Raw genomic sequence first — 230,686 nt, 5'->3', positions numbered from 1 at the left:
GTATTGGTTAGTTTATCTGTCGCTCATGCGCAAGGGGAATATAGTGTGTGGGGGAGAGCGACAGTTGGCTATTCTTTTGACAAGTTTAATAAACTGGATACGGAAATACAATACCGCAGGCAAAGTTTAAGAGAAAGTAACGTAGGTGTTCAAAAGCCATTGTTGGAATCTTTCAGATGGTGGTATCATCGTAATTTGGGAATTGATTTTAATGTTTCTTTATCGCCATTTGCCTATTTTTCGCATAGCCAAATTGATTTGAGTAAAGAAGATTATGTGCAAGATAGTCGCGAAATTCGATTTTCAGCTGCAGGGCAATGGCAAAAATCGATTGCCAAAAATTGGCAAATCTCTAATCGTGCAGCAGTAGAAAGTCGTCATTTTACATCCGACAATCGTTATGTATTACGTGCTCGAAATCGTATAGGGCTGAAAGCACAAATTACGGATAATTATAGTTTATCCCTTTCGGAAGAACTATTAGTAAATCCAATAGGAAAAGTTGGCAAGAATCCTATAGACCATAATCGTGTTCAACTGATGAATGAAATTAGAATTTCACCTCATCTAAAATCTGAAATCGGCTATATCTGGATTGAAAGGTACAAAGCGAAGAAAAACATATTTAATACCGAACATGTTGCGTTTGTAAATCTGTATTATCAGATTCATTAGTGTAACTTTTGTTACTGACTAGGTTTGCAGAGTTTCTTAATTTAGTACATATTTAAAAAAATAAAGATGGAATTATTTATAAAACAATATGGCATGACCATAGTAGGTGTTCTATTAGGAGCATTAGGCGGTTTTCTATATTATAAATATGTAGGTTGCGTCAATGGTACGTGCGCTATTACAGCTAATCCCTATATCAGCACGTTATATGGTGCGATGATGGGCGGATTATTGTTTTCAAATTTTAAATAAGAAGATTATGAGTAAATCGTTTCAAGATATTATCAATCAAGATAAACGCGTATTGGTAGATTTTTTTGCGACTTGGTGCGAACCTTGTCAAATGCAAGCTCCTATATTGTCTGAAGTTAAGGATGTGCTAGGCGAGCAAGCAGATATTATTAAAATTGATGTAGATAGAAACAATGCTTTAGCAGGACAATATGCCATTCGTTCGGTACCAACCTTGGTGCTTTTCAAAAAAGGTGAAGTTGTTTGGCGTAAATCGGGTGTAGGTCAAAGAGATGAATTGACAGCGTTGATTAATCAACATGTATAAAAGTAAAAGCTTATATTAGTGGTGATGCAAGGCAAATGGAATACTATCTTACGTTTTAGCGGTCTAGTACTGCTAATGGTAATGTTGTGTTTGCCTTGTTTTGCTAAGCAAACTTTAAAACAATCTTGGGGCATTCCTGTTGCAGATGGTAAATCGGTAGCTAAGATTAGCCATACCATTTGTAATTTTTCAGAATTTACTTCCCAACAAGTAAAGCGGGAAGTTTCCTTACAAGGAATCATTCCTTCACACAGCAATCAATTTGTAGCTTCAGAAAAATTATTAGCAAGTTTTCAAGTAAAAGATTACTTAGCATTACTTCACAAACCTTACCTCAACTCACTCCATATTCTTTTTCAGCAATTTAGGATTTAGTATTGAATGCGGTGCATTTTCTTGCAAGTAGTATTCAATAATAATAAATCTTAAAACACCTTATAATGAAAGAAAAAGAAGGAGTTTCTCCATTATCCATCTTAATACTTCGTGTGGCTGTTACTGGTATTTTTATTAATGCAGGTATTTCACATCTAGTAAACACGTCTAAAACTGTAGCTCGGCTACAACAATCTCCATTTGTCGAATTATTAGAAAAGTTCCTTTCGCTGGAATCACAAGTGCGTATGTCGGGCTATGCGATGATTGTATTTGGGATTACTTTTTTATTAGGTATATATACGCGTTGGTCAGCCTTAATTTTATTTTTAATTCTAGTTCCTATCACATTAATTATACAGAGCGATGCAGGATTATTGCACGGTCCATTATGGAAAAATGTCGCTATTGGCGGTGGATTATTGTTTTTTATATTGAACAATACAGAAGCTTACTCACTATTTAATTTTAAAAAATAAATAACTATGTTCAGAATTTTAACTATTATATTCATTTCTTTTCTTAGTATCTCCATCGCTATGGCAAAAAGCAAAGACACAACAATCACAATCTTACAAACAGCAGATCTGCATGCGTATCTAAATAAGCACAATGAGCTTTTTGTGGAAAAAGGTAAGGTAAAGTTTCGTGAAGCGGGAGGGCTGGCACATATCAAGACCTTGGTCGAAGGAGTTCGTAATGATAATCCGAATGGTACTCTCTTGATTGACGGAGGTGATTTCATACAAGGGAGTGGAGAAAGTGTACTTAGCCAAGGTGCAATATTTCCAACTATTGTGAATGAAATGAACTACGATTTAATGATTCCAGGAAATTGGGAAGTAATTTACGGTAAGCAAGTCATGATGGATATTATGACCAAATACAAAACTTCTGTAATTGTATCCAATATGTATCACGAAACCGACAATTCCGCCTTGTTTCCCCCTTACTGGATTACGGAAAAGCAAGGTTTGAAAATTGGTTTTATTGCGTACAATGACCCTGAAATTCCGATTCGTCAGAACCCAATGTTTAGTGAAGGTATCTTGTTTACGGAAGTAGAAGCAAATTTGAAATCACTAATTACACATTTACGTGAAGAGAAACAAGTCGATCTACTTTTTATAGTCGCACATATAGGTATATCCAAGCAACTGATGCTTGCCAATAATCCTGCGGTAGATGGGGTAGATTTTATTTTTGGAAGCGACACACACGAGCGTGTCCGTCAACCTATCAAGGGAAAATATGCAATGGTATTGGAGCCGGGTTCTTTTGGTTCTTTCGTTGGGAAATTAGATTTGAAAATTAAAAACCGGAAAATAGCAGATTTCAATTACGAATTGCTGGAGGTTAATCCTAAAAAATATAAAGCGGATAAACACATACAACAGATTGTTGATTCGTTGACCAATCCTTATCATTCGCAAATGCAGGAAATAATTGGTTACACTTCCACCCCAATTTATCGTTATTTGGTTGTTGAGAATCCGATGGATAATTTTATCACGGATGCATTATTGTGGAAATCAGGTGCCGATATTGCTATCTCGAATGGATTCCGTTTTGGTGTTCCGATTGTTCCTGAGAAGAATGGTAAGCAAGCCATCACGCGTGAAGATTTATGGCGTATGATTCCTGTGGATGAAAAAATGAAAATTGGTAGAGTCAGTGGTCAACAGATTTGGAATTGGCTCGAAAAAGAATTGAATAATGTTTTTGCTAAGAATGCCAACGAGCGTTTTGGTGGTTGGTTCCTACGTTTTGCAGGTATGAAAATAACATTTGATAGCTCAAAAGAAATGGGATCTCGTTTGTTGACCGTAGAGATAAAAGGGAGACCAATTGATTTGAATAAAGAATATACTATGGCATCTTGTAATCGTACAGGTGAGCCCTTGCATGTATTGTGTCGGATGCCGAATGCAAAAAATGTAGAGATTAAAGATTTTACGCTGCATCAAGCTATTGTGGACGATCTGAAAGAATTTTGGAAAAAAGACAACAGGTAAAAATCGATTCTCTGAATAAAAGAAGACAATTGTATAATCAACAAAAATTAATAAATTTATAACTCGAAAGTCTCCTTAAGGTTCCATCCTAATGTGTCTAATTTAGTTTGAAGACGTACAAGGATAAGGAAAACGAAGTTGTAGAGTTTGCATTGAGCCGTTCGCTTTCCCCTGCAATGGTCGCCGAGTACCAAACCCAACTGCCCCATAAAAAGCTATTGCAACAAAAATTACACGAGATTTTCGAGAACAGTAATACCTAAGATACGCAATAGACAGTGAAAAATATTGAGAGGTACAAATGAAGACCATACAGTATGCCAATACAAATTTCAGAAAGACGAGATATTAAAAATGCAACATCATTATAGAACAACAATTAAATGGACAGGGAACAAAGGCACAGGGACTGATAACTATAGGAATTACGAAAGAAACTACGAGGTTACTGTCACAGATAAGCCTAAAATTTTTGGTTCTTCAGACCCAGCATTTCGAGGGGATAAAACCAAATACAACCCAGAAGATTTATTAGTCACATCATTATCTTCCTGCCATATGCTATGGTACTTGCATTTGTGTTCAGAAGCGGGAGTAATCGTGATAGATTATATTGACAACGCTACGGGAATAATGGTAGAAACTTCAAATGGAGGAGGGCAGTTTGTGGAAGTAACACTTAATCCAAACGTATCTGTAAAGGAACTATGGATGATTGATAAGGCGAATGAATTGCATAAAAAAGCGAATGAACTTTGTTTTATTGCCAATTCTGTAAATTTTCCAGTTCATCATAATTCGACAATAACTGTAGCAAGTATATAATGATTGAAGAGTTAAGATTTATAGAAAATCGGCTATTAAACACAAATGGTTTGCGTATCGGGCATATACAAGAAGAAGCCGAATGTAAGGAATACGATGGGTATAATTTTGATGTTGGAGCGTTTAAAATAAAATACAGGAAGGCGAAAATTACGCCAAAGAAAATTGGACAATTTGTAACCCTATGGAAAAGAAACTCTCAAAATCAGACTGAACCACCCTCAAACATACTCAGATAATGCGGGATGTTTCCGGCACCGACATGACTTACATCGATTAAGAATAGGGTGTCGAATTTGGCGGCTTCAGCCAGTTTCGCCTGTTGTATATAAAAGTCAATATTTTCGCTGGCATCTACCGGCATATCCGGATGTTGCCAACCCACATAGTTCCAACCTAAACCATTAAGGTTGGCCGCTAATTTTAACTTTTTTCTATTGCTATTTAAATCCATGCCTTATCTTTCATTTATGGGGCAATACAGTTTTATTTTCTGAATTAATCTCGTCCATGAGTTCGGCAAAAAGCCGGACGGATTTAATGCGATCTTCACGGTTATGGGCAATCGTGACCGTAATCAGTTCATCCACGCCGGTAAGTTCAAGGAACGCTTCAATTTCCTTTTTTACTTTTTCCTTACTCCCACAGAATAGTATCGGATGTATTACACCAAAGGTTTTGGCAAAAGAGCTCAAAGATCTTGAGGAGCATCAATTAATTAAGCGCATAGTTGTGGACGATTATCCTGTAAAGATTTTATATAAAGCTGAACCTTACGCAAAAACCATAACACCGATTATTGAAGTCCTTAAAACTTGGGGACAAAATCATCGTAAAAAACTTTTTGCAGGCGGCAAGATGGATGAAGTTGAGTCTGTATTATAAGCTCCATTATTACCCCATCTTTAGCTTGACACTAATACCGAACAGTTCATCCATATTTTTCGTGCGTATTTTCCACTAATACCGACAACTGGGGTCAGGTGCTTCACACGCGATTCCCCTCCATCCACCCATTTATACATCCCTAAAAGCTTAGCCTTTGTCTAGTCAGGAATTAATATTTTAGTAACATTGCCGTTATTTTGTGATAATCTCAAAGGGCGACTTTTGCCCCCAAGAATAACAATCATGAGATACCCAATAATTATTTTGTTACTGCTTTCAAGCCTATACACGATGGCTCAAAGTATATCTGGTAAAATTACTAATGAAATCGGACAGCCTATTGCTAATGTAACCATAAGCCATCTTGAAACGGGAACCGCCAGCGTCTCAGACTCTTCAGGAAGGTACACCGTAGCATTAAAAAATACGGTAGGTCGATTAAACTTTTCGGCCATAGGTTATGCCCAAAAAGAGGTGCAGCTTACCGGTTCTTCTAATATCGATGTCGTTTTGCAGGAAGACTTTGTTAATCTCAATGAGGTCGTCGTTATCGGTTACGGTTCGATGGATAAAAAGGACCTGACGGGTGCTGTAAGCACACTCAGCGGCGAAAAACTCGAGAACATAAACGGAACACAACTATCCCAAGAGCTTCAAGGCCAGATCCCTGGTGTTACCGTCACCCGCAGTAGCAGCAGGCCAGGCGCAAGTGCCGATATCAGAATACGCGGTGTCACCACCATCGGGGATAGCAGCCCCTTGATTATCGTGGACGGCGTACCCTACAATAATATCGATGATATATCCTCCGAAGACATCAAAGATATTACCGTCTTAAAAGATGCAGCATCGGCATCAATCTATGGCTCGCGGGCAGCGGCCGGTGTTATTTTGATTACTACAAAGAATGCACCCGCTGGTACAACAAGCCTAGAAGCAGGGTTAAATATGGGGTTGGAACGCATACCAACCTTTCCTAGAAGCGTGGGTGCTACACGCTACTTACAGATGTCTAATGAGGCGATGTGGAACGATGCCGGAAACCCAGAAGGTGCCGAATACCCACTTTATTCCCAGCAAGACGTAGAGAACTGGGAAACATACCACCTGACAGATCCGAACAATTATCCCGTAACCGACTGGATCGATCTGCTGATAAAAGACAGGGCACCGCGTCAGCGCCATTTCCTGAATTTTTCCCACGGCGGCGAAAAAGTGAATTCGCGTGTCTCGTTGAACTACGAGGATACCGACGCCCTGTTTGAAAATAGCAACTATGAGCGCGTGATGGTGCGTGCGAATAACCAAATAAGATTTAACAACCGGTTAAAGGCGAACGTCGATATTAACTTAAACCGTTCGGTGAACAATAACCCTACATCCAATCCCATTAACTCTGCGCACAAATATGCACCCATATACGCCGCTACCTGGACGGATGGTCGCATTGCGGGAGGAAAGGACGGATCCAATATGTATGCCGATATTTTGTACGGTGGTTTTGATAAGAATACGAATAGCAAAGTTAACGGACGAATCTCTATGGAGTACGAACCAATAGACGGCCTGACCCTGACCGGAACGCTTTCTCCATCATATCATTTTCAAAAAGGAAAAAACTTTATAGCTAAGTTACCCTGGTACGATGCCGAAGACCCAACCATCTTAGGAGGCTATATCTCTGGACACAATAAAACAAACCTCTACGAAAGCCGTGCGGAGGTATCCACCTTAACCAAGCAGTTTATTGTGAATTACGCAAAGCGTTTCCATGGGCACAACATGAGCGTAATGGGCGGGTATGAAGACTTTACCTATGACAAGGAATCCTTGGATGCGCAGAGTGAAGATTTTGAGCTATCAAACTTCCATTATTTGAACTTAGGTAATCGCAACTCGATGTTTAACACCGGAAATGCCGTCGCCTCGGCCTATCGTTCCGTGTTCGGACGTTTATTATACGATTACGAAAGCCGCTATTATCTGCAAGCAAACTTCCGTTACGACGGCTCCTCACGTTTTCACCCGGATCACCGCTGGGCACTGTTTCCGTCGGTATCAGTAGGTTGGTCCATTTCAGAAGAATCCTTTATGGAAGATGTGGAAGGTGTCTCCATACTTAAGCTACGCGGATCTTATGGTACCTTAGGCAACGAACGTATCGGCTATTATCCGTATCAATCTTCCATCGGGTTTTCCTCCACACCTTTTTATCAAGGCGATAATATTATTTCAAAAACCACAGCCGCACAAGTTGGATATGCCATTCAAGATATCAGCTGGGAGACGACAGCTTCGTGGAATATCGGCCTAGATGGTGGGTTTTTAGGAAATCGATTAAGTGTTTCGGCCGATTATTACGTGAAACGTACACGAGACATGCTGCTCGAACTCGAAGTACCTGATTATTTAGGATATGAAAATCCTGACCAGAATACCGGGACAATGAAGACCAATGGCTGGGAATTCGTAGCAAACTGGAGCGACCGTATCGGCGACGATTTCCGATACTCCGCATCGTTTAACCTTTCTGATTTCATTTCCAATATGGGATTCTTAGGAGGTACCGTGTTTACCGGAGATCAAATCATACGCGAAGGCAGCCAATACAACGAATGGTTTGGGTATATTTCTGACGGTCTTTTTCAGAATACGCAAGAAGTAGAAAATAGCGCATTGTTGCATTCCGCCGTAAAACCAGGCGACGTACGATACCGCGATATATCGGGGCCTGATGGTGTTCCAGATGGTGTAATAACGCCAGAATACGATAAGGTATTGCTTGGCGGATCGCTTCCGCGTTTCACCTATGGAGGGAACCTAACCGTAGGCTATAAAGCATTCGATCTTTCGGTAGTTGTCCAAGGCGTAGGTAAGCAAACAAGCCGCCTAGCCCCGAATATGATTCAGCCATTTGAATCTACCTGGACAAGCCCGTCCACCTTATATGACGGTAATTATTGGAGTGTAAATAACTCCGAAGAGGAAAACAGGAACGCCCGCTTTCCGCGCTTGTCGCATCAAAGTGCCAAAAACAATAACTACGAAATGTCTGATTTCTGGCTGTTTGATGGAAGCTATTTCCGTTTGAAAAACGTAACCATCGGCTATAACCTGCCGGAGAGCCTGCTAAGCAGAATCAATATGAAGGGCGCACGTATTTATATGTCCGGTACCGATTTATTTGCTTTAAGCGACTATCCAAAAGGATACGATCCAGAAGCGTTAAACAACTCCTACATTTCAAGTACCTATAGCCTTGGGCTAAACATTAAATTTTAAATGACGATGAAAAATATATTTAAGCCATACGTTATTGGTCTGTTTTTTACAGCCATGTTATTCTCTTGCGCAGAGTTAGATTTAGTACCACCCTCCGAGGGCTCTAACGAAAACTGGTATTCAGACCAAACAGAGATAGAAATGTCTTTAAATGATCTATACCGAACCTACGTTTGGAATTTAGAGGTCAACTTCCAAACCGATCGTTGGACCGATGACTGGGCTCAGCGTCTTGTCGTGTATGAATATCCAGGCGGAGCAGTCACCAGTGAATGGTCGGATAGCGAAACAACCTGGATGAACACCTACAAAGGGATAAGCCGCGCGAACAGGGTTATCGAGAGCCTCGATCGCGTAACGGGCGTACTTCCCGAAGAAACAATCAACCGATTACGAGGCGAGGCGCGTTTTTTTAGAGCTAACTTTTACGGACGCTTGATTGCTTTATATGGCGATGTTCCCTTTTATAAAGAAACGATTACTATTGAAGAAGCCTTTGCTATGGGGCGGCACGATGCTAATGACATATTAAAAGAAGTGTACGCAGATTTCGACTATGCCATCGCTACCCTTCCCGAAGAGAATAGCGGTTCATCCGTATCACGCGTCAATAAAGGAGCCGCAATCGCTATGAAAGCCCGAGTAGCCCTTTGGATGTCCGACTGGGAAGTGGTCCGCGATGAAACGAAAAAGCTAATAGATTTAAATCTTTATAGCCTGTATCCCGATTATCAAGCATTTTTCGAATCAAAAAAAATAGAATCAGAAACCATATTTTCGCTTCCACGCTCCCGTGACCTCACCGTGGTGTGGAGCACAAAAAACTTTATGCCACGTACCGTAGGCGGTAATGCTGTGGCACAGCCGTCATGGGAGCTACTGGCCATTTATCCTTGTACCGATGGTTTACTAATTGATGAATCCCCCTTGTTTGATCCAAAGAAGCCATTTCAAAATCGCGACCCTCGTTTGAGCGCCACTATTGTAGAGTTTGGATCAGAGTTTTTGGGCGTAATTTATGATCCAGATCCACGTGCAAAAAAAGTGTTGAATGTCAACACCGGACAGATGGTAGAAAATAAGGATACCAAGGGATATACCCAGCATGCCTCTTATAATGGCTTGCAGTTGCGTAAATATGCCGATCAAAACTGGAATGCCGATCAAGCGGACAATCCCATCGTGATTATGCGTTATGCCGATGTACTATTGATGTACGCAGAAGCGAAAATTGAACTAGGGGAGATCGATGAAAGCGTTTTAGATGCGATCAACCAAGTACGCGCCCGGGCATACCAGGTAGAGGTAGGCCAAACCGCCGATTACCCAGCCGTACAAAGTACCGATGCGGAGCAGTTGCGGAAGATCTTACGCATTGAGCGCCGTATCGAGTTTGCCTGGGAACATAGACGGTTCTGGGACTTACACCGCTGGAAAGAATTTGAAAATGCCCTAGCACGCCCTTATTACGGGTTACTTCCGATTACCGAGATGAATAGTAAACTCATCGAAACCGATTTGTGGTTCTGGCCTATCACGCCAACGATCGATGCCAAAGGCTACCCCAATCTGGATGAGCTTTATAAAAAAGGCTATAGCGCGAAACTCGGTGATAGAAACTTTACAGCAAAGCAGTACCGCTGGCCGATACCCAACAAGGAAATTTTGATCAATGATCATTTAAAACAAAATAAAGGCTATTAACGAGCCACCTCTCCAGATCGGGTCATCATAAATACAAAAAAATGAATATGAAAAAGACGATTCAACATATAACGCTGTCGCTCTGTTTTGCAGCGACATTACTCTCCAACGCATTCGGGCAAGTAGTTAGCAATAAGCCTCAACTAGAAAATAAAGATTCATGGTCTATGATTATGATTCCGGATATCCAGAACTATGTCAAGTGGGGGCGTAACCAGCCCATACTGGAGCTCATGACGGCTTGGATCGAAGCGAACATCGATACCCTTAATATTCGGATGGTTGTCTGTGTAGGCGATCTCGTTCAGAATAATGAAAAAATAACGAACGACTATGACGGCGACCAATCTACACAGCGTCAATGGGAAGCCGCATCGGGTGCTTTTAAACGATTAAGCGGAAAGGTGCCGTTTATCGCAGCAACCGGAAACCATGATTACAGCATCGATCGAGAAGGGAATAGAACCTCGCGTTATAACGAATTTTTTAAGGTCGATGATAATTTCCTAAATGCGAAATATTTAGTACAGAACGCGCGCGATGAACAGCAGCAACAAACCCTAGCAAACGCAGCCTATGAGATAAAAGGTTTGGGTGGGCGCGATTACCTATTTATGACGATGGAATTTGCTCCGAGAGACACCATTGTGAGCTGGGCGAAAAAAGTGGCGGATATGCCTGCCTATAAAGATCATCGCATTGTCTTGGTAACCCATAGTTACTTAACCCCAAAAGACGAGCTTGGTAATACACCGAGTAAATGGTTACTGTGGGAACCCTATCAAGTGGACGGAAAAATACTGAAATCAGGAGGTATTATGCTACCTAACGCCAATAACGGCCAGCAACTCTGGGATAAGTTCGTTCAACCTTCCTCCAACATAGATATCGTCCTGAGCGGTCATTTTACCGGTGAAGGCTATAAAAAAGGGATCAACGATCATGGTAAATCTGTCCACCAGATCTTGTTCGATGCCCAAGCCATGGGCGGCGGCGGACGTAGCGGAAACGGTGGTGACGGCTGGCTTCGTATACTTGAATTCTTTCCGGATGATGCAACCGTAAAAGTGCGTACCTTCTCTCCTTTATTTGGCATATCGCCCACCACGCAGGAGCATGCCTGGAAGAAAGATGCCCGGAATGAGTACACGATTGAGCTGGATTAAATCAGCGCACACATCAGCCCCCTCTTCGCTATATATACCGCATCTCCGTCGCCTTATGGATAAGTGCCGCAACATTGTTGGCCCTAAACTTTTGCAGGAGATTACGTCTATGGCTTTCTACGGTGAGGGGGCTGATAAATATTTTTTCACCTATTTCTACGGAGTTCAGCCCCGCTGCCAAGAGGGAAAGCACCTCTTTTTCCCGTCGGGTAATGACCGGGAGATCACCGGTCTGGTGTCTCCATAATACATTTTCGATCCCCTCACTAAAAACCGCTTTCCCTTCTACCGCCGTATGGATCCCCGAAATCACTTCATCGGCCGATGCATTTTTCAAAAAGTAACCACTGGCACCCGCATGCAACATGCGTTGAATAATACTGTATTCATTTATATTGCTGATAGCGATCACCACCGCGGCCTCATGAAGCCCTTTGATCGCAGCACATTCGTCAATACCATTACTGTCGGGCAGGTTGATATCGAGCAATACCACGTCCACGGTCTGCTCCCGCAGGTAACTCCGCATCGAAGCCGCATCAGCAAACTTACCAACAAGCCGTATCCCTTCAGCGTCTTGCAAGATGTATTCAAACCCCTGTAAAACCACGGGGTGATCATCCACGATAATAACTTTAATAGGTTCCCTCTCCATCTTATAAAGGTATCTGCATATTAACGGTAGTGCCCTCTCCCGGATTCGAAATCGTTTCGATATGCCCATTTAACAACGATATCCGGTTTTGGATATTCACAAGCCCTAACCGGTTTGTATGCTGATTATCTTTTTTATCCATGCCTTTACCATTATCTTCCACCGTAACAAATAACCAATTGTCTAATTCACTACATTGCACGATCACCTTCGTAGCGTTTGCATGCTTAATCGCATTAGCGAGTAGTTCCTGGATGATACGATACACCGTAATCCGTAAAGGGTCCGGATAGTTATCGTTGATTCCCAGGTTTTGGAACACCACCTGCATGCTGGCCGTGCCCATATAGCGGCACAGATCAGACAGGGCAGGAGCTAACCCGCCAAACCGCAGCGACTCGGGCATCATATCATGGGCAATCCGCCGGAGCTCATCAACCGAATAATCCAATTGATGAACGACGTCGTCTATCGCATCTCTATCGTCGGAATTTCCTCCCCCTGTTCGGGCCACAATAGAAGATAACTTTAATTTTACCCCCGCTAAAAGCCCTCCCAATCCATCGTGTAAGTCTTTGGCCATTCGGTTTCTTTCCGCTTCCTGCCCCTGAAGGATGGCAGCATATTGATTCAAACGCTCTCGTTGACGCACATTCCGGAGTTCCTCTTCGTGCAATAAATCCTTTTGGAGGAGCAGCAGTTTATTATCTCGCCCAATCTTGCGCCAAAAATAAGCGACACAGATTGCCAAGAGCAGTCCGGCGCCTAAGGCGAGCCCCCACCAACGGCTTTTAGCGATGGCTAATTCCTGCTCCTTGTTTTTCGTCTCGAGCCGAAGGATGCGGTTCTCCTTTTCAGTCGCTTTATACTGTTGTTCAAAACGCAATAGTTTAGCAGCCACATCCCTTTGGTGTATAGAATCCTTGGTCATCCTCAGCGAATCCATATAAGCATAAGCGGTCTTATAATTCCCTAAATGATATTCCAAGGCGGCCATTTCTCTTTGGTATACAGCACGATTTTGCAGACGGGAATAAGGCTGATAGCTGTTGGAAAGAAGCAGGTAATCCCGTGCCTTTTGATAGGCTCCCGAGTCTCGGTAAAACATACTCAATTCAAAATTGAGGTCTTTCAACATGTACGCATTGCCGAGCTTTTCTGCCGCGGCGATCCCTTTCGCATAATTTTCCAGCACCTTTGCTTTATCTCCCATCCGATTAAAGTAGGTGAGCTCTGTTCGGTAATAGCTCGGTACAGAAGTAACCGCGTGTGGAAGCTGCTGAACGTAAATCTTTGCACTATCCAGATAACTTCTCGCTTTGGCCTGATCACGCATAAACAAAGCATTGCGGGCAGCATTGATGAAAATATCCATCCGATCCTCTTTCCTTTTGGGCACTGCCCGCAAGGCGAGGAGTGCTTGATCATAATAACCTGCCGCGTCCTTATAATTGGATAAGTTGCTCATCAGCATCGCCATATTTTGTAATTGATAGCCAACTTGTACACTATCACCAGCCAAACGAGCATAAGGAATGGTTTTGTGAACAATCACTTCCATGAACTCCGCACTCTTATCTTCCTTTTGCAGCACCACCCCATAATTATTCCACAGTTTGGAGCGATATTGATAACTTTTAGGGGCTGTATTTCTAGCCAGTAAACTATCTGCTATTGAAAATTCCGCTTTTGCCTTTTGGGGTTCGAAGTCCATCAAGATATTGGCATGATACAAGTGGTACAGGCCTTTCTGATAATCCGTGGGTGGCTCATCCATTAGCCTGTGTGCCTCTTCTAAATATTGATAGGCTTTCACAGTATCATAGTCGATCCAAAATATGCTGATTTGTAATAGACCTTCTATTTTTTCCTCTATTGCAGAGGTTTTTTCCACATTTTTCAACAAACTATCGGAATATTGTTTAACAGCATCTTGCGCTTTTACGAAGGATAAATCGAATAACCATAAGAATACTATAAGTACGATCTGTAATTGGGAAAATAGACTTTTATGTGTGTTCTTATTCATCATTGTGGACTTACGCCCTAATTTAATATAAATCCTTCGTTTTCGATGATCTACTCATCAAATTTACCCTCATTTTTAAGATTGGAAAGTTCACTGTTTTATCTGTCAAAGATATAGGGTTTACCTAGCTATTGCAATCCCAGAAAACAAGGGTTTTGGCCAGGCTCTCCTGAGGCTCCCCTTTTATTATTGCAAATACTGGTTTTTAGGGATTGTATAAATGAACGGTGTAACATAAATTAGCTTTCTGATAAATGTTTAAATCGTTTTCCCTATGCAACCTTGTCAAACACCTCGCGCCAAAGCAATTATACTGTCATTTCTTTTCTTTGGCTTTCTGATCTCTTGCGATTGTATTCAGCAATTACAGGGCTTCGTTATTGATGCTGAAACGGGGGAACCCTTGTCGAATATTTTTTATACCCGTGATAACCTTTTGAAAGAAAAGCCAGTTAACATCAACGATCCATTATACAACTATTATCGGAAAACGGACAGCGTAGGCTGGTTCTTAGATTTCCGATTAGCCCATGGATTGCGTTGCAAACCTCCTTTGGTGTTGTGGTTTGAGAAAGAAGGTTATAAACCGGTTCGCTTGGAATGGCAACGTAATAAATCAAACAGGGATACACTGGTGGTAGAGTTACATCGGAAAGAAACCCGTTAAAAACATAGTTTTATTTGGTTTAATAAATTAAAAGCGCTCAAACAATCGTCCGAAGATTTCAAAGAAACCCTTTATCTTCTCCTTAAATGTCATTTTGGATGGATTTAGCCGATCTATCAAAGAGCTGATAACTTCATGCAACGATTTTACTATATACTGATTACCTCTATAAGATGTTAAAAATATAGCACTGTCAGAAAGCTTAGTGATTCCCGATGCATCGTTCATGATCTTACTGTTAGCTGTCGGAAGTAAATAGGAGTATAAATCTTCCTTATCGTAATAGGGTTTGTGATCGATGACAAATATAGGTAACCATATTGCATGGTATTGCTGAGAGTTTTCATCTGTTGGACTAAGAAACTTTTCCAACTCTTCAAGCGTCGACGGTGCAACGTCTTTTATATCGCTGTGCGGCTTGTGAGCGTGTTTATGAGCTTTAAAAAGATGGTAAGCTTCGTAAAGTGATGGAAGGTATAATTTACTGTCGATGTATACACCATTATGCCAGTTGTAAAAAGTGACCAATTCCTGCGGTATCTTTACCCCGTTTGTGTTTTCAAATGCCTGTAGATCATTTGAATCAATTCCTGCTTTAAATTGAGCAGCGGGGTGTTTGTCGACAATGAGCTGCTCTAACTCTGCTAATTGTTGCTCTAAATTTGTTTTAATACTCCTCGGCATCACATTTATTTTAAACTAGTTACAAAAAGAAACACCATCAGCAAAATAATCGGTATGGATAAAAACACCAGTTGCGTTGCTCGTATGGTTCGATAAAGGGAGCCTAACAGTTCCTTGGCGTATGATGATATGACCAAAAGGATAGCAGCAATCCCCATCCAGGTAACCGTAGCGGTAACCAGACCATTCATATTCATAAAACCATCCGTATCGATATCAAAACCCTCCATGACTGCCTCATATAATAAAAAGGTCCCAAGCCAGTTGATATGAAAACACACGAGAATAGTTATAATTGTATGTATTAAAGAGGCGTTTTTACCCTTTAGCTGCTGTTTGTCTATCATGTTAAAACCAATAAATGAAATAATAAAAGATTAATTAGTTCCTTCATAATTGAGCACCCACTTCTTCTATGGCATTGTAGTAACGAGCCTTAAAAGGGGATATCTGCCTTGAATTTGTGATCACCAAGGAACCATCTCCACCTCGATCCACTTCATTGTCGAATGGCTCTTTTTTAAGCCAGTCATATAGATTTCCTTCAGTGAGTACTTTAATATCTTCATCCCACACAAATTCTTTTTTGATCTGGGTAGATTGATTACAAGAAGCCAGTGCAATCAACACAAGTAGTACAATAAAGGTTTTATAAATGTATATTAAAGTGTTTTTTCTCATAATCAGTTGCGTATAGTAATGGAGTATTTAAAAAAGTAAAGATGCTCCAAACCGATATTTCATGTACCAGTCAATCCCAATAAATATTAGTATAACAAGTATGATTGCTAAAATGATTCCTGTTCGATAGTTCTTTTTATCAAACTCATAAGTTTCGGGATGTATAGAAAATTCAGAATAAATAAAAGGGTCTATACGAAGATCAGGGCGAAATAATGCAATCCCACGCAAAAAATGACTTCGCAGTATGCGACTATTTCGGGTGAAGTAACTGTAGCCCCAATCTGGATGAAAAGGTCGTACCTCATGGTCCTTTCCATTCAGAAAGACTTTTAAAAACGCCTGACGATAGGTTGCATCCCCTGTAAACTGTAACTTTGAAACTATAAAAACATCATAAACAATATGATCGTTTGATGAGATTTCGAATTGGTCAAAGCGCAAGCTTTCTTCAGTTCCATCAATCAATTCATAGAAAATACCTTCACAATTTACCTTGATGTGGCGAACTGATTTCCTTTTCCGACGTTTTAGAAAGCGTACAACAAAATAGCTTAGTACAATAAGTAGCGGGTAATAAATCATCCCGAACGCAAGGAGTTGCTCTCCGTCAATGCTACCGTCCGTATAAAATAGTACAGGGACAAAATAAAAGGATAAAACCAGGAAACCCAATAGGGAAAAGAACACGAAACGGATACACCAGGTGACCAACCAATTCGGCTCGGATTTTATTTCATGGAAATTATCTTTTGTGAAATTGTTCATGTTTTGTTTGTTTTTGATTCTTCCAAAGACGCTTGAGCCTTTATTTCTCTCTTAACTACTAAAATCAATCCATCCGCTTTTTCTGCGTTCTATTTCCGCATCGCGTTTTTCCAATTCTTCCTCTGTTGGCGTTACTTCTTGTCCCTGCGTATTGATGTAATATTCCCGACCGTATTTTGTAACCTTAGCAAGGCCGATCGCAAAATTGTCGAACTGCTCAAACTCCACTGGCAAGACCAATTCCAAGCGTTCATTGATGTAACCGCCTTTGCCATTTAGAACTACAAAAGCCAGTTCATTATAGAATGAACCAACCCGATCGTAGGTAGGTTTTAGTAGTATATTAAAATCGTAATCCATAAAACCCGTTTTACCGTTCTGTCTAAAGACCACATAAGGTTTGCGCCCATAAAAGCCGAGGTATTCAAAATCTGTAGTGTGTAATAATCGACCTGCTTTGTTGTAGATATCTATTCCATCGCCTTTTTTTGCATAAATTCGATCACAGGTTGGGTCGAAAGATATAGACGTGTACTGCATCGGAATGATTTCCCGTCCATACCGATCAATAACACCTTTTTTCTTATGTTGAGTGACTTCGGTCAGCATGGGAAGGCGAAAGAAATAGGCACCCTCGTATAGTATCGGAATGCGAATTCTAAATTTTTCATCTGCAAAACCCCATTTGCCATTCTTTTTGACTTGCATTCTACCATTGTAACTATTTTTTATGTCCTCGAACTCGATGGGCAAAAGTTCCGTCAAAGCGGTATCGATCAATCCTACCTTTCGTTCTTGCCGTTCTTGCCGCACCACAGCCAGATCGGGACGATCGCTTAAAGGCTGAATAGACAAGTAAGGGAAATCTTGGATCTCAAATCCCGTTTTTTGAGAGAGAAAGTCGCCATAATTGGTGAAAAAGAAAGGGCCAAACCGTTTGAGATTAGTGTATTCTTCCTCATTAACCAGTAGGCCGGTCTTTATATCAAAAAGATGATCACGTATAATTCCGTAACTCTTCTTGCCCACAACCGAGATTCCGTAGGCATTGACATACCCTACGCCTCCGTCGAACTGTGGAGCGACCACCTCGTTTCCTTCCCGATCGATATACCCATAAAGATTTCCCTCATACACACTCGTATCTTTCATGCTTACCGCAGCATATCCATTTGAAAAAGGATATACCCTATTGTATTTGCTGAACCGTGAGATTTCCCGAAATTGATCATCCATCAAAATAGAAAGGCTATCACGAGCTATCCAAATACGTTCTTCGGATCTGCTAATGAGTAACTGGTTGTCAAAAGGAAGCAGCGGCTGACCCTGCATATCCAAAAACGTCCATAGTCCATTCTTTTGCGCAGACAAAAATCTGGATTCAGGGATAGCGTCTAAATGTGTGTATTCCATGGGAATAACTTCCTTGCCCTTGCGGTCGTAAAGACCATACCGGCCTTGTTTTCCTACTCGGATATAATGCTGCGCATGCAGATCAATAGCCGAATACTGCGTATCTAACAGTAATTTTCCATTAGCGTCCGTCAGTCCAAACTTGTTCACTCTACCGATAGTGGGGTCAAATACACCCAATCGGTAAAAACCCGCTTCCCAAGGCTTGATGTCATCGAAGTGGTTGGGGAGTACAAAATTGCCCAGCGTATCAATTATGCCGAACCGAAAATCCTTTCGCACCACCGCTACGCCATTTTTAAAAGCCTGTGTTTCCTCGAAGATGGCGGGAATGACAAGCTTTCCCGCTAGGTTAATATATCCTTTCCGCTGCCCGATGGACACCGCTGCTCGGTTTTCCTGAAAGGGCATAGCCCAGTCAAATTGCGGTTTGATGACGATCTTGCCTTTTCGATCGATATAGCCCCATTTATCTTTTATTTGCACCGGAGCCAGCCCTTCGGCAAAGGAATAAGCACGGCTCGCTTTTACCCGGCGTAATAACTTGCCTTGACTGTTGATGTAGCGGTATCCCCGTTTGTCCTTGGCCAGCGCCATCCCATCAGTAAAGTCCGTCGCCCATATAAACCTCGGGAGAATAGCACGTTTTCCCTCTTCGGAAACGTAGCCCCACAGGCTGTCCTGCCGGACTAACGCCCAGCCACTTAGGGTATCGCCCATAAAATCGTACGAGGGCATATCCCTTTGTTTAGTCACGAGGTTCTTTGGCCCAAAACAAGCGGTCAGCAGCCCGCTGCCGAGGAGGAGCGCGAGTAGGAGAAACCGGTAAAAGATAGGCTGATTTTTAAGCGATGTATTCATAGGTAAATGAATTTTACATTTTCAAATGCCCCTGGGGTAAATACTTTTGAGGGATAGCACCGGGTGAATATTTTTTCCGAAAATTTATGTTTAGGTTAAACAAAAATAAGAGGAGAAAGGAGGTTCCGAAGACAAAGAAATACCTGTAGTGTCCAAAGGACCATGTGATAGGGATAACAATGGCTAATGCCAATAAAACCAACAAGATCAAGGCTTTTTTCCAAGGGTTTCCGTGTGTAAACTTAATTTGGTTTGTTGCCTCTGGCAAACCTACACGTTTGTGCAGTTCAATCACAAAGTTTCGGTAAGCTGCTTGATTTCTTTGTACGACCGTCGTATTAGCATCGTTTGTTTTCGGCCGTTTTAGCGCCCCGTCTCGCTCCATAAAGAAAGTCACGCTCTTTAAGTGTATGTGGGTTTTGTCTCGAAAATAGATGTCTATAGTATGCCAGGAAACATCAGATAGGCACAAATGAATACGATCAATTTCTGTAAACCTAAATTTATATGCTTTGGCCAATTGGTTTTTTGCTTGAACCGTAAAGGAAATACTGTCTTCATCCAAATAACAGATAATCTGTTTTTTGTTCCGAGCGATATAATGATATGATGTGTTTACGGTCATTTCTACTTTAGTTTTTATCAGTAAAACACTAATCTCACCCGTGGTGATATTCCTGGGAGAACTAACGATTTATCAGCTGTCAAGTTGCTATTTTTCTCTAAACTCTCTCAGCGTTGTCGGATGCAGGTAAAAACTGATGTCTTCCCCATTGTCTGTTAGCCGCACCCACCCATCTGATGCGATGGATGTATAAGTCGGTTCGATCAATTGCGTACCCTCTTTATCCATTATACCCCATAATGCGCCGTTTGTCTCTTGGAATCGCCATTGTTGCGTATTAGCCATTGTATAGACCTGATAATAATGCGGAGCGATCAACCATTGTGTTTCCTCCGCATCCCAAATACCCTGCCGTACCTCTTTGGCTTTACTTAGCGTAATGTGATATAGTGAATCATGCTTGGTGGCACTTACGCGGCTTATTTTCCAACCCTCTAGATCCTGCGTTGGCGGCACATAGTGCTTCCTTGCAGACCAAATGACATCTCCGGAAGGTCGGACGACCGTAAACGGAATATGCGCAGGCAAGCTTTGGTGCCAGTTTCCTTGTGTATCGAGGAATCGAAAAAAACGTTTCCCGTCGCGGAAACTCATAAACATAAAGTAATCCGAATCCGGAACAGATGAAAGTTGCCAGAGTCCGCGGATAAGCTCTGCGGCCGTCGGATCATCCGGATGTCTATGCTCACTAATTATTTGGGGTAGCGGTTTCGAAAAGTCCGGGTAGATAAAGGTCCGGCCATCGTCACTTTGATAAGCAGCAGCAATGGATCCATAGCTGCGTTTGCCTAGTGGAACGGTCATCGCCTGTGTTTCAACCACCTTAAAAAGAATGGAATCTAAAACCTCATAACTTTTATTATCGATCCGTTTTCCCTTCCGGTCAATAATATGCAACCGGCGTTTTTTCTGCTGCGCGAACGTATGTGGATTTAAAGATGCTTTGATCCCCGATGCAATCCGACGAGCGCCCTTTGGGCCAATACTGTACAGCCTATCATCGATAAACACTTGGTTGCTATCCAATGTGCGTATGTCAAAGTACTTATCAACATAGCTTTTATCTGTGAGTCGCTCGCTGCATACTTTATGAAGTTTATCCCCCAGAACAAATACCGTTTTCTTAAACCGCTTCACCGCTGTGTCAAATAGACGATTGTCACGACCGCCACCCATAATGCTAAATCCGGGCAGGAATTCCCACTCCCAAAAACGCCATCTCGTATAATACGATTTGTAGACTTCCGCCAAGGTATAATTGTCGAGCAGAAACAAACGTATATATTCATAGTCTGTCGGTACCACGATATGGTTATTCCTATCAATCACCCCTTTTCGATTCAGACTATCCGTTATCACGGCAAAACCTTGCTTGGTAAAAACAGTGGCTGTTTCATATTGTGGTTCGATCACGATATTTAGGTTGTCATCCGCATAACCGAACTTTCCAGATTTATCTCGATAAGGGTACCCGGCTTCGCGCAACACATCCTTACCTAAAAGATCGTGTTGACCGTAGGCATCGCAGACAAAAAGCATACATATCAAAACCATAAATTTCCGCATAGGATGACGTGTTTTGGTCGACTTAACCCATAGCTATATTAAAGCGACGAATTTATTCATAGACACAAATATCTCATAGAGAGGACCAGACCTCTTATACAAAAGTGTAGAAAATAAAGGAATGTCCCTATCCCCAAAAACCACTATTTTGTTGATGCGAGACGCTCCGAAAGATGCTTTTTCAAACCCCAATAAGGTATGTTTGTATAGATTTTAAGAGCGTCTCCTTAAAGCCTTTAAATATATACAAATTGCAAAACCCGAATTTAAGATCATCTGATGTCACTACACGACCATTTGCACAAGCCTCGTTTCCGTGGGTTATAACGATGTCTATGACAAGTTCTTTCACATTCCACAACGGGCTATCCGCCTCCTGGATATTTTGTGCACTAAACTCTTTTTAACTCTTATCACAACACAAAAAACTCCCCGTTTCTCCCTAATGATTGACATTATTATGGGAAGAAGAACAAACGGTGGTTTTCGGTGTTGGACATCGTGGCGGTGCTGACTGACCAGGACGATTATACCAAAACACGGAACTATTGGAAATACCTCAAAGCGAAATTAAAGAAAGAGGACAATCAGTTGGTTAGTGCCACTACCCAACTGAAACTACTTGCAGCAGACGGTAAACGATATAAGACCGATGTACTAGACTACGATGGTATCATCGCACTGGGAAAAACTTTTCCCGCAACCAAAGCAAACCGCTTTATCGAATGGTTTACTTACAGCGACGAAACTATCGACGGTAAAAGTAAACATAAAGCCTATGCCTTATTCGAAAGCTCATTTATCGATAACATTGAAATAGGTACCGTAAAAAGTTTACAACAGATACATGCCTATTTGTTTGGCGGGTTATATGATTTTGCTGGTCAGATACGCACTAAGAATATCGCTAAAGGCGGATTTCAGTTCGCGATGGCGCAATTCCTACCCAATACGCTGCAAGAAATAGAAGCCATGCCAGATAATACATTTGATCAAATCGTAGACAAATATGTGGAAATGAATATTGCTCACCCCTTTATGGAAGGTAACGGCAGAAGTACACGTATCTGGTTAAACCTTATGCTCAAAAAGGAATTAAAAAAATGTGTTGATTGGAGTAAAATTTCAAAAAGCAACTACCATCAAGCCATGATAAAAAGCGTAATCGATAGCGAAATTTTTAAGGCAACCTTGTCAGACGCATTAACAGACGATATTCACAGCCGAGAAATGTTTATGAAGGGAATTGACTATTCCTATTATTACGAGGAAAACTAACGATTAAATAACCCTTCCTATTTCCGGACTAGCAAAGGGCGGTCGTTCCAATATAACGCCAATGACGCCATGATAACGGCATAATGAAGCCAAGTGTTTGTCCCACGCTCATTTGTGGCTTGTGAAAAACATGTAGTTCGTCGGGTGGATACTGTTGTTTAATGTTCATAACATTTTGCTTTTAGCACCAGGGCCCATTCCCTCGCTGTGAAACAAAGGTGTCCCGAGTCCGAAAATTTTGACGGAAAATGAGGACATTTGAGGACTAATGAGCCCTAATGAGGACAATGAAGTCCTCATTCTCCCGGATGGATGTGTCACTTTGCCGGACGGAAGTATGACTTCGCCGGACGGAAAAATGAGCTGGATGAACAGAAGTTCAAGACGGATAGCCATCCTTGTCACTTTGTAGGACGGAAATTTGCAGCGGACGGACAACCAAAGGGTACGGAAGGACATCTGTTTAAGACGGTTGTACACCCGTATCATTTTCCATGGCCGGAGCATGGGCGAAAACAACGAATAAACGATCCAGATGGGCAGCTATTTGACCGGCATGCCCATTCGTGAGGCTTGGAAGGACGGAAGTGTGACCCGGAAGGACGGAAGTTCGTCCTGGTTGGCCATCCCGATGACTTTGTAGGGCGGAAGAATGCCTGGGAAGGGCAACGAAATTGTTAGGATGTCCGGCGAAATCGTACGGAAGGACGGCAAAACGAAGGGGAAACACCCCAATATGGATATTTCCCCTTACCCTAAAACAACGAACAAGGTCGCCGTTTTATCATCGTTTACCTTTACGAATACTCTCTTTCATCGCACGGCCAAGATCTGCTTCTGAAAAGAAATGTCGTTTGCCAAATATTCTGGGAACTAAGATCCCCTGTTCAATCCATCGCGTATAAGTGCATTTCGCGATGTTCAACAAACTCATCACTTCCTTTCGCGTTAATAGCCCATCGAGTTCGCTTATATTCGGTTGTTTATCACACTCAGCCGGCGTACCGACATCAATTAGTCGGCCGGATACGTTTTCGTTACCATCCGGATAGTGGTTTGCATACCTTGTCCGGGCGGTTATTGGGTTGGGAAGTTCGGGTGAACCATCGGCAGGAACAACGTAGCTCGGATAGCGTGGGAAGGGTACGGTCTAGCGAGACGGAAACACAGCGAAATAATACGGCGAGCGGGCTGTGGCGCTTTGCTTTTGTCGCAGCTGTGGCGCTGATCATCGGAATCTTTTTGGTTATTCGTAAAATGCGTTAGCAATTTCTTATCTTTATCAGGCTATCAGGTGTTTACGTAGAGCTGATGGCTTATGTTAAGGTTATAAATGATTTAAAATGGATGATTCAGCGATTACGATATTAGTGGTTTTGGGAATAATCGGTTTGGTGTGGTTGTTGCCGATATTAGTCATTATGAGTTCCCGTAAAACCACTGGAAGTGAGAAATTAGCGTGGCTGCTGGCGGTAGTGTTTATATCTTGGTTCGCCTGGATCTTTTATTTATTGCTGGCGCCGATTAAAAAGAAGCGATGAATATACCTCAAATAAAAAAGAGCGCAAATTTTATGCGCTCTTTTTTTGTTGTCCCACCTGGATTCGAACCAAGACTAAATGAACCAAAATCACTTGTACTACCCTTATACTATGGGACAAACTTTGTCAGACAGGTTGTTTCTGTTTTGACGATGCAAATATACAGCAGTTTTTAAAACTTGCAAAATAAAATAGCTAAAATCCTTTATGCTGGCTGATTCTCAATGGAATATTTTTTCAAGGAAGCTTGCCCAGCGCCGAATTGCGCCTGGATTTGTAACAAACTACGTTAAAATGTGCAAATATTATTTAATAGTCGGTTAGTATTCGCTATTTTCGGAGCGTATTTTTAGAATAACCTTATCTCGTTATAGAATGGATTACAAGAAGATTAATAACCTTTTGGGATGGATATGTGCGGTCATTGCGACGGCCGTATATGTCATGACAGTCGAACGTACGGTGAGTTGGTGGGATTGTGGTGAATTTATCGCTTCCGCTTTTAAAATGCAGATCGTGCATCAACCAGGTGCACCGTTATTTCTGATGATACAAAACCTGTTCTCCAATTTGGCAATGGGTGACACGACGCAGATTGCTTTTTGGATGAATATCGGATCGGCGGTATGTAGTGGATTGACGATCCTCTTTTTGTTTTGGACCATCACGGCATTGGGCCGAAAACTATTTGTCGGGACCTCGCGTGATGCGGACCTCAGTGCAACGCAATTATTTGCGGTGATGGCCTCGGGCGTAGTCGGCGCGCTGGCCTATGCCTTTACCGATACGTTTTGGTTCTCTGCGGTAGAATCTGAGGTTTACGCCATGTCGTCGCTGTGTACGGCGGTGGTCTTTTGGGCGATCTTAAAGTGGGAGGCCCGTGCCGATGAGCCACAGGCGGATAAATGGCTGATCCTTATCGCGTATGTGATGGGGCTGTCTATCGGGGTGCATTTATTGAACTTATTGGTTATCCCGGCAATCGCCTTGGTGATCTATTTCCGGAAAGCGAAGGAAAGCACCAGTATGGGGGCTTTGAAGGCTTTGGCATTAGGCGTAGTGGTATTGGGATTTATCCTATGGGGAGTGATCCAATATTCCGTTAAAATCGCGGCTTATTTTGACTTGTTTTTCGTAAATACACTGGGCTTGGGTTTTGGTACGGGTTTAGCGTTCTTTATTGTGTTGCTGGTTGCGGCACTGATGTATGGTATTTATTACTCGGTTAAACAGAAGAAGTATGTGCTGAACATCGCGATGATCAGTACGGCTTTTATTATTTTAGGCTATAGTTCTTTTGCGATGATCATGATTCGTGCAAAAGCAAATCCTACCTTAAATAATAGTGATCCGGACAACGCCTTTTCTTTTCTCAGCTACCTGAACCGGGAGCAATACGGCGATGAGCCACTTTTTAAAGGGAGATTTTTCGATGCGCGCCCAACGGGTGTGGAAGATGGTAAAAAAGTATACCGCAAGGATGGGGATAAGTATGTGGTCGCGAAGCGTAACCCGGTTTATACCTACGAGCGGGAAACCATATTCCCCCGGATCTATAGTGATAAAGGCGGTCACCCGGAGTACTACCGGGAGTATTTGGGCTTAGGGCCGAATGATGCGCCGACGTTTGCCGATAACCTGAAATTCTTCTTCGGCTATCAGATCGGACATATGTACGGCCGGTATTTCTTGTGGAACTTTGCCGGTAGGCAGAACGATCAGCAGGGGCATGGTTCGTTTACAGAAGGCAATTGGATCAGTGGGGTTAAACCGATTGATAACATGTTGGTGGGTGGACAGGATGTGCTGCCAACCTCTGCGAAGACGGATCCTTCTCGCAATACTTACTTTTTCCTTCCGCTTATTTTAGGTTTGTTGGGGGCGTTCTGGCATTTTGGCAAGCGGCAGCGGGATGCGGGCGTCGTGGGGCTGTTGTTTTTCTTTACCGGGATCGCGATTGTGCTATACCTCAATCAAAACCCTTTGCAACCGCGCGAGCGAGACTATGCGTATGCGGGTTCCTTCTATGCATTCAGTATCTGGATAGGCTTGGGTGTGTTGGCGATTGCCGATTTTCTACGCAAGAAAACCAATGCAAAAGTGGCGGGATATGTGGCGGCAGCGGCTGGTATTTTGGCTGGGCCGGTGATCTTGATCGCGCAGAACTACGATGATCATAACCGCTCGGAGAAATCATTGGCGCGGGATATGGCTCGTAATTATCTGGAGTCTTGTGCGCCAAATGCGATTTTGTTTAGTTATGGCGATAACGATACGTATCCGCTCTGGTATGTGCAAGAGGTGGAAGGGTTCCGGACAGACGTACGGGTGGTCAATCTAAGTTTGCTGAGCGCGGATTGGTACATGAAGCAGATGATGAAAAAGGTGAACGACGCGGATGCGTTGCCGATCAATATCGACCCCGAACTAATTAAGGATGGGGTGCGCGATGTGATCTATTATCAGGATTACAACATTCCGGGTTATGTGCCGGTGCAAGACCTTTTGAAGGTTATGCTATCGGACAATCCGCAAAATAAAGCGCAGTTGCAGAGTGGGGAAATGGTGAATGTATTGCCTACCAAAAAAATGGAACTGGCGGTGGATAAGCAGGCGGTTTTGGCGAATAATGTGGTTCCTAAAGAATGGGAATCGGCTATTACCGATACAATGCGCTGGACGTATAGCCAAAACTATGTAAGCCGCGCGGAGCTTTCTATGTTAGCTATTTTGGCGAATAATAACTGGGAACGCCCGGTATATTATACCATCACGACACCGGAGAGTAACTATATAGGTTTGGATAGATACTTGGTCAATGAGGGCTTTGCGTATCGGTTGATGCCGATTGATTTAGGATTGCAAGAGGGCGACCCCACAACGATTGAGCATATCGATCAAATTTACGATAATGTCATGAATAAATTCTCTTGGGGTAATATCAGCGATGCTTCGTATATCGATCCGGATTCTTACCGCTATATCAGTATGTATGTAGGTTCTATATATGGTCAGCCTGCACAGCAGCTTCTGGCGGCTGGTGAAACGGATAAGGCTAAGCAAATGGTCGTGAATGCCTATGAAAATATGCCGAAGAGAGCGTATTTGATGTCGGAAGTGATGGGCTATGTTCCACTATTAAGCGTTATGTATGAGGTGGGGGAAGCTGAAAAAGCGAACGAGATTACCCAGCGCAACTTGACATTTATCCAGGAGAATATGCGGTATTACGAAGCGGTTTCGGAGGCGAAATCTAACTTGGAGTATAGAAATATGCGTTTTGGTTTGGCATCGATTCAACGCTATAAACAGTTGTTGGACGAAGTTAACCAGCCGGAATTGCAGAAACAGGCCGATGCGTTGTACAATTCGTACCGGCATTATTTTGAGCAAGCGGGTGAATAAAAACAGGAAAAGCACAAAAAATACCTTATTTTTGCGTAAATATTCTCAAAATGAAGCAATCTATTTTATTAGAAGGGGCTAAATTTCAGATCACCATCCGGCGTCTGTGCCAGCAACTGATTGAGAATCACTGCGATTTTTCCAATGCGGTACTCATCGGGATCCAACCCCGGGGCACTTACTTGGCAAAACGTATCCAAAAGGAATTGCAGGAAATGACGGGGGTCGACGTGCAGCTGGGTATTTTGGATATTACGTTTTACCGGGATGATTTTCGAATGAAAGGCACCAACCCACTGATCGCCAATAGCACAGATATTACTTTCATGGTCGATGATAAGGAAGTTATTTTGATTGATGATGTCCTGTGGACGGGTCGGACAATCCGCTCGGCGATGGATGCGATGCAGGCCTTCGGCAGACCGAGCAAGATGGAGTTGTTGGTGCTCGTGGATCGTCGCTTTTCTCGACAGATACCTATCCAGCCGGATTATATCGGCATACAGGTGGATTCTATTGATTCACAAAAAGTGATCGTGAGTTGGGAAGAGATTGATGGAGCCGATAGTGTGGAGCTGATTACAGAGAAGAAATAAAGCGAGAGAAAATTTTCATAACATGTCAACTACAATCGAGCAGCTAAGTACAAGACATCTTCTAGGCATAAAGGATTTGAATGAAAATGATATTCAACTTATCCTGGATACGGCGGCAAATTTTAAAGAGGTGTTGAATCGTCCTATAAAGAAAGTACCTTCTCTGCGGGATATTACGATAGCTAACGTCTTTTTCGAAAATTCTACCCGTACACGTTTATCTTTCGAATTGGCCGAAAAGCGTCTTTCTGCGGATACGATCAATTTTGCTGCATCGTCTTCGTCGGTTAGTAAAGGAGAGACCCTCATTGATACGGTGAATAACATCTTGGCGATGAAAGTCGATATGATCGTTATGCGTCATCCGTATGCAGGTGCAGGTGTTTTCTTGAGTAAACATATAGATGCACAGATCGTCAATGCGGGCGATGGCGCGCATGAACATCCTACGCAAGCCTTGTTGGATTCTTTTTCTATCCGGGAGCGATTTGGGGATGTGGCCGGACGTAAAGTGGCGATTATCGGTGATATATTGCATTCGCGCGTGGCGCTATCCAATATTCTTTGTTTGCAAAAGCAAGGGGCGGAGGTGATGGTGTGCGGACCGACAACGCTTATCCCGAAATATATCCGTTCGCTCGGGGTTAAGGTAGAGCATGACTTACGCAAGGCGTTGCAGTGGTGTGATGTGGCGAATATGCTGCGTATTCAGCTCGAACGCCAAGATATTGGTTATTTCCCCTCCTTGCGGGAATATTCGATGCTGTATGGTTTAAACAAAGCGTTACTGGATTCATTGGATAAAGAGATCACGATTATGCACCCGGGGCCTATTAATAGGGGGGTAGAGATCACGTCGGATGTGGCGGATAGCGACCATTCTATTATTTTGGATCAGGTAGAAAATGGGGTGGCTGTAAGGATGGCTGTACTTTATCTACTGGCCGGAAAACGGGGCTAAAAATGGCTGCTACTCAAAGCGATAGGCGGAGTGTGGACGTAGTCGTGAAGCGATGATGCGGATCAAAAAATGTTAAAAAATAGGGATGTGCCCAGCTTTTAAAAGTTGGGCATATTTTTTGGGTAAAAAGTTCGTTATAAATGCGTGGTTACCAACAGATGTTAAGAACTTTTGAGGAAAACGTGAAAGTTTAGTTATAATTTAGTATCCTGAAGAGCTGAGCCTTTCGGTGAGGTATTTCATGTTGTAATGCGAAGATTTTTTGTTGAATAATTCATCAGTATGAATAAGAAAATTTATGGTGTAGGAGTAGCATTGAGTTTAATGGGGGCCACTGCCTTTGGGCAGCAGACCGCCTGGCAACAAATAAACAATGCATACAAATCCGGAATGGAGTTGTTTGAACGAGGGAAATTTAGTTCCGCTGCGAAGCAGTTTGACCGGGTGGAGGACGTCCGGACTAAATCGACTTTGCAACTGGATGAAACGGAGGAGTTGACCCTGATCAAAGAGAATGTTCGCTTCTATCAAGCCATTTGTGCACTGGAGTTGGGGGATACTAACGCGGAGTCACTTTTTTTGAAATATATTAAAGATTATCCGGCGAGTGCGAATTCGAAAGCGGCCTATTTCCAGATTGGTCGGTCGTACTATGCGAAGAAAGATTATGGGAAGGCGATCGAGTGGTTTGAAAAGATTGATAGCCGGAACTTGGCGGGAGCAGAAAATGTAGAGTACCGTTTTAAATTGGGCTACGCGAAGTTTATGACGGGCGATTATGCGGCCTCTAAGCCGCTGTTTGAGCGTTTGAAGGACGAGCGTGGGCAATACCAGGAAGCGTCTATTTATTATTACGCTTACCTGGCCTACTTAGATGCGGAATACAAGACGGCATTAAATGAGTTTGAGCGGCTCGACGGCTCGAAAGCCTATGAAAATAGCTATCCGTATTATATTACGGCGCTTTATTTCTTGGATAAACGGTATGATGATGTCTTGAATTATGCCCTGCCGATCTTGGATCGTACGCAGCAGGAAAATGAAACGGAGCTGTTTCGTATTGTAGCGGCAACGTATTTTATTAAGGGGGATTTAGAGAAGTCGAAAAGTTATTATGATAAGTTTCAGGCGCAGGATCAGGGTAAAACACAAAACAATCAAGATAGCTACCAGATCGGTTATATTGCTTACCGCCTGAAAGATTACGAAAAGGCCATTACGGAACTGGAGAAATTAAATGAACCAGATGCGTATTACCAGAGTGCGATGATTACGTTAGGGGATGCTTTTTTGAAAACAGGTAATAAACAGAGTGCGCGTAACGCATTTTTCCGGGCTTCGAAACTGGATTTTGATCCGGAATTGAAAGAAGAGGGGCTTTTTAATTATGCGAAGCTTTCTTATGAGTTGGAATTCCATCAGGTAGCGCTGGATGCCACGCAGGAATACTTGGAAACGTATCCGCGCGCGGAGCGTTTGGAAGAGGCTAAAACCTTGTTGGCGGAGGTCTTGTTGAGTACAAAAAATTACCGGGCGGCGGTAGATATCTTGGAGAGTATTGGAAAGCGTGGGCGGGATGCGAATGCGGCCTACCAAAAGGTGACCTATTACCGCGGGCTGGAGTTTTATAACGAACGTGCTTTTGAGAACGCGATATCGATGTTCATGCGGTCGGAAGCTAACCGCTACGATGAGGAAATTTACGCATTAGCTTTATACTGGAAAGCGGAAGCGATGTATGAGGTGCGGAAATATGGCGAAGCGGTCGCGAATTTTAACAAGTTTATGCAACTCCCTGCAGCGCGTAAAACGGATGTGTATAGTTATGCTAACTATGCGCTGGCGTATGCGGCCTTCCGTAACGACCGTTATAATACGGCGGCGAATTATTTCTCGCGCTTCTTGGCGACCGGGGGTAAAGATGGTTTAGAGGTTAACACACGCAACGATGCTATTGCGCGTTTAGGTGATTCCTATTTCGGGACGAAAAACTATGGCCGGGCTATGGAGCAATATAACCGTTTGATTAGTTCGAATGCGGCGAGCCAGGATTATGCTTTATTCCAAAGAGGGATTATACAAGGGTTACAAGGGGATAATAAAGCCAAAATTGCAACGTTAAATTCGGTTATTCAAAAGTATCCGAAGTCCAATTATGCGGATGACGTAGCTTTCGAAATCCCGTATACCTATTTCTTAATGGGGGATCACGACGGGGCTATTGAAGGCTTAAAGCAAATGGTTGAGGATTACCCGCGCAGTAGTTATGTGCCACGGGCATTGGTGACGATCGGCTTGGTGCAGTACAATAAAAATGATAACGACGAGGCCTTGAAGACTTTCCAGCGTGTGGTGAGCCAATATGCGATTACCGACGAGGCGCAACAGGCGATGCGTTCTATCGAAAATATTTATTTGGATAGGGACGATGCGACAGGATATATCCGGTATGCAACGAGCACGAATATTGGTGACTTGAGTACGGCGGAGCAGGATGCGCATACCTTTAGTATAGCGAAAACGGTATTCGACCGGGGGAACTATCAGGGTGCTGTGGAAGCGATCAACGCGTATTTTGATAAATTCCCGAAACCTATTCAGGAAAAACATGCGCGTTTTATCCGCGGAGAGAGTTATGCGCGACTAGGCATGGATGCGGAAGCCTTGCATGATTTTAATATCATCATGAACGACTGGACGAGCGCTTACACCGAACAGACTTTGGTGAGTGTGGCGCGTTTACACCTAAAAAATAATGCGTACAACGAGGCGGTACAGGTGTTGCGTAAGTTGGAATTGACCTCGGAGTATAAGTCGAACTATGGTTTTGCGATCAATAACCAGTTGGTCAGTTATTATCATATCGGCGATTTTGTGGAGACGCTGCGCTATGCAGAATTGGTGAAGGAGCATGATAAGTCTTCGCAGGAAGATATCGCGCTTGCTCATCTGTATGCGGGTAAGGCTTATTTGGCTACGAAGAAGCCAGCCGATGCGCTTAACGCGTTTACGATGGCGGCATCCATGAGTAAAACGATTACTGGTGCGGAGGCGAAGTACTTGGTTGCCGAGCAGCAGTTGAAGGCCAAGCAATATGATAAAGCGATTGCGTCGGCATTTGATATTTCAAATACGTTTGCTTCATACGACTATTGGGTGGCGAAAGGATTTATCCTGATGGCGGATGCTTATGCCGGCAAAGGGGATGATTTCCAAGCGAAATCTACTTTGGAGAGCGTGATCGATAATTATGATAATGACGGAGACGACGTGCTCCAAGAGGCGAAGTCTCGTTTAGAAAAATTGAATAAGTAAGAATAGGAAGAATGATGAAGCATAAAACAGTATTTAAGAATTACGCTATCATGGCGTTATTACTTGGTATAGGTGTGGAGGGATATGCGCAGCAGCAACGGGATACCGTTCCGGACAGACCGGTGACGATCGATTCTATTGATATCGTCCGAGACTATAGGCCTATTCTTGCGGATGCGGTGAAGATCCGTCGCAGTCCGGATATGACCAATAAGCGGAGTTATATGCCGAAATTGTCGTACGGAAATATTCCGGATAAAAAGTTGGATATCAATACGGGGCTAAAGGAGTTGAATGTGCAGGAAACGCCTTTTTCGGAAACGCTAGATCTGAGAAGTAACTACGTGAAGTTTGGTTTGGGAAATTTCAATACCATCTTGGGCGAAGGGTATTTCTCTTACGATGAATATGAGGATATGCAGGTGGGTGGTTTTGTGAAACACCTCAGCCAAAAGGGAAGCCTAGAAGGGCAGAAGTTTTCGCGTCAGGAGGTAGGGGTGTTCGGTAAACGGATTCTTCCGCTGTTTACGGTAAATGGCTTAGTGGGCTATAACCGTTATGCAACCAACTTCTATGGGGTGCCGTTGGCAAACGACCGGATGACGAGCTTGAACCCGTCGCCGGAAGGGCAGACCTTTAGCGATATTTATTTTACGGGTGAATTAACCAGTAACTATGATCCGAATGATGCGGAAGCATTGAGCTATTCGGCAAAATTGGATGCGTATTCGTTTAGTGATAAGTTCGACGCGAAAGAAACGTCGGTTGCTTTATCGGCCTATCTGAACAAGCGCGTAAATGCGTTTAATGTGGGAGCGAATGTGAGTGTGGATATCAATAGTGTGGATGGTACGGATAATTTGGCAAACGCCGGAAAAACCAAGAACTCTTTAGCGATTTTGAATCCGTACATCCGGTTTAAAGGCGATAACTATGCGATTACGTTAGGGGCTAATTTTATTCCGGAATTCGGCGACAGCACGAGTTTTAATATTTTCCCCGCGGCGGAAGTTGACTTTGCGTTAGCACCGGAGTATTTTCATATTTTCGGGGGTGTGAACGGCGGGGTGAAAAAGGCTTCTTATAGAGACTTTGCACGTCAGAATCCGTTCTTAGGTCCGAATCTCGCAATTCGAAACATGGTGGAACGCTTGCATGTATTCGGAGGGATTAAAGGAAATGCGGGGGCGACTTTTGGGTATAAAGTGAAAGCGATCTATAGGCAATTGGAAGGTATGCCGTTATTTGTGAACAATATGGGAACACCGTTCCAGTTTGATATGGTTTATGATGGAAATGGCGATGAGGCGGTGAAACATGTGGGTGTGGAGGGTGAGTTAAATATCCGGTTGTCGGAACTCATCAATTTGGGTGGTCGTTTGAATATTGACCAATACACGACAGCTCAGCAAGAGGAGGCTTGGCATACGCCGAAGTTGCGCTTGGCGGCGAATGCCCGTTTCAATATTTCGGAAAAGTTATATATCGATGCGGAAGCGTTGTTCCACGGTGTGTCTTATGGAAAAGCGTTTGAGTATGATCCGGCTACTGGATTGATCATCTCGGATACGTATAGCAGACGGGAAGTACCTTCGTTTTTTGATTTGAGCGCAGGTGCGGAATATAAGGCAACCAAGCAGTTGGGGTTATTTGTGAAAGCAAACAATATCTTCAATACGGAGTATCAAACGTATTTGTACTATCCGAAACTTGGATTTAACGTGCTAGGCGGTTTAAATTTTTCATTTTAAGTGTAGAAGATTTAACTTTGTCAGTTCATGGAACATAGGATGAATTTAGGTAAAAACGTATATAATCTGTTAAAGAGACAGCCGAATGTATTTGTAAAGGGCTTGGGGTCTTTTAAGCGGAATCATACGCCGGCGGCGTATGATGATAAACGGAATGTCTATCTTCCTCCTCTCACCTACATCGATTTTGACCGTACGAGCGAGCAAGGGTACGACTTTGTTCAGTATATACAGCAATTGGAGCTCATTAGCCGGGAAGAGGCGGAAGCGATGGTGGATGCCCAAGTGGCTGATTTGCTGAAACGGGTGCATGCGGATGGGCAGGCAAAACTCGATGACTTGGGACATTTGGTAAGCTATGGGGATAGTTATGTGTTTAAAGCCTTGGATTTAACGGGTTTCCATTATGCGCCTGTTGAAGCCATCGCCGGACAACCCCAACCGGTAAAAGTAGAAACGCCCGAACCGGAGCCACCCGCTCCGCAGCCTGTTGATGAGGAACCGGCAGTGGTGGCGGAAGTACCATCGGCGGAATCTCCGACGGAGGAAGAAGCGGGGACGGTTGCCGAAGTTGCGGTGCCTGCAGCGGAGGCTGATGGGACGCCGGCGGAGTTTGTAGAAGAAGAAGTTCCGGCAACACGTAGTAATACCATATGGTATGTGGTGATTGTATTGGTAGCATTGGGTATTATCGTTGCTTTATACTTAACGAATCAACAGCAGGGTGCTTCGTCTACCACGCAGACACCGGTTGTGCTCGTGGATTCGAACGCGAACGAACAGGATTCGTCGGCGTTGGTGCTGGCGGGAGATTCTACGGGCTTAGTGGATTCGCTGGGGCTGCATGCAGCCGATACTGGCGCGATAGAACGGCCAACGAAGGTGCTTTTGGTGCCGGAACACCATACTTGGCAGATTGTGATCGGTTCGCATAAAACCTTGGCGCAGGCGTACGAACAGGCGGAATCCTATAATAAAGCGGGCTATCCGAAGGTGCGGGTGATTCCGAGTAACCTGGCGAAGAACCGCAAGAAAGTGATCTGGGATTCTTACGAAACGAAGCAGGAGGTGGATTCTGCTCTGAAATATGTACAGCGTCATCATATCAAAGATGCCTGGCCGGATAAGATTAAATAAATAGTAAAATAAACCCATAACAATTATTATAAAAAGACAATGTCATTTATGCAAGAGATGGATTCTTTGAACACAGTTCAACAACAGGCTATACAATTAGCTACAACGGAAGAGAACCTGAACATGATTCAGATGTTGATGAAAGGGGGATGGATCATGATTCCGATTACCTTTCTTTTGTTTCTCGCGCTGGTTATCTTTTTTGAACGGTATATCACGATTCGAAAAGCGACAAAATCGGACACGGGTTTGATGTCTCAGGTAAAAAGTAACGTCATGTCCGGTCGTCTCGATGCGGCGTTGGCGGTATGCCGGTCGAATAATTCGGCTTTGGGCCGGATGCTCCAAAAAGGTTTGTCTCGGGTAGGTAGACCGATTAAGGATATAGAAGGGGCTATCGAAAATGCAGGCAAGCTGGAGGTTTCTAAGCTGGAAAAGAATATTAATATCTTAGGTATTGTGGCGGGTATTGCACCGATGATGGGATTCGTGGGTACGATTTTCGGGGTCATCCAGATTTTTCGCGAAGTGGAATTGGCCGGTGGTATTGATATCGGTACAGTTTCTGGAGGTCTGTATGTGAAGATGATCGCGTCGGCGAGTGGTTTGACGGTCGGTATTTTGGCGTATATCGGTTACCATGTATTGAATATGATGGTAGAGAGACTGATCCTCCGTATGGAAACAGATGCGGTAGAATTTATCGATTTATTGGACGAACCGGGTGCATAATTTTTGAGGAATGAATTTAAGGAATAGACGACATAAACCTACAGCAGAGGTACACACAGCAGCGCTGAACGATATCATGTTCTTTTTGATGTTGTTCTTCTTGTTGGCTTCTGCGGTAGCGAATCCGCAGGTGGTGAAGCTGTTGTTGCCGAAATCTAGCGCTGGGGAACAGTCTGTCGCGAAAAAAACGATGACGGTTTCGATTACGGCAGACCTGTTGTATCACGTAGATAAACAGCCGGTGAGTTTGGAGCAACTGGAGCCTATCATTCAATCGAGTATTGCGAATGGCGAGGAACTGACGATTATGCTATACGCAGACAGTACAGTGCCTATCCAGAATGTCATCGCGGTGATGGATGTAGCCAATAGAAACGGCGTACGGATGGTTCTGGCAACGGAACCGAAGAGAGATTAAGATTAAACGATCGCTGCTATAAGGGGTCAAAAGGTAAATTAGATACATATGTACTACCATTCACAAGAGGAAAACAATATGCCCAAAGCAATCGGGTTATCGACTGCGGTGATGGGTTTATTGGTGTTGATCGGTTTTTTCATTGTTTTCGGAGGAGATATACCGCGGTATGGTATGGGGGGGATCATTGTTAATTATGGTACGGCCGAAGAGGGTATGGGGGAGGATTATATGAGTGTAGATGAGCCCTCAATGAGCGAAGAAGCTAACAATGTGCAGCCGGATCGAGTCGATCCCAATACGACTCCTGTTCCGACGCCATCGCAACAGGTGACGGATAAGGTGGTGGCGACACAGGATTTGGACGATGCGCCTGCGGTGCCCAAGCAAGAGAAAAAGGTGGTGGCGAACGCGGATGTAGCGACGCCGGAGAAAAAAGAATCGAAACCAGCAGTTAACCCCAATGCTTTATATAAGGGTAAGCAAAATAATGCGACCGGCAAAGGTGATGGTACGGGCACAACGGCCGGAAATCAAGGGAGTAATTTGGGAGATCCGTTGGCCAGTAATTATGGTGAAGGTGGTTCGGGGGATGGCAACATGATGCTGTCTATCGAAAATAGAAATTGGGCGGTACCGCCTAAGTTTGATGATAGGGGGCAGCGCCCGGGGCGTGTGGTGGTGTTATTTACCGTCAATAAAGAGGGCCGGATTACGTCTGCGCGCGCGGGTCGGTCGGGAACGACTTTATCGGAACCGGGTTTATGGGAAAAGATCGAACGGGCGGTAATGGCTGCGCGCTTGAACCAATTACCGAATGCGCCGGAATCTCAGCAGGGAACGCTGGTGTTTAACTTCAGAGCAAGGTAAGTTACCCATGATAAAAACGTATGATGCGGTAATCGAGTATTTGTTTGCTCGATTGCCCATGTTTACCCGTGATGGTGCAAGTGCTATCAAGAAAGATACGGATAATACGCTGCGCTTATGCCAGGAACTGGATAATCCGCAAACCAAATTTAAATCTATTCATATTGCCGGTACTAACGGGAAAGGCTCGACCTCCCATATGCTGGCTTCTATACTGGCTGCTGCCGGTTATAAAACGGGGTTATATACCTCGCCTCACCTCGTTGATTTTCGAGAACGGATCCGTATTAACGGTGAAATGATTCCGCAAGAAAATGTGATTGATTTTGTTAATGGGCATCGGGAACTAATAGAAAGCATACAGCCTTCGTTTTTTGAGGTGACGGTGGCTTTGGCGTTTGATTACTTTGCGCGGGAGCAGGTCGATGTGGCGATTATTGAAGTGGGCTTGGGCGGCCGGCTCGACAGTACAAATGTTATCCAACCGGAGTTATGTGTGATTACCAATATTGGGATGGATCATACCGATTTGTTGGGAAATACGCTGGCAGAGATTGCGGGCGAAAAGGCGGGTATTATTAAGAAAAATGTGCCTGTTGTGCTATCGGAACGGGATGAAACGATCGCGCATATTTTTGAGCGTAAGGCTTTGGAAATGGGTGCGCCGTTGCGTTTTGCTTCGACAGAATTGGCGGTGAGCACGTGTGAGCGACAGGGCGAAGGTTTGGTGTTGGGTGTATGCCGGCAAGTGGACGGGCAGGAAATAGAGCTTTACGTGGGGCTTGCTGGGGGATACCAGCAAAAGAATGTTCTGGGCGTGTTGACGGCGACGGATGAATTGCGGAAACGTGGTTGGGATATTACCGATCAACAGTTGCGGGATGGTTTGGCGCTGGTGGCGCACAATACGGGTTTGCAGGGTAGATGGCAAACGCTGTCCCGTGAGCCGTGGATCATCTGTGATACGGGGCATAACGAAGATGGTATTCGGGAGGTTATGGATAATATCCGGTCGACTGCCTACCAAGATTTGCATATCATCATCGGTGCGATGCGCGACAAAGACGTGAGCCATATGTTGCCGCAGCTTCCTAAAGATGCGGTGTATTATTTTTGCCGTCCGGATATGCCGCGAGCGATGCCGGCCGAAGAACTACTGCTGCAAGCAACGTCTTACGGTTTGCAGGGAACGGCCTTCTCTACGGTGCGGGATGCTCTGGCGGCTGCCAAGGCCAACTACCGGACGGGGGATTTAATTTTTGTAGGCGGAAGCAATTTCGTCGTTGCCGAGGTGTTGAAAAGCTACGCGTAAGGGCTTCTAGCTCTTTTCGTTTTCAGGTGGAGAGAGATCTTGCTGTGGTACGATGCGCTTACGTTTGTAATGCCTGACGATACCTTTTCCGTACTCATTACTGTAGACTTTTACCAATACGCCGATAGAGGATAGGATCAATGGGCCGAAGATAAGGCCAAGCATCCCGAACAGATTTAAACCTAATAAAACTCCAAAAACCGTAATCATCGGGGGTACATTTCCGATGGTCTTTAGGATGGTGAAGCGCAGGATATTGTCTATACCGCCGACTAGAAAGAAACAATAGAGGGTTAAGCCGATGGCGTTCCCGAGGGAGCCTGTCGCGAAGGCGATTAGGCAGATGGGAACGTAGATGGTCATGGTGCCCAAGATGGGGATGATAGAGGCTATGCCGGTGAGCAACCCGAGCAAAATATAGCTTTCGACGCCAAAAATCCAATAGCCGATCATCGCTACGATACCTTGGAAGAATCCCAAAATGGGAATGCCTAGTGCATTCGAGCGGACCATCATGTGTACTTCATCCCATATTTCTTGTTTGCTCATGCGGCTGAATGGTAGTGCACGATAAATGGTGATTTCCATCTTTTTGGCATGCACCTGCATGAAGTATAGCACGAACAGCGTGACAACGATATTGATAACGACTTCGACGACGGAATTGAGTATGCTGGGCACGTAGCGGGTCAGGTTTTGTAGGAAGGCGAGGAGGGCGGCATCGGACATATCGATATCGCGTAATAAAGGCTTGTCGGCCATGTAGGCTTTCAGCATGTTGAATTTTTCGATGATTTCGTCGCGATTGCCTAGAAAACTATTGAGCTGGGCGATCAGGTAATCGATTAAGGCCCAGAGGGGCAATACGATAAAGACGATCGATAATACGATAAAAAAGATGCTGGCCAGGGATTTTCTCCAGTGCCGAATTTCCGTGAGGTAAAAATAGAACCGACGGAATAGGATATACAGGGTGATAGCTCCCAGAAAACCGGGTAGATAATAGGAGAGATTGCTGAAAACAAGGATCGATATCAATACGATGATAATGATCAGCATAATCTGATTAATGGAATTGTTGTTGATTTGTTTGTATTTCATGATCCAACGCTATACGGTGACAAAATACGTAATTCGCCTTATTTTTTTGGCTTTTTATTTTATTCTTGTGTGAGGAGGCTTGATCTACAGGTTTTGTATTAAATGTCTTGTATTTTTAATTTCGTTGTTGTACCTTTGCAGACCTTATTGTAGCGATTACAGAAGGATAGAACATTTATTAATTATTTTATTTAAGCAAAAGCAAGTGAATACGTTAAGTTACAAAACTGTCTCTGCCAACAAAAACACCGTTAACAAGGAGTGGATTGTTGTTGACGCTGAAGGAGAGATTTTGGGGCGCTTAGCAAGCCAGATTGCGAAAGTAATCCGTGGTAAGCATAAGCCGGAGTTCACCCCACACGTAGACTGTGGAGATAACGTGATCGTTATCAATGCAGACAAAGTTAAGTTGACTGGGAACAAATTAAGCCAGAAAGTGTATACGCACTACACCGGCTACCCAGGTGGTCAACGTTTTACCTCTCCAAAAGAGTTGTTGGCGAAGCACCCTGAGCGTCTTGTTGAGAAAGCAGTTCGCGGGATGTTACCTAAAAACCGTTTAGGTCGTCAATTATTTAAAAATCTGTATGTTTATGCTGGGACAGAGCACAAACATGAGGCGCAAAAGCCAACACCAGTTAAATTTTAAGGAGAGCACATATGTCAACAACGAATACTTCAGGAAGAAGAAAAACAGCTGTTGCCCGCATTTACTTATCTGCTGGTAGCGGAAATATTACCGTAAATGGTAAAGATTTTAAAGATTATTTTCCAACATTGCCATTGCAGTACATCGTTACGCAATCTTTAGAGGTTGCAGGTGCTGCTGGAAATTTTGATGTGAAAGTTAACGTAAACGGTGGTGGTGTTAAGGGCCAAGCTGAAGCAGTACGTTTAGGTATTGCTAAAGCGTTGGTAGAACTTGACCCAGAAGTAAAACCAGCTTTACGTGCTAAAGGCTTGATGACACGTGATGACCGTATGGTTGAGCGTAAGAAACCAGGACGTCGTAAAGCACGTAGAAGATTCCAATTCAGTAAACGTTAATATAAGGAGGATCAAAAAATGGCAAGAACAACATATCAAGAACTATTGGATGCAGGTGTTCACTTTGGTCACCTTACTCGTAAGTGGGATCCGAAAATGGCAAAGTACATTTTCATGGAACGCAACGGTATCCATATTATCGACTTGAACAAAACCCTGACGAAATTAGAAGAAGCTGCTTCAGCTATCAAACAAATCGTAAAATCAGGTCGTAAAGTATTATTCGTAGCTACGAAAAAACAAGCAAAAGAAATCATCTCTGAGCAAGCGAAAGCGGTAAATATGCCTTTTGTTACAGAAAGATGGTTAGGCGGTATGCTTACAAACTTCGCAACAGTGCGTAAGTCTATCAAGAAAATGTCTAACATCGACAAAATGCAGAAAGATGGTACATTAGCGGTATTGTCTAAAAAAGAGAAGTTGATGATTCAGCGCGAGCGTATAAAATTAGAAAGCCTTTTAGGAGGTATCGCTGACTTAAACCGTTTGCCTGCTGCTTTGTTTATCATCGACGTGAAAAAAGAACATATCGCGGTTTCAGAAGCAATTAAGTTGAACATCCCTACTTTTGCAATGGTAGATACCAACTCTGATCCTTCGAATATTGATTTCCCTATCCCGGCAAATGATGACGCTACGAAATCGATTAGCTTAATCGCAAGCCTTATAGGAAAAGCTATTCAAGAAGGTTTGGACGAACGCAAACGTGATAAAGAGGAAGAGGCTGAAAAAGAAGCTGTTGCTGCTAAAGCGGCGATAGATAACGGTGAGGCTGAAGAAGCTAACGCTGGAAAACGTCCTCGTAAAGCAAAAGACGGAGAATAATATTTTTCTCCGTGTGAAAGCCGGATAAACAAGTGTTAGCCTTTATGAAGCTTTGCTTCGCGGAGTCTACATAAGTTTGTCCGGTTTTTTTATTATTTAACAAAAGTTTAATGCCTCTATTGCATATACATCGTATACTTGGGGCTGTCAAATTGTAAAATCATTAAAGAAATAAAAACATGTCAGTAAAAATTTCTGCATCAGATGTAAACAAATTGCGTCAACAAACTGGCGCTGGTATGATGGATTGTAAAAAAGCGTTAGTGGAATCAAACGGTGATTTCGAAGCAGCTATTGACTATTTGCGTAAAAAAGGCGCTAAAGTTGCTGCTAGCCGTCAGGATCGTGATTCTAACGAAGGTGTCGTTATTGCTAAAGCTACTGCGGACGGTAAATCCGGAATCGTTGTGGAAGTAAACTGTGAGACAGACTTCGTTGCAAAGAACGCAGATTTCGTAGCTTTCGCAGAAAAGATTGCTGATGTCGCTTTGCAAAATAACCCGGCTACGGTGGAAGACTTGAAAGCTTTAGAGCTTGACGGTAAGAAAATTGCTGATGCTTTAATTGAGCAGACAGGTGTTATCGGTGAGAAAATCGATGTTTCTAAATACGAAACTATTTCTGCGGAGAAAGTGGTTGCTTATATCCACGGAAATTACCGTTTAGGTGTATTGGTTGGGCTTTCTGCTGATGCGGCTACTGCGGATGAGGCAGGTAAAGACGTAGCGATGCAAATTGCGGCGATGAACCCAATTGCTATTGATAAAGACGGTGTAGACCAAGAGGTAATCGACCGTGAAATTGCGATTGCGAAAGAGCAAATCATTGCGGAGGGTAAGCCGGCTGAAATGGCAGAGAAAATTGCGCAAGGTAAATTGAATAAATTCTTCAAAGATACGACCTTGTTAAATCAAGAGTTCGTGAAAGACTCTTCGAAGAATATCGCACAATTCTTGGACTCTGTTTCCAAAGGATTAACGGTTGCAGCGTTCAAACGTGTGCAGTTAGGCGCATAGTTTTACCCCGATAAGAGGAAATAAAAGCCTGCCCGAGATGATCGGGCAGGCTTTATTTTATGCTATCCGTCAAAATTTAACCTATTTTAAGATACAAAGACTAAACTTTTACTTTTTTTTGTCATCTTTATAAGGCGGGGTTTGGTTCCGTGGATATTTAAGATAGTATAATGAAGGTAATTAAAAAAATAGCGTTTATAGGTTTGTTTATGGTTTTGGGTCTTTTCTGCATAGAGCGTGCTCGTGCGCAGGAGCAGGAAGGGGATAAACCGTATAAGCAGATGTTGGTGGAGGTAGAGGGGAAATTGCGTACGGGGGATTTTACCGGGGCGATAGCGAAGCTAGACGATATTATTGCGCAGTATCCGGATGCTGCTGAGGTTTTGTATGCGAAGGCACTTTTGTACGGACAGGCTCGGAATTACGACGAAGCGATTTCGTTGACGGAGAAAGCTTTGGGTATTGATACGGCGAATATGTTGTATCTCAATTATCTGGTGGAACTGCAAAAGAGTAAAGGGGATGTGGCTGGTGCGATTTCGGTTATTGATCGGACCATGGCTCTTTATCCCGAAAATGCGGCGCTATATCGTGAAAAGATGTTGTTGCTGCATGCTTCGAAGCAGTCGGACGAGGCTTTAAAAATATATGAGGCCGCGGTGGCTCGCTTTGGCGCTTCGGATACCTTGGATGTGATGAAGGCGGAGATGCTCGTGGATTTGGATAGGAGGAAAGAGGCGGAGGATTTATTGTTACCGCATGTGCGGAATAATGCTGGGCTTCGACAGGTGTATAGTACGTTAGGTTTCATCTACATGGAGCGAAATGCGGCGAAGCAGGCGATACAAATACTGGAGAAGGGATTAAAGAATACGAAGGACCCGTTGTTGTACTTGGATCTTGCGGATGCATATACCGCGGGGAAAAAGGGTAAACAGGCGTTTGGGGCTTTACGACATGCTTTTGAGTCAACGGATGTGAACTACATGGATAAACACCGGGTGATGTTCACCTTGTTGCGGGGGAATTCGGGTTTTGATCTGGAACAGGTTCAAGAGTTAGCGAATATACTGGTGTTGAAACATCCGCGAATTGCGGATAGTCATGTGGCAAAAGGGGATGTATTGTGGCGTAGAGGAAATTTGCAAGAAGCGAGATCGTTGTTTCTTACCGCTGTAGGTATCAACCGGGGGCATGTGGATGCGTGGCGTATGCTCATGAATGTGGAAATGGCGCTTAATGAGGTGGATCATGCGGTGAATCATGGTTTGGAAGCGTTAGAAGCAAATCCGAATAATCCCTTGTTGTTGTATTTTACGGGTTTGGCTTATATGGTGAAAGACGATACGGAGAATGCGCGAAAGTTGATGGAAACTGCATTGGATAATAGCGGGGAAGAAAATACGTATTTACAATCGCTTATCTATGCGGGTCTGGGGGATTTGTACCATAAATTGGAGCTTGCGGCAGTTTCTGATGTGGCTTATGAGGAGGCAATCAAATTGGATAGTACGAATGTAACGGCGATGAATAACTACGCGTATTATCTGGCCGAGCGAAATGAGAATTTGGAATTGGCGGAGAAGCTTTCGCGGCAGTCTAATGAATTGGAACCTGGTTCCGCCACTTTTCAAGATACGTATGCTTGGGTGCTTTTTAAGCAGGAGAATTATAAAGATGCGTTAACTTGGATAGAAAAGGCTGTGCGAGGGTCTACGCCATCGGCGGTGCTGTACGAACATTATGGGGATATTTTGTTTAAGTCCGGCAATAATAAAGAGGCGGTGAAGCAATGGGAAAAGGCACTGGCCATGAGTGACGGGAGCGATGTGAATGTGGAAACGTTAAAGTCAAAAATAGCAACGAAAAGTTATGTGGAGTAGAGCAATTTGGTGGGTTATGGTAGGTGTGTTGCTTTTTTCTTCGTGTAAAACGAAGAAAAAGATGACGATGCCTTCTTCGGATATACCGACGGAGATTAGTGCGGCCAACGCCGAGAGTATCAAGACTTTTGAGATGAATAATTTGGATTTTTATACGTTTTCGGGACGGGCAAAAACAAGAGTCGAGATGGGTAAGAGTGTGCACGATGTGACGTTGCATGTGCGTATCGAAAGGGACCGCGCTATTTGGCTATCGGTTACGGCGATATTGGGTGTAGAGGCAGCCCGTATTTTGATCACGCCGGATAGTGTTAAGATACTAAATAAATTGCAGGGGGAATACATCTCCAAACCCTTTGCTTATATTTACAATTATACGAATCGTGGAATTACATTTAATACGCTGCAAGATCTGCTGTTAGCGAATGTTTCGTCGAATTTGTTGCGGACGGATAATGTTCAGGTAGCGAGTTCAACCGATGAGTTTATTGTTGTTGGGATTAAGGAGGAACTGGCGTATCAATATCGTATTAATAAAGATAATAGGCCTTTTCAATTTAGTTTACAGGAAGTAGGGGGCAGCGATAATATGGAGGCGTTTTATGGAGACTATGTGAAAACAAATGGGTATAATTTTCCGCAAGATATTGCGTTAACTATCCTAGGAGAAGATGTTTCGCTGAAAGCGCGTTTGGGATACAATCGGGTTTCTTTTAACGAGCCGGTCGAAATGCCATTTTCTGTTCCGAGTAGATACAAAGTAATAAATTAGGGGTGTTCATCCTAAAAGCATAAAATAATCTTTATTTTTGTAGGCTATTTTTGCCGATAAAAAGAGAAAACGGTTCATGGATTTAAAAAAAATACTATTTAGTTTCTTGTTGGTTTGCAGTATTGGGGTAGGCGGTGTTTTTGCGCAAAGTAGTGCGGAATTAAAGAAGCAGCGGGAAAGGATAGATGCGGAGATCGCGGAATTGATGAAAATTGTGCGTGCCAAGACGCAGGAAAAACTGCTTTCTCAAAAGGAGGTAAACGCACTAAGCCGACAATTAAGTTTACGGGAAGATAAAATAAAAACGATCAGTTCGGAGCTGCGTCTTATTAATAATAATATTCAAAAGAATACGAAAGCGGTTAATAGTTTAAAGGCCGAACTGGAGAAGATGCGGAAGGATTATGAGAAGATGATTCTTTTTGCTTTTCGCAATAAGAACGGGTACAATAAACTGATGTTTATTTTTGCGTCGAAGGATTTCAATCAAGCTTTTAAACGGGTGAAGTATTTGCAGCAGTTTAATGATGCGCGTAAAATAAAGGCTGCGGAAATTGAGGAGACCAAGAAGGAGATTGAACTGAAAATTGCACAGCTGGAGAGGGATCGCGAGATGCAGCATAAGCTGTTGAAAGAACAGGAGGCTGAAAAAGCGATCATTGCTAAAGATCGTTCGGCGCATGCGAAGGAGCTGAGTCAGCTGAAAAAGGAAGAAACGAATTATAGAGGACAGCTGAGTAAGAAACAACAGGAGAAGAAACGGATTGATGCCATGATCCAGGCTGCGATTCGACGGGAAATTGAGGCGCAGCGTAGACTTGCAGAAGAGGCGCGCAGAAAGGCGGCGGAAGCTGAGGCTAAACGGACGGGTAAGACGGTGGAGGAAGTGGAGAAATCTACGCCTCGGAAATCAGACAGTGAGGTGCTTCGGTCTACACCGGAGGCCGCGAAGCTATCGGCTGATTTTAAATCGAATAGAGGCCGTTTGCCGTGGCCGGTATCGCAAGGAAATGTGGTGCGGAACTTTGGTTTTGAAACGGTGGAACGAAATGTCCGTATCGATAACTCGGATGTGGCGATTCGTACATCGGACAATGCGCCGGTGAAGGCGGTCTTCGAGGGGGATGTGGTGCAGGTCATCGGAAGTTTTGTGGTGATTAAGCACGGGGAATATTTTACCTCTTATTCTAACCTGAAGGCAGTTTCGGTGAGAAGGGGGCAGAAAGTAGGAAGAGGGCAACAAATCGGGACAGCTGGGGAAGATCCGGATGCTGGATATTCGATTGTGAACTTTGGGGTATTCCAGGGACAAACGGCGATGAATCCGGTCTCGTGGCTAGCAAAATAGCCAACGGAAAATAGGACTATGCGGCAGGATTTTTTAAAAATGTATTCGTGAATACAAACATTTTATCTATGTTTGTAATGCGTTGATAATGAAAGCAACGCTAAGAATTTAAAACTATGTATACATCGGGATTATTATTTATTGGGACGCAAGAGATTATTATCATAGTAGTTTTGGTCTTGTTACTTTTTGGGGGTAAAAAAATCCCTGAGTTAATGCGTGGCTTGGGCCGTGGTGTTAAGGAGTTTAAGGATGGCCAACGGGAAGATACCAACGAGAACCCTGGTAACAACAATAACACAAATAATACGAATAACCCACAGAACTAAATTAGAGGGTGAAGGAATAAGTAAGAGTTTCGCGGAGCAATCCTCTACGAAACTCTTTTAGTTTTTTAACGTGAATATACTACTTGGGGAAAGTTTACGTTAAAATAAAAACACCGAAATACCGTATGATTAAAAACCGTTTGTGGTTAATACCTTTTTTTGTATTAGAGCTACAACCCTTTGTGTCTGCACAGGACATGGATCCTGTGGAAATGGACCCCGTTCCCTTGCATTTAATTGAGGCGGCATCTAGCCAACGTCAGGTTATTATTTCTGGTTTGGATTCGCTTAAAACGTTGTCTTATTGCGACCCGTTATATACGGCGGAAGATTCCTTAGTCTTCAGTCGTATGCGCAGAATACAGCAGACTGTTCCGTTGGCGCTAAACGAAAAAATTAAAGCTTATATTGATAAATATAGCTCGCGTAATTACAATCCTTATATGAGTAAGCTACAGGGATTGGCGCAGTATTATTTTCCGATATACGAAAAGATATTGTCGGATAACCAATTACCGGTAGAGTTAAAATATTTGTCGGTTATTGAATCTTCGTTGAATCCGCATGTGGTATCCCGCGCGGGTGCCGTGGGGCTGTGGCAATTTATGTATCCTACCGCAAAAATGTATGATTTAACGATGGATGGTTACGTGGATGAACGCAAAGATCCTTATGCGGCATGCCATGCCGCGAGTCGTTATCTTCAAGAGGCGTATGATGAGTTTAATGATTGGTTGTTGGCTTTAGCCTCTTATAATTGTGGTAGAGGTGGGGTTCGACGCGCTATTCAACGCTCTGGTTTGCAAAATCCGGATTTCTGGCAACTGGCTGCTTTTTTACCGCGCGAGACGCAAGATTATGTGCCGAAATTCATCGCCATGGCCTATACTTTGCAGCATGCTGAAGCGTACGGGATATCGGCTGCACCAACGGATTTTTCGTGGGAACCCAAGCCTATAATGATAGAGAAACCGGTTGATTTAAGACAAATTGCGCTGGCGGTTGATCTACCACTAGAAACAATCGAAAAGTTTAATCCTGCCTATAAGCGCTCGGTAATAAATGCGAGTGTGGAAAGTCCAAAGCGCCTCGTCGTACCGGAGACTGCATCCTTAAATGATAGTTTGCTTTATCTGGCGTTGAATGGTCAATTGGTTCGTTCGAAGGAAATGTTGGCTGTGCTGGACGAAGGGTCTTCTGTAACTAAAGCGTCCTCGGGTAAAGGGGATCGGTTGGCTTCGGCGCCCGTGAAAGCGGGTAAACGGGCGGTGAAATATACAACGTATACCGTCCGAAAGGGAGATACTTTATCCCATATTGCCGCTCGATTTAAAGGGGCTACGGTCTCACAGATAAAAGCGGACAATAATTTACGCACTACCCGACTTAAAATAGGGCAACGGCTACGGATAAAAACGTCGTAAATTTTTACGACAGCCAGGCTGCGTCTTCTTTTTGGTCAAATTCTTCTAGTTCGACCTCTACGTGTTCTTTTAGGATTGTCGAGAGTTTAAGTCCGTAATAATCGCTGAACAAAGGGAATTGGTGATGAGACCGGTCGATGAGTACAGCTGTCCGCATTTTCTTAAGGGGCACATTCAAAAATAGTCCTAATCCGTATGCTAGGGTACGGCCACTGTTGAGTACGTCATCAATTAATATGATCACTTTGTCTTTGGCGGTTTCAACGGGAACGTCGGTTGTTGCCTCTAAGTTTCTTTTTGCTTTTGAGATGGTTACTTTAATCAGTTCGAACTGCTTCTCTGGGGCGAGCTCTTGTAAAAACTGTTGAAGTCGTTTTGCGAAAACGTAACCGCGATCTGCAACGCCTACTAATACCAATGATTTTTCTTCAAAATTATCTTCGAGAATCTGATAGGCGATGCGTATAGACTTTTGATGGATATCTTTTTTATCTAGAATAAGGGTTCGTTTATTAGACATATTGTGCTCCTTGATTATGCCCATAAAAATACAAAAAAGGTTCGGATATTGATATACCCGAACCTTTTCTAATGTTATCTTACGAGAAATTTAATGTAAGTTGTTTTCTTCGTCATCGGCGCCGGCATCCGCTAAGATGGTTTCATTTATCTCTGATGGTCTGCCGCCGTTATAGTAATAGCGTTTCCAATAGGCTTCGTTAAGATTGCTGATCATAACGCCTCTACTGGAGGCTGCATGTGCAAATTTGTCATCGCCTAGATAGATGCCAACATGGGTAATCTGTCTGCTACGAATTTTAAAGAATACAAGGTCGCCCGGTTGCAGGTCATTCTTGCGGATAGGCTTGACGTTAGCATATTGATTGCGGCTGTTGTAGCCTATGGTCGTATTGAATACATTTTCATATACAGCAAGTGAGAATTTGGAGCAATCGATACCTTTCTTGGAATCACCTCCTAAACGATAAGGGGTACCTAACCACTCGTATACGAATTGATAAAGTTTCGTGTTAGCCATCGCATTGGATGCAACGCCCATGATTTGGGAGAAATATTCTTTGGCTAGGTTATCCGGATCGGAAGAAGTGGACTTGGAAGTTTGCGCTTGTGATACCGCACATAAGGCTACGAAAAGCATGCCTGCTATCAGTTTTTTTGTATTCATTATGCTGCCTATTTCACTTGATTTTTGATACGTTTTTCGTTCTGTCTTATTTTTTCTACAGAACTGAAGCAAATCTAATACATAATGTCTGGGCTTCCAAGGAAATTAGCATTTAATTAACGGCTTTTTAACGAAATTTAACATATGTTTTATTGTATTTCAATAGCTCGTTGCGAATCGTTTGAAGGTCTTATTGGAGGGGGTAAAGAGCGTATCGTTGTGAAAAATTCAAGAAAAAGAAAAAAATATTTGATTGTTTCAAAATAAAAGCCCTATATTTAGATCGTTTTTCAAATATATGGAAAGTTTACATTTAATTACTACAACGATTATTATTACCACCGGCCCAATTCATCGGAGGAAGTAATTCTATTGTATAAAAAAGTGTACATAATATAGAGAGCCTTCCTCCACATGGGAAGGCTTTTTTAGTTCGTATATACATTGTTTTAAATTATAGATAAATAAACGGAAATGAAAGTATTAAAGTTTGGAGGAACTTCAGTTGGCAATGTCGATAGTGTAAAGGCAGTATTAAATATTGTCAAGCATGCCTACGATAAGGGAGAAAAACCTTTGGTCGTGTTATCGGCGATGGCTGGTGTAACAAACTTGCTAACAAAAATGGCAGAAAATGCGGCGGAGCGTATTTCTTTCGACGAGGATTTGAAAATCGTGGAAGAACGCCATTTCGAAGTGGTGAAAAAGTTGATCGCGGTAAAATATCAAAATCCGGTTTTCACTAAGCTCAAATTGATGCTCAATGAATTGGAAGATATTCTGCAAGGCATCAATGCCCTCCGTGAACTTAGTTTACAAAGTAAAGATCTAGTGGTTTCTTTCGGGGAGCGACTGTCGAACTATATGGTGTCCAAAATTATGGAGCAAGATGTAGAGCAAGCGCTGTATATTGATGCTTCGCATTATATAAAGACGGATTCCAATTTTGGGCATGCACATATTAATGAGGAGCTAACGAATCAACTTATCCTGTCGCTAGGACAAACGCATGCTGATAAACTGTTGTTTGTTACTGGTTTTATTGGCGCTAATGAGCAAGGCCGCATCACGACATTGGGAAGAGGTGGGTCGGATTATACTGCGGCTATTTTAGGATCCGTTTTGCAGGCTTCTGCCATCGAAATTTGGACAGACGTGAACGGTATGCTTACTGCGGATCCGCGGATTGTAAAGAAAGCGTTTTCGCAGCCTACGTTGTCGTATAATGAGGCTATGGAGCTTTCTTATTTTGGGGCGAAAGTTATTTACCCACCAACGATGATTCCGGCATTTTTGAAAAAAATTCCGATTGTAATCCGGAATACGTTTGAGCCGGAGTTCCCGGGTACGGTTATTCAGTTTGAAAGTGGAAAGTCTGCTTATCCAATTAAGGGGATTTCATCGATTGCAGATATTTCTGTGATCAATGTTTCGGGCAGTGGCATGATCGGTAAATCTGGATTTAGCGGGCGGCTTTTTACTTTGCTAGCGAGAGAGCAGATCAATGTGGTGTTAATCACGCAATCGTCATCGGAGCACAGTATCACTTTTGCGGTTCATCCAAGTGATGCGACAAAAGCGGTACAGCTTATTAAGGCGGAGTTCGAGCTGGAGCTCGAGGCGAACAAGTTGGTGTTGCCTACGGTAGAGAATGGTTTGTCTGTGTTGGCTATCGTGGGAGAGAACATGAAGCGTACGCCGGGTATGTCGGGTCGTTTATTCCATGCATTAGGAAGGAATGGTATCAATGTGCGGGCTATCGCACAGGGTTCTTCGGAGCTAAATATATCGGTTATCATCGAGCGGGAGAATATGGCCAAGGCCTTGAATACCGTGCATGATGCATTTTTTGCGGAGTTAAAGAAAACGGTATATGTGTTTAGTTTAGGTACGGGTAATATCGGTGCTACTTTGCTGAAGCAGATTCAGGAGCAATATGATTTCTTGGTGGAAAATAATGATCTGGAAATTAAAATTGCGGGGATATCCAATTCTAGAAAAATGCTTTTCGACGCGGAAGGAGTCGATTTGGCAAACTGGCGCACAACGTTGGAAGAGCAAGGAGAGGTCGCCGATTTGTCGGGCTTTGTGGAACGTATGAAGGAGATGAATTTGCCAAATTGTGTATTCGTGGATAATACGGCTAGTCCGCTTCCGTCGACGTATTACTTGGAGGCCTTTAAATCGAATATTTCGGTGGTTACGTGTAACAAGATTGCGAACTCGGGATCGTATGAGCAATATACGGCGCTCCACGAAACGGCACGGAAATATGGGGTTGATTTCTTTTATGAAACGAATGTAGGGGCAGGGCTGCCGATTGTCCGGGTGTTGAAAGATCTGATGTTGAGCGGGGATCGTATTGTTCGTATTGAAGCGATTCTGTCTGGAACGATATCGTATATATTTAATAATTTTACGGGTGAGGCGTCCTTCTACGATGTGGTTAAAAAGGCACAGGAACTGGGGTATACGGAGCCAGATCCGCGGGACGATTTAGGTGGTGTTGATTTCATGCGGAAAATGCTAATTTTAGCAAGGGATGCAGGTCATGTGATAGAACCGTCTGACGTTGATTTAGGGGCTATCCTTCCGCAAGCTTGTTTGGAAGCGGCATCGGTGGATGATTTCTATGCGGAGCTGTTGAAAGCGGATCATTATTTTAATGCTTTGAAAGAAGAGGCAGAGAGCCAAAAGAAAGTAATCCGCTATATTGGTAAGCTTGAAGATGGTAAGGTCGCTATTGCCTTGGAGATGGTGGACGAAAACCATCCGTTTTACGCTTTATCGGGCAGTGACAACATCATTTCGTTTACGACGGAGCGTTATAAAGAGCGGCCGTTGGTTGTTAAAGGGCCGGGGGCAGGTGCGGAAGTGACTGCGGCTGGTGTTTTTGCAGACTTGGTGAATGTGGGAGCATAAATGAGATAAGAGTGATAAGTTATCGTAATGAATCAAAATAAAACAGTTAAAAAGCTAGATTTTAGCAACATCAAGGACACGGTACGGGTGTTTGCTCCGGCTACTGTAGCGAATATGATATGTGGATTTGACATATTGGGTTTCGCAGTAGACTATCCAGGAGATGAGGTTGTGATGCATCGGGTAGCGGCGCCGGGAGTGCGTATCCGTTCGATTGTAGGGGACGATGGGAAATTGCCTTTGGATGCGGATAAAAATACGGTGAGTGCTTGTGTTCAAATGCTCTTAGCGCATCTTGGTGTTTCTAAAGAAATAGGTGTCGAAATTGAGCTGATTAAACATATGCCTATCGGGAGTGGTTTGGGTTCTAGTTCGGCGAGTACGGTTGCGGGTTTATTTGCTATTAATAGCTTGCTTGGAAACCCTTTGACGAAGGAAGAGCTCCTGCCTTACTGTGTGGAAGGTGAGCGTTTAGCCTGTGGACATGGGCATGCGGATAATGTGGCGCCGGCATTGATGGGGGGCATTACGTTAATTCGTGGGCAACATCCGTTGGATGTTATCAGTTTGCCGGTTCCGGAAGAGCTATATGCTGGAATTGTCTTTCCTAAAGTAGATGTGCCTACGCGTGATGCGAGACAGCTTATTAAGGAGAAGGTATTCTTGAAAGATGCGGTGACGCAATGGGGGAATATTGCGGGATTGATCGCGGGCTTATATGAAAGTGATTACGATTTAATTAGCAGAAGTATGCATGATGTGCTGATTGAACCGACGCGCGCTATTTTGATTCCAGAATTTTATACCATGAAGCAAATTGCTCTGGATGCGGGCGCCTTAAGCTTCGGGATTTCAGGTTCGGGCCCGTCGGTCGTTGCGATTTCTCGGGGTCAAGAGACGGCTGAGAATGCCGCTAGCCGCATTCAACAACATTTAACGGATTGTGAAATTGATAGCTTTAAATATGTATCTCCGGTCAATGTAGACGGACCGAGGGTTATATAGTCTTTCGTTCTGTTTATATTTTAACATTATCCATGTCTTAACGAGCTTAATAGAAAAATGAAGTTATATAGTACAAATAATAAAGATTTACGGGTTTCTTTTCAAGAAGCTGTTTTCAATTCCTTACCGGCGGACAAAGGCTTATATATGCCGGAAGTTATCCCGGTGTTAGACCCTGCTTTTATTCGCCAGATTCAACAATATTCTTTGCAAGAGATTGCGCTGGAGGTTGCGCATGCTTTAATTGGCGACGATATTCCGAAAGATGATTTGCAGGCTATTATTGCGGATGCGATTAATTTTGATGCGCCTGTTCGATTTTTGGATGCCGAAACAGGAGTTTTGGAATTGTTCCATGGACCGTCCTATGCTTTTAAGGATTTTGGTGCACGGTTTATGAGCCGGGTAATGGGCTATTTCTCGAAGCAAGGAGACCAACTATTGGATGTATTGGTAGCGACCTCTGGAGATACGGGGGGAGCGGTGGCATCTGGATTTTTAGGTGTAGACGGTACGCGGGTAACTATACTTTATCCAAAGGGTAAGGTATCTAAGGTGCAGGAAGAACAGTTGACAACCAATGGTGAAAATATACGTGCCCTGGAAGTAGATGGCACGTTTGACGATTGTCAGGCGCTTGTGAAAACGGCGTTTAATGACGCGGACGTTAATAAAGTGCTGCGGCTGACCTCGGCCAACTCCATTAATATTGCGCGCCTTATTCCGCAGACGTTCTATTATTTCTGGGCTTATGCGCAGTTGAAATCACAAGGCATTTCTGAAGTGGTTTTCACGGTGCCTAGCGGTAACTTCGGAAACATCGGTGCGGGTTTGCTGGCCTATAAAATGGGCTTGCCGGTGACGCACTTCGTAGCAGGAACGAATGTAAACGATACGGTTCCACGTTTTTTACAATCGGGTAGTTATGATCCGAAGCCATCGGTACAGACGTTGGCTAATGCAATGGATGTTGGGGATCCAAGCAATTGGGTGCGTATTCAAGACCTGTTTCAAAATAATCTGGATGAGCTACGCGGTGTGATATCCTCGTACACCTACGATGACGACCAGACTGTGAAAGCGATGGAAGAGCTTTATACGAACTATCAGTATATTGCTTGTCCGCATACGGCGATAGCTTATCTGGCATCGAAGCAGTATAAACAAGATCATCCGGGAACGTATGCTTCTGTGTTCTTGTCGACCGCCCATCCGTGCAAATTTCCAGATGCGATTTCGCAAGAAGTATTTGCGAAGATTGAATTACCGGAAGGAGCGGAAGACTTGGCAGGGAAGCCGAAGTTGGCAACCGAGATGCCGGCCGATTATGCGTCTTTCAAAACGTATTTGTTGGCGCATAAATAGTGTTATGGTATTGCTCGTTATTGCATGGTTTTTTACCGATGCAGTAACGAGTTACTCAGTATTTGCACGGATATTTGACAAAAAACTGAAAAAGTTCAAAAAGTAAGCCTTTGATAAGCCGGCAATACGTGGTAACTTTGTTTCGCTAGATTTATCAAAAACACGTGTCATGGCAAAGAAATTATATGTTTCTAACGGAACTGATTCCGTTCGGATGTTTAAAAATAATTTTTTAGAATCACTAACGAAAATACATTATAGCGTTCCTTTAATATTTTGGATTCCGGTCATAGGTTATTTTATTTATAAAGCTTATACTTACGGAGAAATGTCGGCAGGGGATATTGCGTTATGGTTTTTAGCGGGATTGGCTTTTTGGACGTTGGCTGAATATGTATTGCACCGTTGGGTATTCCATTACGAACCGACCTCAGGTTGGGGGAAACGTATACACTTTATTTTTCATGGGGTTCATCACGATTACCCAAAAGATCGGCTGCGGTTAGTGATGCCTTTATCAGCGAGTATTCCGCTGGCGGCTATCATTTACTTTATTTTTAGCTTATTCCTTTCTGAATTTATATTAGCTTCTTTTTTCGCTGGTTTTTTGTTGGGCTACCTGATTTATGACGAATGCCATTATGCGATGCACCATGCTAATTTTAAATCAGGGCTTTTTAAGCGCATAAAGGATCATCATATGTTGCACCACTACGCTGACCCCGATCGGGGATTTGGTGTGAGCTCGGCTATCTGGGATGTTATTTTCGACTCTGGGTTCAAGAAAAAAAAGAAAAATGGCGAGTAAATCTGACGTGTTTTATCGTCCGTTCTTCCAATTCCTTTGTAAAGCTGCCTGTTTTTTAAAATATTGATTATTTTTGCCGCATGGGTGTACAAACAGAGCAAGAAGCATTTACGCTTGAAGAGATATTATCAGCTGTAAAAACCACGAACCGTCTGATTCTTTGGAATGATGAGGTGAATACGTTTGATCATGTTATTAATTGCTTGATGCGGCATTTGCAATATTCGGAAACCCAAGCCGAGCAAATTGCCTGGAAGGTACATACCGAAGGAAAGTGTGCGGTTTTAGAGGGCTCTTATACAGAAATGGAAGTATACCGTAAAATCTTGAAATCGGAAGGACTGACCGTTTCTGTTGAATAGTTGTTTTTTTTCTTAACAGAAAAGGAAACAAAACCGAACGAAGGGAGCTCATAGATATTAAATAAGCACTAATCCATAAAAGACGAGGTCGATTTAATCCACTTCATTATAGATTATAATCCTCCGGTTTCGACTAGGTAATGTACTAGCCATTCCTTAACACAAACGGTCGTATGAAAAGTTCAAGACCGGTTTAATCACACTTTATTATACGTTATCATCCTTCGGTTTCGGCTACATAATGTACTATCCCTTCCTTACCACAAAAGGTCTCATGAAAAGCTTTGGCGACTGTAGCCATACAGTTGTTGAACTAACCCCCATGCCAAAGGTTTTAAGCGACGAGTTTTTCTCCACTTTTGCGGTCAAAAGTGGAAGAAGATAATCGTAATAATGCAGTTACGATTGAACTATGGCCGTATTATTTTGTTTTTTTGTGAAATGGACATTTTTCACATGATACCCAGTAAAAACTTTAAGCTGATTTTCCTTATTATTTTTTGCCCACTATTTCTTTTTGCGCAACAGGGGACGATAGAAGTTGTTGTTGTAGACGAGGAAACAAGTGATCCGATCATTGGCGCGAGCGCATCTCTTCTTCAACAATCTGATCAAAGTTATGTGAATGGCGCACAGAGCGACCTGACCGGAAGGTTAGTGTTTTCTGATGTTGATTTCGGCACCTATATCATTCGGATTACTTATGTAGGAAAGGAAAATGTGCTCATCGAAAATGTCCGTGTGGCAAATGCGTCGCCTGTACGACTTACGCAGGTTTCCATGATTGATGATGGGCAGTTAATCGAAGAGGTTGTTGTGGAAGGGCGTACGCCGGAGATGCGTTTAGGTATTGATAAGAAGGTGTTTGATGTTTCGCAGAGTTTAGTCAGTGTTGGTGGTTCTGCCAGTGATTTGTTGGAGAATGTGCCCACCCTTAGTGTGGATGCGGATGGTAATATTTCTTTGCGTGGTTCGAGTAGTGTGAAGATTTTGATTGATGGAAGGGAATCGGCCATGGCAGGTTCGGATATCGGTGCGCTATTGCAGTCCTTGCCAGCGAACAGTGTCGATAAAGTGGAGATTATCACGAACCCTTCTGCTAAATATGATGCAGAGGGCCAGTCGGGTATCATCAATATTGTATTGAAGAAGAATGTGCGAACCGGTCTAAACGGAAGTGCTACTGTATCGGGCGGATCTTATGATAATTATAGCGCCGGGGTAGATCTTAACTACCGTGACCGCAAATTTAATTTCTTTGGCGGGTATAATTATGCTAATAGAGTTCGTCCGGGAGATGGCTATAATGATAATACGGAGCTAATTGATGGCGTAATACAAGAGAATAGTGCGCGTACAATAAGTACGTCAAAGAATAACCGAAAGGGAATAAACCATACGTTTCGATTCGGTACCGATTGGTATGCTACACCTAAAACTACGTTTAGCCTGGGCGCGAATGTAAGTATTCGTGATAATGATAGACGTTCTGATATTGATTATCGTTATTTCAACGTGCCGAATTTAGGGACGAGTGCGACCCGTGTTTCGCAGCAATATGAAGAGGATTTGGGAGTGGACTTGACTTTTGATTTTAAGCGGGATCTTCAAAGAGAGGGAGAGGAAATTACGGCCAATGTCACTTATGGAAGTGATACGGAAGATGGTACGAATGATTTCTATCAATCCTATGCGAATGGAAGAGCGGATTTCCAGCGCCAAAATGTTACGAGCGAAGCGGGAAAGAACTGGAACTTTCAGGTAGACTATGTCTTGCCGTTCGCGGAGGATCATAAGTTTGAAGCGGGCTATCGCACGACCATACGGAATAGTAAGGATGGCCAATGGTCGGAGGTATTGGATACGTTGACCAATCAGTTCTCGCCGGATTACAGTGTGAGTAATGACTTTGATTTGGAAAATAGTGTACATGCACTGTATGCGAATTATCAGCGGAAGTTAACGGATAAGCTTGGCGTTCAGGTGGGCCTGCGCGGGGAGCAAACGTATCTACGATCTACTTACCATAATTTGGATCCTGATGTGCCTGCAAATCAAAGAACGGATGATGGTAACCAGGATTTCTTCCGGCTTTATCCGAGTGCATTCCTGTCTTATGAGGTTGGTAATGAGGGAGACAAGGTGCAGTTGTCTTATACGCGTAGGGTGCAACGACCACGTGGTTGGCAGGTAAACCCGTTTATTAATATTAATGATGAAATTAATTATCGGCAAGGTAATCCGAATCTATTGCCAGAAGATATTCACTCGTTTGAGTTGAGCTTTGCAAAATTTTATGATAAATGGAATTTTATCAGTTCTGCTTACTACCGCCGGTCTAGCGATATGATGAGTCCGTTTTTAAGAGATCCGGAGGAAATAGCGGATATTGTGGGTGATAGAAGTAATGTTACGTATAGCCGTTGGGAGAACGTGTCAAAACAGGACGCTATGGGATTTGAACTGATATCCAAAGTGAATATTTTGAACTGGTGGGATGCAACGGCGAATGTGAATCTCTTTTATGATAAGACCATGCCGTATGCCCAATTCAACACCGGTGATGTAGAGAACTTTAGTTGGAACGGAAATATCAATACGAATGTGAAATTTACGAAATCGACAACCTTACAAGCTCGTGGTTTTTATCGTGCGCCGCGACAATGGATTCAAGGTAGAATGAAAGCGATGGCAGGTTTGGACGTGGCGGTGCGCCAAGATGTGCTGGCAGGTAAAGGGAGTGTGATGTTTAATGTTCGGGATGTGTTCAACAGTCAGCGGTTCCGTATGGAAAATAATCTGCGCACGCAGTTTATCAATATGGAAAACCGTTGGATGCGCAGAATGTTTACCCTGTCGTTTACGTATCGGTTCGGTATGCAGGATTTGACGAAAAAACGGGAGACTAGCGGGGGTGAGAATGGTATGGATGAAGGTATGGAGGGCGGCTTCTAAAGTATTAGCTGATTTTTTCTATCTTTAGTGGACAAAAAAAAGGTGTTATAACATGAGAAATGTATTTATGTATATGATTGGCACGGTGGTTTTATTGTCCAGTACGAATTGTCGGCCGCAAAAAGATGTTGCCAGCTCGGAGGTTCCACCGTACACGGTGAGTAGCCTTCCTAAAGTAGATATCAGTACGTTTCCGAAAAATGCAGAGGGGGCCTTTGTGTTGTTTGATGGTACATCGCTGAACGGTTGGAGAGGTTACAACAAGGAAAGTGTGCCGGCTAAGTGGGGAATCGAAGATGGTTTGCTGAAATTTTCTAGCGCCGGAGCAGGGCTTGGTAACGAAGACGGGGGCGATCTTATTTTTGCGTACGACTTTAAAAATTTTGAACTTGAATTTGAATGGAAGATTTCGCATGCGGGAAATTCCGGTGTGTTCTTCTTAGCAAAAGAAATAAAAGACCAACCGATTTATATATCAAGTCCGGAGTATCAGCTGTTGGATAATGAAAACCACCCTGATGCGAAACTGGGGGTAGATGGGAATCGAAAGTCGGGCTCGTTGTACGATATGATTCCTGCTAAGCCACAAAATAGTAAACCAGTAGGCGAATGGAATAAGGCTAAGATTATCGTCAATGATGGGAAGGTGACGCACTATCAAAACGGAGAAAAGGTGGTCGAATATACTTTGTGGACACCGGATTGGACGGCTTTGTTGCAGGCTAGTAAATTCAGTAAAGAAAAATGGCCTTTGGCTTTTGAATTGTTGAATAACGTAGGAGGTAAATCCAAAGCGGGCGTCTTGGGGTTTCAGGACCATGGAGACGATGTGTGGCTCAAGAACATTACGGTTAAAACCTTGTAATAATTATATTTTGGGGTGTTGTACGTATCACTACTAACCAAGAATAATTCCGTCTGTCGGGGTGATTCTTAACCTATTGTCATAATACGCCGGAGATTTCCTTTCAGGTTAACAAATGGTTATTTTTGTTTAACATTGATTTACGTTTATGAAGCGAGCGCTCGTGCTGTTCTATTTTCTGGTTTTTTATGCGATTACCCAGTTGCTATGGTGGGGGTATTTGTTGGTTAGCTATGAGCCGGAACGCAAAGGAATGATCATTGGAGAAGGAATTTTCTTCTTTTTGATTTTTATCTGGGGAGCTATGCGACTGAAAAAGTTGTTCACCCGAGAGCATAAACAACAGCAGCAGCAACAGAACTTTCTATTGTCTGTAACGCATGAGTTGAAGTCGCCTATGGCTTCCGTCAAGTTGTATATCCAGACTATTTTAAAGCGCGACTTGGATAGGGAGCAACAGAAAGTTTTTCTTTCTAATTCCTTGAAAGATATCGAACGACTGGATGATCTGGTTGAAAATGTGCTCTTGACGACCAAATTGGAAAACCGAAGTTTTAATTTCCCAAAAGAAAATTTTAATTTAACGGAGTTGGTGGATAATGTGGTTGACCGCTTACAAAAAAATGCGTGCAGCTCGCAGATCATAAAGGCTGATTTGGAAGGGGGAGTTGTTATTCACGCGGACAAGTTTGCTATCACCAATGTTGTTACCAATTTAATAGAAAACGCGATTAAATATTCTCCGCCCTGTGCGACGGTCGAGGTGAAACTTATGGAAGTCGAAGGGAACCGGATTATATTTTCTGTGGCAGATCATGGTCCTGGGGTTGCGGACGATGAAAAAAAGAATATATTTAGTAAGTTTTATCGGATAGGCAACGAGTCGACGCGTAAAACTAAAGGCACAGGTTTAGGGTTGTATATAGTGAAGACAGTATTGCAAAAACACAATGCCTCAATTAAGGTAAAAGATAACACTCCATCGGGGAGTATTTTTGAAGTAACATTTGAAAGTTATGCAGGCTAAACAACGTATATTATTGGTGGAAGATGAAGAACATTTATTGGAAGCCATCAAATTAAATTTGGAATTAGAGGGCTATCGCGTAACGACAGCGACTGACGGAAAGAAAGCGTTGAAAATATTCAAGGAAGAACGCTTCAACTTGGTTGTGTTGGATGTGATGATTCCAGAAATTGACGGTTTCCAGGTGGCGGAAACGATCCGGTTACAAAATACGGAAGTCCCTATTATGTTTTTAACCGCAAAAAATAGTAGTGAAGACCGTATTACAGGCTTGAAGAAGGGCGCGGATGATTATCTGGTGAAACCTTTTAATTTAGAGGAACTCATCCTCCGGGTGGGTAATCTTATCCGCAGGGGTCTTAAATCGGACGACTTAAAAGAGTTTAACTCGTATACGATCGGCGATAAGACGATTTATTTTAATTCTTATGAACTGCATCACGCAGATGGCACGATCACGTCGTTAACGAAGAAGGAGACGATGTTGTTAAAGCTATTGATTGAACGAAAAAATGAGGCTGTCTCCCGCGAACAGATTTTGGAAACAGTTTGGAATTATGATGTCTATCCGTCTACGCGTACCATCGATAATTTTATTTTGACATTCCGTAAGTATTTTGAACCCGACCAAAAACATCCGGTATATTTTCATTCTATCCGAGGAGTAGGGTATAAGTTTACGGATACACCAACATAAGCGAAAGATGAACACACGAGCGAGAATGATTGTCATCGGCATTGCGGTGACATTTCTTCTTTATGCAGTATTCGAGAAGCACTACAATATATCGATTTACATTTTAGGGTTAATCGGATATTTAATTTGGAGTCATTACCGGGAGGGGACTGTTTTCCTCGCTACGCAAGCATTTCATAAACAGGATTACGAGAAAACGAAGAGTCTGTTAGCAGAAATTAAGGATCCAGATAAGCTTAGAAAAGGACGTCGGAATTACTACGAATTTATGATGGGCAATATTGCCTTGAAGGAAGAACGTATTGATGAAGCCGAATATCATTTTCAATTAGCATCGCGCTTACCTTGGAAGCGGGAAACAGAAAAAGGATTTGTGTTGATTAATTTGGCAAATATCAGTTTGCGAAAGCAAAATTATGACCGTGTGCCGGCATATATCGAGCTCGTTCGTAAGCTTAAGCTTACGGAACGCCAAAAAGGGATTGTTGAAAAAATAGAAAGAGAACTAAATAAACAAACGTAGTGAGCAAAACTTTACAGAACGATTTATTGATTAGAGCTGCGTTATCGCAGTCTACGGAGAGACCTCCGGTTTGGATGATGCGTCAAGCTGGACGCTTTATGCCCGAATACTGGGAAATAAAGAATAAATACAGCTTTTTGGAGATGTGTAAAACACCGGAAATTGCAGCAGATGTTACCATGTTGCCTGTAGACCTGCTTGATATCGATGCAGCGATCCTGTTTTCCGATATCCTGGTGACGGGAGAGGCGATGGGAGGCGAGTTGTCGTTCGAACAGGGAGTAGGGCCTCGATTCGGTAATCCCGTGCGTACGCAAGCAGATGTAGACCGGCTAGAGACAGATTGTTTGGATAAGTTACAATATGTTGCGGATGCTATCCGTGTGATACAAGAGCGTTTAGCAGGACGTATCCCATTAATCGGCTTTGCGGGGGCACCGTTTACGATATTGAGTTACTTGGTTGAAGGCGGATCGTCTAAGGACTTTAAACGCACTAAATTAATGCTGAATAATGAGCCGGCTTTGGCGCATCAGCTTTTGCAGAAGATTGCTGATGTGACGATAAATTATCTGAATATGCAGATTGATGCCGGTGTCAATGCAGTGCAGTTATTTGATAGTTGGGCTTTGGCTTTGTCATGGAACGATTATCGCGAGTTCGCCCATTATTATAATAAATATATTCTGGACAATATTAAGCGTACCGTGCCTGTCATTTCATTCTGTAAAGGGTCTTCGGTATTTGCACCAATAATGGCAGAGGCGAATCCTGATGTGGTGTCGATCGATTGGAATGCTGATTTAAAGAATATCAAACAAACACTTCCGGCGGGTATTGCTGTGCAGGGAAACTTAGATCCTTTTGTTTTGTATGCAGATAAGCAGGTTATCGAAAGGAAGATCTTAGAATTGTTTGAACGGATGCGTGGTGAGAATGGATTTATTTTTAATCTGGGACATGGTATTATGCCGGATATTCCGTTTGACAATGTGAAACATGCGATTAACGTGGTGAAGGGATTTCGCTATTAACGTAAACAAACCATAATACATGCTTTATCTATACGCAAAAGCACTGCATATAATCTTTATGGTCTGCTGGATGGCGGGGCTTTTTTATATGCCCCGACTGTTTATTTATCATACGGAAGCAAAGCAGAAGTCAGCGGTAGAATATCAGGTTTTGCATCAGCAATTTGTCGTGATGGAAAAGAGATTATGGTGGATAATAACGACACCCGCCATGTGTATTACGGTGGCTACCGCATTGCTTATGCTTTACCTATCGCCTGGTTTGTTAAGCCAAGGGTGGATGCATGTAAAACTTGGTTTTGTGGTAGGATTGTTGTTTTATCATTTCAAAAGCCAGCAGATTATGAATTGGCTCGCGACAGGTAAATCTACTTGGACCTCCTCGCAGCTACGCCTGTGGAACGAGGTCTCGACCATTATTCTTTTTGCGATCGTTTTCCTTGTGATTTTCAGATCGGCCGTCGATTGGATTTATGGCGTAGTCGGCTTGTTATCGTTAGCGGTATTATTGATGATTCTGATTAAGCTTTATAAGCGCTATAGAAAGACGCATAACGAAGAATAGCACACATAAAGTGTGTTATTCTTCGTTTGTATAGAGACTATTTACTTACTCCACGATTTTTAATTCTTTTGTTTGTAGGTGGGTTCTTCCAAACATATCTGTTGCCCGCACCTGAATGGTGTACTGGCCGGCTTTTAATGTTGTCGGCAGCTTGGTTTGCCACACATGGGTTGATAATGTGGCTGCAGATGGCCTGCGCCCGTCCATGAGTTCGGATGCATTATCAAATTTCAATACGTTAAACTGATAGTTAGGGTCTTCCGTCACGGTATGGTTCATTTTCGTCCATTCCGATCCATCCAGGCTATATTCTACGGTATCGTTTGGTGTGCCGATGAAGAAGTTCACGTATAGTGTGTGTCTTCTAACGTTCTTTTGTAAGACTTCAGTAGGAAAGGTAATGTTTAATTGATAATCATTCGGTTTACCGGCTACTTTGTAGTCAAATGTATAGGTATTGCCGCTGATGTTTAATATCGCATAACCTTTCGGCGTTCCGTCGCGCATGGTCGATGTCGGTACGCCTTGTTTATTTTTTAGCCCCGAGTACCAATCTCCCGACGTTGTACCTACATTGTATTCATGATGTGGTTTCTCCTGTCTCCAACCATCTTCTTTTGTGTAAAAGTTATGCCGCTGGAGATGGGTGTGCGCAGACAATGAAAGTGTATGTGGGTATTCGGCCAGCAAATCAAATAATCGCTGTCTGTCTTCGCCTCGGAAAACGTTCGAGTTTTTGTGTAATAGGGGGATATGAAAGGCGAGGACAATTAATTTGTCTTTGGGAACAAACTTTAAATTATTTTCGACAAAATCGAGTTGGTCTTTTCGGAAGCCCCCTAGATAGCCTTTACCGGTGCGAGGATTCGGATATAGAATGTCGTCCAAGATGATGAAATGGGCATTACCATAATTAAAAGAGAAGTTATTGGGTCCGAAGTTCTTTTCATATGTTTCATCTGATAATATATCTTCTTCTACATCAAAATTCATGTCATGATTTCCCATCACGTTAAACCAAGGAAGTCCGAGCTTGCCGACGGTTTCTATATAAGGCTCGTGTAAAACCAAATCGTCGCCGACTAAATCGCCTAAGCTCAGGCCAAATGAGAATTTTTCTGTTGCTGTTATATCATGGATAATGCCCTGCTCAAAATAATTAATTTCGTCCATGTTATAGGCTTGGGGGTCACCAAACACGAGGGCGCTAAAATCTGCTTGTTCCTCGGTGTTCTTTTGCAAAGCGAAGTCGACAGATTTTGGAAGCTTTCCCGTGGGTTTGCTGCCCGCATATTTTAAAGCAGGGGAACCTTCGGGTTTATGAATATAATAGAATTGCGGCTTGTTATGTTCGTCCACTGGAAACTGGTAGCCCTGTGGTTTGATGACGAAAAAAATATTGTTATCGCGAGCAGGTAATTGGTATTTTCCAGCGGCGTCGGTCAGGACGACATCGACGCCGTTACTAACAGCGACTTGTGCTACACCTTTTTCTCTTGCATCTCTTTTGCCATTCTGGTTGCTGTCTTCATAAACTATTCCACGGGCAGTGTCTTGTCCGTAGCCCATGCTCGAAAGGAGTAGGCCAACAATTACGGCAGTAAATTTTATATTCATTTTCGTACGATTGATTATCTTTTCGCAAAGGTTGTTTTTTAAAGTTAATAAATTGTAGCGGTACTTTTAAGAATGTATTAATTGATGTGAAGTACAGGGACAATAATACTGGGGGCGGGGATCGCGGGGGATGGACAGCGTACGGATCGGTGAGGTAGGCCGATAAAAACAAAAAAAGCTTCAAGTTTTCTTGAAGCTTTTGTAGTAGCGGGGAGCAGGATCGAACTGCCGACCTCAGGGTTATGAATCCTGCGCTCTAACCATCTGAGCTACCCCGCCGTTTTTCGTGATGCAAATATAGTAATAAGTCATCATTTCCAAAGGTAAAAAATGTTTTTTTTCGTTAAGTGCTGGAAGTCACTATAAGATTGAGAAATAGGTTGGGAATTATTTAGAAGATGACTGAAAATTAATTTGGATGTTCTGTTTAGAATGACAAAATAAAATTGTATACTTACCCACAGACAAAATAGCTTTGGCTTCTTTACCAAAACAAACTATATGGAAAATAAAGTAGAAATTCACTTGGAGTATATTATAAATTCATCGCCACGAATTTTGTTCCCTTTTATCCATGAACCGAATGCGTTATCCCAATGGTTTGCGGACGACGTTAACTACAAGGACGGAATCTATGAATTCATATGGGATGATGAGATGAACCGGGCTAAACTAGTATCGATAAAGGAGAATAAAAGTGTGCGTTTTAAATGGCTGGAAGACGAACCTTATTACTTTGAGATCGAAATCATCCAAGACGAGTTAACGAACGACGTAGCCCTTGCCGTAACCGACTTTGTAAAGCCGGATAATTTGGAAGATAGAAAGCAGATATGGAACAATTCCGTAGGCTATCTGCAGAGCGTCATCGGCGCATAAGTAGCGATTACTTACCGAAAAAAACAGTATCTTTGTATCCGTATTTCGATGATCGATACGAGGTGATATGAAGAAGATACACTTATTAATTTTACAAGCATTTATTAGGCCCTTCATGGTATGTTTTTGTATCGTGATGTTTGTCTTATTGATGCTTTTTTTATTTAAGTATATCGACGATCTTATCGGCAAAGGTTTTGAATGGTACGTGTTGATGGAGCTTATTGGCTATCAATGTGCCGTCCAGCTTTCGATGGCGTTGCCACTTTCTATGTTGTTGTCATCGATTATGACTTTCGGTAACCTCGGTGAAAGCTACGAATTGGTGGCCATCAAGGCGGCTGGTTTTTCCTTGAGAAAAGCGATGACACCGCTGATTTTTCTCGTTACGCTGTTTGCCGGCGGGTCTTTTTTATTTTCCGATTATATACTGCCGGTGGTCAATCTAAAGATGGGTTCCTTATTGTGGGATGTGCGTAATAAAAAAGCAGATTTTTTGATCAAGCCGGGGATCTTTAATAAGTCAATTCCAGGTTATTCGATTCGAGCGAAGAACAAGAGTGAAGACGGGACGATACTGTACGACCTGATGATATACGATCATCGTACGGGCAATACGGCGAATAATGTCTTGTTGGCCAAAGAGGGATTTATGCATAATTCTGCAGATAATAACTACATGATATTGCGCCTGAAAGACGGGGTTCGTTATGAAGAGTCCCGCGTTAAGAATGCAAAACGATACGATCCCAGGCAGCAGTTCACCCGCTTTCGGTTTGCTGAAACTGAGCAAAAGTTTGACATGGAAGCTTTTCAGATGAAACGGACAGACGAGAGCTTGTTTAAGTCGCATCATCAAATGCTGAACCTGAAGCAATTGAAACACTACACAGACTCTAATCGTTTGCAGTTGGATAGTATTTCCCGACAGATACTACTGGAAACGCGGAGTTATGTTTCCTATTTTTCGTCGTATTACCGGGTCGATACCGTGGAGCAAGTTGCTGTGGGAGGGGTTCGTGATTTTCTAACAGATTATGTGCCAGAAGATCAGCGTCGGAATATTCTCAGCAACGCGTTAAGTCAGGCACAACAAATGAGCAGTGTGCTCGAAATGAAAGATATAGAATATAGATCGTTCGCAGAAAGAGATATTCGTTATCATATAGAATATCATAGAAAGTTTACACTAGCAGTATCCTGTTTGCTGCTTTTTGCTATCGGTGCTCCGTTGGGCGCGATTATTCGAAAAGGAGGGCTGGGCTTGCCGGTAGTGGTAGCCATTATCTTTTTTCTGATTTATCACATCATTTCGACAATGGCCGAAAAAGCAGCAAAAGATGGTAGTATGGATCCGCTTCTGGGGATGTGGATGGCGATTATTGTGCTTACACCGCTCGCTGTATTTTTAACCTATAAGTCGACGACGGATTCTGCCTTATTTGATGCAGATCAATATAAACAGAAATTTGAAAAAATCCGGAATTGGGTTGTTTCTAAATTTAAATAGATGGAGGTATAACAGCTGTATTTTGACAAGTTTGTTATACAAAACAAGGTAAAGAAATCTACCTTTGCATATTAAGCGCATACAAAGATGGACATAAAATTAAATACGATAGCAGAAGCTATTGAAGATATTAAGGCCGGTAAAGTGGTTATTGTGGTGGATGATGAAGATCGGGAAAACGAAGGCGATTTTGTAACCGCTGCTCGGAACGCTACACCTGAAGTGATTAATTTCATGGCAACACACGGACGTGGGCTTGTATGTGTTCCACTAACCCAAGAACGTTGTGAAGAATTGAATCTGGGATTAATGGTCGGACAAAATACGGCTGTATACGAAACCAACTTTACAGTTTCGGTCGATTTGCAGGGATATGGTTGTACGACGGGCATTTCTGCGTCTGACAGATCCAAGACTATCAAAGCACTGATCGATCCGGCTATTAAGCCTGAAGAATTAGGGCGTCCAGGTCATATTTTCCCTTTAATTGCGAAGGATGGTGGTGTATTGCGACGTACGGGGCATACCGAAGCTGCAGTCGATCTATCGCGCCTTGCAGGGTTCGAGCCGGCTGGTGTATTGGTCGAAATATTGAAAGACGATGGTGAAATGGCACGTCTTCCAGACTTGATGCAGGTTGCCCAACGGTTTAATCTTAAGATTGTCAGTATTGAGGATTTAATTGAATACAGGTTGAAACACGATTCGCTGATCCAGGAAGAGGAAACCGTTCTCATGCCTACACAATGGGGCGACTTTAAATTGAAAGCATTCACGCAAAAAAATACGGGAGAGCAACATCTTGCCCTATTTAAAGGGGAATGGGAAGAAAATGACCCCATTTTGGTGCGCGTCCATAGCTCTTGTGTGACGGGAGATATTTTTGGATCGTGCAGATGTGACTGCGGGCCACAGCTTCATAAATCGATGGAGATGATTCAGGAAGAAGGTAAAGGTGTGATTGTGTATATGAATCAAGAAGGTCGTGGAATAGGATTGATCAATAAGCTTCATGCCTATCGTTTGCAAGAAACAGGGGTGGATACGGTAGATGCTAATTTGCAGCTGGGTTTCAAAGCAGATTTACGGGATTATGGTGTAGGTGCGCAGATTTTGCGACATATGGGGGTTAGCAAAATGCGATTGATGTCTAATAACCCAACTAAACGGGCGGGGCTTGTGGGGTATGGATTAGAAATTGTGGATAATGTGCCCATTGAGATAGAAGCAAATCCCTATAACGAGGAGTATCTCAAAACAAAAAGAGACCGGATGGGGCATTCCATCATGAAAAACTTATAAAAAAGGGCGCAATTGCGCCCTTTTTTATTTTTAACTGTGTTTTCCAGCGGGATCCGTTTTTAAGACAAAAAATGTATAATAGTGTAAGCATGAACGTAAACCTCTCCTAGGAATGCCCGAGACATACTTATACGATTTTTTCAAAGTAACCAATAGTTTTTCGAAGCCCTTCGTCTAATTGTATTTTCGGTGTCCAACTCAATCGCTGTTGTGCTAATTCAATGTTTGGCTGGCGTTGTTTTGGGTCGTCTTGGGGAAGCGGCATAAATCTAATACTTGATTTAGAATGCGTAAGTTCGATAACCTTTTCTGCGAGTTGCAACATCGTAAATTCAACCGGATTACCAATATTAACAGGGCCGATAAAAGCATGGGAATGCATCATACGCACCATGCCATCCACCAAGTCGTCTACATATTGGAAGCTACGTGTCTGTGTTCCATCTCCGTAAATGGTGATGTCCTCGTTTCGCAGTGCCTGAACGATAAAGTTAGATACTACCCGGCCGTCTTGCGGATGCATGCGCGGACCGTACGTGTTGAATATCCGTATGATTTTAATGTCTACTTGATGCTGACGATGGTAATCCATAAAAAGTGTCTCGGCACAGCGTTTGCCTTCATCATAGCACGAACGAATCCCAATAGGGTTGACGTTGCCCCAGTAACCCTCTTCCTGTGGGTGGACCGTGGGAGTTCCATATATTTCACTCGTTGAAGCTTGTAAAATACGAGCGTTCACACGTTTAGCCATACCCAGCATATTAATGGCGCCCATCACCGATGTTTTAATCGTTTTAATGGCATTATATTGGTAATGTACCGGACTTGCCGGGCAAGCGAGATTATAAATCTGATCTACTTCAGCAAAGAACGGTTGCGTAATGTCATGTCGTATCAGTTCGAAATAAGGATTTTCTAGTAAATGTACCACATTTTCCTTGGCGCCGGTAAAGAAGTTATCCAGACAAAGTACCTCATGTCCTTCGTTCAAAAGTCGTTCACAAAGATGAGAACCAATAAACCCTGCTCCTCCTGAGACTAGTATACGTTTACGCGTAATATTCATATTGACCATTTCTATCAAGTAATAATAACGAAATTTTCAACCTAAAGCGGAATTCTTTCTACTTTTTTTGAGCAGGAAATAAAACTTGCTGTTATTAATCGATATAGGTGTTGAATATCCAAGACGTAAAACGATTCTATCTTTCTTGAAAATTTAGGATAGATTTTTCGTGAATTGTCGGGGTAACTTTCTCCACATTTCGGAGTCATTATCCGTTAATGCCCGAAATGCCCCATTCGTCTTTTATACATTGTCATCAGCCTCAACTCCATATAGGTAGTGATATAATTTCCTTAGTCGTTTACAGTCAATTCTCCTCGTATATCTTGCTCTATCCAGTAAGCAACGGCTTCTTGGTCTGCTAGCTGCCCTTGTAGATAAATTAACTTCGTTACAGCAGCTTCAAAGGTCATATCATATCCATTGAGGACGCCCAATGCCTTCAATCCTTGAGAAGTTTCATATCTTCCTAGCTCCACAGATCCCACTTTACATTGCGAAATATCCACAATATTTTTCCCCTTCTGTATGCAGTCGGCTAGCATATCCAGAAACCATTGATCGGTCATTGTGTTCCCCGAGCCAAAGGTTTCCATCACAATACTCCGGACATCCGCACTTAGAATAGATTGAACAAATGCCGGACTGATGCCCGGAAATAATTTAAGCACGCCAACACGGTTGTCTAGTTCCGTATGTAGTATAAACTCCTTATTCGTATTGTCTAGTAGCGCTTCATAGTTGTATTTGATATGTATACCGGCTTCTGCCAAGACCGGATAGTTAGGCGAACGGAACGCTTCAAACTTTGCCGAGTTGTATTTAAACGAACGGTTCCCCCTAAACAACTTATTGTCAAATAAAATACAAACTTCCTGAACGATCGATTTGCCATTTTCCTTCGCAGAGGCAATTTCCAACGCCGTCATCATGTTTTCCCGCGCGTCTGTCCGAAATTCTCCGATGGGTAGCTGGGAACCGGATAAAATAACTGGCTTTTGAAGTCCTTCCAGCATAAAACTTAAGATAGACGCTGAGAACGACATCGTATCGGAGCCATGCAAAATGACGAACCCGTCGTAACGATCGTGATTATCTCGAATAATTTCCGCCATTTCCAACCAGATTGTGGGATTCATGTTGGAGGAGTCAATAATAGGTGAAAATGAGTGTACAGTTAACTTGTAGTCTACTCTTTCCAAATCGGGCAGGTTTCGCGCAATCAGTTCAAAATCGAAGGGAACAAAGGTGCCTGTTTCAGCATCCTTTACCATGCCAATCGTCCCGCCAGTATAGATAATAAATATATTTTGCATAGAGGGTCGGTTATATCCCAAATATTTTTTTTGAATTTTCCGTGGTAATTTTTGCGACTTCTGATACGTTCATTTGATGCAAATCGGCCACTTTTTCTGCAACATAATAGAGATAGCTGCTCTCATTCTCTTTTCCGCGATAGGGTACCGGAGCTAAATAGGGAGCGTCTGTTTCCAATACAATATGTTGAAGATCGATTTCCTTGACAACGGCATCGAGTCCCGATTTTTTAAACGTCACGACGCCTCCGATACCTAGCGAAAACCCTAAATCAATAGCTTGTTTTGCCTGCTCAAGCGTCCCTGTAAAACAATGCAAAACTCCGAATAATTTATCGTCTTTCAATTCTTCCAACAGTTCAAATAGCTCATCGAAGGCTTCTCGGCAATGAATGTCGATCGGAAGTCCCAGTGCCTTAGCCCATCCCACCTGTATGCGAAAAGCATCCCGTTGAATTTCTAAGGTGCTTTTATCCCAATAAAGATCCAAACCGATCTCTCCGATAGCATATACCTTATGTTCCGATAACAGCAGCTCGAGTTGCGCCAGCTCTTCTTTGTAGTTCTCCTTCACGGAGCAGGGATGCAAGCCCAGCATGGGGAAGCAGTTTGCCGGATAGGTGCGTGCCGTTTCCATAACGAAAGGAAAGGATTGGGTATCAACGTTGGGTAAAAATAAGCGCTGTATCTGTTTATCGAAGCAGCGTTGAATCTGTTCGTCCAACGTAGGTTTGGTCGCATGATAATAAATGTGTGTATGCGTATCTGTAAGTATATAAGGAGTAAAAGGTATTTCCATGCCGGCTAAAATTAGGGTTTTTCAGTCTAAATCCCTTAATGAGGGCAAAAAAAAGCTCCGAGGCTTTTTAAACCACGGAGCTTCTATCGTTAATTTGTTAATTCGAAATTAGTTTACACCTGCTGTATCGGCTGGAGTTTCTGCCGGACCCGGTATGATATCCACGAGTTCTACATCAAATATAAGCGGAGCGTACGGTGGAATACTACCTCCTCCACGTTCGCCATAACCGATACTTGATGGAACCAATAACGTCGCTTTAGATCCTTTGTTTAATAGCTGTAAACCTTCCGTCCAGCCCTGAATCACAGGGTCATGACCCACACGGAAACGAATAGGCTCGTATTGACGCATTGGGTTGAAAGTGTTCTCTTTCTTTGCTAACTCAGCATCATTTGTGTCGAAAATTTTTCCGCTCACTAGGGAACCTGTATAGTTAACCACTACTGTATCACCTACAACAGCTTTGTTTCCGCTACCCTCTTCTTTTACGATATATTGTAAGCCAGAATCGGTTTTCTTAGGATCCAACTTGTTTTTTGAAACGTAGTTGGCCAATTTACCTTCCTCAGCTTGTTTCAACGTCTCGATTTCTGCTTTGAAATACTCGTCTATTTGTGCATATAACGCCGAATCCGTCAAATCACCTTTTTTGAAATGCTTTCTTACTTTTACTTTAAAGGTGGCGTACTTATCCGCGAATTCAGGTTTAGGCTGTCCCGTTTTAGCAGCCATGGTATCTAGATTCAAGCGAAAAACTGCACTATCGCCTTCCCCTAACATTTTGAACATGGAGTTATAATCACCTGCGTATAAGCCAGGGATAGAATCTGGTGCAATATTCACGATTTGCGGCAAGCCTATTTCGTAAGTACTTTGCAACAAAGAGTCTTTACGATCCGATGTTACAATCATGTCTACTGACAATAAATCGCCTGCTTGGGCCTTTTCTGCTCCTGCGTCTTTTACAATGTTATATTCAAGACCACCGTCGCCTTTCTTAAAATTTTGGCAACTCGTTGCAGCTAATAAGCCCACCGCGGCCGAAAGGAATAAAATTGATTTCTTCATTCTGATATAGTCACTTAAGTTATGTTGTTAATATTTCTTTATATGTTGGTAATATGGATTTGAACTTGTTTACTGTTTCACTGAGCGATTCCGTAGAACTACCGCCAGACGCATTTAAATGTCCTCCTCCATTAAAGTGTTTTTTGCAGATTTCATTACATGGAATTTCACCAGTCGATCGCAAAGATAATTTAATTAATTCGGTTCTGTCAATAAATAACGCAGCTAATCGTATGCCTTTAACGGAGAGGGCGTAATTGACTAGTCCTTCCGTGTCACCCGTAGTTACTTGGAATTTTTCCAAGTCTTCCTTTGTAACGGAAAAAACGGCTGTATTATAGGCAGGGATAACCTCCAGGCAGTTTAATAGACAATATCCCAAGAATTTCAATCGATTTTCGGTAGAACTGTTATATATCTGTTCATGGATTTCCCAGTTTCTGGCACCTGCTTCAATGAGTTTCGATATAATCAAATGGACAGCAGCGGTCGTTGAACGGAACCGGAACGAACCCGTGTCGGTCATAATACCAGCATACAAACATGTCGCAACCTCCGCAGTAATAGCGGTTGCATCCCGACAGATATCCGTGATAAAAGAGTATACCAATTGCGCTGTTGCTGCCGCGTTAGCATCCCAGTAACGAAGCGTAGCAAAATCCTCTGGATCCAGATGGTGATCAATCATCCATTTCTGGCCAGGGGCAGTGCGAAGAATGGGTTCTAAAATATTAGTACGGCTAAGGGCACTGTAATCCAAACAAAAAATAATGTCGGCTTGCGCCAGAAGTTGTTCTGCTCGCTCGGTTTCGTTGGGGAAGATAATAACATCTTCGCGTCCGGGCATCCAGTCCAAAAAGTCCGGAAAATCCGACGACAGAATGACTTCCACTTGATGTCCATTGGCTTTTAGCCAATGATATAATCCTAACGAAGAACCTAGTGCATCTCCATCCGGTTTGTGATGGGTTGTGATAACGATATTCTTAGGTTGGGCCAGTAAGTGTAAATTATTCTCTCCTGTCAGCATAAAATATATAAGTGTGCAAACCTAACATTATTTTATGGGTTGCGGAAATTTTTGCCACGCACACTTTCTTAAAAAATGTTAAGAAACCAAGTCAAAGAAGTCCTAGTGTTTAAAAGCATATAATTTTCGATCTCGTTTTACGCACAGTAAATAATTTGCACTATTGTAGTCTATTTTACCGTAGTAGAAATCCGGCATAGCTTCGACGGGAAATCCATCATGCAACGCACCCTTTTCATCAAAGAGATAAACAAGCTGATTGTTACGAGAAGCAATACCTAATAGGTAGCTATTTGATGCAACTGGGAAATATTGCGGGCGGTCCGCGATGTCTTGCGTAAAGGTAAAATCAAATAGGGCACTACTGTCCTGTATATTTTTTATCAACATATGCTTCCTGTCGATTATCGTCATCCGGGAAGCCGTATTATCCATATGTGGGAAGTAGGAGATAATAGAACGGTTGGATCCCTGTTCAAGTTTGTAGCTTTTTGGTTCCGTTAAAAAATCCATCGAAAACGAAACCTGTGCCGTATCTACGGCATATACCGCAAGCTGATTGTGCTCTTGGCTGATAAGGACAATGGGATTTTCAAACTGGCTGTCCGCAATAACTTCTTCTTTAAGTAGCTTCCCTTGCGCATCGAACTGGTAAAAGTGTCCATTCTCCGTACCCACGTAAACCCGATCGTTGTGTATCTTAATATCAAATAATATTTTTCCATTAAGGCTCTTATCTTTCCAGCTTTCCACCTCTTCGCCATCCAAAGTATATACCAATAACGTACGACCTGCGGGTACAAAAATTAAAGGTTGGCCGTCAATAAGGCCTATTGTAGGTGTGTAAGTAGGTGCATTATCCATGCCTAGTGAGAAACCCGGTAAGGAGTTTCCGTCCGGGTCGAAGCGATAGAGCCTATTTCTATCGGTTACGAGGACTATAGAGCGATCTTCCAGCTGTTGTGCTTGGCCTACCAGACGGCCGTGAAAAACCGTAGACCACAATTTTGATCCGGACGGGCTAATAGCGTGTGTCGTATGATCCTGCTCTTGTATTAGTATAAATTGGCTGGTATCGGAATGTTCAAAAACTTGCGGCGCAGTAATGGGTCGGTTATTAAATTCGTATACCCAGTCGGCAACGGCTCCTAAAGCATTTTTACTCTTGTATACACCATAGATACTCGATTGGAAATGTCCATTATTGCCAGCGATCTGTATAGACCAAGAATAAAAATCCTGATATCCGAAGTCCTTTTGATTACGAAAATTTGCGCGATAATCTGCTTTTAGTAGATTGCTGATAATGGATGACGAAGTGCTTGTCCGGATAAAACAAGTGATGTTGGCTTCGTTACCTTGAATCCGCTCCGAGTTTTTAAAACCTAAGGTGTTCGTCAAGACATGAGCACGTTGCCAATCGCGCCGATATTCCGCCAACAGGTTTTGCGAGTTAGCTAGCACCAGTGTGTTCTCCACTCGGAGAAAATAAGGTCGTTGAAAGTGTTTGAGCGGATCACCATATAAGGCAAAAGGTATATTGGAATGATCGAATCGATAGATCGAATCCGAAACGTTTGTCGCTAGCGCCGAAAGGAGAGGCTCCAGTTTTTGTGAATCTGCAATAGCAATCAAACCCAGCTGGGTTTGATTACTTTGTTCTACCACCGCGAATTCCCTACCGAACACGGGGCGTATATCTTCTTCAAATGATATGTTTTTACTTTTTTTAATCGCGGCGAACTGGGCCTGTAATGCCGGCAACTCCTTACGTACTTCCAGCAGCGCATGTAAGTCTTTTTGAAAGCGATCTTGATTGCTGATTGCAAAAGAAAGGTACGAAGCAGTCTGTTGTGGAAAATAACGATATAAAGTTTGGGAGGTTTTCTGTTGGTTGCCGAATAACTCTAGGTAATTTTCTTGATCATGAGCCGTTTCACTTTCGCCGCTTAATATGAGTGCGTCATTCTTAAAACTTAAATTCCATGTCGATTGCCCACCCAGGTTATCAAACAGATTAATAAAGTTACCCGCTGTTTTGCGCATGAGATGTTTTACAATACGCGGAATCTGCTCATGGACAAAATATACACTAAGCGGAGAGTTTCGACTATTGTTGTCTATGAAATAGCCGATCTCTTCCTTACCTAATTTAGGAACACGCTTGTCTATAATCTGATAAAGCATATGTTTCGAAAAAGACGCAAAGAAAATGTCCTCATGATAGATGATATGGAATATCGAATCTTTCGCTCCCCCGTCCAAACTGTAGATACGGCTTCCTAAAGTGTCTTTTTGCGTTACTTCATACGTGTCGCTAGCCTGAGCTAGAAAGGTTTCTACCGTAGCCGGGTCGATCGATGAAGAGCTGGGAACAGTAAACAAGCTAGAGATCGCATCGTTTTCGGGATGGAATGAAACATATAGATCGACATCGTTTACATACGGCTGTATAGCCGTATGTCGCAGCAGTTTCGTTTTTAAATGCTGCCATTGCTCCAATTCTTGTTTGCCCACCAGCGCTCCAAAGATTTCGAAATCCTTAAATATATTGTCCGTTGTCTCATTGTTTTGAACGGTGGTTACAAGAAAGGTCTCTTTGGGAAGAAAGGTAAGCGGACGTAATGTTTCTTTTTTTTCGCCACCTAAATTTGCAAAATAATATAGCGAAGCCCCGATCACGGCGACAAATAATAAAATGGTAATGATAATCGTATTTCTCATCAAGCACAACCTCTAACAGATTCAAACTTACGTAAAATGTAGAGTATTTAGGCATATTTCGATATAAAACTAGCGATATCCTATTGTCTTTTTCCGGAGGTGGTACTACCCCTTACGGAAAAGAGTTTTGTGAAATTTAAAATACATGATGTGTTATATTTTGTTACATTTATACCCACAGAAGAAATATCATTAGAATTCGATCTTTTTTATGAATAAACAAATCATATTGATAGCATCTTTTTTCGGATTGACTGCTGTAATATTAGGCGCATTCGGTGCACATGGTTTGGAGGGGAAAATTAGTGACTACCACTTGGATACATGGAAGACCGCAAATCAGTATCATTTCTATCATACTTTTGCATTATTATTCTTGTCCACCTTTTCTCGGGCTAAAAATGCCTCTATACGCGTTTCTTATATTGCTTTTACGATCGGTATTCTATTGTTTTCGGGTTCTCTCTACTTGCTTAGTGTCCGTTCACTCCTTGGCTTGGAAGGCTTTGCATGGTTAGGGCCGGTTACGCCCTTAGGAGGACTTTGTTTTATGGTCGGTTGGATCGGGTTGTTTGTCGCAGCTGTTCGAAATCGGTCATAACATATATGTCTCTTCTTTTTTTCATAAAAAAGAAGCAAAAAATTCGTCGCTTCGAATGTTTAAAATGATGGTTTGTGCAAAAAGGAGATTTCTACATGCTTCAAACATTCGGATGCGACATGGAATGTTAATAAAGGGTAGTGCAATCTCCCTGTCTCTGAAAGAGCGTGTTGGGGATAGATTAGAGGAGACATTGTGGGGCGGGGAAAGGATGGGCTATGCAATGGCGTAAATAAAAGTGGAGAATTAAAAAATAGCTGTAATGCCGGACTAAATCGGCCTCGCATTGTTCCGTGACCAACTTTACGCAGGATATTCCTTTAAAAACAGCATTTGTCTGAGCGAAGCGAGTTTATGCTGTTTAGGAATAAACAAGTAAAGATAGCGGGACCTTGCAAGCCTTGACTTTTTGTTTCTTTTTCGTCAAGGAAAAAGAAATTAAAGAAAGATAATTATGTCAAATACCTCTTTGTTTCATAGTGATCGGGAAACCCTATTTGTAGACGTCATCTTACCGCTCTACATTGCAAAAACCTATACCTATCGTGTGCCACTCGAACTAAACGGAGAAGTATGCGTGGGCAAGCGTGTCATTGTACAATTTGGGCGTAATAAAATTTATGCGGGGGTCGTTCATCAAATTACGAACGAAGCACCGTTGCGTTATGAAGCGAAGTATATCCTTCATGTTATCGACGAAGATCCGATAGTGAATGCCCATCAATTGGCGCTTTGGGATTGGATATCCGAATACTACATGTGTTATTTGGGAGAAGTCATGCAGGCTGCTCTGCCTGCCGCGTTAAAAATGGCTAGCGAAACAAAAGTAACAGCGTCGGAGCAATTGGATTTAGATCGTTCGCTCTTATCCGATAAAGGGTATCTCGTGATGGAGGCCTTAGATGTTGCTGGGGAGCTGACCATAAACGATATCGCGAAACTGTTGGGGCAAACGACAGTTTTTCCGCTATTAAAGAAGTTATTTGACCAAGGTTATATCATCATATCCGAAGAAATAAAAGATCGCTATGTGCCTAAACGCAAGGCGTACCTACGACTCGCTGCGGAATTCAATGACGCGGAAGGAAAACGTAGTTTATTAGATTCTTTAAATCGGGCGCCAAAGCAGCAAGATGCGATTTTGGGTTTTATGCAGCTTCAGAAAACAAGAGGCGATATCACCCGTCAGGATATTATGGAGGTTTCGGGAGTGAGTTCGGCAATAGTTGGCTCCCTGATCGAAAAAGGGGTGTTGGTAGTCGAGGAGAAAATCGTTTCCAGGTTAGGAGGGGAAGATGTGGAGATAACAGCCGATTTCGTCTTTAACGCGGTACAGCAGCGAGCATTCGAAGAGATAACAGCCTGTTTTAACACGAAAGACGTCGTACTTTTGCATGGTGTTACTGCATCCGGAAAAACGCAACTTTATATACGGCTTATAGAAGAGACTATCAAGGCTGGGAAAAATGCATTATACCTGTTGCCTGAAATTGCATTGACCACCCAAATTACAGATCGATTAAAGCTGCATTTTGGGGATAAACTCGGGGTGTACCATTCGAAGTTTAATGATAACGAGCGAGCCGAAGTATGGCATAAAGTACGGAAAGGTGAGTACAAAGTAATTATAGGCGCTCGTTCTTCTGTGTTTTTGCCGTTCCAAAAGTTAGGGTTGGTCGTCATTGATGAAGAACACGAGAGTTCATACAAGCAGTATGAGCCGGCTCCGCGATACCATGCTCGTGATACTGCTATCTATTTGGCACATTTACAGCAAGCAAAAGTACTGTTGGGTTCGGCTACACCTTCTATCGAGAGCTATTATAACGCCAAGGCCGGTAAATATGGTTTGGTTGTCGTAAAAGAGCGCTTCGGTTCATCGCAGTTACCAGAAATACAGCTTGTAAACGTGGCGGAGGAGGGACGAAAGGAGCAGATGTTTGCCTACTTCAGCACCGCTTTATTAACAGGGATAGTAGAGGCATTGGAGCGTAAGGAGCAGGTTATTCTTTTTCAGAACAGACGAGGACATACACCTTTTGTACAGTGTAATACCTGCGGCTGGGTAGCGAAATGTGTGAATTGTGATGTCAGCCTTACTTATCATAAAGCTACCAATCACCTGCATTGCCATTATTGCGGACATACAGAGCCTCCCGTACAGGTTTGCCCCGCATGTGGTATGTCACATATTGAAAGCAAGGGGTTTGGAACCGAACGGGTTGAGGAAGAGTTGGAATTATTGTTGCCAGAAGCACGTATCGGACGCCTAGACCTGGATTCCACCAAAGGTAAGTATGGGTTTGAGACGGTCATCACCGCCTTTGACGAACACGAGTTCGATATTTTAGTAGGTACGCAGATGGTAGCAAAAGGGCTCGATTTTGGTCGGGTCAGCCTGATTGGTATTATCAACGCAGATGCCATGATTAATTTTCCAGATTTTCGAGCCTATGAGCGTGCCTTTTCCCTTTTTTCACAGGTGGCCGGTAGGGCTGGTCGCCGCGAGCAGCAGGGTAAAGTTATTATTCAAACCCATACACCGCAGCATCGGGTACTAGAGCAAGTGATACAACATGACTATGAAGCAATGTTCATGACGGAAATTAAGGAACGCAAACATTATTTGTATCCACCGTTTTATCGGGTAATAAAACTGGACGTCCGCCATACAGATCGGCAGCAGGCCCATGATGCAGCCACCCGTTTAGCTAATTTGCTCCGAGAGCAGTTAGGCGATAGAGTCTTAGGGCCAGAGCCACCTCTCGTTTCCCGAATACGAAACCACTTTATTCAAACCATTACCTTAAAGATAGAGCGTGGGAATGTCAGCATCCAGCGTGTAAAAGAATTGATCCGTCAGGCAGTAACCTTATTTGGGATGGAAAAGCAACATAAAGGCGTGCGTATTGCTATCGATGTAGACCCTTATTAAGCCAACCAGCTGCATTAACAAAATTCACCGGTCAGCCCCGTGGTCTTACGCTTTATGTTGTTCCTTCCACTGCTTAGCGAAAGACTTTTTTGCGAGTTTTGGTAATTCGCGATGCTTACCCCAAGTTTTTTTGAAGACATTTTGTAGGATGAAATTCTTTGTTTTTCCGTTAAAGAAATCAATAAGGCCGCGGCGTTTTACCGCATAGGTGAACCCCTTCCATGCTTTCTTTTCAATATTGGAGGAGAAACCTTCCGTAACCGAATCCCGCCGATTGAGTAATAGCATTTTTTGAATATCTATACCTACAGGACATACCTCCGTACACTTACCACAGAGCGACGAAGCATAACTCAAATGCTTAAACTCTTTCATCCCCTGCTGGTGGGGGGATATCAGCGATCCGATCGGACCCTGATAGGTAGTTTCGTAGGTGTGGCCGCCAATGTTTTGGTAGATCGGGCAGACATTTAAACACGCCCCACAGCGAATGCAATAAAGCCCTTGCCGTTGGTCCTTCTTGGCCAATATGTCCGTTCTGCCATTATCGAGCAGAATAACATACATCTCTTCCGGACCATCGGTTTCTCCATCCTGTCGAGGGCCACTTAATATGGTATTGTATACCGTAAGGTTTTGACCTGTTCCATGTGAAGCTAACAGTGGCCAAAATAAGTCAAGGTCAGCTATACTCGGAATAACTTTCTCTATCCCCACTACCGCGATATGTATCTTCGGAAAGGATGTCGTAAGTCTCGCGTTACCTTCATTCTCCGTGACAGCGATGCTGCCCGTATCTGCTATAAGAAAATTTGCTCCCGTAATGCCCACATCCACCGAAGTGTATTTTTCCCGTAACAGCTCCCGCGCTTTCATGGTGAGTTGTTCTGCGGTAGCATCTAGCGGAGTATCAAATTTTTCATGAAATAATTTAGCTATATCCGCTAAACGCAGGTGCATAGCAGGTGTAACAAAATGATAGGGCTTCTGATCGAGTAATTGAATAATGAACTCGCCCAAATCACTTTCAAAAACCGTTATATTTTCTTTTGCTAAGAAGGAGTTGAGTTCAATTTCCTCCGTAGCCATAGACTTCGCTTTAACGACCGATTGCGCGTGATGGCGTTCCATGATTTTGGAAATTTCCTGTCGGGCTTCTGCCGCGTCATTGGCCCAGATAATCTGTCCACCCTTTTTCGTAAAGTTACTTTCAAAGTCTAAAAGGTAGCGGTCCAGATTTTCGATGGTCTTCCACTTAAGCAGATGCGCCTTCTTTTTGGAGTTTTCTAAATCGAAAAACTTGCTTTTACCCCGTTCAAACGCAAGATTATACTTGTCAATATTCTTATTGATGATTTCCCGATGACTTAGGTCAAAAGATTTGACAGCACTATCTTTTAAAAACTTCTCTGCAACGCTTTTCGCCATGAAGTAAAGCTAACCTTTTTGAATAAAAAACACAAATACCAGCCCGAATCGTTTCCGATGAAATCCTAACGATTAAGAAATATGAACCTCCAAACTCAATTCTTGCAATTGTGTTTGGTCTATGGCGGCAGGAGCGTCGATCATTACATCACGTCCGGCATTGTTTTTCGGAAATGCTATAAAATCCCGAATAGTTTCCTGTCCGCCCAGAATCGCTACCAAACGGTCCAGACCAAAAGCGAGTCCACCATGAGGAGGTGCGCCGTATTGAAACGCATCCAGAAGAAAGCCAAATTGCTCTTGTGCTTGGTCTGCTGTAAATCCGAGGTGTTTAAACATTAAACTTTGTGTTTCCTTATCGTGGATACGGATCGAGCCACCGCCAATTTCATTGCCGTTGAGTACAAGGTCATATGCATTTGCGCGAACTTTGCCTGGGTCGGTATCCAAAAGATGCATGTCTTCTTTTTTTGGAGAGGTGAAAGGATGGTGCATCGCATGATAACGGCCTGTTTCGTCATCCCACTCTAATAGGGGGAAATCCGTCACCCACAGCGGAGCGAACTCGTCTGGTTTGCGTAGTCCTAAACGATGCGCTAGTTCCATACGTAACGCACTCAATTGTGCACGAGTCTTGTTGGCTGACCCCGAAAGTACCAAGATTAGATCTCCAGGTTGTGCGCCTGTAACTTCCGCCCACCGGGAAAGATCAGCTTGATCGTAAAACTTGTCTACCGATGACTTGAATGTACCATCGAGCTCACATTTACAGTAAACCATTCCCGATGCTCCCACCTGCGGACGTTTTACCCAGTCGGTCAATGCATCGATCTGTTTGCGCGTATACGATGCAGCTCCTGGTACAGCTATGCCCGCGACCAGTTCCGCATCGTTAAAGACGGAAAAGTTTTTGTGCTGCGCTACCGTATTCAATTCGCCGAACTCCATGCCAAAGCGTATATCCGGTTTGTCGTTTCCGTACCGGCGCATAGCTTCCTCATAGCTCATACGCGGAAACGCTGTAATATCGATATTGTGTACTGTTTTTAGTAGATGACGCGTCAACCCTTCGAAAACGCTCAGAATATCTTCCTGTTCTATGAACGACATCTCACAATCAATCTGCGTGAATTCCGGTTGACGATCAGCCCTTAAGTCTTCATCTCGGAAGCATTTTACTATCTGGAAATATTTGTCTAAACCACCGACCATGAGTAACTGCTTAAAAGTCTGCGGCGATTGCGGTAAAGCATAGAATTGACCCGGATTCATGCGCGAAGGTACCACAAAGTCGCGGGCCCCCTCCGGTGTAGACTTAATTAAATAAGGTGTTTCTACTTCGCAAAAGTCTAAATTTGATAGGTAATTGCGTACCTCCTGCGTGATCTTGTGCCGAAAAAGAAGGCTGTTTTTTACAGGGTTACGGCGGATGTCCAAATACCGGTACTTCATGCGTAAATCTTCGCCGCCGTCCGTCTCATCCTCGATCGTAAATGGCGGGAGTTGCGCTTCATTCAAAATCGATAATTCCTTTACCAGTACCTCCACTTCGCCGGTCGGGATATTGGAATTCTTAGATTCCCGTTCGATGACGATACCTTTGACCTGTATCACGAACTCCCGGCCGAGAGTCCGCGCGTGCTGCATAATCGCTGCATCCGTTCGCGCTTCATCAAATATTAGCTGCGTGATACCGTAACGGTCCCGTAAATCGATCCAAATCATAAATCCCTTATCGCGCGACTTTTGAACCCAGCCTGCTAGGGTAACTTCTTTATCGGTATCGGTGATCCGTAACTCACCGCAATTATGGCTTCTGTACATAAGCGCAAAAATATTGGATTTTACGGACAATAAAGATTTGTTTGTTCTTTTTTTAATCTCTCCCACTTTGCCCCACATTTGCTTGGAAATGGATCGATTTAGTCAAGGATTGTCTCGAATAGTAGGTTAATTTTCATATGGGAAGCCGCAGCAAGAGCTGTTTTCTCTCAGTGTTCCACGGTGCGCGGAGATTGATTTCGGTGCGAATTCCTCGTAAAAGGCTCTGAAGAAGTTTTTGTGGGGTATATGGTTTATGTGGAAAACTTTTTGTGTGGTATTGTGGGGGAAAGTGGGAGAAAGTGTATACTTTTACATTAAAATTTAGATTAGCTGTATAGCCTGTGAACTATTTGATCGGAGAATACGAATGCAAGTTGGACGCCAAAGGTAGAATGGTGGTTCCTGCCGCGCTCAAAAGGCAACTGCCTGATGTGGAGCGGGATGGGCTTGTAGTAAATCGAGGTTTCGAGCAAAACTTAGTTATTTATACGCGCAAAGAATGGAATAAAATCCTCAAACAGTTATCGAGACTCAATCAATTTCAGCCTAAGAATCGTGACTTTGTTAGAAAGTTTATGAGTGGAGCTACAGAGCTGATGTTGGACTCGGCAGGGAGGGTTTTACTACCGAAAGGTTTGCTAGAGTATGCGGAGATAGGAAGTGAGTTAGTGTTGGCTTGTAATTTGGAAAAAATAGAAGTGTGGGCGAAGGTAGCCTATGACGAACAAATGGGTAAGTTATCGGAAGACGATTTTTCTGATCTGGCAGCACAAGTGATGGGTGGGTTTGATTTGGAAGGAGGGCAGGATGGCGAATAATCCGACGGTTTACCACGTTCCTGTGATGCTGAACGAATGTATGGAGGCGATGGCTATCCGGCCAGATGGAGTGTATGTTGATGTGACCTTTGGTGGGGGTGGGCATTCCCGGGAGATCCTAAAAAGATTAGGAAGCAATGGGCGGCTGATAGCCTTTGATCAGGATCCAGATGCAGTAAAAAACACGTTAGATGATCCGCGTTTCACATTGGTGCATCATAATTTTAGGTTTTTAAAAAATAATCTTCGGCTATTAGGGATTCGGGAAGTAGATGGTATCCTGGCTGATTTAGGGGTGTCTTCGCATCAATTTGATTCGCCGGAGCGTGGTTTTTCCATTCGCTATGATGCTGATTTGGATATGCGGATGGATCAAGTTGGTGAATTGGACGCAAAAAAGGTGCTGAATACCTATAGCGAAGCGGAGTTACATCGCATTTTTGGTATGTATGGTGAGATTCAGAATGCGCGTTCATTGGCAGCTAGGATTGTGATGGAGCGACTGAATGGGCCGATCGAAACGGTGGCGCAGTTAAAAGAAGTGATCAAGCGTCAGGTGCCAAAAGGTAAAGAGCATAAATATCATGCGCAGGTTTTTCAGGCGTTGCGTATCGAAGTTAATGGGGAGTTGGCGGCACTGCAAGACTTTTTAGAGCAAACGGTGGCGGTATTGAAACCTGGGGGGCGTTTGGTGGTAATGTCTTACCATTCGTTGGAAGATCGGCTTGTGAAGAATTTTATGCAGAAAGGGAAGTTTAGAGGAGAAGTGGAGAAAGATTTTTATGGAAATGAAATAAAGCCTTTTCGGGTTATTAGTCGTAAAGCGGTGACCGCCCGGCCGGATGAATTGGAAGTAAATAACAGGGCGCGAAGCGCAAAGCTGCGTATAGCTGAGCGCGGAACTTAATCTTGATAGTGATATGTCTGGGAAAAACACCGTCCGTAAGAAAGAGTTAAGTGAAGAAGTTCAAGAGAAGATGAATGACTCTGTGGAGGAGAAGGTCGAAGAAACGCGACATTTTCTTCGCTCCATTTTCTCCACAAACTATTTGTCCAGTTATTTGGTGGCTAGAAACTTGCCCTTTGCCGCCTTTGTGGCGTTATTGGGTTTGTTATATATTTCTAATCGTCATTTAGCTGAAAGAACGGTGCGTACCATCGATCACGTAGGGCGTGAAGTGAAAGAGTTGAGCTGGGATTATAAATCATTGTCAGCAGAATTAATGAAGCTGACTACCCAAACGGAAATAGCAAAGCGGGCAGATACCCTAGGGTTAAACGAACGCATGGAACCTCCTATTAAATTAGAGGTAATAAAGGGAATAAACAAGTAAACAGGCAGCACGGAGTTGTATGAATATTAGGAAAACGATACTTATTCGCGTGTATGTGGCATTTGGCCTTATGGTGCTTTTTGCGCTAACGGTCTTTGGTAAGCTATTACATTTGCAGTATGTGGATGGGGGCGAGTGGCGTGCGATGGTGGATAGTTTGACGATTCGGGAGCGTGGAATTGAGGCAGCTCGTGGAAATATTTATTCCAACGATGGAAGTTTGTTGGCTACTTCTGTTCCAGAATATGAACTTCGCTTTGATGCTATGTCGATACCCGCGGAGGCTAGTGATATTTTCAATTCTAAAGTAGATTCATTGGCGGCGCGCTTGTCAGCGCAATTCAAAGATAAATCCGCGCGACAATATTTAACCCTGTTAAAGAATGCGCGTGCAAAAAAGCAGCGCTATGTTCTAATCAAGCGAGATGTTTCTCACCAAGATCTAAAAGTTATCAAGACTTTTCCATTGTTTCATGCCTTTAGAGAAGGAAAAAAACGATATCCTACGAGTTTGGTCACGGTGCGGGAAAATAAACGGATTTTACCGTTTACCAATCTGGCTGCCCGTACCATCGGCTACAAAAATATCAAAGGAGATACCGTGTTGGTCGGCTTAGAAGGAGCTTACGGGTCTTATATAGACGGGAAAAGCGGTTCGCAGCTGATGCAGCGTATTGCTGGCGGAGTCTGGGTGCCTGTAAACCGCGAGGTAGAAGTCGCGCCAGTAGACGGTTCGGATATTATTTCCACCTTGGATGTAAATATGCAGGATATGGCGCAGCGTGCCCTAGAAAAGCAGTTGATTATCAGCGATGCTGATAATGGTTGTGTAGTCGTTATGGAGGTGAAAACCGGAGAGGTGCGGGCTATTGCAAACTTTACCCGAGATAAAGAAGGTGTTTTTCGTGAAAAATACAATTATGCGATAGCGCAGGGTGCTGATCCGGGTTCCACATTTAAAATAGCTAGCTTTTTGGCACTTCTTGACGACGGTTATGTAGATACGTCCAGCACGGTAGATGTTGGAAATGGTACCTATAAAGTACCTTCACACACCATACGCGATTCACACGCACCTAAAAAGTCGGTAATGACCGTAAAGGAGGCTTTTGAACAATCTTCTAACGTGGCGATTGCTAAGCTGATAAATACGTATTACGGAGATAAACCGGAGAAATACACTTCCAAGTTGCATCATTTCGGGCTTGGAAAACCTTTAGGGTTGCAAATCCCAGGCGAAGCAACTCCATGGGTGAAAATGCCAGACAGCAGAACCTGGAGTAAACTATCGTTGGTGCAAATGGCTTACGGTTACGAACTTCGGTTAACACCTTTGCAGATGTTGGCCTTATATAATGCGGTTGCGAACGATGGTGAATTGCTCGCTCCTTTATTTGTCAAAGAGATCCGGCATTTGGGGAATACCGTAGAGCGATTTGATGCAAAAGTCCTTAATAAGCAGATTGCATCAAAAGAGGCGATCCATAAAATGCAGGCATTGTTGGCAGGTGTCATGACAGACGGGACCGGAAGACGTTTAAGTTCTCCGTTATATACTTCCGCCGGAAAAACCGGTACTGCGCAAATGAACGATGGTGCAAGAGGGTACGGGCAGCGTCGTTATCAATCGTCGTTTGCCGGTTATTTTCCTGCCGAAAATCCAAAATATTCTATGATTGTGGTTATCCGCAACCCGAGAAAAGGATATTATGGTGGGGCAATCGCCGGGCCGGTTTTCAAAGAGCTAGCGGATATGATTTATGCAAACGATTTAACTCTGCATGGCACTTTAGCGGATAGAAAAATAAACACAGCCGGAGCAAAGTTGCCGTTGACTTTGACGGGATCCAAAGCGGCATCTAGCGCGGTGTATCAAGCATTAGGTTTCCAACCTTCGAATTGGAACCATATCGCACAAGCCGTAGATTCTGTTGGTAAAGCCGCTCCATTCAAAGAAGCGCAGATGAAAGAAGGAGTGGTGCCAGATGTAATCGGTATGGGGCTGTCCGATGCGATATTCACCATGGAGAACGCTGGCTTTAAAACCAAAGTATCTGGACGGGGTAAGGTCATCAACCAGTCACTGGCTGCTGGAACAAAATTAAAAATAGGTACGCCAATAGTGTTGGCGCTGAATTAGAAGATATGAAGCTAAGAGAATTATTACATGCAATTCCAGTGCAGCAACTTGAAGGGACCCTTGAAGTTGAGGTGGTGTCCGTGTGTTTCGATTCGAGACAAGTTTCGGCGGATAGCCTTTTTATTGCTGTTAGAGGTGTGCATACCGATGGGCATTTATATCTCGATAAAGCGGTGGCTAGCGGGGCCAAGGTATTGGTGTTAGATACCCTGCCGGAGCAACTCTTGGACAGCGTAACCTATGTGTTGGTTGCCGATACCTCTTATGTATTGGGATTGCTGGCTTCTAATTTTTACGGTGATCCGTCCAAAGCGTTAAAACTGGTTGGCATTACGGGGACAAACGGCAAAACCACCATTGCTACTCTGCTTTTCAATCTATTTCAAAATTTAGGATATCAAGTCGGGTTGCTTTCAACCGTAGAGAATAGAATCGGTGACCGGGTGATTCCGGCTACACACACTACTCCAGATCCTATAGCACTAAACAGGTTGCTTCGGGAAATGGTCAATGCTGGTTGTGATTACTGCTTTATGGAGGTCAGTTCTCACGCCGTCGTGCAGCAGCGGATAGCGGGATTGCGTTTCGCGGGTGGAATATTTTCCAACATCACGCACGATCATCTGGATTTTCATGGCACGTTTGACCATTACATCAAAGCAAAGAAGAAGTTTTTTGACGATTTAGATCGGTTTGCATTTGCGTTGACCAATGTGGACGACCGTAACGGTGCTGTAATGCTACAAAATACATTTGCGCATAAAAAAACCTACGGATTAAAAAGTATGGCCGACTTCAAAGCGAAAGTTGTCGAGAGCCATCTGGACGGTATGTTGCTACATGTAGACGGGCACGACGTGTGGGTAAAGCTTGTTGGCGGATTTAATGCATACAACCTATTAGCCGTATATGGCGCAGCAATCTTGTTGGAGCAAGAAACCATGAAAGTACTGACGGCTATGAGTGATATCGTAGGAGCCGAAGGTAGATTTGATGTAGTACGATCCACGAGTGGTGTAGTCGGTATAGTTGATTATGCACATACGCCCGATGCCGTGGAGAACGTGCTACTGACCATCCGAGATCTACGGCAAAGTGGCCAACAGGTTATTACGGTATTGGGATGTGGTGGCGACCGCGATAAAACTAAACGTCCGGAAATGGCGGCCGTCGCGGTACGTTTGAGCGATAAAGTAATTATCACATCAGATAATCCGAGAACGGAAGATCCGATGGCTATCATTCACGATATGGAAGCAGGTGTGCAAACCAGCGACCGTAAACATGTATTCACCATTGCCGAGCGAAAAGAAGCTATTCGTGCTGCATGTCACTTAGCGCAGCCCGGCGACATCATACTGGTAGCAGGAAAAGGGCATGAAAAATATCAAGAGGTCAACGGTGTGCGTCATCATTTCGACGATAAAGAGATTTTAGAAGAAACGTTTAACGAGCAATAGAAAATTACGGATGTTATATTATTTATTTAGTTGGTTACAAGAGCATATGCACATACCCGGAGCCGGATTGTTCCAATACATCTCGTTCCGTACAGCTATGGCGGTTATTGTCTCGTTAATCATCACTACCGTGTATGGAAGTAGTCTCATCCGTGCTTTACGCAACAAACAGGTGGGCGAAACCATCCGTGATCTAGGTTTAGAAGGCGAAAAAAGCAAAGTCGGTACACCCACCATGGGGGGGCTAATTATTATCGGTGGTATTCTAGTTCCTACGCTATTATTCGCAAAGCTGGATAATATTTACGTGATCATCATGATTGTCACCACGGTGTGGATGGGAGCCATTGGTTTCCTAGACGATTATATCAAAGTGTTTCGCAAAAATAAAGAAGGATTGGCTGGCCGCTTTAAAATTATCGGACAGATAGGTTTAGGTACGTTGATCGCAATTACCATGTATTTTCATCCCGATATCGTTGTTCGTGAAAAAGTGCAAAATCCAACCTCCACAAAAGCGGTGGAAGTTATGGTAGACACCCAAACAGGCGAACGTTATTACACCGAAAATGTGAAATCTACAAAAACGAATATCCCTTTCTATAAAAACAACGAGTTTGATTACGCAGAAGTTCTCAGCATGTTTGGCCTAAACGGTTATCTCGTCACTTTTATCGTGGTGTTGCTCGTCGTGGTATTTATTGTTACAGCGGTGTCCAATGGGGCAAATATCACCGATGGAATTGATGGGCTCGCAACCGGAACATCCGCTATTATCGGTATTACACTTGCCATCCTGGCGTATGTATCGGGGAACGTGATTTTTTCCGATTATTTGAACATCATGTATATTCCTAATTCGGGCGAACTAGTGATTTTTGCCGGAGCATTCGTAGGAGCCTGTACCGGGTTTCTTTGGTACAACGCTTACCCGGCACAGGTATTTATGGGAGATACCGGAAGTTTGACCATCGGTGGGATTATTGCGGCTTTCGCTATTCTCATTCGTAAAGAACTGTTGATTCCGATGTTGTGCGGTATCTTCTTACTGGAAAACCTGTCCGTGATTTTGCAGGTCTCATACTTTAAATACACGCGAAAAAAATATGGAGAAGGACGACGGATATTTTTGATGTCGCCGCTGCATCACCATTATCAGAAAAAAGGTTATCACGAGTCAAAGATTGTTATGCGCTTCTTTATCGTGTCTATTATTCTTGCAATTTTAACCATAGTAACCCTAAAAGTAAGATAAGATGGCGAATATAGCACATACATATTATCCACAAACAGGCTTTCTCGTGATATTAGGCGCGGGGGAGAGTGGGGTGGGTGCCGCTATTTTAGGTAAGGACAAAGGGTTCGAAGTATTTGTCTCCGATATGGGGGCGATTGGTGAAGGATATCGTAAGACCTTGCAAGAGGAAGAAATCGATTTTGAAGAACAGCAACATACGGAACATAAAATCATGCAGGCCGCCTTGGTTGTTAAAAGTCCGGGAATCCCTAACCATGCGCCTTTAATAAAGACATTAAAGCAGGCTGGCATCCCGGTTATTTCCGAGATTGAGTTTGCAGCACAATATACCGATGCAAAACTATATTGTATTACGGGTTCGAATGGTAAGTCCACCACGACCATGTTAACACATTATATGTTACAGCGCGGTGGTGTAAACGTAGGCTTGGCCGGGAATATCGGTAAGAGCTTTGCGTTACAGGTGGCGCGTGCACATCACGATGTATACGTGTTGGAAATATCCAGTTTCATGTTGGATGATATGTATCATTTCCGGGCAAACCTAGCTGTTATCTTAAACATCACGCCAGATCATCTGGACCGTTACGATTATCAGATGGCAAATTATAGAGCATCCAAGTTTCGCCTGCTTCGAAATCAAACAAAGGACGATTATTTTATCTACTGTCTAGATGACGAAGAAACGCTAAAAGGGTTAGCCGAATTCAAAACCGAAGCCCAGCATTTGCCCTTTACACAGAAACAAGAAGTTGATCAAGGCGCGTATTTGGACGCCGAAAAACAAATAATTATAAAAGTACCAAACAAAGACATTTTTGCGATGAATATGGAAGAGTTATCATTACAGGGAAAACACAACGCATACAACAATATGGCTTCTGGCTTGATTGCGAAGGTTCAGGAATTGCGTAATCAAACGATGAAAGAAAGCATGGAATCGTATGTGAATATAGAGCATCGCTTAGAGCATGTAGCCTGTATCGGTGGTGTGAATTATATTAACGATTCGAAAGCTACAAATGTGAATTCCGTTTGGTACGCTTTAGAAAGCTTCTCGCCCGATATTATTTTGATTATGGGTGGTGTAGATAAAGGGAATGATTACGAGATGATGCGAGATTTGGTTAAGTCCAAAGTGAAAGCCATTGTATGCATCGGTAAAGATACCATGCGTATCCACGAATCGTTCGAAGAGGACACCGAAGTGATTGTAAACAGCTCGTCGATGCAAGATGCCGTGGAGATAGCGTCCTATTTAGCAAAAAAAGGCGATACGGTGCTATTGTCGCCCGCCTGTGCAAGTTTTGATTGGTTCAAAAATTACGAAGAACGCGGGGAAAAATTCAAAGAAGCCGTAATGTCATTGTAAAACGAATAAAATTTGATAAACGATGATGGATCAGATTTTTAGTAAATTAAAAGGAGATAAATGGATATGGATTATCGTGATTGTCCTATCCGGCTGGTCTTTGCTGGCTGTATATAGCTCGGTCGGTACCCTTGCCTATAAAGAAGGGAAAGGCACGGAGTTATACCTGTTTAAACATTTCTCTATTATCGTTGTGGGGTTGTTACTCATGTATCTATCACATAAATTAGATTACCGCTATTATGCCGGCATTTCTAAATTGTTGATGATCATCGCTATTCCGTTGTTGCTTTTTACATTAATTGGGGGAAACAAAGTAAACGATGCTAGCCGTTGGGTGACCATTCCCGTTATCAACCAAACCTTCCAAACGTCGGATTTGGCCAAATTAGCGCTCATCACCTTCCTCGCACGTATGCTGTCTCGAAAAGCGCATGAGATTAAAGATTTAAAAAAATCATTTATTCCCATTATGGGTACGGTATGTTTGGTTTTTGTGCTGATCGCGTGGGCCAACTTATCCACCGCTTTAATGCTATTCGGTACGAGCGTATTGTTGCTTTTGATCGGGCGGGTAAGCTTCAAGCAAATCGGTATTGTTTGTATTGGCGGCGCTTTTCTCTTATTGCTGGTTATTTTTATCGGCCCCAGACGGGCTACGTATATCAGCCGTTTTGAAGGCTTCTTCAAAACAGAGCAGACTGCACAAAATGCTATTCCGTTTCAAGAAGACAAAAACTATCAGGCCAATCTAGCCAAGATGTCGATCGCCTCGGGCGAATTATTTGGTAAAGGAGCCGGTAATAGTGTCGGTAGAAATCTACTGCCGCATCCCTATTCTGATTTTATCTTCGCCGTTATTGTCGAAGAATACGGTACAATAGGAGGCGCCATGCTGCTTTTCCTATACGTCGCGTTGATGTACCGTTGTATACGCATTGTTACCCTGAGTCCGCGTGCCTTTGGTGCGTTCTTGGCCGCAGGTTTAGGTTTTAGCCTCACTATACAGGCGCTGGCTAATATGGCTGTTGCCGTAGGGTTAGGGCCCGTCACCGGCGTCCCCTTACCTTTAGTCAGTATGGGCGGAACTTCCATTTTGTTTACCAGCGTAGCGTTGGGAATCATTTTAAGTGTGAGCCGGAGTATCGAAGAGTTGAAAGGTAAAGAAGAATTAAACGAAGTTCCGAAAAACTCAAAAGTAGTTGTCGGAACTGTATAGAAATAAAACGTAAAGGAAAATTGTTCTCATCCAACATAAGTTGTAGTAAAAAACAAGAAATATGGCGCATAGAATAATCATAAGCGGAGGAGGTACAGGCGGACATGTTTATCCGGCGATTGCAATCGCGAACGCATTGCGTCGTATAGAGCCCGGTATCGAAATTCTATTTGTCGGCGCAAACGGCCGTATGGAAATGGAACGCGTCCCTGAAGCCGGCTATGAAATTGTGGGATTAGATATACAAGGGATTGATCGAAAATCTTTGCTGAATAATTTGGTGTTGCCTTTCAAATTGGTTAGTAGTTTAATCAAATCCCGGCGCATTATCAAGGAGTTTAATGCAGATGCAGCGGTTGGTGTTGGGGGGTTCGCTTCTGGTGCCCTGTTGATGGCAGCCAACTACCTTGGCTTACCTACGTTGATACAGGAGCAAAACTCCTATGCGGGCTTAACAAACAAATCGTTAAGCCGCAAAGCAGAGAAAATTTGCGTGGCCTATGATGGTATGGATCAGTTCTTTCCTTCAGAGAAAATTGTGTTTACCGGCAATCCCATACGGCGAGATGCTGTTGCCACGGAGGGCAAACGTGAATTTGCTCTGCAAATTTTCGGTTTGCAGCCCCACAAGAAAACAATCCTGATTATAGGCGGCAGCTTGGGCGCAAGGCAGATGAATGGGTATGTGTTGGACGTCATGCATGAGTTAGGGGAGAAAGAAGATGTGCAATTTATCTGGCAGACCGGGAAAGCATATTATGAAGACATGAAGATGATGCTGAAACTAGATCAGTTGATTCCCGGAAATGTTAAAGTGAAGCCCTATTTAGATCGCATGGATTTAGCCTATGCGGCCGCCGACCTAATTATTTCGCGCGCAGGTGCCGGCACGATATCCGAGCTATGTGTCGTAGGAAAGCCCGTTCTTTTGGTGCCCTCGCCTAATGTAGCAGACGACCATCAGACAAAAAACGCAGAAGCGTTGGTCGCCAAAAATGCTGCGGTGATGATTTCCGAAGCAGATGCCCGAGATACCATGATCTATCTGGCGCTGGAGTTATTGGCCGACGAAGCAAAATGCGCAGCTTTAGGAACAGAAATAAAGAAGTTGGCACGATTGGATGCCGACGATGTAATTGCCCGAGAAGTATTAAAATTGATTAAATAGATGATGAATCTGGATCACATAAAACGTGTTTACCTGCTCGGAATCGGGGGGATAGGGATGAGTGGCCTCGCTCGCTATTTTAAGCACTTGGGCTGCGACGTGCAGGGCTACGATCGAACGGAAACGGAGTTGACGCGGACGCTGGTTCAAGAAGGGATTCCTGTTATCTATCAAGACGATATTACACTAGTACCTGCCGCATATCAACAGCCTTCAGACGAGACCCTATTGATTTTTACGCCGGCCATTCCGCAGGAATTGCAGTTGAAAGCTTACTTCGCAGCGCAAGGTTTTAAGCTATATAAGCGTTCGGAAGTATTAGGTATTATCAGCGCGAGTCGCTTTACAATCGCCGTAGCCGGAACCCATGGGAAAACCACAACATCTACCATGATTGCGCACGTGCTTAAGGATTCCGGCTTCGACTGCTCGGCTTTTCTTGGTGGTATAAGCTCAAATTACAACAGCAATGTTCTCTACGGTGCCAATAATGTCGTGGTGGTAGAAGCTGACGAATACGATCGTTCGTTTCTTACGCTGCATCCCAACATAGCCGTAGTAACCTCAGCAGATCCCGACCATTTGGATATTTATGGTGATGCGCAGCATCTGGTTGCATCGTTTGAGCTGTTTTTGCAACGAGTTGTTCCCGATGGTAGCGCGATCGTGAAAAAAGGTTTGCCCTTCGGTGGCGATGTTACCTACGCAAAAGAGGACCCCTGTGATGCTTATGCCCGTTCCATCCGGGTAGAAGAAGGGGTGTTCTATTTTGATTATGCCGCCGGAGACACCGTTATCGCAGATATACCCTTAGGTATTCCCGGGTTTCATAACGTCGAGAATGCGGTGGCCGCGATTACGGTAGCCCTACAACTCGGCATAGCCGCAGACAAAATAAAGTCTGCCTTAGCATCCTTCAAAGGTGCGAAGAGACGCTTTGAATATGTAGTGAAAACATCCGCGCAGGTCTATATAGACGATTATGCACATCATCCGGAGGAATTACGTGCGTTCCTGACCTCGGTCAAGAAACTTTATCCAACAAAACAGCTGACGGTGGTTTTTCAGCCCCACCTATATAGCCGGACACGTGATTTCATAGATGGCTTTGCCGAAGTATTGGGGTTGGCAGATCAATTGCTTCTCATGGATATCTATCCGGCGCGAGAACAGCCTATCGAAGGTGTGGATTCCGCCTGGTTATTCGATAAAATCGATGTTGCACAGAAACAGCTGGTGACACCAGCCGATGTACTAGACAAGGTGAAGCAAACCCGTCCCGAGCTGCTCGTTACGGTAGGAGCCGGTGATATTGATCGGTTAGTAAAACCTTTAAAGGAGATTCTAGATGCTTAAGTTCGTGCGTAACATACCTTGGAGGCAGCTTGGCTATCTATGTATAGGGCTTATCGCTATGATAGGCCTAGGGATGCTCATGAGCTTGGTCAAGAAAAAAGATAACGCCCAGGTTTGTGCATCGATGAAAGTGGTTGTAGAAGGCAAGGAGACTTTCATTGATCAGCACGATATTTCAGAATTGGTTCGTACCGAATTCGGAGAAGTAGTCGGAAAACCGTTGAAAGATATCCCAGCCGATAAGATTGAAAAGGCTTTGCTGGCACTTCCCTATGTATCCAATGCAGAAATTTATGCGGATATGGACGGAATATTACAAGTCGTGGTACAGCAAAGGGAGGTTATTTTACGGATTGTTAATAAAGCAGGAAAAGAATATTATATTGATACGCAAGGAGCAAAAGTTCCCGTTACATTAAAGTATGTTCCACATGTTTTGGTGGCTAGCGGAAATATCCAAGAAAGTTATGAAAAGCCGTTGGATACCATTCAGACCGAGCTGGTGAAGGATTTAGTTGCCATTGTAGAGCGTGTAAAAGACGATCCGCTGTGGAGTAACCAGATTGTCCAGTTATATGTGGATGGTCGACAGGATATAGAGATTGTGCCTCGTGTTGGCACACAGCCGCTCGTTATCGGTGATGCCGATAAATTAGACGAAAAGTTTGCACGGTTAGAAATTTTTTATAAAAACATCCTTCCCAAAGTGGGAACCGATGCATATGAAAAAGTAAATGTAAAATATGATGGACAGATTATCTGCGAACGGAGAAATGGATGGATGTTAGATAGTTTGCAGATGCAACTTAAAATGAAATAATTGATTTGAATAAACAGCAACAAAACACACAGCATATTATGAAGCCAAGATTAGCAGAAAACGAAAAAGATAGCCCAATCATCGTGGGATTGGATATCGGAACAACGAAGATTTGTGTTACGGTCGGTCGGCGCAGTGGGTCGAATAAGATCGAACTTTTAGGGGTAGGGAAGGCTGAATCGTCGGGCGTAAACCGTGGGGTAGTGGCGAACATCCAAAGAACGGTCACTAGTATCCGAGATGCGGTTTCCATCGCCGAATCCCAGTCTAACGTGGACATCAAAGTGGTCAACGTTGGAATTGCTGGGCAGCACATCAAGAGTATTCAACATCGGGGCATCCTGACCAAACGGGATTACGATGAAGTTACCCGTTTTGATGTCGAGCAATTGATATCCGATATGTATAAACTGGTGCTTCCTCCGGGCGAAGAGATTATCCACGTATTGCCGCAAGAATTTACCATCGATAACGAGCCCGGTATCAAGGAGCCGATCGGTATGGCCGGACGCCGAGTAGAAGCTAATTTTCATATTATTTCTGGTCGTGTTACCGATATCAACAATATTAAACGTTGTGTAGATAATTCCGATCTAGAAATCTCTTCCTTGGTCTTAGAGCCTCTTGCATCATCTGAAGCTGTGTTGGATGACGAGGAGAAAACTGCCGGAGTCGTATTGGTCGACATTGGGGGAGGTACAACAGATGTTGCAATTTTCCATGAAGGAATCATTCGCCATACAGCTGTTATTCCACTTGGTGGCAATATCGTAACCGAGGATATCAAACAAGGGTGCTCCGTGTTGCGGAATCAGGCTGAGCAACTTAAAGTACGTTACGGCTCAGCCTTGGCAGATGAGAACAAAGATAACGAGGTGATCTGCGTGCCCGGCATTCGCGGACGGGAAGCCAAAGAAATCTCGGTAAAGAACCTTGCCTACATCATTCAGGCACGCATGGAAGAAATAATTGAACACGTTTACTACGAAATCAAATCTTCTGGTTATGAAGACAAGCTGATTGCAGGTATCGTTATCACGGGCGGTGGCGCACAATTGAAACATTTGGTGCAATTGGTGGAATACATTACCGGTATCGACTGCCGCATCGGTTATCCCAACGAATATTTGGCAAAAACAGAAATGCTGAACAAGCAAGCATTGGAAGAGTTGAAAAGTCCGATGTACGCGACCTCCGTTGGCTTGTTGATTAAAGGCGTGCAGGCGATTGAAGACGCAGAAGCGGGTGAGCACGAAGAAGTCGCGTCCAAAAAAAGCGGAAAAGTAAAAGATATAGCCGAAGAGAAGAACAAAAAAGAAAGTTGGTTTTCTAAGCTGTTGTCCGATTTTATTAAGGACGATACAGGAATTGATGACGACACGTTTATAGGAAGAAAGTAGTCTAGTTTTCCACATCGTGTGTTTTTTCCACAAATTCACAAATGTGGAAAACGATTGTGAGAATTTTGGTATTATTACGTTTGAATTGTTGAGCCTATTGGGGGTTTCTAAGTGGTTTAGCAAGAGTTAAATAGGGTATTTTATGTCGATACAATTTGAAATGTTAAAGGAACAATCGTCAATAATCAAGGTTATTGGCGTTGGTGGTGGCGGTGGCAATGCCGTAAACCACATGTACAAGCAAGGGATTAGCGGTGTAGACTTTATCGTATGTAATACGGACGCGCAGGCCTTAGAATTAAGTCCTATTCCTAATAAGGTACAACTGGGAGCAAGTTTGACAGAAGGAATGGGCGCTGGCGCCGACCCCGATGTAGGCGAAAATTCCGCAATTGAAAGTATTGAGGATATCAAGCGCATGTTAGGGACCAATACCAAGATGCTTTTTATTACAGCGGGTATGGGCGGAGGTACCGGTACAGGCGCGAGTCCCGTATTGGCTAAAGCAGCGAAAGAGCTTGGTATATTAACCGTTGCTATTATTACAACTCCTTTTACATTCGAAGGTAAGCGCCGTCGTTCACAAGCCGAAGAGGGCTTGGCGGAGCTTCGTAAATACGTAGATTCCTACTTAGTAATTTCGAACGATCGTCTGCGCGAGATATTCGGTAATTTAACCATGACAGCTGCTTTTGCAAAAGCAGATGATATTTTAACAACAGCTGCCAAGGGTATTGCAGAAATCATCACTATTCCAGGCTATGTCAACGTGGATTTTAAAGATGTGCGTACCGTCATGAACGATAGCGGCGTAGCTATTATGGGGAATGCTATTTCTACCGGCGAAAATCGCGCGTTAGAGGCCGTAACCGGTGCGTTAGCTTCTCCTTTGTTAAAAGATAACGAAATTGAGGGAGCACGTTACATCTTGCTTAACATTACTTCCGGTAAACAAGAAGTAACGATGGATGAGGTTGCGATTGTAACTGATTATATTCAGGAGCAAGCGGGTCTCTCGGCAGATCTTATATGGGGTAATTGTATTGACGAAAACTTTGAAGATGAATTGTCGGTAACCATCATTGCTACAGGTTTCCAAACATCTGAAGAGCGTGTAAAAGAAAAGGAGAAGGAAAAAATTGCCCTACCTTTAACTCCCGAATCGACAACAAAACAATTCGTTAAGCCGATTGTACAAAATCAGTTTGTTAAAAAAGAAGAGCCTACTGATACACAGCATGCTTATATAAAGCCGGCGCAAGACACAACAGATAAAACCCTTTCATTTGGAACGCCGACGACCCCACAAGGTGACTTATTTACCTCGCCCAAGCCTATCCATGTGGCCGTGGGACAGCAGCAGCAAGAGGAGCCGGAGGTAATTCGGCATACACTCAGCTTGGAAGAGCCGGAGCAAGAGGAAGTAGCGGAAGAATCAGGCTTTGAACTGAAAACGACACCTTCCGTGTTTGAATTTAAGTTGCCTTCGGTATTCGACGTATACAACAACAAGGAGGCACAGCCTGCCGAGGAGACCGAGAAGCCGGAAAATGTGGTGAGAGAAGAACCTCCCGCAGCTTATATAGAGTCTGCACCAGAGAAAGAAATTGATTTTGAAGATCAATTGATGAAGACGAAAGAACGCATCTTACGTTTGAAAGAGTTGAGTATGAAATTGAAATCGAGTAATGGTTTGCAAGAATTGGAAAACGAACCAGCTTATAAACGCAGGCAAAAATCATTAGAGGATGTGCCGCATTCATCACAATCGCAAGTGTCGCGGTTTACCTTATCATTTGATGATGGAGAAACCGAGATTCGACCGAATAATTCATTTTTGCACGATAACGTAGATTAATGATCGGTTAAGATATAGAGGAGAAGACAGCAAGCATGCTGTCTTTTTCTTTTTAGCTGTTTTGCTGGCTAACAATCATCCATGCGGGGTGGAGTCGGAAAAAATATCCGCGGAATCCCAAGAAGAGCTAGCGTTCACTATGTAACTTGAACAATTCAACGAGTTCAGGGATATTGTTCACCTTTAATTTTTCAAAAACCCGACCTTTATACGTGCTCACGGTAGAGGAACTGAGCTCCATTAATTTCGCAACCTCCAAAACTCCCAAGCCTTTAACAAGATGTTTGGTCACATCCATTTCCCGATTAGACAATCTATGTAACGGATTACTCTGGTCGAAAGAAGATTTTCCCATCGTGAGCTTTTGTATGTAAAGATCGTTTACTGCCTCTGACATGTATTTCCCACGAGTCATGATGCTTTCAATAGCCATTTTAAGCTCAGACATCGCCGTTGTCTTATTCAGATAACCACAGGCACCTGCATTGATGTAGCGTAAAGCAAAGATGCTTTCGTCGTAAGATGAGAAAACTAATATCTTAATTTGCGGCTGAATATTCAATATTTCCTGAATCACATTTACGTTGTTTCCGCCCGGCATATTGATGTCTAGCAATAGTAAATCAAACGGCTCATTGCGCAAATGTGCATAGACTTGATTATAGTCTTCGGCGTGTTGGACAGCAGCATCACTAATACATTCCTTAATAATCATGGAAGCCCCCAATCTTACAATGCTGTGGTCGTCCGCTATTAATATTCTTTTCATTAGAGGCTGCCTATCTGACATCAAGGTTAAAATATAATATAAGTCTTTCTCTCTGTGACAAATATATAAAACTCTCTTAAGAGATATAGGTTGTATATATCAAAAATGTGATAAAAAAGCTTGAATATTGAAGATTTAATTGTCATTTTTGGTTATTGATCGTTTAAAATTAAAATTATGGGATTTTTAAAAGAGTTTAAGGAATTCGCCATGCGAGGGAGTGTTATTGATCTCGCGGTAGGTGTGGTCATCGGAGGTGCATTTGGTAAAATTGTCACTTCCCTGGTAGATGATATTATCATGCCACCTATTGGCTATGTTACAGGGGGGGTGGATTTCAGTAACATGAAGTATGTTATCACGGAGGCGAATGAGGCCGCTGGTACCGCGGAAGTTGCTATTGCTTATGGTAATTTTATTAACGTTGTTATTCAGTTCCTGATTATTGCGTTTTGTATATTTTTGGTTATTAAAGGGATTAATTCTTTGAAACGTAAAGAAGAAGCTGCGCCAGCTGCACCTCCGGCACCAACGAAAGAGGAAGTGCTGTTAGCGGAGATTCGGGATATATTGCGGAGCAAATAAAAACTTCGTGCTTTATCATCGTGATGAAGCAAATTTATGTATTTCAAATTTGCTTCTTTTCCAAATTAACAGTACTTTTGCATTCCCTTATATGTGGGGAAGATTGATAAAGATATAAAAACAAGCATAATAGCGTCATGAAAAGAACATTTCAGCCTTCGTTAAGAAAAAGAAAAAATAAACACGGTTTCCGTGAGCGTATGAGTACAGCTAACGGTAGAAGAGTATTGGCTGCTCGTAGAGCTAAAGGAAGAAAACGTCTTTCTGTATCCGACGAATCCCGTCACAAAAGATAAGAAATTATAGGTCGGTGGCTCCTGTGGGCTTGTGTTTCGGCAAATAGTCACAATGAGCTATACATTTGCAAAGGAAGAACGATTATGTAGTAAAAGACTTATTGAAAGTCTTTTCCGTAATGGTTCTTCTTTTGTTGTTTACCCCTATCGAGTGGTATGGTTATGTAAGCCGGCTTCGCCTTCGCCATCGGTTCCGGTGCAATGTATAATTTCGGTTTCCAAGCGCCGCTTTCGAAAAGCCGTTGACCGGAATGCGCTAAAGCGTCGTATCCGGGAGGCCTATCGCTTGCAGAAATCAGATCTGTATAAGCTACTCGAAGCGAATTCCCTACATTTGCTATTGGCGTTTCAATACGTCGGCAAGGAAAAGGAACCTTACACCATGCTTCACCAACGTATGGAAAAAGTATTAGCCAAGCTGCAAGATGAGCATATTCCAAATCATATGGACAAAACTGATTAAAAAGCCATTGCAGTGGCTTTTTGTGCTTATCATTCGTCTGTATCAGCTTTTCATTTCGCCCTTCTTGGGAGCCAACTGTCGCTATACACCCACCTGTTCACAATATGGCAAAGAAGCCATTCTGAAATACGGTCCGTTTAAGGGCGGATATTTAGCAATTCGTCGTATTTTGCGATGCCATCCTTGGGGAGGACATGGACACGATCCCGTTCCATAATATTTATGACAGAAAATACATACATTTTACAAATAGAAACCGCCACGCCGGTATGTTCCGTTGCCCTTGCGAAAAATGGGAAAACCATCGCTGCAGTGGAGGCGGACGGACCCAATTTGCATGCGAGCAACATAACGCTCTTTATCGACGAAGTATTACAAAAAGCAGCTATCACACGAAGTGATCTTCGCGCCGTAGCCGTTAGTAAAGGGCCCGGCTCATATACCGGTCTGCGAATCGGTGTATCCACGGCAAAGGGGCTATGCTACGCGCTAGATATTCCCTTAATTGCGGTAAATACATTGGAGGCGATGACCTACGGATTTATTTCCCAAAGACATGATATAGAAGAAGGCCGGATATTAGTACCCATGATCGACGCCCGGCGGATGGAAGTATATATGGCCAAATACAATGCGGAATTGGACTGTCTAGTAGAAACGGCTGCCGAGATCATAGACGAGCATTCATTTGAAGCAACCACCGGGCATCCAGGTTATGTACTTTTCGGTAGTGGCGCAGATAAATTCGATACGCTTTTTGATGGGCGGGAGTCCATTCAGGTAAAGACCAATTTTCGGAATGCAGCTTCCTTTTTAGACCAGTCCGCCTTCCAAAAGTTTCAGCAAGGATCTTTTGAAGACGTTGTTTATTTTGAACCCTATTACCTCAAAGACTTTATCGCCACAACGCCTAAAAAGCGGAAATAAACAAAAGCGACGGTTCTTTTAGGACCGTCGCTTTTACATGTGTGTCTGTATCAGACCTATTATTTCTTTTCTTTCGCTTTCTTGTCCTGATATTCCTTATTCAGCGCAGTTACAACTTCCGAAGTAATATCCTTTTTCTTCTCCGCATATAAAACGGTAGGATTAGAGACGGAATACGTCAATACCAATTCATAACCCTTTTCTTCCGCATGTTTTTTCAGGTATTCCGAGATGGTGTTATATACGTTGTTAAATTCCGTCGATTCATCTTGAGCGATAGAAGCCGAAGCGTTTTGATCTAAGCGTCCCAGTTCATCTTGTTTACGAGCCAGTCTTTCTTCTGTAGCCTGGCGCTCAGAAGCACTCATACCAGCTGCCTTTTGTTGGTATTCGGCTACTTCCCGTTGGAAAGCCTGTCCTTTGCTCTGCAGATCACTCTGCGCTTTTTTAACCTTAGCTTCCAGCTTCGTTCTAATATCTTTATAATATTCGTATTTTTCAGATAAGGTATCAGCGTTTATATAAACGATTTTTTCGCCTTCATTAACATTTGCCACGGTCGCACTAGAATCGTTCGAAGCAGCTGTCGTTCCCGTGTTTGCATTTTGATTACAGGAAGCAACAGCCAGCGTGACCACCAATCCTAGGGATACATTTGATACAGTTTTATATAATTTATTCATTCTAATATAGTTTTCCGAAAACAAACCTAAGATAAAAAATCAAATTTTAGAAGATCTTTATTACTTCTTCGCAAAATTATACCGATCATCCCCTTACATCGCTGCTGTTTTAACATCCTTTCGATCACTAACGCCAAGGAACTTTATCTCTTGATTTTTAGCGAAAAAAATCGTATTTTTGAATGTTAAACGGTACTCATTTTAATTTAATTTCATGAGCGAAGAAAATAAGAATTCATCAGCGTATTCCGCGGATAATATTCAGGTTTTAGAGGGTCTGGAAGCGGTACGTAAACGGCCGTCCATGTATATCGGTGACACGGGCATTAAAGGGTTACACCATTTGGTTTACGAGGTTGTTGATAACTCTATTGATGAAGCCGTCGCCGGATATTGTTCGGAGATCGCGGTTACTATTCATAGTGACAATGCGATTTCAGTGAAAGATAATGGACGCGGTATTCCAACCGGTATCAATAAAAAAGAAAATAAATCGGCATTGGAATTGGTTATGACCGTCTTACACGCCGGAGGTAAATTCGATAAAGATACCTATAAGGTGTCTGGCGGTTTGCACGGTGTAGGGGTATCCTGTGTCAACGCATTATCTACCCATCTATCTGCTGTCGTCCATCGTGAAGGAAAGATTTTCCAGCAGGAATATGAGAAAGGGAAACCTTTGTATAACGTCAAGGAAATTGGGGAAAGCGAGATTACCGGAACCATTGTGACCTTTCGGCCGGATCCCGGAATTTTCACCATGACCACCACGTATAACTACGATACCTTAGCAAACCGCTTACGCGAACTGTCGTTTCTAAATAAAGGCATACGCTTATCGCTGACTGACGAACGGGAAATTAATGAAGACGGGCAGCTGAAATCAGATGTTTTTTATTCCGAAGGCGGATTGCGTGAATTTGTGAAGTTTTTAGATGGCACGCGTCATTCCCTTATTCCGGAACCTATCTACGTAGAAGGCATAAAACAAGGAATCCCCGTAGAGCTTTCCTTGCAGTATAACGATACCTACGCCGAAAACGTACATTCCTATGTAAATAACATCAATACGATTGAAGGAGGAACACACGTAGCGGGCTTCCGTCGGGGGCTAACCCGTACATTGAAGGCTTATGCCGACAAATCCGGATTATTAAAAAACTTGAAGATCGATATTACCGGGGATGATTTCCGTGAGGGATTAACCGCTGTGGTATCCGTCAAGGTCGCCGAACCCCAATTTGAAGGGCAGACCAAAACAAAGCTCGGAAACAACGAAGTAATGGGAGCAGTGGATATGGCGGTAGGAGAGATCTTAGGCATTTACCTAGAAGAAAACCCACGCGAGGCAAAAACCATTGTACAGAAAGTAATCATTGCCGCACAAGCGCGTGCCGCGGCACGCAAAGCCCGGGAGCTTGTACAACGTAAAACCGTGATGGGGGGATCTGGACTTCCTGGAAAGTTGGCCGATTGTTCAGATAACGATCCAAAAAATTGCGAAATTTTCTTTGTCGAGGGAGACTCGGCGGGAGGAACAGCCAAGCAAGGGCGCAACCGCCGTTTTCAAGCCATTATGCCATTGAGAGGTAAGATCTTGAACGTGGAGAAAGCCATGGAGCACAAGATTTACGAAAACGAAGAGATCAAGAATATGTTTACGGCATTGGGGGTCAGTGTTGGGACAGCAGAAGATTCCAAAGCCCTTAATCTAGAGAAACTACGTTACCATAAAATCATCATCATGACGGATGCGGACGTCGACGGTTCGCACATCGCGACCCTGATTTTAACGTTCTATTTCCGTTACATGAAGGAGCTGATAGAGAAAGGTTATGTATATATTGCGACACCGCCGCTTTATCAAGTTAAAAAAGGGAAAGAATTCGAGTACGCTTGGAGCGAAGATCAACGTCTGGCAGCTATTCAACGCTTAAAAGGTGCTGGAAAAGAAGACTCTGTTAGCGTTCAGCGTTATAAAGGTCTCGGTGAGATGAACGCAGAACAGTTATGGCAAACCACAATGGATCCAGATCAACGTACCTTGCGTCAGGTAACCATCGAAAATGCAGCGGAATGTGATCGTATTTTCTCGATGTTGATGGGTGACGAAGTTGCACCACGTCGAGAATTTATCGAGCGTAACGCCAAATATGCGAAGATCGACGTATAATACTTAGCGGATTATATGATTTATCCCGGCTCTCTATTTAGAAGCCGGGATTTTTTTTAGAACCTATATTAACTTTTGTTCAATTGCCATTTTGACCAGTACCGCCGTATTTTTTGCGCCGAGCTTTAACAAAAGATTTTTTCTATAGCCCCGGATTGTTTCCGGGCTCAGGAAAATTTGTTCCGCAATTTCGGTATTGGTTAAACCTTCAGAAATGAGCAGCAGTAGTTCGCGTTCCCGAGGGCTTAGCCACACATTTTTTTCTGCCGGACGCTTCATGAGCAGATCGATTTCGTGGCATAAAAACGTTTCCCCCGCTGCCACAGCCTCTATTCCCGCCATCACTTCGTCGGCCATCGCATTCTTGATCAAATAACCCGAAGCACCATTGTCCAACATTTGCCGAACAACAGTATACTCGCTATGCGTCGTTAAAGCAAGTACCCTGATATTCGGAAATTGTTCTTTTATTTCCTTACAAAAATCCACGCCACTAATATCAGGCAACCCCACATCTAATAACAGAACATCCGGTTTCCAGAAGGCGAGAGAAAGCCTGCACGCTGCCGCACTATGAGCTACGCCCACAACCTTGGCTATCGCCGATTCGGCGATGAGGCTTTGCAAGCCCTCTGTTAGAATTCTATGGTCGTCTACAATCGCTACGTTAATCATTTTTATCCTTATTTGAGAACTCCAGCTCTACATGAACCTCCGTACCCTGCCCCGAAGAATAAATATTCATTTTGCCCTGGAAAGCATCCACACGTTGTCGCACATTTTGTAAACCCATACCTTCTGAGACTTGTTCCTGGTCAAACCCGATACCATCATCTTGCACGGTAAAGGATATGCGATCTTTGTCCTGCACCAACTGTACATTGATGTGGCTCGCTTGCGCATGCTTGATCGCATTATTGACCAGTTCATGTATACAGCGATAAATCATAATGTCCATTTTTTCCGGTAGGCGGGTTTCGTCCCCAAAGTAATGGAAATCAGCGATTGGGATATCGGCACAAAAATCAGTTAAGGAAGCCTTTAAACCGTAGCGCAGCAAGGATTCCGGCATCATATGGTGTGCCACCCGGCGCAGTTCCTGTATCGAATCATCGAGCATACCGATCGCTTTCTGAAAGCGAGATACATCCACGCTCTCCAATACCGCTGCTTCACCTTTCACTTGTGGCAAATTGAATTTCACCAAGGATAACATACTGCCCAGCCCATCATGGAGATCTTTCGCCAAGCGCGTGCGCTCCGCGGTTTCACCGTCTAAAGTTGCCTGCACAGCCACTAATTGTTTTTCCTGCTTCAGTCTTTGTGTTTCTTCTTCCGCAAGTTTTCGCTTATGGACGGCTAACCGATAACGGATATAAGCAAAGGCGAGTGCCACGAATAGAATAACCGTCCCCGCGATCCCCAGCCAGATATAAAGTTGACGTTGTTTTTCTAAGGCCGTTATCTTGAGCTCTTTCTTTTCCGTCTGGTACTCCATTTCCAGCAGCGCAAGACGCTGTTGATTCTCTTCCTTGAAAATGGTATCGCGAAGCGTGTACGCGGAATCCAGTTGATGGAATGCCGTTTCAAAATCATGTTCTTGCGCATTGCTTCTCGCCAGCACAATTAATGCCCGTTCTGTAAGATCCTTTAGCTCCAACTGTCTACCCCTGCTTACAGCACGTTCCGCCATCCGACCTGCTTCCTCGTATTGACCATTATTATAATAAACATGCGCTAAAATAGTCTGTGTTCTGGCGATGTTCCAGGGGTTAGGTAATTGTGTTGCTAGATCAAGTGACTTTTTGTAGTAGGGAATTGCTTTTCTATAATCTTTTTTCTGATAGGCGTAATAATTACCGTAATTAAAATAATATCCAATGATTTGAAAAGTATTATTATTTTTCTCTGCCAACTGTAGTAACTCATCCAGCATGGCGGTCACCCCCTCTGTCTTATTTTGCGATAAAAGCGCATCGATTAAAGCTAGACTTCCCTGCGCCATCATCAATTCATCACCAATCCGACGCGATATGGCAACACATTCCCGAGCGTACATCTCCGCTTTTTCGAAATCTTTTAAATAAGCATACAAGACCGAAAGGTTATTGAGCGTTTTTGGGATCGTTTCGGTGTCGCTCGCTTCATGCAATATACGTAAGGCTTTGGTGTATAAGGATACCGCTTCCATATAATCACCTTGTTGTGTTTTTATTACACCATAATTGTGTATAACATCTCCTTCTCCTTTTTTCCATCCAATGGAACGGTATAAACTTTCTGCTTTTCTATTATAAAAATATGCGGAATCCCAATTATTCTCAATGTCCGCATAATAAGCCGCCAGGAGTCGATAACTATTCGCGAGATGCAATGGCTCTTTCTGTTTTGTTGATAAATCAATCATTTGCCGTGCGATAGCAACAGCGCTATCCGGATGGCCATATAAAAGGCGCTTTCCTATTACCCGCAAAGAGTCCATATTCACTTTTCCGTTTGTATCGGTATGCTTCAAAATCAAAGAATCTACAGATTGTCCCGACAAAGCAGCCGAAAAACCAAACGCCCCCCAGACAACTAATAGCCAGGATTGCCTTTTCAGCTTGTTATATAAATATCTATGCATAACGCTCTCTATAAGGGGTTTGTCAATTTTTGTTAGTTATCATACTAACAAAGGTAAGTTATTTATAACCAATAAAAACCCCCTTTTGGGGGTAAGTTGGCAGATCACGCTCCCGTAACTTTGGTCCTAATTAAACTAAAATAAAAAGCCATGAAAACAATTTTAAAAATTTTGGCACTATGTCCCTGTTTGTGGATAGTAGGCTGCGAGAAGGAAGAAGTAAACCCAGAGGAAGAACTTCCGCAAAACTGTAATGTCATAGAAGTCTCTGGAACAATTAATCAACCCACCGTGTGGGAGGCGGGAAATGTATACGTCATCAACGGGGCAAATGTTTCGGTACGGTCCGTACTGACGATAAAGCCAGGTGTGATTGTAAAACTAAAAGACGCCAGTATAGACGTCGTTGGGGGTAAGATTATCGCGATCGGAACAGCAGAAAAGCGTATTGTTTTTACCTCGCTGGCAGACGATCGATATTGTGGGGATAATAATAGCGACGGAAATGCTACTACGCCGGCCAAAGGCGATTGGCAGCAGCTTTATCTTAACGGTACAACCGAAACAATATTTCAATACGTCGACATATTGTATGCTGGCCAAAATAGGGGAGGGTTCTATAATGCTGTTAAAATTTCTGGGCCAAGTTCTGTTTCTTTTACATTTGATAATTGCCGGGTTGCCCATACGATGTTCAACAACAATGCATCTTATGACAGCTCTTGTGCATTTTACGGAACGTCTTATATGAATGATCCGACAGTTAGCAAATTCACAAACAATGTATTTTATGATAACGGTAAGCCGATACAACTCAATGCTTATTATACATTAGATCCGAGTAATAAATTTCACAATCCGGAAAATCCTACACAGGTCAATACACATAACGGTATTTATTTACACTATTCTTCCGGCGGATTTGACGTAACGGTGAACTGGAATAATACCGAAGTGCCTTACGTCCTAGACGAATATCTTCAAGTTCACAGCTCCTCCACGATAAACATTGGATCGGGCGCCATTGTGAAATTTAAGCGTTCGAGCGCCGGTCTGCAACGGCAAGCTCCCCAAAATATAAATCTCCATCCAACAGCGATTCTTACTTCCTATAAAGATGATGCACACGGCGGAGATACCAATGGGGATGGAAGCAACTCTTCTCCGATAAAAGGCGATTGGTTGGGTTTGCGTAACGCCTATAGTAACACTCCTTATTGGGAGCAAGGCTCAACGATTTTATACGCGACTAATTAATGAACATAGTTTTCAAAAAATAAAACCTCTGCTGATGATAACGAGAACAGACCGATAAAGCGATATAGCAGTAAATATTAATAAAACGAACAAAAAATGAAAAAATCAATCTTTATTCTCTTGGCAATTTTTGTTGCCGCCGCTGCCCAGGCGCAGCCCTTTCAAAAAGGAACAACTACCGCAAATGTCGGTGTGGGTTTAGGAACCGCGCTTGGTGGATTGGGAAAAGCTCGTCCTGCCATTAGCGCCTCCATTGATCACGGCGTATGGGATGTTGGCGGTCCAGGCATAATCAGTTTAGGAGGCTATGTCGGCAATACCGGATACAAATATAGTAGCGGTAATTATACCTATAAATGGAATTACATTGTGGTAGGAGCGCGCGGAGCTTATCATTACAATGGTTTTACTACGGTGCCGAATCTAGATGTATATGGTGGAGCTATGCTTGGATATAATATCGTTAAATATTCCTCCGATGGGGATGATATGGCTATGGTCAACAATTATGGGAGTGGTATGGGGCTAAGTGGATTTTTAGGTAGCCGATGGTTTTTTAGCGATAAAATAGGGGCATACGCCGAATTAGGCTACGGCGTTTCGGTACTGAATGTCGGTCTAACGTTTAAGTTTTAGCGGAGAACCGTTTAAAAAAAAAGCCCCGACTGGATTTCCAATCGGGGCTTTGAAATATGGAGATAGAATCTAATTATTTAGATTTCTTTTCATCACCTTCCATTTGCTGTTTCAATTGTGCTAAAACATCCAAGTCACCTAGCGTAGAACGCTCTACAGAGTCTTTTACTTTTTTCACAGCTGAATTTGCAGCTTTTGCTTCTTTCTTGCGCGCATTGAATTCTTCGATACGAGCTTCTGATTTTTTGTCTTCCCAGATACGTGAGTGAGAAATAACCAGACGCTTGTTCTCTTTGTTAAATTCAATGATTTTGAATTCTGTAACCTCGTCAACTTTCAATGGGTTACCGTCTTCTTTAATAGAGTGTTTGTTCGGGCAGAAGCCTTCTACACCATATTGTAACGCAACGATATCACCTTTGTCACCAACTTTGATTACAGTACCTTCATGGACAGAACCTTCTGTGAAGATGGTTTCAAATGTATCCCATGGGTTTTCTTCCAATTGTTTGTGACCTAAAGAAAGCTTACGGTTCTCCTCGTCAAGTTCTAAAACAACAACCTCTAATGTTTCACCTACTTTAGTGAATTCGTTAGGGTGGTTAATTTTCTTAGACCAAGAAAGATCAGAGATATGGATTAAACCATCGATTCCATCTTCTAACTCTACGAATACACCGAAGTTAGTCATGTTTTTCACAACAGCAGATTGTTTAGAACCGATAGGGTAACGCTCTGTGATGTTTTTCCATGGGTCAGGAGTCAATTGTTTGATACCTAGGCTCATTTTACGTTCTTCACGGTCTAATGTCAAGATTTCTGCCTCAATTTCGTCACTTACTTTCAAGAATTCTTGTGGTGAACGTAAGTTTTGAGACCAAGACATTTCTGATACGTGAATTAAACCTTCTACACCAGGGATAATTTCAAGGAATGCACCGTAGTCTGCAACCGTAACGATTTTTCCTTTTACTTTAGAACCTACTGCTAATTCGGTATCCAAAGATTCCCAAGGGTGCTCAGATAGTTGTTTAAGACCTAAAGCGATACGTTTTTTCTCATCGTCAAAATCCAATACAACAACGTTAATTGTTTGGTCTAAAGCCAATACCTCTTTTGGATGCTCAATACGGCCCCAAGAAATATCTGTAATGTGAAGTAAACCGTCAACACCACCTAAATCGATAAATACACCGAAGTCAGTAATGTTTTTAACCGTACCTTCCAATACCTGTCCTTTTTCCAATTTAGCAACGATTTCAGATTTTTGATTTTCTAAATCGTCCTCAATTAATACTTTGTGTGATACCACAACGTTTTTGAATTCATGGTTGATTTTAACCACTTTGAACTCCATAGTTTTACCTACGTATACGTCGTAATCACGGATAGGTTTGATGTCAATTTGTGAACCAGGTAAGAAAGCTTCTACACCTTTGATGTCCACGATCAAACCACCTTTTGTACGAGATTTAACGAAACCATCAATAATTGCATCGTTTTCCAATGCTTGGTTGATAGCTTCCCAAGATTTTTGAGTTTTAGCACGTTTGCGTGACAATACAAGCTGACCGTTTGCATCTTCTTGCGATTCTACAAACACATCCACTTTATCACCAGCTTTCAAGTCAGGTAAGTCACGGAATTCCGATGCTGCTACAAGGCCGTCAGATTTGAAACCTACATTCAATACCACATCTTTGTTGTTGATAGAAACCACGATACCTTCAATGATTTCACCTTGGTTGATCTGGTTGAACGTTCCAGCGTACTGCTCTTCTAATTTAGCACGCTCTGCGTCACTGTAGTTACCGAACGCTTTTTCATCTAAATCCCAGTCAAAGTCACCTTCAGGTGTGCTCCACGTGGTAGATTTGATGTCTTCGATTAATTTTGAATCTGCTTCAGACTCGATTTGTTCAGTGTCTTTCACTACTTTAGTGTCAGCACCTTGTAGCTCTGCGTTTTTCGCCGCTAACTCTTTTTCTGCTTCTTGTTTTTTTGCCATTAATTATTAATTCTCCTTTTCCTTGCGTTGCAAGGACTGCAAAGATACGAAAAACTTTTATTTACAATAGATTATATTAAAAAAAAGGTTCCATCTTCTCTTGGAAAATCTGTGGTGCCCGGCAGGGTCTGTTCTTTTCCATATCGACAAACACAAGCTGGGTATATCCCGTATTCAGCAAAACCCCATTTTGGTTATATATTTCATATTCAAACTGGATACGCACCATAGGTCTTTCTTTGATATACACTTTGATCGTAATCAAATCGTCATATCGTGCCGGCTGGTGGTATTTACAGACCAGGTCAGTTACGGGCATCATTATGCCCATGTCTTCCAGATCTTTATAAGTAATGCCCGTACTACGGAGCATCTCGTTACGTGCTACCTCATAAAACGAAGCATAATTGCCATAATAGACATAGCCCATCTTATCGGTCTCGGCATAGCGTATCCGTATCTTTGTTTCGTGTGCAAACATGCTGTTCCTCCTATCGCATTATATTTCGTTCGTTCAGCGCGCGTTGAAACTTGCGGGCATTTATAAGGTGTTCCGCTTGAGTTTTGGCAAAATTATGGTATCCCGAAAAATCATCTTTCGCGCACATATAAATATAATCATGCTGACTATGGTTCAACACCGCATCGATAGCCGCAATACTCGGGAGCATAATCGGTCCCGGCGGCAAACCTTTATATCGGTACGTATTATAAGGATTATCGATCGTCAGGTGTCTATTAAGCACCCGTCGGATGGTAAAATCATTGTTTGCGAAGATCACGGTCGGATCCGCCTGTAACAACATCCCCTTCTCCAGCCGGTTAAGGTATAAACCAGCAATATCAGGCATCTCATCAATATGGAGTGCTTCCCCCTTTACGATAGAGGCGAGGACACCCACCTCTTGCGGAGTTAACTGGATGGCGGCAGCTTTTTCTTTGCGGTCAGCCGTCCAGAATTTGTTGTATTCATCGTGAAAACGCGCGATAATTTTGTTCGGAGCCGTGTTCCAGTAAATCTCGTAGGTATTCGGGATAAACATCGTAAAGAAATTCTCCTTGGTAAAGCCATAAGATTCCGCAACATTTTCATTTTGAAGAATCGTCATAAACGCTGCCGAGTCCGCTTCAAAGTTTTTAGCCAGGAGTCCGGCGAAATTCCCTATCAGACGGATGTTTTCAAACCTAAACTTCACCGCTTCCTGGTAGCCGCCTCTCAAGTTGCCGATCAACCGCCGGTTAGACATACCTTCGGTAAGTTTATAACGTCCTGGTTTTACATTAGTCGGATATTCCATGGCCTCTGCCACATAGCGAAAAAACCTCGTATCTTTCACCAGTTGCTGTTCCGTAACCGTGCGTACAACATCCGCAAACGTATCGTTCGATTTAACATACAAGTACTCCTGTTTGTCCGTCACACTAGGAGCTAGGAAAGCCTGATAACCCAACCAGGCTACTACCGCTCCAAGCACCAAAACCACCACGAGGATAATACCCGCTATTTTTCTAAAAGCACCTCTTTTCTCTGCCATGGTGCTTTAGTTCGCTAAAGTAACATTTACCGGACTGCCCAGACTAATAAAACCGCTGGTCGTATCCGGTTGTTGCGCAACAACCGTAGTCGACAAGGAGTCCGTGACCATGCCTGAGTAGGTAATATTCCCTAGATTCAGCCCCACACCCGAAAGCGCAAAGCGAGCTTCCGATAAAGATAAACCAATTAAGTTAGGTACTTCGATATCATCAGCACCCTGCCCATTCCCCAGTACCAATGTGATCTGCGAACCTTTCGGAATCACCCGTCCAGCTTTTAGCGGTTGTCCAGCAAACCTAACATCCAGTACCACATCGCGGGCGATATCCGCTTTATAAACGGTGTCTGCAATTTTAAGCGACTGGTTTCTTAAAATAGCCGATGCTTCAATCAAAGTCTTGTCGATAATATCCGGGAAAGCCACCTCGGGCGGTGTCTCGGTGATGATGGTCAAATAGATCGTCCGTCCATTTTTCACTTGTGCTTTCGGGTCCGGATCCTGTTCGATGACCAGTCCCGGCGCTGCGTCCATTTGATACACATAATCGATCGAATATTCCAGATCCGCTTTTTCCAATGCGGCAACCGCCTCATCGATATGGAGCCCCTTAACCTGCGGAACTTCAATCGACACACCGTGTTTAGTATACCATTGAAGGCCGAAATAGATCCCTAAAAACAGGAGTACAAATGCGATGAGTGCACCAATTAAATTTTTTCTAAACGTATCCGTTCTGAGATACAATAATAATTTCGACATGTGTTGTTTCTCTATAATTAAAGCACATTTAAGCCATGCGCCGAACAGGCAATATAATAGACAAAATTATTCTTTTTTCCCCGTAACACAAGTTATATTTGCTTTCGTTTAACATTAATTTGCAATTATAAGAGATTGGCGATGAAAACAAAAGTGGCGTTAATTACGGGCGGTTATACCGGTGAGGCAGAAGTATCTTTTAAGAGTGCCGCCTTTGTACAAGCACAGCTCGATAAGGAAAAATACGATATTTACCCCATAACAATCAGTCTAGATGCGTGGTTCCACGTAACCGAAGCCGGTATTAAAGTCCCCATAAACCGCGAGAATTTTTCGCTGATTATCAACGATCATATCGTCACTTTTGATGTAGCTTTCATCATCCTGCACGGTTCGCCCGGAGAAGATGGCCGTTTACAGGGCTATTTTGATATGATTGGTCTTCCTTATACCTCTTGTGATGCGCTCACCTCTGCATTAACAATGAATAAAGGCTATACAAAAGCGGTAGTAAACGGGATTACCGATCTTCACATCGCAAATTCCGTTTTGTTATTCGAAGTAGACCGGCAGCAAGCAGCCGAGAAGGTACAACAAAATTTAAAACTACCTTATTTTGTGAAGCCCAATGCAGGCGGTAGCAGCATCGGCATGTCTAAAGTGAAAGAAGCCGCCGAATTGCCGGTCGCGCTTGACAAAGCCTTTGAAGCAGCTCATACCGGGCATCAGGTCTTGGTCGAAGAGTTCGTTACCGGACGTGAATTCTCCCAAGGTATATTTCGCAATGCAAAAGGTGAGTTGATTGTGTTGCCCGCTACAGAGGTACGTACCACCCGGGAATTTTTCGATTTTGAAGCCAAGTATGTGCCCGGATTAACCGAAGAGATTACACCAGCAGATCTTACTGTCGAACAGCAGAAGCGTGCTTCGCGCATTATCCAAGATATTTATATCCGTTTAAACTGTAAAGGTATGGTTCGTGTCGATTTCTTTTTAGAACAGGAAACCGATAAATTTTACTTTATCGAAATCAACACCATTCCCGGGCAGACGGAACAAAGTTTTATTCCACAGCAAGTCCGTGCAAAAGGGATGAAAGAAAGCGATTTTTACGCCGAGTTGATAGAAGCGGCTATGTTGTCCGCTCCCAGAACTCAATCGTAAAATCATAGGCATGCCGTTCATCTTGTGCATGCCGCTCCTCCTTTATTTTTTTCCATTCCGTTTGCGGAAGCTCCGGGAAAAACGCATCCCCAGCTAAAGAAGTATGTACCCGCGTCAATAGTACCCGTTGGGCTAATGGGAGTGTTTGTTTGTAAATATTTGCACCGCCTATAATAAAGATCTCCCGCTCATCACGGCAATAGGTCAAGACTTCATCCAGCGAATTCGCGACATCTACATCCTCTGCTGTCCAATTTAGATCACGCGTCACCACGATATTGCGTCGATCCGGCAAAGGCTTACCTATAGACTCATAAGTTTTTCGGCCCATCACCACAGAATGGTTTACCGTATGCTGTTTGAAATGTTTAAAATCATTGGGCAGATGCCACAACATCTGATTGTTTTTACCAATAGCATGGTTCTCTGCCGCAGCTGCAATTAATGTTATTTTTAAATCACTCATCATTCATCGCTTATACTATACCACCACCATATTTACACCGCTACCGGAGCCTTGATATGGGGGTGAAACTCATAATTCTCCAGTTCAAAATCCTCAAATTTAAAATCGAAAATATCTTTTACGTCCGGATTTATTTTCATCGTCGGCAGTGGTTTTGGTTCTCTGCTCAACTGCAGTTCGGTTTGCTCAAAATGGTTGCTGTATATATGAGCATCGCCCAAAGTATGCACAAAATCACCCACTTCCATGTCACATACCTGAGCCACCATCATGGTTAATAAGGCATATGATGCAATATTGAAAGGCACCCCGAGGAAAATATCCGCGCTTCGCTGGTAAAGCTGGCAAGAAAGCTGCGGTTTCAATAAGCCCTTTTCAGGCTGCGCCGGTGCTACATAAAATTGGAAAAAAGCGTGGCAGGGAGGAAGCGCCATATGTTCTATTTCGGCCACATTCCAAGCTGATACGATAATCCGTCTAGAATCCGGTGACTTTTTGAGCTGCTCGATAACCTGTGCAATCTGGTCTATATGCCGCCCGTCGGACGTCGGCCAGGAGCGCCACTGCGAACCATATACCGGACCTAAATTCCCGTTTTCATCCGCCCATTCATCCCAAATACTTACACCATTTTCTTTCAAATATTGGATATTCGTCTCGCCCTTCAAAAACCAGATCAATTCATGTAGGATAGAGCGAAGATGCAGTTTCTTTGTTGTCACCAACGGGAAACCCTCTTTTAAGTTAAAACGCATCTGGTACCCAAATACACTGCGCGTACCCGTACCCGTCCGATCCGTCTTATCCACCCCATTCTCGTAAACATGCTTCAATAAATCCAAATATTGTTTCATAATGACAACGAAGATAGGGGTTTTTCTTCTTTTTTTCTTGATAAAAAAATGAAGCAAAAAAATCAAGACGGAATATTGTTCTGCTATTTTTCTTTGTCAATTCCTAAACAAAATGGAACTCACTGCGTTCAAACAGCATTTTGTTTTTAACGGAATCGTCCTCAGAAAAATGGCCGCAGAACTATATAAGGTCGTCTGATGCCGCATCTCCGCAAAGCAATATGGAGCGTTTTTGAGTTACGCCTTTGCATCATCCCTTCAGCCTACCACCATTTTTTTCCTTTTTCAAATTTTCGGATCTTTGATTTTATCTTTTTGTCTCCTGCAAGATGGTCGTAATAAAAAGATAGGATGTCTCCAGACATAAAATCTGGCTCATACAATTGTCCTCTGCATCGGACAAAGTACTTGTGCAACCTTGAGTCGTTATCCCATAACCCCCAATTGTTTCTAATCCACATGCCTAATCCAAAATGTGTACCATTCAAAAACGCACTTTCGGGTAACGAACGGATTTCGTTTTTAACAGAATCGGACAATAGACGATCTAACTGTCTTAAACAGTCCTTCATGTTTTTAGGGATATACTGACTTTCAGTAGTGTCAAGAGAAGTAGTTTGGTTAAGATTGAATATGTTTGCTGCATGAACGTTGACAAGGGGGAACAGAAGAAATAGCAGGATAATTGTTTTCATAAGTATATTTCCAGAACATAAATTTAGCCTTTTTTTCATAAAAGGCTCTTCTTCTTCTTTTCTTGATAAAAAAAATGAAGCAAAAAACCGAACGAAGTGAGCTCATGGATGCCGAAATAAACACGAATCCATAAATCAAGGCTTGCCTAGTTCAGCTACCTTTACTGACCCCTTCCCTTAACCCTTCAGGTCGCATCCAAATGTTTTACAACTGCACAAACTGATTTCAGCACTATCCCATATGTAAAACATTTGAAGCGACGAGTTTTTTTTGGTTACTTTTTTTTGAGGGAAAAAAAAGTAACTTTGTACCGTTGTTATGAACAAAAAAGTAGCTTTTTATACATTAGGCTGTAAGCTGAATTATTCAGAAACCTCTTCAATCGGGCGGGTTTTCAAAGAGGCGGGTTATGAAACCACCCCCTTTAACAGCCCGGCTGATGTATACGTGATCAATACCTGTTCGGTAACCGATCACGCGGATAAAAAATGCCGGAAGGTCGTCAAAGAGGCGTTAAAACATTCGCCCAACGCCTATATCACCATTGTAGGTTGCTATGCGCAGCTCAAGCCAAAGGAAATCGCTGAAATCCCTGGCGTTGATATGGTATTGGGTGCTGCTGAGAAGTTTAACATTATCGAGCACATAAACGACCTGACGAAGCAAGCGAAAGCCGTTGTTCATAATGCTCCGATTGACGAGACCCATCAATTCGTTTCCGCCTACTCCATAGGCGACCGGACGCGTACTTTCCTCAAAGTGCAAGACGGTTGCGATTACTCCTGTACCTTCTGTACCATTCCATTGGCACGCGGCGCAAGCCGTTCGGGCAAGATCGAGGATATCGTACAGCAGGCCGAAGAGATTGCAGCGTCTGGCGTGAAAGAAATTGTACTGACCGGCGTCAATATCGGTGATTTCGGCATACGTGACGGTAAGCGGCAAGACCGTTTTTTGGATCTCGTGAAAGCCTTGGATGAGGTAGAAGGCATAGACCGTATCCGCATATCATCCATAGAACCCAATCTATTGGCGAACGAGATTATAGAATTCGTCGCACAATCCAAAAGATTTGTGCCCCATTTTCATATGCCGTTGCAATCGGGAAGCAATAAAGTACTGAGCCAGATGCGTCGTCGTTATAAACGCGAACTCTATGCAGAGCGGGTGGCGAAAATAAAATCCCTCATGCCCGATTGTTGCATCGGGGTGGATGTTATTGTGGGCTTCCCCGGAGAAACACGAGAAGATTTTCTAGACACCTATCAGTTTCTCAACGAACTCGATATATCCTATCTGCACGTCTTCACCTATTCCGAACGAGAAAATACCATTGCCGCACAAATGGAAGGCGCTGTTCCGGGAGCACAGCGAAGCGACAGAAGCAAGATGTTACATATCCTGTCCGAGAAAAAGCGTCGTGCATTTTATGAAAAGCAACTTGGTAAAGTAGGAGAGGTGTTATTCGAAGGAGATGTTAAAGACGGTTACATGCATGGCTTCTCCAAAAACTATGTAAAAGTCCGTTCCTTATATGACCCCTTATTGGTCAACGAAATTATTCCAGTAAAATTCACATCCATCAGCGAACAAGGAGAGGTGGACGTCGAAGAATTGCCCGAATTGTTGACCCATTCCTAATTTACTGCCGATCGCTTTCGGATATTCAGCAGGATGACGATGACCAGTATGCCGGCCACCCCTATAAATTGTGCGACCGATACCTGCTCTTTTAACACGATATAAGACATACAAACCGCTACCGGTAGCTCAATATAACTTAAGATGTTGCCGAGCGATACCCCCGTTTTTGGAATTCCATACGAAAATAAAAGCGGAGGAAGAACCGTGCCAAAGACAGCGAGCAATAAGCCATAGCGCCATAGCGCAGAAAAGACCGGCGGCGTGAAAAGGCTAAAGGGTTGGAGCACAATAAAGATCAATAAAAATGCCCCCACAATCAATAAAGCACTTTTCTGAAGCGGCGGATGATCGTTGCCCACGCGGCCGCTCACGATAATAAAAAGCGCATAGGCCGTCGCGGCCAGCAATCCATAGCCGATACCAGCGATGTCTACCGCCTGAAAATCGTCCTCGAGTAAACCGGTCGCCAGAACAGTGCTCAGCAAGATGGCCGCAATACCGATCGTTTGGCGCCGACTGATCCTAGTTCCGAAGAAAATAAACTCGATCAACTGGCCGATCCAGATATATTGCATTAAGAGAATAATGGCTAGCGAGGCCGGTACCAATTGGACACTCTTATAATAGAGAATACTAACTGCCCCGGTTGAGAGACCGCTGATGATAATCTGCCATCTCGGCGAAGTAGCCGAATAGCGGGCGAAATAATTCTTATTCGTGAGCAAGAGGATGCCGATCAAGAGCCATAAAATCAGTAGCCCAAACAGCGATTGGATACCCGTTACCTCACCCAATGTGAAGCCCTGCTCATAAGCTTTTTTAACAAACGTAGATAGTATACCGAAGCTCGCTGCACCCAGTACCACAGCCACAACACCTTTAATTTTTTCCCTGTCCATTGCGGCGCGCAAGTTACAAAATCATTGTCAAACTAATCTTGGATGCTTACATTTGTAATATGCAGCGTTCATCCTATCCGTACATTACTCTAATAGCGTGGATTATGGCCGTTTTTTTGCTGACGTCCTGCGGCGCGAAAAGAAAGGTGCTTTCCAGTGGTGGTGCAAGTTACGGCAACACATCGACACGTAAATCCATTCCTACAGATGCCAGTGATGCGCGCGGGAAATCGTGGTCCGCTTCCGGTATCGACAATTATGCAGCGATTCTGGGCGTATCGGCCCGCGACCTCAAAAACAAATCCCTCTATTCTTTTATCGACAAATGGTTGGGCAGTCCCCATCGTCTGGGCGGCACGAAGCCCTCGGGTATAGACTGTTCCGGTTTCGTGGGGGTATTGTACCGAGAGGTGTACGGCAAAGACCTGCCACGCACCTCGCGGGATATGGGCGCACAGGTCAAACGAAAATACGAGCGGCAACTTCGGGAAGGCGATCTCGTTTTTTTTTCCTTCAGTGGGAAAAATATCGACCACGTCGGTGTGTACCTGCATAACAATAAATTTGTACATGTATCTACCCGCAGAGGGGTCATCATCTCCGATATAAAAGATAGCTGGTACTATAAGTACTTCGTGCGCGCCGGCACCCCAAAAATCTAACATTCAAATTACAAAACCCTTTCGATAAGGCGCTTTCCCACATGTTTAAATGCTATCGAATGTGTATTTTTGCGACAAATTGATGTATCATGAGTAAAAGAGCGAAAGCCATTTTTTTAGGCCTCTGTATTATAGGTTCTTTTTTTATCTACTGTGTTTACTATTATTCCAACATGGTAAAAAACGCACCTTTCCGTTATTCCGATTTTGAATATGTATCCATCCAATACGGCGTGCCCGATTCGATGTTGAACAGTTACCACTCGGCTACGCAAGATTACCAATACCTGAACCGGGACAATGAAGTCGTTAAAAAGAAATTGAAACTATCGGACGATGACCTGCTTATTCTCCACCGTAAAGCGATGGAGATGGGATTCTGGAACATAGACGAAGATTTGAAAACGCCACGGACAGACTCTATCGAAGGACGCAACGTGCCACGATATATACTCGAATACAAGTATAAAGAGAAAGGGAAAACGGTCACAATGGATGCCGATTACCCCGGAAATCAGAAAATGATGGATGCCGCAAAAACGACCATCGAGACGGTTTTGGAACGGATAAATATCGCCAATGCCCGATAAAGAGATAATGCAGGCTTAACACCCCGCTAACGTTTAGATCATACGAATAGCACATCTTTGGAAAGAGTAATTTTTGTTCGTCATTAATGATCAAGATTAATGGTGTTAGTGTTAAGGCTTGTTGTGAAATACGCCAAATAAAAAGGGTTCCCCCGCAGGGCAACCCTTTTTTATTTAGTATTCATCTTTGTCGCTGTAGACCCCCTACGCTTCAGGGTCTTTAGCAAGTGCCTCCAGTTTACTTTCCGAAAGAAGATGACGGAGGTCATCAGAAGCCGGTAATTCAAACACCTCTAGGTGAAAATACTTGATAGCCGCAAATAGGTGATCAAATAAATCCGACATCGTATTTTCAAAGAATGCCCACTCCGTCCCGTTCGTAAACATATACAATTCCAGTGGTAAGCCGTGCTCCGTAGGCGCTAGTTGGCGAACCATAAACGTCAAGCCTTTATGGATATCGGGATTCTGTTTGGCATAGGCATTAATATACGCCCTAAATAACCCAATGTTGGTCATGCGTCTACCATTGACCAATACCGTTTCATCCACGCCCGACTCTCGATTATACGCTTTGATTTCCGTTTCCCGTTTTTCGATATACGGAGCCAGCAGCTCAATTTTTTTAAGATCTTCAATTTCCCCTTCATTCAGGTATCGGATGGTTGCAATCTTGATGTTGATCGACCGCTTAATTCGCCTTCCGCCCGATTCCTGCATCCCCCGGTAATTGGTAAAGGAGTCACTTAATAAGGTGTACGTCGGGATAGTCGTGATGGTTTTGTCAAAGTTTTGAATTTTGACATTGTTTAAGTTGATCTGTACCACATCCCCATCAGCACCATACTTCGGCATCGAGATCCAGTCGCCCACCCGGACCGAATCATTGGCCGAAACCTGTATACTGGCTACAAAGCCGAGAATCGTATCTTTAAAAACCAACATTAAAATGGCCGATGCGGCCCCCAAGGAAACGAGAAACGACCAAGGAGAGTTACCCGTTAGGATCGAGACGACTAGGGTGCCGACTACGAAAAACAAAAATATTTGAATGACCTGTAAATAACTGTCTAGCGGTTTATCTATAAAGGCTTTCGAAGTACGTAAAATATCCCGGCCAGTCTTCAATAAGCTATTGATGAAGGCGTATACAGCCAAGATCACCAATATTTGGAGGAACTTATTCAATCCCGCATTAAAATTCGGAAAACCGATAAAGATAAGCGGAATCATCTGCTGGGCAATAATCACGAGAATCAGCTGGCTGAGCTTATTTAACACTTTATTCTGCAGCAGAAAATCGTCCCAATTGGTTTTTGTTTTCTGGATAAGCTTTGTCAGTATCGACTGAGAGATCGCACTGATCAGCATGTGGATCAGATATAGCCCGATAAATACGATGATCAGCAAGCCGACAGACACAACAATATGCGCAATTTTGTCGGAAAGTCCGGCGTTTTGAATGAGGTTAAAAGTCCAATTGTAAAGTGCACTAGTTTGCTGTGCGGTGATGTCAATAAGATTCGTGTTGTCCATATTAACAGACAAATTTACGAAAAATGCCGCACAAACCGGCAATTTGGATGTCTATCGTTTGTTTCTTCTTTCGATTTCGTCCCGTATCTTGGCTGCGGTTTCGTATTGTTCCGCTTCGATTGCTTTATGAAGACTGGTCTGCAGCTGCTCGTCGCTGAGGTTAGCGTAAGGTGATTTGGGTGCAGGTTCTTTCTCCGGCGTCGGTGAAGTGGGAGCCGTCATGGTATTCTCTTTGGGGAGGCCTTCCAGATTTTCCAGAAAAGCGAAATCGTTGCTCTCAATGACGATTCCTGCCGCATCCATAATAAAATCGTATACGAATATGGGCGTGCCAAAACGTACCGCCAGCGCTACAGCATCGGATGTCCGAGAGTCGATATCAAGCGTTTTGTCACCGTTAGAGCACACCAGTTTGGCAAAGAAAATACCGTCAATCAAGTTATAGATCAACACCTCCTGCACCTGAATCTGAAAATTATCGGCAAAAGTCTTAAAGAGATCGTGCGTCAGGGGGCGGCTCGGCTGCATTTTTTCAATTTCTACCGCAATAGCCTGCGCTTCAAAACCGCCAATAATAATAGGCAGACGCCGATTTCCACCCGTCTCTCCCAAAACCAATGCGTACGCGCCAGATTGTGTCTGACTGTACGATAACCCCACAATATCTAATTTGATTTTCTTCATCCTTAAGCCTATCTATACTACAAACATATATATTACTTTTTTCACGTCAAAAAAAGTAATCAAAAAACTCATCGCCGAAACATCTCCCGAAAATTTTTACTTTTGTTTTGCTATGGGTAACAGATTAGAAGAATTACAAGCGTTTTTAAAAGAGAATCCCAACGATCCTTTTTTGAAATACGCCATTACGATGGAGTATAATAAGAGTGGTGATGCGGAAAAGACATTGGCCGGTTTTCAGGATTTGCAGCTCCATCATCCCGAATATGTAGGGACCTATTACCATTTCGCTAAATTTTTGGAAGCGCAGGGCAAAAAAGAAGAGGCGCTGTATATCTATCAAGCCGGAATGGAGGTAGCACAGCAGCAACGAAACCGCCATGCTTACAACGAACTTTCCGGAGCCTACAATATGGCGAGAGGTCTGGATGAGGATGACTGGGACGACTGAAAATGTTAAATATAGCACCACAGGCACTTTGTGGTATCTTTTTTGTTCTCCTTACGGAAATTTGATATCATGCGTTTGGTTGTTTTTATATGTGGGTTATTGTTTTCGGGTTCGTTCATTATTATCAGTTGTGTGAACAATCGGACCAATGCCAATATCGAAAACAACAAAGTGGGAAAACTTACGGAGAGCCGTTTGGTCGGCACCTATAGGGGCAAATTGCCTTGTACAGATTGCGATGCCATATCTACCTCCTTAACGCTGGCCACCGATAAAGCCTATACGCTGGAATATATATACCTCGGGAAAAGCAACCAGACTTTTTCTAAAACCGGAAAATGGGAACTGCGAGACGGCGAACTCAATTTAGAGGGACTCGACTATAAATACAAAGTAGAACCCGAACAGCTAAGGCAGCTCGATCTGTCGGGTAAAGAAATAAAAGGCGAATTGGCTGAGCGCTATGTGCTGCGTTTTGCCAATTGATTGCCTGAAGCTGCCTTACCCCTGCGACTCACAAATTTCCTTTAGCTTGTTAACCACAAAATCGATCTCTTCGGTCGTGTTATATTTGCTAAACGAGAAACGGACCGACGGACGGTCAGGATCAGCTCCTAACGCCTCCAATACATGACTACCCAGTTGTGAACCCGAGCTACATGCACTGCCGCCGGAAGCGGAAATACCCGCAATATCCAAACTAAACAGCAACATATCCGCTATTTCAGTACAGGGGAGCGATACATTTAAAACAGTGTAGAGCGAATCCTCAGCGCCCGTATTTCCGTTAAAGGTAATCCCCGGAATATTTTCTAACAACGCTGCCCGCATGTAATCTTTCAGACCCTGAATGTGGATTCGGTGCTCGTCCATGTGCTGGTAACACAGCTCCAGCGCCTTCGCCAGCCCCACAATACCATACACATTTTCCGTTCCGCCACGCATATTGCGTTCTTGCGCACCACCATAAAGTAGCGGACGGATTTTGTTTTTTCCGTTGATGTAGATAAAACCCACACCCTTTGGTCCGTGAAATTTATGCGCTGCACCCGTTAGGAAATCGATCTGCAAAGTCGAGAGGTCATGTACATAATGGCCCATCGTCTGCACCGTATCCGAATGGAAAACAGCATCAAATGCCTGGCATATTTCCGAAACTTTATGAATATCCGTCAGTGTACTAATTTCATTGTTGGCATGCATCAACGACACAAAAGTGCGGGGATTTTTGGAGAGCAAAGTTTGTAAGTGCTCCAGGTCCACCTGTCCTTGGGCATCTACACGAACAAAATCCAGCTGTATCCGATCGCCTTGTGCCATCTCCTCCAAGGTGTGTAGTACCGCATGGTGTTCCAGCGGCGATGTAATAGCGTGCGTGATGCCCAGATCCATAATAGACCGGACGATCGCCATGTTATCGGCCTCCGTTCCACCCGAAGTAAAGAAAATTTCCGAAGGAGAAGCTTTTAACAAGCCCGCTACTGTTTTCCGCGCCTTTTCGACGATCGTTTTCGCCTGGCGGCCATGCGCATGGATGGAAGATGGGTTACCAAAATGTTCTTGCATCGTCTCCGTCATGATTTGTATGACCTCGGGATCCAAAGGCGTGGTAGCGGCGTTATCAAAATATACTTGCATGCAGCAAAAGTACGTATTATGTGTACTTTTTTTAGAAAAAAGAACCGAAAAATTGTCGCTTCGAATGTTTTACATGGAGGGGACTACTAAGGATGAGTTTGTACAGTTGTAAAACATTCGGATGCGACCTTTGATGTTAAAGAGGGATGGTGCAATCGCGTAAAAGTTTTTTGCTAGCTCTGACAGTCGTCATTGCGAGGAGGTACGACGAAGCAATCTATGTTTTCATTACCACAATTTTACTTCTTTCTCGTATAGGTCTTCCCAATTAGGGTTGAGCTCTTCAATCAATGTTATTTTCTGCACTCTACTTCCTCCCTTTAATCTCTTTTCTTCAGCAATTGCTTCTTCAATATTTGAAAAGAAATTATAGTAAACGAGTTTATATATTTTATATCTGCTTGTAAATGCATTGGAATAAGTTCGATGAAGATGTTGATACATCCGGGACTGCAAGTCTGATGTCACACCAGTATATAGTACTGTACAGCGACTATTCGTCATGATATAAACGCATCCTCCTTTTTTCATATACAATGTTTTTTAGGTTTTCCAGATTGCTTCGTTCCTCGCAATGACGGAAACACAGCACATTTAATTTCTTCTAAAAAGCAGATACCCAGAAAACAAGCCACCAGCTAATGCCAGAAACAAAACTAAATCACCGTATTTGGTATAAAAAGTAAGTTCCTCGTTGAGGTTGATTTCCTGCGATAGGGCAGCAGGCGTCCACCAGCTGGTTTGTTGAACAATGTCTCCGCGTTGGTTAATAAAACCAGATATGCCCGTATTAGCCGAGCGTGCTACCCAACGACGATTCTCAATAGCGCGTAATTTGGCGTAGAGTAGGTGCTGGTCTTTCCCGGAAGTATTGCCCCACCAGCCATCGTTGGTTACAATAGCGATGAACTGTGCGCCTTTCCGGATATATTCCGCCACATAATCACCCCAGATGGATTCGTAGCAAATAACCGGAGCTGCGCCTATACCACTTTGCGAATAGAATACCGATGGTTCCGGCTGGCTACCATACCCGCCCGTAGATCCACCGAAGTGAGCGAAAAGCGGTTTCATAAAGCTTAATGCATTCCCAAAAGGTAACTGTTCCACACCGGGAACCAATTTAGACTTGTGGTAGAACTGTAATTTACTGGATTGGTCGATCAAAACCGCCGCATTAAAAGGATCCAGAAACACACCGTTTCCGTAGTCGCGCGCTGTAACCGTTTTGGCGTAATTATAAATTTGATAGCTTTCGATGCCCGAAAGCACATTACCATTTTTATAATCGTCCAGAAAATCGGTTACCCGCTCGTAGGCCGGGTACGCCCGAAACTGTTCTTCATCAATACCACCCCGGTCCGAAGAAAGCGCGGTTTCCGGCCAGATAAAAAACTCCGTGTTGGGTTTCGCAACCCCTGCTGACAACTCCAATAAAGTAGTCAACTGTTCGGATGCCGGAATAAAACCAAATTTTCCATACGGGTCGATATTCGGTTGTACCACAACAACTTCCGATGGGTTGGTGTGTTCCTCATAAGAGCTATACTGAATAACCGAAACCATAGCCGGAATAACCAGCGTAGCGGCTATCGCGAATGACAGTTTTTTGCTGCTGAACACCGCTATTTTTTCGCGAGATTGCCAGACGAGTAAGAATACCAGGAGATTAACTACCCAGATCCATATGGTGCCCCCAAAGACCCCCGTAAAGCTATACCACTGGATTAGTTGGTGGAAATTAGCAAAACCGTTTCCTAATGTCATCCAGGGAAAGGCCAAATCCCACCACTGGTGCAGAAATTCGTAGCCCAGCCAAAAAGATACGAGCCCGATAAAACTGTAGCCAATCGCCATTTTCTTGCGAAACTGATAATATAGCCGAAAGACCAATCCCATCAGGAGAGGGGCTAGTCCGAAAGGAATGAGCGAAATGAGTAAGGATACGTAGGAAGGCAAATAAGCGTTCATCGCATGATATACCCAATAGATAGAGGCGGTATTCCATACAAATCCGGTGAAGAAAGCGAGCCAAAAAATCTTTTTACCTTTTCCGGAATAATCTCCCCGAATGACCTGTTCGATTGCAAAAAGTAGCGGGACGAAACCAACGAAGAGCGATGGGCTGCTATAAGGTATCGGCGGCCAAGCCAGCCATAAAATAACCGCACTTAGAAATGCTAAAAAATAATGATTTTTCACTCCTTAAAGTTGTGCTAACAGTTCTGATTTTTTGTTTTCGTATTCAGCTTGCGTAATCAGCTGCCGGTCGTAAAGTGATTTGAGTTTCTGCAATTTCTGCGTCAGCTCATCATCTTCCACCATTTTGTTACCCTCGCCTGTCGGCGTAACTTCCGGAACCGAAACGGTAGGCATAGGCGGCACCGGTGTAACCGGCGGCTGTACCACGGGTGGTGCAACTTGCTCGGTAATTTTGGGTTCCGTAGGCACGGGAGTCGGTTCTTCCTTCTTTTCGCCGGAAGGGTTCTCCAAAGCGGTTTTAATCAGCTGGTATAATTTACGTGCCTGTACTTTGGGGATATAATCGATGGTCAGGTTTTCGCCCGCGAGCGGTATAACCGTTACTTTCGATCCGAATATTTCCTCTTTAAACGCGATATCTTTAATATCCGTCCAAGAAAAAATTTCAAAATTAGTAGCGAGGCCCAGCTTTGTAAACTCGCAAAGGAATATTCGTTTATTGCTAATCGCGATGCTGTCCGGTAACAAGGTTACTGCCGGTTTCTTCTGTAGCGAAATATACTGTATGTATTCGCCTGCCGTCAACATGTCGACGATTTTATCATGGATTCTTTCCACCACTTTGGCGTCCTGTCCGTCCTGGATAAATTTCTCTATACGCATAATTTATGTTCTACCTGCTACACAAAATACAAATTCTCCTTTAATAGGATGTTCCTCAAAATGTAATTTTAACGTTGCCAGTGTTCCCCTTACCGTTTCTTCGTACAATTTACTAAGTTCCCGTGAAATAGAAGCCTCCCGGTCTTCACCAAAATATTCCATCAACTCGCTTATCGTTTTTAGGATACGATGAGGCGATTCGTAAAAAATCATCGTACGTTTTTCTTCAGCGAGTTGTTTGAGCCGCGTTTGTCGCCCCTTTTTTACAGGAAGAAACCCCTCGAAACAGAATCTGTCGTTCGGTAGGCCCGAATTGACCAATGCCGGAACGAAGGCCGTTGCACCGGGTAGACACTGTACCTCCAATCCCGCCTTAATCGCTTCCCTTACCAATAAAAACCCTGGATCCGAGATCGCCGGTGTTCCTGCATCAGAAATCAAGGCGATCTGCTGTCCTTCTTTTAAAAACCGGATGATTTCGGTTACGGCCTTATGTTCATTATGCTGATGATGCGCGAAGATTTTCTTTTCAATACCAAAATGTTTGAGTAGGGGAGCACTTGTGCGGGTATCCTCCGCCAAGATAATGTCGGCCTCTTTCAAAACACGTATAGCCCGAAAGGTCATATCTTCCAGATTACCAATAGGCGTAGGGACGAGATATAGCATGACCAAAGGTAAGAAATAGTTGCGAGGGATAAGTTATAAAAAAATATCCCCCTCGGGGTGAGGGGGATTAGTCTTCAAAATCGATGAAGTCGTCGCCATCGTACGCGAACTCCAATAAGTCCGGGTAGATGTCTTGTTCGAAAAATTCTAAATCTTTTAACATACTTTATTTTTAATTTATATTACAAACATACCAGCGATGTGTGAACTCTATATAACATCTATATCAAATAATTGTTAATATGTTTTGTAATACCTCTAAATTATAAGATATTTTTAATAAATCAAAATTTTTTATGATAAAATTTTAATGTTCCGGTTGTTTTATTAGTATTTTGTTTAAAAACGGAGGTTTGGATTGTATAATCCTCTTTTTAACAATAAATGTCACCTTATCTCCAATATGCGAGGGGACGAGCTGTTTTGTTTCTTTTTTTGCGGGAAAAAAAGAAATCCCAGTCAACACTTGTTATCTTTGCTCTTCTATAATTACTTATTTATTTATGCTACAGATAAATTATATCCGTGAAAACCGGGATGCGGTCCTCGAACGATTGGCAGTAAAGAATTTTAAAGCAGTAGAATTAGTTGACGAAGTTATTCAGTTGGATGAGTCGCGACGTAAAATTCAGAACGAATCGGACGCGCTCGCTGCCGAAGCGAATACTGCGGCCAAACAAATCGGAGATTTGATGCGCCAAGGAAAGCGAGAAGAAGCCGAAGTCATCAAGGCAAAATCAAGCGGATATAAAGAAGAAGTGAAAGCACTTACCGATAAGTTGGGGGAAATCGAGCGTAGCTTGCAGGATAAGATCGTGCAGTTGCCCAATCTGCCGCATGCTTCGGTACCCGTAGGTGTTTCGGCGGAGGATAACGAAGTTGTATTAGAACACGGTGCCATTCCGGCACTGACAGCAGACGCACTACCACATTGGGACCTGCTAAGTAAATATGATATCGTTGATTTAGAACTAGGCGTGAAAGTTTCGGGAGCAGGTTTCCCTGTCTATAAAGGAAAGGGAGCGCGTCTGCAACGTGCCTTAATCAATTTCTTTTTAGATCAGGCCGCAGCGGCGGGATATGATGAAGTGCAAGTACCAATTTTGGTGAACGAGGCTTCAGCTTTCGCAACCGGACAACTACCGGATAAAGAAGGGCAGATGTACCATGTTGGCGGTGATGATTTTTATCTGATCCCAACGGCCGAAGTTCCCGTAACGAACCTATACCGCGATACCATTGTAAAAGAGGAGCAGTTTCCTATCAAGCACTGTGCATATACCCCTTGTTTCCGTCGGGAGGCAGGTTCTTACGGCGCACACGTGCGTGGTTTGAATAGATTACACCAATTCGACAAAGTAGAAACCGTGCAGCTTGTTCATCCGGATAGATCCTACGAAGTATTGGAAGAGATGAGTCAATATATTCAGGGCTTGTTGCAGCAATTGGAACTGCCATATCGCGTATTGCGTTTATGCGGCGGCGATATGGGCTTTACTTCGGCGTTAACCTACGATATGGAGGTATTCAGCGCGGCTCAGCAACGTTGGTTAGAGGTTTCTTCCGTATCCAACTTTGAAACCTATCAAGCGAACCGCCTGAAAGTACGTTTCAAAAACGAACAGGGCAAGATGCAACTAGCGCATACCTTAAATGGATCTGCATTGGCATTACCGCGGATTGTAGCGTCTATTCTCGAAAACAACCAAACCGAAAAAGGTATACGTATACCCGAGGTTTTAGTTCCATATACGGGTTTTGAGTGGATTGATTAATCCGTAAAACAGAGATCTTTTTTTATTTATTTGCTACGTAACATGGGTGTGAGCACAAACAAATTAACAGCAAACACGGACATTTGCGTAACAAACACAAACAAAATTTTGCCGGAAGCGGACGAGTTTATGCCAAACATAGACGCGTCTGCTTTAACTTCAAACCGAAATTTATCAAAGTAGTTAACTTTTTTAGCAGACATGGTCGGAAATTCTGCGTGCACACCCGTGTTTTTCGCGTATTCATCCATTTTTGCTCCAAAGTGTAACAAAGAGACATCGTCTACAGCCAGATTCACAACAAACACAGGCGAAAGTTGTAAAATGTCCAACCAAACTGCGGCGGCGACAAACACAAAAATCGCGAACGTGTTTAACTTGAACGCGGGCACGATTGATTTAAGGTTAAAAAGCATCGTCTTAGAGTTTGTTTTGGCTTTCGTTAAAGGAATGTTACGTAGCATGATGTTTAACTCGGCTCTCTTTGCTCCGTGTCTGTTAGTGTTTGCGTTGACGACGTCTCTCTTCAGCGCGTTTACGTACCTCTCCGTGCTGTTGTCGTCTGTGTCTATAGCAAACATGCCCCTCTTTACCACGTCTCCGTACCAGTCTGAGGCGTTTTCGTTTGTGTTTACATGAAAGATATCCGTCTTCGATGCGCCAGCGTACGCGTCTGTGTTCTTGCGGTTTGTGTTTACGTTGACATCGTCTCTCTTCGGCGCGTTGACGTAGCTGTCTTTGCTCTTGCTGTTCGTGTTTGCCTTGCAGGCGTTGCTCTTCAACGTGTTGCCCTACCTCTCTGTGGTGTTGTCGTTGCGGTTTGCGTTGAAGTTATCGCTCTTCCGTGCATAAATGTACCAGGCGAAGACGAACACATCCCGGTTCGGTTCGCGGCGGTCGTCGTCTTGACCATAAAGGAACGTTCCATCCAAATTTTTCACGACCTATTGTATAATATCGCTGTAATTTCTATCTTACAGACGCTATTGACCACTGAAAAGGAATTATGAGATGAAATATATACGCGCCAAAGCTAATTTTTTTCGATATCCTGACGATAAGCTTATCGTTGCAGCTTCCTGGATTATCCGTTGTATGAAAAGATCAACCATTTTTATCCACCCTACACCAAGTATTGCCACAATAGAAGAAGCCTATGCGGATTATTACCAAAAGCTCGTAGAATCTGCCGGCGGCAGTCGGCTGATGAAGGTGCAAAAGCGAGATAGTAAGAAACGGCTCAGTGACCTTTTGCAAGAACTCGTATTCTATGTGAACGTAGTAAGTGATGGCGATCTGGTAAAACTATATAGCTCGGGTTTTCCTGTATTGGCCGCAAAGCGTAAAGGACAATCACCGGATACGCCCGGTTCTCCTTTTTTGACCGACGGCCGGAAATGTGGGGAGGTCGCCTTTGGTTTTCGCCCAGTAGGGCGGGATATGCTATATGATTATTGTTTCGCGACTCAGGTAGACGATAAGAACCAGCCTATATGGGAAGAAGCGCAAACCACCTCGCGTTCGTTCAAAGCCTACCAAGACGGATTTGATCCCGGGCAATTTATTTATTTCCGTGTCCGCGCGAGAAATAAGCACGGCTGTAGTGATTGGACAGCCGCTGTTATGTTTATGGTGCGTTAGTAACTTTATAAGTTTTTTTGCCGCTCAAGCCGCGGCAGGGCTCATACTTTTTTTCCCGCAAAAAAAGTATGCAAAAAATCTCGCCACTTTAAAATTTTGATAGGTTGGATAGTGCAATTATTATATTTCTACATATTTCAAAATTTTATATGTGGCATTCGGCTGTTAAAAATGGGACAATACAGTGCATGACTCCCTCTTAATCTGGATTCTCGCATCCGGATGTTTGAGGTATGAAGAAACTCATCCTTAGTACGACCCCTTATCTCAAACATCCGAAGCGAGGAGGTTTATGGATAAGTGTTTATTTTTATATCCATGAGCTCACTTTGTTCGGTTTTGCTTCTTTTTCACGGAGAAAAAGAAGAAGAAAGAGGTTCCATGCGAACCAAATACTGATCATTATCGTCTTCAAAAAGAATCTGTACGACCCAACCTTCCTCCCGGGCGATTTTAATGAGTTCTTGTTGATCGATATACAGCCAATGAAAAGGTTTTCCTTTATGCCCTTTATATTCATATTGGAAATGGATCTCGCCGAAATAATGTTCCGGTTTCGGGATGCGGTATTCCTCGTATAGGTAAGCGATGTTTGACGAATCAAAGAGTAGCTGTCCTTTATCGGAGAGTAGTTTTTTACTATGCCGGAGCAACGCTCTTAGACCCGCGATCGTACCCACCAGACCGATGCCGTTCATGAGGAAAAGGAGCGTGTCGTAATTACCTTCCTCCAGGGCAAAGAAATCGTCGTGGATGATCTTTTGCACGTCGCGTTGTTTCATGATGCTGCAGGCCGCTTCGGATATTTCAAGTGCCGTTACGTCAAAGTCTTGCTGCTGTAAATAAAGGGCGTGGCTCCCCACACCGGCACCTACATCCAATACATGCCCGTCGCAAAGGGCGAGCGCGATATGTTCCAATTCCGGAAAGTCGTCGGCGTCCCGAAAAAAAACGGCTACCGGCATCTCCTCGATATCGCCGTAGCTACTGTGCAGCAGCAAAGGTTCTTTTAATTCGCCGAGCACATGAAAATCATACAGGGCTTCTCCGTATACGTCGCGTTCCATTAATCTTCTATTTTAAGTATTTGTTTGGCGATGGCTATTTCGGATGGGTTACCGGTGTGCTTGCCGCGTTCGTCAGAGAGTTTGATCACATCCGTCCACTCGCCATCTTCCGGCTTCGCTTCTACCATCTTCAGAACGATATTCATGCGGGGCAAGCCCACATCGTTGGTGAAATCTGTGCCGATGCCAAAAGAGTAACCTATTTTCCCTTTACAGAAGTGCACAATATTTTCGACTTTGTCGTAATGTAAACTGTCCGAAAAAACGATAGTTTTTGATAGCGGGTCGATGCCTTGTTGCTGATAATGGGCTATCGTCATGGCGGCGAAGGTAACCGGATCGCCACTGTCGTGCCGCACACCATCGAACAGTTTAGATAGTTTTTTATCAAATTGCTTGAAAAAGACCTCCGTGGTATAGGTGTCCGAAAGTGCAATCCCTAAGTCGCCCCGGTAGACATCCGACCAGTGTTCCAAGCCCAGCAAGTTCGCCATTTTATAACCGTATTTGGCAGCGTGGAACATAAACCACTCGTGTGCATGCGTGCCAATGGGCGTCGTCTCGTACTTCATGGCAAAGTGTACGTTGGATGTCCCGATAAACGTTTTGGAGGGCTGGTGCTTCAGCGTCCGGATTACCTGATCGTGTACCTCATAGGAATGCCTTCTTCGCGTGCCAAAATCGGCTACGGTAATATCCAGTCTGTCGTATTTAGCCATTTTTTCCTTTGCCACTTCCCGTACGGCATCGTTGGAGATCCGGGGCTGTTCACTGCTTTCATAAAACAGTTCACAGATGAGCGACATAATCGGAACCTCCCATAGAATGGTTCGGTACCAATATCCTTCTATGCTTACGGATAGTTCGCCGCCGGATTGCTCCACCTGCACCTCGTCCGGATCATAACGGTAACCCGCTAAAAAATCCAGATAAGTGGGGTCCATATAGGGGCATCTTATACGTAGGAACTCTTTTTCTGCCTTGGTAAGCTTGAGTTTTGCCAGTTCATGGATCGCAGTTCTTAGCCGGTGGTCAAAACCCTCGGGAAACTGGTGCTGGCCACGGTTGATAAACTGGTACCGCGCTTGCGCCCTTGGGAACATTTTGCTCACCGCAAACTGCATCGTGAATTTGTAAAAGTCGTTGTCGAGTATCGAATTGAGCTTAGCCATGTGGGAGCCTTTAATGTAAAATTACCATGAAGTTAAGGAATTAAATTTTATCGGTTAGCATATAGCCACTGCCGTAAATGGTGTGGATCGCTAAAGCAGGGTATTTCTCCAGTACTTTTCTGATACGCGACATCGCACTATCCAACTGACTATTATTGTAGGTACGGTCGTCCTTCCATATCTGTTTGAGCAGAATTTCCCGATCAACGGCTTGGTTTCGGCGGGCTAGTAAAAAGCTTAGTATTTGTATATCCTTTTCCCGGAGTTTGTACGACTTTGCATCAAACTCCACGTACTGGGCATGCAGGCGTATCGTCATCCCGCCAATCTTATATTGTAAGAGATCTGGGGGGAGCGCCAATAGGTTTTTTATTTGTGCCAATAGTACCTGTGGTAGAATTGGTTTTTGCACATAGTTGATTGCACCATGCTTAAATCCTTTAACCTGGCTGTTTTCATCAAATTCTGTCCCAGTCATCATGATGATAGGCGTTGCTATATCTTTATCCCGGATTTCTGCAATTACATCAAATCCAGATTTATGGGGCAGTATTACATCCAGTACAATTAGATCCGGCTTCTCTTTATGGTATAACGATAGCCCTTCCTCCCCAGAAGCGGCATGCCAAACACGCAGGGTATTTTCTTCAAAGAAATCCTTCAGCGTGTGTGCCAGCTCTTTATCGTCCTCTATAATTAAAACGTTATTCCGCATCGTCTTGTATGGGGAAATATACAATAAATTCCGTTCCGACGCCAATTTTACTGCTTACTTTTAGCTTTCCAGCATGTGCATCGACCAGCGCCTTCACATAAGTCAGGCCGAGGCCAAAGCCGGTTTTGTGCCGTATAGATTTATCTTCGCTACGGTAGAATTTCTGAAAAATCCGGGGCAGATCTTTTTCGGCGATGCCTAGCCCATTGTCTTTAACGCTTATTTTCAGCTTATTCTGTTCATCGGAAACGTGGATATCGATCTGTACCCCATCTTCCCTTGAATATTTAATGGCATTTTCAATGAGGTTATCCATGATGTTAGCGAAATGTAACAGGTCCGCATAAACAGTAGTTTGCGGGGTGTTCATATGAAGATTTATGGCCACCGACTTTTCTTTTACCGCTTCATATTTATCAACGAGTGCAGCAAAAAATGTGTCGAGGTTGATGGGCTCTTTGTTTAGTGTGATCGTTCCCCGATTGTTATTACTCAACTTCTGTATGCGTTCGGTATAGGTATTGAGCTTTTGCAATTCTAACAGACTTTGCTCGGCATATCGTTGCACTTTGTCTGTGTTTCCGTTTTGGAGATAATGAGGGATCAATGCCAGCTGGGTTACCGCAACCGATAAAGGCCGTTTAAACTCATGTGTCATGGTATTGACAAATTCCTGCCTCATTTTTTCTATTCTCTCCTTTAAGAAAAACGTTCGGATGATTATCGTCAGGAAGAAACCGCAAATGATCACTAACACCGCCGTTAAAACAAGCTGGAACGCCATCTTGGTGACGATAGCGGAGAATGGAATCTGTATGTATCCTTTAACACCGAGTGTGTCAAAAATATCGATGATGGTTAATTCGGACGCGGTGTAGCCGTCAGTTGATTGGCCTTCTTTTGAGTTTTGGAGGACTTTATTGTTTTTTACGTCAATGTATTCAACATAAGTGCTTGCTTCTATTACGCCCCTGCCGGAAAGCTCGAGTCTGTAGATGCTGTCTAACATATTGATGTTGAGCGGCATGTGGTCTTTGAGGATGAATTGGCTGAGCTTAACATCGCCATAAGGATCGTAACGGTCAAATTGTACTTGAAAAGAGGTATCTATTAATGTTATGGTCTTGGTAATATATCGAGATGTATCTCCTGCAGGGAATCGTGGATTGGAGACAATCGTCCCACCCATGGCTTCATATCGATAGCTATGTTCCCGAAGAATGGCGGTTTGCAATGCTTCATCTTTTACCTGTGTAACGAGCCGATATTGTGCCTCATATAAATTATGTACCCATATCGCTTGTCCTGCTAAAATAATCAACAGAATGAGCGTTGTGATGGTTCGTATGTGTTTAGCGGATAGTAGCATTTTAGTTAACGCCGTGAATTTATATCTTTTTAGGCAATATAAAAAGTCTTTATTCAAGCATTTTTGTCTAATGATTTCGAACTGATAGAATTGAGTCAGAATTGAGTTGCTTCAAAAATCGTTTTCTTTTATTTAAGCCCTTAATTTGGTGAAAATAAATTAAAAGATATGAGATTATGAAGACGTATTTAATTGGACTAACCTGTCTCGTTGTAATTTGTATTGCTATGAATGCGAATTTTCAAATTCGATTTGATAGCGACAAAAGCGAAATCACTCTAGGGAATATTGAGGCCTTAGCGCAAGGTGAAGCTGGGAATGGTAATTGTTGGTTTTACGCAAGTGTTGATTGCCCCTATAGTGGCGATAAGGTATTATACGTAGAATGAAAAGAATTTACACTGTTGTTTTAATAGGTTTGGGATTTACCCTGACTTCTTGTAATGCTACGGCACATACAGAGGCGGTGGTATTTCCCGAAACTATTTCCCTACAGGGGGAGGAAAAAGCGATACCGGATAGTGTTTACTTGCGGTATCCTTTCCGCGTTCGGTTGCAGGATGACATCCTTTACATAATGGACATACACACGTCGGGCTATTATATTCATTCGTTTACGCAAAAGGACATGCGGCACATTGCGAGTCTGGCCCATCGGGGGGAGGCACCAGCAGAATTTCTAGGAACGGAAAATATACGGATAGACGAGCGGGGGGATGTATGGACGCTCGATGCTAATAAAAGTAAAATCGTCAAATTAGCGAAACAGATCGACGGACAGCCTGTTCAGATCAATCTCGATAAAGAGCTTATCCGAACGCTGGATTTCGATCGATTAAATGATTCGGTTTTTATTGTGCCGGATTATACCGGACGACATCGCATATCATTTGTAGACGCTCAGGGCGGGATCCTGAAACATGCTTTTCAGATACCGTCATCCACAGAAAAAGAAAGTCCTATTGTATTGGCGCAGGCTTGGCGCTCATTTATCAGTTATAACCCGAATCATGGCATTCTAGCAATGGCAACCCAATTGGGACAGGTGATCGAAATCTATGATTTAAAAAATGAGCGTGTGGTAGAAAGGATAGGGCTGGACGAAGGCGCGCCTTGGTTCGAAAATCGAGGAGGCTATGCGGTACCGACGGGAATTATGGGGTATAGTGATATTCATGTAGGGCAAGAACATATTTATGCACTGTTTTGGGGCACTTCTTTCGAGGAAATACGAAAGCGACCTGAGGATCATAAGGAAGGTGGTCGTTATGTACACGTATTTGATCTCAAAGGGAAGCCCATCCGGAAATATGTACTAGATAGACATATCACGGGATTTCATATTGATGAGGTGAGTGGTAAGATGATCGGCCTGGATGTCAATAGTAATCAGCCTGTTGTGGAATACGTATTTAACTAGAAAATGGAAGTAAAACAACGTGAGCTAATATGAATAAATTATGAAAAAACATGCAGAACGGATTATATACGGAATACTCGTAGGGCTATTCTTAATAAGTTGTCAGGAAAGTAAACGCGATTCTGCAGAGAAAATCGTGAACGACTGGATAGGAAAAGAAATTCTCCTCCCGGCTGATGTAGACTGTTGGTATATGGGACAGGACACGGTCTGCCCACCGCGTGAAAATAAACCGTATAAGATGTTAGTTTATACAGATTCTGTAGGCTGTACCAGTTGTAAGCTAAACCTAATGTTGTGGAAGCATTATATTCATGAAATGGATTCTATAGCGCCAGGCGAGGTAGATTTTGCTTTTTATTTTCAGCCGAAAAACCGGAAGGAACTGGCGCACTTGCTGCGGCGGGATCGGTTGGAGCAGATCGTGTTCTTGGATAATACAGGTACTTTGAAAAAGCAAAACCGGCTTGCGGAAGAAATGGAATATCAATGCTTTTTATTGGATAAGCGCAATAAAGTAATAGCCATTGGTAATCCTACATTGAATCCTAGGTTATGGGATATGTATAAAACGACAATAATAACCAACAAATGAAATGAGCATTAGGGAAAAGTAAGGCGGCAGGCTGGTCTCTCAGCAAAAAGTTACACAGCCTGTCCGCCAGCTATCCCACCTTAATAAGAAAGGAGGTACAGCGGCAAAGATAAACATTTGAGATGAAACCTTGTATAGCACAGGGAACTGTTGAAAGGATAGACAGTGGGGGGGATAGCTTTCGCCCGAAGATTAACAGTATTGTAAAAAAAGGAGCTTGTTAAAGCTCATCTAAATTTTAAAAAATGAAGAAAAAAATTTTTGGAGGCATACTGGCTGTAGCGATTGCAGCGGTTGCCGCAGTTAATGTGAATTTTAATAATGAATCTGAAGATGTGCTGTCTGCGCTTAGCTTGGCTAATGTAGAGGCACTTGCAAGTGGGGAGAATGGATCTCCGTGCGGAGGACCAAAAACATATGGTACTTGTCAATCCACTAATACTGTGAACTGTAAAGATACCTCCGGATGTCAATAAACAATAATTGAAGATACCTGCGTTGCTGCTACTATTTTGGCGACGCGGGTATTAAGCTTTTTTATGTGAAAATTAGCTAATATCTAAATTTGATAAAATGAAAATATACTTTTTGTCGTTCATAGCTTTGTTTTTTCTTAACGGCTGTATAAATAATAATAATACAAAGGATTATCATCATGATTTAGATATCCCGATTGATACTATTTCGTGGTCGAAATTTTCGTATGAAAAGGTTGAAACATTCCCTGTAGAAAATATTGTGAAGAATAAAAGATATATCAAGCTTGATCCGAATGAAAACCATTTATTCGGTGGAGCCGATAAAGTGCTTTTTAGGGATAATATTTATATACTGGACAAGCGCCAGAAGAAGATTGTTGTATTTGACCAAAAAGGCAAGGGTGTCAATACTCTCCATAAGGTGGGGCAAGGGCCGGAAGAATACGTACAGATAACAGACTTCGCTGTGGATGCTGAAGGGAATATTTTTATGATTGATGGCGTTAGTGATAAATTAATGCGTTACGATAGCCGAGGTGAGTTTATATCGTCTGAAAAGCTGCCGTTTGAAGTAGATATCATCCACTGCCTTAATAACGGAGAACTGCTGATGGGACTTTCGACTTGGAACACACATCCCGAAACAAAAGGTAAGAGGCTATTGATCGCGGATAAAGATCTAAATATCAAAGATTCATTTTTGGATTTTGATGAATACTACGATGATAGCTACTGGATATCTTATTACTCTTTTATTTCTAACGGATCCGATATTTTTTATAATAAACCGATTGAGGACTTTATTTATATGTTGTCACACAATGGAGAGCTTGAAAAAGCCTATTATATCGATTTCGGACCGAACCGCATTCCGTCCGAGTGGAGAAAGGACATAGAAAATCATATAAATGAAATCGAGGAAAAACATCAGTGTCTTAAGAACCAGACTATAATAACGGACAAATATATTATCGGAACGCTCTGGGATCGAACCGAGACAAAACCTTTCTTGATAAATAGAGAAAAACTTACGATTTATCTTTACGGAGATATAGCAGAAAGTGATATAAGCGATATCTGCGATTTTCGAAATAATAGTATAGTATCACTGATCTATCCAGGTAAATACGCTAATTTAAATGAAGCTGATCTTCCAGTTGATGTACGTAACCATATCGCGAATGACAGTTACGTGATATGTGTAGCAGAACTTTGGTAGTGATAAGGAAGCGTCAGGCTATCTCTTGCTACGAGAATTAAAAAATGAAATGAAGTCGAAATAAAAGAAAGTTTTTTGTTTTCATCATATTAGGAAGTTGGGCGTGTTCTAGCTCATTTGGTTTTGGAATACATCAGCATAAACGAGATAATATTATCAATGTAAAAAGCGATATAAAAGAAATATCGATCGAGGATGTTTTGATAGGAAGCACTGTTCGTCTATATCTTGTCGATGATTATCTGGTAATCGCTGATCATAAATCTGCGGATAAGCTTATCCATCTTTTTGATGGGAATGATTTCAATTATGTCACGAGTATTGCCAATATCGGACAAGGTTCAGGAGAAATAACCGTGATAGATAGCGAGATACAATTTGCCTATTTGGATCTTGACGCATTGATCTAAATGCCTATGTTATATTACAATGAAATATATTCAATTTTTTTGTTTAGTAAGTACGATAGTATTTTGTAGCTGCCGCTTTGCTTCAATAAACAAGCTGGAAGAGGCGTTTACAACAGCAGGAGATAACGCTATTGAATTAGAAAAGGTAATAACGCACTTTTCTAAAGACAAGCGTCTTTCACAATATTTAGATGCGGCCAAATATATTGTGGAAAATATCCCTGGACACATAAGTATGGATGATGCAAACTATCTAGCGTACAGTAAACAGTTGAAAGCAATGACGATGCCGATAGAAATCGACGAACTTAACAAGGTTTGGACTGGGGCCGATATTCATTATTCGCATGATGTAAATCAAGTTGAAAGTAAGTTTTTAATTCAGGATATTGAAGATGCCTTTCGTATTAGGGACTCGGTCCCTTGGGGCCGGACGATACCATTTGATGTATTTAAAGAGTATGTGCTTCCTTATAAGGTGCGTCAGGAAGCACTTGTGCCCGGTTGGAGGATAACATTGTATAATAAATATAAACACGTAGTTCAAGGCATAGCTGATCCGAAAGAAGCGTTTGCTACACTATTGAATTATTTGAAGGAACATACTCGAAAAACTAATTTCAATTTCAGTGGGGATGTTGACCCCCTAACGATGGATCATATCAGGATGGGTGCATGCTCGCATTTAAGTGTATATTATGTAGCTGTATTGCGTGCTTTGGGGTTGCCCGCAGCTTATGAATATATTGACCGTTGGGGTAATTTTAGCGTAAATGGACATAGTTGGATTTCTTATATTGGAGAGAAAGAAAGGACTTACACAATCGCAAATGGCGATTCTGTTTTAAGAACAATGAACCCCATTGATGCTTCCATGTTTAAAGAACATTATGATCCGCATCACGAGGATTTTAACATTAGTAGATGGAAAAAGGTTTATAAAATTTACCGATATACCTATCAACTTCTTCTAAACGATCAATACGCTCATTTAGAACAAAGTGGAACACATAAGAAAGATGTTTCTCCATATTATGGATTGAATGGCACGATTGATCTAAATGCGTCGGGATATGCGTATGCTTCGTTGTCTTTTTTTAAGACAGGTGAAGATTGGCAAGAATTTGTTTTTGCAAAGACGGGTGGAGGCACTGTGTCGTTTGACGGTTTGGCGGATAGTATAGTCTATTTGCCTACATTTTATAAAAATGGGCAAAAAAAGGAAATCGGCAGACCATTTTATATCGACTACGACAATAAAATAGTTTGGCTGGCGCCCCACTTATCCGACACTGATACACTTATTTTAAGAAGGAAATATCCTTTGTTTGGTCACTGGCCTGCGATGTGGCGTCAAATGAAGGGGGTTAAGATCGAAGTGTCGGATACGGAAGATTTTCGAAACCCTACCAATATCCATACCATCAAAGAAACACCTATGGGGTTGCTGTCGTTTGAAGCAAAGCCGGCTATTATGGCAAGATACGTGCGATATATCTGTCCGCCGGAATCCCGTACCGCCGTAGCGGAGTTTAAGTTTTTTGACGAGCAAGATGAAGAAATTTCAATTGCAGAAGCGATGGGATATGGGATAAAAGATACTGTCTCCTTAGCCTTTGATAAAAATGGACTGACAAGTGTATCAACCAAAGCAGGGGAGGCTTGGATAGGAGCAAGATTAGAGGAGGCAGCAAAACGAATCGCTCGGGTGGAGATTCTTCCAAAGAATGACGGGAATTTTATTGATGCGGGGGATCGGTACCATCTTTATTATTTTGACAGTGAGTGGATCTCATTGGGCGAGCAAGTAGCGGCTAGTAATCTTTTAACATATAAAAATGCACCTCGCGGCGCACTTTTTTTATTAAAGAACTTAAGTAAAGGAAGGGAAGAACGTGTATTTACTATGGAAGAAGGGCGTCAAGTGTGGTGGTGAGAAACGATTTAGAAACAACGGAAGACAATAATATTCCAATTTTGCTGATAGAATTGAGTAAGAATTGAATGGCGTGAAAATTCTTTTTCTTTTAGCAAGGAGCTTAATTTAGGGGAAACATGCAAAATGAGACAATAGGGAAAAGTAAGGCGGCAGGCTGGTCTCTCAGCAAAAAGTTACACAGCCTGTCCGCCTGCTATCCCACCTTAATAAGAAAGGAGGTACAGCAGCAAAGATAAATATTTGTGATGAACCCTTGTATAGCACAAGGAACTGTTGAAAGGATAGATACAGTGGGCAGAATGGCTTCTGCCCGAAGATTAACGGTATTATAAAAAAGGAGCTTGTTAAAGCTTATCTAAATTTCAAAAAATGAAGAAGAAAATTTTTGGAGGCATACTGGCTGTAGCGATTGCAGCCGTTGCCGCAGTTAATGTGAATATTAATAATGAATCTGAAGATGCGCTGTCTGCTCTTAGCTTGGCTAATGTAGAAGCTTTGGCGAATGGCGAGAGTGGAGGAGGTTATACGGGATGTACTTCTGGAGGAGGATACTGTGCTATATATTGGCAAGGGACACTCATTTTTTCATCGTATTCCCACTATCCTTATTAATAGTGAATAACTAGATAATTAGCTCCATCAAGCATTATCGTAGATGATGATGCTTGATGGACTTTAACAAACTGATATGCGAAAATTAACATATTTATTTCTTGTTTTATTTGTATGGGGATGTATTAAAAGCGAGCGGCCGAACTCATCCGAACGCGTATATTTGAAATCTAAAGACTTGAATTTTACAGAATCTTTAGGAAAGGCCTATGCGATTGATGTACTTGATAAGTACCTGATAATCAGGGATTACCAGGCTGAAACTAAATTGACTATATTTAATTTAGAAAGTGATTTTAAAAATCCTATTTATACCGGATATACAGGACAAGGACCTGGTGAATTAATTAACCCCGGTCCTACAATAGTCGAGTCTAACAAGTTTTTACTATATGATGCGTCTAAAATGAAATTATTCTCTTTTTATATGGATACTCTTATGGTGCCGGATTATAAGCCCCATGAGGCCATTTCTATTATGGAGGCAGGAATCATCGATGTGAAGAAGATTGGTAAAGATCTTTTTATTGCGGTTGGTGTCTTTCCTGACAATCGATTCGCGTTAATAAATAGTCAAGGAGAAACTATCGAGCGGTTGGGAATGTATCCAATAGAGCTACAGGAAGGTGTACCGGAATACGTACGAGGCATCGCCTGCCAATCTATGCTGACAACTGACCCGAAAAAGAATAAAGCGGCTGTTGCGATGCGGTATGGGGAGCATATACAGTTTCATGTATTTGATTTAGATAAATACACAGCAGAACTTATAAACGAACATCATGTTTTTTTACCCGAATACACCACGAAAAATTATAATGGTTCTCCTAATTTCAGTCCGACAGAGGAGACGCGCTGGGGATATTTATCCATATCGTCCAATTCAAATCATGTCTATGCACTTTATTCTGGAAAGCCCCAGGTCCGGGGGACAAATTTTTACCAAGGCCACGAAGTCCATGTGTTTGGATGGGATGGAGAGCTTATAAATAAAATAGAACTAGATAAGCAGGCTTTTTCCGTAACCTGCAATGAACACCATCTATATGCCTTGTATGAAGATGAAAACGGATATGAAATAGCAGAATATGAACTTTAAACAAATATTGATTATGAAATACTTTTCTCGTTACACATGCGTACTATTGTTTTTACCATTCGCAGTTATGTCTCAAACCAAGATGCAGGAAAAAAAAGAGAGTGTCATCGTTATTACACCCAAAACAGAGGATTTGATGATTCTTTATGTGATTAATAACAAGTATTATCTCGGTGACACTATTAATATATTGATTCCACGTTTAGATGTGTCTAAAATTAAGAGAATTGAACAAGTTAAAGATAGTCAGACAAAATTGAATTATAGCAAAAAGACAGGGAAGTTCGCAAAAAAAGTTAAGGACATTTTTGTTGTGGAAACAACTGAGGATTTTGAGCATAAAATAAAGGATAGTAAATAAACTTTCGTAAGGGGAATTATACCGACAGGTTAGCCTTTGGGTCGTGATCTCTATCGTCAGCTATATGATTTAAATGCTGCCTGATAGAGTTGATTCAGAATTGATTGGAGTAAGAAATATTTTTCTTTAACAAATTACGAAGAAAGGGTATATCCAATCAAATGGTCATTATCGATATCCATCGCCTGAACTAATTTAATCTCTGTGACTTACCACGTTACTCCTAATTCTTTGCGAACGTAGACTAAAGTGCATGTAATATTTATTCCGGTCATGTGTCGATGACCATATTACTCGGCTATATTAATATATATCTATGTCTAAGATAATTTTCGAAAAAGATAATAGAACTTCGCGTTTCCATATGAGGATGTCATACTTTTTGATATTACCATGGTTTATTCTGCTATCCTCTTGTATTGATAAAAATATAGATGTTAGAAACTCTATCGGAGAGTTGTCGCATATGAATCCTGAAATCCCAATCCTCAATTGGAGAATAATTGGGCCGTTCAATGATACTACTAACGCTGATCGCATACTGACATTGGCGTCGCCACTGCACAATTTAAATCATGAAATAGAACAAAAAGACTTGATCGATACCTTATATAAGCAACAAAAAGGATTTGTAATAGACTTTGCTGATTTATACGGCGATAGAGAAAATAGCGTTACCTATGCACTATCTGTCATCACCACTGATAAGGCTGGTGAGGTTGCTTTTCTCGTCGGTGTTGACGATAATATTCGTTTATGGGTGAACGATGCGCTTTGTCTAACAACAGAAGGTTCGCGCGGATTAAGAAAAAATCAGTTTGTTGAAAAGATTTTTTTGGAAGAAGGCGATAATGTTATAGTCGCAGAAATTTCAAATGGTCAAAATGAATGGGAATTTAGCTTGGAAGTAGCCACTATAGAGCATGTTCGATATAATGCACTGATATTTGATTATTACGGGAATTGTGTTAATCCATTGCTGTCGTCAAAAGACAGTTTAGAATTTCGGATTTCAGATTTCGATTTTCTGCCTGCCACCCGCCCATCAAAGCTTACTATATATGATTTTGATGATGATCGCGTAATGGAACAAACATTGGCGCTCGATAAATATCCTAAAGTTTCGCTGAAAGGTTTAAAAGAAGGCGTATATAGATACACACTAGTACTCGATGCGGATACCTTAGATGGCTTCTTTGCGTACGGGGGCTTGGATAAAGTTTACCATCGGGATAAGATATTGGAAAAATATCGCCATAATAAACAGACGTTCGATTTGCTATCACCTTATGTCAAGAGGAGCGACCATCTAATCGCCTCGTGGGTGACGAATGCTAAGAGACAAGATATAGAGCTGGAAAGGAAGATCGTTTATTGTATATATAAAATCCTTGAGATAGTTCATAAAGCAACTAAGGGGCCTATCAATGAAAGCATGCTCTGAGGTCTCCAGTTGAAAAGCTACATCTCACCCATTGATGGATCGGAGGAATATTACATAATTTATATTCCCAAAGTCTTAAAAGAATCAGCTTCTGGCATGCCTTTAATCGTCGCTGTTCCGTATGTCACGGGTAAACATAAGTTATATGTTGGGGCCATAATGGCAAATAGTAACAGAATGTCCTATATATCCAAATTTGCGGAAGAACGGGGAATAGCAGTGCTATGGACAAGTGCGCGTATATTCGAAAAATATAATATGACGCCGATTGTGACTAGATCAATTGAGGATAATATCTGTCATGTAAGCAATATATATCCTATCGATAAAGATAGGGTTTATCTTTACGGCGACTGTTCTGGAGGATTATTTGCGTTATTGTCGGCTATTCGGCGACCGGATCTGTTTGCGGCCATCGCAGTTGAAGGTCCAGATTTGGCACCGGTGAACTTTACAGATGAAACCGCTGACCTTTCTGGCGTTTCAAATAATCTATTTGCGATGAGTGAAAATATAGAAGATAAACCCATTCTTTTCCTGCAATCAAAGAATGACTATAAGTCGCAACCTTCTCTTACTCGAAAACTAATAGATCGGCTGAAAAAGAAAAAGGGTAGGATAGAGTGGGATGATCAACGCGAAGCCGCGAAAGGTACAAGAATTGTAAATGGAATGCTCAAGCATTATAAAATGATTTCGGAACCTGAATCGATGCGTAAAGTATTTGATTTTTTCTATTCGCTTAATCGGGATCACATTAGCCCTGTTCGAAAATTTTCGACATATGCAGTCTATCGAGACACGGTTTATGGAGTTTATATTGCAGAGAAAAACGGTGTGGGGATTGCAGATGTAGAATATTCTTTCCAGAATAATATACTGGATATAAAAACCTCCAATGTAGCAAAGTTTTCTTTCAATACGCAGGTTTTAGACTGTGCCAATCTCGCGACGATACAAATCCGATGGAACGGACAGCTGATTCCAGCTCAGGCGTTAACAATAGTTGGGGAACACGAGTTTTTTCTGCAATCAGCTCACAAAACTGAAGCAGGCCGACAACATGTTTTTGCGAGAAAAAAGACTCAGATACCCATCAACGCCGTTTTTAGAGAACGTTTTGCGTTGGTATTGCCAGAGGAACCTGACAAAGTATCCCTTCGCGCAATACACGACTTTGATTCCCTGTGGCAGGAAGCTTATGGCGTTGAGGCTCCTATAATTCTTTCATCGGCAGGTATTTCACAGATGTCCGATAAACACCTTATTTATTTTGATAATCATGATGAATCTTTTTTCTCCAATTGGATTCAACAAACTATAGACGTGGAAGAAGAAGCAATTTCCTTCAGATCTCGATATAAAGGTAATCGATCTCGTCATATTTCGTATGCATATACGGAGCCTCTCAACGCTAATTATTTTTGTTTGAGGATAGGGACTGCAGGTAGTGAAATAGCAAAAGATTTTCTGGAAAACCTGATCTATAACGGGTGGCAAAGTTTTGTGTTTTGGGATAATATTCGGAAGGAAAGTGTATTTGAAATGCCTCGATTCTATTAAACTTTTTTAGCATAAACTGGTTTTGAAAATAACGTAAGGTATAACTGTGGTAAACTCAAAAGCGATCATACTGTGGGCAAAATAGCTTATATTTGAATGTCTAAGGATTCCTTTATGAATACGTGCCGATGGAATCGTTTCTTTAAACCTAAAAAAATATTATAGTAATCATTAAGTTACAAGTTATGAAAAAGAAACTCCTCCTATTGATTCTAGTAGTTTTCTCGATTATAGCTCACGGTCAAGCCGATAAGATTAAACATCTGCCGGTAGAGCTGCAAAATTCGGGTATTTATCATATCGCGGCTGTTCGAACTGTCGATACTGCCACCTTTGTGGATGTCCATGTCACGTTCATTCCAGGGTGGTGGAGCATGTTTTCCAAAAAAAACTTTATTAAAGCAGTCGATTCAGAGCAGAGAATATATCCGAAAGGAATTGCCGGTGCAGCATTTGATGAAAAACTTCGGACACCCAAATCTGGCGACACACTCGTTACCTTAATATTTGATCCTTTGCCTGCACATGTTCAGCAAATTGATTTTGGTGACGCGGAGAGAACGTATATTTATGGGATCAATCTAGATGGGAAAGCAAAGCAGTTCCGCAAACGATCGGATGATCAAAAAGAAAAAGAAGCGTTGGAATGGGTTCATGCCGAGTTGGCAAAGGCTGAAACCCCCGAGGTACTGACATCCTATGACGGGGATGACTTTTTTGGAAGAGATTCGGTACGTATCGTCGGGTATATTAAAGGTTATGATCCGCGGCTGGGCTTTTCCAGTGGTATCATTTACCAAAGCGACCTGTTCACACGAGAGGATTTTCCAGCTACGGCGAGGATTTATGAAAACGGTACTTTTGAAGTATCATATGAAGCACTGTATCCCGAAATAACGTCTATAGTAATCAATGATCAAACTATTGAGTTTTATGCTGAGCCAGGACATACCATAGGACTACTACTGGACTGGGGAGATTTTTTACAGGGTGATCGGTATCGAGACAGAAGCTATACTTGGCAACATACGCAGTATTTAGGTGATTTGGGTGAGTTTAATGAAAGTCTATTTGCGATAGATACCCGTAGACCGGACTACAAAAAGCTACTTGATAGTCAGAAAAAGGTAGCACCGAGTGAGTTTAAAAATACTTGGCTAAACCAGTGGAAAGCGGAGTCTTTACATTTTGATTCGGTTCTGTTGGCGAGTAATGTAGACGCGAAGCTTTCGTCATTGATCAAGGCACAGCTCGATATGGTTTATGCCACTTATTTTTTTGAATATGCCAGCAATAGAGATTATTATAGCAAGCAGGATACGGCTAACCAGATACTGAAGATGCCACTGCCGGATGACTACTATGATTTTGTTAATGAACTGGACTTTAATAAGCAAACTTACTTGGTGTCTTCAGATTTTTCAGTTTTTATCAACCGCTATGAATATGCAGACCCATTTCGCATCCGGTCTGTCTTTAAGGATTCCACATTGACGCAGCCTGAGACAGCGAAAATGGGTTTGATAAACGATATCGCCTTAGGCAGACATATTACCGTCATGCTCAAACAACTCCCCGATTTCGGCAATAAGCTTGTGGAAAAAGAGCTTATCGAACGCCCCACGGTTGTTCGAAATATAAAGGACTACTCCGATTATTTGGAAACTCGCAGAGCGGGTTACGAGTTGCCGGATACCGATGGTGCGAAAGTCTTTAAAAGTATAGCGGATAAATATAAAGGCAAGGTGTTGATTGTGGACTTTTGGGCGGAATGGTGTGCACCTTGTCGGGCAGGTATCGAAGCTCATTTAGCCGATCGGGAGAAATATGCAGATCACCCGGATTTTGCTTTTCTTTTTGTAACGGACCAGAGCACGAGTGAAAAATTTTATCGGGAGTATACGGCAAAGCAAAAAATGGTCAATTCCTACAAAGTCAGCGACGACGAATATTTGGCCTTGCGCGAGCTGTTCCGATTCAATGGGATTCCACGTTATATCCTGGTTGATGCAGAAGGTAGGATATTAGATGATAAATATATTATGCGTAACTGGAAGTCTGACTTCGTTAAACGTTTTCCGGATAAATTTAAAAGAGCGGATTTTCTGGATAATTGATCGGCTGATAGCGTTGAGACGTCTGTTTCTTTCTGAAATCACGATAAACTGCTTATTTTTAGTATAAATTATTTTTATCAAATGGGTATTATATATTTTCTGACTATCCTAATAGGCCTTGTGTTCCTTTTAGTTAACGAGAGAACTGCTAAATACGTTTTGAGTGGGTATAATATACGCTAGGTTAAAGCGCTCATTTCTTATTCTCGTCATTTGGGGAATTAGCTGTGGCTATGCACAGGACATCCATGCAGTCCTCGGTAAAGGCCAAGAATACCACGGGGTGAATCTTCAGGAAAAGCTTTACCTGCATTTGGACAAGCCGAGTTATACAACGGGTGATACCATTTGGATCAAAGCCTACTGCACGGTGGGAGTCGATAATCTTTTGTCTAACCTAAGTGGCCTAGCGTATATTGAATTGATTAATCCTACGCGGGAGGTCGTCAGCAGGATCAAAATTCCATTGGTAATGGGACTTGGCCTGGCGGATATCGCCCTGCACGATACGATTACCGAGGGTTCTTACCGATTGAGGGCCTATACCAACTGGATGCGAAATAGCGATGAAGCATTCTTCTACGACCGAACGATACCGATCAGTAACGGGCGTTCGGATAAGGTGCTGACTTATACGGCTGCAGAACAAGACGCCAAAGGACAGATTTATACGATCAACCTGACGGAATTGGAGGGTGCCCCTCTTGCTAATAAGGCTGTACAGTTTGAAATCCTGAATGAAGGTAAAGTGGTAGAGAAGAAGCGTGGGCGTACAGATGTGGAAGGTACGGTGTCCCTTACATTGAATAGTCGTCACGAAAACGCGGTTGTACGGTATCGTTTTGAGACATCCGACGGTCGTTCGGTTCAGAAGGTTTTCAAAACTGTGCCAGCACTAAAGCGAAATGACATACAGCTACTGCCGGAAAGGGGAAAACTCTTGGCAGACCGAACAAACCGTGTTGCGGTGAAGGCGGCTGACGCTAGCGGGCTGGGGGTAGCGGCAGAGGTTTTTTTTCTGTCCGGTGCGGATACGCTGACCCATATTCGCACTAATGAACTGGGAATGGGGGCTACAACGCTGTTCCCTATTTCAGGCAGTGCGCTTCGGGCGGTTGCGAAGTTTGAAGACGGCAGGTCTCAAGAAATTGCTGTGCCTCCTGTATATACATCGGGCTATTCGCTGATGCTGGACAACCTTCAGGAAGGGCGGCTGACAGCCGAGTTGAATCTTTCGGATGATCTGGTCGATGGCAGGGAAATCTATTTTGTAGTCCACCATCTGGGCAGGGCCTACCTGGCATCACGCGAGCAGGTGACGGGGCAGCAAGTAGTCTTTTCGGCGGGTACGGCCGATCTGCCCAACGGGGTGCTCACGCTTAGCGTTCTGGACAACGAATTTAAGCCGATTGCCGAGCGGCCGTTTTTTCACTACAGTACTTCAAAACAGGTGCCTATAACGATTACGTTGGATAAAGAAAGTTATTCCACGAGAGAAAAAGTAACGGTAGAAATCGGAACACACAACGAAGCGGACAGCCTGCTGATCGGTGCCTTCTCCGCTAGCGTGTTACACCTGGGTAAGATAGATAGCGGTGAACTGGAAGAAGCTCCAAATATCCTGTCAGCCCTTCTGCTCAGCTCCGATATAAAGGGGTTTATCGAGAAACCGGGATCTTACTTTGCCAACGGGAACATCAAAAGGCAGGATCTGGATTACCTGATGCTCACGCAGGGCTGGCGTAATATCGATTGGACGGAGCTAAAAACGACAGAACAACCTCTGTACAGTGTTGAGAAAGGGATAAGGATTGCCGGCCATACCAAGAAATTAGGCAGGCAGGCGCCCGAAGTTGGCGCGACGGTGCAACTCTTTCCGACAAGCAGTCTTTTGGAATATCAGGAGACCATCTCCAATGAGTACGGGTATTTCGAATTTAACGGTCTGCTATTTCCCGATAGTATGGCCTTTATTCTGTCGGCAAGGGACGCTAAGGGCGGGGATCGGATCGATATTTCCGTAGTGGAAGAGGACCTGCCGGAAATCGGTCCGAACCGAAATCATCCGTTGGAGCGAATCGATGTGAATACGTTGCAATTGGATCAGATCAGGGCGTCTAATGCGCGTCATGCCGAGTTGCGGCGTGCCGGACTGGTGGAAGGAACGATCATGATTGATGAGGTGCAGGTGAACCGTAGGCAGAACAGGGTGTCCAATAGATCGAAAAATCCGTATGGTGCGGGCAATGCTGACCATATATTTACAGCAGATGATTTTAAAGGGCACACGCACTTAGGGCAGTATATAATGGATCAAATCGGTAATGTATTGCGTTGGGATCCTGAGACAGGTTGGCCAATCGGAGACATAGGTGTATACGTCTTGGATGGTATGGACATAGATTCGATCGAGGTGCGGTCTTTGCCCATTGAAGCAATTGAAAGCGTAGAGGTTCTTGCCAACGGTTTTTATGGTGTCGATTCCAAAAAGCTTATTTTTTACATAACGACCAAACCCGGTAATGAGGGATTCAATCGAATCTCGGTGCCGCGCGGTAAAACGACTATACGTCCTGAAGGGCTGTATCGGACGAAGACTTTTTACAAGCCGGCTTATGGAACCAATGCAGATCCCATTGCTATAAAAGATCTGCGTACGACTATTCATTGGGAGCCCAGTTTGGTCATCAATAGGGGGAAGTATACGAAATTTGATTTTTATGTTTCTGATGAGCCGGGTACATATTGTATACTATTAGAGGGGCTAGATATAAAGGGCCGTATATGGCAACAGCTGTTAGAATTCGAGGTTTCCATCCCGCAAGACCGCTAAAGATATTTCGCCCGAGTTTCCCTTATTTTAAATTGATTTGTTGTTTTATTTAATAAAGATGTAAAGGACGACTCTAGAAATATAGATTAATAAATGCACAATATGAATAAACAAGAATAACGTCTTGAGAATTGTTTCTTTTACATTAATGTTCGTGAAAGCGCTTTCCGGATAAATTTAAACGAGCGGATTTTTTTTAAAACTTTCGGCTGACAGAATTGAGTCAGAATTGAGTTGTCTGTTTCTTTTCTCCATTCAGGGTTCTTTGCTTTATTTGTTTATAAAGAGAATATAATATTTACAATTGTAAGTTTTGCGCCTGTGTTTTATGGTCAAATGGCGAGCGGTAAGCATAGGTGTGCGAGTACAAAAACCTAATGGATTGTTGTTATGAAAAGAATGAAAAATATAGAAAGAGCTTTGTTGGTGTTCGTCGTCTCGGGCTGCCTGGCCTGTTCCAACACTTCCGATTCTGGGTTGTATCAGCATAAACGGGATAACATTTCGAATGTGGAAAGCGTGATCAAAGAGATAGTAATAGAAGACGTTTTGATCGGTAGCACAGCACGTTTATATCTTGTAGATAAGTATCTACTGATAGCTGATCATAAATCTACCGATAAGCTTATTCATGTTTTGGAGAAGGATAATTTTCGCTATGTTACAAGTATTACCGATATCGGACAGGGTCCTGGAGAAATAGCGGTTATAGGACATATTGAAGAAGATAAAAATAATCATGCTTTCTGGGTGTCGGATCATGGTAAGCAGCGGATATTTCGCTATGATATCGATAGTGCATTGGCTGCGCCCACTTACATGCCGACGGAGAAGGTTAGGATTGAAAATGCGCTGTTTCCACATGTATACAACCTGTTAAGTGATTCCGTATCGATTGGGTTATTTATAAAACCGATAGGAACGAATGATTTCACGCAGTCGGTAGCCAAATGGAACATGCGGACAGGTGAGGTAGAAACCCTTGGTCAAGAACATCCTGAAATACGTAAGAAACGAGTGAGCTTCGCAGTTTCTGATAAACACGGATTGTTTGTAGAATGTTATGCCTACGATGATTTGATGACTATTTACACGCTGGATGGAAAGCTCCAATCGGAAATATATGGGCCGGGCTGGGGCAATAGAACGTCGAGCCGTACACCATACTACAGAAAAGTAGCGTTTTGTGGGGATTATATTTTTGCAACTTATGCTGGAGAAAACCATTCTCAAGAGGATCATATTCCCACCAAATTTATTGTTTTTGATACAAGTGGTCATTATATCAAGACAGTAGAAACGGAACATAAGATTGCCGACTTTTGTTACGATGAAACCAACGACAGAATTATTCTGAATTTAGATAGCGAGATACAGTTCGCCTATTTGGATCTTGACGAATTGATCTAAATGCCTATGCTATATTGCAATGAACGCGAACAATCTCCTTGTGAACAATGGCAATGCAATGCAGCCATAAACCGTGCGGTTTACGACATATACCGTACGGTTTATGAAAGAAGGGAAAGCCCCATGCCATAGACCCCTTGGTAAACCTCACAAATATCTTCGTGTTTTATGTACGTCTTGATAGAATTGAGTCAGAATTGATTGCTGTAAAAATTCTTTTTCTTTTATTAAGGAGCTTAATTTAGAGAAAATACAAAGAATGAAATTATAGGGAAAAGTAAGGCGGCAGGCTGGTCTCTCAGCAAAAAGTTATACAGCCTGTCCGCCTGCTATCCCACCCTAATAAGAAAGGAGGTACAGCGGCAAAGATAAACATTTGGAAAGAAACCTTGTATAGCACAGGGAACTGTTGAAAGGATAGATACAGTGGGGTAGAATGGCTTCTGCCCGAAGATTAACAGTATTATAAAAAAAGGAGCTTGTTAAAGCTCCCCTAAAATTTCAAAAAAAATGAAGAAGAAAATTTTTGGAGGCATACTGGCTGTAGTGATTGCAGCAGTGGCCGCAGTTAATGTGAATGTTAATGATGAATCTGAAGATGCGCTGTCTGCTCTTAGCTTGGCTAATGTAGAGGCACTTGCAAGTGGGGAGAATGGAGGAGGGAACAGCTGTTCAAGCAGTTGTTCTGGCGCGCTTTGTGGTACATATGAACTCGTTAATGGACAAACTGGTAATTTGTATTATTGTTAACCTGTAAACATGTACAGCCGTCTTCAAAATAGAGACGGCTGTATTTCTTGTAATTAAAAATGTTGAATTGTCATTAACTTAACAATCTGGTACCGCAAAGTACGCCTGTATATTTGATGACTTTGTTGTTTCAGCTGTGATTAAGTGGACTCAGAATTTCAAAAAATGAAGAATGTACTATATTTAAAGGTTTTTTTCAGCGCATCAATAATCCTTTTTTCATGTAATCGAAAAAGCCATGATACGAAAGAGTTACTAAATAATGCGATTCCCGTTCAAAGCAACGAGATAGCAATTGATTTTTTATTGGGCAAGCCAACCCAAATAGCCATTTGTAACGATACGCTAGTCATTACCGATAATATAGAAGAAAAGATATTAGCGTTTTATGACATCAAGAATAATCAGTTTTTAGGACGGCAATTGCAGGTAGGACAAGGGCCTGATGAAGTTATTCCGCCTCTATTATTGTCAAGAACGAATGAGAGCGGTCTTTTATCAGTTCTGCAACGGCAGAACGGTAAACATATGGAATATGATATTGGCAATCTTGTAAATGGACACCTGAAGCCAAGCAAACTGTTGGATTTGGGAATTGCAGATAGGATTGTTCAGACAGGTGAGGGTTTTGTTACTACCGGACCGTATGAGAAAGGTTCTATAAAGGTGTTTGATAATAAGGGTGATATGGTGAAAAATTATAATATATATCCGCAGTATATTAAAGACTTGAGTGAGCGAGAAAATCAATATGTGTTGGGTCAAGGACATATCGCGTATAATAAGGGGAATAAGGTTTTGGCATTCGCTTCGTATTTTTTAGGTGAGGCTTCTTTTTACAGACTTAGTGGAGATTCTTTACAGCTGTTGCAACGTATGGATCTTAATCTTTCCGATGGGCTATATAAAAGAATTATAAATTCGCGTGGAGTAGTTCAGATAACGGATACAGATTTGGAGTATTTTTCCGATATCTATGCTACAGCTGATTATTTTTATTTACTGTACACGGGGATGCCAAGGAAGGACAAAAATTCTGTTTCTCATAGTTATATTTTAAAGTTTTCTCCAAAAGGAAACCTCATAGATACTTATAAAACAGACCGGAAAATCCATTCGTTTTGTATACGTGACGATGACGAAAAGGGATATGCAATAGCGTTATCAAAAGATATGGATTATGTTTTAGTGGAAATGAACTTATAGACTAATTTTTCAATCTGATTAGTATGAAATTATATGCCCTAGTGAACAATCGGTCTGATGATAAATCGCATTTAAGTGTATATTATGTAGCTGTATTACGTGCTTTGGGGTTGCCCGCAGCTTATGAATATATTGACCGTTGGGGTAATTTTAGCGTAAATGGACATAGTTGGGTTTCTTATATCGGAGAGAAAGAAAGGGCTTATACAATCGCAAACGGCGATTCTGTTTTAAGAACAATGAACCCCATTGATGCTTCCATGGTTAAAGAACATTATTATCATCTTTATTACTTTGACAGTGAGTGGATCTCATTGGGCGAGCAAGTAGCGACTAGTAACCTTTTAACATATAATAATGCACCTCGCGGCGCACTTTTTTTATTAAAGAACTTAAGTAAAGGAAGGGAAGAACGTGTATTTACTATGGAAGAAGGGCGCCTAGTGTGGTGGTGAGAAACGATTTAGAAACAACGGAAGACAATAATATTCCAATTTTGCTGATAGAATTGAGTAAGAATTGAATGGAGTGAAAATTCTTTTTCTTTTAGCAAGGAGCTTAACTTAGGGGAAATATGCAAAATGAGGCAAAGGAGGTACAGCGGCAAAGATAAACATTTGAGATCAAACCTTGTATAGCATAAGAAACTGTTGAAAGGATAGATACAGTGGTGGCGGAGTGGCTTCCGCCCGAAGATTAAACAATATTATAAAAAAGAGTTTGTTAAGGCTCCTTTAAATTTCAAAATGAAAAAGAAAATTTTCGGAGGTATACTGGCTGTAGCGATTGCAGCTGTAGCCGCAGTTAATGTGAATTTTAATAATGAATCTGAAGATGCGCTGTCTGCTCTTAGCTTGGCTAATGTAGAAGCCTTGGCACAAAATGAGAATACAGGCGGTGCGGAATCGATTATTATCACGGATTTGGGTAGAACGACGGAATGCGTCAGCGGTAATCTATATTCTATAAGTAGCTATCTGGTAACCTGTTTAGGTAATGGAACTTTACCATGCCAAGGTGGCACTTATCGAAGCACCACCCATATGGGAATTTGTCAATATACCTAATAGATATACATGAATAGAGAATATCTCCCGAATGAAAACTCTCATTTGGGAGGTTTTAACTAAAAGTAACTATGATGAGAATAAACCAGTTTTTTGTTATTATAATTCTATTATTTCAAGCCTGCTCCTCTAATAAGACTTATATGGAAGTCCAAAAAGAAATTTTGGAAGTACCAGCAGCACCTTCAGAAGAAGGCTTTTTCGGGAACCATTTTGAATTAGCCGATGCTATTCGTATAGAAACGCATGAAGACTTTTTGGTCTCAGACATTAAGCGTTTGATCCGTTATCAAGACAAAGTTATTTTATTGTCTGGCCAGAATAACACCATTTTTATTATTAATGCTAAAGGTGGAAGGATCGAACAAACCATACATAGGATAGGATCGGGACCTGGAGAATATCGGACTGTTCTAGATATCGCTTTTGATGAGAAATCAAAACAGATTGCAGTCTACAACGATTATGGCAAGGTCCTGTTTTTTAATCTTGCCGGAGATTTTATATCGGATTTGGATGTCGATGGAACGTTCGAAGGACTATCGTGCTATGATGGTAAATTGATTTTCTTTAACAAGTTGGAAGGCTACGCATACAAGCCCGAATTTGTGAGAATATTTGATCTGGACGATAAAAGCTGGGAAGAAATTGGTGATGTCGAGAAAACAATTGAGTTTCCTGTAAGAAGTTATGGCAGACCTATTGTAAAAAGTGCAAGGTTATGGTTGGCAGCTCCCTTGAATTTTGTTTTATCTAGTTACGATGGAAATAAGCTCGAACCGGTATACGAGCTAGCTATCCCTAATTCAAATATTAGTGAAAGTTTGAGGGAACTATCTGTGTCTGATCCCATGAAATTCTTTGGAGAAGTATCGAAAAATAAATTGATATACGGGATTCACTCCATTCGGGAAACAGAAGACTATGTTGTATTCAGGTCGAACCAAGAAGGCATTTTTATTCTTGATAAAAATACAAATCGTGTGTATTGGGATAAATACGTCGAGGAAAAAGCTATAGCCATGAAGCTAACCGAATATTATCCGCATGATGGTGATGATGCTAAAATTATGTTTATCGTTTCTGCAGATTACTACACAGAGAATATTCAAAAGAATGCGGAAAACGGAAAAACCGTAGGAAAAGTGAATAATGACGACAATCCTATCCTTCTCTTTTATAAACAAAAATTGAAAAATACGCATGTCCAATAGGAATATTTTTTTAGTTGGTTTTCTATTATTAGTGGGATGTCGTGCAGATGGACCGATATATGTTGTAGATGAAATTGATGAAAAGGCAATCATCTTAAAGAACTGGCACGTAATCGGTCCTTTTGAAACGGAAGAAGATGAGATCGGCTTAGATATAGATTATCTCGATAGTTTTGGAAAAGAAGACTTAATAACTTATAAGGAGTTTGTTACATTAGATTCTTTATCATTCCCATCCTCTGTCCGCAGTAGACGTGTTGCAGCAGAAGAGAATGTTATAGATTTTAATAAAATATTCGCTATTGAAGATGATGGGGCACCACATGCGGTAGTTTATGCCGGTTGTGTGATAAAATCACGAAATGCCAGAAGGCTGAAGCTTAATTTTTCCAGTGATGATGGGTCAAAAATCTGGCTAAACCATACGCTTATATTTGCGGATGAGCGAGGCGCTGCAATTACGCCATATCATAACTATATAGTGTAAATTATTTTTATCAAATGGGTATTATATATTTTCTGACTATCCTAATAGGCCTTGTGTTTCTGTTAGTTAATGAGAGAACTGCTAAATATGTTCTGAGTGGGTATAATACATTAAGTGAAATAGATCGGAACAACTTTGATTTAAAAGGTTATGTACAGTTCTTTCGCGTTTTTTTGTTATGTCTGGCTATTTCCTATTTACTGATAGGATTTGTCTTGTTTAAGTCAGTAGACAAAAGTCCGTTGATTATTTATAGTGTTTTGTATCCTTTGCTAGGATTCTATTTGTTGATCGTACTTTCTTCGAAGTATTATAAATCAAATAAAAGTACTTCGATGGTCTTGTTCATAGGCGGAACGACAATTATTGCTGTTGCGTTTAGTATCTATATCGGAATTAAGCCGGCCAATATCGATACGAATGCTGAATATTTGAAGATTGAGGGCCCTTATGGAGAAACATTGTACTACACAGATATCGTTGAAGTGAAAAAAATCCCAAAACCTAAATTTCTAAAGAAGGTTGAAGGGTTTCAACTTGGTGAAAATAAAAAGGGGCTGTTTGAGCTGAAAAATAATCAGCTAGTTAGAGTTATAAGTAAGAAAGATACCTGTTTGTTTCTAATCACTGAGAATGAAAATTACATTATTGATTATGATAAAGATCTTTATGCGTTAATTAAAAGTAAACTCATACCAAGACAATAATGGTTGTCGCGGGAGGTCGTTAGCAGGATCAAAATTCCATTGGTAATGGGACTTGGCCTGGCGTATATCGCCCGGAACGATACGATTAGCGAGAGTTCTTACCGATTGAGGACGTATACGAACTGGATGCAAATTGGGGATTGACGGGAATTTTATTCTGGAAAAAGTATAAAGTTTATTACACACTTACGGCTATTTTTAGATGTTATTTCAAATAAAGGGGATTTTGCTCTCTACAGAAAGCAAAAAACACTAAAAAATGCTTTCTGTAGAGAGCAATTTAACTGCGACAGAATTGAGTCAGAATTGAGTTGTCTATTTCTTTTCGCAAATCGGGGTTCTTTGCTTTATTTGTCTTCTATGACAGGAAGTAAAAAAGTATAGTCTAACCAATATGAAAAGAACCACAAATAATAAACGCGATATCTTTAGCATCGCGCTGGCGGCTATCGTGACGGTGGTGATCGTGGTAACCCTTCGTATTCTTGTTTTTGCTTCCTTTAAGATCCCCTCTTTCTCGATGGAACCTACCTTGTACGCTGGTGATTTTATTGTAGTAAACAAGTTGATTCCCGGTCCGCGGATAGATTTTATGGGAGATAATAAAGCGGGTCGTCCTTATCGGTTGACCGGCCACCGGCCCATCAAGCGAAATGAGGTGTTGGTTTTTAACGACCCTTACTACAAATCTCGGGAGATTATCCAGAACTGGAACGCTTATTATGTGAAGCGTTGTGTGGGTATGCCGGGCGATAGTTTACGTATAGATGGTGGAATCTATTATATAAACGGACAGGTGAACCACATTAACGATAAGTTGGTTGAGAGCAGCTTCCGGTTTCAGGATATGCCACCAGAATATCGTATTCCAGGAAGGTTCAAAGAACTCGGCTGGACAATCGACAATTTCGGACCGATCTATATCCCTGGGCGAGGCGATACGGTATCATTGGATGCAATTAATATACACCTTTATCGTCCGTTAATCGAATATGAGACCGGAGGGAAATTGAATGAAACAGAAGGATCATTTTTCCTGAACGGGAAGGTGATTAGGCATTACCGATTTAAGTTAAACTATTATTTTATGGCGGGCGATCGGGCCACCGATTCTAAAGACTCTCGTTATTGGGGCTTATTACCGGAAGACCATATAGTGGGCAAGGTAGCTTATATCTGGAAGTCCAAAGAACCGGGTAGGCAGACCTACCGATTTGAGCGTTTTTTTAAGGCGGTAGAATGATGGCTGATAGAATTGAGTCAGAATTGAGTTGCCCATTTTTTTCCTAAAATCGTCCCGCTTTGCTTTATTTGTTTTATGGCGAACCGAATAAGAAAAATTATTTAAATCTATAGTGCGATGATTGGATACCCCCGAATACGTTGGATCGATTATGTTTGTCTGCTACCGTTTATAGCCTTGTTAGGTAATGCACTTATTGCAGACGATTGGCAGACGAATACTGGAATAGGTAAGCATATAGGTTTATATATCGTGATGCCGCTTTTACCGCTAGCAGCGGGCCTGTCGTTTTGGAACAATGGTAGGCGGGTCAGTTTCCATATTGTGGACTATCTCATATTGGTGTGGCTGGCGATTGCTTTCAGCTTATCGTACCTCCACTTTCTAGCGGTTAATAATACCATGGCTATTTTTATTGTGCTGGGCGGAGTGTACTTCTGTTTCCGTATTTTTTTAGCACAACGTCCGATGCACCGCCGTATGCTACTGCTTGTGTTAATGTTGGTCGGTTGTATAGAGGCCGTTTGGGGTTTGTTGCAGTTGTACGGCATAGCGCGCTCGCAACATGCATTATTTCGGGTGACGGGTTCGTTCTTCAATCCAGGGCCGTATGCCGGATTTTTGGCTGTTATCCTACCCGTCGCGTTTTATTATTTGCTTTGGGATAGATCGGCATTTGCGAAGCGTAGACGACGTAATACGGGCTTTTTGAAAATTCGTTGGGGCATCGCGTTGTTGACCTTTGTGTGTATCGCCTTAATTTTGCCGGCCACCATGAGCCGTGCTGCTTGGCTGGCTGCGGCTGTTGGTTGCCTAGCCGTGTGTGGTGGATATTTCAGTTGCTTTTGGAGACCGAAGGGGAAGTATTCTAAAAGCATTGGTCGGTTGATCGGAATCGGCATTGTATTGTTGATCATTGCGAGTGTAGCAGCGGCCGGTCTTTATCATCTTAAGAAAGATTCGGCTGATGGGCGCATGTTGATCTGGAAAATAACGGTAAAAGGGGCAGACAGCTGGGTAGGGAGAGGAATGGGAGCGTTTGGGGGTAAGTATGGCGACGCACAGCAGACGTATTTTAAATGGGGACAAGGAACGGATAGGGAACGGTGGTTAACGGGTTCGCCGGAATATGCTTTTAATGATTTCTTGCAGCTCGGATTCGAGCAAGGGTATCTTTCGCTGGCATTGTTCTTATTTGTTTTGCTGTTTGCCTTTGTAACGGGTATCCGCTATCGACGTTTTATGGCGGTGGGCGGCCTAGCGGGTGTCTTGGTGTTTGCCTTTTTTTCGTATCCCTTTCGTTTAATTCCTTTTCTGATCTTGCTCATCTTTTTTCTGACGAATTGTATCTGGCACCGCTTTCAATTTGCGTACATCTGGACGGACCCCATCGATATTAGGGTGCGGGCGCGGTGGAACAAGTATACGGTGCTGGCCGTCCTACTACTTTCTACGCTTTATTTCGCTCAGACACTATATAAACGTTATCCGGTCTTCCAGGCTCATCAAGCCTGGAACCAGGCGCAGATCTATTACCAAACAGGTAGCTATGAGAAGGTGGTAGCGCACTATAAGCCGTTATATCCGCTATTGAAGGACCAACCTCATTTTCTATTTGAATACGGACGTAGCTTACGGATGATAGAGGAGTTTGAGGAGAGCACGAAGGTGCTCTTCGCGGGTACGCACGTCAGTGCGGATCCGATGTTCTGGGTTTTGGCGGGGCGGAATCGACAGGAAGAAAAAAAATACCACTTCGCAGAAAACCATTACCGCTACGCGGCGAACTTGGTACCTAATCGTCTCTATCCATTTTATTTGTTGGCGAAGCTATATGATGAGATGGAGGAATATGAGAAAGCGTATGACCTAGCCGTAAAGGTTGTAAAGACGGAAGTGAAAATTCCTTCTCCGGCTACTAAAGAAATGAAAGCAGAAATGCAGAAATATATCGATCAAGGTAAAAAGGAAAGCAAAAAAAAGAATGAGGATATTAAAAAGCTATTGGGCCCAATATTGGTTTATTAGTGTGCTGTGTGCGGCATGCGGCGGCGCTGCGGAGGAGCAGCAAGCGGATGAACATGTGCAGGCATTGCCACCCGGCGAGGTAGCCGCGGTCCGGACAATGGTACTGCAGGAGCAGACCTTTCACCATGAGCTCATTTCTAATGGTACGGTGGTGGCAGCGCAAAGGGCCGATTTGCGGTTTGAGGAGACGGGGATGGTGGAAGATATTTTCGTCAAAAATGGACAGCGGGTGCGGAAAGGGCAAAAAATCGCACAACTGGCGCAGTTTAAATTGGAAAATACGCTCCAACAGGCCGCCGATAACCTAGAGAAGGCGAAACTGGAATTGCAAGACGTACTGATCAGCCAGGGGTATACCTTGGCCGACTCGCTCAAGGTACCGCAGGAAACGATGAAGATCGCGAAGATTAAAAGTAATTATGCGTATAGTCTTATTCAGTATGATTTAGCTAAATATAGTTTGTCCCATTCGGTGCTTTATGCGCCCTACGACGGCATCATTGCTAATCTTTCGGCAAAGAAATATAATATGCCACCGGGTAACGAGCCGTTTTGTACTGTCATCGCTAATGACGGGATGGATGCGCAATTCTCGGTGCTGGAGACGGAGCTTCCGCTAATCCGGCAGGGGGATCGTGTGGAGCTTTCTCCTTTTTCGATCCAAAATTACCAAGCCACGGCGGTAATTGAGGAGATTAACCCCCTAGTGGATGAGCATGGGATGGTCAAGGTGAAAGCGCGGATACAGGGGGCTGCCACTGGGTTATACGAAGGTATGAACATCCGGGTTCGGGTGCAACGCGCTGCTGGGAAGCAGCTCATTGTGCCGAAAGAGGCACTCGTACTGCGCAATAATAGGAAGGTAGTTTTTACAGCCAAAAACAGTCAGGCCTTATGGAATTATGTGGAAACGGGTTTGGAAAACGCCAGTGGTTATGTAATAACCGACGGATTGCATGCGGGCGATAGTGTAATCTACGAGGGTAATCTAAACCTGGCCCATGAGACGCCGATAAAGGTATTGGATAAAGTGCAATAGTGATGATCAAATACCTTATCCAAAGACCGATAGCTGTTTTTATGGCCTTCCTGGCATTTTTTATCCTGGGGGTTATTACGTATTTGCATATTCCTATTTCCCTGTTGCCGGATATCCCGATTCCGGAGATTACGGTGCAGGTGTCGGGCAAGAACATGTCGGCCCAAGCACTGGAAAATAATGTGGTATCGCCTATAAGGCGCCAGTTGTTACAGGTGGCGCATGTCCGTGATATCCATAGTGAGGCGCACAACGGGCATGCTATTATCCGGCTGAACTTTGCGTATGGAGAGGATACGGATCTGGCGTTCATTGAGGTCAACGAGAAGATCGACGCTGCTATGAACCATATCCCTAAAGAAGTGGAAAGGCCACGTGTGGTGAAAGCGAGCGCTACGGATATTCCGGTGTTTTTGCTCCACCTGACGCTAGCCGGGGAGGAAGAGGCAGTGGGCCAAAAGGATCGCAGGCAGGACTTTTTGGTGCTGAGCGAGCTGGCAAACACGGTGATCAAAAAACGGATTGAACAGCTACCGGAGGTGGCCATGGTGGATATTACCGGATTGACGGATAAACAGTTGCTGATTTCGCCTCGGCAAGAGATGTTGGCGGTTACCGGCATTACCTTATCGGATATCGCCGCTACGTTGCAGGATAATAATATCGAGCCGGGCGCTACCTTGGTGAAGGATGGTCATTATGCCTATAACATTACGTTTTCGGCGGTTATCCGGACGCTGGAGGATATTAAGGAACTCTATATACGCAAGAATGGTCGGATTTTTCAGCTGCGGGATTTGGCTGATATGGAGATGGTCGCCCAACAAGAGAAGGGAATTGCGCTCTATAATGGGCAGCGTGCCGTGAGTATGGGCATCATCAAGCAGGGCGATGAGAATATGGCGGATTTGCAGGGGGCTTTGGACAGGACAATTGCGAGCTTAAAGCGGGCTTATCCGGAAATCTCGTTTTCGACGACGCAAAACCAAACGGAACTGCTGGATTATACAATTTCGAATCTGCAGCAGAACCTCGTGCTAGCCTTTATTTTTGTGTGCCTGGTTTCGGTGTTTTTTATGCGGGATGCCCGCTCGCCGTTGATTATCGGATTGAGTATGTTCGTTTCCTTGATCATTAGTTTGTTGTTCTTTTATTTATGCAATGTTTCCCTCAATATGGTGTCGCTTACCGGTTTGGTGCTTGCGCTGGGGATGATGATTGACAATTCAATCATTGTAACGGACAATATCGGGCAGTACCGGCTAAAGGGGAAATCTATTGACGAGGCGTGTATAAAGGGAACGAACGAGGTGATCAGCCCCATGCTGAGTTCGTCTTTTACCACGATAGCGGTTTTTGTGCCGTTGATCTTTATGAGTGGTATTGCCGGTGCCTTATTTTTTGATCAGGCTTTTTCGGTAGCGATAGGTCTGCTGGTGTCCTATTTGACGGGCATCTTGCTTCTCCCGGTATTGTATAAGCTGATTTATAGCATTCGTTTGCCCGGGAGAAAGCGGGCTGCTTCCCCTGTCATAGCTGCCCTGAAAAGACCGCCGTTGCCGGAGCGTATATACCACCGTGTAGCGGATTGGGTTTTTTCGCACAAGGTCATTACCGTGCTGCTGATCTTAATCATATTTCCGGTAAGTGTTTGGATGTTTTTCGTGATTCGAAAGGAAAAAATGCCGGAGATCAGCCAGCATGAAATCGTCGTGCAGATCGAATGGAATGAGAATATTCACTTGGAGGAGAACCAGAAACGATCACAGGCGCTGCTGGCATATATGAAACCGCAGCTTATCGCCTCCTCGGCCTTGATCGGGCAGCAGCAATTTTTATTGAACCGCGAACGGGAATTGACGGTATCAGAATGTGAATTATATATGGCGGTTGCGGATCAAGCGGGGCTTGCCGGGCTGCGGGACAGTGTGGCAGCTTATCTGGCGGGGACGTTTCCGAAAGCGATACTGACCTTTGCCCCGACAGGGACGGTATTTGAACGTATATTTTCGACGGCCGAACCGGATCTCCGCTTGGAATATTACCCGAGAAACCAACGGGAGATGCCGGGACAGGACTCGATACGGGTCTGGCAGCAACGTGTCCAGGCGATCACAGGCGAGCTTCCCCGAAGCGTGCCTTTTCAAAAGCAGTTGGATATACGGATCGATCAGGAAAAGCTGTTGTTATACCAGGTTCCTTACCAACTGGTGAACCAGGCTTTAAAAACAAACCTGAAAACGGAGGAGGTGACGACATTGCGGTCTTACCAGCAATACCTGCCGGTGATGCTTGGGCAGGAGCGCAGTCATGTGCGCGAATCGATACAACATACGTTGCTTCAAGTGCCGGCAACGCAGCGCGATGGAGAGCCGCGAGCTATCCCGCTCAAGGAGTTTGTACATGTTCAGGAAACAGCGGGGATGAAATACATCAGCGCGGGAAGGAACGGGGAGTTTATCCCGTTCGAATTGTATGATCTGACGTACCCGGAGGAAACATGGCAACAGTTGCGCGGGCAGATTAAGCCCAACAATGAACGGGATATCGACTTTTCGGGCGCGTTTTTCTTTAACCAGCAGATGCTGGACGAGCTTCTGCTCATCTTGCTGGTGTCTATTATGTTGATGTATTTTATTTTGGCGGCGCAGTTTGAAAGCTTTGTGCAGCCGCTGATTGTACTACTGGAAATCCCAATTGCGATTGCCGCAGCTTTGGGGTTGTTGATGCTTTTTGGCTATAGCCTCAACCTCATGTCGGCCATCGGCATCATTGTAACCAGCGGTATTATCATTAACGACAGTATTTTGAAATTGGATATCATGAACCAGCTTCGTCGGCAGGGGGTGGATCTGCTCACCGCGATCCACGAGGCGGGGCGCAGGAGGCTCAACGCCATTCTGATGACAAGCATGACCTCTATTGTCTGTATGCTGCCCCTGCTGTTTAGCAACGATATGGGATCGGAACTGGAAAAGCCGCTGGCGGTGGCTACAATCGGCGGGATGTTGATCGGCACACCGATCAGTCTTTTTGTGGTGCCTTTGGTGTATTGGTTGGTGTACCGTAAGCAGCGGGTTAAAAATGTAAATCTATGAAGCAGTATTTTTTTGTGTTGTTCATCTTGATTGGTGGGATAGGGCTGGCAAAGGCGCAGTCCGGCAAATTACGTCAGCTGACTTTGCAGGAGAGTATCGATATGGCAAGTGACAGTTCCCTGCAGTCGTTTCGGCTGAAAAACTTATATATGGCGAACTACTGGCAGTACCGCTCGTTTAAAGCGGCTCGCCTACCGTCACTAAACCTGAATCTGGTGCCGGTGCAGTATAACAGGGAATTTACTAAACGGTACGATCCGGATAATAACATTGATGTGTATCGGGTTCAGCAATCTTTCTACACGTCTGGAAATGTCTCGATTAACCAGAACCTCGATCTGACGGGAGGTACGTTCTTTATCGATTCGGAACTGGGGTACTTTCGGAATTTTGGGCATGCAGCTTTTTCACAGTATTCGAGCGTGCCGCTGCGGGTAGGCTATATTCAGCGCTTGATAGGTTTCAATGCGTTTAAATGGGAGAAGAAAGTGGAGCCGCTGCGTTATGAAAAGGCGAAAAAGCAATATTTATATGAAAAGGAAGGGATAGCGGAAGATGTTATTGAGCTTTTCTTTGGACTGGCACTGGCACAGGCGGAATTTGATATGGCTCGGGATAATGTGAACTCTTCGGATACCTTGTTCCTGATGGGACAGGAGCGATTTAAGATTGCGGCGATCGCGCAGGCGGATATGCTGACCCTAAAACTGGATGCGGTAAATGCCCGGAATACCTTAAAGAACAGTGAAATTGAGTTGCAACGGGCGACCTTCAGTTTGGGGAACTACTTAAATATAGGCGGGGGAGATCAGCTGGCAGTGGTTTTGCCGCAAAGGCCGCTGCATATTGATATCCCCGTGGAACAGGCGCTGCTCCTGGCTGCAAAGAATAACCCCGATTACCTGGCTAACCAACAGGAAATTATGGAGGCCGAGCGGGAGGTGGAACGTACGAAGCGCGAGGCGGCCTTCCAGGCAAGCCTGTCGGCCAGCGCGGGATTTAACCAAGTGGATCCGACCTTTGCCGGAGCTTATCGGAACCCCTTGCAACAGAATTTGGTGAGCGTGGGCTTGACGATTCCTATTCTGGACTGGGGGGTGCGGAAAGGTAAGGTCAATATGGCGCGCAATAACTTGAATGTGGCAAAAATATCTACGCAGCAACGCGAACAGAGCCTGGAGCAGGATATTATCGTAACCGTAAGTGATTTTGGGGTGCAGCAGGACATGGTAAACAGTGCGGAAGAAGCGCTGGAGCTTGCGGTGGCGGCTTTTCAGGCTACAAAGCAACGCTTTATGATCGGCAAATCGGATATCAATAGCTTAACCTTATCGCTTAACCGGCAGAAGGAGGCGCAGAAGAACTATATTGCCTCGTTGAAAAATTACTGGAAATGCTATTTCCGGATTCGGAAACTGACGTTATTTGATTTTAACACGGGCGAATCGCTTTCCTATCTTTTTGATCAGTTGCATCGATAAGCGCATGGTAGGGACTCGTAAAATATCGTCGTTCGCTATTATTTTGGTCTTCGCTTGCCTGTCGTTGATCGGATTGGCTTTGATTCCCTTGCTGCCGATAAAACTAGCTCCGTCTCAAACCTTGCCGCATATCACCGTAAGCTTCTCCATGTTTGGTAGTTCGCCGCGGGCGGTTGAGATTGAAGCGACTTCGCGCTTGGAAGCGATGCTGAACCGTATAGCGGGTATTCGCAAAATCAGTTCGAAATCGGGTAATGGCTGGGGACGTATCGAGATAGCCTTTAATAAGCACAAGGACATCGATCTGGCGCGCTTTGAGATATCGACCGTGATCCGGCAGACCTGGAGCATGCTGCCGGAAAATGTTTCGTACCCCACGATCGCTCAGCGCCGGGCCGACAATGACGCGAATAAACCGCTAGTCACTTATACGGTGAATGCGCCGATAACGCCTTACGAAATACAGGAATACGTCGAGACGAGTATCAAACCACAGCTTGGGCTGATGGAGGGGGTGTCTCAGGTAGTGGTGCAGGGTGCCGTGCCTTGGGTATGGCGCTTGGAGTACGATGCGGATGTGCTGACAAAGTATGGGGTGACGGTACGGGAAATACAGCGAACGTTGGCGGACGCTACGCGTTTGGAGTTTCTGGATATAGCTCCTGTGGAAACTCCTGATAAAAGGCAGGAATGGATCCAGGTTACGGCTCGCTCACAACAGGAGTCGCTTGGGGATATTTTGGAGCAGACAGGGGTGCAACGCGGTGACGGGACGATCATACCGCTTGCAAAATTGCTGCGGGCGGAGCGTGTGGAAGATCAGGTACAGCGTTATTTTCGTATTAATGGGCTGAACTCGATCTACTTGACGGTGATGGCGGATGAATGGAGTAACCAGTTGGCGCTGGGTAAGGAAATTAAACGGAAGCTTGCTGCGATAAAGGAAACTTTCCCGCCAGGGTATGAACTACACCTCAATTACGATGCTACCGAGTTTATCGGAACGGAACTGGATAAAATATATTTCAGAACGGGCTTAACCTTGTTCATCTTGTTGCTGTTTATGATGTTGACCTATCGGAATTTAAAGTACATGGTATTGACGGTAGTGTCGCTGTTCAGTAATCTAGCCATAGCGGTTATACTTTACTATATGCTGGATCTGGAGATCCAGCTATATTCGTTGGCGGGTATCACCATTTCACTGACATTGGTGATCGATAATACCATCGTAATGGCGGAACACCTCGTGCGCAAAAATAACCGGCGGGCGTTTTTGTCGATTATGGCAGCAACGTTAACGACTATCGGAACCTTATCGGTCGTTTTTCTCATGGACGAACGCGTCCGTCTGAACTTGCTGGATTTTGCGATGGTGATGATGATTAACCTCGGCATGTCCTTATTTGTTGCGCTATTTTTGGTGCCGGCGCTCGTGGAAAAGCTGAGGTTGCAGGCATTGCGGGAGAAACGTAGTGTGCGTTATAGGCGCCGCCAGCGAAGGAGACTGCGCATGACGGTGTATTTTTATCGGTATTATGCGATGCTATGTCGCTTTTTGTACCGCTGGCGATTTATCGTGACGACAGGTCTAATCTTGGCTTTTGGGTTGCCTGTCTTTCTCCTTCCTGAACGTATTGAAGCGGATTCGAACTGGGGGGAATGGTATAACCGAACCTTAGGAAGTGAGCGCTATAAAGAAGATATAGCTCCTTATGTTAACCCGGCGCTGGGTGGAACTTTGCGTTTGTTTGTGCAAAAAGTAAAGCATGGTACCTACTTCGCGCAGCGTGAGGAAACGAGCTTGCAGGTGAATGCGTCGCTGCCAAGTAATTCCACGATCGAGGAGATGAACGGGCTGATCCAGCAGATGGAAAGCTATATTAGCCAATTTCCGGAGGTAAGGCAGTTTCAGACCGATATATATCATGCGCAGCAAGCCAGCATCCGTATACAATTTGTGCCCGAGCATGCCCAAGGCGGCTTTCCGTATCGGCTAAAATCGCAACTGATTACTAAATCGCTGCAACTCGGTGGGGGAAGTTGGACCGTACAAGGGTTGGGAGATGGTTTTAGTAATGATGTGCGGGAAGGGGCGGGCTCCTACCGGGTAGAGATGTTTGGTTATAATTATGATGAGTTGTTGTATTGGGCGGAGCGGTTCAAAGAAAAATTATTGGAGCATCGACGTATTAAAGAGGTATTCGTGAATGCTGAGTTCAGCTGGTTCAAGGATGATTATGAGGAATATGCGTTTGTATTGAGAAATGACCGGCTGATCGCAGAAAACATACAGCCCTATCAATTATATGAACAATTGCATACCCTGCTCGGCAACCGGATAAATGCGGGAAGTCTCCCGACGCCAGCAGGAACGGAAAGGGTTTATTTGCACGCGAAACAAATGGACAATTATGGGATATGGGACATGTTAAACGTCCCGATGCGGGTTAATAATAACACCTATAAGCTAGGGGAATTGGCAAGCATGGAGAAATCGCAGGCACCGAAGGAGGTCGGAAAGGTTGACCAGCAATACCGTTTATGCTTGCAATACGAGTATATCGGTGCGCATGAACAGGGGAGGCGGGTCCAGGAAATGTATATTACGGAATTTGAGGAAAGCTTGCCGCTGGGTTATAGCATTAAGGATGCGAATCCGCGTTCCAGGTCGGATAAGAAACAAACGGATTATCTATTGTTGGGCTATGTATTTGTGGTGATTTATCTCGTGTGTTCGATCTTGTTCAATTCTTTTAAAAAGCCTTTGTATATTTTATTCGTCATTCCTTTATCCTTCATCGGGATATTTCTCGCGTTCTATTTGTTTTCCATCGAGTTTGATCAGGGGGGATATGCTTCCTTTGTACTCTTGTCTGCACTGACGATCAATGCGAATATCTATATCGTGGAGGAGTATAGTAATATCCGGAAGGCACGACCGCTCATAAGGCCTTTGCGAGCGTATTTAAAGGCATGTCAAGCAAAAATACGTCCGATTTTGTTGACGGTTTTGTCAACTATCCTAGGCTTTATTCCTTTTCTGATCGGAGCCGAGAAAGAGGCTTTTTGGTTCCCCCTGGCAGTGGGGACGATGGGCGGATTGACCATCTCCACCTTGGCGACGCTTTTAGTTTTGCCGCTAAGCATGGGCGTAGCTAAAGGGAAGAGAGTATCCTAGCAAAAAGAAGCCTCCTGTTTCACGAAAGGAAACAGGAGGCGTTGCTTCAATATAAATAGAAATTCTTTAGCTTATCTACTGCCGCGTGCTGACGATGAACGATTGTTGTTTCCGCTGCGCGACGCTGTTCCGCTACTGCGGGAAGAGCTACTACTGCGCTGTACACGTGAACTATTGGAGGTGTTGCTGCGCGACTGGTTGACCCGTGCGGGCGAGCTGCTCCGTTGGCTGGTTTGATACACATTGCCTGTCGGTGCGCTCTGGCGCGCCGGTCGACTGCTGCGGGCAGGTGACTGCGAACGGCTCGGCGCTGTACGCTGTACATTACCGCGATTATTTTGCTGCGGTTGCGCAGCTGGTCGACGGTTTGCCTCACTGCGTTGTTGTGCAGTTCGGCTACTCGATTGCGGGCTCCGTGGTTGCGTAGCACGCTGATTGCGTTGCGTCGCTCTGGCTTCGCGGTTACCGGTGTTCGGACGATTGCCGTTATTCGGTGTCGCACGCTGATTTTGCGTCCGGTTCGGCGTTGTGTTGTTCCGTGTAGCCCGACTTTCGTTCGCGCGGCTGGGGTTATTTCCAATATAACGCTCTGGCCTGCTGTTGTTCGCGCGGTTGGTTGTCGCACTCGGACGACGGTTTGCCTCGGTGACGCGCGTTGCTTTTTGATTGCTGCGTGTGTTTGCTGCTCTATCCGGACGGTAAATGGATACCGAGCGGTTGTCTACTTTTGAACGTCCCGGGCGATCGGTCGTCCGGATGTTACGGACAGCGACACGGCGGCCGATGTGGCGCTCGATATCGCGACGAGCCGGCCCGCCATAATAGCGATTGTTGTTCACGATATAGGTGTTATTAATGATCGTGGTCCGGTTGTAGATGTTGCGGTGACCGTGGCTCCAATGCCTGTGGATATGCCGGTCGTATATACGACGCGTCGGTAAAAAGACCCACAGGTTAATGGGCAGGCCAACGGAAACCGTTAGGCCTACTGCGGGAGCCATCGGGGCCCAGCCGTAATAGCCGCCACCACTCCGCCAGTCTACCCATGCGGGTCCCCACTCGTAACCGGGAATCCATCCCCAGCCGCGATGGTTGGTGTATACCCATCGACCGTAATGGAACGGCGCCCAGCCCCAGTCGTATTCGGATACCCATGTATTGCCATATTCTGTCATGGCCCAATAGCCGTTGGTACCGTAGGGACGGAAATTCGCTTCTGCCCGCGGAAACCAGATGTCGCCGTAACTGTCATGGCGATCCCAATGTCCGTAGGGAGATAATTCGTTATAAAATAAATCAAAGGAAACAGCGACTTGCGGTTGCGCAAACACTTGTTTATGGGCGAAGACACTACATACAAATGCGAATAGTGCTATCAACAGGGTGTGGGTTTTCGTGCTTTTCATGTTCTTCGTCTTTAATCGTAAAACCTTCTTCGTTACTTTATTGTTATGACTGTATACGAAGACCAAAGGTTTAATGAGGCATGGGTAAGCGCTTATGGAATGTAGCTTTTTACTAAAAATAAAAGTTTGTACATTTGTCGGATGATTTTTTGGAATGGGAAGTAAAATAGAAAAACTACTTATCGAGTTCGCCAGAATTCATCGCTTCATGATGAGTTTCCTACGGGAAGCGGTCTCTCCTCCTTATGAATTTAAAGAGATTATCCGACAGTGTTATGAGATCGGATGGAAATCGTTCCCATTAATCAGTTTGACCGGATTTATCGTGGGCTTTGTGTTTACCAAACAGTCTCGCCCTTCTTTGGAGGAATTTGGTGCGACATCTTGGTTGCCGGCATTAATATCGATCGCGATTGTGCGGGCGCTGGCTCCCTTGGTGACGGCACTGATCGCCTCTGGAAAAGTGGGTTCGCAGATTGGTGCGGAACTGAGCTCCATGAATGTAACCGAGCAGATCGATGCGATGGAGGTCTCGGGCACAAATCCTACAAAATTTTTAATCTCTACTCGTATTATCGCTACGACAACGATGATTCCGGTGTTGTGTTTTTATGTGGCTGGTATTGGGCTGTTGGGCGGATACCTCAGTATATCAGCGAAAGACGATATTAGCATTTTAGCATTTTTTACGCAGGTGTTTGAAGCCATTGCGGCAAAAGATATTTTTGCGATGGTGCTCCGGGCAGTGGTGTTTGGCTTTACGATCGGATTTGCGAGTACGTATGTAGGATATTATTCTTCTAAAGGCACGGAGGGTGTGGGTAAAGCGGCCAATGCGGCGGTGGTATCGTCTATGTTCCTTGTTTTTATTGAAGAATTGCTCATTGTTCAATTGCTTTCTCTCATCGGCTAAACGGATATGGAAAAAAAGAAGGTACATATTAAGCGGGACGAGGTAGTTATCCATGTAGATGGAGTAAGTAAATCATTTGGTGACCTCCATGTGTTGCGGAATGTAAACCTCCAGCTGTTCAATGGGGAAAACCTGGTAGTATTAGGGCGTTCTGGAACTGGAAAATCGGTGTTGATTAAGCTGATATCAGGTTTGTTGAAGCCGGACCAAGGAAGTGTCCATGTGCTGAACGAGGTGGTAAATGAGCTGGACGAACGTGCCTTGCGTACCTTACGCCAACGTATTGGGTTTTCTTTTCAGAATAGCGCCTTATATGATAGTATGACGGTGCGGGAAAATCTGGAGTTTCCGTTGGTTAGAAACAAACGTAACCTGACGCGGGCCGAAATCAATAAAGAAGTGGAAGAAGTGTTAGAAGGTGTGGGTTTAGCACAGGCAATTAATCAGATGCCGTCTGAGCTATCAGGCGGACAACGGAAGCGTATCGGTATTGCACGTACGTTGATTTTGCGGCCGGATATTATGTTATATGATGAGCCTACTGCCGGATTGGATCCATTGACTTGTTTAGAAATCAATTCGCTGATCAATCAGGTACAGGAGCAATACCAAACTTCATCCATCATTATTACGCATGATCTAGCCTGTGCAAAAATGGTCGGGGACAGGATCGTGATGCTGTTGGATGGTAAATTCGAAAGACAGGGTACGTTCGAGGAGATTTTTGATACGGAGGATGAACGGGTGAAACCTTTTTATGATTATAATTTTATTGTTTAAAGATATATGAGTACAAACGAAAGGAAGCGATCGCTTACGGTTGGATTATTTGTCCTGATTGGTTTGATTATTTTGGTAGCTGGTATTCTGGTGTTGGGTACGCAACAAAATAAATTTAGTAAGAATTTGGTAGTGACCACCTATTTTCATGATGTGAAAGGTTTGAAGGTGGGTAATAATGTCTGGTTTTCGGGTGTGAAAGTGGGGATTGTTAAAGAAATAACCTTCCAAAGTATTGACGACGTGAAGGTGGTGATGCATATTGAAGAAAAATCAAGTCAGTTTATCCGAGAGGATATTGTGGCGAAGTTGGGTTCCGATGGACTGATCGGCAACGCCATCGTGAACTTGGTAGGGGGGTCGGATCAGGCGCCACCAATACAGGACGGGCATGTTATCAAGTCGGTAGCGGGTACAGACACGGATGCCATGTTTGCAACTTTGCAGACGAATAACGAAAACTTGGTGGAAATCACAAAGAACTTTGCGATACTCTCGCAACAGATGGTAGAAGGTAAAGGCGCCGTGGGTGCTTTGATGACGGACTCTACCATTGCGCTTTCGTTAAAAAATTCAGTCAGCTCGTTGAATAAGGTGATGACGGATGTGCATAAGGCTTCGGGAAATTTAGCGGTATTGATGAACAAGCTAAACAGTAATCAAGGGTTAATTCACGACTTGACGACGGATACCGCTGTGTTTGCCAGCTTGCGGGAGTCTGCAGCCCAACTACAGGGCGTGACGACCTCTGCTTCGGCGCTTATGGATAATTTGAACGCGACCTCTGCACGCTTAAATGACAAAGATAATGCGATCGGGGTATTGACCAACGATCCGGAGGCTGCGGAAGAAATTCGCCAGATTTTGCGTAATCTGAACGGAAGTACGGAAAAGCTGGATGAGAATATGAAAGCTTTACAAAGTAACTTCCTGTTCAGAGGTTATTTCAGAAAACAGCAGAAGGAACAAGAAAAAGCGGCAGCAGAAGCAGCGGCAGAATAATCATTTCGGATGGATATAACGGATAAGGATGTCATCTACGAGGACAACCACTATATTGCCATAAACAAGCGTGCGGGGGATATTGTGCAGGTTGACGATACGGGAGATAGATCATTGGAAGATATGGTCAATACTTATCTGACGGCTAAATATCAGAAACCTAATGGTGCTTTTGTGGGGGTTATCCATCGGTTGGACCGACCGGTCAGTGGAATGATTCTTTTTGCGAAGACCAGCAAGGGGCTGGATCGGATGAACCGCTTGTTTCATGACCGAAAAGTAGCCAAGACATATTTAGCTGTCGTGCGCAACCGCCCGCCAAAGGAGCGGGATACTTTGCAGAACTGGTTGCTGCGTGACCGCAAGAAGATGATTACCAAAGCGTATGATCGCGAGGTGAAAGGGGGGAGTTTTGCACAGCTGGATTATGAGATTCTGGGCATCTTGGACGGATATTATTTGTTGAAGGTGTCGCCTGTAACGGGGCGTACACACCAGATTCGGGCACAGTTGGCGTATATGGGTTGTCCGATTGTGGGAGATAATAAGTATGGTTATCCGCGGGGGAGTTTGCGCCGGACCATCTGTCTGCACGCGCGTTCGCTCGAATTTACCCACCCTATAAAGAATGAAGGGCTGACGCTGACTGCTACATTGCCTATAGATGGTTTTTGGGAGCGGTTTAATGCGCTGCTGAAACGCTAATCAATCGTCCGGTGCCTATTCGGTTGGATTTGTTTTAAACAAATCACGCCATCCTCGGGTTTTAATAGAAACGGATCAAAATCTACTCATATGATGTGTACTAAAGAATTGATAACGGGAAAGGCTTTTATAAATGGTCAGTGGATAAGTGGGACGGAAACGTTTGATGTGGTCAATCCTGCGACGGGTGGCGTGGTGCAAAAGGTCGCTAATTTAACGATACCCCAGGTTCGGGAGGCGGTGGAAGCAGCGCATCACAGCTGGGTGTCTTTTAAGAAGAGCGATGTTGCGGAACGTGCGGAAATGTTGGAAGACTGGTATAAACTTATGCTTGCCCATAAGCGGGAGCTGGCGGAGATTATTACGTTGGAATCGGGAAAGTCGTTGACGGATAGTTTGGGAGAAGTGGATTATGGGGCTTCGTTTGTGCTATGGTTCGCAGAAGAGAGCAAACGTGCTTACGGAGAGACGGTGCCGGCTGCCACGCAGGCGAACCGTATCGTGACGATCAAGCAGGGGGTCGGTGTGGTAGCGGCTATAGCGCCGTGGAACTTTCCGTTGGCTATGGTGACCAGGAAAGTAGCCCCTGCTATTGCCGCGGGTTGTCCGGTGATACTCCGCCCCGCCTCGCAGACACCACTGACATCATTAGCGCTTGCTATACTCGCTGAAAGAGCGGGCTGGCCGGTCGGGGTGTTTCACGTTGTTACGGGCACGGATGCGTCCGCGATGGGGTATGAGCTAAGTACGCATCCCTTGATCAGGAAGTTGTCGTTTACAGGATCGACAGCGGTCGGGAAGCTGTTGATGAAACAGTCCGCAACTCAAGTGAAAAAGCTATCGTTGGAATTGGGGGGTAATGCGCCTTTTATCGTGTTTGAGGATGCGGATTTGGACGCGGCAGTGGAGGGGGCGATGTTTGCTAAGTTCCGGAATGCAGGGCAAACTTGTGTGGCGGTAAACCGGTTCTTGGTAGCCGATGTTGTTTTTGATGCATTTGCATCGCGGTTGACGACAGCGGTCGCCTCCTTGAAGGTGGGGAACGGCCTCGACGATGGGGTGCAGATCGGTCCGTTGATCAATAGAAAAGGACGTGATAAGGTGGAAAAGCATATTGCAGATGCGGTGGATAAAGGGGCACGAGTGCTGACTGGTGGAAAGGTAATCAAGGATCTGTATTATGAACCGACCGTGTTGGCGGATGTGCCGGCGGATGCATTGATCGCTCGAGAAGAAACTTTTGGTCCGGTAGCTTCGTTGTTTCGGTTTAAGACCGAAGAGGAGGCTATCCGGATGGCCAACGATACGGAATTTGGGCTGGTTGCGTATTTTTATAGTAATGATGTTCGGCGTTGCTGGCGAGTGGCGGAGGCCATAGAAGCGGGCATGGTAGGCGTGAACGAAGGCCGGATTTCTTTTGCTGGTGCACCCTTTGGAGGTATCAAAGAGTCGGGTATAGGCCGGGAAGGCGGGCGCGTTGGTTTGGAGGAATACCTAGAAGTGAAATACATCAATTTTGGTCTAGCCGGGAGCTAAGGCCGGGGATTACGCAATCCAAAAATAAATAAGTAATTTTGTGCATGATTTCGAAACGGACACCTCTTCTAGTGGTAGCGATAGTCGCCGTGCTAGGTATCTTATGTTTTACGGAGGTATCGGCGCAATGCGCGATGTGTTCCTTAAATGCGGAAAACAGTGCTGCCCACGGGAATACGCAAGGAAAAGGGCTCAATGACGGTATCCTTTTTTTGCTGGCGATTCCCTATTTGATTGCTATAGGGATTGGCATATTATGGTATAAAAAATACCGTAAAAATAAATCGCAAAAAGTTTCCCCCTTCAGCGAGCAAATCTAACGGAAACCGTTAGGTTAACGATAGGTGCTGCATTTGGCTTTCAAAAATAAAAGCTTTTTCAGCGTGATTGTTCGTGAGATAGTGCTGTAATTCGGTCACTACTTCTTCCTGAAATTTGGCGATAAGGTCGCGGTCTGCGGCTTGATATTGTACGCAATACGTGTGTCCTTCGTGTGGAGAGTCCAACATTTTTAACAAAACCGTTTCATGGCTGCTTGCACGCAAATGGGATTTGAGCCATTCCAGAACCGAAAGGTGGTTGTTTTCTTCAACAATGATAGATACGTTATATAAGATCATGCGCAAAGATAGGAATCAACTGCGAAATAGCGATGACCTTGTAAAAATAAGGTTGCATATACGATATTTTATCAAAAAATAGTAATATTTGAATTCAATAGGATTGGAATATGTTTAGATGTTTGCTTTGGGTATTTGCGGTGTGTTTTTGTATGGCTTCCGTTTCCTGTGGGAATAAACAAGGTGCAAAGGAATTGATCCCGGTAGAAGATTTTTTTGTAAAGCCGGAAAAGAGTAACTTCAAAATATCCCCCGATGGTGGCCGAATAGCGTATCTAGGAATAGACGACCATTGTAAAAATATCTTTGTGCTGGATCTGCAGGACAAAAAAAAATCAAAGCAACTTACTTATCAGTCTGATATGAATGTCCAGTATTTCTTCTGGGCGTCGGATTCTTTAATTGTATTTTCTAATAGCCATTCGCCGCAAGATAGTTTGCGTATCTTTAGTATACAGGTCGATTCGGAAAAAACAACGGCTATTTTGCCGGTGAAGATGGCCCGCTTACGGTGGTTGGCGCCGCATGCGCTGCACGGGAATTATTTATTGGCGACACTGAACGACCGGGATTCGACTGCCTTTGACCTGTACAAGATATTCGTGGACGGCACGACCCCTGAATTGTTGACGCGAAATCCGGGAAATATTTCGAAATGGTATGCATCGCCGGATGGAAAGGTGCGGCTGGCGATGACGAACGATAGCGTGCAGGAGAGTATCCTGTACAGAGCGGAAGAGCATATGCCTTTTCAAGAGATCGCAAATACCGATTACCAGACTTCGATTCGGCCGCTGGGTTTTGTGAAGGGATCTCATACGCATGTCTATGCGCTGTCTAATCTGAATCGGGATAAGTTATCCTTAGTGGAATATAATGTGTCGACGGGTGAAGAGGAGCGGATCCTGTTCGAAAATCCGCAGGTTGATCTGGAAGCGGCGGGATATGCCGACGATCTGCAGGAACTTATTTATAGCCAGTATACGATCAATAAGGTGAAAAGGCATTTCTTCAACCAGACGGTGCAGCGTTATTTCGAACAGTTATCGATTAAGTTCGATAACCAATCGGTGGATGTCCTCGACACGGACAAAGCTATGCGGCATTGGATTGTGAAGGTATATACCGATGTGCGGGCAGGAGGAATTTATCATTATGATGCGGAACGAGATGCGGCTACTTTGTTGGAAGAAATCAATCCAAAACTGGCTGACCTGGCCTTATCCCCGAAAGAGGCGGTAGGTTTTCAGAGTCGGGATGGGCTTACTTTGCACGGTTATCTCACCTATCCGCTAACAGGCCAACGCGAGGGGCTGCCGGTAGTGGTCTTGGTGCATGATGGGCCACATCGGCGCGATGCGATGGATTTCGATGCGGAAGCACAGTTTCTGGCTAACCGAGGTTATCTGGTGTTTCAGTTGAATTATAGGGGATCGGCAGGCTACGGCAAGAAATTCTGGGCGGCGGGTTTCAAAGAGTGGGGCGGTAAAATACAGGCTGACATGATTGATGGGGTGACGTGGTTGATACACCAAGGGATTGTGGATAAAAATCGGGTGGCCATTATGGGAAATGGGTTTGGCGGTTATGCGGCATTGCATGCGGCGACCTATAACTCTTCGTTCTATAAATGTGCGGTGGCGATGTCGGGATATACCAACCTGTTTACCTATTTTAGGGAGATTCCGCCGCATCATCAACAATATGTCCGTTTATTTTACAATATCATCGGTAACCCGAACACCGAATACGAAATGTTTAAAGCTATTTCGCCTGTTTTTCATGCTGATAAGGTGAAGATTCCCGTGCTGTTTGCACAGGGAGGAAGAGATAGGTTTAGTTCGTTGACGGATGCCAATCAATTTGTTCAGAAATTGAAAAACAATAATGTGCCGATCAAGTATATATACCGAGAAGAGGAGGGAAGACGGTTTAAAAATGAAGAGAATATTATAAACTATTATCAGGAAGTTGAGGCTTTCTTGAGCAAGTATCTGTAAATAGCATGGCGTATAACCAGCTTAAATACCGCAAAAACTTTGGGTTGCTCATTGCTTTCGTCATATTGGTCAGCGTGCTATTTGGGGTGGCTATGTTTTCGGCACGCTCCATGATTGCCAATTTTATCGAAACCGAGTTCAATAACCGTAAAGTAGAGGTGTTTGATCGGTCCATACAGCCATTCCACGAGTTTTTTAATGATAAAATTCCGGAAATATCGTATTATCAGGGGTATTTGGATTCGGTAAAGGCTGCTTCTTATGTGAACGACGTGATCCGGAAATATACTTTTCTAGACCGGGTGCTATTTTACGATATTGCCATCACCAACGCGGATTCTATTCCGGCAGGAATTAAATATAACCACCTCCACCTGTACCCTAAAAGCATCACCTCTTTTCATTTGGATGAGAACAACAGGCTGATCGCTCAGCGCCCCGAAAGTACGCAGACGCATACGTATGTAGATGATTTTAATACGATGGTGCTTAAATTTGTGGGGTTCTTAGATCGGGTGAACGAATCGACGAGTATGTCGAATGACGATATCTACCGGGTGTTTTATACGCTGAACCCGGGAAAGGTAACCTACATGAATATTCCGCGTATTTCGGATTTATTGCTTTATAAGCACATGATGTCGGTGCCGGATACGACCGTGCTGACCTATGATCAGGATATGTTTATTTTCTTGATCGATCCGAGCAAGATCAAAATTAAGAATGTTGCGCTTAATTTATATGAAAAGATCGAGGTGCTACCTATCGTATCGGGTAGTGTGAGTGATCAGCGTTTTTACTTACAGACGGAACTTCCGCTCCCTGGGGCATTGTCGGACTATAAATTGCAGTACACGAGTTCGGAGGGTTTTATCAATCAAGAGATTAACAGGCGTTTCTGGCCAGTTAGTCTGGGGATTTCTGCCGTGTATCTCATTTTGATTTTTATTGCGTATCTAATCTATCGGAATGCAACGATCAATAGTAGGTTGTTTCAATTGCAGTATGATTTTATTAACAACTTAACGCATGAGTTTAAGACGCCGGTCAGCGTGATTAAGATTGCGGGAAACAATATCCAGAGTAATGAGAAGCTTTCGGTAGAGGAGCAACGGATGTATGGGAAGATTTTGGATCAGGAAGCGGATAAGCTGAATAGCTTAATGAATAAGCTGCTTTCATTTGCACAGATTGAAAACAAGTCTATCAAACCGAATAAGGAAGAGGTGGAAGTAGAGGTTTTCTGTGAGCCGATTTTTGAAGCGGTGCGATTAAAATATCCGGATTTAAACTTTTCCTATGTAATCGATGTCCAAAACAATATGATGGTGGATACGACGCTGTTGTTGAGCGTATTCCAAAATCTGATTGATAATGCTTACAAATATTCTGAACCTGATCGGAAGTTCCTCCATATTGAGGTGCAACAAAACAAAAAGAATTTTGTTATAAAATTTAAAGACAGGGGAATAGGCATAAATAAAAAGGAATTTAATAGTATTTTTAAAAAATTTTATCGGGTAAAGAACCAGTTCAACCAACAAGGAAGTATTGGGTTGGGCTTGGCATTCTGTAAAGAAATCGTGGATTTCATGGGAGGAGAAATTAAAGTGGATAGTGTACCGGAAAAAGGTACTACCTTTACATTGCTCTTGCCTTTGGGACCGAAAAGAACTATATAATATGACGAATAAAGATATCACTATTGCTGTAGTAGAGGACGATGAAAACTTACGTTTTTTGGTAGCCCATCGTTTGCAAACGGAAGGCTATACGGTTATTCAGGCGGCTAATGGTTTGGAAGCGGAAGAATTGATTTTGCAGGAAAAGCCGGAGGTTGTTCTGCTCGATTGGATGCTTCCCGGAAAAGAGGGGATTGATGTCTGTGAATCGGTTCGCAAGGCTGGTTTCGAGCATATCATTATTATGATGACGGCCAAGTCACAGGATGTGGATAAAATTGATGCGTATAGCTATGGTGTGACGGATTACATTACGAAGCCTTTTAACATGGATGTGCTCGTGGCGATGATCGAAAACAAGGTGCGGTTCTTTTTACCCAAAAACACAGATGTGTATTCGTTTGGCAAAACGGAACACCACCCGACGATACACTCGCTGGTAAGAGATGGACGTAAGATCGAATTGACGATATTAGAGAATCGTATATTGCTGTATTTCCTACAAAATGTGGGGAAAGAAATCACGCGGGAGGAGCTGATGGAAGTGGTGTGGGGATATAGTTCTAATGTTAATACGCGTACGTTGGATATGCACGTGGTGCGTCTTCGTAAAAAAATAGAAACGAATCCGGATAAACCACATTACTTGCAGACCGTCCGCGGATTGGGGTATAAATTTGTGGACACCGACGAAGAAGAATCGTAAAAGAAATTTGTTTTTTTAGAAGTTGCTGCTTATCTTAGCAGGTAACGAGCAAGACCATGTTGTCCTGGAAGGACGGTATGGTCTTGTCTTTTTTTAATTTTTTTTGAAGGCGCATGTGTTGATGCTGAGGCAAGTTAGGGAATCAGTAGGCTCATGCGTGTTTCATTACTAGGCGGGAATAAATTATTCAAATGAAAATAAATAAGAAAAAATATGGCAGAAGTAACTTATTACACACAAGAGGGTTTAGATAAGCTAAAACAAGAGTTACAGCATCTAAAAACCGAAGGCCGGTCGAATATCGCTAAAGCCATAGCAGAGGCGAGGGATAAGGGCGATTTATCCGAGAATGCGGAATATGACGCGGCAAAGGAAGCACAGGGTTTGCATGAAGCGAAGATCGCGAAGTTGGAAGGTGTTTTGGCCAGTGCTCGCCTGATTGATGAATCGAGTTTGGATACGTCGAAAGTATTGGCTTTGTCGTATGTAAAGATTAAGAATAAGAAAAATAATGCGGTGATGACCTATCAGCTGGTTTCCGAAACTGAAGCGGATCTCAAAGCAGGCAAGATTTCTGTAAAGTCGCCTATTGCACAGGGACTTCTAGGTAAATCGGTAGGCGAGGTTGCTCAGGTGGAAGCGCCGGCAGGTGTTATGGAATTCGAAATCTTGGAAATCTCCAGATAAAAGATGAACGGTTATGTGCGGTTGCTGCCATAACCGCACATCGTTTAAGAAATATAGATAGAAACAAGAGAAAACGGTTGCAAAAAGAGCAGCCGTTTTTTTTGTGTGTTTTTGGGACGGGGTTAGATTGCAGGTAAACGTATAGGGTACCAACTGATTTTTCTATTTCGACTTATGCATTTTTGTTTGTTTGCAAAGGCATGCAGGAACTCATTTAAAATTCGGTTCGTGAATACAGGGCATTTTGTGTAAATTTGTTTGTTTTTCTTTAAAAAAGATAAAAGATGTCAACAATTTTTTCAAAGATCCTGTCGGGAGAGCTTCCAGCATATAAAGTAGCGGAAAGTATTGATTATTTAGCTTTTTTGGATATTAGCCCGTTAACCCGGGGCCATGTGTTGGTTATTCCAAAAAAGGAAACGGATTATATCTTTGATATAAATGATGACCAATATATGGGTATGTGGGTATTTGCCAAGATTGTAGCCCAAGGTATAAAAAAGGTGTTTCCTTGTCCGAAGGTGGGGATTGCGGTAGTGGGGTTAGAGGTGGCACACGCGCATATCCATTTGATTCCCTTAAATAAAGTGGATGATATGAACTTCGCGCGCCCGAAATTGAGTCTATCAGATGAGGAGATGACCAAGATTGCAGAAGATATCAGGCAAGCCATTTCGGAAGTGACTAATCCTTAATAATAATAGCTAATTTAGAAACGAAAAGCTTTTAGATCAGCTAATGCTGGTAGACTAAATAGAAATTATGCAAGATTTATGGCTGTCCTTTCAGCAATTGATGGATCCGGAATATTTATTAAGCCACGGCGGATTCTATATCGTAGTGCTTATCGTCTTTGCTGAAACAGGTCTTTTCTTCGGCTTCTTTTTACCTGGCGATTACTTACTGTTCCTCGCAGGCTTATTTTGCGCGCTAGGCAAAATTGATGTCGATATCGTGACGATGTATTTCGGGATCTTAGGTGCGGGAATATTGGGGAATTTTGCGGGCTATTGGTTTGGTTATCGAACGGGGCCGGTACTCTTCAAACGAAAAGATTCTCTTCTTTTCAAGCGTAAATATGTGATTATGGCGGAAGAGTTCTATCAGAAATATGGTGGAACAGCGCTCGTTATAGGTCGTTTTGTGCCTATCGTCCGTACGTTTGCACCTATATTCGCGGGTGTGGTGAAGTTAGATTTTAAAAAATTTATTTTCTATAATATCTCGGGTGCTATATTATGGGTCAGTTTACTGACTTTAACGGGGTATTTTCTAGGTGTGAAATTTCCGGCTATCATCAATTATGTAGAATATATCATTGTGGGATTGATTGCAATTGCCTTCTTGCCGATTGTGATCGCCTTGATTAAAAGATGGTTAACGAGTAGAAAAACAAAAGCAAATAATACAAATAATCATAACAGTAACGTTAATTAATTAATGAACAAACAACATCCTTGGCATCAGATAGCTCCTGGGAGCGATCTGCCAAATTCGGTCAATGCAATTATTGAAATTACGAACGGTTCTAAAGGAAAGTATGAACTAGATAAGGAATCGGGTCTTCTTTTATTAGATCGCGTTTTGAGTTCATCGGTGGTATATCCGGCTAACTACGGGTTTATTCCGCAAACCTATTGCGATGATAACGATCCTTTAGATATCTTGGTGCTCTGTTCGGTAGATATTTTACCCATGACGTTGGTAGAAGCGAAAATAATCGGCGTAATGAATATGATTGATGGTGGCGAGCAGGATGATAAAATCATCGCGGTAGCGAAGCATGATCCGGCATACAATCACTTGAATGATATCGAAGATTTGGCGCCGCATACGATGAAGGAAATTGTCCAGTTTTTCGAAAGTTATAAGGCGCTGGAGAAAAAAGAAGTAAGCGTGGATGGTGTTTTTGGCCGCGAACGTGCACAGGAGATTTTAGTGGAGAGTATCGAACTGTATAAAAAAGAATTCGGTAACAAATAATCAGCAACATGGCTCTCGATGTTTTTTGGACGGTATTTTTGGTGGCCGCTAATGGTTTTTTCGTCGCTGCGGAATTTGCGATTGTAAAAGTTCGTGCTTCGCAGATTGAGCTTCAGGCAAAATCAGGCAGTAAAGTTGCCAAAATTGCTAAGAATATCACCGAGCACTTAGATGGTTATTTAGCGGCTACGCAGCTAGGAATTACATTGGCTTCTCTTGCCCTGGGATGGGTGGGAGAGGCCGTAATGACGCGTATTGTCCACGAGTTTTTTGGACTGTTCGATGTGGAACTGACGGGGACGGTGGCGAAAAATTTAGGACATGTGTTGGCCTTTAGTATCATTACTTTTTTGCATATTGTTTTTGGAGAATTAGCCCCCAAATCTATTGCTATACAAAGACCGGTAGCCACTACTATGCGGATTGCGGCACCTTTGCAGTTCTTTTATTATATCTTCAGACCGATTATTTGGTTATTAAATGGCTTCGCCAATTTTCTCCTACGCTTGGTGGGGATCGAAGTACATGGTCATGAGACGAATCATTCGTCGGAAGAGTTGCAGTATCTGCTAGAGAAAGGGAAAGAGAGTGGTGTATTGAACAACGCTGAGCATGAGCTCATCAAAAACGTTTTCGATTTTAATGAGCGGATCGTGAAAAATATCATGATTCCTCGTACGAAGATCGTTGCGGTAGAGGTTACAGACACGGCAGAAGAGCTTATTACGACCGCTACGGAAGAAGGTTATTCACGTATTCCGATCTATGATGATAATATAGACCAGATCGTGGGTATAGTCCATACGAAGGATCTGCTGCCGATTATTGTTCAAGGTAAGGAGGTCGTGTTAAAGAATATTATCCGTAAGCCTTATTTTATTCCTGAAACTAAGAAGATTAATGACCTGATGGCTGAATTTCAGCAAAAGCGGATTCAGATCGCTATTGTCTTGGATGAATTCGGGGGCACGGCAGGTATGGTTACGCTGGAGGATATCGTGGAGGAACTTGTGGGTGAAATCCAGGATGAGTATGATGAGGAAACTCCGGTTGTGGAAAAGATTTCGGAAACGGAATATATGGTGGATGCGGGAGCAAATGTACATGATGTGAATGGATACCTGCCCTTGGAACTGCCTGAAAGTTCGGATTATGATACCATGGCGGGGCTGGTAAGTCACTACTTTGAGAAGATTCCGGATGTGGGTGAGGTGCGGAAAGCAGCGGGATATTCTTTTACAATTATCAAGAAGACGCAGCAAAATATCGAATTCGTGAAACTGGAGCTGATGGAGACACCCTACGATGACGTGGATGAAGAATAAATAAACATGCACTTATTTTATACCCCAACTATAGAGCCTCATCATAAGGAGTTCATGCTGACCGAAGAGGAGAGCAAGCATGCGATTCGTGTATTGCGCTTGACGGCGGACGATGAGATATATCTCATTGATGGCGTGGGTGGATGGTATAGGGCACAGATTCTAGATCCACACCCGAAACGTACGACGTTATCCATACGTGCGGTAGAACAGCAATATGGAAAATCCCCTTATGAGCTGCACGTGGCGGTCGCCCCAACCAAAAATATGGAACGGCTGGAGTGGTTTTTGGAAAAAGCGACGGAAATTGGTATCCAGGAGATTACGCCGATCATTTCGGCGCATTCTGAGCGGAAGGAGGTGAAAACGGAGCGTTTGCATAAAGTGGCCATTGCAGCGATGAAGCAATCGCTAAAAGCGTATCTCCCAAAAATCAATCCGGCGATTTCTTTACAACATTTTCTCGAACAGCAAAAAACGGAAGCGTATACCGTCCGTACGATTGCGCATTGTGCCGAGGGCGAAAAACAGTATTTAGCTGATATTTGTAGTCCCGGTGGAAAATACCTGATCTTGATCGGTCCCGAAGGTGATTTTTCCGACGCTGAGATCGCACAGGCACGCGCGTTGGGCTATCAACCGGTTTCTTTAGGAAATAGCCGTTTGCGCACGGAAACAGCGGCGCTAGCTAGCTGCCTAGAAATAGCGGTTTTAAATCGGTAATTCTTCATTTTTTCCTTCATGAAAAAACGAAGGTATATTTTTATACAAAGTTCTTTTACTCCTTTTTTCTTGACAAAAAAGGAGACAAAAAGTCAAGACTAAATATCGTTCTGCTATTTTTCTTCGTCTATTCCTAAACAAAATAAACTCGCTATGCTCGGACAGTATTTTGTTTTTTACGGAATAATCTTCAGAAAAATGGCCGCAGAACGATATAAGGTCGTTTTGCTCCGCACAGTAGCTATTCATTATTGATCGTTCATGTTAACGCGGGTGCACTATCCCTTCCTTCATCTTAATTGTCGCATCCGGATGTTTGAGGTCCGTATAAATTCATCCTTAGCACTATCCCGAATTAACAATATCTTTTTGACGGTTGCAAGATATTGTACCACCCCTCTCTTAACGCAAAATGTCGCATCCAAATGTTTTACGACTGTACAAATTCATCCTTAGTACTATCCCTTATGTAAAACATTTGAAGCGACGAGCTTTTTGTTTCTTTTTCGCGGAGAAAAAGAAAGAATCATTTAACGAGCACCGCATCTACGATCTGTATCTCAGCATTTCCTTTCAGCGGCTCTGGATTAAACACCATTTTCCCTTTTACTTTGATGGGTTCTTCGGTAAATTTTATGGCATCTGTTTTCATGAAAATTTCTACCATGGGAGGGATGCCGTTGCTGCCGCAGAACATGCATTGCATAACGGGAAGTACCGAAAGCATAAAGGTCTTGTGGTTGCGACCACTGTTTAGTGGTACGAGATAGCCGGGAAGTTCGACGATTTTATTCTCCAGAGCTTTTAGCGCTGGTGGATAATGTGGCGTATATATTTTCTTGTTGTTTTCTGTGGTGACTTTATACATCATTTTATCTATCGCCTCCCAAGTGCTGTTCATCATTGGTGTATGATCGGGTACATTGGCGTCCGGAAAGTGTCCGATTTGGGCTTTCGCCACGCCGACCATGCATAGGCATATTAGTAAAAATAGGTGTATCGTGTTCTTCTTCATGTTATCTGTTCAATTATCTAACGTTTTTGTTTTCTTGCTAACGGAGTCCGTCCCCGGGTTATTTATCTGCTAAAATAGTCGAAATGGATGTTTTATATGCTTTAATTGCCGGTATGACCGACGCTAATACGCCTAATAGGCAAGCAGCTAGGACGATAAATAGTTCTTGTTGATGGATGCGGAATGCTTCCATAAAATCAGCACTTTCGCTCGTTTGCTGGCTGATCGCATATAGCGCTGCGTGGCCCAATAGCAAGCCGACTATTCCTCCTATTAACGTAATCACTACACCTTCGACGAGTACTAGACTGAAAAGTTTAGTCTTTGACGCGCCCATGGAACGCATAATGGCGAGGTCGTATTTTCGCTTTTTCATGGCGTTATATAGGCTGATAAATACGCTTAGACCCGCGATGAACATAATGATATAGGCTAAAACAGCGAGCGAATCTAGTCCGACACCTAATAAGGAGAAAAGGCGGGTGCTTTCAATGGCGGGCGATGCTGCCTGCATATCGGTAGATTCGTTGATTAATCGGGGGAGGACGCCCAATGCTGCAGGCGAACTGTATTTGATCAGTAATGCGGTTACTTCCTCACCCCGATCTTCCAGCATATCGGCTCCGATACTTTTAACAAAGGTATCCCGTGGTTTTTCAGCTACGAGTTGATCCTGTTCATGCTCATGTGTTTCATCATGCTCATGGTCGTGATCATGTGTATGGTCGTCGTGGGTATGCGGGTGATCCTCGTTTGGGTGATGTGCAGGGCTAGCAGAATCATGGTTATTATCAGGTGTATGGCTGTGCCCATCGGTATCGGCAGGAGCGTGTTCATGGTCATGGTTATGGTCGTGTTCATGATCGCTGTGGTGCAACCCGTGCACATCCCATACACTTTCCAAGTTACATAGAATAAGATTATCCACAATAGAACCTGATTTTTCTAAAATACCGACTATTTTAAAAGGATGGTCGTCGTGTACATGCCCATCTTCTGAAAGGCCATGTGCGGTAAAAAATTCATCGCCTACTCCTAGACCTCTTTTACGTGCAACTTCGCTGCCGATCACTGCTTCGAAGGAATTTTCCCATAATTCTCCTTTTGCTATCGATAAACCATATAGATCTAGATAGGAGGGCTCGGTTCCAATGACGCGATGCCCTTTGAAATTATCGCCGAGTGATATGGGAACCGCGATGTCGATAAAAGGATTTTCACCAAGTTGCTGTGCTTCTGCTAGCGCAATATTGCCGGTGGGATTGTCTACATGGTAGAGGGAACTCAGAATGAGTTGAAAGGGGCTCCCTTTTGCGCCGACAACAAGATCTATGTTTTTGGTGTTATTTGTCAGTTGTTTTTCCAAGGTATCGCCGGTGATGTAGATAACGCATAGGATGGCTACACCGAAGGCGGTGAGTAATATGCTGAGCAGGGTCGAACCCAGTTCCTGTTTGATATTTTTCCAGACGAGTTGTATGTTATGCATAGCTACAGCTGATAAGAGTTCGTGAATTGGTCTTTTATACGCTTATCGTGGGTAGCGATGAGCAGGCTTGAACCATAATTGTTTGCAATGTTGAACAGCAATTGCAGCACCAAATCGGTGTTTTTGTCATCTAAGGACGCGGTAGGCTCATCAGCTAGTAAGAGACCTGGTCGGTTAATGACTGCTCGGGCGATGGCTACGCGTTGTTTTTGTCCACGGCTCAACTGGTTCGGCAATACATGGGCTTTATCGTTTAATTGCAACTGATCCAATAGGTCGGCGATAGCCTGTTCATCCACGGGATTCTTAGCGAGGTATTGTGCTAACTTGATGTTTTCGGTTACGGTAAGGTTTCGTAAGAGATGTGCTTCTTGGAATATAAAACCGAGATTCTTTGCCCGGAAAGCATCTAGTGCTGCCCCGCGCATAGTATACAGTGATTGGTTCATGAGATGAACCTCACCCGTAGTCGGTGTAGACAGTCCGCTCAATAAATGTAAAAGTGTCGTTTTACCCGTGCCCGAGTCGCCTAAGAGTAAGCTATGTTGATTTTTTGCTATACGGATGTCCGGAAATGTTAGTTTCGCACCTTGTGGATAGTGATAACTTAACCGGACGGACGATAGTACCGCATCTGTCATAGTTTGTTGTTTTTAAAGAAGCCAAATTACTAACTATTATAGATAAGTCCGAATAAACGATTTGTTATTGTACGGATTTAACGAAAAAGATACGGACCGTCAGGATAGGGCTTAATAATTTTTTAACAAACAAGTGATGTTTTAATAATCAGTTGTTAACAGTTAGCTAATATTATGCTCATAATATTGCAACATAATATTAACACACACCATGATTAAGATTAGTTATTATGTTGCTTTGGTCGTTACGCTAGTCACCGCGCAGGTTTCAGGAGCTAAAGCACAGTCGTTCGGAGTAAAGGGAAAAGTTTTGGATGTCGAAACTTACCAGCCTATTTCTGGAGTTAGCATCAAGATTGCGAATACGCAGTATGCTACATCTACAGATAATGCGGGAGAGTTTTCGATTACGTTGCCGGAAAAGCAGGGCGAATATGTTCTGGTTAGTACCTTCGTTGGGTATGATACGGATTCAACGAGCTTCCATCTTCAACCAAGTGAATGGGAATTTGTGCCCGTAACTTTGGTCAATAAGAATTCTACGCTGGAGGAAGTCGTTATTACGCGTAGAAGGGAGTATATCAGTGAAGCTGCGTTGCTGGCGGAGCGTAAAGCATCTAACTTGATGCTGGAGAAAATTGGAGCACAGGAACTGTCGCGAAAGGGAGTGAGTGATGCTGCTGCTGCGGTAAGCCAGTTATCAGGTGTCTCCCGACAGGAAGGTTCCACACAGGTTTATGTACGTGGACTCGGAGATCGGTATATTTCTACGTCGTTAAATGGATTGCCTATACCGGCTAGCGATCCCAACTTAAAAAATATTGGGTTGGATATGTTTACCACGGATGTAGTGGACTACGTTGGTGTAGATAAATCCTACCATTCGCCGTTAAATGGAGATTTTGGCGGAGCTACCGTAAATATCGGTTCTAAAGATTTTAAAGGTGATAAATTCTTCGAAGTCTCACTAGGTTCTGCGGTGAATTCCAATGCCGTAAAGCAATGGGATAACTTTTATCTCCAAGAAGGTCCAAACTTTTTTGGTTACTCAGACTACAATGCACCTGCGGATGCACAAGGAAGTTACCATTTCAAAAATGGATGGGATCCGAAAAGGAAGACATTGCTTCCTATGAATTTTGCCTTGAAAGCTGGAGATTCATTCAATGTGGGATCTGAAGGAAGGATGACTTTGTTTGGGATGGTGAACTTTTCTAATGGATATGGGGCCAGAGAAGGGGTGAATTCAAGCTATAGTGCACAGGGAGCGCCGCTAAAAGCGCTCAATCAATCGCAACAAAGCTATACGGCAAATACGACGGGGATGCTAAATGCCAATTATCAGATTAACGCTAATCATAAGCTGACGTATAATTTTATGTACGTTAATGCTGGTAATCAATACAGAGATAAATTTACCGGGTACATCAGAGATGGTGGTGTTGACGCCGAAAATTACCGCGGAACAATTAACCGTAGTACCTTTTCGAGTACGCAATTATTTATTAATCAATTGTTAGGTAAACACACGTTGACGGACAAAATTGAATTAGATTGGGGACTCGCTTACAACCATGTAAAAGGAGATATGCCTGATCGTTTGCAGAGCATGCATAGTGAGACGGCTAGCGGTGAACACCATTTCATCCGTATTAACGCGGCCGATAACCATCGGTATACCTATTATCTTAAAGAGAATGAACTCGCTGCAAATATTGCGGCATCATACAAAATAGGAGATGATAAGGGTAAATTGACCGTAGGGTATAACGGTAGAATGAAAGAGCGTTCTTTTGACGTTATGCAGCTCAACTTTAATATTTTGGATGGACAGCAGAATACGACTACGATAGATCCGGCTAACTTGAATCAGTATCTGGGGGCTGCTGGCTACGGAACATTTTATAACATAGTGGGTTTAGCCGGAAACGCTTTCCAAACTTACACCGGGGATCAGGATATCCATGCAGGGTTTGCAAGTCTTGATTACAGATTGACAGATCGACTGACCGGGGTATTGGGCATGCGTTATGAAAATATTAAGCAGTATGTTGACTTTTACAGTATTGAGTATTCAAGGGGTCAAAATACACTGAATAAAAATGGATTATTGCCAAGCTTGAACCTCAAGTATGAGCTGAATAATAAAAATAATCTGCGACTAGGTGCTAGTAAGACCTACACCTTGCCCCAGTTTAAAGAAAGAGCGCGTTTCCCCTATGAGGAAGTGACGCAAACATTTGTGGGTAACCAGTATCTCTACGCTTCGGATAACTATAATCTGGACTTGAAATGGGAAATGTTTCCTAGTGACGGGGAGCTGTACTCTATTGCTGCTTTCGGAAAATACATTGAGAATCCAATTAACGAAATTATTGTTTCATCGACGGCAAATGATGTGTCTTACGCAAACACGGGTGAAAAGGGGTATGTATACGGGATCGAAATTGAAGCGAAAAAGTATTTGATGAATCTAAGCAATGACAAACTGTCTATTGGATTTAATACAGCCATCATGAAGACGGATCAAAAATTCGATCCAGAAAAAGTGTTCAAAGAAACGCAAGGTCTGATTAATATTGATCCGACAAGCGTGTCCTCCAAATTTACCGGAGCATCCGATTTTATTGTGAATGCTGATTTGTCTTATCTAAAAAGCTTCGATGCTACACGTAGCCTGACGGCGACCCTCCTGTACAATTACTATTCCGATAAACTCAATGCGATCGGAACTGGGGGACGTGGTAACTTAGTGGATAAAGGGTTAGGAACGTTAGATTTCGTTTTAAAGTCTAAGCTCACGCGACATTTAGGAATTGACCTCGCTGCCCGGAATATACTGAATCCGTCTTTTGAAAGATGGCAGCAGAACGTGGACCCGATAAAGGTACTTTCCTACAAAAGAGGGGCATTTTTTAGCCTCGGTGTAAACTATAAATTTTAGTGTTAAGCTTAACATAAAGCTAACAGAGAGTTAATTATAAGTAAATAGTAAAAGAGTTTCTTTGTACTATAGAAAGAAGAAAAAATTAAAAATAAGAAAATGAAAAGATCTACTTCTACATTGTTAATGTTCGCTTTACTTGCGGCTACTCCAAGTGTTTTTATGGCGTGTAGTGATAAAGACGATCCTATTGAAATTATTGACAACGATATTCGTACAAATCTAAAGGGAGAAGTCAAAGACGGTGAAAATTTGGTGCTGGAGAGCGGTACTTACAAGTTGACCGGACCTCTAATCGTGAATGCCGGTGGGAAATTAACCATCAAGCCAGGTGTGATCGTAGAAGCAACTCCGTTTAGAGATGGTGAAGAGATCCGTTACATTGCGGTAGCGCAAGGCGGTCAAATCTTAGCGGATGGAACTAAAGAGCAGCCTATTGTTTTTACAGCAACGAACAAAGTGCAGCAGGCGTGGGGCGGAATCGTCATTTGTGGAAAGGCTCCGATTAACAAAGGAAATACTGCAAATGCGGAAGTTTCTGGATTGCCATATGGTGGTACGGTAGCGAACGATAACTCGGGTATTCTAAAATATGCGCGGATCGAATATTCAGGTTACGCCTATAATGCAGAAAAGGAATTCAACGGACTTTCTATGTTTGGAGTGGGTAACGGTACTACCATTGAGTATGTGCAGGTACATGAAGGATCGGATGACGGTTTTGAATGGTTTGGTGGTACGGTAAATACAAAGTATTTGGTAGCAACAGCTAATGAAGACGACCAATTTGACTGGACCGAAGGTTGGAATGGTACAAATGAAAACTGGTATGGAAAGGAAGCCTCTTCTAAAGGTAACCGCGGTATCGAAGCGGATAACAATTCCAATGATCATTTAGCTAATCCGATCTCTAATCCGACGATTAAGAACTTAACCTTAATTGGGCGTGGCCAGACTGGATCAGAACCACAAGCTATGAAATTACGTGTTGGAACCAAGGCGAGCATTGATAACGTCGTCTTAAGTAACTGGTCGGTTGGTTTTGATGTAGAACATGACGAGGGTATCGGTTATGTGGCAGATGGCTCATTAAAAGTAACCAATGTGAAATTTGATAATGTAGAGACAAAGTCTAAAGGTAAAAAGACAAGTCCAGGGAAAGATGATGCTGGAAATGACATCCCGGGTGAATCTGTTGATGTTTCAGCTATTTACACAGAAAATGAAGCAGCTACTGGTGCAGGGAATGGTACTGATATGCCAACATGGGCAGAAGGTTGGACTGTTGGTCTATAATCGAAGATACGCTTCAAAACAAGTGAAAAGTTAAATAATAATACCTCTCATAAAAAAGCCGGTTTCTATTCAGAAGCCGGCTTTTTATTGTTTTTTGCTTGTTTCAATTCACGCTCATATTGGCAACAACCGTGTAGATTTTGGTAAATCTTATCGGGAGCGAGATACTTTTCGTTATCGTACCCCACTTGTGCAATACGTTTCAGGACGGAATCGATGTTCGTTTTTTCGGCATCGTAGGTAATGGAGGCTCTTTGGTTTTCGGCATCCCAAATAACCTTTGCTTCGTTTTTCGCGTTACCCGCTTTTTCGATGGTGCGTTTGCACATGCCGCAATTACCATTGACTTTTGCCGTTTCTGTTTTTGCATTATTAATCTGCGCGATGGATAGCGTAGACAATAGGACTAAACAGGTGGTGATGATATAAGATAGTCTCTTCATTTTCTGTTGTTTTATCGTTTATTAACTTTGTATAGGATCTATTTTGAACCCAGCTTTCTTTACCGAATCTATAACATCTTGTTCCGTTGCGCTGTCCGTAACAACAGTCAGTATTTTATCCTTGTTGTTCGTGTCGACTTCCCATCTGGTTACCCCATCCACCTCGTTTAAAAAAGGAGTTACGGTCGATACACAGCCACCGCAATTGATGTTTGTCTTGAATTTTAATGTTTTATTTTCCATATCTATAAATACTAAGTTATCTATTATTTTTTCCATTTTAACCGTAAACTGTTACTCACTACGCTTACGCTACTCAATGCCATCGCTGCCCCCGCAATCATCGGATTAAGCAGGAATCCATTAATCGGATACAATATACCCGCTGCAATTGGAATGCCAATCAAGTTGTAAATGAATGCCCAGAATAGATTCTGTTTAATAGTGGCCACGGTCTGTTTTGATAACCTTATCGCCTCGGGTATCTTTTTTAAATCGGAGGAAATGATCGTCATCTTCGCCACATCCATTGCAATATCACTTCCCTTACCCATAGCGATACTGACATCGGCGGTTGCTAAGGCGGTACTATCGTTGATACCGTCTCCGACCATGGCAACGACTTTACCTTGCTGATGTAATTTCTTAACGAAATCCGCTTTTTGCTGCGGCAATACCTCCGCCTCGTAATGCGGGATGCCGGTCTGCTCCGCAATCGCTTTGGCCGTTGCCTCGTTATCCCCCGTCAGCATATACAATTCGATTTCCATGTCCTTTAACTGTTGGATAGCCTCTACGGATGTTTCTTTGATCTTATCCGAGATCGCCAATACGGCAAGCGCCTCTTGGCTATTAGCAAACCAGATGACAGTTTTGGATTGCGTACTCCAGGTGTCGGCATATTGTTGAAGTTCGGGTGAGATTTGGATCCCATTTTCCGTCAATAGCTTTTTGTTGCCAGCATAATAATCTTCGCCTTCGAAAACCGCTTTGGCGCCTTTTCCGGTAATACTGTCGAAAGAAGATATAGGAAGTGTTTGGGTGCTTTCCAGATGTTTCACCACAGCATCAGCTAACGGATGTTCAGACTGTTTTTCTAAGCTGAACAATAACTGCTTGTCGGTATCATTATCGCGCAGCCAGCGTGCATCCGTTACCTCGGGTTTTCCTTCTGTGATCGTACCGGTTTTATCCAAGATAATGGCATCGACATTTTTAGCCAATTCGAGACTTTCCGCGTCTTTGATCAAAATGCCGCGTTCAGCTCCTTTGCCCACACCCACCATAATAGCTGTAGGTGTGGCCAAGCCTAACGCGCATGGACAGGCAATCACTAAGACGGTAACCGCAGCCAATAGCCCGTGTACTAGTCCTTCATTTCCATCCAGCACAAGCCATAAGATAAAAGTGACCAAAGCGACTCCCATAACGACGGGTACGAATATACCGGCGATTTTATCAACCAGTTTCTGCACGGGAGCTTTACTGCCCTGTGCGTCCTGCACCATTTTAATGATTTGTGCAAGCATTGTGTCTTTGCCAACTTTGGTTGCTTTAAATTGAAAGCTTCCTTTTTGATTGATGGTTCCTGCAAAGACTTTTTCGTTTTCTCTTTTCTCGACGGGTATTGGCTCGCCACTGAGCATGCTTTCATCGACGTAAGAGTTGCCGGAGGTAACGATACCGTCCACCGCAATCTTTTCGCCCGGCTTTACCAAGATGATATTGTCTAGACGGACATCTTCGATGGCTATTTGTTTTTCGGTTCCGTCAGGAAGCATGACCACGACGTTCTTGGGCTGTAGGCCCATCAGCTTTTTAATCGCGGAAGATGTATTCCCTTTGGCACGCTCTTCCAATAATTTACCTAATAAAATGAAAGCGATAATCACGGCTGCTGCTTCGAAATAGACATGTGCTTCTAGTCCTCTGGCGTTCCAGAATTCTGGATATACCATATTGAATAGACTAAATATATAGGCTATCCCGGTACTCAAAGCAACGAGGGTATCCATATTTGCCGAGCGATGTTTAGCCTGTTTCCAAGCGTTGATAAAGAAGTCTCTTCCTAACCACAGGACGACCGGTGTCGAGAATAGCAACATGATTTCATTCCCATAGGGCATATCCATAAAAAACATACCGATGACCACCACGGGAAGTGATGATATTATTGCCCAGATTGTTCTGTTTTTTAAAGATCTATATTTCTTTTCGTGGAGAGCTTCTAGGGTTTCCTGTTGCGTGCTTTCGTCTTCTAAAAGTAAATCATAACCCACGGATTGTAGGGCTTCCTGCATGGTAGTAGGATTGGTTGTATCCGGTTCATACTCGACGGTTAGCATCGCGTTGGCAAAGTTTACCGATGCCTCGCGTACACCGGGTAGTGCCTTAACGGTGCTTTCCGAGCTGGCAGCACATCCCGCACAGGTCATGTTTAAGACCGGGAATGATTCTTTTATTGCTGTTTGTTTATGCGTTGTAGCCATAGCTTATACCTTTCTGCTTGTTACTGACAAAGGTCGGCATAAAGAGTTGATCGTATCTTACACTATTTTGGGAAAGAGTTGTAAGATTTACGTTTGTTTGTTTTGATGACATACCAAAAAAATGGTATTTTTGAGAGAAAACGGTTAATAAAACAGAAAGGTTATGGCAAAGAACACATCAATTTTGTTGGGAGATTACTTTGATAACTTTATAAATCAACAAATAAAAACAGGGAAATTCTCTTCGGCAAGCGAAGTCGTCAGAGCGGCGCTACGCATGTTTGAGCATGAAGAAACGAAAAAGACAGAATTGATAAAGGAACTAAAAAAAGGAGAAAGATCTGGATACGTGGAAGATTTTGATCGACAAAAATTTCTGAATACAATTCATGATAAATATGTTGATAAATAATGAGGTATAAAATCAGTACTGAAGCTACTAAAGATCTCGAAAATATATGGCTTTATACTTTTGAAACATGGTCAGTCGACCAAGCTGACAGATATTATAATCTACTGATGGATGAAATAGAGTATATCGCACAGAATCCCGACAGCGGAAAAGATTATAGTCATATAAGGAAAGGATATTGGACGACGCGAGTGAAATCTCATTTCATTTTCTATAAAATTGATATAGTACGGAGCCGAATAGAAATAATTCGAATTCTACATCAACAGGTGGATATTGATACTAGATTAAACGATTAGGGCATAGATATGGCAAAGAAATATACCTCAAAAGTATCGTATGGATTGTTAATTTTTATATTTCTCGCGTTCTTCCTGCCGTTTGTTCCCGAAGTTATCAAGAACGGATTGGATACGGTTCTTATGGGAGTATTCGTGCCACTAGTAATCGTATTTGGGTTTATCGTGTATATGCTGTTTAAAACCGAATATATTATCGAAAAAAATCAACTCAAGATTAGAATGAGGCCATTTTCTTATAAGTCTGTTGATATTAACAAAATGAAGGATATTTCTAAAACTAGAAGTGTTCTGTCGTCTCCTGCAGCCTCTTTTGATCGCATCAAGATTAAATACGGGAAATATGAAGAAGTTATAATATCCCCGAAAGATAAAAGCAATTTTATAGCTGATTTGACCAGTATAAACCCTAATATTAAGATAAACATTTAAAAATTAGTATCTTTGCAGTTGCAGATATTGATAAGTGTCAAAATAACTTACTCATGGAAACAGTCAATATAAAAGCGTATACAGATGATGCTTCGCAAATCGAAGCCTTAAAAGCTTTTATGAAAGCCTTGAAAATAAAATTTGAACTTTCTAAAGAGGAAGGAAGCCCCTATAATCCGGAATTTGTAGAAAAAATACAACAAGGAGATGAAGATAAAAAAAGAGGGAGAGGAAGGACAATGACGCTTGATGAACTTGATGCTTTATGGAAATAATATATCTTCCGCAAGCAGAAGAAGACCTAAATTATTGGATAAAAACAGGAAATAAACCTATTCTCAAAAAAATAGCACAGTTAACAAGGGCAATTGTTGCAAGTCCATACGAAGGAATTGGTAAACCCGAGGCGCTCAAATACAATCTCGCTCCAAAATGGTCGAGAAGAATTACGAAAGAACATCGGTATATCTATCAAATAGAAGATGAGAAGCTTTATGTATTTTCATTAAAAGGTCATTACGGATAATTCCAGCTACACCTCATCCAACGGTTTCCGCTTATCTTCTTTGATTTTTTTAAAATGGCTGGGCGATAAGCCGGTCACTTTCTTGAACTGGTTGCTGAGATACGCCACACTGGAATAACCCAGCTGATAAGCAATTTCACTTAACGACAACTCATCATAAACCAACAGTTCCTTCACGCGCTCGATCTTTTGAGCGATATGGTATTTTTCAATAGTGATACCCTCCACTTCGGAGAAGAGATTGGATAGGTAATTGTAATCATGATGCAGCTGATCGGCCAAAATATCCGATAGATTAACGGTGCGCTCCCTATATTGTTCGCGTACCCATTGTATAACGATAGCTTTTATCTGTGCAATAAGCTGACTCTTTTTATCGTCAATCAACGCAAATCCCAGCGGCTCCAGTACATCTGCAATCGTAGCCAATTGGGCTTGCTCCAAGGTCTCCTTTAGTGCCACCTCTCCCAATTTTATAGCCTGGATATGGAGCCCGAGTTTCTCCATCTCTTGGCGAACCACCATGATGCAGCGGTTGCATACCATATTTTTGATGTATACTGTCATGAAATAACCATGTATAGTATTAATCCCTATTTTTTCTAAACATTTTTAGGAAATCTACAGGAGCCATCACCGATATATCTGCACTTTTATAATCTTTTATGTTTCGGGTAATGATCACGTCTAACCCTTTAACGGTTAATGCTGAAGAATATTGAATGGAATCTTCATAATCAGAAAATTCATTTTTTAGGGCCTGTAGAATTTCTTTCTTCGTAGTACCGATAATTTCAGTCATTTCTGCAAGTGTCTCTACTACTTCCAACGTTTTTTTATGACCCAAAAACCGCCTTACGATATAGTAAATATTATTTATGCTAACAGCTGATAAAAACAAAACAACAGCCCCACTTTCGCCCAGTTCAAAAAGCTCACTGGCTGGGTTTGCATGAGGTTCCCTATCCGTAAAAAAATCAATGACGACGTCCGAATCGATAAATAATTTATAGGCCATATTTTTTAGATAATTCTTCCGCCAGCATTTTTTTGTAGTCGATATTTTCGTCAGTTTTTATAATTCCGCGTAGTTTTTGGACTTTAGGAGAAAGTTGTTTTGGCTTAATTTTTCGTCTATCTACCGTTAGCAGTTTGAAATAGTTCTCAACCATTTCAGAGAGGCTTTGTCCCCGCTCTTTCGCATATTCTTTCGCAGTTTCAATAACTTCTTTCTCCAGTGTCAAGGTCAATTTTGTACTCATGATTTCCTCCTTTGTACAAAAATACGTGTTTGTTTTGTGAAAAACAACACGTGTTCCGGCGCAAAAAAATGTAATTTTAATCCGCATAACCACTATTCATTATTCATTATTGATCGCACTTTTGTTTACGCAATTGCACGATCCCTAATTAGCACAAATAGGTCGCATCCAAATGTTTTACAACTGCACCGACTCATCCTTAGTACTATTCCTAATGTAAAACATTTGAAGTGACGATTTTTTATGGATTCGTGTTTGTTTTGGGATCCATGAGCTCACTTTGTTCGGTTTTGCTTCTTTTTTTGAGGGAAAACCACGAAGTGCTCATCCATACCATTTAAGCTAACTACTAATGGATAAAAAGAAGAAGAGAAACCTTATCTTTACCCATTATGGAGATTTTACATTCACGAATATACGGAGAAGACAACGCCCGCACCCCGCTATTGGTTATGCACGGTTTATTTGGCATGTCTGACAACTGGGGGAGCTTTGCACGGGAATTTAGTCAGGATAGGCCGATACATTTAATCGATTTGCGGAACCATGGACAAAGTTTTCACCACGAGGACATGTCGTTGTCGGCTATGGTAGACGATTTGGAAACTTATGTACAGACACACCAATTGCATGAGGTGGATATTATTGGACATTCTTTAGGGGGCAAAGTGGCGATGCAATATGCGGTTACGAAGTCGACCAACATCCGTAAATTAATTATCGCGGATATTGCGCCGAAAGCGTATCCTCCGCATCATCAGAAAATAATTGAAGCGCTTAAAGCGGTTAAGATGGAAGAGGCGCGTAACCGTGGTGATGTAGAAAGCCAATTGCGCCAGTATTTGAATGAAACAGGTGTCATTCAGTTTTTGCTTAAAAACGTATATATTACAGAAGATAGGGCGTTAGATTGGCGTTTTAATTTGAAAACCCTGACAGAAAAATATGCCGAATTTATCACGGTGGGAGTAGAGCCTGGCGTGTATGATGGGGCAACGTTGTTCCTCTCGGGCGAGAAGTCAAACTATATTGTAGAAGACGATCGCGCTATGATTAAGGATATGTTTCCGAATTCGGAGATCCAGACAGTTCCTAAAGCGGGACACTGGGTGCAGGCGGAAAACCCAAAAGCGTTTAACGAACTGGTCGCTCAATTTTTAGGGTAGGGGTACCTACTGAGTATGTAACAAAATCTATATAGAAAATAGGGTATAGATATTTATTCCTATCTTTCGGCTTTTATCCAAGTGAACTATAATATGAAGCAAGTACGTAATTTAATCCTAGCCGCAGTTTTACCTATAAGTGTACTGATAGGTTGTGGAGAGACTCAAAACAAGCAAACAAATGAAAGTCACAAGGCATGGGAAACAGCCGATAGCATACGCGCGCTGATTGTGGAGCCCACTTTCGCGAAGAAAGATTTTGTTATCACGGAATACGGGGCAGGTTTGGATAGCACGGTGCTGAGCACCAAAGCAATCAATGACGCGATTGAAGCGTGCCATGTGGATGGCGGCGGACGTGTGGTGGTTCCAAAAGGGACGTTTCTGACGGGGGCAATCCACCTGAAAAGTAATGTTAACCTACATTTAGAGGATGGTGCAAAGTTATTGTTTAGCCGGGACGTGGAAGACTATAAGCCGTTGGTTAAAACGCGGTGGGAAGGAATGGAATGTATGAACTATTCGCCCCTGATCTATGCCTATGGTCAAGAAAATATTGCAATTACTGGTAACGGTATTTTGGATGGAAACGCCAATAATGAGTTCTGGTGGCCATGGAAAGCAAAGAAGGAGCATGGTTGGGTTGAAGGGATGGACAACCAGTTGGCAGCCGTCAAAAAACTGACGCAGGATGTGAAAGATCGGGTCCCGGTAGAAGAGCGGGTATATGGCGACGGACATTTTTTACGCCCACCATTTATTCAACCTTATAATTCTACGAACATTTTAATCGCAGACGTGAAGATCATTAACGCCCCGTTCTGGAATATTAATCCGGTATTATGCGAAAATGTAACGGTGCGGAACGTCAGTGTAGTCACACATGGACCCAACAATGATGGTTGTAACCCGGAGTCCAGTAAAAATGTATTGATAACGGATTGTTATTTTGATACGGGAGATGATTGTATCGCTATTAAATCCGGACGGAACGAAGATGGTCGGGAGATTGGGCGTCCGGCGGAAAACCATATTATCGAAAATTGTGAGATGAAAGATGGGCATGGTGGTATCGTGTTAGGTAGTGAGATATCTGGAGGAGCGAGGAATATTTTCGCCCAGAACCTGAAAATGGACAGCCCGGAACTGGATAGGATTTTGCGGATTAAGACAAGCTCGCTTCGCGGTGGAGTGATCGAAAATATATACATGCGTAATGTGGAGGTGGGCACATACAAAGAAGCTGCTGTGTTAGTTGATATGTACTACGAGAATCCAGGTGATTTTATGCCTACGGTACGTAATGTTACGGTGGAAAACCTAAACGTTAGAGAGGGAGGTAAGTTCGGCGTATTAATCAACGCTTATGAAGAATCGCCTGCAGAAAACCTCCGGATTATTAATTCCACTATCGAAGGTGTAGATGTGCCTATTCAGGCGAATTATACTAAAGGGATGAAATTTGATAATGTAACGATCAACGGAAAATTGGTGAGTGAAGAAGATGTACAGGCATCTTCCGAAGCGGAATTTGAAACATTTTAAAGAGAAGTATCCTTCAAAAATATATGGAAAAATAAATGGCGGTGCATATCAAATGCCCGCCATTTATTTTATTGTATAGGGTGCTGATCTATCCAATCTTGCATGATACGCCAGTCATACAGATGGAATACATTTCCATTGCTCATCGCGGCGAATACACCATTTGGAAACTGTTCTCCGAAATTTACGTTCAACGCATCTGCACCATCGCATTCCACGGTCGAAACCGGGATGTTTGCAATCAATGTATGTTCGTGCGGGTTACCTGTTTCACCTTCTCTTTTATAGACTAAAAAAGTATTGTTTTGCTGGTTGGAAACTAAGATATACCCTGTTTTATCATCTTTCTTATAAATCGCGATACCTTCGTGATCTCTTTGTGCATCCTGCTGCGCAAAAAGAGCCAGTTCTTCGTCTCCTTTTTCGGGGTCGGCATAGTATTTTCTAACACCGATGGTTTCATCCGAATAATAAACGTATCCCAGTTCGTTATCGACAGCGATAGCTTCGATTTCTTTCTTTCCACTGTAGGTGCCGAATTTACGGATAACTTCGCCAGATACAGTACCATCACCGTTTCCAGACAGTCTATACTGCCATAGATAGCTTCCTGATGGACCGTTCTTACGCCCCACGATCGCCTGAATTTCTACATTGGCCGAATCGATTTGTTTGGTGTACAGTGCGATGCCCATTCCGTCACGTTCTTCTTCACCGGTTTCACCTTCGAAAATCGGAATACCGCCATTGTCGATAGGGGTTAAATCGGGTAAGGAGAAGATGCGGAGACGGTGTGCTTTACGCTCGGTTGTCACCGCAATATCGGTCTTTTTTCCATTGATCATTAAGCCGTACGCCACATCCACGTTGTTCGGGCGCTCCATATCGATAAATTTGTTGACGATCTTGCCCTGTAGATCATAAACGTAAAGTCCACCCCCGACTTCCTTGTCGGTTCCGATGATGAGGCTTTTCGTCGGATCGTCGGGATGTACCCAGATAGCGGGGTCGTCCGTATCGTTTGGAGTCGGTTCGGTAATGACCGTCGGCTTAATCGCGTTATCGGCTACTGGAGCCATACGGTCTTGACAGGATGTTGCCAAGAGGAGTAGGGTGGAGCAAATAAATAGTTTGTTCATCGTTTTGTGTATTTGGTGTGTTTATTTTGTTAACTCATATTTATGCAGAACTTTCGCACCTGTTTCATTCGCGCGGACAGTCTGTACGAGTATTTTGCCGTCGACTATGGAAAATGCCATAAAACCAGGCTCCGCAGCCGCGAAAATCGTTCCTTCCCGATTTCCGGACGCACGCACTTCGCTGGCAGCACCGGAAAGAAACTGTGTGGTAAACCGACCTTGGGGCTTGATGATCTGTAAATCATGCTCGTGTCCACAGATATAGGCGTCGACCCTGTACTGATCAAATAAGCCGGCAAATTTTTGTTCGAACAATTTCGTGTCTTCGCTGTCCTTACGCTTTCCGCCAGAATATAAAGGATGATGCCCGATCACGACTTTCCATTTTACTTGCGGATCCGTTGTTCCGAGCTGTTCTATCAGCCATTGTGTTTGTTTTGCGGTGTCCTGCTCAGCGATATCCCGATACTTTTCAGGATCCTCATAATAGCCATCGATATAGGGATTCGTATCCATTACGATAAGGAGCATTTTTTCGTCGTCGTTTACTTCGAATGTTTTGCTATAGTACCGGGCAGGCATATTCCATCGTCTACTGATATTGGTATAATCGATCTGTGCCTGGACATTTCCTCGATAGTCATGGTTGCCCAGTGCGACGTACCAATCCATGTACAGACTGGGATCTGTATAAATAGTTTCAAAAGAAGATATCCAATGAAAGTCTGTTGTGCTGGCAACGCCGTTCGGATAAAAATTGTCTCCCACCGAGACGATAAACTCCGCATCAAGGGCGACAGTTGCGTGTCCCAATTCTCGCGCAACGTCTTGTTGGTAATAGTTGCCGACACGCCCAAAGTCACCCAGTACCAAAAAGCTGTAGCTATCTTCGATGTAAGTTAAATCAGGGATGTTTTTTCCCTTATATCCAGTCTGCTTCTCGTATTCGAAAGGGGATACCTGTCCGAACGTCAATGCGAGGTTGAAACAGATAATAGCTGCTAAAAGTGTTTTTTTCATCTTATTCTTATTTAACACCAAAAACCAACAAAGGCGTTTTCTTTTCTGGCTTTGGCATGGTACAATAATCGAGTTATTATAAATCAAATTTTAGTCCTAGGTTAAAGCGTGGTCGATAATATTCCATTTGCATGGTGCGTTCTTTGTTTCCCTGATAATAGCGCAAGGGCTGGTTGGTCAGGTTGTTTGCTTCGGCAAAAATACGAAATTGACGTGCTATCTTATAGGACGCATTTGCATCAAGGAAAAACTGTTTGTCGTAGTAAGCGTCATAGAAGTCCGCTTCGCCGATTTCATCTAAATAAGCGGCGGTATAGTTTGCCGATACGCGGGCGGAAAACCTATCATTTTCCCAAGATATTGACCCATTCACCATGTGCGGTGCCGTACGTGGAAGACCTAGACCAGTTCTTTCCTCGCCATCCTCACTGGTAATTCCCTTAGCTACAGAGTGTGTGTAAGTATAGTTCGCATAGATGCCGAAGCCTTTTAAGAATTTTCCAGGAAGGAAGTCCAACTGTCGTTGAAAGGCTACTTCTGCACCATATACATCTACATTGTCGCCATTCCGGGACTGTACAAATGTCCATTGATCCGTTGCATCGGCTGGGATAGGGTTAGCGATATCTGGGAAATCCGTAGCAAATTTCTCGCTGCTGTAGTTGGCGTCGCGGTAGCTATAAATAAAGTTATTTAAATTTTTATAGAAAATTCCGGCCGATACGATCCCGATATTTTGAAAATAGTTTTCCGCCATCAAATCAAAGTTCGTGGCGTAAGTAGCTTTCAGATCGGGGTTGCCAGTCATGATCTCGTGATCGCCGGGAAGGGAACTCACGAAGGGTGCTAATGCGTAATAATTCGGGCGGGCTAAGCTTGTTGTAACCGCCGCACGCACGATGAAATCCTTTGTTACGTCGTGTCTGAATGTTATGCTAGGCAATATATTGATATAATCGTTTTTATTGTTTACCTCACCCAAAAGCTCTTCCTCATCTTGTACATAGTTTCCCGTGTAGTCAATTTTGGTATATTCCATCCGTGCGCCGACAATCATCGATGTCCGTTCGGTAAAATTCTGATCCCAGCGAACATATCCCGCAGAAATCAGTTCTTTTGCATGATAGTTTTCAGCGAGATATTCCGAAGGCGCAGCATCTTGCTCGAATAGTGCGGTGTTATGCAAGTCTAGTCTACCTAAATATCTTTTGTCTACAAAACCTCCCGGCGTGTACTGACTACCTGGCGCAAAATTGCTGCCTGACCAATTTTCGAGCGATGCGCTGCTCATCGGTCCGAAGTCGTCCACAGGAGAATATTCGTAAAAGATATTATCTCTTTTCTTATTTTTTATGCGTAGCCGGGTACCGAAACGAAACCTTCCTTTCTGACCATCGATAACGCTCAGCGGAAAACGAAAGTTTATTTTCGCTCCAAACTCGTCTTCTGAGGTGTAATCCTGGTTGTCGGTCAGCTCTTTTAAGCTAAATTGCGAATAATCATGGTAATTGTCTGCAACGAAAGGTTTGCGTGGCTTTGAAAAGTCGTTATTTAATAATAGACCTTCTTGCTCAAATTCAATATACCGTTCGTTGGGGCGATCCTCGGAAGCTTTAGAGTAAGAAGCTGCCCAATCGAAGTCTAATTTAGACGTCAGTAAATGTTCACCTCTTAACGAAAAGTTCATTACTTTTTGTCTTTCCAGACGGGCATTTTTGTTGGTATTATCATCTATGCCGCCTTTTGTTTGTCTACGAATATCGCCGACATAGGAATTTTGGTCTGCATCCCATTCCATATCCTTATAGGTTACCGCATAACGATTTTCCCGGTCGTCGCGCCAGTTATAGATGGCATTTAGTTCGATTCGGTTTCTAGAATTTATTTGATAGTCGGTTGCTAGGGAAAAACTGCGGCGGATACGCTGCACATCGTATTTGCGGATTTCCATTTCTTCCACAAAGGCATTGCCATCCTCGTCTTTCCATGCGGCTTCGATATTATCGGATCCAAAGGTCTGGCTTTGAATCGTTCCGCTCAGTACAATGCCTAATTTGTTGTCGGCAAAGCGGTTACCATATACCAGTGAGCCGTTATAGATGCCTTTTTCGCGGATGGGCATATAGCCACCTCCTAAAGTAGCAGAAATACGTTGTTTATTCGGTACGGCACGCGTAATCAAGTTAACCGAGCCACCAATCGCGTCGGCGTCCATATCGGGCGTTAAGGTTTTATTGACCTCAATCGTCGAGATCATATCCGATGGGATCAAGTCCATCTGTACGTTCCGGTTATCACCTTCGGCTGATGGAATACGGTCTCCGTTCAGCGTCACTGAATTCAGTTCCGGCGATAGACCGCGCACGATAATATCACGTGCCTCCCCCTGGTCGTTTTGCATCGTAATACCGGGGACACGCTTCAATGCGTCACCGATATTCTGATCCGGAAAACGACCGACCTGGTCACTCGAGATAATATTGGTGATATTGCTGTTGTTTTTTTGTTGGTTCAAGGCCCTAGCCTGTCCTTTAGCCATGTCTCCCATTACGCTGACTTCGCCGATCGTTTGCGCAAGCGAAGTAAGAAGGACTTTCATTTGCTCGTTTTTACCATTTACAGTAACTTGTTGGGTATAGGTCTGGTATCCCATATAGTTGATGCTAAGGGTATAGGTTCCTGCAGGAACATTTAGGAACTCAAAGTCTCCGGTAACATCCGATATCGTATAGCGATTGCCGGGTTCTAGCCTCAACGTCGCTCCGGGTAGCGAAAAGGCATCATTGCTGTCTAATACTTTGCCTTTTAGGATACTAGTTTGCGCAAAGCTCACCGAACAGCACAGAAAGAATAGAACAGTGTAAAATAATTTCATGCGATTTTTTTATAAAATGATATGGTTTGATTGATACATTTAAGTATTTCTTTTCACGCCAAAAATAGGTTTCCCATGTTTTCAGACTGTTAGCGGATCGTTAAGCTTTTGTTACATACAAAAAAACACAGCAAAAGCTGTGTTGACCTGTTTTCGAGAAAGGCGCAAGAAAATTATCCGTGTTGCTTCGCGTGCCGGTTAATATATTCCGACGGGCTTAAACCATACATCTTTTTAAATAGGGTCGAAAAATGTGTTTGGTTTGTGAATCCTAGTGCATAAGCAACCTGGGAAATATTCATTTGCTTATCCAAGAGTAGTTTTTCGGCTTGTTTAAGGCGTATGTTACGGATGAATTCGCTCGTGGAGATGCCCGTCAATGCCTTTACCTTACGATGTAATTGCACCCGGCTCAGCCCGACTTCGTCGGCTAATAATTGCACATTCAGGCTGGGGTCTTCGAGGTATTTATTGATGATCCCCACGATGCGCTCCATCAGCACTTCATCGCTGGATTTAAAGGAAATGGTTTTTACTTTTCCTTCTTGTTCCTGGGCGCCAGAGTATTTGCCTTTAACGGTCATTCGGTTTTTAATCAGATTTTCTGCCGTAATCAGGAGTTCTTCGATGACAAAAGGCTTTGTTAAATAAGCATCGGCACCTAAACCTATTCCTTGCATACGGTTTTCTTGTGTGGTTTTTGCCGTAAGTAGAATGACGGGAATATGGTTGGTCGAACTGTTACTCTTAACCTTTTTGACCAGCTCGAACCCATCCATATCGGGCATGGATACATCGGAGATAATAAGGTCGGGGAGTTGAGATAGCGCAAGTTGAAAGGCATCGCTACCGTTTTCAGCAGATATGATTTTATAGATGCTTTGCAGTTCTTGGCTTACATAACGCAGGATATCCTGCTCATCGTCCACGACGAGTACTTTGAAATTTGTTTTGTGTGGAATGATTGGCGGGACTGCCGCTTCCGCCGTCGCAGGAGGAAGTGGTTTCTCGACCAATATGTTTTTATCGTCACTTTCTTTTGCCAATTGGTTTGCGGGTAGATGGCGCATGCCCATTGGGATCTGTACGGAAAAGCGGCTTCCGGTTCGGTCCGTACGGTTTTCTGCAAATATTTTCCCACCATGTTTTTTAACTAACATTTGCGTGAGGTGTAAGCCAATGCCTGACCCCTGTGGTCCGCCGGAAATTTGGTTGTTGCCTTGATAAAAGCGTGTAAAAATTTTGGCGGTATCATCTTGTGGGATACCCGAACCCGTGTCGGATACGGTTATTTCGGCATAATTGGGTTGCTTGGTATGCTGTTGGCCAAGAGACGAACTGACGTGTACATCGATGATGCCGCCACTGGTGGTATATTTAAAGGCGTTGGATAATAAATTATGAAGCACTTTATCCAAGCTGCTCTGATCAATCCATAGGGGTATATATGCGGAATCGGATGTAACCCGAAAAGTGATAGCTCTTTCGTGGGCCTGTTGCTCAAATGCTTCGGCACACTGCGTAACGAACGCGGTAAGATTCGTCTCTTGAAATTTTAACTGCAGTTGTCCGCTTTCCAATTTGCGTATATCCAGCAATTGGTTGACGAGGTGGAGTATGCGGCGAGCATTTCGTCGCATATTTTTAAGGGTCTCCTGCGCGTAAATATCGTTGGTGTTTTTAATCAATTTATCGATGGGGCTCAATACGAGGGTTAGTGGGGAGCGGATCTCGTGTGAAATGTCCGTAAAAAGCTGGAGTTTATAAGCCTGTAGCTTTTCTAAACGGCGTTCGCGAAGATAATGTGCGATCAAGGTTAGTAAGCCAATAAATATAGCGAAATAAACCAGGTAAGCGAATGTACTGCGGTACCAGGGTGGCATAACATGCAAGGTGACGAATTTACTCTCGGAGTAAGCACCAAATTTACAAGCTCTGATTTCCAGTTCATGTGCGCCTGGAGAGAGGTTGTTGTAGGTGATCAGGTTGACTCCCGGAAGGGTGGTATTCCAGGTTTTGTTGAAACCTTTTAACCGGTATTCATAATGGATGTTTTCCGGACTGTTAAAATCCATGGTAGACAACTCTAAGGTAAAGCTGTCATCTTGGCTACCAAAATAAAACTCATGGGCTGTCGCCAGACTTTGGTCAAAAATGGGAGTGCCGCCCGACAAATCGCCCGGCTTGATCGATTGGTTGCGGACATACAGATTCGTGATATAGACGGGATGTGTATAGGCAGCTATATGAATCTGTTTAGGGAAAAACGAGGTGACACCCTGTTTGCCGCCGTAGTAAATCTTCCCTTCGCCATCTTGGTGGTAAACGGAGATGTTATAGGAGCGGTCCACCAATCCGTCTCCAGTATAGTAATTGACGATTTTATTATCGGTAGGGTTCACGTAATTGATACCGTTATAGGTGCTACACCATATATTCCCTTGTTTATCTTCACCTAATCCGGAAATTACGTTACTGGATAGGCCGTTGTTCGTGGTATAACTTGTTAATTCGCGTGTATCTTTAGCGATTTTATGCAGCCCATTGTACGTGCCCACCCACAGGTTCTGTAGCCGGTCTTGTAACAGGGAAAGTACGATCTGCTCAGAGAGATGTTGGTTTGCCCGCTGATGAACGAAAGCGTTTTTGCGGGGATCATAACAGCTGATTCCTTTGTGGTGCCCCAGCCAGATCAACCCTTCTTGATCGCATAAGAGTATATTGATCCAGTCATTCCCCAACGTGCCACTGGATGCTGTGGTATTGTTCATGCTGAATTGCCGGAACGTATTGGTGGAAGCATCATATTCGACAAAGCCACGACCGAATGTAGAAATATACAATTTTTTGTTTTTTCCGAAAACCATTGCTTTGGCGTCTACTTCGGCAAATAGATCCAAATAAATCACTTTTCGATCTTTCGTTATTTTTCCAAGGCCGCGGCGGTATGATAAAAACCAGAGATCGCCTTGGGCGTCTTCCTGCAATTGTGTTATATCGCTTAATTCCGGAAATTGTTGAATAATATGTCCCGTCTTATCGGCGTTGAACACGCCTCTATTTTCTACACTATACCATACATCGGCGTTGTGGTCGGTTGTTACAGCATTAATTTTGTACTTGTCGGACTCTTCGAGCTCCAATACCCGCCAGAATTCAAATTGTTTGTTGCTGGAGGGAATAAAAACGAGACCGCGTTGAAACCATCCTAACCAAAGGTTCTTTTCCCGATCCTGAAGAAAGCTGGATATGCGCGCAATGCTGTAGTTTCTGTCGAGATTGGAGAGTTCTATACGATTGAATCGCAGGGGGAGTTGGGTTAAAGATAATTGCCACATCCCTTCGTGGTCGGTACTTGCAATAACCGCTGTCTCGTCGGTGTTAAGCTGAATATCACTAACGAACGGTCGGCGGTTATCCGCAAACATAATGGGACGAAAATTAAGGGCCGATCGATCGCTGAGAACGACTTGCGCATGATAGCTCAACATCACCTCGCCAGACTTGGTGACCAACATATTGTATTTATCCCCATTGGGAAAAGGTACTTGTTCCCGCGGAAGTTTTTGAATTTGTTTGAAATCAGGGGATAGACGGACTACACCCAAGCGATCCATGGCTATCCAGATGTGGCCATCTTGATCTTCTATGAGTTTGCGACCGTACATCCCCCCAATAAGCTGATTGGCGTCCTCCAATCGAGTAGCCACCCCGTTTGTCCGATCAATGGAAAAAAGTCCCCATCCCGACGTGGTGACTAACAAGGATTCATCCCGGCGGGTTAAGATATCAGTGATATGTGGGGCAATCTCGTCCGGAAACTGAATGCGTATAAATTCGTCTTTATTTTCGTCGTAATATTGTAGACCGTTTGAACACCCGATCCACAAGTAGTCGCGGCAGTCCCGATGCAGAATGGTAACGTGGTTGCTAGAAATAGAGGTGCTATCCTGTATGTCGTGCAAGTATTGGATAAATCGGATGCCATCGAATTTATTCAATCCGTATTCCGTTGCTATCCATATATAGCCATGTTTATCCTGTGATAGACTCTTGATTAGGTTGGACGATAGCTCGCCGACTCCATAGTCCCGGTGGTCGTAAATACGGGTGGCTTGTCCACTAGCGAAGAGTGTACAAAAGGATAATACTAGAAGTAAAAGTATTCTTAACATTGGTTTCCACGGTTATCTAAACGGGAAGATACAAAATCTATTCTTTTATGCAATCATAGAACGATTTTTTTCAATGCAAAAATGGGTGCGAAAAGTAGGGGGGTAACCGAACGAAACGAATATGTAACATACGAAAGGGTCTTTGCAACAAAATAAAGGTCGAATGTAACATGGTGGATTGTCTTTGCTAACCTATTGATTTACCTTTACTTCATGTTTCTAATCAGATTGTGACATCTGCTGGTGGCGGTCTGGATGTGTATTAGGAAACATGCTAAACACGTTAATAAATCATTATGATGGCGAAACAATATTGGATTGTTTTTTACCTTGTTTTTTCTTGTTTAATACTTCGGGCGCAGTCGGATGACCGCTTCGTGTCCGAGAATTTTGCGTCTGGATACCTTACTTTAATAACGGGCGGCGAGCCGCTTCCTTTGCAAGTCGATTCAAATGATGACAAAGGTGTTTTGCGTGCGGTGGAAAGTTTGCAAGGAGATTTTGAAAGGATAACCGGAAAGCGGACGGAAGTGGTTACGACGGCAAAGTCAGCTGTCTGGATAGGGACGGTTGGCCAGTCGGATTTAATCGATGGTTTGATCGCGCAGGGGCAATTGCCTAAGAACGCATTAGTGGGTAAGCGGGAAAAATTTATCATTACGGTGATCCATCAGCCTGCTGCAGGTGTCGAATCGGCGTTGGTGATAGCGGGTAGCGATAAAAGAGGTACGATTTACGGAATTTACGAATTGTCTAAGCAAATGGGGGTGTCGCCTTGGTATTATTGGGCGGATGTACCGGTGGAACGTAAAGAAAATTTATACATAAAGCCCGGGATGTATACGGACGGTGAGCCGGCCGTTGCGTATCGCGGTATTTTCCTGAATGACGAATATCCGGCATTAACGCGCTGGGTTAATCACACCTTCGGGGGGTATAATAGCCAATTTTATGAAACTGTTTTTGAGCTGATTCTACGTTTAAAAGGGAATTTTTTGTGGCCGGCAATGTGGGGCAATGCTTTTTATGACGATGATCCGCAAAACGGCATATTGGCCGATGAGATGGGGATTGTGATGAGTACTTCGCATCATGAACCCATGGCACGCGCGCAGGCGGAGTGGAAGCGACATGGCAACGGCGGTGCTTGGGATTACAGTAAGAACAAGAAAGGGTTACAGGAGTTTTGGCGGGCCGGCATGGAACGGACCAAAAACTGGGAAACATTCGTCACCATTGCGATGCGTGGAGATGGGGATGAGCCCATGAGCGATGAACAAAATGTTAGTCTGCTAGAAGAAATTGTAAAGGATCAACGGCAAATTATAAAAGAAGTCACAGGAGAAAAACCGGAACAGACGCCGCAGGTATGGGCCTTATATAAAGAGGTGCAGGATTACTATGACGACGGAATGCGTGTGCCTGATGATGTTACCTTACTCTTTTGTGATGACAACTGGGGGAATGTGCGTAAACTGCCGGCTTTGGATGCCAAACCACGCAAGGGCGGGTATGGCATGTATTATCATTTTGACTATGTAGGCGGACCCCGCAATACCAAATGGTTAAATGTTAGCCAAATATCGCGGGTGTGGGAACAAATGAATTTGACGTATGCGCATGGTGTAAACAAAATTTGGGTGGTGAATGTTGGTGATCTCAAACCGATGGAATATCCTATATCGTTTTTTCTAGATATGGCTTGGGACCCCAGGCGTTTTAACCCGTCCAACTTATTATCTCATACGGAAGAGTGGTGTGCACAGCAGTTTGGCCAGCGGTATGCAAAAGAAGCCGCGCGCTTAATAGATATGTATACCAAATTCAACCACCGGGTCACACCGGAACTTTTGAATCATAAGACCTATAGTCTGGAAAACTATCGTGAATTTGAAACGGTCGTGCAAGAATACCGCCAACTCTTAGTGGATGCCATGCGCTTATACAATCAACTGCCGAATGCGTATAAGGATTCCTTTGATCAACTGGTACTGTTTCCGATTAACGGGATGTCTAATCTATATGATATGTACTATGCACAGGCACAAAATGCTTTTTATGCCGCTAAAAATGATATACGTGCAAATTATTGGGCCGATCAGGTAAAGGCAGGTTTTGAGCGCGATTCGTTATTGACGGTGCATTTCAACACTCTCTCCGGTGGGAAATGGCAGCATATGATGGATCAGGTGCGTATCGGTTATACGAGCTGGAACAATCCGCCGCATAGCATATTGCCGAAAGTGACGTATGTCGACTCGAGTACGGTACAATCGACTAGCAAAGTTTTTATGGAAAAGGACGGCTATGTATCGATTGAGGCTATGAATTTTTACCATGCGAATGCTTCAGCCCAGGTTAGCTGGACGGAGATACCAAATTTAGGAAAAACGGTTTCGGCGATAACGACCTTGCCGGTTACGGCTCCCTTGGATGAACAAGTGTACGTGGAATATAAGGTGGATATACAATCGATCGGGAAAGCGAAGCTTATCGTATTGACCTCGCCGACGCTAAATTATAATGCTAATAAAGGCTTGCGCTATGCGGTTTCTATTAATGGTGGTGAGGAGCAAATTCTCAATATCAATGGCCATTATAAGGGAGAGTTGGGCCGTTGGCAAGCGAGTCGCATCATCGAAAATGTAACAGAACACCACTTTGCGAAAGCGGGCGAATATACCATTCGCATCCGGCCGTTAGAACAGGGGATTGTTATCCAAAAAATCATGTTGGATTTCGGTGGATTAAAACCTTCTTATCTCGGCGCGCCGGAGAGTGCACAACGCAATAGTGAATTATTATAACTTAAAACTTTGACCCTTTTATATAATGAACGCAGAAACACGTTTGGTAAACGAATCAAAAGGCTTTTATAAGCTTTCCCATGTGCAACGTATTGGTTTTGGATCTGGTGATCTGGCGCAGAATCTTATTTACCAGACGGTGTCGATGTACTTGCTTATTTTTTACACCAATGTCTTCGGTATTTCTGCGGCTGCAGCTGGAGTGATGTTCTTGGTAGTACGGATCGTGGATGTAATTTGGGATCCGATTGTAGGAGCTTTTGTTGATAAGCGTACCCCGAAAATGGGGAAATACCGATCTTACCTTGTTTTGGGTGGGATACCACTCACTGGATTCGCTATTCTTTGTTTCTGGAACGGATTTTCCGGCTCGCTTGTATATGCTTATGTGACTTATGTTGGACTGTCTATGCTCTACACGCTAATCAATGTTCCTTATGGTGCCCTCAACGCCTCTTTAACGCGGGACACGGACGAGATCACAAAGTTGACTTCCGCCCGTATGTTTATGGCTAATCTTGGTGGTCTTGCGGTAGGTTATGGCGTGCCGATTATGGTACAATATTTTTCGCCGGATGGGAAGATTAACTCCCGCGAATCTGGTGAGGCCTGGTTTATCACCATGACGATCTATGCGCTTGTAGGATTGGCTTTGCTACTGTTTTGTTATACGCAAACCAAAGAACGGGTAGTTATGGATGAAAAAGATACCGAAAAAGTGCAGGTGTCTGACTTGTGGGTAGAATTTAGACATAATGGTCCGCTGCGTGTATTGGCTTTCTTTTTTATCACGGCCTTTGCGATGATGGCCATCGGAAATTCGGCGGGCTCGTACTATATGATTTATAATGTGCAGGCGCCCGAGATGTTGCCCTACTTTATGGCGCTCGGCTCAATCCCCGCATTTATTTTTATGCCTTTAGTACCGGCTATCAAACGGGCAATTGGAAAAAAGCAGATGTTTTATGTATTCCTGACGATTGCTGTCGTAGGCATGATCATGCTGTACGTTATCTCTGTAATTCCTGCATTGAAAACACAGATATGGCTGGTGTTAACAGCGCAATTTGTAAAATCAACCGGTATTATCGTCGCTACCGGCTATATGTGGGCCTTGGTGCCGGAGGTTATATCGTATGGTGAGCACGCGACTGGAAAGCGGATTTCGGGTATCGTCAATGCATTAACCGGAATTTTTTATAAGGCAGGAATGGCGTTGGGAGGTGTGGTGCCCGGTTTGGTGCTCGCTTACGTCGGTTTCGATAAGGATAATACATTGTCTCAATCTGCTTTCGCTGAACAGGGGATTCTATGGCTTGTCGCTATTATCCCGGCTATCTTACTGATTGTCGCCATGTTTATTATTTCGCGGTATAAACTAGAGGATGATCTTATCAATAAGATCAATCATGAAATTGAAAATAGACACAAAAATTAAAAACGAAAATATCAATAGGAACATGAATATAATAAAGACGGTAATTTTAGCTGGAATAGCTACGTGGAGTATTGGCTGTGCATCAACGAATTCTCAAGTAATCGAGACGAAGAATACAGCAACGTTTAAGGAAGCGTATGCCGATCGATTTTACATCGGTACGGCTTTAAACCTGGATCAGGTTTGGGAACGTAACCCTGCCGCTGGACAAGTCATTGAGCAACAATTTAATTCGATTGTAGCCGAAAATTGTATGAAGAGCATGTTTATGCAGCCGCGAGAAGGGGAGTTCTATTTTGAAGATGCCGACCAATTTGTCGCATACGGTGAAAAGCATGATATGCATCTTGTCGGACACACGTTAATATGGCATTCGCAGGCGCCACGATGGTTTTTTACGGACAAAGCGGGGAAAGATGTCTCGCGTGAGGTGTTGATTGAACGCATGCGAAACCACATTCATACGATCGTTTCCCGCTACAAAGGACGTATTCATGGTTGGGATGTGGTTAACGAAGCGATCCTCGATAACGGGGAATATCGTCAAAGTAAATTTTACGAGATTATCGGAGAGGAATTTATTCCTTTAGCTTTTCAATTTGCACGAGAGGCTGATCCGGAGGTTGAATTGTACTATAACGATTATTCTACGGCCATTCCTGCTAAGCGCAAAGGCATTGTGGACATGGTTCGTAAAATGATCGATGCAGGTATAAAAATCGATGGTATAGGTATGCAAGAGCATCATGGACTAGCCCATGCTTCCTTGGAGGAAACAGAACAGTCTATAATCGATTTTGCTGCTTTGGGTGTAAAAGTCATGGTGACGGAGATGGATATTTCGGTTCTGCCACACGCTAGGCGCCACGTCGGAGCAGAATTGACTGATACGACTGCGTATAAGGAAACCCTAGATCCTTATCAGGACGGCTTGCCGGAAGGTAAGATGGATGAGCTGGGGCAACGTTATCTTGATTTCTTTGCTTTATACCTCAAGCACCAAGATAAGATTAGCCGGGTAACACTATGGGGTGTAGGTGACGGAGACTCTTGGAAAAATGACTGGCCGATCGAGGGACGTACGGATTATCCTTTGTTGTTTGATCGTAATTACGAACCCAAACCTTTTGTTGCTGATATTATCGAATTGGCAAAAAAATAATGCACGTTATCTTTTTAATATGAAAACTTCTAGATATTTATTTCCGAACGGCTACATGGCGGATCCGTCTGCACATGTATTTGAAGATAAAATTTATATATATCCGTCACACGATTGGGAAAGTGGTGTGCCTGAAAACGATAATGGAGACCATTTCAATATGCGGGATTATCACGTTTTTTCGATGGACGACCCCGACGCGGAGGTGGTCGATCATGGAGTTGTACTTACTACCGAGGATATTCCTTGGGCAGGCCGACAGCTTTGGGATTCCGATGTGGCTCATAAGGATGGCAAGTATTATATGTACTTCCCCCTAAAAGACCAGAACGATATTTTTCGTATCGGAGTGGCTATTAGCGATCGGCCGGAAGGACCTTTTGTTCCGGAAGAAAACCCGATAAAGGGCAGTTATAGTATTGATCCATGCGTGTTCGAAGATAACGGGGTGTATTATATGTATTTCGGCGGCATTTGGGGAGGGCAATTGCAGTTTTACAGAAACAATAAACTCGTGCCACCTTGCGAATTACCGCATTTTCACGAACCGGCACTTTGTCCGAAAATAGTAAAGCTACAGGATAATATGTTGGAGTTTGCAGAAGCACCTCGTGACGTGCTTTTACTCGATGAAGAGGGAAATCCCCTGAAACAAGGTGATACCGAACGTCGGTTTTTTGAAGCATCTTGGGTACATAAATACGGAGGAAAATATTACTTTTCATACTCTACCGGTGACACCCACTTGTTGTGTTATGCTATTGGCGATAATCCCTATGGGCCGTTTACCTACCAAGGGGTGATCATGACGCCCGTCGTAGGCTGGACGACACACCATAGCATTCTGGAATTTAAGAATAAGTGGTACCTATTTTATCATGACGCGGTACCATCGGGCGGGAAGACTTGGTTGCGAAGCATGAAGATGGTCGAATTGGAATATGATGAAAATGGTGCTATCAAGACGATAGCTGGACAGTAAAATAAACAAATGATGATGTTGCCTATCAAAAAGTTTTTCTTCTATTTTATCTTTCTACTGCCATTTTTCGGGTTTGCGGAAGATGGGAGCCAATTGTGGTTGCGTTACAAACCGGTGGATGCGCAAATTAAAAAGCAACGGGACATTCGTTTGGCGATTAAGCATGAAACCGCCCTCCTGGCGAAGCAGGAGCTGGATACATATTGGAGCGGGCCATCGGTCGAGATGAGGCTGGATAAAAGGGAAGGAAGGTTAAAAGAAGGTTATCAGATTAAAGGTGACGCCTCTACAGTTTATTTGACCGCCGCTGAGCCTATCGGTCTATTGTATGGCGCGTATCATTTGCTGCGGCTTCAGGAAACCAAAGCAGATATGCGGCATTTGCATATCGAAGAGATTCCGGATTATGACGTTCGTATATTGAACCATTGGGATAATTTAGATCGAACGGTAGAACGGGGTTATGCAGGTTATTCGCTCTGGAGATGGGATGAACTCCCCAATAAGCTGTCGCCCAGATACGAACAGTATGCGCGGGCGAATGCTTCTATAGGTATCAACGCGACGGTACTGAACAACGTGAATGCATCACCACAAATACTGACCAGTGATTATATACGCAAGGTGAAGGCGTTGGCCGATATCTTCCGGAAATATGGTATTCGGGTATATTTATCGGCCAATTTTTCTTCGCCGAAAGTGTTGGATGGTCTGCCAGATTCGGATCCCTTGCGCAAAGAGGTGCAAGAGTGGTGGAAAACGAAAGTCAAAGAAATCTATCAGCAAATCCCCGATTTTGGAGGGTTTTTGGTTAAAGCGAATTCAGAAGGCCAACCAGGGCCACAGGATTACGGACGTACCCATGCCGATGGTGCGAACATGCTGGCGGATGCTTTAAAACCCTATGGTGGTTTGGTGATGTGGCGTGCGTTTGTTTACAGTCCTACGGAAGAGGACCGTGCCAAGCAGGCCTATCAGGAGTTTGTGCCGTTAGACGGCGAGTTTCGGGATAACGTCATTATTCAGATCAAAAACGGACCGGTGGATTTCCAACCGAGAGAGCCGTTTACACCGCTCTTTGGCGCGATGAAGAATACGGCACAAATGATTGAATTTCAGATCACGCAAGAATATCTGGGCTTTTCGAATCACTTAGCTTATCTAGCACCCTTGTTTAAGGAAACGTTGGATGCGGATACGTATAGCGAAGGAAAAGGGAGTACCGTGGCACGCATAACGGATGGAAGTCTTTTTAGTGGTGGAAAAACAGCGGTTTCGGCCGTGGCTAATATCGGTGAGGACACGAATTGGACAGGACATCATTTTGCGCAGGCAAACTGGTATGCGTTTGGACGTTTGGCGTGGAACCATCAGTTATTATCCGAAGATATCGCCAACGAATGGATTCGGCAAACCTTCACAAATGAGGCTGATTTCGTTACGCAGGTGCGTCGGATCATGATGGACTCCCGTGAAGCGGTTGTGGACTATATGATGCCCTTGGGCTTACATCATATTTTCGCCTTCGATCACCATTATGGTCCGGAACCTTGGGGCGACCGAAAAGGTGGTAGACCCGACTGGATGCCTTGGTATTACCATAATGCGGATACGATCGGTTTAGGTTTTGATCGTACCACTGCGGGGAGTAATGCGGTGTCTCAGTATTATCGGCCTTTGGATAGCATATATGGAAATATTGCCAGCTGTCCGGAAAACCTGTTGCTATGGTTTCATCACGTGCCGTGGACGCATAGCATGAAAAGCGGACGTACGCTATGGGCGGAACTTTGTTTTCACTATGACCGAGGTGTGCAGGAGGTACGGGAATTTCAAAAAGCCTGGGATAAATTGGAACCTTATCTAGACACGCAGCGATTTAATGAGGTACAGGCTAAGCTGAAAATTCAAGCGAAAGATGCGGTTTGGTGGAAAGACGCTTGTTTATTGTATTTCCAAACATTCTCGAAAATGCCGATTCCATATGAATTGGAGCGACCGGTTCACGAATTGGAAGAATTGAAGAAAATTAAACTGGATATGAAGCATCATAATTAATCTACGTATAAACCTAAAATGAATAGATCTATTTTTATGATTTTCTTACTGCCTTTGCTTTTTTTAGGGTGTAAGAAAGAAGAAGGAACTATGGCTCCATCTGTCGAGGTATCGGAAGATGAGATTGTTTTGACGCACAGTGCCGGGAAGGCTGAGTTCGCTGTTCGTTGGGCATTCACTGAATGGGAATTGGAAACTGCAGACGGATTTTTGTCGGATTTTACTTTTCGTCAGGGGGGAAGTTTAACCCACGCTAGTACTACCCGCATCCAATTTACTTATGCAGAGAACACGACGGGAGAAGAACGCACCCAGGAGCTTACGATAAGAGATCGGACGACTGGTGCTGAGCAGCAAATCACCGTTGTTCAATCGTCCAAACCTCCTGTTACATTAGTAGTGAATCCGGCTTTGAAATACCAACATATCACTGGTTTTGGTGGGATGTTAAACCCCGCGATATGGTTAGGGGGTAATCAGTTGACAGAAGAGGATATCACCGTTTTGTACGGCGAGGGTGGGTTAGGCTTTAAGATGCTGCGCATGATGATATATGCTGACCCAGCACAATGGGATAGAGACTTGGCGATAGCTAAAAAAGCCCAGTCTTTAGGCGCACGTATTTTCGGCTCCCCTTGGACTCCGCCGGCTCATATGAAGAGCAGTAAGCAGCAGGCTGGCGGAAACGGCGGATATTTGTTGCCGGAGTTTTACCAAGACTATGTAGATCATTTAAACGCTTTTGTTGACTATATGGCTGATAATGGCGTTACCATTGAAGCTGTATCTATTCAAAACGAACCGGATTGGGATCCCGAGTACGATGCTTGTGTATGGACGCCCGAACAGATCTTGGCTTTTATGAAAGATTATGCCCAAGGGATAAAGGTTAAAGTGATCGCAGCGGAAGCGGTTAATTTTAAAAAGGAATTTACCGATCCGGTTTTAAACGATGCTGTTGCCGTTCAACATCTAGACATTGTTGGAACGCATTTATATGGCGGCGGGCTCGGTGATTACCCTTTGGCTCGACAACATGGTAAAGAAATCTGGATGACCGAGCATCTGCACAATACCAATAGCTCGAACGATTGGTCGTGGGATCAAGCGTTGATGGTGGGCGAGGAGATTTACGGCTGCATGGATGCTAACTTCAATGCTTACATCTATTGGTACTTGAAACGTTATTACAGCATGCTTGGTGATGGAGATCAGGGAACGACCGTTGGGCAGTTGTTGCCGAGATCGACAATTACGGCACACTACGCGCAATATGCTACCGGGCGCCAACGCATCGGTATAGATAGAATTGCCGGAAACAACGACTTTTTGTTAACAGCTTATGAGGGTGAGCATGACTTTACGCTCGTGTTACAGAACAGCGCGGAGACGCATTTGGGTGGCTTACAATTCGCTTTACCAGTTGACGTATCTCGGGTAGAAGCGATCGAGAGTACGGCGGAAACTACGATGGTAGACAAGCATGTTGCTTTATCAGCAGATAAAAAATCTGTTGTGATTAATGTAGGAGCGAAATCAATTATTTCCATTAAATTATTAAAATAAATATGTCTTTTACGCGTTTTTTCTTTTGTTCTTTAATGATAGTCTTTGTAGGACGATTGTTCGCACAGGAAGTGCCGATGGATAGCCCGGATAAAAACCTTTCGATTTCCTGTTTCATTGATGACGGACGTCTTGTTTACACAGTGGGGTATAAAGGGAAAATCATTCTTGAAAAATCGCCGTTAGGACTGAAAACAAACGAAGGTGATTTTACGGACAATTTGCATATCGTTGCTGTAAATACAGGTAAAATTGAAAAAGAATATCAGCAAGATCGAATCAAGACTTCACATGTAGCGTATCACGCAAATGTCTTGACGTTAACCGTGGAGAATGCCGACAAAAAAAGGATGTCGGTGGTGTTTCAGGTAAGCGACAATGACATCGCCTTTCGGTATGAACTCCCGATTTGGGGAGAACGCCGGAGTGTTGTGGTAGAGGAGGAGATTACAGGTTACCGGTTTCCGGCCCAGACGACATCATTTTTGTCGAACATGATGACACCGATGACCGCATTTGCACGGACAGCACCCAGTTATGAAAGTGGTTATAGGGTAGATGCTCCTATCGCGAAAGCTAAAAGTGAATACGGTTTCGTTTTCCCTGCCTTATTTAAGATAGGTGAAGACGGCTGGGCGCTGCTTTCCGAAACCGGTGTCAGTAGCTTGTACTGTGCTTCCCACCTCAGCGAAATATCAGAAGATGGTGTTTTCCATGTTGCTTATCCGCAAATGGCGCAGAATAATGGGTTCGGGAGTACCGGAGCAGCGTTAAGTCTACCTGGCGTTACGCCGTGGCGGACAATTACAGTGGGTGGCGATTTACAACCGATTATCGAAACGACGATACCATTTGATGTGGTAGAGCCATTATATGAAGCGTCTAAGGATTATACGTTTGGTAAATCGACGTGGAGCTGGATTGTGTGGCAAGATCAAAGTATGAATTGGAAAGATCAGGTAACGTATATCGATCTCGCGTCCGAGTTGGGATATGAATTCATCTTGGTAGATGCCTTTTGGGATGAGCAAATTGGGTATGACCGGATGAAAGACTTAGTCGATTATGCTCGTTCAAAAAATGTAGACGTGTTGTTGTGGTACAATTCGAATGGCGCGTTTAACGATGCTCCGCAAGGCCCTCGGAATAAAATGAATACGTCGATCGTACGTAAGAAAGAGATGAAATGGTTGCAATCGATCGGGGTAAAAGGGATGAAAGTTGACTTTTTGGGCGGTGATAAGCAGGAGACTATGCGGTTGTATGAAGATATTCTTTCCGATGCCAACGATTATGGACTGATGGTCTTTTTCCATGGGGCAACACTGCCGAGAGGCTGGGAACGGATGTATCCCAATTACGTTGGAAGTGAAGCGGTATTGGCGTCAGAAATGCTGATTTTCTCGCAACATGCGCGGGATAATGAAGCGTTTTACGCGACGTTGCATCCTTTTATGCGCAATACGGTAGGCAGTATGGAGTTCGGTGGTGTTTTGCTGAATAAATACCTCACGAAGGAAAATAAGGATAGAAATAAGCGTTTAACTACGGATGCTTTCCAGCTAGCTACGGCCGTTCTGTTTCAAAATCCCGTTCAACCGTTCGCGTTAACGCCGAATAACTTAACCGATGTGCCGGCTTTCGAGATCGACTTTATGAAAAACGTACCAACCACTTGGGACGACACGAGGTTTATAGCGGGTTATCCCGGCAAATATGTGGTCATTGCCCGCAGACATGGCGAGACATGGTATGTGGCCGGTGTAAATGCAGAGGATAAGGCCTTAAAATTAACGTTGGATGTATCCATGCTAGGGAATAAACAAGTGACATTGATTTCCGATAAAGTGGATGGCACGACCTTTCACTCGAATGCCCAGATCGATAAAACAGGCAAAGTAGCAGTCACGATTCAGCCAAATGGTGGAATTGTTATCTTTTAATGAACGAAGTAATCGAAGAAACAAAAATTAAAAATATGATGCAAACCAAAGTGAGAAAGAGTAGATATAGAGTGACAAGAATGTGGTCGTGCTTGCTTGCGTTGGCAACGTTATCTGCGTGCCAGCATGTCCAAGATAACGGTGACGAAAAAACCAACATCGCGGCTAGTAATGAGCCGGTTTTTCAGCACTTCGAATATGTGGGCAACGATAAGATATATGCGGAAAACCCTTTACCCGAAGGGCATTTTTACAGCCCGATCTTACAGGGATGTTATCCTGATCCCAGCATTACCCGCAAGGGAGATGACTATTATCTGGTAGTATCCTCCTTCGTCATGTTTCCGGGCGTGCCTATCTTCCATTCTAAGGATCTGGTGAACTGGAAGCAGATTGGTCATGTATTGGATAGAGAATCGCAGCTAAAGGTCGGAACGGCCGGTATCAGTGCCGGGATCTATGCGCCGGATATCCTTTATAATCCGCACAACGATACGTTTTACATGATTACGACGCAGATTGCCTCTGGAATTGGCAATATGGTGGTCAAGACCAAAGATCCATTGCAGGGCAATTGGTCGGATCCTATTCAACTCAATTTTGGAGGAATCGATCCAGCGCTATTCTTTGACGACGATGGCAAAGCTTACGTGATCCACAATGATGCGCCAGATGAGGGAAAGGAGCTATATGAGGGACATCGCGTGATTAAAGTGTGGGATTACGATGTAGAGAAGGATCAGGTTATTGCCGGAACCGACAAAATTATTGTTGATGGTGGTGTGGATATTACGAAAAAGCCGATCTGGATTGAGGCGCCCCATATCTATAAGCGGTACGGTAAATATTATTTGATTTGTGCCGAAGGCGGAACCGGCGCCAACCATAGCGAGGTGGTTTTCGTCAGTGACAGCCCGCGGGGGCCTTATAAGCCAGCTGCAACGAACCCTATTCTGTCGCAGCGACATTTGGATAAGAGTCGACCTAGTCCGGTGGAATGGGCTGGTCATGCGGATCTGGTGGAAACACCGTCCGGCGATTGGTATGGGGTATTCCTTGCGATTCGTCCGAATGAAAAGAATCGGGTGAATACCGGGCGCGAGACGTTTATTTTACCCGTTGATTGGTCTGGCGAATGGCCGATATTCGAGGGCGGAATGGAGCCACTTAAACCTTTTATAGCGATGCCCCCAGGTACAGAAAACAAGATGAACAGTGGCGCGTTTTTCCCGAACGGCAATTTTACGTTTGTAGATAAATTCGAGGGGAATGGTTTGGATGATCGTTGGATATCCTTGCGCGGTCCACGTGAGAAATTTGTTGAAGAGGGAACGCATGGATTGGTCATCAAACCGTTTGATGTGAATATTAAGGCGCAACAGCCGATCTCTACCCTGTTTTATCGCCAGCAACATGCAGCTTTTTCCGCATCGGTCGATATGCATTATAAGCCCGAAACAGAAGGAGATTTGGCGGGATTAGCGTGTGTACAAAGCGAGGCGTTTAATTATGTGTTTGGCGTGACAAAATCAGGAGCAGATTATTATCTCGTTTTAGAACGCACGGAAAAAGGCGAATCATCTCTTATTGCGCGGAAGAAATTATCGGAAGCGGGAAAAATTTCGCTGAAAGTAGAAGCCAGGGGAGATGATTATCAATTTACCTACGCAGTAGATGGCGGTGATTTTGAAAACTTAGGTGGCACGGTATCAGGCGATATCTTATCGACCGATGTAGCCGGTGGATTTACGGGCGCTATGATCGGGTTATATGCGACTTCTGCAAATGATATTAAAGTAGAATAGGTTTAGTTTTGTTGCTGAAACGGTTGCCCCATGTCCGCGGGGCGCCGTTTATCTTTAAACCTTAAATAAGGGGCACTAGAAATGGTAGGAAAGCGTCCGAAAGGCACGCTTTTCTGTCATTTTCCCGTACGGCGATGTGATGACGGCGCCCTACGACGCGATGACGGCGCCCGGCAAGCTCATGTCGTCGGGCTACGATGCGTCTTCCCCGTCTGCCGGGGAGGCGTCGTCGTCCGCCGGCAAGCTCCCGGCACCCTTCGACAAGCTTTCGTACCCCGACGGTATGTTATCCCCATACGGGGGAAGTGTATCCCCGTACCACGAGGTCTTGTCCCCGCCCGGCAATGCGTTCTCGTACTCCTACGATGTCATACTTCCGTATGCCGACATTGTTTCGGCGTACGGCGACACGTTGTCCCCGTCCGTCGACGTCACGTCCCAGTCCCTCGACGTCGTGTCGGCGCCCTACGACGTCTCGTGGACGGACGGGGATAGTATCCCGTGGTCCGACGAGCTTTCATCGCCGTCCGCAGTCCTGACACTTCCGTCTGCCGTTATGGTGTCGACGTCCGCCGTCATTGTACTTCCGTCCGTCGAAAGGTACCCGGTTGTCTTCTTTTTTCTTGAAGTTAGCACACCTAGGCCACCTTTGTGTCTGGTCAAACAACCACAATGTCTCCGGAATCGTTGTTATTTTCCATTGTAATGGTAATCCAACCATACATCAGCGTAATGGCTTCCTAATTTGCGATATCCGGCCGAACTGAAGTGTATGTCGTCGGGAGCACCTTCACAATATTTCGAAGAGACGATATGCGCGTTTGGAATGGTTTGCGGTAAGGTATTAATAATCTCATTCATACTGGCGCATTTTCCATTTTGCTGTGCAGATAACATTTCGCCTGCAAGAAGAGGTGTTTCGTTGGCTGCGAGGTTTAGATCTTTTAATAGATTGGTGTAAACCTTGTTGACCTTATTAGGCCAGTCTTGGTCGCCGGTATTGCTTTCTCCTTGATGTAGCAAAATTCCCTTGATGACACCTTTCTGCTGTCCTATTTTCGCCATTTCGACCAGTCTTTTGTAAGGATTGTTGTCGTACAAAGCGAGTTTGCTTTTCATCCAGCCTGGCGCTCTTTCCACGTAGGCAGCGGTGCTATCTTGGTCGAATAGCTGAATGTGGCAGCCGCCCACGGCCACATGGATTAACGCGACGGTAATACTATCCGGCAAGTTTTGTATGAGGGTTTTCCCAAACTGTTCAGCAGGACTGACACCCGTATTGCAGTGGCAAAGGGGAGATTTAGCCCTGTACCAATGCCCTTTCTGTCGTTTAAGGTCTGGGCAATCGACAGCTTGTAAATGTAGTAGCCGGATATCCGATATGGTATCCTGAGCTTCGATTTTTCCGGTACCTTCCATGTTGGATTGGCCGAAACATAAGAAGATGTAGACATTTTGGTCTTGGGCATAGGTTTGTACCCAGAAACAAAGTAAGAGGAATAGGGTTGAAATGTGTGTTTTTTTCATTTTACTGTAGATTATAATTATATAGCATGCGTAAATATATTCTTTTTTGTAACCTTTTAAAAGATATATTCGAATAAGAAGGGGGAAGGTTAATGAAACCTGCCCCCTAACATTAAGTATTGCTAAATAGAGCTCTTACGCCTATTTCTGTTTCTCTAGTGCTTCCGCAACAGCTTGATAAGCAGGTTTACGTACAAAAGTTTCCGTCCATAATCCTATAGGCTCACCTTTTCTCCAGAAGGAGTATTCCGAGTTAGGACTATCCAACGGACCCCAAATGGTTATACCGTACTGTTGTGCTTTTGGAATAATTTCGAAATATTTCTCGATCACAAATTTGTACATTTCCGCCTGTGCCGCATATTGTTCGGCTGTCGCGTTTGGTGTTTGGGTGTTACCACCGAGTCCAATATCGAGCTCCGACACCTTGATTAGTTTTCCTGTAGCAGCAAGTAGCTCGTACATATTGATAATGTTATCTTTGCTTGTGTTGATATCAATATGCATCTGCGTACCGATACCGTCTACTGTGACGCCTTTGCTTTCCACATAATCCACATAAGCGATTAGTCCTTCACATTTATCCCCACCACCTTCGAGTCCATAATCATTAATAAAAAGCTTATCATCCGAGTTTCCATACTGTCGTGCATATTGTATCGCTTTGACGGCGTAATCTTTACCCAGATAGTCTTGCCAATAGAACTCATCTTCTGCCATCTCGGCTTTGCCTACGCCAGTTTTTAAAGCATATTGATCAGGCCAGTCCGACATAGGTTCGTTTACAACGTCCCAAGCTTTGATGTAATCTTTGGATACCTCCATCATACCTGCAATAAAAGTTTCCAGTGCTTGAGAGATGATCTGTTCTTTTTCTTCAGGTGTTTTTTCTATGACACCGCCGCCCGGACCGCCATACCCCTGTCCCTCTGCTGATTGTTGGCGGGTAGAACTATTCCCCCAGCCAAACCAACCGCTGATGCCGGTCTCGAAATCACTATTGTTAATCAGATTGGTGCTGCTTCCGGCTTTGGTTAAGCTCACGTCATCGATAAATGCCGTGCCATCATATTGACCATGGTTAATGATAAATCTATTGCGTACCGCAGTGGTCGTGACGCGAAGTTCATATTCTTGATATTCTGTGGATAAGGCAATAGCACCAAATCCATTCCCTTGATAATCCGATGTACTTTGTAAATCGATGCTGATATTACCACTTTTGCTGCCTTTTGCTACAATTTTAAGAATATATTCTGTATTCGGCTCAATTAGGCCTTCGTTGTTCTCAGCTACTAGATCGTAAACGGTTTGCGCTTCCCAAGCATTGACTATAGATGGATTATTAATTTCTAAAGCATATCCCGCCTCACTAACTCCACCGCCGCTGCCTTCCTCATTATATTTGGTTAAAGAAATATTATCAAAATAGAAGGCTGTAGCTTCTTTACCTAGATTGAAAGCAATAGCACCAGATGTAGCTAGATCTGGTGTAATGGTAACTTCCTTACTAAATGTCGTCCAAGAAGTGGTAGAGGAAACGCTTCCGAAGAAATCCCAATGTTTGTACGAATATGGCACGGTGTGTGCTTGTGTGCCAAAAGTGGCGGGATCATCTGATTTGATATCGAACGTAAGCATATATTTTTCTCCCTCTACTACGGCAGGTGAGAATTTAATAAAAAATTGAACGTCCCAATCGTTTGTGCGGACACTTTCGTTTACTAATTTCAATGCTCTTCCTTCGCCATTAGCTCCCTCT

General features: G+C 43.3%; 208 protein-coding genes, 1 tRNA gene and 1 pseudogene (2 of these 210 only partly in view). 144 read left to right on the top strand and 66 right to left on the bottom strand.

The window, feature by feature from the left end; translation table 11 throughout:
* The 9 genes from LKO28_RS08015 to LKO28_RS07975 all read left to right on the top strand — a co-directional run.
* Window positions 1-675, top strand: partial view of a DUF2490 domain-containing protein gene (locus tag LKO28_RS08015; RefSeq protein WP_227694311.1) — the 3' portion only. Its footprint begins 30 nt before the window's first position; the window shows 675 of its 705 coding nt (coding positions 31-705); its start codon lies beyond the left edge, outside the window; it ends in the stop codon at window positions 673-675.
* Window positions 676-768: 93 nt separating this feature from the next.
* Window positions 769-927 carry a hypothetical protein gene (locus LKO28_RS08010; protein ID WP_262906048.1) on the top strand — a complete coding sequence of 53 codons (159 nt, stop codon included), beginning with the start codon at window positions 769-771 and terminating at the stop codon, window positions 925-927.
* Between the two features lie 7 nt (window positions 928-934).
* On the top strand, window positions 935-1,234 hold the full coding sequence (gene trxA, locus LKO28_RS08005) for a thioredoxin (RefSeq protein ID WP_262906047.1): 300 nt from the start codon (window positions 935-937) through the stop codon (window positions 1,232-1,234).
* 24 nt (window positions 1,235-1,258) lie between these two features.
* The gene (locus tag LKO28_RS08000; protein ID WP_227694309.1) at window positions 1,259-1,609 is read left to right on the top strand and encodes a hypothetical protein; all 351 of its coding nucleotides are present in this window, start codon (window positions 1,259-1,261) and stop codon (window positions 1,607-1,609) included.
* Between the two features lie 65 nt (window positions 1,610-1,674).
* Complete coding sequence (locus LKO28_RS07995) at window positions 1,675-2,088, top strand: DoxX family protein (RefSeq protein WP_149912923.1); 414 nt, start codon at window positions 1,675-1,677, stop codon at window positions 2,086-2,088.
* 6 nt (window positions 2,089-2,094) lie between these two features.
* Entirely contained in the window at window positions 2,095-3,624 is a 1,530-nt protein-coding gene (locus tag LKO28_RS07990; RefSeq protein ID WP_227694307.1) for a bifunctional metallophosphatase/5'-nucleotidase, read from the top strand.
* A gap of 107 nt (window positions 3,625-3,731) precedes the next feature.
* Entirely contained in the window at window positions 3,732-3,887 is a 156-nt protein-coding gene (locus LKO28_RS07985; RefSeq protein ID WP_227694306.1) for a hypothetical protein, read from the top strand.
* 91 nt (window positions 3,888-3,978) lie between these two features.
* A complete protein-coding gene (locus LKO28_RS07980) occupies window positions 3,979-4,449 on the top strand; it encodes an OsmC family protein (RefSeq protein WP_227694304.1) in 471 nt (156 codons plus the stop codon).
* Window positions 4,449-4,688, top strand: a complete 240-nt coding sequence (locus tag LKO28_RS07975) for a MepB family protein (RefSeq protein WP_227694302.1) — start codon at window positions 4,449-4,451, stop codon at window positions 4,686-4,688. The genes LKO28_RS07980 and LKO28_RS07975 overlap by 1 nt, the downstream gene beginning before the upstream one ends.
* Here the strand turns inward: LKO28_RS07975 and LKO28_RS07970 are convergent.
* Window positions 4,655-4,903 carry a hypothetical protein gene (locus tag LKO28_RS07970; protein WP_227694301.1) on the bottom strand — a complete coding sequence of 83 codons (249 nt, stop codon included), beginning with the start codon at window positions 4,901-4,903 and terminating at the stop codon, window positions 4,655-4,657. The two genes, LKO28_RS07975 and LKO28_RS07970, sit on opposite strands and share 34 nt — an antisense overlap.
* Before the next feature lie 10 nt (window positions 4,904-4,913).
* The gene (locus tag LKO28_RS07965) at window positions 4,914-5,144 is read right to left on the bottom strand and encodes a hypothetical protein (protein ID WP_227694367.1); all 231 of its coding nucleotides are present in this window, start codon (window positions 5,142-5,144) and stop codon (window positions 4,914-4,916) included.
* On the opposite strand from LKO28_RS07965, the gene LKO28_RS07960 reads away from it, so the two are divergent.
* From LKO28_RS07960 to LKO28_RS07945, 4 genes are all read left to right on the top strand, one after another.
* Window positions 5,128-5,334 carry a winged helix-turn-helix transcriptional regulator gene (locus LKO28_RS07960; RefSeq protein WP_262906046.1) on the top strand — a complete coding sequence of 69 codons (207 nt, stop codon included), beginning with the start codon at window positions 5,128-5,130 and terminating at the stop codon, window positions 5,332-5,334. The genes LKO28_RS07965 and LKO28_RS07960 overlap by 17 nt on opposite strands.
* A 246-nt stretch (window positions 5,335-5,580) precedes the next feature.
* On the top strand, window positions 5,581-8,619 hold the full coding sequence (locus LKO28_RS07955; RefSeq protein WP_227694299.1) for a SusC/RagA family TonB-linked outer membrane protein: 3,039 nt from the start codon (window positions 5,581-5,583) through the stop codon (window positions 8,617-8,619).
* A 6-nt stretch (window positions 8,620-8,625) separates the two neighbouring features.
* Window positions 8,626-10,323, top strand: coding sequence for a RagB/SusD family nutrient uptake outer membrane protein (locus tag LKO28_RS07950; RefSeq protein WP_227694298.1), 1,698 nt, complete (start codon window positions 8,626-8,628; stop codon window positions 10,321-10,323).
* Window positions 10,324-10,370: 47 nt separating this feature from the next.
* Window positions 10,371-11,489, top strand: coding sequence for a metallophosphoesterase (locus tag LKO28_RS07945; protein ID WP_227694296.1), 1,119 nt, complete (start codon window positions 10,371-10,373; stop codon window positions 11,487-11,489).
* A gap of 28 nt (window positions 11,490-11,517) precedes the next feature.
* On the opposite strand, the gene LKO28_RS07940 is transcribed toward LKO28_RS07945, so the two are convergent.
* The gene (locus LKO28_RS07940; RefSeq protein WP_227694294.1) at window positions 11,518-12,144 is read right to left on the bottom strand and encodes a response regulator transcription factor; all 627 of its coding nucleotides are present in this window, start codon (window positions 12,142-12,144) and stop codon (window positions 11,518-11,520) included.
* Window position 12,145: 1 nt separating this feature from the next.
* Window positions 12,146-14,176 (bottom strand): sensor histidine kinase, encoded by a 2,031-nt coding sequence (locus tag LKO28_RS07935; protein WP_227694292.1) that lies wholly within the window; start codon window positions 14,174-14,176, stop codon window positions 12,146-12,148.
* A 271-nt stretch (window positions 14,177-14,447) separates the two neighbouring features.
* Here LKO28_RS07935 and LKO28_RS07930 point away from each other — a divergent pair, with 271 nt between their 5' ends.
* A complete protein-coding gene (locus LKO28_RS07930) occupies window positions 14,448-14,840 on the top strand; it encodes a hypothetical protein (RefSeq protein WP_227694290.1) in 393 nt (130 codons plus the stop codon).
* 27 nt (window positions 14,841-14,867) lie between these two features.
* Here the strand turns inward: LKO28_RS07930 and LKO28_RS07925 are convergent, their stop codons facing one another.
* The 7 genes from LKO28_RS07925 to LKO28_RS07895 form a co-directional block, all read right to left on the bottom strand.
* On the bottom strand, window positions 14,868-15,524 hold the full coding sequence (locus LKO28_RS07925; RefSeq protein ID WP_227694288.1) for an SMI1/KNR4 family protein: 657 nt from the start codon (window positions 15,522-15,524) through the stop codon (window positions 14,868-14,870).
* 5 nt (window positions 15,525-15,529) lie between these two features.
* On the bottom strand, window positions 15,530-15,871 hold the full coding sequence (locus LKO28_RS07920) for a hypothetical protein (RefSeq protein WP_227694287.1): 342 nt from the start codon (window positions 15,869-15,871) through the stop codon (window positions 15,530-15,532).
* A 43-nt stretch (window positions 15,872-15,914) separates the two neighbouring features.
* On the bottom strand, window positions 15,915-16,205 hold the full coding sequence (locus LKO28_RS07915) for a hypothetical protein (protein ID WP_227694286.1): 291 nt from the start codon (window positions 16,203-16,205) through the stop codon (window positions 15,915-15,917).
* A 27-nt stretch (window positions 16,206-16,232) separates the two neighbouring features.
* On the bottom strand, window positions 16,233-16,973 hold the full coding sequence (locus LKO28_RS07910; RefSeq protein ID WP_227694285.1) for a hypothetical protein: 741 nt from the start codon (window positions 16,971-16,973) through the stop codon (window positions 16,233-16,235).
* A gap of 51 nt (window positions 16,974-17,024) precedes the next feature.
* Entirely contained in the window at window positions 17,025-19,247 is a 2,223-nt protein-coding gene (locus tag LKO28_RS07905; RefSeq protein ID WP_227694284.1) for a WG repeat-containing protein, read from the bottom strand.
* Between the two features lie 13 nt (window positions 19,248-19,260).
* On the bottom strand, window positions 19,261-19,872 hold the full coding sequence (locus tag LKO28_RS07900) for a hypothetical protein (protein WP_227694283.1): 612 nt from the start codon (window positions 19,870-19,872) through the stop codon (window positions 19,261-19,263).
* Window positions 19,873-19,959: 87 nt separating this feature from the next.
* Window positions 19,960-21,438, bottom strand: a complete 1,479-nt coding sequence (locus LKO28_RS07895; RefSeq protein WP_227694282.1) for a WG repeat-containing protein — start codon at window positions 21,436-21,438, stop codon at window positions 19,960-19,962.
* A gap of 489 nt (window positions 21,439-21,927) precedes the next feature.
* Between LKO28_RS07895 and fic the strand changes: the two genes are divergently transcribed.
* The 14 genes from fic (at window position 21,928) to LKO28_RS07825 (ending at window position 38,754) form a co-directional block, all read left to right on the top strand.
* The gene (gene fic / locus LKO28_RS07890; RefSeq protein ID WP_227694281.1) at window positions 21,928-22,716 is read left to right on the top strand and encodes a protein adenylyltransferase Fic; all 789 of its coding nucleotides are present in this window, start codon (window positions 21,928-21,930) and stop codon (window positions 22,714-22,716) included.
* Between the two features lie 312 nt (window positions 22,717-23,028).
* On the top strand, window positions 23,029-23,286 hold the full coding sequence (locus tag LKO28_RS07885) for a hypothetical protein (RefSeq protein WP_227694280.1): 258 nt from the start codon (window positions 23,029-23,031) through the stop codon (window positions 23,284-23,286).
* A gap of 486 nt (window positions 23,287-23,772) precedes the next feature.
* A complete protein-coding gene (locus LKO28_RS07880) occupies window positions 23,773-23,982 on the top strand; it encodes a hypothetical protein (RefSeq protein ID WP_227694279.1) in 210 nt (69 codons plus the stop codon).
* A 77-nt stretch (window positions 23,983-24,059) separates the two neighbouring features.
* Window positions 24,060-24,257 carry a hypothetical protein gene (locus LKO28_RS07875; protein WP_227694278.1) on the top strand — a complete coding sequence of 66 codons (198 nt, stop codon included), beginning with the start codon at window positions 24,060-24,062 and terminating at the stop codon, window positions 24,255-24,257.
* 375 nt (window positions 24,258-24,632) lie between these two features.
* Window positions 24,633-27,662, top strand: a complete 3,030-nt coding sequence (locus LKO28_RS07870; protein WP_227694277.1) for a DUF2723 domain-containing protein — start codon at window positions 24,633-24,635, stop codon at window positions 27,660-27,662.
* A 50-nt stretch (window positions 27,663-27,712) separates the two neighbouring features.
* Entirely contained in the window at window positions 27,713-28,258 is a 546-nt protein-coding gene (gene pyrR, locus LKO28_RS07865; RefSeq protein ID WP_227694276.1) for a bifunctional pyr operon transcriptional regulator/uracil phosphoribosyltransferase PyrR, read from the top strand.
* Between the two features lie 22 nt (window positions 28,259-28,280).
* Window positions 28,281-29,219 (top strand): aspartate carbamoyltransferase catalytic subunit, encoded by a 939-nt coding sequence (locus LKO28_RS07860; RefSeq protein ID WP_227694275.1) that lies wholly within the window; start codon window positions 28,281-28,283, stop codon window positions 29,217-29,219.
* A gap of 282 nt (window positions 29,220-29,501) precedes the next feature.
* Window positions 29,502-32,534, top strand: a complete 3,033-nt coding sequence (locus LKO28_RS07855) for a tetratricopeptide repeat protein (protein WP_227694274.1) — start codon at window positions 29,502-29,504, stop codon at window positions 32,532-32,534.
* 11 nt (window positions 32,535-32,545) lie between these two features.
* Entirely contained in the window at window positions 32,546-34,285 is a 1,740-nt protein-coding gene (locus tag LKO28_RS07850) for a TonB-dependent receptor (RefSeq protein ID WP_227694273.1), read from the top strand.
* A gap of 27 nt (window positions 34,286-34,312) precedes the next feature.
* Window positions 34,313-35,422, top strand: a complete 1,110-nt coding sequence (locus LKO28_RS07845) for a hypothetical protein (protein WP_227694272.1) — start codon at window positions 34,313-34,315, stop codon at window positions 35,420-35,422.
* Between the two features lie 39 nt (window positions 35,423-35,461).
* Complete coding sequence (locus LKO28_RS07840) at window positions 35,462-36,154, top strand: MotA/TolQ/ExbB proton channel family protein (RefSeq protein WP_411028035.1); 693 nt, start codon at window positions 35,462-35,464, stop codon at window positions 36,152-36,154.
* 10 nt (window positions 36,155-36,164) lie between these two features.
* A complete protein-coding gene (locus LKO28_RS07835; protein WP_227694271.1) occupies window positions 36,165-36,572 on the top strand; it encodes an ExbD/TolR family protein in 408 nt (135 codons plus the stop codon).
* Window positions 36,573-36,620: 48 nt separating this feature from the next.
* Entirely contained in the window at window positions 36,621-37,442 is an 822-nt protein-coding gene (locus tag LKO28_RS07830) for an energy transducer TonB (protein ID WP_227694270.1), read from the top strand.
* Window positions 37,443-37,449: 7 nt separating this feature from the next.
* Complete coding sequence (locus LKO28_RS07825; RefSeq protein ID WP_227694269.1) at window positions 37,450-38,754, top strand: bifunctional folylpolyglutamate synthase/dihydrofolate synthase; 1,305 nt, start codon at window positions 37,450-37,452, stop codon at window positions 38,752-38,754.
* A gap of 6 nt (window positions 38,755-38,760) precedes the next feature.
* Here LKO28_RS07825 and LKO28_RS07820 read toward each other — a convergent pair whose 3' ends face one another.
* Window positions 38,761-39,855 (bottom strand): AI-2E family transporter, encoded by a 1,095-nt coding sequence (locus LKO28_RS07820; protein ID WP_227694268.1) that lies wholly within the window; start codon window positions 39,853-39,855, stop codon window positions 38,761-38,763.
* A gap of 205 nt (window positions 39,856-40,060) precedes the next feature.
* Between LKO28_RS07820 and rplM the strand changes: the two genes are divergently transcribed.
* The 9 genes from rplM to LKO28_RS07775 all read left to right on the top strand — a co-directional run bounded on the left by rplM (window position 40,061) and on the right by LKO28_RS07775 (window position 48,499).
* Window positions 40,061-40,504 (top strand): 50S ribosomal protein L13, encoded by a 444-nt coding sequence (gene rplM / locus LKO28_RS07815; protein WP_227694267.1) that lies wholly within the window; start codon window positions 40,061-40,063, stop codon window positions 40,502-40,504.
* An 11-nt stretch (window positions 40,505-40,515) separates the two neighbouring features.
* Window positions 40,516-40,902 (top strand): 30S ribosomal protein S9, encoded by a 387-nt coding sequence (rpsI, locus tag LKO28_RS07810; RefSeq protein WP_227694266.1) that lies wholly within the window; start codon window positions 40,516-40,518, stop codon window positions 40,900-40,902.
* Between the two features lie 18 nt (window positions 40,903-40,920).
* Window positions 40,921-41,727: a 30S ribosomal protein S2 gene (rpsB, locus tag LKO28_RS07805; protein ID WP_227694265.1), complete on the top strand. Its 807-nt coding sequence runs from the start codon at window positions 40,921-40,923 to the stop codon at window positions 41,725-41,727.
* Between the two features lie 179 nt (window positions 41,728-41,906).
* Window positions 41,907-42,743 (top strand): translation elongation factor Ts, encoded by an 837-nt coding sequence (tsf, locus tag LKO28_RS07800; RefSeq protein WP_227694264.1) that lies wholly within the window; start codon window positions 41,907-41,909, stop codon window positions 42,741-42,743.
* Between the two features lie 170 nt (window positions 42,744-42,913).
* Window positions 42,914-44,626: a tetratricopeptide repeat protein gene (locus tag LKO28_RS07795; protein WP_227694263.1), complete on the top strand. Its 1,713-nt coding sequence runs from the start codon at window positions 42,914-42,916 to the stop codon at window positions 44,624-44,626.
* Entirely contained in the window at window positions 44,616-45,398 is a 783-nt protein-coding gene (locus LKO28_RS07790) for a DUF4292 domain-containing protein (protein WP_227694262.1), read from the top strand. Before LKO28_RS07795 ends, LKO28_RS07790 begins: the two co-directional genes overlap by 11 nt.
* 76 nt (window positions 45,399-45,474) lie before the next feature.
* A complete protein-coding gene (locus tag LKO28_RS07785) occupies window positions 45,475-46,746 on the top strand; it encodes a murein hydrolase activator EnvC family protein (protein ID WP_227694260.1) in 1,272 nt (423 codons plus the stop codon).
* Between the two features lie 116 nt (window positions 46,747-46,862).
* A complete protein-coding gene (gene tatA / locus LKO28_RS07780) occupies window positions 46,863-47,075 on the top strand; it encodes a twin-arginine translocase TatA/TatE family subunit (protein WP_227694258.1) in 213 nt (70 codons plus the stop codon).
* A gap of 125 nt (window positions 47,076-47,200) precedes the next feature.
* Window positions 47,201-48,499, top strand: coding sequence for a lytic transglycosylase domain-containing protein (locus LKO28_RS07775; protein ID WP_227694256.1), 1,299 nt, complete (start codon window positions 47,201-47,203; stop codon window positions 48,497-48,499).
* Window positions 48,500-48,503: 4 nt separating this feature from the next.
* Here the strand turns inward: LKO28_RS07775 and LKO28_RS07770 are convergent, their stop codons facing one another.
* Together LKO28_RS07770 and LKO28_RS07765 are read right to left on the bottom strand one after the other, a co-directional pair.
* Complete coding sequence (locus LKO28_RS07770) at window positions 48,504-49,019, bottom strand: phosphoribosyltransferase family protein (RefSeq protein WP_227694254.1); 516 nt, start codon at window positions 49,017-49,019, stop codon at window positions 48,504-48,506.
* A gap of 90 nt (window positions 49,020-49,109) precedes the next feature.
* Window positions 49,110-49,685 (bottom strand): C40 family peptidase, encoded by a 576-nt coding sequence (locus tag LKO28_RS07765; protein WP_227694252.1) that lies wholly within the window; start codon window positions 49,683-49,685, stop codon window positions 49,110-49,112.
* A 474-nt stretch (window positions 49,686-50,159) separates the two neighbouring features.
* Here LKO28_RS07765 and thrA point away from each other — a divergent pair, with 474 nt between their 5' ends.
* From thrA to hemJ, 12 genes are all read left to right on the top strand, one after another.
* The gene (gene thrA / locus LKO28_RS07760; protein WP_227694250.1) at window positions 50,160-52,607 is read left to right on the top strand and encodes a bifunctional aspartate kinase/homoserine dehydrogenase I; all 2,448 of its coding nucleotides are present in this window, start codon (window positions 50,160-50,162) and stop codon (window positions 52,605-52,607) included.
* A gap of 27 nt (window positions 52,608-52,634) precedes the next feature.
* Complete coding sequence (locus LKO28_RS07755) at window positions 52,635-53,612, top strand: homoserine kinase (RefSeq protein WP_227694248.1); 978 nt, start codon at window positions 52,635-52,637, stop codon at window positions 53,610-53,612.
* Between the two features lie 57 nt (window positions 53,613-53,669).
* Window positions 53,670-54,977 carry a threonine synthase gene (gene thrC / locus LKO28_RS07750; RefSeq protein ID WP_227694245.1) on the top strand — a complete coding sequence of 436 codons (1,308 nt, stop codon included), beginning with the start codon at window positions 53,670-53,672 and terminating at the stop codon, window positions 54,975-54,977.
* A 169-nt stretch (window positions 54,978-55,146) separates the two neighbouring features.
* The gene (locus tag LKO28_RS07745) at window positions 55,147-55,785 is read left to right on the top strand and encodes a sterol desaturase family protein (RefSeq protein ID WP_227694243.1); all 639 of its coding nucleotides are present in this window, start codon (window positions 55,147-55,149) and stop codon (window positions 55,783-55,785) included.
* 80 nt (window positions 55,786-55,865) lie between these two features.
* Entirely contained in the window at window positions 55,866-56,147 is a 282-nt protein-coding gene (locus LKO28_RS07740; protein WP_227694241.1) for an ATP-dependent Clp protease adaptor ClpS, read from the top strand.
* A 456-nt stretch (window positions 56,148-56,603) separates the two neighbouring features.
* Window positions 56,604-59,102, top strand: a complete 2,499-nt coding sequence (locus LKO28_RS07735; RefSeq protein ID WP_227694239.1) for a TonB-dependent receptor domain-containing protein — start codon at window positions 56,604-56,606, stop codon at window positions 59,100-59,102.
* Between the two features lie 52 nt (window positions 59,103-59,154).
* Window positions 59,155-59,967: a DUF1080 domain-containing protein gene (locus LKO28_RS07730; protein ID WP_227694237.1), complete on the top strand. Its 813-nt coding sequence runs from the start codon at window positions 59,155-59,157 to the stop codon at window positions 59,965-59,967.
* A 148-nt stretch (window positions 59,968-60,115) separates the two neighbouring features.
* The gene (locus LKO28_RS07725; RefSeq protein ID WP_227694235.1) at window positions 60,116-60,994 is read left to right on the top strand and encodes a sensor histidine kinase; all 879 of its coding nucleotides are present in this window, start codon (window positions 60,116-60,118) and stop codon (window positions 60,992-60,994) included.
* On the top strand, window positions 60,984-61,691 hold the full coding sequence (locus tag LKO28_RS07720; protein ID WP_227694233.1) for a response regulator transcription factor: 708 nt from the start codon (window positions 60,984-60,986) through the stop codon (window positions 61,689-61,691). The genes LKO28_RS07725 and LKO28_RS07720 overlap by 11 nt, the downstream gene beginning before the upstream one ends.
* Before the next feature lie 7 nt (window positions 61,692-61,698).
* Complete coding sequence (locus LKO28_RS07715; RefSeq protein WP_227694231.1) at window positions 61,699-62,214, top strand: hypothetical protein; 516 nt, start codon at window positions 61,699-61,701, stop codon at window positions 62,212-62,214.
* Window positions 62,214-63,248: a uroporphyrinogen decarboxylase gene (hemE, locus tag LKO28_RS07710; RefSeq protein WP_227694228.1), complete on the top strand. Its 1,035-nt coding sequence runs from the start codon at window positions 62,214-62,216 to the stop codon at window positions 63,246-63,248. Before LKO28_RS07715 ends, hemE begins: the two co-directional genes overlap by 1 nt.
* A gap of 19 nt (window positions 63,249-63,267) precedes the next feature.
* Entirely contained in the window at window positions 63,268-63,813 is a 546-nt protein-coding gene (gene hemJ, locus LKO28_RS07705; protein WP_227694226.1) for a protoporphyrinogen oxidase HemJ, read from the top strand.
* Between the two features lie 45 nt (window positions 63,814-63,858).
* Here the strand turns inward: hemJ and LKO28_RS07700 are convergent, their stop codons facing one another.
* On the bottom strand, window positions 63,859-65,430 hold the full coding sequence (locus LKO28_RS07700) for a calcineurin-like phosphoesterase C-terminal domain-containing protein (protein ID WP_227694224.1): 1,572 nt from the start codon (window positions 65,428-65,430) through the stop codon (window positions 63,859-63,861).
* A gap of 205 nt (window positions 65,431-65,635) precedes the next feature.
* A tRNA-Met gene (locus tag LKO28_RS07695) sits at window positions 65,636-65,709 on the bottom strand.
* Between the two features lie 222 nt (window positions 65,710-65,931).
* Between LKO28_RS07695 and LKO28_RS07690 the strand changes: the two genes are divergently transcribed.
* The 3 genes from LKO28_RS07690 (at window position 65,932) to LKO28_RS07680 (ending at window position 69,121) form a co-directional block, all read left to right on the top strand.
* Window positions 65,932-66,309 (top strand): START-like domain-containing protein, encoded by a 378-nt coding sequence (locus tag LKO28_RS07690; protein ID WP_227694222.1) that lies wholly within the window; start codon window positions 65,932-65,934, stop codon window positions 66,307-66,309.
* 67 nt (window positions 66,310-66,376) lie between these two features.
* On the top strand, window positions 66,377-67,819 hold the full coding sequence (locus LKO28_RS07685; RefSeq protein WP_227694220.1) for an LptF/LptG family permease: 1,443 nt from the start codon (window positions 66,377-66,379) through the stop codon (window positions 67,817-67,819).
* Between the two features lie 87 nt (window positions 67,820-67,906).
* Window positions 67,907-69,121 carry a bifunctional 3,4-dihydroxy-2-butanone-4-phosphate synthase/GTP cyclohydrolase II gene (locus LKO28_RS07680; protein WP_227694219.1) on the top strand — a complete coding sequence of 405 codons (1,215 nt, stop codon included), beginning with the start codon at window positions 67,907-67,909 and terminating at the stop codon, window positions 69,119-69,121.
* Between the two features lie 127 nt (window positions 69,122-69,248).
* On the opposite strand, the gene LKO28_RS07675 is transcribed toward LKO28_RS07680, so the two are convergent.
* The 6 genes from LKO28_RS07675 to LKO28_RS07650 form a co-directional block, all read right to left on the bottom strand.
* On the bottom strand, window positions 69,249-70,190 hold the full coding sequence (locus LKO28_RS07675; protein ID WP_262906038.1) for a UDP-glucuronic acid decarboxylase family protein: 942 nt from the start codon (window positions 70,188-70,190) through the stop codon (window positions 69,249-69,251).
* Between the two features lie 293 nt (window positions 70,191-70,483).
* A complete protein-coding gene (locus LKO28_RS07670; RefSeq protein WP_227694218.1) occupies window positions 70,484-71,506 on the bottom strand; it encodes an asparaginase in 1,023 nt (340 codons plus the stop codon).
* A gap of 10 nt (window positions 71,507-71,516) precedes the next feature.
* Entirely contained in the window at window positions 71,517-72,305 is a 789-nt protein-coding gene (locus tag LKO28_RS07665; RefSeq protein WP_227694216.1) for a TatD family hydrolase, read from the bottom strand.
* A 108-nt stretch (window positions 72,306-72,413) separates the two neighbouring features.
* Complete coding sequence (locus LKO28_RS07660) at window positions 72,414-73,376, bottom strand: FKBP-type peptidyl-prolyl cis-trans isomerase (protein ID WP_227694214.1); 963 nt, start codon at window positions 73,374-73,376, stop codon at window positions 72,414-72,416.
* 19 nt (window positions 73,377-73,395) lie between these two features.
* Window positions 73,396-74,406, bottom strand: coding sequence for a DHH family phosphoesterase (locus LKO28_RS07655; protein ID WP_227694212.1), 1,011 nt, complete (start codon window positions 74,404-74,406; stop codon window positions 73,396-73,398).
* 102 nt (window positions 74,407-74,508) lie between these two features.
* Complete coding sequence (locus tag LKO28_RS07650) at window positions 74,509-77,130, bottom strand: hypothetical protein (protein ID WP_227694210.1); 2,622 nt, start codon at window positions 77,128-77,130, stop codon at window positions 74,509-74,511.
* 211 nt (window positions 77,131-77,341) lie between these two features.
* On the opposite strand from LKO28_RS07650, the gene LKO28_RS07645 reads away from it, so the two are divergent.
* Window positions 77,342-77,731 carry a DUF423 domain-containing protein gene (locus tag LKO28_RS07645; protein ID WP_227694208.1) on the top strand — a complete coding sequence of 130 codons (390 nt, stop codon included), beginning with the start codon at window positions 77,342-77,344 and terminating at the stop codon, window positions 77,729-77,731.
* A 454-nt stretch (window positions 77,732-78,185) separates the two neighbouring features.
* Window positions 78,186-80,666 (top strand): primosomal protein N', encoded by a 2,481-nt coding sequence (gene priA, locus LKO28_RS07640; RefSeq protein WP_227694206.1) that lies wholly within the window; start codon window positions 78,186-78,188, stop codon window positions 80,664-80,666.
* 45 nt (window positions 80,667-80,711) lie between these two features.
* Here priA and LKO28_RS07635 read toward each other — a convergent pair whose 3' ends face one another.
* Both LKO28_RS07635 and aspS read right to left on the bottom strand, forming a co-directional pair.
* Window positions 80,712-82,094, bottom strand: coding sequence for a LutB/LldF family L-lactate oxidation iron-sulfur protein (locus LKO28_RS07635; RefSeq protein WP_227694204.1), 1,383 nt, complete (start codon window positions 82,092-82,094; stop codon window positions 80,712-80,714).
* A gap of 72 nt (window positions 82,095-82,166) precedes the next feature.
* Complete coding sequence (aspS, locus tag LKO28_RS07630; RefSeq protein ID WP_227694202.1) at window positions 82,167-83,918, bottom strand: aspartate--tRNA ligase; 1,752 nt, start codon at window positions 83,916-83,918, stop codon at window positions 82,167-82,169.
* A gap of 341 nt (window positions 83,919-84,259) precedes the next feature.
* Between aspS and mraZ the strand changes: the two genes are divergently transcribed.
* From mraZ to ftsZ, 13 genes are all read left to right on the top strand, one after another.
* Complete coding sequence (mraZ, locus tag LKO28_RS07625; RefSeq protein WP_227694200.1) at window positions 84,260-84,736, top strand: division/cell wall cluster transcriptional repressor MraZ; 477 nt, start codon at window positions 84,260-84,262, stop codon at window positions 84,734-84,736.
* On the top strand, window positions 84,726-85,643 hold the full coding sequence (gene rsmH / locus LKO28_RS07620; RefSeq protein ID WP_227694198.1) for a 16S rRNA (cytosine(1402)-N(4))-methyltransferase RsmH: 918 nt from the start codon (window positions 84,726-84,728) through the stop codon (window positions 85,641-85,643). The genes mraZ and rsmH overlap by 11 nt, the downstream gene beginning before the upstream one ends.
* A 13-nt stretch (window positions 85,644-85,656) precedes the next feature.
* Window positions 85,657-86,070 (top strand): FtsL-like putative cell division protein, encoded by a 414-nt coding sequence (locus LKO28_RS07615; protein ID WP_227694196.1) that lies wholly within the window; start codon window positions 85,657-85,659, stop codon window positions 86,068-86,070.
* A 19-nt stretch (window positions 86,071-86,089) separates the two neighbouring features.
* On the top strand, window positions 86,090-88,210 hold the full coding sequence (locus LKO28_RS07610; protein ID WP_227694194.1) for a penicillin-binding protein: 2,121 nt from the start codon (window positions 86,090-86,092) through the stop codon (window positions 88,208-88,210).
* A 5-nt stretch (window positions 88,211-88,215) separates the two neighbouring features.
* Window positions 88,216-89,670, top strand: a complete 1,455-nt coding sequence (locus LKO28_RS07605; RefSeq protein WP_227694192.1) for a UDP-N-acetylmuramoyl-L-alanyl-D-glutamate--2,6-diaminopimelate ligase — start codon at window positions 88,216-88,218, stop codon at window positions 89,668-89,670.
* A gap of 10 nt (window positions 89,671-89,680) precedes the next feature.
* The gene (gene mraY, locus LKO28_RS07600; protein WP_227694191.1) at window positions 89,681-90,925 is read left to right on the top strand and encodes a phospho-N-acetylmuramoyl-pentapeptide-transferase; all 1,245 of its coding nucleotides are present in this window, start codon (window positions 89,681-89,683) and stop codon (window positions 90,923-90,925) included.
* Between the two features lies 1 nt (window position 90,926).
* Complete coding sequence (murD, locus tag LKO28_RS07595) at window positions 90,927-92,300, top strand: UDP-N-acetylmuramoyl-L-alanine--D-glutamate ligase (protein WP_227694189.1); 1,374 nt, start codon at window positions 90,927-90,929, stop codon at window positions 92,298-92,300.
* 25 nt (window positions 92,301-92,325) lie between these two features.
* Complete coding sequence (locus tag LKO28_RS07590) at window positions 92,326-93,519, top strand: FtsW/RodA/SpoVE family cell cycle protein (protein WP_227694360.1); 1,194 nt, start codon at window positions 92,326-92,328, stop codon at window positions 93,517-93,519.
* Between the two features lie 61 nt (window positions 93,520-93,580).
* Window positions 93,581-94,687 (top strand): undecaprenyldiphospho-muramoylpentapeptide beta-N-acetylglucosaminyltransferase, encoded by a 1,107-nt coding sequence (murG, locus tag LKO28_RS07585; protein WP_227694188.1) that lies wholly within the window; start codon window positions 93,581-93,583, stop codon window positions 94,685-94,687.
* A gap of 3 nt (window positions 94,688-94,690) precedes the next feature.
* Entirely contained in the window at window positions 94,691-96,043 is a 1,353-nt protein-coding gene (gene murC / locus LKO28_RS07580) for a UDP-N-acetylmuramate--L-alanine ligase (protein ID WP_227694359.1), read from the top strand.
* Window positions 96,036-96,863, top strand: coding sequence for a cell division protein FtsQ/DivIB (locus LKO28_RS07575; protein ID WP_227694187.1), 828 nt, complete (start codon window positions 96,036-96,038; stop codon window positions 96,861-96,863). The genes murC and LKO28_RS07575 overlap by 8 nt, the downstream gene beginning before the upstream one ends.
* A 38-nt stretch (window positions 96,864-96,901) precedes the next feature.
* Entirely contained in the window at window positions 96,902-98,263 is a 1,362-nt protein-coding gene (ftsA, locus tag LKO28_RS07570) for a cell division protein FtsA (protein ID WP_227694186.1), read from the top strand.
* Window positions 98,264-98,405: 142 nt separating this feature from the next.
* Window positions 98,406-100,121 (top strand): cell division protein FtsZ, encoded by a 1,716-nt coding sequence (gene ftsZ, locus LKO28_RS07565; protein WP_227694185.1) that lies wholly within the window; start codon window positions 98,406-98,408, stop codon window positions 100,119-100,121.
* A 127-nt stretch (window positions 100,122-100,248) separates the two neighbouring features.
* Here the strand turns inward: ftsZ and LKO28_RS07560 are convergent, their stop codons facing one another.
* A complete protein-coding gene (locus LKO28_RS07560) occupies window positions 100,249-100,890 on the bottom strand; it encodes a response regulator transcription factor (protein ID WP_227694184.1) in 642 nt (213 codons plus the stop codon).
* A 177-nt stretch (window positions 100,891-101,067) separates the two neighbouring features.
* On the opposite strand from LKO28_RS07560, the gene mscL reads away from it, so the two are divergent.
* From mscL to tsaB, 5 genes are all read left to right on the top strand, one after another.
* Window positions 101,068-101,475 (top strand): large-conductance mechanosensitive channel protein MscL, encoded by a 408-nt coding sequence (mscL, locus tag LKO28_RS07555; RefSeq protein WP_227694183.1) that lies wholly within the window; start codon window positions 101,068-101,070, stop codon window positions 101,473-101,475.
* A 137-nt stretch (window positions 101,476-101,612) separates the two neighbouring features.
* Window positions 101,613-101,771, top strand: coding sequence for a 50S ribosomal protein L34 (rpmH, locus tag LKO28_RS07550; protein ID WP_227694181.1), 159 nt, complete (start codon window positions 101,613-101,615; stop codon window positions 101,769-101,771).
* A gap of 52 nt (window positions 101,772-101,823) precedes the next feature.
* Entirely contained in the window at window positions 101,824-102,234 is a 411-nt protein-coding gene (locus tag LKO28_RS07545; protein ID WP_227694179.1) for a ribonuclease P protein component, read from the top strand.
* Window positions 102,197-102,451 (top strand): membrane protein insertion efficiency factor YidD, encoded by a 255-nt coding sequence (gene yidD, locus LKO28_RS07540; RefSeq protein ID WP_227694177.1) that lies wholly within the window; start codon window positions 102,197-102,199, stop codon window positions 102,449-102,451. Before LKO28_RS07545 ends, yidD begins: the two co-directional genes overlap by 38 nt.
* Window positions 102,452-102,456: 5 nt before the next feature.
* Window positions 102,457-103,161, top strand: a complete 705-nt coding sequence (gene tsaB, locus LKO28_RS07535; RefSeq protein ID WP_227694175.1) for a tRNA (adenosine(37)-N6)-threonylcarbamoyltransferase complex dimerization subunit type 1 TsaB — start codon at window positions 102,457-102,459, stop codon at window positions 103,159-103,161.
* Between the two features lie 59 nt (window positions 103,162-103,220).
* Here tsaB and LKO28_RS07530 read toward each other — a convergent pair whose 3' ends face one another.
* A complete protein-coding gene (locus LKO28_RS07530; protein WP_227694173.1) occupies window positions 103,221-103,844 on the bottom strand; it encodes an OmpH family outer membrane protein in 624 nt (207 codons plus the stop codon).
* A 214-nt stretch (window positions 103,845-104,058) separates the two neighbouring features.
* Between LKO28_RS07530 and gyrB the strand changes: the two genes are divergently transcribed.
* Window positions 104,059-106,017 (top strand): DNA topoisomerase (ATP-hydrolyzing) subunit B, encoded by a 1,959-nt coding sequence (gyrB, locus tag LKO28_RS07525; RefSeq protein WP_227694171.1) that lies wholly within the window; start codon window positions 104,059-104,061, stop codon window positions 106,015-106,017.
* A 63-nt stretch (window positions 106,018-106,080) separates the two neighbouring features.
* Here the strand turns inward: gyrB and LKO28_RS07520 are convergent, their stop codons facing one another.
* Together LKO28_RS07520 and LKO28_RS07515 are read right to left on the bottom strand one after the other, a co-directional pair.
* Entirely contained in the window at window positions 106,081-106,692 is a 612-nt protein-coding gene (locus tag LKO28_RS07520) for a response regulator (RefSeq protein WP_227694170.1), read from the bottom strand.
* The gene (locus LKO28_RS07515) at window positions 106,685-108,643 is read right to left on the bottom strand and encodes a tetratricopeptide repeat protein (protein WP_227694168.1); all 1,959 of its coding nucleotides are present in this window, start codon (window positions 108,641-108,643) and stop codon (window positions 106,685-106,687) included. The genes LKO28_RS07520 and LKO28_RS07515 overlap by 8 nt, the downstream gene beginning before the upstream one ends.
* Window positions 108,644-108,793: 150 nt before the next feature.
* Here LKO28_RS07515 and LKO28_RS07510 point away from each other — a divergent pair, with 150 nt between their 5' ends.
* Both LKO28_RS07510 and LKO28_RS07505 read left to right on the top strand, forming a co-directional pair.
* Window positions 108,794-109,900: a hypothetical protein gene (locus LKO28_RS07510; RefSeq protein ID WP_227694167.1), complete on the top strand. Its 1,107-nt coding sequence runs from the start codon at window positions 108,794-108,796 to the stop codon at window positions 109,898-109,900.
* Window positions 109,901-109,996: 96 nt separating this feature from the next.
* Window positions 109,997-110,536 carry a hypothetical protein gene (locus LKO28_RS07505; protein WP_227694165.1) on the top strand — a complete coding sequence of 180 codons (540 nt, stop codon included), beginning with the start codon at window positions 109,997-109,999 and terminating at the stop codon, window positions 110,534-110,536.
* A gap of 73 nt (window positions 110,537-110,609) precedes the next feature.
* On the opposite strand, the gene rpsA is transcribed toward LKO28_RS07505, so the two are convergent.
* From rpsA to LKO28_RS07485, 4 genes are all read right to left on the bottom strand, one after another.
* A complete protein-coding gene (gene rpsA / locus LKO28_RS07500) occupies window positions 110,610-112,544 on the bottom strand; it encodes a 30S ribosomal protein S1 (RefSeq protein WP_227694164.1) in 1,935 nt (644 codons plus the stop codon).
* Window positions 112,545-112,620: 76 nt separating this feature from the next.
* Window positions 112,621-113,025, bottom strand: a complete 405-nt coding sequence (locus tag LKO28_RS07495) for an acyl-CoA thioesterase (RefSeq protein ID WP_227694162.1) — start codon at window positions 113,023-113,025, stop codon at window positions 112,621-112,623.
* 10 nt (window positions 113,026-113,035) lie between these two features.
* A complete protein-coding gene (gene mltG, locus LKO28_RS07490) occupies window positions 113,036-114,079 on the bottom strand; it encodes an endolytic transglycosylase MltG (RefSeq protein ID WP_227694160.1) in 1,044 nt (347 codons plus the stop codon).
* Between the two features lie 6 nt (window positions 114,080-114,085).
* Window positions 114,086-114,841 (bottom strand): PASTA domain-containing protein, encoded by a 756-nt coding sequence (locus LKO28_RS07485; RefSeq protein WP_227694158.1) that lies wholly within the window; start codon window positions 114,839-114,841, stop codon window positions 114,086-114,088.
* 141 nt (window positions 114,842-114,982) lie between these two features.
* On the opposite strand from LKO28_RS07485, the gene LKO28_RS07480 reads away from it, so the two are divergent.
* Complete coding sequence (locus LKO28_RS07480; RefSeq protein WP_227694157.1) at window positions 114,983-116,005, top strand: D-alanine--D-alanine ligase; 1,023 nt, start codon at window positions 114,983-114,985, stop codon at window positions 116,003-116,005.
* Here the strand turns inward: LKO28_RS07480 and LKO28_RS07475 are convergent.
* The 3 genes from LKO28_RS07475 to LKO28_RS07465 all read right to left on the bottom strand — a co-directional run bounded on the left by LKO28_RS07475 (window position 115,974) and on the right by LKO28_RS07465 (window position 118,020).
* Window positions 115,974-116,474: a dihydrofolate reductase gene (locus LKO28_RS07475; protein ID WP_227694155.1), complete on the bottom strand. Its 501-nt coding sequence runs from the start codon at window positions 116,472-116,474 to the stop codon at window positions 115,974-115,976. The two genes, LKO28_RS07480 and LKO28_RS07475, sit on opposite strands and share 32 nt — an antisense overlap.
* Window positions 116,475-116,503: 29 nt before the next feature.
* On the bottom strand, window positions 116,504-117,325 hold the full coding sequence (locus LKO28_RS07470; RefSeq protein ID WP_227694153.1) for a thymidylate synthase: 822 nt from the start codon (window positions 117,323-117,325) through the stop codon (window positions 116,504-116,506).
* Window positions 117,326-117,588: 263 nt separating this feature from the next.
* The gene (locus LKO28_RS07465; RefSeq protein ID WP_227694151.1) at window positions 117,589-118,020 is read right to left on the bottom strand and encodes a DUF6794 domain-containing protein; all 432 of its coding nucleotides are present in this window, start codon (window positions 118,018-118,020) and stop codon (window positions 117,589-117,591) included.
* Between the two features lie 319 nt (window positions 118,021-118,339).
* Between LKO28_RS07465 and mtaB the strand changes: the two genes are divergently transcribed.
* Window positions 118,340-119,662 (top strand): tRNA (N(6)-L-threonylcarbamoyladenosine(37)-C(2))-methylthiotransferase MtaB, encoded by a 1,323-nt coding sequence (mtaB, locus tag LKO28_RS07460; protein ID WP_227694149.1) that lies wholly within the window; start codon window positions 118,340-118,342, stop codon window positions 119,660-119,662.
* Here the strand turns inward: mtaB and LKO28_RS07455 are convergent.
* Window positions 119,659-120,564: a DMT family transporter gene (locus LKO28_RS07455; RefSeq protein ID WP_227694147.1), complete on the bottom strand. Its 906-nt coding sequence runs from the start codon at window positions 120,562-120,564 to the stop codon at window positions 119,659-119,661. The two genes, mtaB and LKO28_RS07455, sit on opposite strands and share 4 nt — an antisense overlap.
* Before the next feature lie 104 nt (window positions 120,565-120,668).
* Here LKO28_RS07455 and LKO28_RS07450 point away from each other — a divergent pair, with 104 nt between their 5' ends.
* Together LKO28_RS07450 and LKO28_RS07445 are read left to right on the top strand one after the other, a co-directional pair.
* Window positions 120,669-121,226 (top strand): C40 family peptidase, encoded by a 558-nt coding sequence (locus LKO28_RS07450; protein ID WP_227694146.1) that lies wholly within the window; start codon window positions 120,669-120,671, stop codon window positions 121,224-121,226.
* An 89-nt stretch (window positions 121,227-121,315) separates the two neighbouring features.
* The gene (locus tag LKO28_RS07445) at window positions 121,316-121,816 is read left to right on the top strand and encodes a hypothetical protein (RefSeq protein WP_227694144.1); all 501 of its coding nucleotides are present in this window, start codon (window positions 121,316-121,318) and stop codon (window positions 121,814-121,816) included.
* A 204-nt stretch (window positions 121,817-122,020) separates the two neighbouring features.
* Here the strand turns inward: LKO28_RS07445 and LKO28_RS07440 are convergent, their stop codons facing one another.
* Together LKO28_RS07440 and LKO28_RS07435 are read right to left on the bottom strand one after the other, a co-directional pair.
* The gene (locus tag LKO28_RS07440; protein ID WP_227694142.1) at window positions 122,021-123,352 is read right to left on the bottom strand and encodes a mechanosensitive ion channel family protein; all 1,332 of its coding nucleotides are present in this window, start codon (window positions 123,350-123,352) and stop codon (window positions 122,021-122,023) included.
* Window positions 123,353-123,403: 51 nt separating this feature from the next.
* Window positions 123,404-124,036 (bottom strand): bifunctional nuclease family protein, encoded by a 633-nt coding sequence (locus LKO28_RS07435; protein WP_227694140.1) that lies wholly within the window; start codon window positions 124,034-124,036, stop codon window positions 123,404-123,406.
* A gap of 112 nt (window positions 124,037-124,148) precedes the next feature.
* Here LKO28_RS07435 and LKO28_RS07430 point away from each other — a divergent pair, with 112 nt between their 5' ends.
* Window positions 124,149-124,487, top strand: a complete 339-nt coding sequence (locus LKO28_RS07430) for a tetratricopeptide repeat protein (protein WP_227694139.1) — start codon at window positions 124,149-124,151, stop codon at window positions 124,485-124,487.
* A 69-nt stretch (window positions 124,488-124,556) separates the two neighbouring features.
* Complete coding sequence (locus LKO28_RS07425) at window positions 124,557-124,973, top strand: copper resistance protein NlpE (protein ID WP_227694137.1); 417 nt, start codon at window positions 124,557-124,559, stop codon at window positions 124,971-124,973.
* A 15-nt stretch (window positions 124,974-124,988) separates the two neighbouring features.
* On the opposite strand, the gene LKO28_RS07420 is transcribed toward LKO28_RS07425, so the two are convergent.
* The 5 genes from LKO28_RS07420 to rsmI form a co-directional block, all read right to left on the bottom strand.
* Window positions 124,989-126,125: a cysteine desulfurase family protein gene (locus LKO28_RS07420; RefSeq protein ID WP_227694134.1), complete on the bottom strand. Its 1,137-nt coding sequence runs from the start codon at window positions 126,123-126,125 to the stop codon at window positions 124,989-124,991.
* 228 nt (window positions 126,126-126,353) lie between these two features.
* The gene (locus tag LKO28_RS07415) at window positions 126,354-126,656 is read right to left on the bottom strand and encodes a GIY-YIG nuclease family protein (RefSeq protein ID WP_227694132.1); all 303 of its coding nucleotides are present in this window, start codon (window positions 126,654-126,656) and stop codon (window positions 126,354-126,356) included.
* Between the two features lie 63 nt (window positions 126,657-126,719).
* Window positions 126,720-128,327: an apolipoprotein N-acyltransferase gene (gene lnt, locus LKO28_RS07410; RefSeq protein ID WP_227694130.1), complete on the bottom strand. Its 1,608-nt coding sequence runs from the start codon at window positions 128,325-128,327 to the stop codon at window positions 126,720-126,722.
* A 3-nt stretch (window positions 128,328-128,330) separates the two neighbouring features.
* Window positions 128,331-128,990, bottom strand: a complete 660-nt coding sequence (locus tag LKO28_RS07405) for a PH domain-containing protein (protein ID WP_227694128.1) — start codon at window positions 128,988-128,990, stop codon at window positions 128,331-128,333.
* Window positions 128,991-128,993: 3 nt separating this feature from the next.
* Window positions 128,994-129,659 (bottom strand): 16S rRNA (cytidine(1402)-2'-O)-methyltransferase, encoded by a 666-nt coding sequence (rsmI, locus tag LKO28_RS07400; protein WP_227694126.1) that lies wholly within the window; start codon window positions 129,657-129,659, stop codon window positions 128,994-128,996.
* Between the two features lie 503 nt (window positions 129,660-130,162).
* On the opposite strand from rsmI, the gene serS reads away from it, so the two are divergent.
* On the top strand, window positions 130,163-131,434 hold the full coding sequence (serS, locus tag LKO28_RS07395; protein WP_227694124.1) for a serine--tRNA ligase: 1,272 nt from the start codon (window positions 130,163-130,165) through the stop codon (window positions 131,432-131,434).
* 26 nt (window positions 131,435-131,460) lie between these two features.
* Here serS and LKO28_RS07390 read toward each other — a convergent pair whose 3' ends face one another.
* The gene (locus LKO28_RS07390) at window positions 131,461-132,216 is read right to left on the bottom strand and encodes a hypothetical protein (protein ID WP_227694122.1); all 756 of its coding nucleotides are present in this window, start codon (window positions 132,214-132,216) and stop codon (window positions 131,461-131,463) included.
* 229 nt (window positions 132,217-132,445) lie between these two features.
* Here LKO28_RS07390 and LKO28_RS07385 point away from each other — a divergent pair, with 229 nt between their 5' ends.
* A complete protein-coding gene (locus LKO28_RS07385; protein WP_227694120.1) occupies window positions 132,446-133,075 on the top strand; it encodes a fibronectin type III domain-containing protein in 630 nt (209 codons plus the stop codon).
* Window positions 133,076-133,425: 350 nt separating this feature from the next.
* Here the strand turns inward: LKO28_RS07385 and LKO28_RS07380 are convergent, their stop codons facing one another.
* The 4 genes from LKO28_RS07380 to LKO28_RS07365 are packed head-to-tail and all read right to left on the bottom strand — an operon-like array spanning window position 133,426 to window position 137,398.
* Window positions 133,426-134,142 carry a class I SAM-dependent methyltransferase gene (locus tag LKO28_RS07380; protein WP_227694119.1) on the bottom strand — a complete coding sequence of 239 codons (717 nt, stop codon included), beginning with the start codon at window positions 134,140-134,142 and terminating at the stop codon, window positions 133,426-133,428.
* Window positions 134,142-135,314, bottom strand: a complete 1,173-nt coding sequence (gene pncB / locus LKO28_RS07375) for a nicotinate phosphoribosyltransferase (protein ID WP_227694116.1) — start codon at window positions 135,312-135,314, stop codon at window positions 134,142-134,144. The genes LKO28_RS07380 and pncB overlap by 1 nt, the downstream gene beginning before the upstream one ends.
* A gap of 40 nt (window positions 135,315-135,354) precedes the next feature.
* On the bottom strand, window positions 135,355-136,029 hold the full coding sequence (locus LKO28_RS07370; protein ID WP_227694114.1) for a response regulator transcription factor: 675 nt from the start codon (window positions 136,027-136,029) through the stop codon (window positions 135,355-135,357).
* Window positions 136,019-137,398 carry a sensor histidine kinase gene (locus LKO28_RS07365; RefSeq protein ID WP_227694113.1) on the bottom strand — a complete coding sequence of 460 codons (1,380 nt, stop codon included), beginning with the start codon at window positions 137,396-137,398 and terminating at the stop codon, window positions 136,019-136,021. Before LKO28_RS07365 ends, LKO28_RS07370 begins: the two co-directional genes overlap by 11 nt.
* 176 nt (window positions 137,399-137,574) lie before the next feature.
* Here LKO28_RS07365 and LKO28_RS15575 point away from each other — a divergent pair, with 176 nt between their 5' ends.
* From LKO28_RS15575 to LKO28_RS07220, 29 genes and pseudogenes are all read left to right on the top strand, one after another.
* Complete coding sequence (locus LKO28_RS15575; RefSeq protein WP_227694110.1) at window positions 137,575-137,787, top strand: NVEALA domain-containing protein; 213 nt, start codon at window positions 137,575-137,577, stop codon at window positions 137,785-137,787.
* Window positions 137,784-138,818 (top strand): BF3164 family lipoprotein, encoded by a 1,035-nt coding sequence (locus tag LKO28_RS07355; RefSeq protein ID WP_227694108.1) that lies wholly within the window; start codon window positions 137,784-137,786, stop codon window positions 138,816-138,818. The genes LKO28_RS15575 and LKO28_RS07355 overlap by 4 nt, the downstream gene beginning before the upstream one ends.
* A 40-nt stretch (window positions 138,819-138,858) precedes the next feature.
* Window positions 138,859-139,413 (top strand): hypothetical protein, encoded by a 555-nt coding sequence (locus tag LKO28_RS07350; protein ID WP_227694106.1) that lies wholly within the window; start codon window positions 138,859-138,861, stop codon window positions 139,411-139,413.
* A 245-nt stretch (window positions 139,414-139,658) separates the two neighbouring features.
* Window positions 139,659-139,889 (top strand): NVEALA domain-containing protein, encoded by a 231-nt coding sequence (locus LKO28_RS07345; RefSeq protein ID WP_227694104.1) that lies wholly within the window; start codon window positions 139,659-139,661, stop codon window positions 139,887-139,889.
* Between the two features lie 97 nt (window positions 139,890-139,986).
* Window positions 139,987-141,111: a 6-bladed beta-propeller gene (locus LKO28_RS07340; protein WP_227694102.1), complete on the top strand. Its 1,125-nt coding sequence runs from the start codon at window positions 139,987-139,989 to the stop codon at window positions 141,109-141,111.
* A gap of 200 nt (window positions 141,112-141,311) precedes the next feature.
* Window positions 141,312-141,521 carry a hypothetical protein gene (locus LKO28_RS07335; protein ID WP_227694100.1) on the top strand — a complete coding sequence of 70 codons (210 nt, stop codon included), beginning with the start codon at window positions 141,312-141,314 and terminating at the stop codon, window positions 141,519-141,521.
* 19 nt (window positions 141,522-141,540) lie between these two features.
* On the top strand, window positions 141,541-143,457 hold the full coding sequence (locus tag LKO28_RS07330; RefSeq protein WP_227694098.1) for a transglutaminase-like domain-containing protein: 1,917 nt from the start codon (window positions 141,541-141,543) through the stop codon (window positions 143,455-143,457).
* A 372-nt stretch (window positions 143,458-143,829) separates the two neighbouring features.
* Window positions 143,830-144,072 carry an NVEALA domain-containing protein gene (locus LKO28_RS07325; RefSeq protein WP_227694096.1) on the top strand — a complete coding sequence of 81 codons (243 nt, stop codon included), beginning with the start codon at window positions 143,830-143,832 and terminating at the stop codon, window positions 144,070-144,072.
* Window positions 144,073-144,148: 76 nt separating this feature from the next.
* Window positions 144,149-145,171, top strand: coding sequence for a BF3164 family lipoprotein (locus LKO28_RS07320; RefSeq protein WP_227694094.1), 1,023 nt, complete (start codon window positions 144,149-144,151; stop codon window positions 145,169-145,171).
* Between the two features lie 67 nt (window positions 145,172-145,238).
* Window positions 145,239-145,532 carry a hypothetical protein gene (locus LKO28_RS07315; protein WP_227694092.1) on the top strand — a complete coding sequence of 98 codons (294 nt, stop codon included), beginning with the start codon at window positions 145,239-145,241 and terminating at the stop codon, window positions 145,530-145,532.
* 316 nt (window positions 145,533-145,848) lie between these two features.
* Window positions 145,849-146,976 (top strand): hypothetical protein, encoded by a 1,128-nt coding sequence (locus tag LKO28_RS07310; RefSeq protein WP_227694090.1) that lies wholly within the window; start codon window positions 145,849-145,851, stop codon window positions 146,974-146,976.
* 159 nt (window positions 146,977-147,135) lie between these two features.
* Complete coding sequence (locus LKO28_RS07305) at window positions 147,136-148,539, top strand: hypothetical protein (RefSeq protein WP_227694088.1); 1,404 nt, start codon at window positions 147,136-147,138, stop codon at window positions 148,537-148,539.
* Window positions 148,540-148,724: 185 nt separating this feature from the next.
* Complete coding sequence (locus tag LKO28_RS07300; RefSeq protein WP_227694086.1) at window positions 148,725-150,656, top strand: TlpA family protein disulfide reductase; 1,932 nt, start codon at window positions 148,725-148,727, stop codon at window positions 150,654-150,656.
* Window positions 150,657-150,819: 163 nt separating this feature from the next.
* On the top strand, window positions 150,820-153,489 hold the full coding sequence (locus LKO28_RS07295; protein ID WP_227694084.1) for a hypothetical protein: 2,670 nt from the start codon (window positions 150,820-150,822) through the stop codon (window positions 153,487-153,489).
* Between the two features lie 399 nt (window positions 153,490-153,888).
* A complete protein-coding gene (locus tag LKO28_RS07290; protein WP_227694082.1) occupies window positions 153,889-154,899 on the top strand; it encodes a 6-bladed beta-propeller in 1,011 nt (336 codons plus the stop codon).
* A gap of 510 nt (window positions 154,900-155,409) precedes the next feature.
* Complete coding sequence (locus LKO28_RS07285; protein WP_227694080.1) at window positions 155,410-155,649, top strand: NVEALA domain-containing protein; 240 nt, start codon at window positions 155,410-155,412, stop codon at window positions 155,647-155,649.
* Between the two features lie 165 nt (window positions 155,650-155,814).
* The gene (locus LKO28_RS07280; RefSeq protein ID WP_227694078.1) at window positions 155,815-156,855 is read left to right on the top strand and encodes a BF3164 family lipoprotein; all 1,041 of its coding nucleotides are present in this window, start codon (window positions 155,815-155,817) and stop codon (window positions 156,853-156,855) included.
* 23 nt (window positions 156,856-156,878) lie between these two features.
* On the top strand, window positions 156,879-157,310 hold the full coding sequence (locus LKO28_RS07275; protein WP_227694077.1) for a hypothetical protein: 432 nt from the start codon (window positions 156,879-156,881) through the stop codon (window positions 157,308-157,310).
* Window positions 157,311-157,601: 291 nt separating this feature from the next.
* The gene (locus LKO28_RS07270) at window positions 157,602-157,922 is read left to right on the top strand and encodes an NVEALA domain-containing protein (RefSeq protein ID WP_227694075.1); all 321 of its coding nucleotides are present in this window, start codon (window positions 157,602-157,604) and stop codon (window positions 157,920-157,922) included.
* Between the two features lie 143 nt (window positions 157,923-158,065).
* Window positions 158,066-159,136 carry a 6-bladed beta-propeller gene (locus tag LKO28_RS07265; RefSeq protein ID WP_227694073.1) on the top strand — a complete coding sequence of 357 codons (1,071 nt, stop codon included), beginning with the start codon at window positions 158,066-158,068 and terminating at the stop codon, window positions 159,134-159,136.
* A complete protein-coding gene (locus LKO28_RS07260; RefSeq protein ID WP_227694071.1) occupies window positions 159,126-159,623 on the top strand; it encodes a hypothetical protein in 498 nt (165 codons plus the stop codon). Before LKO28_RS07265 ends, LKO28_RS07260 begins: the two co-directional genes overlap by 11 nt.
* A gap of 14 nt (window positions 159,624-159,637) precedes the next feature.
* A pseudogene (locus tag LKO28_RS15570) lies at window positions 159,638-159,919 on the top strand (DUF3784 domain-containing protein); the annotation flags it as partial.
* A gap of 39 nt (window positions 159,920-159,958) precedes the next feature.
* On the top strand, window positions 159,959-160,330 hold the full coding sequence (locus LKO28_RS07250; RefSeq protein WP_227694366.1) for a hypothetical protein: 372 nt from the start codon (window positions 159,959-159,961) through the stop codon (window positions 160,328-160,330).
* 394 nt (window positions 160,331-160,724) lie between these two features.
* Entirely contained in the window at window positions 160,725-161,573 is an 849-nt protein-coding gene (gene lepB / locus LKO28_RS07245; protein WP_227694069.1) for a signal peptidase I, read from the top strand.
* Window positions 161,574-161,690: 117 nt separating this feature from the next.
* The gene (locus LKO28_RS07240; protein ID WP_227694067.1) at window positions 161,691-163,601 is read left to right on the top strand and encodes an O-antigen ligase family protein; all 1,911 of its coding nucleotides are present in this window, start codon (window positions 161,691-161,693) and stop codon (window positions 163,599-163,601) included.
* On the top strand, window positions 163,558-164,640 hold the full coding sequence (locus LKO28_RS07235; RefSeq protein ID WP_227694066.1) for an efflux RND transporter periplasmic adaptor subunit: 1,083 nt from the start codon (window positions 163,558-163,560) through the stop codon (window positions 164,638-164,640). The genes LKO28_RS07240 and LKO28_RS07235 overlap by 44 nt, the downstream gene beginning before the upstream one ends.
* Window positions 164,641-164,642: 2 nt before the next feature.
* A complete protein-coding gene (locus tag LKO28_RS07230) occupies window positions 164,643-167,738 on the top strand; it encodes an efflux RND transporter permease subunit (protein WP_227694064.1) in 3,096 nt (1,031 codons plus the stop codon).
* Window positions 167,735-169,219, top strand: a complete 1,485-nt coding sequence (locus LKO28_RS07225) for a TolC family protein (protein WP_227694062.1) — start codon at window positions 167,735-167,737, stop codon at window positions 169,217-169,219. Before LKO28_RS07230 ends, LKO28_RS07225 begins: the two co-directional genes overlap by 4 nt.
* 4 nt (window positions 169,220-169,223) lie before the next feature.
* The gene (locus tag LKO28_RS07220) at window positions 169,224-172,400 is read left to right on the top strand and encodes an efflux RND transporter permease subunit (protein ID WP_227694060.1); all 3,177 of its coding nucleotides are present in this window, start codon (window positions 169,224-169,226) and stop codon (window positions 172,398-172,400) included.
* A 71-nt stretch (window positions 172,401-172,471) separates the two neighbouring features.
* On the opposite strand, the gene LKO28_RS07215 is transcribed toward LKO28_RS07220, so the two are convergent.
* A complete protein-coding gene (locus LKO28_RS07215; protein WP_227694058.1) occupies window positions 172,472-173,872 on the bottom strand; it encodes a DUF6600 domain-containing protein in 1,401 nt (466 codons plus the stop codon).
* Between the two features lie 88 nt (window positions 173,873-173,960).
* Here LKO28_RS07215 and LKO28_RS07210 point away from each other — a divergent pair, with 88 nt between their 5' ends.
* The 6 genes from LKO28_RS07210 to LKO28_RS07185 all read left to right on the top strand — a co-directional run bounded on the left by LKO28_RS07210 (window position 173,961) and on the right by LKO28_RS07185 (window position 179,062).
* Window positions 173,961-174,719, top strand: coding sequence for an MlaE family ABC transporter permease (locus LKO28_RS07210; RefSeq protein ID WP_227694056.1), 759 nt, complete (start codon window positions 173,961-173,963; stop codon window positions 174,717-174,719).
* A 6-nt stretch (window positions 174,720-174,725) separates the two neighbouring features.
* Complete coding sequence (locus tag LKO28_RS07205; protein WP_227694054.1) at window positions 174,726-175,499, top strand: ABC transporter ATP-binding protein; 774 nt, start codon at window positions 174,726-174,728, stop codon at window positions 175,497-175,499.
* A 6-nt stretch (window positions 175,500-175,505) separates the two neighbouring features.
* On the top strand, window positions 175,506-176,501 hold the full coding sequence (locus LKO28_RS07200) for an MlaD family protein (protein WP_227694052.1): 996 nt from the start codon (window positions 175,506-175,508) through the stop codon (window positions 176,499-176,501).
* Window positions 176,502-176,510: 9 nt separating this feature from the next.
* Window positions 176,511-177,206 carry an RluA family pseudouridine synthase gene (locus LKO28_RS07195; protein ID WP_227694050.1) on the top strand — a complete coding sequence of 232 codons (696 nt, stop codon included), beginning with the start codon at window positions 176,511-176,513 and terminating at the stop codon, window positions 177,204-177,206.
* Between the two features lie 90 nt (window positions 177,207-177,296).
* Window positions 177,297-178,742, top strand: a complete 1,446-nt coding sequence (locus LKO28_RS07190; protein WP_227694049.1) for an NAD-dependent succinate-semialdehyde dehydrogenase — start codon at window positions 177,297-177,299, stop codon at window positions 178,740-178,742.
* Window positions 178,743-178,786: 44 nt separating this feature from the next.
* Window positions 178,787-179,062 carry a hypothetical protein gene (locus tag LKO28_RS07185; RefSeq protein WP_227694047.1) on the top strand — a complete coding sequence of 92 codons (276 nt, stop codon included), beginning with the start codon at window positions 178,787-178,789 and terminating at the stop codon, window positions 179,060-179,062.
* A 9-nt stretch (window positions 179,063-179,071) separates the two neighbouring features.
* On the opposite strand, the gene LKO28_RS07180 is transcribed toward LKO28_RS07185, so the two are convergent.
* A complete protein-coding gene (locus LKO28_RS07180) occupies window positions 179,072-179,362 on the bottom strand; it encodes a DUF4286 family protein (protein WP_227694045.1) in 291 nt (96 codons plus the stop codon).
* Window positions 179,363-179,472: 110 nt separating this feature from the next.
* Here LKO28_RS07180 and LKO28_RS07175 point away from each other — a divergent pair, with 110 nt between their 5' ends.
* From LKO28_RS07175 to LKO28_RS07135, 9 genes are all read left to right on the top strand, one after another.
* Window positions 179,473-181,362 (top strand): S9 family peptidase, encoded by a 1,890-nt coding sequence (locus LKO28_RS07175; protein ID WP_227694044.1) that lies wholly within the window; start codon window positions 179,473-179,475, stop codon window positions 181,360-181,362.
* 5 nt (window positions 181,363-181,367) lie between these two features.
* Window positions 181,368-183,044 carry a sensor histidine kinase gene (locus LKO28_RS07170; RefSeq protein WP_227694042.1) on the top strand — a complete coding sequence of 559 codons (1,677 nt, stop codon included), beginning with the start codon at window positions 181,368-181,370 and terminating at the stop codon, window positions 183,042-183,044.
* Window position 183,045: 1 nt separating this feature from the next.
* The gene (locus LKO28_RS07165) at window positions 183,046-183,750 is read left to right on the top strand and encodes a response regulator transcription factor (protein WP_227694040.1); all 705 of its coding nucleotides are present in this window, start codon (window positions 183,046-183,048) and stop codon (window positions 183,748-183,750) included.
* A gap of 213 nt (window positions 183,751-183,963) precedes the next feature.
* Window positions 183,964-184,437 carry a transcription elongation factor GreA gene (gene greA / locus LKO28_RS07160; RefSeq protein ID WP_227694038.1) on the top strand — a complete coding sequence of 158 codons (474 nt, stop codon included), beginning with the start codon at window positions 183,964-183,966 and terminating at the stop codon, window positions 184,435-184,437.
* A gap of 284 nt (window positions 184,438-184,721) precedes the next feature.
* Window positions 184,722-185,132: an HIT family protein gene (locus LKO28_RS07155; RefSeq protein ID WP_227694037.1), complete on the top strand. Its 411-nt coding sequence runs from the start codon at window positions 184,722-184,724 to the stop codon at window positions 185,130-185,132.
* A gap of 67 nt (window positions 185,133-185,199) precedes the next feature.
* On the top strand, window positions 185,200-185,874 hold the full coding sequence (locus tag LKO28_RS07150) for a DedA family protein (RefSeq protein WP_227694035.1): 675 nt from the start codon (window positions 185,200-185,202) through the stop codon (window positions 185,872-185,874).
* Between the two features lie 3 nt (window positions 185,875-185,877).
* On the top strand, window positions 185,878-186,420 hold the full coding sequence (locus tag LKO28_RS07145; protein ID WP_227694033.1) for an inorganic diphosphatase: 543 nt from the start codon (window positions 185,878-185,880) through the stop codon (window positions 186,418-186,420).
* 8 nt (window positions 186,421-186,428) lie between these two features.
* Window positions 186,429-187,745 (top strand): hemolysin family protein, encoded by a 1,317-nt coding sequence (locus LKO28_RS07140; RefSeq protein ID WP_227694031.1) that lies wholly within the window; start codon window positions 186,429-186,431, stop codon window positions 187,743-187,745.
* 6 nt (window positions 187,746-187,751) lie between these two features.
* Complete coding sequence (locus tag LKO28_RS07135; RefSeq protein ID WP_227694029.1) at window positions 187,752-188,468, top strand: 16S rRNA (uracil(1498)-N(3))-methyltransferase; 717 nt, start codon at window positions 187,752-187,754, stop codon at window positions 188,466-188,468.
* Between the two features lie 526 nt (window positions 188,469-188,994).
* Here LKO28_RS07135 and LKO28_RS07130 read toward each other — a convergent pair.
* The 3 genes from LKO28_RS07130 to LKO28_RS07120 are packed head-to-tail and all read right to left on the bottom strand — an operon-like array spanning window position 188,995 to window position 191,613.
* Window positions 188,995-189,483 carry a hypothetical protein gene (locus LKO28_RS07130; RefSeq protein WP_227694027.1) on the bottom strand — a complete coding sequence of 163 codons (489 nt, stop codon included), beginning with the start codon at window positions 189,481-189,483 and terminating at the stop codon, window positions 188,995-188,997.
* Window positions 189,484-189,541: 58 nt separating this feature from the next.
* Window positions 189,542-190,972, bottom strand: coding sequence for an ABC transporter permease (locus tag LKO28_RS07125; protein ID WP_227694026.1), 1,431 nt, complete (start codon window positions 190,970-190,972; stop codon window positions 189,542-189,544).
* A 2-nt stretch (window positions 190,973-190,974) separates the two neighbouring features.
* Window positions 190,975-191,613, bottom strand: a complete 639-nt coding sequence (locus tag LKO28_RS07120) for an ABC transporter ATP-binding protein (RefSeq protein WP_227694024.1) — start codon at window positions 191,611-191,613, stop codon at window positions 190,975-190,977.
* Window positions 191,614-191,824: 211 nt separating this feature from the next.
* On the opposite strand from LKO28_RS07120, the gene LKO28_RS07115 reads away from it, so the two are divergent.
* Both LKO28_RS07115 and LKO28_RS07110 read left to right on the top strand, forming a co-directional pair.
* Window positions 191,825-194,557 (top strand): TonB-dependent receptor, encoded by a 2,733-nt coding sequence (locus LKO28_RS07115; RefSeq protein WP_227694022.1) that lies wholly within the window; start codon window positions 191,825-191,827, stop codon window positions 194,555-194,557.
* A 99-nt stretch (window positions 194,558-194,656) separates the two neighbouring features.
* Complete coding sequence (locus tag LKO28_RS07110) at window positions 194,657-195,853, top strand: hypothetical protein (RefSeq protein WP_227694020.1); 1,197 nt, start codon at window positions 194,657-194,659, stop codon at window positions 195,851-195,853.
* A gap of 65 nt (window positions 195,854-195,918) precedes the next feature.
* Here the strand turns inward: LKO28_RS07110 and LKO28_RS07105 are convergent, their stop codons facing one another.
* Genes LKO28_RS07105 through LKO28_RS07095 form a run of 3 tightly spaced genes read right to left on the bottom strand, consistent with a single transcriptional unit; the run spans window position 195,919 to window position 198,785 of the window.
* Entirely contained in the window at window positions 195,919-196,296 is a 378-nt protein-coding gene (locus tag LKO28_RS07105; RefSeq protein ID WP_227694018.1) for a heavy-metal-associated domain-containing protein, read from the bottom strand.
* Between the two features lie 21 nt (window positions 196,297-196,317).
* A complete protein-coding gene (locus tag LKO28_RS07100; RefSeq protein ID WP_227694016.1) occupies window positions 196,318-196,539 on the bottom strand; it encodes a heavy-metal-associated domain-containing protein in 222 nt (73 codons plus the stop codon).
* Between the two features lie 23 nt (window positions 196,540-196,562).
* The gene (locus LKO28_RS07095) at window positions 196,563-198,785 is read right to left on the bottom strand and encodes a heavy metal translocating P-type ATPase (RefSeq protein WP_227694014.1); all 2,223 of its coding nucleotides are present in this window, start codon (window positions 198,783-198,785) and stop codon (window positions 196,563-196,565) included.
* A 163-nt stretch (window positions 198,786-198,948) separates the two neighbouring features.
* Here LKO28_RS07095 and LKO28_RS07090 point away from each other — a divergent pair, with 163 nt between their 5' ends.
* Genes LKO28_RS07090 through LKO28_RS07070 form a run of 5 tightly spaced genes read left to right on the top strand, consistent with a single transcriptional unit; the run spans window position 198,949 to window position 200,454 of the window.
* Window positions 198,949-199,197 carry a type II toxin-antitoxin system ParD family antitoxin gene (locus tag LKO28_RS07090; RefSeq protein WP_227694013.1) on the top strand — a complete coding sequence of 83 codons (249 nt, stop codon included), beginning with the start codon at window positions 198,949-198,951 and terminating at the stop codon, window positions 199,195-199,197.
* Window positions 199,197-199,496, top strand: coding sequence for a type II toxin-antitoxin system RelE/ParE family toxin (locus LKO28_RS15565; RefSeq protein WP_227694011.1), 300 nt, complete (start codon window positions 199,197-199,199; stop codon window positions 199,494-199,496). Before LKO28_RS07090 ends, LKO28_RS15565 begins: the two co-directional genes overlap by 1 nt.
* A 9-nt stretch (window positions 199,497-199,505) precedes the next feature.
* Window positions 199,506-199,928, top strand: a complete 423-nt coding sequence (locus LKO28_RS07080; protein WP_227694009.1) for a PH domain-containing protein — start codon at window positions 199,506-199,508, stop codon at window positions 199,926-199,928.
* A 53-nt stretch (window positions 199,929-199,981) separates the two neighbouring features.
* The gene (locus LKO28_RS07075; protein WP_227694007.1) at window positions 199,982-200,203 is read left to right on the top strand and encodes a DUF2683 family protein; all 222 of its coding nucleotides are present in this window, start codon (window positions 199,982-199,984) and stop codon (window positions 200,201-200,203) included.
* Complete coding sequence (locus LKO28_RS07070) at window positions 200,194-200,454, top strand: Txe/YoeB family addiction module toxin (protein ID WP_227694005.1); 261 nt, start codon at window positions 200,194-200,196, stop codon at window positions 200,452-200,454. The genes LKO28_RS07075 and LKO28_RS07070 overlap by 10 nt, the downstream gene beginning before the upstream one ends.
* 6 nt (window positions 200,455-200,460) lie before the next feature.
* On the opposite strand, the gene LKO28_RS07065 is transcribed toward LKO28_RS07070, so the two are convergent.
* From LKO28_RS07065 to LKO28_RS07055, 3 genes are read right to left on the bottom strand one after another with little or no spacing between them, the layout of a single operon-like run.
* A complete protein-coding gene (locus tag LKO28_RS07065) occupies window positions 200,461-201,021 on the bottom strand; it encodes a helix-turn-helix domain-containing protein (protein ID WP_227694003.1) in 561 nt (186 codons plus the stop codon).
* 19 nt (window positions 201,022-201,040) lie between these two features.
* Window positions 201,041-201,472, bottom strand: a complete 432-nt coding sequence (locus LKO28_RS07060; protein ID WP_227694001.1) for a type II toxin-antitoxin system VapC family toxin — start codon at window positions 201,470-201,472, stop codon at window positions 201,041-201,043.
* Window positions 201,462-201,716, bottom strand: a complete 255-nt coding sequence (locus tag LKO28_RS07055) for a DUF6364 family protein (protein ID WP_227693999.1) — start codon at window positions 201,714-201,716, stop codon at window positions 201,462-201,464. Before LKO28_RS07055 ends, LKO28_RS07060 begins: the two co-directional genes overlap by 11 nt.
* A 392-nt stretch (window positions 201,717-202,108) precedes the next feature.
* On the opposite strand from LKO28_RS07055, the gene LKO28_RS07050 reads away from it, so the two are divergent.
* Both LKO28_RS07050 and LKO28_RS07045 read left to right on the top strand, forming a co-directional pair.
* Window positions 202,109-202,882 (top strand): alpha/beta fold hydrolase, encoded by a 774-nt coding sequence (locus LKO28_RS07050; protein ID WP_227693998.1) that lies wholly within the window; start codon window positions 202,109-202,111, stop codon window positions 202,880-202,882.
* 93 nt (window positions 202,883-202,975) lie between these two features.
* Entirely contained in the window at window positions 202,976-204,427 is a 1,452-nt protein-coding gene (locus LKO28_RS07045) for a glycoside hydrolase family 28 protein (protein WP_227693997.1), read from the top strand.
* 68 nt (window positions 204,428-204,495) lie between these two features.
* Here the strand turns inward: LKO28_RS07045 and LKO28_RS07040 are convergent, their stop codons facing one another.
* The 4 genes from LKO28_RS07040 to LKO28_RS07025 form a co-directional block, all read right to left on the bottom strand.
* Window positions 204,496-205,566: a phytase gene (locus LKO28_RS07040; RefSeq protein WP_227693996.1), complete on the bottom strand. Its 1,071-nt coding sequence runs from the start codon at window positions 205,564-205,566 to the stop codon at window positions 204,496-204,498.
* A 21-nt stretch (window positions 205,567-205,587) separates the two neighbouring features.
* Complete coding sequence (locus LKO28_RS07035) at window positions 205,588-206,586, bottom strand: metallophosphoesterase (protein ID WP_227693995.1); 999 nt, start codon at window positions 206,584-206,586, stop codon at window positions 205,588-205,590.
* 76 nt (window positions 206,587-206,662) lie between these two features.
* Window positions 206,663-209,461 (bottom strand): TonB-dependent receptor, encoded by a 2,799-nt coding sequence (locus LKO28_RS07030; protein ID WP_227693994.1) that lies wholly within the window; start codon window positions 209,459-209,461, stop codon window positions 206,663-206,665.
* Window positions 209,462-209,634: 173 nt separating this feature from the next.
* A complete protein-coding gene (locus tag LKO28_RS07025) occupies window positions 209,635-213,636 on the bottom strand; it encodes a hybrid sensor histidine kinase/response regulator transcription factor (protein ID WP_227693993.1) in 4,002 nt (1,333 codons plus the stop codon).
* A gap of 296 nt (window positions 213,637-213,932) precedes the next feature.
* On the opposite strand from LKO28_RS07025, the gene LKO28_RS07020 reads away from it, so the two are divergent.
* Genes LKO28_RS07020 through LKO28_RS06985 form a run of 8 tightly spaced genes read left to right on the top strand, consistent with a single transcriptional unit; the run spans window position 213,933 to window position 227,397 of the window.
* Window positions 213,933-216,443 carry a glycosyl hydrolase 115 family protein gene (locus LKO28_RS07020; protein WP_227693992.1) on the top strand — a complete coding sequence of 837 codons (2,511 nt, stop codon included), beginning with the start codon at window positions 213,933-213,935 and terminating at the stop codon, window positions 216,441-216,443.
* Between the two features lie 25 nt (window positions 216,444-216,468).
* Window positions 216,469-217,881 (top strand): MFS transporter, encoded by a 1,413-nt coding sequence (locus tag LKO28_RS07015; protein WP_227693991.1) that lies wholly within the window; start codon window positions 216,469-216,471, stop codon window positions 217,879-217,881.
* Window positions 217,882-217,903: 22 nt separating this feature from the next.
* Window positions 217,904-219,043: an endo-1,4-beta-xylanase gene (locus LKO28_RS07010; RefSeq protein WP_227693990.1), complete on the top strand. Its 1,140-nt coding sequence runs from the start codon at window positions 217,904-217,906 to the stop codon at window positions 219,041-219,043.
* 19 nt (window positions 219,044-219,062) lie between these two features.
* On the top strand, window positions 219,063-220,025 hold the full coding sequence (locus LKO28_RS07005; RefSeq protein WP_227693989.1) for a glycoside hydrolase family 43 protein: 963 nt from the start codon (window positions 219,063-219,065) through the stop codon (window positions 220,023-220,025).
* 9 nt (window positions 220,026-220,034) lie between these two features.
* On the top strand, window positions 220,035-222,083 hold the full coding sequence (locus LKO28_RS07000) for an alpha-glucuronidase (RefSeq protein WP_227693988.1): 2,049 nt from the start codon (window positions 220,035-220,037) through the stop codon (window positions 222,081-222,083).
* 18 nt (window positions 222,084-222,101) lie between these two features.
* On the top strand, window positions 222,102-223,649 hold the full coding sequence (locus tag LKO28_RS06995; protein ID WP_227693987.1) for a hypothetical protein: 1,548 nt from the start codon (window positions 222,102-222,104) through the stop codon (window positions 223,647-223,649).
* A gap of 35 nt (window positions 223,650-223,684) precedes the next feature.
* Window positions 223,685-225,592, top strand: coding sequence for a glycoside hydrolase family 97 protein (locus LKO28_RS06990; protein WP_227693986.1), 1,908 nt, complete (start codon window positions 223,685-223,687; stop codon window positions 225,590-225,592).
* Between the two features lie 35 nt (window positions 225,593-225,627).
* The gene (locus tag LKO28_RS06985) at window positions 225,628-227,397 is read left to right on the top strand and encodes a glycoside hydrolase family 43 protein (protein WP_227693985.1); all 1,770 of its coding nucleotides are present in this window, start codon (window positions 225,628-225,630) and stop codon (window positions 227,395-227,397) included.
* A 465-nt stretch (window positions 227,398-227,862) separates the two neighbouring features.
* On the opposite strand, the gene LKO28_RS06980 is transcribed toward LKO28_RS06985, so the two are convergent.
* The 3 genes from LKO28_RS06980 to LKO28_RS06970 all read right to left on the bottom strand — a co-directional run.
* Window positions 227,863-228,060: a hypothetical protein gene (locus tag LKO28_RS06980; RefSeq protein WP_227693984.1), complete on the bottom strand. Its 198-nt coding sequence runs from the start codon at window positions 228,058-228,060 to the stop codon at window positions 227,863-227,865.
* A gap of 27 nt (window positions 228,061-228,087) precedes the next feature.
* A complete protein-coding gene (locus tag LKO28_RS06975; RefSeq protein WP_227693983.1) occupies window positions 228,088-228,924 on the bottom strand; it encodes a sialate O-acetylesterase in 837 nt (278 codons plus the stop codon).
* A 141-nt stretch (window positions 228,925-229,065) separates the two neighbouring features.
* On the bottom strand, window positions 229,066-230,686 hold the 3' portion of the coding sequence (locus LKO28_RS06970; RefSeq protein ID WP_227693982.1) for an endo-1,4-beta-xylanase. It continues 566 nt past the right edge of the window; the window shows 1,621 of its 2,187 coding nt (coding positions 567-2,187); its start codon lies beyond the right edge, outside the window; the stop codon is at window positions 229,066-229,068.

The organism is Sphingobacterium sp. FBM7-1, from assembly GCF_020687765.1.
Taxonomy (GTDB): Bacteria; Bacteroidota; Bacteroidia; order Sphingobacteriales; family Sphingobacteriaceae; genus Sphingobacterium.
The sequence above is the reverse complement of the archived record's forward strand: the minus strand, read 5'-3'. Positions and strand labels throughout refer to the sequence as shown.

What these genes read in the sequence shown, in the direction of transcription:
- mltG (WP_227694160.1), bottom strand. Translation starts at nt 114,079, where the DNA reads ATGGCAGAGAAAAGAGGTGCTTTTAGAAAAATAGCGGGTATTATCCTC.
- LKO28_RS07415 (WP_227694132.1), bottom strand. Translation starts at nt 126,656, where the DNA reads ATGAAAAAAGGAGGATGCGTTTATATCATGACGAATAGTCGCTGTACA.
- LKO28_RS07260 (WP_227694071.1), top strand. Translation starts at nt 159,126, where the DNA reads ATGTCCAATAGGAATATTTTTTTAGTTGGTTTTCTATTATTAGTGGGA.
- LKO28_RS07065 (WP_227694003.1), bottom strand. Translation starts at nt 201,021, where the DNA reads ATGACAGTATACATCAAAAATATGGTATGCAACCGCTGCATCATGGTG.
- thrA (WP_227694250.1), top strand. Translation starts at nt 50,160, where the DNA reads ATGAAAGTATTAAAGTTTGGAGGAACTTCAGTTGGCAATGTCGATAGT.
- LKO28_RS07275 (WP_227694077.1), top strand. Translation starts at nt 156,879, where the DNA reads ATGAAATTATATGCCCTAGTGAACAATCGGTCTGATGATAAATCGCAT.
- LKO28_RS08010 (WP_262906048.1), top strand. Translation starts at nt 769, where the DNA reads ATGACCATAGTAGGTGTTCTATTAGGAGCATTAGGCGGTTTTCTATAT.
- LKO28_RS06990 (WP_227693986.1), top strand. Translation starts at nt 223,685, where the DNA reads ATGATAGTCTTTGTAGGACGATTGTTCGCACAGGAAGTGCCGATGGAT.
- LKO28_RS07660 (WP_227694214.1), bottom strand. Translation starts at nt 73,376, where the DNA reads ATGAAGAAATCAATTTTATTCCTTTCGGCCGCGGTGGGCTTATTAGCT.
- tsf (WP_227694264.1), top strand. Translation starts at nt 41,907, where the DNA reads ATGTCAGTAAAAATTTCTGCATCAGATGTAAACAAATTGCGTCAACAA.
- ftsA (WP_227694186.1), top strand. Translation starts at nt 96,902, where the DNA reads ATGAAGCCAAGATTAGCAGAAAACGAAAAAGATAGCCCAATCATCGTG.
- LKO28_RS07995 (WP_149912923.1), top strand. Translation starts at nt 1,675, where the DNA reads ATGAAAGAAAAAGAAGGAGTTTCTCCATTATCCATCTTAATACTTCGT.
- LKO28_RS07010 (WP_227693990.1), top strand. Translation starts at nt 217,904, where the DNA reads ATGAATATAATAAAGACGGTAATTTTAGCTGGAATAGCTACGTGGAGT.
- LKO28_RS07380 (WP_227694119.1), bottom strand. Translation starts at nt 134,142, where the DNA reads ATGGAACGCGACGTATACGGAGAAGCCCTGTATGATTTTCATGTGCTC.
- LKO28_RS07435 (WP_227694140.1), bottom strand. Translation starts at nt 124,036, where the DNA reads ATGAAGAAAATCAAATTAGATATTGTGGGGTTATCGTACAGTCAGACA.
- LKO28_RS07875 (WP_227694278.1), top strand. Translation starts at nt 24,060, where the DNA reads ATGGATGATTCAGCGATTACGATATTAGTGGTTTTGGGAATAATCGGT.
- LKO28_RS07610 (WP_227694194.1), top strand. Translation starts at nt 86,090, where the DNA reads ATGAATATTAGGAAAACGATACTTATTCGCGTGTATGTGGCATTTGGC.
- LKO28_RS07440 (WP_227694142.1), bottom strand. Translation starts at nt 123,352, where the DNA reads ATGGACAACACGAATCTTATTGACATCACCGCACAGCAAACTAGTGCA.
- LKO28_RS07280 (WP_227694078.1), top strand. Translation starts at nt 155,815, where the DNA reads ATGAAGAATGTACTATATTTAAAGGTTTTTTTCAGCGCATCAATAATC.
- LKO28_RS07365 (WP_227694113.1), bottom strand. Translation starts at nt 137,398, where the DNA reads ATGCTACTATCCGCTAAACACATACGAACCATCACAACGCTCATTCTG.
- LKO28_RS07225 (WP_227694062.1), top strand. Translation starts at nt 167,735, where the DNA reads ATGAAGCAGTATTTTTTTGTGTTGTTCATCTTGATTGGTGGGATAGGG.
- aspS (WP_227694202.1), bottom strand. Translation starts at nt 83,918, where the DNA reads ATGTACAGAAGCCATAATTGCGGTGAGTTACGGATCACCGATACCGAT.
- LKO28_RS07700 (WP_227694224.1), bottom strand. Translation starts at nt 65,430, where the DNA reads ATGAATATAAAATTTACTGCCGTAATTGTTGGCCTACTCCTTTCGAGC.
- LKO28_RS07765 (WP_227694252.1), bottom strand. Translation starts at nt 49,685, where the DNA reads ATGAATACAAAAAAACTGATAGCAGGCATGCTTTTCGTAGCCTTATGT.
- LKO28_RS07345 (WP_227694104.1), top strand. Translation starts at nt 139,659, where the DNA reads ATGAAGAAAAAAATTTTTGGAGGCATACTGGCTGTAGCGATTGCAGCG.
- LKO28_RS07775 (WP_227694256.1), top strand. Translation starts at nt 47,201, where the DNA reads ATGATTAAAAACCGTTTGTGGTTAATACCTTTTTTTGTATTAGAGCTA.
- LKO28_RS07185 (WP_227694047.1), top strand. Translation starts at nt 178,787, where the DNA reads ATGATTTCGAAACGGACACCTCTTCTAGTGGTAGCGATAGTCGCCGTG.
- LKO28_RS07860 (WP_227694275.1), top strand. Translation starts at nt 28,281, where the DNA reads ATGTCAACTACAATCGAGCAGCTAAGTACAAGACATCTTCTAGGCATA.
- LKO28_RS07060 (WP_227694001.1), bottom strand. Translation starts at nt 201,472, where the DNA reads ATGGCCTATAAATTATTTATCGATTCGGACGTCGTCATTGATTTTTTT.
- LKO28_RS07350 (WP_227694106.1), top strand. Translation starts at nt 138,859, where the DNA reads ATGAAAAAACATGCAGAACGGATTATATACGGAATACTCGTAGGGCTA.
- LKO28_RS07680 (WP_227694219.1), top strand. Translation starts at nt 67,907, where the DNA reads ATGGACATAAAATTAAATACGATAGCAGAAGCTATTGAAGATATTAAG.
- LKO28_RS07210 (WP_227694056.1), top strand. Translation starts at nt 173,961, where the DNA reads ATGGGAAGTAAAATAGAAAAACTACTTATCGAGTTCGCCAGAATTCAT.
- LKO28_RS07515 (WP_227694168.1), bottom strand. Translation starts at nt 108,643, where the DNA reads ATGCATAGATATTTATATAACAAGCTGAAAAGGCAATCCTGGCTATTA.
- LKO28_RS07100 (WP_227694016.1), bottom strand. Translation starts at nt 196,539, where the DNA reads ATGGAAAATAAAACATTAAAATTCAAGACAAACATCAATTGCGGTGGC.
- rpsI (WP_227694266.1), top strand. Translation starts at nt 40,516, where the DNA reads ATGTCAACAACGAATACTTCAGGAAGAAGAAAAACAGCTGTTGCCCGC.
- LKO28_RS07120 (WP_227694024.1), bottom strand. Translation starts at nt 191,613, where the DNA reads ATGACAGATGCGGTACTATCGTCCGTCCGGTTAAGTTATCACTATCCA.
- LKO28_RS07230 (WP_227694064.1), top strand. Translation starts at nt 164,643, where the DNA reads ATGATCAAATACCTTATCCAAAGACCGATAGCTGTTTTTATGGCCTTC.
- LKO28_RS07690 (WP_227694222.1), top strand. Translation starts at nt 65,932, where the DNA reads ATGGAAAATAAAGTAGAAATTCACTTGGAGTATATTATAAATTCATCG.
- LKO28_RS07735 (WP_227694239.1), top strand. Translation starts at nt 56,604, where the DNA reads ATGATACCCAGTAAAAACTTTAAGCTGATTTTCCTTATTATTTTTTGC.
- LKO28_RS07495 (WP_227694162.1), bottom strand. Translation starts at nt 113,025, where the DNA reads ATGTTTGCACACGAAACAAAGATACGGATACGCTATGCCGAGACCGAT.
- LKO28_RS07980 (WP_227694304.1), top strand. Translation starts at nt 3,979, where the DNA reads ATGCAACATCATTATAGAACAACAATTAAATGGACAGGGAACAAAGGC.
- ftsZ (WP_227694185.1), top strand. Translation starts at nt 98,406, where the DNA reads ATGTCGATACAATTTGAAATGTTAAAGGAACAATCGTCAATAATCAAG.
- LKO28_RS07045 (WP_227693997.1), top strand. Translation starts at nt 202,976, where the DNA reads ATGAAGCAAGTACGTAATTTAATCCTAGCCGCAGTTTTACCTATAAGT.
- LKO28_RS07970 (WP_227694301.1), bottom strand. Translation starts at nt 4,903, where the DNA reads ATGGATTTAAATAGCAATAGAAAAAAGTTAAAATTAGCGGCCAACCTT.
- LKO28_RS07385 (WP_227694120.1), top strand. Translation starts at nt 132,446, where the DNA reads ATGAAATATATACGCGCCAAAGCTAATTTTTTTCGATATCCTGACGAT.
- LKO28_RS07770 (WP_227694254.1), bottom strand. Translation starts at nt 49,019, where the DNA reads ATGTCTAATAAACGAACCCTTATTCTAGATAAAAAAGATATCCATCAA.
- LKO28_RS07715 (WP_227694231.1), top strand. Translation starts at nt 61,699, where the DNA reads ATGAACACACGAGCGAGAATGATTGTCATCGGCATTGCGGTGACATTT.
- LKO28_RS07870 (WP_227694277.1), top strand. Translation starts at nt 24,633, where the DNA reads ATGGATTACAAGAAGATTAATAACCTTTTGGGATGGATATGTGCGGTC.
- LKO28_RS07015 (WP_227693991.1), top strand. Translation starts at nt 216,469, where the DNA reads ATGAACGCAGAAACACGTTTGGTAAACGAATCAAAAGGCTTTTATAAG.
- LKO28_RS07290 (WP_227694082.1), top strand. Translation starts at nt 153,889, where the DNA reads ATGAAAAATATAGAAAGAGCTTTGTTGGTGTTCGTCGTCTCGGGCTGC.
- LKO28_RS07330 (WP_227694098.1), top strand. Translation starts at nt 141,541, where the DNA reads ATGAAATATATTCAATTTTTTTGTTTAGTAAGTACGATAGTATTTTGT.
- LKO28_RS07305 (WP_227694088.1), top strand. Translation starts at nt 147,136, where the DNA reads ATGGCAAATAGTAACAGAATGTCCTATATATCCAAATTTGCGGAAGAA.
- LKO28_RS07475 (WP_227694155.1), bottom strand. Translation starts at nt 116,474, where the DNA reads ATGATGAGTGATTTAAAAATAACATTAATTGCAGCTGCGGCAGAGAAC.
- LKO28_RS08000 (WP_227694309.1), top strand. Translation starts at nt 1,259, where the DNA reads ATGCAAGGCAAATGGAATACTATCTTACGTTTTAGCGGTCTAGTACTG.
- LKO28_RS07090 (WP_227694013.1), top strand. Translation starts at nt 198,949, where the DNA reads ATGGCAAAGAACACATCAATTTTGTTGGGAGATTACTTTGATAACTTT.
- LKO28_RS07190 (WP_227694049.1), top strand. Translation starts at nt 177,297, where the DNA reads ATGATGTGTACTAAAGAATTGATAACGGGAAAGGCTTTTATAAATGGT.
- LKO28_RS07575 (WP_227694187.1), top strand. Translation starts at nt 96,036, where the DNA reads ATGCTTAAGTTCGTGCGTAACATACCTTGGAGGCAGCTTGGCTATCTA.
- LKO28_RS07615 (WP_227694196.1), top strand. Translation starts at nt 85,657, where the DNA reads ATGTCTGGGAAAAACACCGTCCGTAAGAAAGAGTTAAGTGAAGAAGTT.
- LKO28_RS07920 (WP_227694287.1), bottom strand. Translation starts at nt 15,871, where the DNA reads ATGATAGACAAACAGCAGCTAAAGGGTAAAAACGCCTCTTTAATACAT.
- LKO28_RS07645 (WP_227694208.1), top strand. Translation starts at nt 77,342, where the DNA reads ATGAATAAACAAATCATATTGATAGCATCTTTTTTCGGATTGACTGCT.
- murD (WP_227694189.1), top strand. Translation starts at nt 90,927, where the DNA reads ATGGCGAATATAGCACATACATATTATCCACAAACAGGCTTTCTCGTG.
- LKO28_RS07095 (WP_227694014.1), bottom strand. Translation starts at nt 198,785, where the DNA reads ATGGCTACAACGCATAAACAAACAGCAATAAAAGAATCATTCCCGGTC.
- LKO28_RS07030 (WP_227693994.1), bottom strand. Translation starts at nt 209,461, where the DNA reads ATGAAATTATTTTACACTGTTCTATTCTTTCTGTGCTGTTCGGTGAGC.
- LKO28_RS07825 (WP_227694269.1), top strand. Translation starts at nt 37,450, where the DNA reads ATGATAAAAACGTATGATGCGGTAATCGAGTATTTGTTTGCTCGATTG.
- tatA (WP_227694258.1), top strand. Translation starts at nt 46,863, where the DNA reads ATGTATACATCGGGATTATTATTTATTGGGACGCAAGAGATTATTATC.
- LKO28_RS07220 (WP_227694060.1), top strand. Translation starts at nt 169,224, where the DNA reads ATGGTAGGGACTCGTAAAATATCGTCGTTCGCTATTATTTTGGTCTTC.
- rpsA (WP_227694164.1), bottom strand. Translation starts at nt 112,544, where the DNA reads ATGGCAAAAAAACAAGAAGCAGAAAAAGAGTTAGCGGCGAAAAACGCA.
- LKO28_RS07855 (WP_227694274.1), top strand. Translation starts at nt 29,502, where the DNA reads ATGAATAAGAAAATTTATGGTGTAGGAGTAGCATTGAGTTTAATGGGG.
- LKO28_RS07925 (WP_227694288.1), bottom strand. Translation starts at nt 15,524, where the DNA reads ATGCCGAGGAGTATTAAAACAAATTTAGAGCAACAATTAGCAGAGTTA.
- LKO28_RS06985 (WP_227693985.1), top strand. Translation starts at nt 225,628, where the DNA reads ATGATGCAAACCAAAGTGAGAAAGAGTAGATATAGAGTGACAAGAATG.
- LKO28_RS07005 (WP_227693989.1), top strand. Translation starts at nt 219,063, where the DNA reads ATGAAAACTTCTAGATATTTATTTCCGAACGGCTACATGGCGGATCCG.
- LKO28_RS07560 (WP_227694184.1), bottom strand. Translation starts at nt 100,890, where the DNA reads ATGAAAAGAATATTAATAGCGGACGACCACAGCATTGTAAGATTGGGG.
- serS (WP_227694124.1), top strand. Translation starts at nt 130,163, where the DNA reads ATGCTACAGATAAATTATATCCGTGAAAACCGGGATGCGGTCCTCGAA.
- LKO28_RS07505 (WP_227694165.1), top strand. Translation starts at nt 109,997, where the DNA reads ATGAAAAAATCAATCTTTATTCTCTTGGCAATTTTTGTTGCCGCCGCT.
- LKO28_RS07755 (WP_227694248.1), top strand. Translation starts at nt 52,635, where the DNA reads ATGAATCAAAATAAAACAGTTAAAAAGCTAGATTTTAGCAACATCAAG.
- rsmH (WP_227694198.1), top strand. Translation starts at nt 84,726, where the DNA reads ATGGCGAATAATCCGACGGTTTACCACGTTCCTGTGATGCTGAACGAA.
- LKO28_RS07140 (WP_227694031.1), top strand. Translation starts at nt 186,429, where the DNA reads ATGGCTCTCGATGTTTTTTGGACGGTATTTTTGGTGGCCGCTAATGGT.
- LKO28_RS07845 (WP_227694272.1), top strand. Translation starts at nt 34,313, where the DNA reads ATGGAACATAGGATGAATTTAGGTAAAAACGTATATAATCTGTTAAAG.
- LKO28_RS07050 (WP_227693998.1), top strand. Translation starts at nt 202,109, where the DNA reads ATGGAGATTTTACATTCACGAATATACGGAGAAGACAACGCCCGCACC.
- greA (WP_227694038.1), top strand. Translation starts at nt 183,964, where the DNA reads ATGGCAGAAGTAACTTATTACACACAAGAGGGTTTAGATAAGCTAAAA.
- LKO28_RS07125 (WP_227694026.1), bottom strand. Translation starts at nt 190,972, where the DNA reads ATGCATAACATACAACTCGTCTGGAAAAATATCAAACAGGAACTGGGT.
- LKO28_RS07405 (WP_227694128.1), bottom strand. Translation starts at nt 128,990, where the DNA reads ATGCGTATAGAGAAATTTATCCAGGACGGACAGGACGCCAAAGTGGTG.
- LKO28_RS07895 (WP_227694282.1), bottom strand. Translation starts at nt 21,438, where the DNA reads ATGCGGAAATTTATGGTTTTGATATGTATGCTTTTTGTCTGCGATGCC.
- LKO28_RS07955 (WP_227694299.1), top strand. Translation starts at nt 5,581, where the DNA reads ATGAGATACCCAATAATTATTTTGTTACTGCTTTCAAGCCTATACACG.
- LKO28_RS07830 (WP_227694270.1), top strand. Translation starts at nt 36,621, where the DNA reads ATGTACTACCATTCACAAGAGGAAAACAATATGCCCAAAGCAATCGGG.
- LKO28_RS07470 (WP_227694153.1), bottom strand. Translation starts at nt 117,325, where the DNA reads ATGAAACAATATTTGGATTTATTGAAGCATGTTTACGAGAATGGGGTG.
- pyrR (WP_227694276.1), top strand. Translation starts at nt 27,713, where the DNA reads ATGAAGCAATCTATTTTATTAGAAGGGGCTAAATTTCAGATCACCATC.
- LKO28_RS07650 (WP_227694210.1), bottom strand. Translation starts at nt 77,130, where the DNA reads ATGAGAAATACGATTATCATTACCATTTTATTATTTGTCGCCGTGATC.
- LKO28_RS07145 (WP_227694033.1), top strand. Translation starts at nt 185,878, where the DNA reads ATGAACAAACAACATCCTTGGCATCAGATAGCTCCTGGGAGCGATCTG.
- LKO28_RS07450 (WP_227694146.1), top strand. Translation starts at nt 120,669, where the DNA reads ATGGCCGTTTTTTTGCTGACGTCCTGCGGCGCGAAAAGAAAGGTGCTT.
- LKO28_RS07000 (WP_227693988.1), top strand. Translation starts at nt 220,035, where the DNA reads ATGATGATGTTGCCTATCAAAAAGTTTTTCTTCTATTTTATCTTTCTA.
- LKO28_RS07265 (WP_227694073.1), top strand. Translation starts at nt 158,066, where the DNA reads ATGGAAGTCCAAAAAGAAATTTTGGAAGTACCAGCAGCACCTTCAGAA.
- LKO28_RS07420 (WP_227694134.1), bottom strand. Translation starts at nt 126,125, where the DNA reads ATGCAAGTATATTTTGATAACGCCGCTACCACGCCTTTGGATCCCGAG.
- LKO28_RS07035 (WP_227693995.1), bottom strand. Translation starts at nt 206,586, where the DNA reads ATGAAAAAAACACTTTTAGCAGCTATTATCTGTTTCAACCTCGCATTG.
- LKO28_RS07020 (WP_227693992.1), top strand. Translation starts at nt 213,933, where the DNA reads ATGATGGCGAAACAATATTGGATTGTTTTTTACCTTGTTTTTTCTTGT.
- LKO28_RS07175 (WP_227694044.1), top strand. Translation starts at nt 179,473, where the DNA reads ATGTTTAGATGTTTGCTTTGGGTATTTGCGGTGTGTTTTTGTATGGCT.
- LKO28_RS07745 (WP_227694243.1), top strand. Translation starts at nt 55,147, where the DNA reads ATGGCAAAGAAATTATATGTTTCTAACGGAACTGATTCCGTTCGGATG.
- LKO28_RS07455 (WP_227694147.1), bottom strand. Translation starts at nt 120,564, where the DNA reads ATGGACAGGGAAAAAATTAAAGGTGTTGTGGCTGTGGTACTGGGTGCA.
- LKO28_RS07975 (WP_227694302.1), top strand. Translation starts at nt 4,449, where the DNA reads ATGATTGAAGAGTTAAGATTTATAGAAAATCGGCTATTAAACACAAAT.
- LKO28_RS07200 (WP_227694052.1), top strand. Translation starts at nt 175,506, where the DNA reads ATGAGTACAAACGAAAGGAAGCGATCGCTTACGGTTGGATTATTTGTC.
- LKO28_RS07445 (WP_227694144.1), top strand. Translation starts at nt 121,316, where the DNA reads ATGAGTAAAAGAGCGAAAGCCATTTTTTTAGGCCTCTGTATTATAGGT.
- LKO28_RS07320 (WP_227694094.1), top strand. Translation starts at nt 144,149, where the DNA reads ATGCGAAAATTAACATATTTATTTCTTGTTTTATTTGTATGGGGATGT.
- LKO28_RS07430 (WP_227694139.1), top strand. Translation starts at nt 124,149, where the DNA reads ATGGGTAACAGATTAGAAGAATTACAAGCGTTTTTAAAAGAGAATCCC.
- rpsB (WP_227694265.1), top strand. Translation starts at nt 40,921, where the DNA reads ATGGCAAGAACAACATATCAAGAACTATTGGATGCAGGTGTTCACTTT.
- LKO28_RS07250 (WP_227694366.1), top strand. Translation starts at nt 159,959, where the DNA reads ATGGTCTTGTTCATAGGCGGAACGACAATTATTGCTGTTGCGTTTAGT.
- LKO28_RS07110 (WP_227694020.1), top strand. Translation starts at nt 194,657, where the DNA reads ATGAAAAGATCTACTTCTACATTGTTAATGTTCGCTTTACTTGCGGCT.
- LKO28_RS07195 (WP_227694050.1), top strand. Translation starts at nt 176,511, where the DNA reads ATGGATATAACGGATAAGGATGTCATCTACGAGGACAACCACTATATT.
- LKO28_RS07905 (WP_227694284.1), bottom strand. Translation starts at nt 19,247, where the DNA reads ATGAATACATCGCTTAAAAATCAGCCTATCTTTTACCGGTTTCTCCTA.
- LKO28_RS07425 (WP_227694137.1), top strand. Translation starts at nt 124,557, where the DNA reads ATGCGTTTGGTTGTTTTTATATGTGGGTTATTGTTTTCGGGTTCGTTC.
- LKO28_RS07675 (WP_262906038.1), bottom strand. Translation starts at nt 70,190, where the DNA reads ATGAATATTACGCGTAAACGTATACTAGTCTCAGGAGGAGCAGGGTTT.
- LKO28_RS07605 (WP_227694192.1), top strand. Translation starts at nt 88,216, where the DNA reads ATGAAGCTAAGAGAATTATTACATGCAATTCCAGTGCAGCAACTTGAA.
- mtaB (WP_227694149.1), top strand. Translation starts at nt 118,340, where the DNA reads ATGAACAAAAAAGTAGCTTTTTATACATTAGGCTGTAAGCTGAATTAT.
- LKO28_RS06995 (WP_227693987.1), top strand. Translation starts at nt 222,102, where the DNA reads ATGAATAGATCTATTTTTATGATTTTCTTACTGCCTTTGCTTTTTTTA.
- gyrB (WP_227694171.1), top strand. Translation starts at nt 104,059, where the DNA reads ATGAGCGAAGAAAATAAGAATTCATCAGCGTATTCCGCGGATAATATT.
- LKO28_RS07205 (WP_227694054.1), top strand. Translation starts at nt 174,726, where the DNA reads ATGGAAAAAAAGAAGGTACATATTAAGCGGGACGAGGTAGTTATCCAT.
- LKO28_RS07165 (WP_227694040.1), top strand. Translation starts at nt 183,046, where the DNA reads ATGACGAATAAAGATATCACTATTGCTGTAGTAGAGGACGATGAAAAC.
- LKO28_RS07135 (WP_227694029.1), top strand. Translation starts at nt 187,752, where the DNA reads ATGCACTTATTTTATACCCCAACTATAGAGCCTCATCATAAGGAGTTC.
- LKO28_RS07115 (WP_227694022.1), top strand. Translation starts at nt 191,825, where the DNA reads ATGATTAAGATTAGTTATTATGTTGCTTTGGTCGTTACGCTAGTCACC.
- LKO28_RS07480 (WP_227694157.1), top strand. Translation starts at nt 114,983, where the DNA reads ATGAAAACAAAAGTGGCGTTAATTACGGGCGGTTATACCGGTGAGGCA.
- LKO28_RS07665 (WP_227694216.1), bottom strand. Translation starts at nt 72,305, where the DNA reads ATGGAAATACCTTTTACTCCTTATATACTTACAGATACGCATACACAC.
- LKO28_RS07025 (WP_227693993.1), bottom strand. Translation starts at nt 213,636, where the DNA reads ATGTTAAGAATACTTTTACTTCTAGTATTATCCTTTTGTACACTCTTC.
- LKO28_RS07945 (WP_227694296.1), top strand. Translation starts at nt 10,371, where the DNA reads ATGAAAAAGACGATTCAACATATAACGCTGTCGCTCTGTTTTGCAGCG.
- LKO28_RS07355 (WP_227694108.1), top strand. Translation starts at nt 137,784, where the DNA reads ATGAAAAGAATTTACACTGTTGTTTTAATAGGTTTGGGATTTACCCTG.
- LKO28_RS07510 (WP_227694167.1), top strand. Translation starts at nt 108,794, where the DNA reads ATGAAAACAATTTTAAAAATTTTGGCACTATGTCCCTGTTTGTGGATA.
- LKO28_RS07820 (WP_227694268.1), bottom strand. Translation starts at nt 39,855, where the DNA reads ATGAAATACAAACAAATCAACAACAATTCCATTAATCAGATTATGCTG.
- LKO28_RS07785 (WP_227694260.1), top strand. Translation starts at nt 45,475, where the DNA reads ATGGATTTAAAAAAAATACTATTTAGTTTCTTGTTGGTTTGCAGTATT.
- LKO28_RS07465 (WP_227694151.1), bottom strand. Translation starts at nt 118,020, where the DNA reads ATGAAAACAATTATCCTGCTATTTCTTCTGTTCCCCCTTGTCAACGTT.
- LKO28_RS07740 (WP_227694241.1), top strand. Translation starts at nt 55,866, where the DNA reads ATGGGTGTACAAACAGAGCAAGAAGCATTTACGCTTGAAGAGATATTA.
- murC (WP_227694359.1), top strand. Translation starts at nt 94,691, where the DNA reads ATGAATCTGGATCACATAAAACGTGTTTACCTGCTCGGAATCGGGGGG.
- LKO28_RS07915 (WP_227694286.1), bottom strand. Translation starts at nt 16,205, where the DNA reads ATGAGAAAAAACACTTTAATATACATTTATAAAACCTTTATTGTACTA.
- LKO28_RS07170 (WP_227694042.1), top strand. Translation starts at nt 181,368, where the DNA reads ATGGCGTATAACCAGCTTAAATACCGCAAAAACTTTGGGTTGCTCATT.
- LKO28_RS07340 (WP_227694102.1), top strand. Translation starts at nt 139,987, where the DNA reads ATGAAAATATACTTTTTGTCGTTCATAGCTTTGTTTTTTCTTAACGGC.
- hemJ (WP_227694226.1), top strand. Translation starts at nt 63,268, where the DNA reads ATGCTTTATCTATACGCAAAAGCACTGCATATAATCTTTATGGTCTGC.
- LKO28_RS07235 (WP_227694066.1), top strand. Translation starts at nt 163,558, where the DNA reads ATGAGGATATTAAAAAGCTATTGGGCCCAATATTGGTTTATTAGTGTG.
- LKO28_RS07315 (WP_227694092.1), top strand. Translation starts at nt 145,239, where the DNA reads ATGTCTCAAACCAAGATGCAGGAAAAAAAAGAGAGTGTCATCGTTATT.
- LKO28_RS07900 (WP_227694283.1), bottom strand. Translation starts at nt 19,872, where the DNA reads ATGACCGTAAACACATCATATCATTATATCGCTCGGAACAAAAAACAG.
- LKO28_RS07685 (WP_227694220.1), top strand. Translation starts at nt 66,377, where the DNA reads ATGAAGAAGATACACTTATTAATTTTACAAGCATTTATTAGGCCCTTC.
- LKO28_RS07545 (WP_227694179.1), top strand. Translation starts at nt 101,824, where the DNA reads ATGAGCTATACATTTGCAAAGGAAGAACGATTATGTAGTAAAAGACTT.
- LKO28_RS07285 (WP_227694080.1), top strand. Translation starts at nt 155,410, where the DNA reads ATGAAGAAGAAAATTTTTGGAGGCATACTGGCTGTAGTGATTGCAGCA.
- LKO28_RS07520 (WP_227694170.1), bottom strand. Translation starts at nt 106,692, where the DNA reads ATGATTAACGTAGCGATTGTAGACGACCATAGAATTCTAACAGAGGGC.
- LKO28_RS07130 (WP_227694027.1), bottom strand. Translation starts at nt 189,483, where the DNA reads ATGAAGAAGAACACGATACACCTATTTTTACTAATATGCCTATGCATG.
- LKO28_RS07670 (WP_227694218.1), bottom strand. Translation starts at nt 71,506, where the DNA reads ATGCAAAATATATTTATTATCTATACTGGCGGGACGATTGGCATGGTA.
- LKO28_RS07910 (WP_227694285.1), bottom strand. Translation starts at nt 16,973, where the DNA reads ATGAACAATTTCACAAAAGATAATTTCCATGAAATAAAATCCGAGCCG.
- trxA (WP_262906047.1), top strand. Translation starts at nt 935, where the DNA reads ATGAGTAAATCGTTTCAAGATATTATCAATCAAGATAAACGCGTATTG.
- LKO28_RS07080 (WP_227694009.1), top strand. Translation starts at nt 199,506, where the DNA reads ATGGCAAAGAAATATACCTCAAAAGTATCGTATGGATTGTTAATTTTT.
- LKO28_RS07105 (WP_227694018.1), bottom strand. Translation starts at nt 196,296, where the DNA reads ATGAAGAGACTATCTTATATCATCACCACCTGTTTAGTCCTATTGTCT.
- LKO28_RS07725 (WP_227694235.1), top strand. Translation starts at nt 60,116, where the DNA reads ATGAAGCGAGCGCTCGTGCTGTTCTATTTTCTGGTTTTTTATGCGATT.
- priA (WP_227694206.1), top strand. Translation starts at nt 78,186, where the DNA reads ATGTCAAATACCTCTTTGTTTCATAGTGATCGGGAAACCCTATTTGTA.
- LKO28_RS07055 (WP_227693999.1), bottom strand. Translation starts at nt 201,716, where the DNA reads ATGAGTACAAAATTGACCTTGACACTGGAGAAAGAAGTTATTGAAACT.
- thrC (WP_227694245.1), top strand. Translation starts at nt 53,670, where the DNA reads ATGAAGTTATATAGTACAAATAATAAAGATTTACGGGTTTCTTTTCAA.
- mscL (WP_227694183.1), top strand. Translation starts at nt 101,068, where the DNA reads ATGGGATTTTTAAAAGAGTTTAAGGAATTCGCCATGCGAGGGAGTGTT.
- LKO28_RS07935 (WP_227694292.1), bottom strand. Translation starts at nt 14,176, where the DNA reads ATGATGAATAAGAACACACATAAAAGTCTATTTTCCCAATTACAGATC.
- LKO28_RS07635 (WP_227694204.1), bottom strand. Translation starts at nt 82,094, where the DNA reads ATGGCGAAAAGCGTTGCAGAGAAGTTTTTAAAAGATAGTGCTGTCAAA.
- LKO28_RS06975 (WP_227693983.1), bottom strand. Translation starts at nt 228,924, where the DNA reads ATGAAAAAAACACACATTTCAACCCTATTCCTCTTACTTTGTTTCTGG.
- LKO28_RS07730 (WP_227694237.1), top strand. Translation starts at nt 59,155, where the DNA reads ATGAGAAATGTATTTATGTATATGATTGGCACGGTGGTTTTATTGTCC.
- LKO28_RS07940 (WP_227694294.1), bottom strand. Translation starts at nt 12,144, where the DNA reads ATGGAGAGGGAACCTATTAAAGTTATTATCGTGGATGATCACCCCGTG.
- rpmH (WP_227694181.1), top strand. Translation starts at nt 101,613, where the DNA reads ATGAAAAGAACATTTCAGCCTTCGTTAAGAAAAAGAAAAAATAAACAC.
- LKO28_RS07990 (WP_227694307.1), top strand. Translation starts at nt 2,095, where the DNA reads ATGTTCAGAATTTTAACTATTATATTCATTTCTTTTCTTAGTATCTCC.
- lepB (WP_227694069.1), top strand. Translation starts at nt 160,725, where the DNA reads ATGAAAAGAACCACAAATAATAAACGCGATATCTTTAGCATCGCGCTG.
- pncB (WP_227694116.1), bottom strand. Translation starts at nt 135,314, where the DNA reads ATGGCTAAGCTCAATTCGATACTCGACAACGACTTTTACAAATTCACG.
- LKO28_RS07950 (WP_227694298.1), top strand. Translation starts at nt 8,626, where the DNA reads ATGAAAAATATATTTAAGCCATACGTTATTGGTCTGTTTTTTACAGCC.
- LKO28_RS07530 (WP_227694173.1), bottom strand. Translation starts at nt 103,844, where the DNA reads ATGAATAAATTATATAAAACTGTATCAAATGTATCCCTAGGATTGGTG.
- LKO28_RS07840 (WP_411028035.1), top strand. Translation starts at nt 35,462, where the DNA reads ATGTCATTTATGCAAGAGATGGATTCTTTGAACACAGTTCAACAACAG.
- LKO28_RS07655 (WP_227694212.1), bottom strand. Translation starts at nt 74,406, where the DNA reads ATGCTGACAGGAGAGAATAATTTACACTTACTGGCCCAACCTAAGAAT.
- rsmI (WP_227694126.1), bottom strand. Translation starts at nt 129,659, where the DNA reads ATGCTATATCTCGTCCCTACGCCTATTGGTAATCTGGAAGATATGACC.
- LKO28_RS07850 (WP_227694273.1), top strand. Translation starts at nt 32,546, where the DNA reads ATGATGAAGCATAAAACAGTATTTAAGAATTACGCTATCATGGCGTTA.
- LKO28_RS15575 (WP_227694110.1), top strand. Translation starts at nt 137,575, where the DNA reads ATGAAGACGTATTTAATTGGACTAACCTGTCTCGTTGTAATTTGTATT.
- LKO28_RS07590 (WP_227694360.1), top strand. Translation starts at nt 92,326, where the DNA reads ATGGATCAGATTTTTAGTAAATTAAAAGGAGATAAATGGATATGGATT.
- yidD (WP_227694177.1), top strand. Translation starts at nt 102,197, where the DNA reads ATGAGCATATTCCAAATCATATGGACAAAACTGATTAAAAAGCCATTG.
- LKO28_RS07930 (WP_227694290.1), top strand. Translation starts at nt 14,448, where the DNA reads ATGCAACCTTGTCAAACACCTCGCGCCAAAGCAATTATACTGTCATTT.
- murG (WP_227694188.1), top strand. Translation starts at nt 93,581, where the DNA reads ATGGCGCATAGAATAATCATAAGCGGAGGAGGTACAGGCGGACATGTT.
- LKO28_RS07040 (WP_227693996.1), bottom strand. Translation starts at nt 205,566, where the DNA reads ATGAACAAACTATTTATTTGCTCCACCCTACTCCTCTTGGCAACATCC.
- LKO28_RS07075 (WP_227694007.1), top strand. Translation starts at nt 199,982, where the DNA reads ATGGAAACAGTCAATATAAAAGCGTATACAGATGATGCTTCGCAAATC.
- LKO28_RS07155 (WP_227694037.1), top strand. Translation starts at nt 184,722, where the DNA reads ATGTCAACAATTTTTTCAAAGATCCTGTCGGGAGAGCTTCCAGCATAT.
- mraY (WP_227694191.1), top strand. Translation starts at nt 89,681, where the DNA reads ATGTTATATTATTTATTTAGTTGGTTACAAGAGCATATGCACATACCC.
- LKO28_RS07885 (WP_227694280.1), top strand. Translation starts at nt 23,029, where the DNA reads ATGTGTCACTTTGCCGGACGGAAGTATGACTTCGCCGGACGGAAAAAT.
- LKO28_RS15565 (WP_227694011.1), top strand. Translation starts at nt 199,197, where the DNA reads ATGAGGTATAAAATCAGTACTGAAGCTACTAAAGATCTCGAAAATATA.
- tsaB (WP_227694175.1), top strand. Translation starts at nt 102,457, where the DNA reads ATGACAGAAAATACATACATTTTACAAATAGAAACCGCCACGCCGGTA.
- LKO28_RS07325 (WP_227694096.1), top strand. Translation starts at nt 143,830, where the DNA reads ATGAAGAAGAAAATTTTTGGAGGCATACTGGCTGTAGCGATTGCAGCC.
- LKO28_RS07795 (WP_227694263.1), top strand. Translation starts at nt 42,914, where the DNA reads ATGAAGGTAATTAAAAAAATAGCGTTTATAGGTTTGTTTATGGTTTTG.
- LKO28_RS07070 (WP_227694005.1), top strand. Translation starts at nt 200,194, where the DNA reads ATGGAAATAATATATCTTCCGCAAGCAGAAGAAGACCTAAATTATTGG.
- LKO28_RS07485 (WP_227694158.1), bottom strand. Translation starts at nt 114,841, where the DNA reads ATGTCGAAATTATTATTGTATCTCAGAACGGATACGTTTAGAAAAAAT.
- LKO28_RS07835 (WP_227694271.1), top strand. Translation starts at nt 36,165, where the DNA reads ATGAATTTAAGGAATAGACGACATAAACCTACAGCAGAGGTACACACA.
- LKO28_RS07180 (WP_227694045.1), bottom strand. Translation starts at nt 179,362, where the DNA reads ATGATCTTATATAACGTATCTATCATTGTTGAAGAAAACAACCACCTT.
- LKO28_RS07370 (WP_227694114.1), bottom strand. Translation starts at nt 136,029, where the DNA reads ATGCGGAATAACGTTTTAATTATAGAGGACGATAAAGAGCTGGCACAC.
- LKO28_RS07720 (WP_227694233.1), top strand. Translation starts at nt 60,984, where the DNA reads ATGCAGGCTAAACAACGTATATTATTGGTGGAAGATGAAGAACATTTA.
- LKO28_RS07270 (WP_227694075.1), top strand. Translation starts at nt 157,602, where the DNA reads ATGAAAAAGAAAATTTTCGGAGGTATACTGGCTGTAGCGATTGCAGCT.
- LKO28_RS07300 (WP_227694086.1), top strand. Translation starts at nt 148,725, where the DNA reads ATGAAAAAGAAACTCCTCCTATTGATTCTAGTAGTTTTCTCGATTATA.
- LKO28_RS07790 (WP_227694262.1), top strand. Translation starts at nt 44,616, where the DNA reads ATGTGGAGTAGAGCAATTTGGTGGGTTATGGTAGGTGTGTTGCTTTTT.
- LKO28_RS07310 (WP_227694090.1), top strand. Translation starts at nt 145,849, where the DNA reads ATGTCTAAGATAATTTTCGAAAAAGATAATAGAACTTCGCGTTTCCAT.
- LKO28_RS07150 (WP_227694035.1), top strand. Translation starts at nt 185,200, where the DNA reads ATGCAAGATTTATGGCTGTCCTTTCAGCAATTGATGGATCCGGAATAT.
- LKO28_RS07240 (WP_227694067.1), top strand. Translation starts at nt 161,691, where the DNA reads ATGATTGGATACCCCCGAATACGTTGGATCGATTATGTTTGTCTGCTA.